At 62.9% G+C, this 202,113-nt stretch carries 194 protein-coding genes, 3 tRNA genes and 3 pseudogenes (1 of these 200 running past the window's edge); 95 read left to right on the plus strand and 105 right to left on the minus strand.

Annotation, left to right across the window (positions count from 1 at the left end; genetic code table 11):
• On the minus strand, window positions 1–261 hold the start of the coding sequence (locus CCR96_RS16895) for a hypothetical protein (protein ID WP_201221410.1). 357 nt of this gene lie to the left of the window's left edge; 261 of the gene's 618 nt are visible here — the first part of the coding sequence; the start codon lies at window positions 259–261; its stop codon lies off the left edge, out of view.
• 85 nt (window positions 262–346) lie between these two features.
• Window positions 347–871, minus strand: a complete 525-nt coding sequence (locus CCR96_RS16900) for a DUF4172 domain-containing protein (RefSeq protein WP_338035900.1) — start codon at window positions 869–871, stop codon at window positions 347–349.
• A gap of 96 nt (window positions 872–967) precedes the next feature.
• Here CCR96_RS16900 and CCR96_RS16905 point away from each other — a divergent pair, with 96 nt between their 5' ends.
• Window positions 968–1,258, plus strand: a complete 291-nt coding sequence (locus CCR96_RS16905; protein ID WP_201221411.1) for an HVO_A0114 family putative DNA-binding protein — start codon at window positions 968–970, stop codon at window positions 1,256–1,258.
• A 4-nt stretch (window positions 1,259–1,262) separates the two neighbouring features.
• Here the strand turns inward: CCR96_RS16905 and CCR96_RS16910 are convergent, their stop codons facing one another.
• The 3 genes from CCR96_RS16910 to CCR96_RS16920 all read right to left on the minus strand — a co-directional run bounded on the left by CCR96_RS16910 (window position 1,263) and on the right by CCR96_RS16920 (window position 3,395).
• Complete coding sequence (locus CCR96_RS16910; protein ID WP_201221412.1) at window positions 1,263–1,433, minus strand: hypothetical protein; 171 nt, start codon at window positions 1,431–1,433, stop codon at window positions 1,263–1,265.
• 4 nt (window positions 1,434–1,437) lie between these two features.
• Window positions 1,438–2,316, minus strand: coding sequence for a PD-(D/E)XK nuclease family protein (locus tag CCR96_RS16915; protein WP_201221413.1), 879 nt, complete (start codon window positions 2,314–2,316; stop codon window positions 1,438–1,440).
• Between the two features lie 146 nt (window positions 2,317–2,462).
• Window positions 2,463–3,395, minus strand: coding sequence for an exopolyphosphatase (locus tag CCR96_RS16920; RefSeq protein WP_201221416.1), 933 nt, complete (start codon window positions 3,393–3,395; stop codon window positions 2,463–2,465).
• A 346-nt stretch (window positions 3,396–3,741) separates the two neighbouring features.
• Here CCR96_RS16920 and CCR96_RS16925 point away from each other — a divergent pair, with 346 nt between their 5' ends.
• Both CCR96_RS16925 and CCR96_RS16930 read left to right on the plus strand, forming a co-directional pair.
• Window positions 3,742–4,716 carry a glutathione S-transferase family protein gene (locus CCR96_RS16925; RefSeq protein WP_201221417.1) on the plus strand — a complete coding sequence of 325 codons (975 nt, stop codon included), beginning with the start codon at window positions 3,742–3,744 and terminating at the stop codon, window positions 4,714–4,716.
• 1 nt (window position 4,717) lies between these two features.
• Window positions 4,718–5,065: a YgiW/YdeI family stress tolerance OB fold protein gene (locus CCR96_RS16930; protein ID WP_201221419.1), complete on the plus strand. Its 348-nt coding sequence runs from the start codon at window positions 4,718–4,720 to the stop codon at window positions 5,063–5,065.
• A gap of 92 nt (window positions 5,066–5,157) precedes the next feature.
• Here CCR96_RS16930 and CCR96_RS16935 read toward each other — a convergent pair whose 3' ends face one another.
• From CCR96_RS16935 to CCR96_RS16950, 4 genes are all read right to left on the minus strand, one after another.
• Window positions 5,158–6,321, minus strand: coding sequence for a hypothetical protein (locus CCR96_RS16935; protein ID WP_201221421.1), 1,164 nt, complete (start codon window positions 6,319–6,321; stop codon window positions 5,158–5,160).
• Window positions 6,322–6,346: 25 nt separating this feature from the next.
• Window positions 6,347–7,780, minus strand: a complete 1,434-nt coding sequence (locus CCR96_RS16940) for a GGDEF domain-containing protein (protein ID WP_201221423.1) — start codon at window positions 7,778–7,780, stop codon at window positions 6,347–6,349.
• Window positions 7,770–8,180 carry a YfiR/HmsC family protein gene (locus CCR96_RS16945; RefSeq protein ID WP_201221425.1) on the minus strand — a complete coding sequence of 137 codons (411 nt, stop codon included), beginning with the start codon at window positions 8,178–8,180 and terminating at the stop codon, window positions 7,770–7,772. The genes CCR96_RS16940 and CCR96_RS16945 overlap by 11 nt, the downstream gene beginning before the upstream one ends.
• Before the next feature lie 176 nt (window positions 8,181–8,356).
• Window positions 8,357–10,438 (minus strand): TonB-dependent receptor plug domain-containing protein, encoded by a 2,082-nt coding sequence (locus tag CCR96_RS16950; protein WP_201221427.1) that lies wholly within the window; start codon window positions 10,436–10,438, stop codon window positions 8,357–8,359.
• 461 nt (window positions 10,439–10,899) lie between these two features.
• On the opposite strand from CCR96_RS16950, the gene CCR96_RS16955 reads away from it, so the two are divergent.
• Both CCR96_RS16955 and CCR96_RS16960 read left to right on the plus strand, forming a co-directional pair.
• The gene (locus CCR96_RS16955) at window positions 10,900–11,844 is read left to right on the plus strand and encodes a DNA ligase (protein ID WP_242519148.1); all 945 of its coding nucleotides are present in this window, start codon (window positions 10,900–10,902) and stop codon (window positions 11,842–11,844) included.
• A 136-nt stretch (window positions 11,845–11,980) separates the two neighbouring features.
• Window positions 11,981–12,973 (plus strand): adenosine kinase, encoded by a 993-nt coding sequence (locus tag CCR96_RS16960; protein WP_201221429.1) that lies wholly within the window; start codon window positions 11,981–11,983, stop codon window positions 12,971–12,973.
• A 143-nt stretch (window positions 12,974–13,116) separates the two neighbouring features.
• Here the strand turns inward: CCR96_RS16960 and nuoN are convergent, their stop codons facing one another.
• The 17 genes from nuoN to tpiA all read right to left on the minus strand — a co-directional run bounded on the left by nuoN (window position 13,117) and on the right by tpiA (window position 29,924).
• Window positions 13,117–14,568, minus strand: coding sequence for an NADH-quinone oxidoreductase subunit NuoN (gene nuoN / locus CCR96_RS16965; RefSeq protein WP_201221431.1), 1,452 nt, complete (start codon window positions 14,566–14,568; stop codon window positions 13,117–13,119).
• 12 nt (window positions 14,569–14,580) lie between these two features.
• Complete coding sequence (locus CCR96_RS16970; RefSeq protein ID WP_201221433.1) at window positions 14,581–16,140, minus strand: NADH-quinone oxidoreductase subunit M; 1,560 nt, start codon at window positions 16,138–16,140, stop codon at window positions 14,581–14,583.
• Between the two features lie 19 nt (window positions 16,141–16,159).
• Window positions 16,160–18,154, minus strand: a complete 1,995-nt coding sequence (nuoL, locus tag CCR96_RS16975) for an NADH-quinone oxidoreductase subunit L (protein ID WP_201221435.1) — start codon at window positions 18,152–18,154, stop codon at window positions 16,160–16,162.
• Window positions 18,155–18,185: 31 nt separating this feature from the next.
• The gene (nuoK, locus tag CCR96_RS16980; protein ID WP_200247736.1) at window positions 18,186–18,491 is read right to left on the minus strand and encodes an NADH-quinone oxidoreductase subunit NuoK; all 306 of its coding nucleotides are present in this window, start codon (window positions 18,489–18,491) and stop codon (window positions 18,186–18,188) included.
• Window positions 18,488–19,138, minus strand: a complete 651-nt coding sequence (locus tag CCR96_RS16985) for an NADH-quinone oxidoreductase subunit J (protein WP_201221437.1) — start codon at window positions 19,136–19,138, stop codon at window positions 18,488–18,490. The genes nuoK and CCR96_RS16985 overlap by 4 nt, the downstream gene beginning before the upstream one ends.
• 219 nt (window positions 19,139–19,357) lie before the next feature.
• Entirely contained in the window at window positions 19,358–19,849 is a 492-nt protein-coding gene (gene nuoI / locus CCR96_RS16990) for an NADH-quinone oxidoreductase subunit NuoI (protein ID WP_201221439.1), read from the minus strand.
• A 76-nt stretch (window positions 19,850–19,925) separates the two neighbouring features.
• Complete coding sequence (nuoH, locus tag CCR96_RS16995) at window positions 19,926–20,975, minus strand: NADH-quinone oxidoreductase subunit NuoH (protein WP_201221441.1); 1,050 nt, start codon at window positions 20,973–20,975, stop codon at window positions 19,926–19,928.
• Window positions 20,976–20,985: 10 nt separating this feature from the next.
• The gene (gene nuoG, locus CCR96_RS17000) at window positions 20,986–23,379 is read right to left on the minus strand and encodes an NADH-quinone oxidoreductase subunit NuoG (protein ID WP_201221443.1); all 2,394 of its coding nucleotides are present in this window, start codon (window positions 23,377–23,379) and stop codon (window positions 20,986–20,988) included.
• A 77-nt stretch (window positions 23,380–23,456) separates the two neighbouring features.
• Window positions 23,457–24,746, minus strand: coding sequence for an NADH-quinone oxidoreductase subunit NuoF (gene nuoF / locus CCR96_RS17005; protein WP_201221445.1), 1,290 nt, complete (start codon window positions 24,744–24,746; stop codon window positions 23,457–23,459).
• A gap of 13 nt (window positions 24,747–24,759) precedes the next feature.
• Entirely contained in the window at window positions 24,760–25,287 is a 528-nt protein-coding gene (gene nuoE / locus CCR96_RS17010) for an NADH-quinone oxidoreductase subunit NuoE (RefSeq protein ID WP_201221447.1), read from the minus strand.
• Window positions 25,287–26,546 carry an NADH-quinone oxidoreductase subunit D gene (locus tag CCR96_RS17015; RefSeq protein ID WP_201221449.1) on the minus strand — a complete coding sequence of 420 codons (1,260 nt, stop codon included), beginning with the start codon at window positions 26,544–26,546 and terminating at the stop codon, window positions 25,287–25,289. Before CCR96_RS17015 ends, nuoE begins: the two co-directional genes overlap by 1 nt.
• Window positions 26,539–27,270: an NADH-quinone oxidoreductase subunit C gene (locus CCR96_RS17020; RefSeq protein WP_201221451.1), complete on the minus strand. Its 732-nt coding sequence runs from the start codon at window positions 27,268–27,270 to the stop codon at window positions 26,539–26,541. The genes CCR96_RS17015 and CCR96_RS17020 overlap by 8 nt, the downstream gene beginning before the upstream one ends.
• Before the next feature lie 35 nt (window positions 27,271–27,305).
• Window positions 27,306–27,782 carry a NuoB/complex I 20 kDa subunit family protein gene (locus CCR96_RS17025; RefSeq protein WP_200247712.1) on the minus strand — a complete coding sequence of 159 codons (477 nt, stop codon included), beginning with the start codon at window positions 27,780–27,782 and terminating at the stop codon, window positions 27,306–27,308.
• A gap of 56 nt (window positions 27,783–27,838) precedes the next feature.
• Entirely contained in the window at window positions 27,839–28,195 is a 357-nt protein-coding gene (locus CCR96_RS17030; protein ID WP_201221453.1) for an NADH-quinone oxidoreductase subunit A, read from the minus strand.
• A 176-nt stretch (window positions 28,196–28,371) separates the two neighbouring features.
• Window positions 28,372–28,456, minus strand: a tRNA-Leu gene (locus tag CCR96_RS17035).
• Between the two features lie 154 nt (window positions 28,457–28,610).
• Window positions 28,611–29,111, minus strand: a complete 501-nt coding sequence (secG, locus tag CCR96_RS17040; protein ID WP_201221454.1) for a preprotein translocase subunit SecG — start codon at window positions 29,109–29,111, stop codon at window positions 28,611–28,613.
• 51 nt (window positions 29,112–29,162) lie between these two features.
• Window positions 29,163–29,924 (minus strand): triose-phosphate isomerase, encoded by a 762-nt coding sequence (gene tpiA / locus CCR96_RS17045; protein WP_201221456.1) that lies wholly within the window; start codon window positions 29,922–29,924, stop codon window positions 29,163–29,165.
• 113 nt (window positions 29,925–30,037) lie between these two features.
• On the opposite strand from tpiA, the gene smpB reads away from it, so the two are divergent.
• A complete protein-coding gene (gene smpB, locus CCR96_RS17050) occupies window positions 30,038–30,517 on the plus strand; it encodes an SsrA-binding protein SmpB (RefSeq protein ID WP_201221458.1) in 480 nt (159 codons plus the stop codon).
• Window positions 30,518–30,659: 142 nt separating this feature from the next.
• On the opposite strand, the gene CCR96_RS17055 is transcribed toward smpB, so the two are convergent.
• The 7 genes from CCR96_RS17055 to CCR96_RS17085 form a co-directional block, all read right to left on the minus strand.
• Window positions 30,660–31,097 carry a CoA-binding protein gene (locus tag CCR96_RS17055; protein WP_201221460.1) on the minus strand — a complete coding sequence of 146 codons (438 nt, stop codon included), beginning with the start codon at window positions 31,095–31,097 and terminating at the stop codon, window positions 30,660–30,662.
• A gap of 196 nt (window positions 31,098–31,293) precedes the next feature.
• Entirely contained in the window at window positions 31,294–32,910 is a 1,617-nt protein-coding gene (gene ggt / locus CCR96_RS17060) for a gamma-glutamyltransferase (protein ID WP_242519178.1), read from the minus strand.
• A 211-nt stretch (window positions 32,911–33,121) separates the two neighbouring features.
• The gene (locus CCR96_RS17065; RefSeq protein WP_201221462.1) at window positions 33,122–33,376 is read right to left on the minus strand and encodes a YfhL family 4Fe-4S dicluster ferredoxin; all 255 of its coding nucleotides are present in this window, start codon (window positions 33,374–33,376) and stop codon (window positions 33,122–33,124) included.
• Between the two features lie 163 nt (window positions 33,377–33,539).
• Entirely contained in the window at window positions 33,540–34,016 is a 477-nt protein-coding gene (coaD, locus tag CCR96_RS17070) for a pantetheine-phosphate adenylyltransferase (RefSeq protein ID WP_201221464.1), read from the minus strand.
• A gap of 123 nt (window positions 34,017–34,139) precedes the next feature.
• Complete coding sequence (gene rsmD, locus CCR96_RS17075) at window positions 34,140–34,739, minus strand: 16S rRNA (guanine(966)-N(2))-methyltransferase RsmD (RefSeq protein ID WP_201221466.1); 600 nt, start codon at window positions 34,737–34,739, stop codon at window positions 34,140–34,142.
• A complete protein-coding gene (locus CCR96_RS17080) occupies window positions 34,739–36,232 on the minus strand; it encodes a M16 family metallopeptidase (protein ID WP_201221468.1) in 1,494 nt (497 codons plus the stop codon). Before CCR96_RS17080 ends, rsmD begins: the two co-directional genes overlap by 1 nt.
• Window positions 36,222–37,670: an insulinase family protein gene (locus tag CCR96_RS17085; RefSeq protein WP_201221809.1), complete on the minus strand. Its 1,449-nt coding sequence runs from the start codon at window positions 37,668–37,670 to the stop codon at window positions 36,222–36,224. The genes CCR96_RS17080 and CCR96_RS17085 overlap by 11 nt, the downstream gene beginning before the upstream one ends.
• A gap of 165 nt (window positions 37,671–37,835) precedes the next feature.
• On the opposite strand from CCR96_RS17085, the gene ftsY reads away from it, so the two are divergent.
• The 4 genes from ftsY to rpoH all read left to right on the plus strand — a co-directional run bounded on the left by ftsY (window position 37,836) and on the right by rpoH (window position 41,834).
• On the plus strand, window positions 37,836–38,993 hold the full coding sequence (gene ftsY / locus CCR96_RS17090) for a signal recognition particle-docking protein FtsY (RefSeq protein ID WP_201221470.1): 1,158 nt from the start codon (window positions 37,836–37,838) through the stop codon (window positions 38,991–38,993).
• The gene (gene ftsE, locus CCR96_RS17095; RefSeq protein ID WP_201221472.1) at window positions 38,990–39,658 is read left to right on the plus strand and encodes a cell division ATP-binding protein FtsE; all 669 of its coding nucleotides are present in this window, start codon (window positions 38,990–38,992) and stop codon (window positions 39,656–39,658) included. The genes ftsY and ftsE overlap by 4 nt, the downstream gene beginning before the upstream one ends.
• Window positions 39,659–40,642 carry a permease-like cell division protein FtsX gene (ftsX, locus tag CCR96_RS17100; RefSeq protein ID WP_201221474.1) on the plus strand — a complete coding sequence of 328 codons (984 nt, stop codon included), beginning with the start codon at window positions 39,659–39,661 and terminating at the stop codon, window positions 40,640–40,642.
• Window positions 40,643–40,985: 343 nt separating this feature from the next.
• Window positions 40,986–41,834, plus strand: a complete 849-nt coding sequence (gene rpoH, locus CCR96_RS17105) for an RNA polymerase sigma factor RpoH (protein ID WP_201221476.1) — start codon at window positions 40,986–40,988, stop codon at window positions 41,832–41,834.
• Window positions 41,835–42,126: 292 nt separating this feature from the next.
• Here rpoH and CCR96_RS24705 read toward each other — a convergent pair whose 3' ends face one another.
• Window positions 42,127–42,705 (minus strand): antibiotic biosynthesis monooxygenase family protein, encoded by a 579-nt coding sequence (locus tag CCR96_RS24705; protein WP_242519150.1) that lies wholly within the window; start codon window positions 42,703–42,705, stop codon window positions 42,127–42,129.
• A 54-nt stretch (window positions 42,706–42,759) separates the two neighbouring features.
• On the opposite strand from CCR96_RS24705, the gene CCR96_RS17115 reads away from it, so the two are divergent.
• Window positions 42,760–44,307, plus strand: a complete 1,548-nt coding sequence (locus CCR96_RS17115) for a hypothetical protein (RefSeq protein ID WP_242519151.1) — start codon at window positions 42,760–42,762, stop codon at window positions 44,305–44,307.
• 7 nt (window positions 44,308–44,314) lie between these two features.
• Here CCR96_RS17115 and CCR96_RS17120 read toward each other — a convergent pair whose 3' ends face one another.
• From CCR96_RS17120 to CCR96_RS17145, 6 genes are all read right to left on the minus strand, one after another.
• Window positions 44,315–45,751, minus strand: coding sequence for a hypothetical protein (locus CCR96_RS17120; protein WP_201221478.1), 1,437 nt, complete (start codon window positions 45,749–45,751; stop codon window positions 44,315–44,317).
• A gap of 154 nt (window positions 45,752–45,905) precedes the next feature.
• The gene (locus CCR96_RS17125) at window positions 45,906–46,181 is read right to left on the minus strand and encodes a hypothetical protein (protein ID WP_201221480.1); all 276 of its coding nucleotides are present in this window, start codon (window positions 46,179–46,181) and stop codon (window positions 45,906–45,908) included.
• Between the two features lie 141 nt (window positions 46,182–46,322).
• Window positions 46,323–48,470: an ABC transporter ATP-binding protein gene (locus CCR96_RS17130; RefSeq protein ID WP_201221482.1), complete on the minus strand. Its 2,148-nt coding sequence runs from the start codon at window positions 48,468–48,470 to the stop codon at window positions 46,323–46,325.
• A gap of 109 nt (window positions 48,471–48,579) precedes the next feature.
• The gene (locus tag CCR96_RS17135; protein WP_338035901.1) at window positions 48,580–50,121 is read right to left on the minus strand and encodes an ABC transporter permease; all 1,542 of its coding nucleotides are present in this window, start codon (window positions 50,119–50,121) and stop codon (window positions 48,580–48,582) included.
• Between the two features lie 10 nt (window positions 50,122–50,131).
• Complete coding sequence (locus CCR96_RS17140) at window positions 50,132–51,109, minus strand: ABC transporter permease (RefSeq protein ID WP_201221484.1); 978 nt, start codon at window positions 51,107–51,109, stop codon at window positions 50,132–50,134.
• On the minus strand, window positions 51,106–53,283 hold the full coding sequence (locus CCR96_RS17145; RefSeq protein WP_201221486.1) for an ABC transporter substrate-binding protein: 2,178 nt from the start codon (window positions 53,281–53,283) through the stop codon (window positions 51,106–51,108). Before CCR96_RS17145 ends, CCR96_RS17140 begins: the two co-directional genes overlap by 4 nt.
• 200 nt (window positions 53,284–53,483) lie before the next feature.
• On the opposite strand from CCR96_RS17145, the gene CCR96_RS17150 reads away from it, so the two are divergent.
• Complete coding sequence (locus tag CCR96_RS17150; RefSeq protein WP_200247668.1) at window positions 53,484–54,260, plus strand: enoyl-ACP reductase FabI; 777 nt, start codon at window positions 53,484–53,486, stop codon at window positions 54,258–54,260.
• 82 nt (window positions 54,261–54,342) lie between these two features.
• On the opposite strand, the gene CCR96_RS17155 is transcribed toward CCR96_RS17150, so the two are convergent.
• The 10 genes from CCR96_RS17155 to CCR96_RS17200 form a co-directional block, all read right to left on the minus strand.
• A complete protein-coding gene (locus tag CCR96_RS17155; protein ID WP_201221488.1) occupies window positions 54,343–56,280 on the minus strand; it encodes a SurA N-terminal domain-containing protein in 1,938 nt (645 codons plus the stop codon).
• A gap of 82 nt (window positions 56,281–56,362) precedes the next feature.
• Window positions 56,363–56,439, minus strand: a tRNA-Asp gene (locus tag CCR96_RS17160).
• Window positions 56,440–56,479: 40 nt separating this feature from the next.
• Window positions 56,480–56,555: transfer RNA gene (locus tag CCR96_RS17165), tRNA-Val, on the minus strand.
• A gap of 111 nt (window positions 56,556–56,666) precedes the next feature.
• Window positions 56,667–56,999: an HU family DNA-binding protein gene (locus CCR96_RS17170; RefSeq protein WP_338035906.1), complete on the minus strand. Its 333-nt coding sequence runs from the start codon at window positions 56,997–56,999 to the stop codon at window positions 56,667–56,669.
• Between the two features lie 241 nt (window positions 57,000–57,240).
• Window positions 57,241–59,691 carry an endopeptidase La gene (gene lon / locus CCR96_RS17175; protein ID WP_201221491.1) on the minus strand — a complete coding sequence of 817 codons (2,451 nt, stop codon included), beginning with the start codon at window positions 59,689–59,691 and terminating at the stop codon, window positions 57,241–57,243.
• A gap of 384 nt (window positions 59,692–60,075) precedes the next feature.
• Entirely contained in the window at window positions 60,076–61,350 is a 1,275-nt protein-coding gene (gene clpX / locus CCR96_RS17180) for an ATP-dependent Clp protease ATP-binding subunit ClpX (RefSeq protein WP_201221493.1), read from the minus strand.
• Between the two features lie 248 nt (window positions 61,351–61,598).
• Window positions 61,599–62,237 (minus strand): ATP-dependent Clp endopeptidase proteolytic subunit ClpP, encoded by a 639-nt coding sequence (gene clpP / locus CCR96_RS17185; protein WP_201221817.1) that lies wholly within the window; start codon window positions 62,235–62,237, stop codon window positions 61,599–61,601.
• Between the two features lie 48 nt (window positions 62,238–62,285).
• Window positions 62,286–63,575, minus strand: a complete 1,290-nt coding sequence (tig, locus tag CCR96_RS17190) for a trigger factor (RefSeq protein ID WP_201221495.1) — start codon at window positions 63,573–63,575, stop codon at window positions 62,286–62,288.
• Window positions 63,576–63,800: 225 nt separating this feature from the next.
• The gene (locus tag CCR96_RS17195; RefSeq protein ID WP_201221497.1) at window positions 63,801–64,115 is read right to left on the minus strand and encodes a sel1 repeat family protein; all 315 of its coding nucleotides are present in this window, start codon (window positions 64,113–64,115) and stop codon (window positions 63,801–63,803) included.
• Between the two features lie 164 nt (window positions 64,116–64,279).
• Window positions 64,280–64,477 carry an Alvin_2107 family globule sulfur oxidation protein gene (locus tag CCR96_RS17200; RefSeq protein WP_200247595.1) on the minus strand — a complete coding sequence of 66 codons (198 nt, stop codon included), beginning with the start codon at window positions 64,475–64,477 and terminating at the stop codon, window positions 64,280–64,282.
• A 377-nt stretch (window positions 64,478–64,854) separates the two neighbouring features.
• On the opposite strand from CCR96_RS17200, the gene CCR96_RS17205 reads away from it, so the two are divergent.
• The 5 genes from CCR96_RS17205 to soxZ all read left to right on the plus strand — a co-directional run bounded on the left by CCR96_RS17205 (window position 64,855) and on the right by soxZ (window position 70,236).
• A complete protein-coding gene (locus CCR96_RS17205) occupies window positions 64,855–65,898 on the plus strand; it encodes an AAA family ATPase (RefSeq protein ID WP_201221499.1) in 1,044 nt (347 codons plus the stop codon).
• A 36-nt stretch (window positions 65,899–65,934) separates the two neighbouring features.
• Window positions 65,935–67,320 (plus strand): vWA domain-containing protein, encoded by a 1,386-nt coding sequence (locus tag CCR96_RS17210; RefSeq protein ID WP_201221501.1) that lies wholly within the window; start codon window positions 65,935–65,937, stop codon window positions 67,318–67,320.
• A gap of 219 nt (window positions 67,321–67,539) precedes the next feature.
• A complete protein-coding gene (locus CCR96_RS17215) occupies window positions 67,540–69,045 on the plus strand; it encodes a M48 family metalloprotease (RefSeq protein ID WP_201221503.1) in 1,506 nt (501 codons plus the stop codon).
• Between the two features lie 352 nt (window positions 69,046–69,397).
• Window positions 69,398–69,871, plus strand: a complete 474-nt coding sequence (gene soxY, locus CCR96_RS17220) for a thiosulfate oxidation carrier protein SoxY (protein ID WP_201221505.1) — start codon at window positions 69,398–69,400, stop codon at window positions 69,869–69,871.
• A 50-nt stretch (window positions 69,872–69,921) separates the two neighbouring features.
• Entirely contained in the window at window positions 69,922–70,236 is a 315-nt protein-coding gene (soxZ, locus tag CCR96_RS17225; RefSeq protein WP_200247603.1) for a thiosulfate oxidation carrier complex protein SoxZ, read from the plus strand.
• Window positions 70,237–70,326: 90 nt separating this feature from the next.
• Here soxZ and CCR96_RS17230 read toward each other — a convergent pair whose 3' ends face one another.
• Window positions 70,327–71,310: a lysophospholipid acyltransferase family protein gene (locus CCR96_RS17230; RefSeq protein WP_338035902.1), complete on the minus strand. Its 984-nt coding sequence runs from the start codon at window positions 71,308–71,310 to the stop codon at window positions 70,327–70,329.
• A 154-nt stretch (window positions 71,311–71,464) separates the two neighbouring features.
• Between CCR96_RS17230 and CCR96_RS17235 the strand changes: the two genes are divergently transcribed.
• Window positions 71,465–71,893 (plus strand): rhodanese-like domain-containing protein, encoded by a 429-nt coding sequence (locus tag CCR96_RS17235; protein ID WP_201221507.1) that lies wholly within the window; start codon window positions 71,465–71,467, stop codon window positions 71,891–71,893.
• A gap of 90 nt (window positions 71,894–71,983) precedes the next feature.
• On the opposite strand, the gene iscR is transcribed toward CCR96_RS17235, so the two are convergent.
• From iscR to CCR96_RS17250, 3 genes are all read right to left on the minus strand, one after another.
• Entirely contained in the window at window positions 71,984–72,493 is a 510-nt protein-coding gene (iscR, locus tag CCR96_RS17240; protein WP_201221509.1) for a Fe-S cluster assembly transcriptional regulator IscR, read from the minus strand.
• 73 nt (window positions 72,494–72,566) lie between these two features.
• The gene (gene cysE, locus CCR96_RS17245) at window positions 72,567–73,343 is read right to left on the minus strand and encodes a serine O-acetyltransferase (protein ID WP_201221510.1); all 777 of its coding nucleotides are present in this window, start codon (window positions 73,341–73,343) and stop codon (window positions 72,567–72,569) included.
• A gap of 77 nt (window positions 73,344–73,420) precedes the next feature.
• Window positions 73,421–74,482, minus strand: coding sequence for an RNA methyltransferase (locus CCR96_RS17250; RefSeq protein WP_338035903.1), 1,062 nt, complete (start codon window positions 74,480–74,482; stop codon window positions 73,421–73,423).
• Between the two features lie 73 nt (window positions 74,483–74,555).
• Here CCR96_RS17250 and CCR96_RS17255 point away from each other — a divergent pair, with 73 nt between their 5' ends.
• The 16 genes from CCR96_RS17255 to CCR96_RS17330 all read left to right on the plus strand — a co-directional run bounded on the left by CCR96_RS17255 (window position 74,556) and on the right by CCR96_RS17330 (window position 91,431).
• Window positions 74,556–75,365, plus strand: coding sequence for an inositol monophosphatase family protein (locus tag CCR96_RS17255; protein WP_201221512.1), 810 nt, complete (start codon window positions 74,556–74,558; stop codon window positions 75,363–75,365).
• 136 nt (window positions 75,366–75,501) lie between these two features.
• On the plus strand, window positions 75,502–77,409 hold the full coding sequence (locus CCR96_RS17260) for a 2-oxoacid:acceptor oxidoreductase family protein (protein ID WP_201221514.1): 1,908 nt from the start codon (window positions 75,502–75,504) through the stop codon (window positions 77,407–77,409).
• Window positions 77,409–78,293, plus strand: a complete 885-nt coding sequence (locus CCR96_RS17265; protein WP_201221516.1) for a 2-oxoacid:ferredoxin oxidoreductase subunit beta — start codon at window positions 77,409–77,411, stop codon at window positions 78,291–78,293. The genes CCR96_RS17260 and CCR96_RS17265 overlap by 1 nt, the downstream gene beginning before the upstream one ends.
• Window positions 78,294–78,298: 5 nt before the next feature.
• Entirely contained in the window at window positions 78,299–78,859 is a 561-nt protein-coding gene (locus CCR96_RS17270) for a hypothetical protein (protein ID WP_201221518.1), read from the plus strand.
• 85 nt (window positions 78,860–78,944) lie between these two features.
• Complete coding sequence (gene parA, locus CCR96_RS17275) at window positions 78,945–79,577, plus strand: ParA family partition ATPase (protein WP_201221520.1); 633 nt, start codon at window positions 78,945–78,947, stop codon at window positions 79,575–79,577.
• 455 nt (window positions 79,578–80,032) lie between these two features.
• Window positions 80,033–80,431, plus strand: coding sequence for a septal ring lytic transglycosylase RlpA family protein (locus CCR96_RS17280; protein WP_201221522.1), 399 nt, complete (start codon window positions 80,033–80,035; stop codon window positions 80,429–80,431).
• Between the two features lie 271 nt (window positions 80,432–80,702).
• A complete protein-coding gene (locus CCR96_RS17285) occupies window positions 80,703–81,272 on the plus strand; it encodes a Tll0287-like domain-containing protein (RefSeq protein WP_201221524.1) in 570 nt (189 codons plus the stop codon).
• 71 nt (window positions 81,273–81,343) lie between these two features.
• Entirely contained in the window at window positions 81,344–82,045 is a 702-nt protein-coding gene (locus CCR96_RS17290; RefSeq protein WP_201221526.1) for a hypothetical protein, read from the plus strand.
• 53 nt (window positions 82,046–82,098) lie between these two features.
• A complete protein-coding gene (locus CCR96_RS17295) occupies window positions 82,099–83,322 on the plus strand; it encodes a protoporphyrinogen/coproporphyrinogen oxidase (protein ID WP_201221528.1) in 1,224 nt (407 codons plus the stop codon).
• A 242-nt stretch (window positions 83,323–83,564) separates the two neighbouring features.
• Entirely contained in the window at window positions 83,565–84,113 is a 549-nt protein-coding gene (locus tag CCR96_RS17300) for a putative 2OG-Fe(II) oxygenase (protein ID WP_201221530.1), read from the plus strand.
• Window positions 84,114–84,451: 338 nt separating this feature from the next.
• The gene (locus CCR96_RS17305) at window positions 84,452–85,462 is read left to right on the plus strand and encodes an alpha/beta fold hydrolase (RefSeq protein ID WP_242519152.1); all 1,011 of its coding nucleotides are present in this window, start codon (window positions 84,452–84,454) and stop codon (window positions 85,460–85,462) included.
• Window positions 85,463–85,565: 103 nt separating this feature from the next.
• Window positions 85,566–87,218, plus strand: a complete 1,653-nt coding sequence (locus CCR96_RS17310; protein WP_201221534.1) for an SDR family oxidoreductase — start codon at window positions 85,566–85,568, stop codon at window positions 87,216–87,218.
• Between the two features lie 318 nt (window positions 87,219–87,536).
• Window positions 87,537–87,926, plus strand: a complete 390-nt coding sequence (locus CCR96_RS17315) for a CBS domain-containing protein (protein WP_201221536.1) — start codon at window positions 87,537–87,539, stop codon at window positions 87,924–87,926.
• A 166-nt stretch (window positions 87,927–88,092) separates the two neighbouring features.
• Window positions 88,093–90,693 carry an ATP-dependent chaperone ClpB gene (clpB, locus tag CCR96_RS17320; protein ID WP_201221538.1) on the plus strand — a complete coding sequence of 867 codons (2,601 nt, stop codon included), beginning with the start codon at window positions 88,093–88,095 and terminating at the stop codon, window positions 90,691–90,693.
• A 45-nt stretch (window positions 90,694–90,738) separates the two neighbouring features.
• Window positions 90,739–91,014, plus strand: coding sequence for a DUF29 domain-containing protein (locus CCR96_RS17325; RefSeq protein WP_201221540.1), 276 nt, complete (start codon window positions 90,739–90,741; stop codon window positions 91,012–91,014).
• A gap of 111 nt (window positions 91,015–91,125) precedes the next feature.
• On the plus strand, window positions 91,126–91,431 hold the full coding sequence (locus CCR96_RS17330) for a hypothetical protein (protein WP_201221542.1): 306 nt from the start codon (window positions 91,126–91,128) through the stop codon (window positions 91,429–91,431).
• 231 nt (window positions 91,432–91,662) lie between these two features.
• On the opposite strand, the gene CCR96_RS17335 is transcribed toward CCR96_RS17330, so the two are convergent.
• The 13 genes from CCR96_RS17335 to CCR96_RS17395 form a co-directional block, all read right to left on the minus strand.
• Window positions 91,663–93,471 (minus strand): FAD-dependent oxidoreductase, encoded by a 1,809-nt coding sequence (locus tag CCR96_RS17335; protein WP_201221544.1) that lies wholly within the window; start codon window positions 93,469–93,471, stop codon window positions 91,663–91,665.
• 254 nt (window positions 93,472–93,725) lie between these two features.
• On the minus strand, window positions 93,726–94,901 hold the full coding sequence (locus tag CCR96_RS17340) for an NADH-quinone oxidoreductase subunit D (RefSeq protein WP_201221546.1): 1,176 nt from the start codon (window positions 94,899–94,901) through the stop codon (window positions 93,726–93,728).
• A 1-nt stretch (window position 94,902) separates the two neighbouring features.
• A complete protein-coding gene (locus CCR96_RS17345; protein WP_201221548.1) occupies window positions 94,903–95,406 on the minus strand; it encodes an NADH-quinone oxidoreductase subunit C in 504 nt (167 codons plus the stop codon).
• Window positions 95,407–95,442: 36 nt separating this feature from the next.
• Window positions 95,443–96,111 carry an NADH-quinone oxidoreductase subunit NuoB gene (nuoB, locus tag CCR96_RS17350; protein WP_242479592.1) on the minus strand — a complete coding sequence of 223 codons (669 nt, stop codon included), beginning with the start codon at window positions 96,109–96,111 and terminating at the stop codon, window positions 95,443–95,445.
• 4 nt (window positions 96,112–96,115) lie between these two features.
• Window positions 96,116–97,021, minus strand: coding sequence for a respiratory chain complex I subunit 1 family protein (locus CCR96_RS17355; protein ID WP_201221550.1), 906 nt, complete (start codon window positions 97,019–97,021; stop codon window positions 96,116–96,118).
• 2 nt (window positions 97,022–97,023) lie between these two features.
• On the minus strand, window positions 97,024–100,149 hold the full coding sequence (locus CCR96_RS17360; RefSeq protein ID WP_201221552.1) for a proton-conducting transporter transmembrane domain-containing protein: 3,126 nt from the start codon (window positions 100,147–100,149) through the stop codon (window positions 97,024–97,026).
• A complete protein-coding gene (locus CCR96_RS17365) occupies window positions 100,143–100,499 on the minus strand; it encodes a sodium:proton antiporter (RefSeq protein WP_201221554.1) in 357 nt (118 codons plus the stop codon). The genes CCR96_RS17360 and CCR96_RS17365 overlap by 7 nt, the downstream gene beginning before the upstream one ends.
• Window positions 100,499–101,200 (minus strand): hydrogen gas-evolving membrane-bound hydrogenase subunit E, encoded by a 702-nt coding sequence (gene mbhE, locus CCR96_RS17370; protein WP_201221556.1) that lies wholly within the window; start codon window positions 101,198–101,200, stop codon window positions 100,499–100,501. The genes CCR96_RS17365 and mbhE overlap by 1 nt, the downstream gene beginning before the upstream one ends.
• Window positions 101,193–101,447 (minus strand): hydrogenase subunit MbhD domain-containing protein, encoded by a 255-nt coding sequence (locus tag CCR96_RS17375; protein ID WP_201221558.1) that lies wholly within the window; start codon window positions 101,445–101,447, stop codon window positions 101,193–101,195. The genes mbhE and CCR96_RS17375 overlap by 8 nt, the downstream gene beginning before the upstream one ends.
• The gene (gene mnhG, locus CCR96_RS17380) at window positions 101,444–101,782 is read right to left on the minus strand and encodes a monovalent cation/H(+) antiporter subunit G (RefSeq protein WP_201221560.1); all 339 of its coding nucleotides are present in this window, start codon (window positions 101,780–101,782) and stop codon (window positions 101,444–101,446) included. The genes CCR96_RS17375 and mnhG overlap by 4 nt, the downstream gene beginning before the upstream one ends.
• Window positions 101,782–102,042: a monovalent cation/H+ antiporter complex subunit F gene (locus tag CCR96_RS17385; protein ID WP_201221562.1), complete on the minus strand. Its 261-nt coding sequence runs from the start codon at window positions 102,040–102,042 to the stop codon at window positions 101,782–101,784. Before CCR96_RS17385 ends, mnhG begins: the two co-directional genes overlap by 1 nt.
• Window positions 102,035–102,553: a Na+/H+ antiporter subunit E gene (locus CCR96_RS17390; protein ID WP_242519153.1), complete on the minus strand. Its 519-nt coding sequence runs from the start codon at window positions 102,551–102,553 to the stop codon at window positions 102,035–102,037. The genes CCR96_RS17385 and CCR96_RS17390 overlap by 8 nt, the downstream gene beginning before the upstream one ends.
• A gap of 298 nt (window positions 102,554–102,851) precedes the next feature.
• Window positions 102,852–103,376 carry a ferritin family protein gene (locus tag CCR96_RS17395; RefSeq protein WP_201221564.1) on the minus strand — a complete coding sequence of 175 codons (525 nt, stop codon included), beginning with the start codon at window positions 103,374–103,376 and terminating at the stop codon, window positions 102,852–102,854.
• Window positions 103,377–104,039: 663 nt separating this feature from the next.
• On the opposite strand from CCR96_RS17395, the gene CCR96_RS17400 reads away from it, so the two are divergent.
• Together CCR96_RS17400 and CCR96_RS17405 are read left to right on the plus strand one after the other, a co-directional pair.
• Entirely contained in the window at window positions 104,040–105,545 is a 1,506-nt protein-coding gene (locus CCR96_RS17400; RefSeq protein ID WP_201221567.1) for a multiheme c-type cytochrome, read from the plus strand.
• 396 nt (window positions 105,546–105,941) lie between these two features.
• Window positions 105,942–106,589, plus strand: a complete 648-nt coding sequence (locus CCR96_RS17405; RefSeq protein ID WP_201221569.1) for a tetratricopeptide repeat protein — start codon at window positions 105,942–105,944, stop codon at window positions 106,587–106,589.
• Window positions 106,590–106,607: 18 nt separating this feature from the next.
• On the opposite strand, the gene CCR96_RS17410 is transcribed toward CCR96_RS17405, so the two are convergent.
• The 5 genes from CCR96_RS17410 to CCR96_RS17430 form a co-directional block, all read right to left on the minus strand.
• On the minus strand, window positions 106,608–106,952 hold the full coding sequence (locus CCR96_RS17410) for a nucleotidyltransferase family protein (RefSeq protein WP_201221571.1): 345 nt from the start codon (window positions 106,950–106,952) through the stop codon (window positions 106,608–106,610).
• Entirely contained in the window at window positions 106,937–107,161 is a 225-nt protein-coding gene (locus CCR96_RS17415; protein WP_201221573.1) for a hypothetical protein, read from the minus strand. Before CCR96_RS17415 ends, CCR96_RS17410 begins: the two co-directional genes overlap by 16 nt.
• 14 nt (window positions 107,162–107,175) lie before the next feature.
• Window positions 107,176–107,742 (minus strand): Uma2 family endonuclease, encoded by a 567-nt coding sequence (locus CCR96_RS17420; RefSeq protein WP_201221575.1) that lies wholly within the window; start codon window positions 107,740–107,742, stop codon window positions 107,176–107,178.
• A 73-nt stretch (window positions 107,743–107,815) separates the two neighbouring features.
• The gene (narL, locus tag CCR96_RS17425) at window positions 107,816–108,499 is read right to left on the minus strand and encodes a two-component system response regulator NarL (protein ID WP_201221577.1); all 684 of its coding nucleotides are present in this window, start codon (window positions 108,497–108,499) and stop codon (window positions 107,816–107,818) included.
• Window positions 108,500–108,505: 6 nt separating this feature from the next.
• The gene (locus CCR96_RS17430) at window positions 108,506–110,575 is read right to left on the minus strand and encodes a type IV pili methyl-accepting chemotaxis transducer N-terminal domain-containing protein (RefSeq protein ID WP_201221579.1); all 2,070 of its coding nucleotides are present in this window, start codon (window positions 110,573–110,575) and stop codon (window positions 108,506–108,508) included.
• Window positions 110,576–110,823: 248 nt separating this feature from the next.
• On the opposite strand from CCR96_RS17430, the gene CCR96_RS17435 reads away from it, so the two are divergent.
• Window positions 110,824–111,582, plus strand: coding sequence for a Crp/Fnr family transcriptional regulator (locus CCR96_RS17435; protein ID WP_201221581.1), 759 nt, complete (start codon window positions 110,824–110,826; stop codon window positions 111,580–111,582).
• A gap of 267 nt (window positions 111,583–111,849) precedes the next feature.
• On the opposite strand, the gene CCR96_RS17440 is transcribed toward CCR96_RS17435, so the two are convergent.
• Window positions 111,850–112,428, minus strand: a complete 579-nt coding sequence (locus tag CCR96_RS17440; protein ID WP_201221583.1) for a hypothetical protein — start codon at window positions 112,426–112,428, stop codon at window positions 111,850–111,852.
• 243 nt (window positions 112,429–112,671) lie between these two features.
• On the opposite strand from CCR96_RS17440, the gene CCR96_RS17445 reads away from it, so the two are divergent.
• Genes CCR96_RS17445 through CCR96_RS17455 form a run of 3 tightly spaced genes read left to right on the plus strand, consistent with a single transcriptional unit; the run spans window position 112,672 to window position 114,863 of the window.
• Window positions 112,672–112,872 carry a hypothetical protein gene (locus tag CCR96_RS17445; protein ID WP_201221585.1) on the plus strand — a complete coding sequence of 67 codons (201 nt, stop codon included), beginning with the start codon at window positions 112,672–112,674 and terminating at the stop codon, window positions 112,870–112,872.
• 60 nt (window positions 112,873–112,932) lie between these two features.
• Window positions 112,933–113,559, plus strand: a complete 627-nt coding sequence (locus tag CCR96_RS17450) for a c-type cytochrome (protein ID WP_201221587.1) — start codon at window positions 112,933–112,935, stop codon at window positions 113,557–113,559.
• Window positions 113,556–114,863 carry an NAD(P)/FAD-dependent oxidoreductase gene (locus tag CCR96_RS17455; protein ID WP_242519154.1) on the plus strand — a complete coding sequence of 436 codons (1,308 nt, stop codon included), beginning with the start codon at window positions 113,556–113,558 and terminating at the stop codon, window positions 114,861–114,863. Before CCR96_RS17450 ends, CCR96_RS17455 begins: the two co-directional genes overlap by 4 nt.
• Before the next feature lie 345 nt (window positions 114,864–115,208).
• Here the strand turns inward: CCR96_RS17455 and CCR96_RS17460 are convergent, their stop codons facing one another.
• The 5 genes from CCR96_RS17460 to CCR96_RS17480 form a co-directional block, all read right to left on the minus strand.
• Complete coding sequence (locus CCR96_RS17460; protein WP_201221589.1) at window positions 115,209–115,895, minus strand: hypothetical protein; 687 nt, start codon at window positions 115,893–115,895, stop codon at window positions 115,209–115,211.
• Window positions 115,888–116,358 (minus strand): MerR family transcriptional regulator, encoded by a 471-nt coding sequence (locus tag CCR96_RS17465; RefSeq protein WP_201221591.1) that lies wholly within the window; start codon window positions 116,356–116,358, stop codon window positions 115,888–115,890. Before CCR96_RS17465 ends, CCR96_RS17460 begins: the two co-directional genes overlap by 8 nt.
• Before the next feature lie 25 nt (window positions 116,359–116,383).
• Window positions 116,384–116,608 carry a hypothetical protein gene (locus tag CCR96_RS17470; RefSeq protein WP_201221593.1) on the minus strand — a complete coding sequence of 75 codons (225 nt, stop codon included), beginning with the start codon at window positions 116,606–116,608 and terminating at the stop codon, window positions 116,384–116,386.
• Between the two features lie 296 nt (window positions 116,609–116,904).
• Window positions 116,905–117,186, minus strand: coding sequence for a type II toxin-antitoxin system RelE family toxin (locus tag CCR96_RS17475; protein WP_201221595.1), 282 nt, complete (start codon window positions 117,184–117,186; stop codon window positions 116,905–116,907).
• Window positions 117,176–117,430, minus strand: a complete 255-nt coding sequence (locus CCR96_RS17480; protein ID WP_201221597.1) for a type II toxin-antitoxin system Phd/YefM family antitoxin — start codon at window positions 117,428–117,430, stop codon at window positions 117,176–117,178. The genes CCR96_RS17475 and CCR96_RS17480 overlap by 11 nt, the downstream gene beginning before the upstream one ends.
• A gap of 294 nt (window positions 117,431–117,724) precedes the next feature.
• On the opposite strand from CCR96_RS17480, the gene CCR96_RS17485 reads away from it, so the two are divergent.
• The 6 genes from CCR96_RS17485 to CCR96_RS17510 all read left to right on the plus strand — a co-directional run bounded on the left by CCR96_RS17485 (window position 117,725) and on the right by CCR96_RS17510 (window position 124,361).
• Entirely contained in the window at window positions 117,725–119,287 is a 1,563-nt protein-coding gene (locus CCR96_RS17485) for an efflux RND transporter periplasmic adaptor subunit (protein WP_201221599.1), read from the plus strand.
• Window positions 119,284–122,583: an efflux RND transporter permease subunit gene (locus tag CCR96_RS17490; RefSeq protein WP_201221601.1), complete on the plus strand. Its 3,300-nt coding sequence runs from the start codon at window positions 119,284–119,286 to the stop codon at window positions 122,581–122,583. Before CCR96_RS17485 ends, CCR96_RS17490 begins: the two co-directional genes overlap by 4 nt.
• 595 nt (window positions 122,584–123,178) lie before the next feature.
• Complete coding sequence (locus CCR96_RS17495) at window positions 123,179–123,415, plus strand: hypothetical protein (RefSeq protein WP_201221603.1); 237 nt, start codon at window positions 123,179–123,181, stop codon at window positions 123,413–123,415.
• A 23-nt stretch (window positions 123,416–123,438) separates the two neighbouring features.
• A complete protein-coding gene (locus tag CCR96_RS17500; protein WP_201221605.1) occupies window positions 123,439–123,654 on the plus strand; it encodes a hypothetical protein in 216 nt (71 codons plus the stop codon).
• A gap of 354 nt (window positions 123,655–124,008) precedes the next feature.
• A complete protein-coding gene (locus CCR96_RS17505) occupies window positions 124,009–124,209 on the plus strand; it encodes a hypothetical protein (RefSeq protein WP_201221607.1) in 201 nt (66 codons plus the stop codon).
• Complete coding sequence (locus tag CCR96_RS17510) at window positions 124,209–124,361, plus strand: hypothetical protein (RefSeq protein ID WP_201221609.1); 153 nt, start codon at window positions 124,209–124,211, stop codon at window positions 124,359–124,361. The genes CCR96_RS17505 and CCR96_RS17510 overlap by 1 nt, the downstream gene beginning before the upstream one ends.
• 2 nt (window positions 124,362–124,363) lie before the next feature.
• On the opposite strand, the gene CCR96_RS17515 is transcribed toward CCR96_RS17510, so the two are convergent.
• On the minus strand, window positions 124,364–124,507 hold the full coding sequence (locus tag CCR96_RS17515) for a hypothetical protein (RefSeq protein WP_201221611.1): 144 nt from the start codon (window positions 124,505–124,507) through the stop codon (window positions 124,364–124,366).
• Window positions 124,508–124,520: 13 nt separating this feature from the next.
• Window positions 124,521–124,790, minus strand: coding sequence for a hypothetical protein (locus CCR96_RS17520; protein ID WP_201221613.1), 270 nt, complete (start codon window positions 124,788–124,790; stop codon window positions 124,521–124,523).
• Window positions 124,791–124,951: 161 nt separating this feature from the next.
• On the opposite strand from CCR96_RS17520, the gene CCR96_RS24245 reads away from it, so the two are divergent.
• Both CCR96_RS24245 and CCR96_RS25145 read left to right on the plus strand, forming a co-directional pair.
• On the plus strand, window positions 124,952–125,173 hold the full coding sequence (locus tag CCR96_RS24245) for a hypothetical protein (protein WP_207191992.1): 222 nt from the start codon (window positions 124,952–124,954) through the stop codon (window positions 125,171–125,173).
• 10 nt (window positions 125,174–125,183) lie between these two features.
• On the plus strand, window positions 125,184–125,792 hold the full coding sequence (locus CCR96_RS25145; RefSeq protein ID WP_201221615.1) for a chromate transporter: 609 nt from the start codon (window positions 125,184–125,186) through the stop codon (window positions 125,790–125,792).
• Here CCR96_RS25145 and CCR96_RS17530 read toward each other — a convergent pair.
• From CCR96_RS17530 to CCR96_RS17540, 3 genes are read right to left on the minus strand one after another with little or no spacing between them, the layout of a single operon-like run.
• On the minus strand, window positions 125,734–126,009 hold the full coding sequence (locus CCR96_RS17530; RefSeq protein WP_338035907.1) for a UPF0175 family protein: 276 nt from the start codon (window positions 126,007–126,009) through the stop codon (window positions 125,734–125,736). The two genes, CCR96_RS25145 and CCR96_RS17530, sit on opposite strands and share 59 nt — an antisense overlap.
• Before the next feature lie 52 nt (window positions 126,010–126,061).
• The gene (locus CCR96_RS17535; protein WP_201221617.1) at window positions 126,062–126,226 is read right to left on the minus strand and encodes a hypothetical protein; all 165 of its coding nucleotides are present in this window, start codon (window positions 126,224–126,226) and stop codon (window positions 126,062–126,064) included.
• On the minus strand, window positions 126,213–126,407 hold the full coding sequence (locus tag CCR96_RS17540) for a hypothetical protein (RefSeq protein ID WP_201221619.1): 195 nt from the start codon (window positions 126,405–126,407) through the stop codon (window positions 126,213–126,215). Before CCR96_RS17540 ends, CCR96_RS17535 begins: the two co-directional genes overlap by 14 nt.
• Before the next feature lie 327 nt (window positions 126,408–126,734).
• Between CCR96_RS17540 and CCR96_RS17545 the strand changes: the two genes are divergently transcribed.
• Both CCR96_RS17545 and CCR96_RS17550 read left to right on the plus strand, forming a co-directional pair.
• On the plus strand, window positions 126,735–127,202 hold the full coding sequence (locus CCR96_RS17545) for a rhodanese-like domain-containing protein (RefSeq protein WP_207191993.1): 468 nt from the start codon (window positions 126,735–126,737) through the stop codon (window positions 127,200–127,202).
• A gap of 357 nt (window positions 127,203–127,559) precedes the next feature.
• The gene (locus CCR96_RS17550; protein ID WP_201221623.1) at window positions 127,560–128,231 is read left to right on the plus strand and encodes a metalloregulator ArsR/SmtB family transcription factor; all 672 of its coding nucleotides are present in this window, start codon (window positions 127,560–127,562) and stop codon (window positions 128,229–128,231) included.
• Between the two features lie 126 nt (window positions 128,232–128,357).
• Here the strand turns inward: CCR96_RS17550 and CCR96_RS17555 are convergent, their stop codons facing one another.
• Together CCR96_RS17555 and CCR96_RS17560 are read right to left on the minus strand one after the other, a co-directional pair.
• Window positions 128,358–129,221: a LysR family transcriptional regulator gene (locus CCR96_RS17555; RefSeq protein WP_201221626.1), complete on the minus strand. Its 864-nt coding sequence runs from the start codon at window positions 129,219–129,221 to the stop codon at window positions 128,358–128,360.
• Between the two features lie 56 nt (window positions 129,222–129,277).
• Window positions 129,278–129,877 carry a calcium-binding protein gene (locus CCR96_RS17560; RefSeq protein WP_201221628.1) on the minus strand — a complete coding sequence of 200 codons (600 nt, stop codon included), beginning with the start codon at window positions 129,875–129,877 and terminating at the stop codon, window positions 129,278–129,280.
• A 130-nt stretch (window positions 129,878–130,007) separates the two neighbouring features.
• Here CCR96_RS17560 and CCR96_RS17565 point away from each other — a divergent pair, with 130 nt between their 5' ends.
• Window positions 130,008–130,229, plus strand: coding sequence for a DUF4214 domain-containing protein (locus CCR96_RS17565; protein WP_201221630.1), 222 nt, complete (start codon window positions 130,008–130,010; stop codon window positions 130,227–130,229).
• A 177-nt stretch (window positions 130,230–130,406) separates the two neighbouring features.
• Here CCR96_RS17565 and CCR96_RS17570 read toward each other — a convergent pair whose 3' ends face one another.
• Both CCR96_RS17570 and CCR96_RS17575 read right to left on the minus strand, forming a co-directional pair.
• On the minus strand, window positions 130,407–131,981 hold the full coding sequence (locus CCR96_RS17570) for an AAA-like domain-containing protein (protein WP_201221632.1): 1,575 nt from the start codon (window positions 131,979–131,981) through the stop codon (window positions 130,407–130,409).
• 836 nt (window positions 131,982–132,817) lie between these two features.
• Complete coding sequence (locus CCR96_RS17575) at window positions 132,818–134,611, minus strand: AAA family ATPase (RefSeq protein WP_201221634.1); 1,794 nt, start codon at window positions 134,609–134,611, stop codon at window positions 132,818–132,820.
• Window positions 134,612–134,766: 155 nt separating this feature from the next.
• On the opposite strand from CCR96_RS17575, the gene CCR96_RS17580 reads away from it, so the two are divergent.
• Both CCR96_RS17580 and CCR96_RS24715 read left to right on the plus strand, forming a co-directional pair.
• Window positions 134,767–135,126 carry a hypothetical protein gene (locus CCR96_RS17580; protein ID WP_201221636.1) on the plus strand — a complete coding sequence of 120 codons (360 nt, stop codon included), beginning with the start codon at window positions 134,767–134,769 and terminating at the stop codon, window positions 135,124–135,126.
• Between the two features lie 84 nt (window positions 135,127–135,210).
• Window positions 135,211–135,681, plus strand: a pseudogene (locus CCR96_RS24715) (tetratricopeptide repeat protein); the annotation flags it as partial.
• Window positions 135,682–135,710: 29 nt separating this feature from the next.
• Here the strand turns inward: CCR96_RS24715 and CCR96_RS24720 are convergent.
• Both CCR96_RS24720 and CCR96_RS17590 read right to left on the minus strand, forming a co-directional pair.
• Window positions 135,711–136,133: pseudogene (locus CCR96_RS24720) on the minus strand (transposase); the annotation flags it as partial.
• Between the two features lie 187 nt (window positions 136,134–136,320).
• Window positions 136,321–136,935 carry a Uma2 family endonuclease gene (locus CCR96_RS17590; protein ID WP_201221640.1) on the minus strand — a complete coding sequence of 205 codons (615 nt, stop codon included), beginning with the start codon at window positions 136,933–136,935 and terminating at the stop codon, window positions 136,321–136,323.
• A 180-nt stretch (window positions 136,936–137,115) separates the two neighbouring features.
• On the opposite strand from CCR96_RS17590, the gene CCR96_RS17595 reads away from it, so the two are divergent.
• The 7 genes from CCR96_RS17595 to CCR96_RS17625 all read left to right on the plus strand — a co-directional run bounded on the left by CCR96_RS17595 (window position 137,116) and on the right by CCR96_RS17625 (window position 145,052).
• On the plus strand, window positions 137,116–138,705 hold the full coding sequence (locus tag CCR96_RS17595; RefSeq protein ID WP_201221642.1) for a bifunctional GNAT family N-acetyltransferase/carbon-nitrogen hydrolase family protein: 1,590 nt from the start codon (window positions 137,116–137,118) through the stop codon (window positions 138,703–138,705).
• A gap of 15 nt (window positions 138,706–138,720) precedes the next feature.
• Window positions 138,721–139,539: an MlaE family ABC transporter permease gene (locus tag CCR96_RS17600; RefSeq protein WP_201221644.1), complete on the plus strand. Its 819-nt coding sequence runs from the start codon at window positions 138,721–138,723 to the stop codon at window positions 139,537–139,539.
• Complete coding sequence (locus CCR96_RS17605) at window positions 139,536–140,411, plus strand: ATP-binding cassette domain-containing protein (protein WP_242519157.1); 876 nt, start codon at window positions 139,536–139,538, stop codon at window positions 140,409–140,411. The genes CCR96_RS17600 and CCR96_RS17605 overlap by 4 nt, the downstream gene beginning before the upstream one ends.
• Before the next feature lie 110 nt (window positions 140,412–140,521).
• Window positions 140,522–141,616: an MlaD family protein gene (locus tag CCR96_RS17610; RefSeq protein ID WP_201221646.1), complete on the plus strand. Its 1,095-nt coding sequence runs from the start codon at window positions 140,522–140,524 to the stop codon at window positions 141,614–141,616.
• A 261-nt stretch (window positions 141,617–141,877) separates the two neighbouring features.
• Window positions 141,878–142,507: an ABC-type transport auxiliary lipoprotein family protein gene (locus CCR96_RS17615; RefSeq protein WP_242519158.1), complete on the plus strand. Its 630-nt coding sequence runs from the start codon at window positions 141,878–141,880 to the stop codon at window positions 142,505–142,507.
• Window positions 142,508–142,550: 43 nt separating this feature from the next.
• Entirely contained in the window at window positions 142,551–144,005 is a 1,455-nt protein-coding gene (locus tag CCR96_RS17620; protein ID WP_201221650.1) for a hypothetical protein, read from the plus strand.
• Between the two features lie 144 nt (window positions 144,006–144,149).
• Complete coding sequence (locus CCR96_RS17625) at window positions 144,150–145,052, plus strand: DMT family transporter (protein WP_201221652.1); 903 nt, start codon at window positions 144,150–144,152, stop codon at window positions 145,050–145,052.
• Between the two features lie 172 nt (window positions 145,053–145,224).
• Here CCR96_RS17625 and CCR96_RS17630 read toward each other — a convergent pair whose 3' ends face one another.
• From CCR96_RS17630 to CCR96_RS17640, 3 genes are all read right to left on the minus strand, one after another.
• Entirely contained in the window at window positions 145,225–146,214 is a 990-nt protein-coding gene (locus CCR96_RS17630; protein ID WP_201221654.1) for an Rpn family recombination-promoting nuclease/putative transposase, read from the minus strand.
• Window positions 146,215–146,311: 97 nt separating this feature from the next.
• Entirely contained in the window at window positions 146,312–147,094 is a 783-nt protein-coding gene (locus tag CCR96_RS17635; RefSeq protein ID WP_201221656.1) for a TolB family protein, read from the minus strand.
• Between the two features lie 85 nt (window positions 147,095–147,179).
• The gene (locus CCR96_RS17640; protein WP_201221658.1) at window positions 147,180–147,449 is read right to left on the minus strand and encodes a hypothetical protein; all 270 of its coding nucleotides are present in this window, start codon (window positions 147,447–147,449) and stop codon (window positions 147,180–147,182) included.
• Between the two features lie 257 nt (window positions 147,450–147,706).
• Between CCR96_RS17640 and CCR96_RS17645 the strand changes: the two genes are divergently transcribed.
• Complete coding sequence (locus CCR96_RS17645) at window positions 147,707–148,009, plus strand: helix-turn-helix domain-containing protein (RefSeq protein WP_201221682.1); 303 nt, start codon at window positions 147,707–147,709, stop codon at window positions 148,007–148,009.
• The gene (locus CCR96_RS17650) at window positions 147,999–149,231 is read left to right on the plus strand and encodes a type II toxin-antitoxin system HipA family toxin (protein WP_201221684.1); all 1,233 of its coding nucleotides are present in this window, start codon (window positions 147,999–148,001) and stop codon (window positions 149,229–149,231) included. Before CCR96_RS17645 ends, CCR96_RS17650 begins: the two co-directional genes overlap by 11 nt.
• A 31-nt stretch (window positions 149,232–149,262) precedes the next feature.
• Here CCR96_RS17650 and CCR96_RS17655 read toward each other — a convergent pair whose 3' ends face one another.
• The 3 genes from CCR96_RS17655 to CCR96_RS17665 all read right to left on the minus strand — a co-directional run bounded on the left by CCR96_RS17655 (window position 149,263) and on the right by CCR96_RS17665 (window position 153,672).
• A complete protein-coding gene (locus tag CCR96_RS17655) occupies window positions 149,263–150,156 on the minus strand; it encodes a transglutaminase family protein (RefSeq protein WP_201221686.1) in 894 nt (297 codons plus the stop codon).
• The gene (locus tag CCR96_RS17660; RefSeq protein ID WP_201221688.1) at window positions 150,153–152,975 is read right to left on the minus strand and encodes a circularly permuted type 2 ATP-grasp protein; all 2,823 of its coding nucleotides are present in this window, start codon (window positions 152,973–152,975) and stop codon (window positions 150,153–150,155) included. The genes CCR96_RS17655 and CCR96_RS17660 overlap by 4 nt, the downstream gene beginning before the upstream one ends.
• 193 nt (window positions 152,976–153,168) lie before the next feature.
• Complete coding sequence (locus CCR96_RS17665) at window positions 153,169–153,672, minus strand: methyltransferase family protein (protein ID WP_201221691.1); 504 nt, start codon at window positions 153,670–153,672, stop codon at window positions 153,169–153,171.
• Window positions 153,673–153,824: 152 nt separating this feature from the next.
• Here CCR96_RS17665 and CCR96_RS17670 point away from each other — a divergent pair, with 152 nt between their 5' ends.
• The 17 genes from CCR96_RS17670 to lpxC all read left to right on the plus strand — a co-directional run bounded on the left by CCR96_RS17670 (window position 153,825) and on the right by lpxC (window position 172,676).
• Window positions 153,825–154,388, plus strand: coding sequence for a CIA30 family protein (locus tag CCR96_RS17670; RefSeq protein ID WP_242519159.1), 564 nt, complete (start codon window positions 153,825–153,827; stop codon window positions 154,386–154,388).
• Between the two features lie 629 nt (window positions 154,389–155,017).
• Window positions 155,018–155,470, plus strand: a complete 453-nt coding sequence (gene mraZ, locus CCR96_RS17675) for a division/cell wall cluster transcriptional repressor MraZ (RefSeq protein WP_201221693.1) — start codon at window positions 155,018–155,020, stop codon at window positions 155,468–155,470.
• Between the two features lie 46 nt (window positions 155,471–155,516).
• Complete coding sequence (gene rsmH, locus CCR96_RS17680; RefSeq protein ID WP_201221696.1) at window positions 155,517–156,449, plus strand: 16S rRNA (cytosine(1402)-N(4))-methyltransferase RsmH; 933 nt, start codon at window positions 155,517–155,519, stop codon at window positions 156,447–156,449.
• Entirely contained in the window at window positions 156,446–156,742 is a 297-nt protein-coding gene (gene ftsL / locus CCR96_RS17685; protein ID WP_201221698.1) for a cell division protein FtsL, read from the plus strand. Before rsmH ends, ftsL begins: the two co-directional genes overlap by 4 nt.
• Window positions 156,739–158,517: a peptidoglycan D,D-transpeptidase FtsI family protein gene (locus CCR96_RS17690; RefSeq protein ID WP_242519160.1), complete on the plus strand. Its 1,779-nt coding sequence runs from the start codon at window positions 156,739–156,741 to the stop codon at window positions 158,515–158,517. Before ftsL ends, CCR96_RS17690 begins: the two co-directional genes overlap by 4 nt.
• A 46-nt stretch (window positions 158,518–158,563) precedes the next feature.
• Complete coding sequence (locus tag CCR96_RS17695; RefSeq protein ID WP_420827281.1) at window positions 158,564–159,982, plus strand: UDP-N-acetylmuramoyl-tripeptide--D-alanyl-D-alanine ligase; 1,419 nt, start codon at window positions 158,564–158,566, stop codon at window positions 159,980–159,982.
• Between the two features lie 2 nt (window positions 159,983–159,984).
• Window positions 159,985–161,067: a phospho-N-acetylmuramoyl-pentapeptide-transferase gene (mraY, locus tag CCR96_RS17700; RefSeq protein ID WP_201221700.1), complete on the plus strand. Its 1,083-nt coding sequence runs from the start codon at window positions 159,985–159,987 to the stop codon at window positions 161,065–161,067.
• Window positions 161,064–162,434 (plus strand): UDP-N-acetylmuramoyl-L-alanine--D-glutamate ligase, encoded by a 1,371-nt coding sequence (gene murD, locus CCR96_RS17705; RefSeq protein WP_201221702.1) that lies wholly within the window; start codon window positions 161,064–161,066, stop codon window positions 162,432–162,434. Before mraY ends, murD begins: the two co-directional genes overlap by 4 nt.
• Window positions 162,431–163,699 carry a putative lipid II flippase FtsW gene (gene ftsW / locus CCR96_RS17710; protein WP_201221703.1) on the plus strand — a complete coding sequence of 423 codons (1,269 nt, stop codon included), beginning with the start codon at window positions 162,431–162,433 and terminating at the stop codon, window positions 163,697–163,699. Before murD ends, ftsW begins: the two co-directional genes overlap by 4 nt.
• Window positions 163,684–164,760 carry an undecaprenyldiphospho-muramoylpentapeptide beta-N-acetylglucosaminyltransferase gene (murG, locus tag CCR96_RS17715; protein WP_201221705.1) on the plus strand — a complete coding sequence of 359 codons (1,077 nt, stop codon included), beginning with the start codon at window positions 163,684–163,686 and terminating at the stop codon, window positions 164,758–164,760. Before ftsW ends, murG begins: the two co-directional genes overlap by 16 nt.
• A complete protein-coding gene (gene murC / locus CCR96_RS17720; RefSeq protein ID WP_201221707.1) occupies window positions 164,757–166,190 on the plus strand; it encodes a UDP-N-acetylmuramate--L-alanine ligase in 1,434 nt (477 codons plus the stop codon). The genes murG and murC overlap by 4 nt, the downstream gene beginning before the upstream one ends.
• 146 nt (window positions 166,191–166,336) lie before the next feature.
• Window positions 166,337–167,269, plus strand: a complete 933-nt coding sequence (gene murB, locus CCR96_RS17725) for a UDP-N-acetylmuramate dehydrogenase (RefSeq protein WP_201221837.1) — start codon at window positions 166,337–166,339, stop codon at window positions 167,267–167,269.
• A complete protein-coding gene (locus tag CCR96_RS17730) occupies window positions 167,266–168,252 on the plus strand; it encodes a D-alanine--D-alanine ligase (RefSeq protein ID WP_201221709.1) in 987 nt (328 codons plus the stop codon). Before murB ends, CCR96_RS17730 begins: the two co-directional genes overlap by 4 nt.
• On the plus strand, window positions 168,245–169,027 hold the full coding sequence (locus CCR96_RS17735; protein ID WP_201221711.1) for a cell division protein FtsQ/DivIB: 783 nt from the start codon (window positions 168,245–168,247) through the stop codon (window positions 169,025–169,027). The genes CCR96_RS17730 and CCR96_RS17735 overlap by 8 nt, the downstream gene beginning before the upstream one ends.
• A gap of 25 nt (window positions 169,028–169,052) precedes the next feature.
• A complete protein-coding gene (ftsA, locus tag CCR96_RS17740) occupies window positions 169,053–170,273 on the plus strand; it encodes a cell division protein FtsA (protein WP_201221713.1) in 1,221 nt (406 codons plus the stop codon).
• A 94-nt stretch (window positions 170,274–170,367) separates the two neighbouring features.
• A complete protein-coding gene (gene ftsZ, locus CCR96_RS17745; protein ID WP_201221715.1) occupies window positions 170,368–171,537 on the plus strand; it encodes a cell division protein FtsZ in 1,170 nt (389 codons plus the stop codon).
• A gap of 224 nt (window positions 171,538–171,761) precedes the next feature.
• Window positions 171,762–172,676, plus strand: coding sequence for a UDP-3-O-acyl-N-acetylglucosamine deacetylase (gene lpxC, locus CCR96_RS17750; RefSeq protein ID WP_201221718.1), 915 nt, complete (start codon window positions 171,762–171,764; stop codon window positions 172,674–172,676).
• Window positions 172,677–172,757: 81 nt separating this feature from the next.
• Here the strand turns inward: lpxC and CCR96_RS17755 are convergent, their stop codons facing one another.
• Entirely contained in the window at window positions 172,758–173,222 is a 465-nt protein-coding gene (locus tag CCR96_RS17755; RefSeq protein ID WP_201221720.1) for a DciA family protein, read from the minus strand.
• A gap of 242 nt (window positions 173,223–173,464) precedes the next feature.
• Between CCR96_RS17755 and CCR96_RS17760 the strand changes: the two genes are divergently transcribed.
• The 4 genes from CCR96_RS17760 (at window position 173,465) to CCR96_RS17775 (ending at window position 179,706) form a co-directional block, all read left to right on the plus strand.
• Entirely contained in the window at window positions 173,465–174,313 is an 849-nt protein-coding gene (locus CCR96_RS17760; protein WP_242519161.1) for a M23 family metallopeptidase, read from the plus strand.
• A gap of 259 nt (window positions 174,314–174,572) precedes the next feature.
• Window positions 174,573–177,410: a preprotein translocase subunit SecA gene (gene secA, locus CCR96_RS17765; RefSeq protein WP_201221724.1), complete on the plus strand. Its 2,838-nt coding sequence runs from the start codon at window positions 174,573–174,575 to the stop codon at window positions 177,408–177,410.
• Window positions 177,411–177,524: 114 nt separating this feature from the next.
• Complete coding sequence (argJ, locus tag CCR96_RS17770; protein ID WP_201221839.1) at window positions 177,525–178,727, plus strand: bifunctional glutamate N-acetyltransferase/amino-acid acetyltransferase ArgJ; 1,203 nt, start codon at window positions 177,525–177,527, stop codon at window positions 178,725–178,727.
• A gap of 7 nt (window positions 178,728–178,734) precedes the next feature.
• Window positions 178,735–179,706: a Nudix family hydrolase gene (locus CCR96_RS17775; protein WP_338035904.1), complete on the plus strand. Its 972-nt coding sequence runs from the start codon at window positions 178,735–178,737 to the stop codon at window positions 179,704–179,706.
• 223 nt (window positions 179,707–179,929) lie between these two features.
• Here the strand turns inward: CCR96_RS17775 and CCR96_RS17780 are convergent, their stop codons facing one another.
• Together CCR96_RS17780 and CCR96_RS17785 are read right to left on the minus strand one after the other, a co-directional pair.
• Window positions 179,930–180,340: a hypothetical protein gene (locus tag CCR96_RS17780; protein ID WP_201221728.1), complete on the minus strand. Its 411-nt coding sequence runs from the start codon at window positions 180,338–180,340 to the stop codon at window positions 179,930–179,932.
• Between the two features lie 130 nt (window positions 180,341–180,470).
• A complete protein-coding gene (locus tag CCR96_RS17785) occupies window positions 180,471–180,659 on the minus strand; it encodes a hypothetical protein (RefSeq protein ID WP_201221730.1) in 189 nt (62 codons plus the stop codon).
• Window positions 180,660–181,098: 439 nt separating this feature from the next.
• On the opposite strand from CCR96_RS17785, the gene CCR96_RS17790 reads away from it, so the two are divergent.
• The 3 genes from CCR96_RS17790 (at window position 181,099) to CCR96_RS25640 (ending at window position 184,209) form a co-directional block, all read left to right on the plus strand.
• Window positions 181,099–181,377 (plus strand): FeoA family protein, encoded by a 279-nt coding sequence (locus tag CCR96_RS17790; RefSeq protein ID WP_201221732.1) that lies wholly within the window; start codon window positions 181,099–181,101, stop codon window positions 181,375–181,377.
• A gap of 112 nt (window positions 181,378–181,489) precedes the next feature.
• Complete coding sequence (gene feoB / locus CCR96_RS17795) at window positions 181,490–183,850, plus strand: Fe(2+) transporter permease subunit FeoB (RefSeq protein WP_201221734.1); 2,361 nt, start codon at window positions 181,490–181,492, stop codon at window positions 183,848–183,850.
• The gene (locus CCR96_RS25640) at window positions 183,850–184,209 is read left to right on the plus strand and encodes a FeoC-like transcriptional regulator (RefSeq protein WP_201221736.1); all 360 of its coding nucleotides are present in this window, start codon (window positions 183,850–183,852) and stop codon (window positions 184,207–184,209) included. The genes feoB and CCR96_RS25640 overlap by 1 nt, the downstream gene beginning before the upstream one ends.
• 84 nt (window positions 184,210–184,293) lie before the next feature.
• Here CCR96_RS25640 and CCR96_RS17805 read toward each other — a convergent pair whose 3' ends face one another.
• The 3 genes from CCR96_RS17805 to CCR96_RS17815 form a co-directional block, all read right to left on the minus strand.
• Window positions 184,294–185,586 (minus strand): c-type cytochrome, encoded by a 1,293-nt coding sequence (locus tag CCR96_RS17805; protein WP_201221737.1) that lies wholly within the window; start codon window positions 185,584–185,586, stop codon window positions 184,294–184,296.
• 106 nt (window positions 185,587–185,692) lie between these two features.
• Window positions 185,693–186,928: a BPSS1780 family membrane protein gene (locus CCR96_RS17810; protein ID WP_201221739.1), complete on the minus strand. Its 1,236-nt coding sequence runs from the start codon at window positions 186,926–186,928 to the stop codon at window positions 185,693–185,695.
• A gap of 10 nt (window positions 186,929–186,938) precedes the next feature.
• On the minus strand, window positions 186,939–188,870 hold the full coding sequence (locus CCR96_RS17815; protein ID WP_242519162.1) for an SEC-C domain-containing protein: 1,932 nt from the start codon (window positions 188,868–188,870) through the stop codon (window positions 186,939–186,941).
• Between the two features lie 146 nt (window positions 188,871–189,016).
• On the opposite strand from CCR96_RS17815, the gene CCR96_RS17820 reads away from it, so the two are divergent.
• Window positions 189,017–194,035: an nSTAND1 domain-containing NTPase gene (locus CCR96_RS17820; protein ID WP_201221741.1), complete on the plus strand. Its 5,019-nt coding sequence runs from the start codon at window positions 189,017–189,019 to the stop codon at window positions 194,033–194,035.
• Between the two features lie 139 nt (window positions 194,036–194,174).
• Entirely contained in the window at window positions 194,175–195,764 is a 1,590-nt protein-coding gene (locus CCR96_RS17825) for a glycosyltransferase family 87 protein (RefSeq protein WP_201221743.1), read from the plus strand.
• A gap of 48 nt (window positions 195,765–195,812) precedes the next feature.
• On the opposite strand, the gene CCR96_RS17830 is transcribed toward CCR96_RS17825, so the two are convergent.
• Window positions 195,813–195,980 (minus strand): GSU2403 family nucleotidyltransferase fold protein, encoded by a 168-nt coding sequence (locus tag CCR96_RS17830; RefSeq protein ID WP_201221746.1) that lies wholly within the window; start codon window positions 195,978–195,980, stop codon window positions 195,813–195,815.
• An 11-nt stretch (window positions 195,981–195,991) separates the two neighbouring features.
• Here CCR96_RS17830 and CCR96_RS17835 point away from each other — a divergent pair, with 11 nt between their 5' ends.
• Genes CCR96_RS17835 through CCR96_RS17855 form a run of 5 tightly spaced genes read left to right on the plus strand, consistent with a single transcriptional unit; the run spans window position 195,992 to window position 198,565 of the window.
• Window positions 195,992–196,156 carry a diguanylate cyclase domain-containing protein gene (locus CCR96_RS17835; RefSeq protein WP_274601147.1) on the plus strand — a complete coding sequence of 55 codons (165 nt, stop codon included), beginning with the start codon at window positions 195,992–195,994 and terminating at the stop codon, window positions 196,154–196,156.
• A gap of 48 nt (window positions 196,157–196,204) precedes the next feature.
• Window positions 196,205–197,371 carry an ATP-binding protein gene (locus tag CCR96_RS17840; RefSeq protein ID WP_201221756.1) on the plus strand — a complete coding sequence of 389 codons (1,167 nt, stop codon included), beginning with the start codon at window positions 196,205–196,207 and terminating at the stop codon, window positions 197,369–197,371.
• Window positions 197,372–197,383: 12 nt separating this feature from the next.
• Complete coding sequence (locus tag CCR96_RS17845; RefSeq protein WP_201221758.1) at window positions 197,384–197,869, plus strand: hypothetical protein; 486 nt, start codon at window positions 197,384–197,386, stop codon at window positions 197,867–197,869.
• Window positions 197,866–198,183 carry an integration host factor subunit beta gene (locus CCR96_RS17850; RefSeq protein ID WP_201221843.1) on the plus strand — a complete coding sequence of 106 codons (318 nt, stop codon included), beginning with the start codon at window positions 197,866–197,868 and terminating at the stop codon, window positions 198,181–198,183. Before CCR96_RS17845 ends, CCR96_RS17850 begins: the two co-directional genes overlap by 4 nt.
• Window positions 198,184–198,190: 7 nt before the next feature.
• Window positions 198,191–198,565 carry a hypothetical protein gene (locus tag CCR96_RS17855; protein WP_201221760.1) on the plus strand — a complete coding sequence of 125 codons (375 nt, stop codon included), beginning with the start codon at window positions 198,191–198,193 and terminating at the stop codon, window positions 198,563–198,565.
• 75 nt (window positions 198,566–198,640) lie between these two features.
• On the opposite strand, the gene CCR96_RS17860 is transcribed toward CCR96_RS17855, so the two are convergent.
• On the minus strand, window positions 198,641–199,168 hold the full coding sequence (locus CCR96_RS17860; RefSeq protein WP_201221762.1) for a hypothetical protein: 528 nt from the start codon (window positions 199,166–199,168) through the stop codon (window positions 198,641–198,643).
• Window positions 199,169–199,180: 12 nt separating this feature from the next.
• Entirely contained in the window at window positions 199,181–200,401 is a 1,221-nt protein-coding gene (locus tag CCR96_RS17865; protein ID WP_207191994.1) for a TerD family protein, read from the minus strand.
• Between the two features lie 237 nt (window positions 200,402–200,638).
• On the opposite strand from CCR96_RS17865, the gene CCR96_RS25645 reads away from it, so the two are divergent.
• Together CCR96_RS25645 and CCR96_RS17875 are read left to right on the plus strand one after the other, a co-directional pair.
• Entirely contained in the window at window positions 200,639–200,728 is a 90-nt protein-coding gene (locus CCR96_RS25645) for a DUF4236 domain-containing protein (protein ID WP_201221766.1), read from the plus strand.
• A gap of 89 nt (window positions 200,729–200,817) precedes the next feature.
• Window positions 200,818–201,696, plus strand: a complete 879-nt coding sequence (locus tag CCR96_RS17875; RefSeq protein ID WP_201221768.1) for an HNH endonuclease — start codon at window positions 200,818–200,820, stop codon at window positions 201,694–201,696.
• Here CCR96_RS17875 and CCR96_RS25650 read toward each other — a convergent pair.
• Window positions 201,681–202,113, minus strand: a pseudogene (locus CCR96_RS25650) (transposase); the annotation flags it as partial. The gene CCR96_RS17875 and the pseudogene CCR96_RS25650 sit on opposite strands and share 16 nt — an antisense overlap.

Consider the following 202,113-nt stretch of genomic DNA (forward strand, 5'->3'; position numbering starts at 1 on the left):
CCTGCTTCTCTGCAAAGATGCGACCTGTTTTTTGACGAATTGCTCCTCAATATCCGTGATCAGACGAGGACGCTTCTTTCTAAGAAAGACTTGAGCGTTTTCTGGATGCTCATAGACCTCATAGCCTTCCGGCATCTTTTCGACCCTGACACCTTTCCCGTTTTCTCGCGATGAGAAAAAATACCGAGGCTTGCCAGTCGGCGTTTTGCCCTCAAATAGATGGTAGATCTGCCCAGCCCGATTCGTATAGTCTACTGCCATATCAAGCCCTCTTTCATTATCAATTGCAGGCGCGATTCAAGGACCGATGAATCGCCCCTTCTTTCCAGCAGGATCGCGTTTTCCATCAGGATCGCGCCCCAGGTTCAACGATCATTCCATGGCTCAGCCCGGAATAACCAGTTGGGAACAACGCCGCATGCCAGCCGAGCAGCCGCTCTCGCGTCACCGGGGCTTGCGCATTCGCGGTCGCGTCGAGCACCATCTCGACGAGCCCCTCGACATGGCGGTCCACGGGCGCCAGCGCGCCGATGTCCACGCCCAAGCGGCGCGCGACCGACGAGCGCACCGAGGCGGCATCAAGCAGCTCACCCTCGATCGCACTGGTCTTGACGATGTCATTGGTCAGGGCTTCCAACTGCGCCTGATCGCGCAAGGTCAGACCGACATCGGCCAGGCGCCCTAGCAACAGCCCCTGAGCGCGGCTGACCCGCGCCAGAGGCTCGGCCAGCTCGGCGAGGTCATGGCGCCAGTTCGGCCAATCCTTGTGCTGCCAAATGTCGATTTTTTCACCGCGGATCTTGCGGCGATTGTGGAGCTGATTCGCCGCAAGGTCTAGAGCCGGCTCTTCAACCTGGAGGGGAACAGCCACGCGCTTGCGGCAACGCCCTGGTCAGTCTATCGACGGATGAACGCGTGTCAGTTCCTGCACAATCACAACCAGTCGCACAAGCGCTGGAGGCCATCGATGAAGGCGATCATTAGCACTGAATCCTGGGAGAGCCTGCAATCGCAGGCCTTGGCCATTGCTCAGCAGGTCGATGCCGGCGAGGGCGAGTCGCTCCCCGAGGCCGACTATCATCTGAGCTTCGCGGATTCGGCACAGCTGTTCTCTGAGCTCACACCGGCGCGCCTGGCACTGCTCGAGCAGCTCAAGAGGCTGGGTACAGCCTCAATCCAAACGCTGGCCGAGCTGGGACTGCGCCTGAGCCTATGTGCTCTGCTCGGTGGCCAATATCCGCTCAGCCAAGGATATTGAGCAGCTACTCGGGCGCGTGCTGCGCATGCCCAATGCCCGCGCCAGCCATGTCGAACCGCTGAACCGCGCCTATGCCCATGTGACCGATAATCTGCGCGAGCAGCGGCGCACGCTGCTCGGTGATCGCCGGGCCAAAGCGGCAATAGACCGGCCCTTCGGCATTGCAATCTGGCACATGCTCAGTTGGACACCTCCTCAGGCTCGCCATAGGTTTCGATGCCCAAGCGCCGGGCGACATCTTGGGCGCGGCTGTCAATCATCGGCGAGATAACGATCAGACGATCGGCCTGGCGATCATGCCGCCGCTCGTAGAATCGGGCCTTGCGCTCGAAGATATACATCCCCGCCTTATCGATGGAGGATTTCAGCTCACACAGGATCAGTAGCCCATTCTTGATGAGGACATCAAGTTCAATCTGATCTGGACGGCCGAAGACCGCACCCTCGTCATCGTATTCGCAAACGTTTAGCACCTCGACACCAAAGGTCTTTTCCAGGATGCCAGCCAGCGCATCACGAAAGGCCTTCTCCGACCGCAGTCCCCAACGCGCCCCCAAGGCACCGATGCTGCGATCGATGCGCTTGCCCAGCGCAAGAATTTCCTCATGCAAACTTTTGAGCTCTGCTTGGTTCGAGTCCCATTTGCGGTTTTGCTCGTCCCATTTGCGGTTTTGCTCGTCCTGCAATGCTTTCAGCGCTACCTGGTTCGCTTCCCATTTGTAGTTTTGCTCGTCCCATTTGCACTTCTGTTCCTCCTGCAACGCTTTCAGCGCTACCTGGTTCGCTTCCCATTTGCGGTTTTGCTCTTCCCATTTGCGTTCGGATTCCTGGCGCTCGCGTTCGAGGCGTTCATCGTTCTTGCGCCAGCGTGCATCCTGACGTTCCCGCTCTCGGCGCATTTCATCCAAGGTTTGGTGGAACCAATCGTTGGTCTCATCGCGTCGGCTATAGAGGCTGGCGGTCAGATCGAGAATAGCCTGGCGAAAGGCAGGGTCGGATTCAAGCCAAGCGGGCAACTCGCGCTTGACGGTCTCCTTGATGGATTCAAGCGTGCTCATCGGTCACTCCAGGTTGTTCTAATGCCAATCGAATCGATCTCCAGTGCTTCCTGTTGCGGTCCATCGTCATGCCTGGCCAGGTGCGATTTAGCGGGTGCGGCATGCCGATCATAGTCAGCTGCGCTGACGCGCCCCATTCGCCATGATCAGCCATCCGCGGTAATCCGCGCGATCAGCTCCTCGCGCACCCGCGCAGCCTGGTCATTATCGACTTGGCAGGTACCGGCAGCATTGTGACCACCGCCACCGTATTCCAGCATCAGGCTGCCGACGTTGGTCTTTGAGCTGCGATCAAGGATCGACTTGCCGACCGCGAACACCGTGTTCTGCTGCTGTCGTCCCCACATCACATGCATGGAGATGTTGGCCTGCGGATAGAGCGCATAGATGACGAAGCGGTTGGTGGCCCAGATCGGATCTTGGTCGCGCAGATCGACCTCGATCAGGTTGCCGTGCAGAGTGGAGACGCGCTCGAGCTGCGCGCGCGCCTTGTCCTGGTGCTCGAAGTAGAGCTCGCAGCGCTCCATCACATGCGGCAGCTTGAGGATCTGATCGATCTCATGGTCACGGCAGTAGTCGATCAGTTCCATCATCAGCTGATAGTTGGAGATGGTGAACTCGCGGAACCGGCCCAATCCTGTGCGCGCGTCCATCAGGAAGTTCATCAGCACCCAGCCCTGAGGATCGAGGATCTCCTCGCGGCTGAAGTCGGCGGAATCGCCCTTGTCCACCGCCGCCATCATCGCGTCACTGATCCGCGGAAAACGCGCCTTGCCGCCGTAGTAGTCGTAGACAACGCGCGCCGCCGAGGGCGCCTTGGGATCGATGATGTGGTTCTCCCGACGCTGACCACCGGCGCGCTCGATCTCGCTGGCATGGTGGTCAAAAGCCAGGTGAACGCCCTCGACATAGGGCAGGTTGGTGGTGATGTCGCGGTCGGTGATCGCGATCACGCCATCCTGCATGTCCTTGGGGTGGACGAAACTGATCTCGTCGACCAGATCGAGTTCCTTGAGCAAGACGGCGCAGACCAGTCCGTCGAAATCACTACGCGTCACAAGGCGGAAATTGTCGGCCATGGAGGTCTCCAGATGGGCGGTCACTCGGCGTATCAACGGGCTGAGTGGCAAAAAGGTGAAGTGTAACCCGGAATCCGTCTAACTCCTGCCTGTCCGCAGCGGCCTCAGGCTCATGGCGCCGCGTCACCCCGGCAGATGAAGCGCACGAGAATCAGGTTAACGGACATAGAAACTGTCCATCAACTTCTTACCGATTTGAGGGTCATGGTTGGGCGATTATCGGGAACAAGCGCTTGCTTCACAGCAATAATCCAACGGCCCAAGAGTCCAAGCGTTTCGTCTAGCGAACGCTCACCTGAGCCCGCATCTCTAGTTCATTATTATTTCATTATCATCAGGAGCCTGCATGCACCATTCAGACAACGGCGAATTCATCCGCTGGGAGTCCGGCTTTCGCAACTGGGTGACGCCAGATGGCAGCCCCGGCCTCTCCGGCGAGGGCGGCTTCCCTGCTGAGCCTGGTCGTTATCACCTCTATGTCTCCTACGCCTGTCCCTGGGCGCATCGCACCCTGATCGTCCGCGCACTCAAAGGGCTTGAGGAGCTGATCAGCGTCTCGGTGGTGCATCCGCTGATGCCGCCTGAGAGCTGGGTCTTTGGCGAGTACCCCGGAGCCACGCCGGATCATCTGCACGGCTTCGACAAGCTACAGCAGCTCTACCAGCACAGCGCGCCCGACTTCGATGGCGTGGTGACGGTGCCGGTGCTCTACGACAAGCAGCGCCAGACCATCGTCAACAATGAGTCCTCCGAGATCATCCGCATGCTCAACAGCGCCTTTGACGCCTGGGGCAACGCCGAGCTTGATCTCTATCCTGTCGAGCTGCGCGCCGAGATCGACGCGATCAATGCGCTGGTCTATGACAATATCAACAATGGCGTCTACCGGGCCGGCTTCGCGACCACCCAAGCCGCTTATGAAGACGCCTTCGACAAGCTCTTTGCGGCCCTCGACCAGTTAGAGGCAAGGCTGGCGACGCAGCGCTATCTGGTCGGCGATCGCATCACCGAGGCCGATTGGCGCCTGTTCACCACCCTGGTGCGCTTCGACCCGGTCTACCATGGCCACTTCAAGTGCAACCGCCAACGCCTTATCGACTATCCGAATCTCTGGGCCTACACCCGCGAGCTCTACCAGGTCCCCGGCATTGCCGAGACCCTCAACATGGACCACATCAAGCGGCACTACTACGGCAGCCACAAACAGCTCAATCCGACTGGCATCGTGCCAAAAGGCCCCGAACTAGACCTTCAGATGTCCTCGCGGCGCCACGATCTTGCAGCTGATCACGCTCCGCAGAACGTTACAAAGAGATCCTGAAATGAAGCACCCTCTATTCTTGGCACTCTGTCTCCTCTTTCTATCTTCGACATCCCTGGCCCAGTTCACTGGACCTTCCGCGTCAGGTCAGGCAAGCACGGTCGAGCAGGCGAGACAGGCTCGCATCGGCACTTACGTGACCCTGACCGGCAACATCGTTGCCCGGCAACGCGAGGACTACTACCGCTTCCGAGATCAAACAGGCGAGATCCGAGTCGAGATCGAAAGCCCGGTCTGGCAAAACCGCAAGATCGGACCCGAGACCAAGGTGCGGCTGGTTGCCGAGGTCGATCGAAACGCGGCAGGCACCCGCTATCTCTGGGTGGAATCACTCGAGCTTGCCGAGTGACTGCAGACGGATAGACGTCAGCTGATCAGCCCTGAGACGCTTGTTGCCAAAGCCTAGATCGGCAAGCCAAACGTTCGGCGAAACCCGCCCGCTCATCCTGGCCAATGATCGGTCGCGATGGACTCGCCCAGATCGGCCTCGATCAGCCGCGCACGCACCGCCAGCAGATGCTCAAGCAGGCGCGGCTCGAATCGCGCGTAGGCCTCGGCATCGGGCTCGCGCTTGACAACGACGCCGAGCAGCTCGGTGATGGCGTTGCCGATCGAGTTCTGGCTAATGGTCACCAGCAAGCGACCCTCGTCGTTGCGATAGATGATCTGCTTGAAGGCCGGCTGCCAGCGGATGGCGTTGGCGTACTGGGCATCGCGGATACACTGGTCACGCACGCGCTTGGCGGTGGCCAGAAAGGCATTGTCGAACAGCAACACGCTGTCGACCGCGTCCGGGAAATAGACGCCTTCGGGCATCGGTGCATTGCGGGTCGAGACCTGCGAGAAGAAGGTCCGATAGAAGTCGAGGAAGCCCATCAGGATCAGGTCGTATTCGCGCCAGAAGCGGATATCCGCAAGCGCCTCAACCCCACCCTGAATCTCCCAGCAGGGGAGTCCCTGCGGATAGCCGGTCAGGGAGAGCTGCGAGCTGCTGAGGCTTGCGGCTTGCAGGATCTCGAGATCGAGGGCGCGCTCGAAGAAGGCACGATAGACCTCCTTCATGTGCGCCTGGAACAGGCAATGCTGCCCGCCATCGGTAAGATTCGGGTTATCCGGGTCGGCAAGCTTGGCCTGACGCAGCTGCTCCATCGGGAAGACGATGAAATGGTTGTGCAGCATGCGAATGCTCGGCACCCCGGGCGCGGTGAGCGACCAGGTCGCGTCCAGACTTGCCTCCCCCGCCAAGATCAAGGCCTGCTCTGGGTCTGGATAGTGCTCGATCATGTACTGGATCAGGATCTGGTTCATCCGGTTCCAGACCCGCTTGACCTGATCCGGCACCTGGGTGCGGCGCACCGGCCGACCCAGCGGGTCGAGGATCACCCGTGAGGTGTCGTAGATGATCGAGGCGTCGAACGCGTTGCTGTGACCCAGGGCCTTGCGGTAGAGCAGCAGATTCTCGGGATTGCGCAGCAGCCCGTTGTTGTGGGCCAGGTCGTTGAGGTTCTCGGTGCTGTTGAAGAACTCGTTCGGCTTCATCCCCTCTGGCACCGAGAGCGGGATCGGCCGATAGGGGGTCAGGATCTGACGCGGACCGGTCGTCACTGTATGCCTCCTCAGGGTGTTGGGCTCAATGCTCGGCAAGGATGCGGTCGCGGCCTGCGCGCTTGGCCTGGTAGAGCCGACGATCGGCCGTTTCGATCAACACATCGATGGTGGAGCCCGCGTACTCCGCGACACCGCCACTGATGGTGACGCGAAGCTCGGGCTGAGACCAACGCTCAGCCCTGATCTTGGTGCCGAGACGCTCGGCAATACCCAGCGCGACCGCTGCTGGGGCCGACGGCAAGATGATTAGGAACTCCTCGCCGCCATAGCGCCCGCAGATATCTGATTCACGCACGCTTTGGCGCGTCAGCTCGGCAATACGCACCAACACCTCATCACCAACGGCATGGCCAAAGCTGTCATTGATCTGCTTGAAATGATCCAGATCGAATAGGATGACCGATAATCCCGAGCCCTTGCGATCAGCATGCTCAATCTCCCGGGCGAGCCGTGTGAACAGATAGCGACGGTTGTAGAGCTTGGTCAGCGCATCGGTATTGGCTGCTTGATGTAAACGCTGCTGCGTTGCCTTGAGATCAGAGACGTCAACCAGTGAGATCAAGCGATGAGGAATGCCGGAGAGAAAGACCTCTTTCACCGACACCATCGCCCAGCGCAGCTCCCCTTCCGCCGTGCTGATCTGCACCTCCTGCTGGGTATTGGCGGCCACAGGCAGGCCTGCCGCCCGCAGCGCCTGCCAGATCAGGCTATCGAACTGACCATCGCCATCCGGAATCAGCCCAAGATAGTCGGTTGCGGCCTGATTCGCACGTTGGATGCCCAAGCCATCGGGTTGCAATTGCAGGATCGGAAACGGAATCACCTCGAGCAGATTGCCCAAATTGGTCTCGCTCTCGCGTAAACGATGGAGCAACCTGGCCACACCACCCCAAGCAACCCAGATAAAGACCAGCACGAGGCCGCCTGCGCCCAGGAGCTTGAAGCGAACATCGGCCAGCAGCCTTTCCAGCGAGCGGGTGTTGGCGTAGAAGGTCGCCACGCCGATGAGCACGTAGTCTTGCGGATGGTAGAGCGGCACCTCGGTGATGAAACAGCCTGAACAGTCGGCGCGGCCACGCGCCAAGGACATCGCCTCCAATGGCAGCGCGATCATGTCCGGGTCCAGGTCGAGCCGAATGCGATTGGTCAGCGGCTCTCCGCTCTCATCCTCCTTGAGCAAGAGGATGCTATCAAGCCGCGTCTCCAGTGCCTGTAAGAGCTGCTCCCCCTCTTGCTCAAGGACCAGGACCACCTCGATGCTCCGGGCCTCGGCCTGAGCCAGGGCGCGCGCTCGGCTCTCGGCGTCATCGCGCAGCGCCGGCTCCAGGATCATCAACCAATAAGCGGCGATGAGCGCCTCTAGCAAGACCCCCAGCAGGGCGAAGATGAGTGCGAGATTGCGCTCGAAGCGCAACGAGCGGGTACCTCCCCCGTTAAACCTCGGATCAGTCGGCATGCTGCGCGATCCCCAGGAAGAACGGCTTGAAGCTTAAACCAGCCCGTCGCGCCTGCTCAAGGTTGATGGCCGGTAGGATGCGATCGGCGACATGGATACCCGCCACGGCACCGGCGGCGACATCGCCCTCGAAGGGTGAGAAGACCAGAACCTGATAGCGCTCCGAAAGCCGTCGCAGGAGGGCTGGCTCAAGCCCAGAATTGGCGATAAAGATCGCGGCCAACGACCGCTCTGGATTGGCCGCTAACCTCTCGACCGGAAGGATGGTCACCGCCAGTGCAATCTCCTGCACCTGGCCGAGCTGCTCCAAGGCACGCGCTGCTTGCTTCGCCGCCTGCTCCGAGGCCCGATAGGCCACGGCGATCTCAAGCACGCCATCGGCATTGCGCTGGGCCGGCAACCCCTCCTGGGCACCCAGTATGGCCGGGAACAGGTTGAGCCCTACACGGAGTCGCTGTTGTTCTTCCTCCCATAAGGAGGCAGCCCATCCCGGAGACAGCCAAGTCAACAGCAGCAGGAGACAGCAGAATGCCCCAGACCGACCGCAGGAAAGCGCGCAGGGAACCGGCATCTTGCTCAGAAGGCGTAGCCGACCGACAGCCACCAGCGCCGACCTGGGCGCGGATAGTCATCCACGTAGGTCAGAGGCACACCCGCAAAGCTCGCAGACTGCTCCGGGTAGCGCACGTCGGCATCGGTGAGGTTCTTTACGCCCAGATGGGCATAGACGCCGGACCCCGAGGCACTGCCATAGCTCAGCGTCAGATCGGCTGTGGTATAAGCGCCTACGGGCGCGCGCTCATCACCAAGGCGACGCTCGCGCTCGCCGACATAGCTCAACTGCAGTGCAGCGGTCCAGGGCTCGAGCGGACGCCAGAGCAGCGCCAGGTTGCCGAGCAGGTCGGTGCCACCCGGCAAGGGGCGTCCGGTGCCAAAGTCGTGGCTGTCAACATAGGAGAGATTGGCATCGAGTCGGAAATGGGGGCCAAGACGCTGCTCATATTCGAGTTCGACACCCCGCAATCGGGCATCGGCGCTGTTGATGTAGCCGCTATCCCGATCACCGAAAATGATTTGATTGATCAAGTCGGACTGGAACAGGATCACCCGCCCCTTCCAATTCGGCTTGCGCAAGACATAGCCCAGCTCATAGGTCGCAATCTCTCCGGCCTCCAACCCGCGCCCATCGGCCGGATACTCCAGCTCATAGAAGGTCGGCGGCCGAAACGCCTGGGCAAACTGCAGCTTGAGGATATGCTCGCTGTTGATGCGCCAGACCGCGGCGAGTCTTGGACTGAGATAGGTGTCCGCATCGCTGTAGTCGTCGACACGCAAGGCGCCGGTCAGGGTGACGCGATCGCTGATGCGATACTCATCCTGGGCGATCAGGCTCAACACACGCCGGTTGCGGCTGGTGTCGAGCCAGGGATAGTCGATGGCGAAGCTTGCTGGCCAATCCCAGGTCGCCGCGTCGACCTCGACCTGGCTCGCCTCCAGCCCGAACAGGACCTGGTGGCGGTCGTTCGGCCGCCAGTGGATGTCCGCGGCTGCCAGGTAGCGGGTCTCTTGATAGTCCTGACTCATGATCACCGGGTCATCGATGAGATAACCCGCCGGAAACACGAAGAGGTCGTCACGGTCGCGTTGGTAGCGCAACGCCTCTAAGCGCAGCCGCGTGTTCAGTCGCTCGCCCAGCTGCAGGTTGGCGCCGAACTGAAGCGAATGATAGCCCTGACGCGAGGCCAGCTGATCCTCGTCAGGGGGCAAGAAATGATTGATGCCGAAGTAGTCGCCATAATCATCGTCCAGGACCTTGATCGCGGCGAAGACATCCCCCCAGTTGAGATTGGCGAATAGTGCCCGATAACGATGCGACTCATTCGACGGGCCAGGCGCATGCGACAGCTCTGGTTGGCCGAGCGCATGCAGGGCGTCCCCGTCGACATCGACACCAGCATCAGCGTTCAGACCGAGGACATTGAATGAGGCGCTGAGGTCACGCTCGGGGTCCTCCCAGTACCAGCTCCCGCCGCCGCCATGTTCGGCTCCATCCATCGCCTGTGCGCTGAGATTGCGTTGGCGCTTGCGGGTGATGACATCGATGACACCGGCAAAGGCGTATTCACCATGCACCGAGGCCCCAGGGCCGCGGATCACCTCGATGCGCTCGACCTGCTCGATCGGGATATTGAGCACCGGGTTGGCGGTGGCGTAGAGGGTCGAGTTCATCGACACACCATCGAGCAAGACCTTGAGATTGCCCGAGGCATAGCCGTACCCGACACCACGGCTCAGGATCTGGCGCTCGCCGGTCATCTCCAGCCCCTGGCTGATCCCCGGCACCAGCGTGAGCGCCTCGCCGACATTGCGCACCCCGCGCGCCATCAGGTTCTCGCCGAGCAGGATGGTCGCCATGCCGGGCACGAAATCGGCATTCATGCCGCTGCGCGTCGCCAGCTCGGTCTCCTGCTCGAGCAAGGCCATCAGATCTTGCAGCTTGGCGTCATCGGCCGTCGTCTCGGTCTGCGCCGGTGCGCTGCTAACAGCCGCGCTCAGGAGCGCACCGAGGAGTCGAGTCGATGCCGCCCGAGGCCTCCACTGCCGAAGCCGAGATCTGGCCAATCGTCTTCGTCGCTGAGTAAACAAGGGCTCGCCCATCGCTGCTGTTCGTCGTTCGCCATCGCCACCACTGTGCAGTCGATCACTGCACGACGCTTGATCATATCAGAGATGCTGCTTCAGACCTTTAGCGTTGGCCGCCGCTGTTTCAATCCACGTCCGGCCAAGCCGGGCGACACTGCACGCAAGAGGTTACGCCTCTCGCGTGCGGCACGCTCCCTACCCGACTGCGGCAATGCCAGGTTGATCGCGGCCAGGTTGATCGAGCCGGATTAGGCCTCTGCCGCACGGCATTCTGCCCCTCAAGGGGTCGATGTCGACCGAGAGATGTCGATAAGAACCACTTCTTCAGGGTTCGACTAACCAGCACCGCGATCGGCACGGCCATGCTCAGCCCTCAACGCATCAATGACGTCCAACCGACTCGATGCCCACAACTTGCAACGGCCGCTGCTTTGGATACAGTGACAGGCCGATTCCTGCCGATTTGGGTGCTCGCCATGCCTCCGACCTTCCTGCAACGACTTAGCTTGCCGCTCTTACTGCTGACCGGCCTGCGCATGCCGATGGCCATCGCCAGCTCATCCGGCCTGGCCCTGGATTCCGCGCAGCCGACCTCCGCCGAGAACCTCGACGGAGCGCATCAGGATCTCGCCTCGACGCTGCGCACCACGCCCCCGGAGCTGGCGCTCGCCCTCGTCTATGAGCCCGGTATTGATCTCGCCGGCTATCTGGTCAGCGAGAAGTTCGACGGCGTGCGGGCGCTCTGGGATGGACGTCGGCTGATCACCCGAGGAGGCCTGATCATCAACGCTCCGGCCGGGTTCACCGCCGGCTTTCCCGAGCATCCCTTAGACGGCGAACTCTGGATGGGACGCGGCACCTTCGCTCGCCTCTCCGGCACCGTGCGCACCCTCGAGCCGGACATCGAGGCCTGGCAGCAGGTGCGCTATGTGGTCTTCGACCTACCCGCGCACCAAGGCCGCTTCGAGGATCGCTTCGCAACCCTCGAGCGCCTGCTCGAACAGTCACCCAACAGCAGGCTGCAACTCGCTCATCAGCATCCGATCGCGGATCATGCGAGCCTGCAAGCGCGGCTCGACGAGATCGTTGCCGCCGGCGCTGAGGGACTGATGCTGCATCACCGCGATGCCCAGTATCAAGCCGGGCGCAACGCCGATCTGCTCAAGGTCAAACCCTATCTGGAAGGCGAAGCAATCGTGCTCGAGCACCTACCTGGCCAAGGCAAGTACACCGGAATGCTCGGCTCGATGCTGGTCGAAGAGCCCGACGGCACCCAATTCAAGCTCGGCAGCGGCTTCAGCGATGCCGAGCGCGCCAGCCCACCAGCGATCGGCAGCAGCGTCAGCTTCAAGTATCACGGCCGCACCAAGTACGGCCGCCCCCGCTTCGCCAGCTTTCTCCGCATCACCGACAAACTCTAACCGTTCTAAAGCTGTGCCACCTGATAGACCGACAAAACGCGTTAAAAAATACTCACCACTCATCCACACCCCAAACTCGAAACCCATCGCCGTTCTCTGCGACAATGTCGGCTGTCACAGTCAACATAGGAAGAGTATGAGTACCTACGACGTCTACGCCCTCGGCAACGCACTGGTGGATATGGAGTACGAGATCAGCCCCAGCGATCTCCAACACCTGAATATCGATAAGGGCGTCATGACCCTGGTCGATGAGGCCCATCAGCTGCGCATCATGGACCACCTCCGCGAACATCACCATCAACGCGGCTCAGGCGGCTCGGCGGCGAACTCGGTGATCGCGCTCAGCCAGCTCGGTGGCCGTGGCTACTACGCCTGCAAGGTCGCTGACGACGATCTCGGCCACTTCTACATGAAAGACCTGCGCGAGGGCGGCGTCGACACCCTCGATGGCGGCTTTCTGGACAAGGGCGACACCGGTCGCTGTGTCGTCTTGGTCACGCCCGATTCGGATCGGACCATGTGCACCTATCTGGGCATCAGCGGCAATCTCTCCGTGCATGAGGTCGAGGTGCGCTCCCTGCACGCCGCCAAATGGTTCTATACCGAAGGCTATCTGGTCACCTCCGACACCGCCCGAGTCGCGGCCATCGAGGCCCGCCGCGCGGCAGAGCATGGCGGCGTGCGCACCGCGCTCTCGCTCTCTGACCCGAACATGGTCAAGTTCTTCAAGGATGAGCTGAAGGAGATGATCGGCGACGGCGTCGACCTAATCTTTGCCAATGAAGAAGAGGCCATGGGCATGGCCGAGACCACTGATCTCAACGAGGCGGTCGCGTATTTGAAGACGCTGAGCAAGGAATTCGCGATCACCCGCGGCCCCAAGGGCGCGCTGGTCTTCGATGGCCAGGAACTGATCGACATCGATCCAGTGCCGGTCAAGCCAGTGGATACGGTCGGTGCGGGCGATATGTTTGCCGGTGCCTTCCTCTACGGATTGACCCAAGGTTGGAGCCACAAGCGCGCTGGCGACCTGGCCTCGGCGGCCTCGGCGAAACTGGTCACCAGTCTCGGACCGCGGCTGAGCAAGGAAGACACTCAAGCAATCCTCAAGTCCTTCGGCTCATAACCAGCCAATCACGAGGACTGACCAAGCGTTACGGCTGATCAGCACCACAGATCCACAGACCTTCACACCGATCCGGCCGCCATCGATCGGTGTTGGTCTGTGTCCATCTGTTCGTCAGCGCCTCGCCCAGAGGTCTGACAAGATCAACCCGCAAAGGCCTGCTGGCACAGTGAGAACAGCGCAGCAGGATACATCCCAAGCAGCAGGATCGCGGCACCATTGAAGGTGATCGCGACCCGTGCACTGGCACTGGCGACCACTGGAACCTCGGTGATCGGCTTATCGAAGTAGATCATCTTGACCACGCGCAGGTAATAGAAGGCGCCGATGATCGAGAAGATCACCGCTACGATCGCTAGCCAGACCATCCCTTGCGCGACGATCGCCTCCAACACCAGCAGCTTGGCAACGAAGCCGACCATCGGCGGCACGCCGGCCATCGAGAACATGATCAGCGCCATCATCGCGGCCAACCAGGGGTCGCGATCCGACAGACCCTTGAGATCGTCCAACTCCTGTACATCGTGCCCCTTGCTGGAGATCAGCAGCAGCACGCCAAAGGCCCCCGCCGACATCAGCGCATAGACCACCGAGTAGAACATCGCAGACGCATAGCCTTGCTCGCTGCCGGCAAGCAGGCCGAGGAAGATGAAGCCGACATGGGAGATGGTCGAATAGGCGAGCATGCGCTTGATGTTGGTCTGCGCGATGGCGACGACGTTGCCGAGCGCCAGCGAGAGCACCGAGAGGATCACCAGGATCTCACCCCAGTCGGTCTGCAGGCCGCCCATCGCCTCGATCAGGATGCGCGCCGCCATCGCAAAGGCAGCGATCTTCGGCGCACTGGAAAGGAACAGCACGATCGGGGTCGGCGCGCCCTGGTACACGTCCGGCATCCACATGTGGAAAGGGACGGCACCAAACTTGAACGCGATGCCGATCAGGGCGAACACCAGCCCGAAGACCAGGATCTTGTCATTCACGGTATCGCTGGCCACGGCTGCGGCGACATCGGCGAAGGCGAAACCGCCGGAGGCGCCATACAGCATCGAGATACCGTAGAGCAGCATGCCGGAGCCAAGCGCGCCCAGCACGAAGTATTTCATCGCCGCCTCGGCGCCGGCCTTGGAGTCGCGGTCGAAGGCGACCAGCGCATAGAGGCAGAGCGAGAGCAGTTCCAATCCGAGGTACAGCGTCAGGAAGCCGTTTGCCGAGACCATGATCAGCATGCCGAGCACCGCGAACAGCAGCAGCACATGGTATTCACCAACCCACATGTCACGGTCGCGCATGTAGTCCTTGGCATAGACGAAGGTCAGCAAGGACACGACCAAGATCGCGCCCTTGAGCAGATCGCTCATCGGATCACGGACAAAGCTCTCGCTAAAGGCGGCCGTCGGCACTGAGCCACCGACGAAGCCAACCGCGAGCAGCGCGCCCAGCAGCCCGATCAGCGTCAGGGTATGGTTGCTCTGCTTCTGATCGGCGCGGGTGTAGAGATCGGCGATCAGCACCGTGCAGGCGGTGATCAAGATCACTAGCTCGGGCAGGATCGCCAGCAGCGAGGCGGAAATCGAGGGCGTGAGCGTCGTCATGACAGGGGTCCGTTAGGGCTGGAGACGGGCGATCGGCGGGGTGACCAAGTCAGACCCCTCGGGCAACTTGCTGACCTGGATCTGCTGTACCAGGTTCTCGATGGTCGGCTCCATCACGTCGATCAACGGCTTGGGCCAGATGCCGATCGCGAGCGTGGCGACGGCAAGCACACTCAGGTTCAAGGTCTCGCGCCGATTCAGATCCTTGAGCGCGGCGACATTGTCGTTCCCGATATCGCCAAAGATCACGCGCTTGACCAGCCAGAGGGTGAAGGCGGCAGCGAGCACCAGCGTGGTCGCGGCGAGGAAGGCAAACCAGAAGTCGGCGCGGAAGGCGGCGAGGATGACCATAAACTCACCAACGAACCCAGAGGTCCCGGGCAGACCGGCGTTGGCCATGGCAAAGAACACCACGAAGGCACCGAACCAGGGCATCCGATTGATGACGCCACCATAGGCCGAGATCTCGCGGCTGTGCATGCGGTCATAGAGCACGCCGACGCAGAGGAACAGCGCGCCCGAGATGAACCCATGCGAGATCATCTGCACCATTCCGCCTTCGATGCCCATCACGGCACCCGCTGTCTCGGCGCGTTGGAAGATCGCGAAGACGATGAAAAAGCCCAGGGTCACGAAGCCCATGTGTGCGATCGACGAATAGGCGATCAGCTTCTTCATGTCTTGCTGCACCAGCGCCACCAGGCCGATGTAGATGACCGCGATCAGGGACATGGTGATGATCAGCCAATCTAGTGATGCGCTCGCATCGGGCGCGATCGGCAGGCTGAAGCGCAGGAAGCCATAGCCGCCGATCTTCAGCATAATCGCCGCCAGGATGACCGAGCCGCCAGTGGGAGCCTCGACGTGCGCATCCGGCAGCCAGGTATGCACCGGAAACATCGGCACCTTGACCGCAAAGGCGAGCAGGAAGGCGATGAAGATCAGGATCTGCGCGGTCAGCCCCAACGGCGCGGCATGGAAGCCGAGGATGTCGAAGCTGCCGGTCTGGAAGTACAGATAGATCAGCGCGACCAGCATGAACACCGAGCCGAAGAAGGTGTACAAGAAGAATTTGATGGTCGCGTAGACGCGGTTCGGCCCGCCCCAGACCCCGATGATGATGAACATCGGGATCAGCATCGCCTCCCAGAAGAAGTAGAACAGGATCGCGTCCAGGGCCGAGAAGACCCCGACCATGATCCCTTCCATGATCAGGAAGGCCGCCATGTACTGCGACGGCTTATAGCTGATGACGTCCCAGCCGGCGATGATCACGAAGATGCTGATAAAGGTGGTCAGTAAGATCAGCGGCATCGAGATGCCATCGACGCCGAGATAATAGTCGACGCCTAGCGCCGGCAGCCAGGGCGAGCGCTCGACGAACTGCATCGCCGCCGTCGAGGCATCGAATCCAAACCAGAGCGGCAGGCTCACGACAAAGGTCAGCAGCGCGACGCCCAGCGCGATCCGTTTGGTCAGCTCAGCGTTTTGCTCACCACTTGCAATGACCGCGATGCCACCGACGATCGGCAGCCAGATCACCAGCGAGAGCCAGGGGAATTCCAATAACATCAGCTGCCTCTCCCGTGTCTTAGAAGGTCACGAACAGGGTCAATAGGACCACGAGCCCGAGGATCATGGCAAAGGCATAGTGGTAGAGCATGCCACTCTGAAGGTGGCGGACGCGCGCTGCAATCCAGCCCACGGCCTTTGCCGAGCCATTGACCAGCGCACCATCGATGAATCGCTGATCGCTGCTCTTCCAAAGAAAGCGCCCGATCAGCTGACCACCCCCCGCGAACACGCGCTGATTGAAGTCGTCAAAGCCATACTTGTCTTCCAGCAGGCGCGTGAAGCGACCGCCTTTCTGTTGCAACTCCAGGTCAATACCAGGATTACGCTGGTGCAGGTACAGCCAGTAATAGGCGGCCATGCCCAGCCCTCCCATGGAGAGCCAGAACGGCAGCGTCTGCATGCCATGACGAATGAATTCGCGCTGCCCATGCCAGTGCGCGGCGAGGTGATGCAGCGTGTCGTGCTCATGCAGAACCGTGACAGCATCGCCCAGCCAGTTCTCGACCAACAGCGGCTCGATCGCATACCAGCCGATGAAGACGGAGGGGATCGCCAGGGCAATCAATGGCCCCGTAACCACCCAAGGCGTCTCATGCAGATGCGAGCGGGTGTGATGGTCCATCCGCGGCTCGCCGTGGAAGACCAGGAAATAGAGCCGGAAGGAATAGAGCGCGGTGACAAAGGCTCCCAGGATCAGCAGCAGGTTGGCCAGACCAGCGCCGGCGATGTGCGAATGCCCCACAGCCTCAATGATGGCGTCCTTCGAGAAGAAGCCCGAAAAGCCCGGAAAGGCGATCAGCGCCAATGAGCCGGCCAATGCAGTGACCCAAGTAATCGGCATGTAGCGCTTCAGCCCGCCCATATTGCGAATATCCTGATCATGGTGCATCGCAATGATCACCGAGCCTGCGGCCAGGAACAGCAGCGCCTTGAAGAAGGCATGGGTCATCAGGTGGAAGATGCCCGCCGCGTAGGCCGAGGCGCCGAGCGCGGCGATCATGTAGCCGAGCTGCGATAGGGTCGAGTAGGCGATCACGCGCTTGATGTCGTTCTGCACCAGGCCAATCAGTCCCATCAGGAAGGCCGTCAAGGCGCCGATCACGAGCACGAACGACAGCGCCGTCGTCGACAGCTCGAATAGCGGCGACATTCGGGTGACCATGAAGACGCCGGCGGTGACCATGGTTGCGGCATGGATCAGCGCCGAGATCGGCGTCGGGCCTTCCATGGAATCCGGCAGCCACACATGCAGCGGCATCTGCGCCGACTTACCCATCGCACCAATGAACAGCAGGATGCAGATCAAGGTCATCAGCGAGACGCCACCAAAGACCGCGACCTGGGTCTCGGCATGCGCCGGCGCCTGCGCAAACACCTCGGCGTAATCCAGCGAGTTGAAGTACATCACCACTGCGGCAATGCCAAGGATGAAGCCGAAATCACCAACCCGGTTGACCAGAAACGCCTTCAGGTTGGCCGAGATCGCCGACTCGCGCGTGGTGTAGAAACCAATCAGCAGATAGGACACCAGACCCACCGCTTCCCAGCCGAAGAACAACTGCATGAAGTTGTTGGCCATCACCAACATCAGCATCGAGAAGGTGAACAGCGAGATATAGCTGAAGAAACGCTGATAGCTGTTCTTGCCAACGAGCGAGTTTTCAGGCCAGTTGTGGGCATCGTCGGCCATGTAGCCGATGGTATAGATGTGCACCATCAACGAGACGAAGGTCACCACCGCCATCATCAGCGCGGTGAGACGGTCGACCAAGAAGCCGATCTCGAAATGGATGCCATCGGCGACCATCCAGGTATAGACGGAGCCATTGAAGGCCGGCTCATCGTGCCAGATGAAGCGAGACAGCACCCAGAGTGAGAGCAGGGTCGAGAGGCCGACGCCAGCAATCGCGACCGAGTGAGCGCCGGCACGGCCGATCTTGCCGCCGAAGAAGCCGGCGATGATCGCGCCGAATAAGGGCGCCAGCACGATGATCAGATAGACGGTCTCCATTGAAGGATTCTCCGAGCGGTGTCCGGTGGGCTCAGCCTTTGAGCATGTCCAGATCGTCGACGTTAATGGTGCGCCGGTTGCGGAACAGGACCACCAGGATGGCGAGTCCAATCGCCGCCTCGGCGGCCGCAACCGTCAAGATGAAGAAGACGAAGATCTGCCCATCCAGATTGCCAAGGAAATGCGAGAAGGCAATGAAGTTCATGTTCACTGCGAGCAACATCAGCTCGATGCACATGAGCAGGATGATCACGTTCTTCCGATTCAGGAAAACCCCAGCGACCGAGATCGAGAATAGCAAGGCGCCGAGCAGCAGATAGTCAGATAGGGCGATCATTCGGAGTCCTCCTTCAACGCCGGGGCCGGCGCACTGACGCCCGGACGAGGTACGGCCGGCATCGATACCAGTCGAATGCGATCTGGACCCTTCTTCACCCGGACCTGCTTGGAAGCATCCTGATACTTGGTCTCAAGCCGACGACGCAGCGTCAGGCGAATCGCAGCGACGATGGCGACGAGCAGGATCACCGCGGCAATTTCGAACGGATAGAGATAGGTGGTGTAGAGCTCAAGCCCCAGCTCGACCGTATTGCTATAGCTGGCCGGCTGCGCCTCGGGCTTTGCGAACAGCTCGAGCCCGAAGTGAGATGGCCCCAGCACGAGGAACAGGTTCAGCACCATCACCGCCGCAATCATCAGGCCGACCGGCAGATAGCGAATGAACTGACCGTGCAGCGCGGCGATGTCGATATCCAACATCATCACCACGAACAGGAACAACACCATGACCGCGCCGACATAGACCAACACCAGCACAATGCCGAGGAACTCGGCCTCCAGCAGCAGCCAGAGCGCCGCGCTCGAGACGAAGGCAAGCACCAGAAACAGCACCGCGTGCACTGGATTGCGGCGTGTCACCACCATCCCTGCAGCGAATACGGTTATGGCCGCGAACACATAGAAGAGAAATTTTTCGAAGCCCATGGGATTTCCAGCTGGCTTGGCTGCGTCGGAGAACGGCTCTCAAGAGCAGCTCTCAGCGATGCAGTCAGGCGTTGACATTCGACGTACGACGGCCGTGGCACTCAGTGCAGTCGGTCCGATGGGCGACAGCAGCGCCCTACTCTATCTTGCTCTTGCTCTTGCTCTGAGCCGGTCTTAAAGATGTGGATCTTACCGGCCCAGGTCTTACCGGCCCAGCACTTAACGGTAACGCGCGTCGGCCGTGCGCGCCGCCGCGATCTGCGGCTCATACTTATCGCCGATCGCGAGCAGTTTATCCTTGGTCATGATGTTCTCACCGCGATTCTCGAAGTGATACTCGTAGACATCCGTCTCGACAATCGAGTCGACCGGGCATGATTCTTCACAGAAGCCACAGTAGATGCATTTGAAGAGATCGATATCGTAGCGCGTCGTGCGACGCGAGCCATCCGCCCGCGGTTCGGCCTCGATCGTAATCGCGAGCGCTGGGCAGGTCGCCTCGCACAGCTTACAGGCGATGCAGCGCTCTTCGCCGTTTGGATAGCGACGCAGCGCGTGCAGACCGCGAAATCGGGGTGAGATCGGCGCCTTCTCCTCCGGATACTGAACGGTAAATTTACGCCTGAACAGGTAGGTCCCGGTCAGGCTCATTCCGCGGAACAGCTCGATGAGCAAGAGGCTGCTGAGATAAGTGCGAGCGGCTTGAAGCATGGTTCACTCTATGGTTCGCTCAATCAGGTGTCGACTGGGGCAAAGGGCGCCTTGGCGAATCACTGCCGGCTCCAACCTAGGCAGCGGATGCCGCTGACCACCAGGGTGGCAGCTGGGCAAGCACGGCCACGGCGACCACAAGAATCCAGACGATTGTGATCGGAATGAACACCTTCCAGCCCAGACGCATGATCTGATCATAGCGGTAGCGCGGAAAGGTCGCGCGCAGCCAGAGGAAGACGAACATGAAGAAGAAGGTCTTGAGCAGCAGCCAGATCATCCCTGGCACCCAGGCTGTAGCCTCGTCGAGCATCGGGATGCCCTGGAAGGGCGAGAGCCAACCGCCGAAGAACAAGAGCGTCGCCAGCATCGCGATCAGCACCATGTTCGCGTATTCAGCGAGGAAGAAGATCGCGAACGCCATGCCGGAATATTCGACGTGAAAACCGGCGACGATCTCAGACTCACCCTCGGCGACATCGAAGGGCGCACGGTTGGTCTCGGCAACGCCAGAGATGAAATAGACCCCGAACAGCGGTAGCAACGGCAGCCAGAACCAGGTCAGCAGATTGCCGGACTGCGCCTCGACGATGGCGCTCAGATTCAGGCTACCAGCGGCAACCAAGACGCCAACCAGCGCGAAGCCCATCGCGATCTCGTAGGCGACGATCTGCGCCGCCGCGCGCATCGCACCCAGCAGCGCATACTTCGAGTTCGAGGCCCATCCGGCGATGATGATGCCGTAGACCCCGAGCGAGGTCAGCGCTAGCACATAGAGCAGGCCCGCATTGATGTCGGCCAGCACCAGGCCAGCATCGAAGGGAATCACTGCCCAGGCCGCCAACGCCGGCACGATCGCAATCAGCGGCGCCAGCAAGAACAGACCCTTGCTGGCCTTGGTCGGGATGATGATCTCCTTGACCATGAGCTTGAGCGCATCGGCGATGGGCTGCAGCAGACCGCGCCAACCGACCCGATTCGGACCGATGCGAACCTGCATATAGCCAATCACCTTGCGCTCGGCATAGGTGTACCAGGCCACCACCGCCAATAAAGGCGCGATGATCGCGACAATGGCGATCAGGCTTTGGAGGGGGAGCGGCAGCCACTGCCACAAATCCATCATCTGCGTGCTCCTAATCGCCGGCCTTGCTGATTTGCACTGGGCCCATGATTGGACCCAACTCACCACTACCCTCAACCCCAGCCGGGATGCGAGCGCATCCAACCGCGATGCGATCGTCGATCACGACCGGGGCGTTGACCTCGATGCACTCGCCGTTGGTCGCAACCTGGACTACCCGCGCCAGCTGCCCATCGGCAAGACCGAGCGCGGCCGCATCCTCGGGATGCAGCGACACCGCAAGCTGCTCGGCAAGCGGCGTGCGCTGCAAGGCGGAAGCGCGCCGAACGAGCGGATCGGTTGCATAGATCGGCACATTGCCGAGCCGAAACAGCTCCGCCCCCTGGGGCGTTGCTGATGACAGGTCGGTCGCGGGCATCGACCCCCGCAGTTGGTTATCCGGCGTCAGATCACGACATTGGCTGGCGAGCTCATCATGGACCTCGCGGGCGCTATTCTGAGCGAAGCCCGGCAGCTCCATCATGGTGCCGAGGACGCGCAAGACCTTCCAGCCTGGGCGAGAATCGCCGGGTGGCGGAACGGCACCCTGGAACCGCTGCCAGCGAGCCTCGGTATTGACGAAGGTTCCTGCGGTTTCGGCAAAGGCCGAGATCGGCAGCAGCACATCGGCCACCGCATCGAGCGCTGGGCTCCTGAAGGCGGTACAGGCAACAACCTGCTTTGCCGCACGCAGCGCGGACATTGCCAATATCGGGTCAGCGAGGTCTCTGTCCGGCTCCAGCCCCCAGAGCAAATAGCCCTGCCGAGGATCGGTGAGCATGGCGCGGGCATCCAACCCCGGCCGTGCCGGCGCAGCGCCGCCGGGCAGCCTGTGCGGGAGAGAGCCGGCGCACCAGCTGCCGACACTGTTCGCGGCCGGCGCCAAGCAGCCGAGCTGACATCCTGCTGCAGCGGCCACCTCGGCCGCTAGGGCGCGAACCAGCCCATAGACCGGGGCGTTCTCGGCCAGGGCACCCAGCAGCACCAGCCCCTTGCCGGCCTGACCGGCACGGGTCAGCGCATCAGCGATCCGCTGATGGCGCTCATCAGGCTCGGCGATTGGCCCAGCCACAGGAGGCCTGCCAAGCAGTTTGAGGAGCGCGCGCAGATCACGGTCAAGCGCTTGAGGCGCCGATCTCAGTTGGATACTGCGATGATTGAGATCGACTTCGTAAGGATTCAGCAGCGCAATCGTCGCTCCTGACAACGCTGCCTTGCGGAGACGATGCGCCAGTAGCGGCTGCTCTTGCCGAATATCGCTACCAATGAGCAGTGCCGCCTGCTGCTGCTCGAGCTCAGCGATCGGCACACCAAGCCAGGGCAACCGTGGATCAGCCGCCGCGGCGCTGAAGTCGAGCTGCCGCAGGCGGGTATCGATATGATCGCTACCGAGCGCCCGCACCAGCCGCTGCAGCAGGAACTGTTCTTCCAGGGTCGCGCTCGGCGAGACCAGAACGCCCAGCTGGTCGGGACCTGGGGCCTTCAACAGGTCAACCGCGGCATGCAGTGCCTCTTGCCAGTCGACCTCCTGCCATTCGCCATCGCGCTTGAGCATCGGTGCCTTCAACCGCTCGGGGCTGTTCAGACCCTCATAGCTGAAACGGTCACGATCCGAGATCCAGCACTCATTGACGGCCTCATTGTCGCGCGGATGAACGCGCATGACTTGCCCGCCGCGGATGTGCAGCTGAAGGTTCGAGCCAACGCCGTCGTGCGGCGCGATGCCCTCGTCCGAGGTCAGCTCCCAGGCGCGGGCGGTGAAGCGATAAGGCTTCGAGGTCAGCGCACCGACCGGACAGAGATCGATGATGTTGCCTGAGAGTTCATGCGCCATCGACTGCCCGACGAAGGTGCCGATGCGCATGTCCTCACCACGGCCGGTCGCGCCCAGCTCGCGCAGGCCGGCGACCTCAGCGCCGAAGCGCACGCAGCGGGTGCAATGGATGCAACGGGTCATCTCAGTCGCAATCAGCGGCCCGAGATCCTCGTCCTTGACCACGCGCTTGCGCTCGCTAAAGCGCGAGACATCCTCGCCATAGCCCATGGAGACATCTTGCAGCTCGCACTCGCCGCCCTGATCGCAGATCGGGCAATCCAGCGGGTGGTTGATGAGCAGGAATTCCATGGTACCGCGCTGGGCATCGAGCGCCTTCTTCGAGCGCGTGAGCACCTTCATGCCCTCGCCGACCGGGGTCGCGCAGGCCGGTATCGGCTTCGGGAAGGGCCGCCCACCCTGCTCCGCCTCCACCAGGCACATGCGGCAGTTGGCCGCGATCGAGAGCTTCTCGTGATAGCAGAACCGCGGGATCACGATGCCCTCGCGATCGGCTACCGCGATGATCATCTCACCGGGCGCCGCCGTACAGACACGGCCGTCGATCTCGAGGGTAATCTTGTCGTCCGACATCGATGTAGATCTACCTGCTGAGGTTGCGCCGCAGCGTCATAGGGATTGCGCGAGAACGTCGAGCCGAGGCACGACGCTCAGGCCGCCTCGACCAGCGAACGGCCGTGCTCGATCAGATGCTCGAACTCGGACCGGTAATGCTTGAGGAAGCTCTGCACCGGCATCGCCGCCGCATCGCCGAGCGCGCAGATGGTGCGCCCACCAATCCGTCCGGCCACATTATCGAGCAGATCCAGATCCTGCGGCCGCCCGTTGCCGGCGAGAATACGATCGAGCACCCGCGCCAGCCAACCCGTCCCTTCGCGGCAGGGCGTGCACTGGCCACAGGACTCATGCGCGTAGAAGTGAGCCAGATTCGCCAGCACCTTCACCATGCAGGTGCCCTCGGCGATGATGATCACCGCACCAGAGCCGAGCATCGAACCGGCCTTGGCGATGGAGTCATAGTCCATATCAGTGCGCATCATCACATCGCCCGGAACCACGGGAACCGATGAGCCACCGGGAATCACCGCCTTCAGCGCCCGACCACCGCTCACCCCACCGGCCATCTCGAGCACGTCCTTAAACGGGGTGCCGAGCGGGATCTCGAGGTTGCACGGGCGCTCGACCTGACCGGTCACCGAAAACAGCTTAGGTCCGCCATTGTTGGGCTTGCCCTGCTCCAAAAACCATTTGCCGCTCTTCTCCAGGATCACGGGCACCGAGGCCAGGGTCTCGGTATTGTTGATCGTGGTCGGCATGCCATAGAGCCCAGCCTGGGCCGGGAACGGTGGCTTGAAGCGCGGCTGACCCTTCTTACCTTCGAGCGATTCGAGCAGCGCCGTCTCCTCACCACAGATGTAGGCGCCGGCGCCGAGATGCGTGTAGAGATCGAAATCGATGCCCGAGCCGAATAGGTTCTTGCCGATCAGCCCGGCTGCGTAAGCCTCTTCGAGCGCACCATCGAAGCGTGCCGTCGGCTCGTAGAACTCGCCGCGAATGTAGTTGTAACCAACTGTTGCGCCGATGCAATAACCGGCGATCGCCATCCCCTCAATCAACTGATGGGGGTTGTAGCGCATGATGTCGCGGTCCTTGCAGGTCCCCGGCTCGCCCTCATCGGAGTTGCAGACGATGTACTTCTGACCCGGCTTGGTGCGCGGCATGAAGCTCCACTTCAGCCCGGTTGGAAAACCGGCGCCACCACGACCACGTAGGGCCGAGGTCTTGAGTTCATCGATGAGCTGGTCTGGATCCGGCTTCTCGCGCAGGATGCGCTCCCATTGCACATAGCCGCCGACGCTGCGATAGCTCTCGAGGGTATGGCGCACCTTTGCGTCAAGATGCAGGGTGCGGAAGCAAACGGTATTCTGGTTCTCTGCCATAGGTCGCACGCGCTCAGTCGAGGTCGTCGATGATCTTGTCGATGGCCTCCGGGGTGACGCACTCGTGGTAGGCCTTGTCGACCATCACCGCAGGTGCGTGCCGGCAGGCACCGAGGCATTCGAACTCCTTGAACGTGAGTTTGCCGTCAGCGGTGGTGCCGCCGGGCGCTACGTTGTATTTTTTCTCGATGTGGTGCATCAGCTCCTCGGCACCACCGAGCATGCAGGAGACGCTGTTGCAGACGCAGACCTTGTGCCGACCGACCGGCTCGAGATCGTACATCGCATAGAAGGTCGCGACCTCATAGACCGCCGTCTCGGGCATGTCCAGATAGGCAGCCACCTGATCCATCAACTCGCGGCTCAGCCAGCCGCCGTTATGGTCCTGCACCAGCGTCAGCGCCGGCATGACCGCCGATTGTTTCCATTCCGGCGGATACTTGGCGACATGCTTGTCGATCTCGGCGCGCAGCTCGGGCGTGAGCAGCGTCTCCTTGTCGACATCATGGATGACCGCCAGCGGTGTATTGCGAAAACTCATCAGCGGTCAATCTCCCCAAACACGATATCCATGGTGCCGATGATGGCGACCACATCGGCGAGCATGTGGCCCTTGGCCATCTCGTCCATCGCCGCGAGATGCGGGAAGCCGGGCGCCCGGACCTTCAACCGATACGGCTTGTTGGCGCCATCGGAGACGATGTAACAGCCGAACTCGCCCTTGGGTGCCTCAACCGCGGCGTAGACCTGACCCGGCGGTGGGCAGTAGCCCTCGGTGAAGAGCTTAAAGTGGTGGATCAGCGCTTCCATGTCGTCCTTCATACCGACCCGAGTCGGTGGCACCACCTTGTGGTCATCGACCATCACCGGACCGGGATTGGCGCGCAGCCAATCGATGCACTGCTTGATGATACGGTTCGACTGGCGCATCTCCTCGACGCGGACCAGGTAGCGGTCATAGCAATCGCCGTTCTGGCCCACTGGGATGTCAAAATCGACCTGATCATAGGCCGCATAGGGCTGCATCTTGCGCAGATCCCAGGCGACCCCGGAGCCGCGCAGCATCGGGCCGGTGAAGCCGAGATTCTTGGCGCGCTCGGCATCGACCACGCCAATGCCAACGGTGCGTTGTTTCCAGATGCGGTTGTCGGTAAGCAGGGTCTCGTACTCATCGACCAGCTTCGGGAAGCGTTCGCTGAAGTCCTCGATGAAATCGAGCAAGGAGCCACTACGCGGCTTATTGAGCTTGCGCATGGTGCGCTTACCGTGCCACTTGGAGCCTTCCTCAGCGAAGCGCGGCATCTGTTCGGGCAGATCGCGGTAGACCCCGCCCGGACGGTAGTAAGTCGCATGCAAGCGCGCACCCGAGACCGCCTCATAACAGTCCATCAGGTCCTCGCGCTCGCGGAAGCAATAGAGGAAGACGCTCATCGCGCCGACATCCAGCGCATGCGCCCCGAGCCACATCAGGTGGTTGAGGATGCGGGTGATCTCATCGAACAGGGTGCGGATGTACTGCGCGCGGATCGGCGCCTCGATGCCGAGCAACTTCTCGATCGCGCGGACGTAGCCATGCTCGTTGCACATCATCGAGACATAGTCGAGCCGATCCATGTAGCCGATCGACTGGTTGTACGGCTTCGACTCGGCGAGCTTTTCGGTCGCGCGGTGCAGCAGACCAATATGCGGATCGGCGCGGTCGATGACCTCGCCGTCCATCTCCAGTACCAGACGCAACACCCCGTGCGCGGCCGGATGCTGGGGTCCGAAGTTCAGCGTGTAGTTACGAATCTCAGGCATTGGCTGAGTCCTTGGCACCGGTTACGGCCGGATGCTCGTCACCGAGGTAGCGGCTGTCGTCGCGGATGACCTTGGGCACCAGTATCCGCGGCTCGATCTCGACTGGCTCGTAGACCACGCGCGCCTGCTCGGGATCGTAGCGCATCGCCACATGACCGCTGAGCGGGAAGTCTTTGCGGAACGGATGGCCGACGAAACCGTAGTCGGTCAAGATGCGGCGCAGGTCGGGATGGCCATCGAAGAGGATGCCGAAAAGGTCGAAGGCCTCGCGCTCGAACCAGTCGGCAGCGGACCAGACCGACACGACGGACGGCACCAGTGGCTGAGCCTCACCTGTGCGCACAACTAGTCGTAGCCGCCAGTTATGCGCCAACGACAGCAGGTGGTAAACCACAGCGAAGCGCTCTGGATGATCGATCTCGAGCTCAAGGTCACGATCAACGCCGCGACCGAAGCCGAAGTGCGATGCCTCGGTGGTCGCCCACTCCGAAAGGCCATAGGCGGCATAGTCGACCGCGCAGAGGTCGATCAACTGCTCAAAGCCAAAGTCACTGTGGTCGCGCAGTCGGGTAGCGGCTTCGATCAGCGCTGCTGCGGGCAGTTTGAGTGTCAGCTCGCCACGGTCGGCGCTGAACTCGCCGCCAACCGCCGCAAAGTCCTCGTTCAGCCGCGTCGCCAGGGCGTCGAGACGCGAGTCGCCAGTGGTCATGGTCGGATCAGACATGAAATCTTGAGAGAAGTCTCGCCAGGCGTTGAGGTTCAGCGCGCAATCGTGTTGGTGCGACGAATCTTGTTTTGCAACTGCAGGATACCGTAGAGCAGCGCCTCCGCGGTTGGCGGACAGCCTGGCACGTAGACATCCACCGGCACAATGCGATCACATCCGCGCACAACAGAATACGAGTAGTGGTAATAGCCACCACCATTGGCACAAGACCCCATCGAGATCACCCAGCGTGGCTCGGCCATCTGGTCGTAGACCTTGCGCAAGGCGGGCGCCATCTTGTTGACCAAGGTGCCAGCAACGATCATGACGTCCGACTGACGTGGACTCGGGCGGAAGATGATACCGAACCGATCCAGGTCATAACGCGCTGCACCCGCATGCATCATTTCCACTGCACAGCAGGCAAGCCCAAAGGTCATGGGCCAGAGTGAACCAGTGCGTGCCCAGTTGATGAGCTTGTCGGCGGTCGTCGTGACCACGCCCTCTTCGAGAATGCCTTCGATGCCCATGACAGCCCCCTAAGTCAGCCGATCCAGTGTCGTGACAACATGACAGTTACGAGCGATTATTCCCAGTCGAGCGCACCCTTGCGCCACTCGTAGATGAAGCCGACGACGAGTACACCTAGGAACACAGACATAGCGACCAATCCAGCCGTTCCCAGTTCTTCAAGCACGACGGCCCAAGGAAACAGGAATGCGATCTCGAGATCGAACAAGATGAAGAGAATAGCAACCAGGTAGTAGCGCACGTCGAACTTCATGCGCGCACTCTCGAATGCCTCGAATCCGCACTCGTACGGGGCATCCTTCTCTGGGTCTGGTCGCCTCGGCCCGAGCATCATACCGAGGACGCGCGGTGCGAAGCCGATGAGAATCGCCACGACCAGGAAAATCAAAATATGAAGATAGTCTTCTAGCATCCGGCGGCGACTCCAAGAAGCAGGTCGTTTTGAGCAACGAAAAGCCGGTGTATGCTAGATCAAGCACCCTTTAATGTCAAGTATTAGACACAGGGCAATACGATGAGATTCAATAGCTTAGATGTGACCTAGAGAAACAAAAGGCGGCCCCACTCACGGGTACCGCCTGTCTATATTGGTGCCGACGGCCGGACTCGAACCGGCACGGCTTGCGCCACTGCCCCCTCAAGACAGCGTGTCTACCAATTCCACCACGTCGGCATGTTGAACAGTATTATTACAGGTTTTTCAGCTTAGCGGTGAGTTCATATTCCCGCCAAAGCTGTCGCTGGTCAGAGCATTTATACGCTCGATCAGCCTGTCGCCGCCATCTTCACTCGCTCTAGAACGCTCGCTCGGGTCTCGCTCGCAAGATTCACTCGCCCACAGGCGGCAGATCGCCACTTGAGGGCGGCTCTTCTGACGCGGGCGGCGCCGAGGCACCATCACTGGTTGCAGCTTGATCGACCGCTGGTAGCGGCAGATCACGCTCAGCAGCCGGTGAAATATCACTCGCGGGCATCTCAGGCACAGAGGGGAGATCTCCGCTCGTAGCCGAACCGGCCGCGGGAATATCCACCGCGTCCCCAGCTGGAGCGCTCGGCACGGATAGATCGATGCCTTCCATCAAGCCGCCTGGCTCACCGACTCGGGCAGCGAAGTAGGCAAGCGCGATACTGGTCACGAAGAACAGCGTTGCGATGATCGCGGTCGATCTCGACAAGAAGGAGCCGGAGCCCTGGGCACCAAAGACCGTCGACGAGGCGCCACTACCAAAGGCGGCACCGGCATCGGCACCCTTGCCGTGCTGGAGCAGCACGAGAGCAATCAGGCCGATTGCGAGAACCAGATGGAGGACGGTCAGTATCAGCTGCATTGGGTGTCTCGGTCTGCCGCGTGCTCTGATTAAGAGCACGCCAGCTGTCAGTTAGACGTTAGCGTCGCCGGCCTTACAGATCGCCAGGAAGTCGCCCGCCTTGAGCGCCGCACCGCCGATGAGACCGCCATCGATATCGGGCTGTGCCATCAACTCCTGAGCATTTCCGGGTTTCATGCTGCCGCCATACAGAATCCGCATACCGGCAGCCACCTCAGTGCTCTTCTTCGCAATCCGCGCTCGCAGGAAGGCATGCACCTCTTGCGCCTGTTCAGGAGTCGCCGTCACCCCGGTGCCGATCGCCCAGACCGGTTCGTAGGCGATCACACCCTTGGCTAGGGCATCAGCGCCAGCCGATTCGAGCACTGCGTCGAGATGACGGGCCACGACCTCTTCGGTCTTGCCCTGCTCACGCTCCTCAAGGGTCTCTCCGACACAGAGGATCGGCGTCAACCCGTGAGACACGACCACGGCATACTTGCGGGCAATGATCGCATCGGTCTCCGCGTTGAAGAGGCGGCGCTCCGAATGGCCAAGGATGGCGTAGGTGCAGCCAAAGTCCTGCAGCATCGCCGCCGAGACCTGACCAGTAAAAGCACCGGACTCTTCTCGCGAGCAGTCTTGCGAGCCGTAGCGGATCGCGCTGCCTTTGAGCATGTCCTCGGCCAAGTACAGGTAGGGGAACGGCGGACAGACGGCGACCTCGGAGGCCGTGACCTCGCCGACGCCGGCCTTGATGCCGTTCAACAGCTCGACCGTTTCGGCCTTACTGCCATTCATCTTCCAGTTACCCGCGATCAGGGGCTGACGCATGACTGTCTCCCGAAGAAATGAGCCGATCATCTTAGCGACCTACATCCACTCATGCAAGCCAGCACGTGAGAAAGATGCTTCCGTCCCGTTCGCCGGTGGCTTAGACTGTCGCTATGGCAAAAGGCAAAAAGAAACCCGGCACCCCCAGCAGCACCATTGCGCTGAACAAGAAGGCCAAGCACGAGTACCACATCGAGCAACGCCTCGAGGCTGGTCTCGTCCTCGAAGGCTGGGAGGTCAAGAGCATGCGTGCCGGGCGCGTCCAGCTCAAAGAGGCCTACGTTAAGATCCTGCATGGTGAGGGTTTTTTGATCGGCTGCCATCTCTCGCCGCTCCCCTCCGCCTCCACGCACGTCGACCCTGATCCAACACGGACCCGCAAACTCTTGCTCAAGCGCACCGAACTCAGCCGCCTGATCGGCCAGACCGAGCGCGCCGGCTACACCCTGGTCCCGCTGGCCATGTACTGGCAGCGCGGTCGCGCCAAGCTTGAGATCGGACTCGCCAAAGGCAAGAAGCTCCACGACAAGCGTGCCGATGAGAAGGACCGCGACTGGCAGCGCGAGAAGGAGCGGATCTTCAAACGGCACTAGCCCAAACGTCTCAGTGACTGCCCAGAAATTGCTTCCCGGTTTTGCAGCAACCGGTCGCAGCAGCTTCGGGAAGCAAAAGATGGACACTTCCTAAGCATCCACATCCTAAGCGTCCCCTTGCTAAGCGTCCCCTTGCTAAGCGTCAGTATTTACCCAGCAGCTTCATGATCGCCTGATGAATGCTGTGATACGACAGACCTGGCTTCAGATACATCACCGCGCAGGTACCCGTGCGCAGATTGATCCCCTTCTCGGCCGCCAGCGCCACCGCCTCCGGTGTCTCATGCGCCATGTGGACCCAGACATCTGAGACGCCAATCTCGGCCGCACGCGCGACCCAATCGCGCGTCTCTTGCTTCGGCACCTCGATGATCACCGCCTCGGGCGTCTGCGGCAGTGCATCCAACGACGCATAAGCCTGATCGCCGTCGATGCGCTCGGCACTCACATCGACCGGATATACCGTCTTACCAAGACGCTTTAATCCCTTGTAGCTCAGGATCGGAAACGGCTTAGACGCACTGTGGCCGATCACCGCAAAGCGTTCGGCATTGAAGAAGGTTTCGTAGTTCGACGGCACGGGAAGCATCCTCAGTCGGTGTGAGACGAATGCTGCAAACAATACCTAAGTCACCAGAAAGCGGCCCGGGGATTCATCAACCAGGGATTCATCAACCGCCTTGTTTGACACCAAGCCAATCGCCTTTCGCCCCTCGATGAAGCCGACGCCACCAAACCATGTCGTAAGACCGGTTCGACAGCCTCAGACAACAGGCTTATGGCGCTCCCGCACTAGACGGCCGCACGCGAACCGCGGCCTTGCCGATGCCACGCGGATCGCTTGCCGCCTCAACCCGGCCGCCAGCACGATCCCAGACAACGAGCTGCATGTTGCCGAAATCGTTGGCTGCGGGCCGCAAGCGATGCCCCCTGTCGACCAGCTCACGTTGCGTCGCCGCCTGGAGCGCATCGGCCTCGAACAGGATCTCATCCGGTAGGTATTGATGATGGAATCGCGGCGCCGCTACCCAGTCCTGCGGATCACCGCCTTCGATCGCGGCGAGGATGCCGTGCAACACCATGGTGATGATGCGGCTCCCTCCCGGCGTACCCAGGATCACTACCGCCTCATCAGAGGTGGCAAAGGTCGGACTCATACTCGACAGCATACGCTTCCCAGGCGCGATCGCGTTGGCCTCTCCGCCAACCAGGCCATAGGCATTGGGCACTCCGGGCTGGGCCGAGAAGTCGTCCATCTCGTCGTTCAGCAAGACACCAGTCGCGGGCGGCACAAAGCCAGAGCCAAACGGATAATTGATGCTGAGGGTCGCCGAAACCCGATTGCCCTCAGCATCAAGGACCGAGAAATGGGTGGTATCCGGACCTTCGGACTCAGTGGCCAATGGCAGGCTCGGACTCGCCTGTGTCGGATCGATCCCACGAGCCAGACCAGCGGCATAGAAAGGATGCGTCAGCCGCTCGACCGGCACCTCGACCTGATCCGGGTCACCAAGATAGAGCGCGCGATCCCGATAGGCGCGGCGCATCACCTCGACCAGGCGATGCACCCGATCGGCATCGCTCGACGCAGGCCCGAGCCGCGCCTCCAGCGCCTCGAGCATGCCCAGCATCTGCACCAGCGCAACACCGCCTGACGAAGGTGGCGCGGCGCTGACGATTTCCCAGTCCTGATAGCGCCCGACGATCGGAGCGCGCTCGATCACCTGATAACTGGACAGATCGTCCAAGGTCCAGATGCCGCCAGCGGCGCGGACGCCATCAACCAACGCCTTCGCGATCGGGCCTGCGTAGAAACCGGCACGCCCCTGAGCCGCAATCGCCTCGAGCACCAGCGCCAGGTCGGGCTGGCGGATGATGGTGCCGAGTTCGGGCACCTCACCATCATCGAGAAACTGTGCCGCCGCAGCTGGCGAGGCGCGCAGCACCTGCAACCGCCAAGCGGCCATGCGGCGATAGATCTCATCGACCGGGAAGCCTTCGCGCGCGAGACGAATCGCCGGCGCCAAGCTCTTGGCCAGTGGAAGCCTGCCGTAATGCTCAGCGATATGGACCAGTGCCGCCGGCTCACCAGGGATACCCGCCGCCAAGGGCCCATTCAGCGAAGCACCCACAATCAGCTCACCAGACGCATCCAGGTAGAGGTCACGATGAGCTGCCAAGGGCGCACGCTCGCGTCCATCGATCATCAGGTCCCGGCCGTTACCCGCTTGGTGCAGCAGCCAGAAACCGCCGCCGCCGATGCCAGAGCTGTAAGGCTCAACCACGGCGAGAACCGCACTCACCGCGACCGCTGCATCAAAGGCATTGCCGCCCGCTGCCATGATCGCAATACCAGCATCCGTGGCTGCCGGATGCGCTGCGGCAACCGCCATCGCCGGCGGATGTGGCGATAGATGTGGCGATAACTGGGTTAGCGATACCTGGGTATCGAACGACACGCCGTCCGCAGCGAGCCCATCGACCATCCCCGAGACAGGAGTCAACAGACTGGCAAACAGCAGCATCAACAGCCGAAGCCGCCGAGGCATCCGCAAAAAAAGGCCCCCAAAGGGGGCCGCGAGAGACCGAGTCATCGGGCCAGGATCAGCTGGCCTCACCGGTGATACGCTCGTATTTGGCGCGCAGTTCTTCTTCGGTCTCTTTGTGGTCGGGATCGACGATGATGCAATCAACCGGACACACCTCGACGCATTGCGAGGTCTCGTAATGACCAACACACTCGGTACAAAGGTCGGGCTCGATCACGTAGATCTCGTCACCTTGCGAGATAGCGCCGTTCGGGCACTCGGGCTCGCAGACATCGCAGTTGATGCATTCGTCAGTGATGATAAGCGCCATAGTTCTACTCCTGCGCGTGCAGATATTTCGGAACGGGAAGGTGAAACCGGGAAACCCCGTTGTGGTTGGCAAACGCCTTGATCGCCCTCGCTCAGGTCAACAGCATGAACATCGTCGAGACTATCAGCGTCCACTCGCCGGCGACATTGGGATGGCGCAAAGTTTATCCAAACCGCTGCCGCAATGCAGCATGCACGCTCGGTGCAACGAATGCCGAAACGTCACCACCCAAGCGAGCGATCTGCTTGACCAGCGACGACGAGATATAGGCATATTGTTCGGCGGGGGTCAGAAACAGGGTCTCGATATCCGGCGCCATGCGTCGGTTCATCCCCGCGAGCTGAAACTCGTACTCGAAGTCAGACACCGCACGCAACCCGCGCATGATGACATGAACCTGCGCGGAATGGGCAAAGTCGACCAGCAGGCCTGAGAAGGGCACGACCTCGACGTTACTCATCCGCTCACACACCGATCGCGCGAGTTCGACCCGCTCATCCGCTGAGAAGGTCGGATCCTTTGCACTATCCCGCGCCACCGCGACCACCACCCGATCGAAAAGCCGAGAGGCACGATCGATCAGATCGCTGTGACCGTTGGTGATGGGGTCAAACGATCCCGGATAGACGACAGTTCGCAAGCCACAGGCCCCTACTCGAGGTTTCCACTGGAGCGGAGGATAGCAGAATACGCCCCAGCCAATCCGTCCTGATGCGTGAGCGAGTCAGTGCGTGAGTGTGTGAGTGATTCAGTCGTCAGTCACTCAGGGCGCAGCGCCAACCTCTGCCAACGCATAGCGCACCTGCCCAGCGTGTTTGTCACGCAACCAACGCCAATCCGCGGGTAGATCAGGCAATGGCCTGGCCTGATCGGTCTCGATATAGACCAAGGCACCCATAGCCAGCCAGCCGTCTTGCGCCAGCTGTCGCAGGGTCGGCGCCAAGAGATCAGCGGCAAAGGGAGGATCCAAAAAGCAGACATCGAACGCCACCGGCGACGATGTCGCCAGCCATTCCAGGGCATCAGCACAGTAGACCGTCAACTGGCGGGCACCCAGCTCCTCGGCGTTGGCCTGCAGCCTGCGCGCCACCGCTGGACTGCGCTCGAGCTGAACGACCGCCGTAGCACCCCGCGACGCCGCCTCTAGACCCAGCGCGCCGCTGCCTGCAAAGCAATCCAGACAACGACTGCCTTCGATGATTGGCGCCAGCCAGTTGAAGAGGGTTTCGCGCACCCGGTCCATGGTCGGGCGTAGCCCTGGCTGTGCAGCAACGGGGAGCCGACGCCCGCGCCAGCAGCCGCCGATGATGCGCAGTCGCCCCGGCTCAGCCCTGGCTCGCTCAGCCCCGGCTCTGCGCGGCATCAGCCCTGGCCACCCGCGGCACCTGGCTTATCGCTCGGCGTCGTATTGAGCCTTGGGCTCGCGCCCATCTCCGCACTGGATTCGGCGCCTGGGGCTGGAGCAGGTATCGCACTCAGAGGCTGTTCCACATCTCCAGTCGCGGGCGCTGACGCAGGCAGGGGGACAGCGGCCCCAACGGCTACCTGTGCGAGCCGCAACGGATCGACCCGGCGCTGGAAGGCGTCACGGATCTGCTCGGTGGTCAACGCCCGAATGCGATCGGGGAAGACCTCGAGGTAATCGAGCGGCAGATCATAGAACCCAATCACCGCCAGATAGCTGACGATCTTGCTGTTGCCAGCGATGCGGAGCGGAAAGCCGCCGGTGATGTTTTTCACCGCAGCCTCGAGCTGCTGATCGGTCGGCCCCTGCTCAATAAATCGCTTCAGGGTATCCAACAGCACCTCCTGTGCCGCCTCAGCCTGAGCGTTTTGGGTCTGCAGCCCCATCATCAGTGGCCCCTTGCGCGCGAGGGGCAAGAAGTAGCTATAAACGCTGTAGGAAAGCCCGCGCTTCTCGCGTACCTCCTCCATCAACAGCGAGACCAGGCCGCTGCCGCCAAGGATGTGATTGCCGAGATACAGCGCGAAGTAGTCCGGATCGCCGCGGTGCATCCCTGGCTGGCCAAGGTAGAGATGGGTCTGACTCGATGGGAATTCGATCTGCTGAACGCTGGACTCCACCAGCTCCGGCACAGCGGGCAAGGGCGCTGGTGGCCCCGCGCTAGGCAGCTCGCCCGAGATACGCGCGGCGAGGCTCTCAGCCTGAGCTCGGTCAAGCGCTCCGACAATCGCAATGGTCGCGTTCCCCGCGCCGTAAAAGCGGCCATGAAAGGCCCGCAGATCGTCCGTTGTCAGTGCAGCGACAGCCTCAGGTGTGCCACTGGGGTCGGTCGCATACGGATGATCACCAAAGATTGCCCGATAGACTGCCTTGCGTCCAACATCTCCCGGGTCCTGTTCAGCCAGACGCAGTGCTGTCAGTCGGTTCTGCCGCACGCGCTCGAACTCGCCTGGATCGAAGGTCGGCGCGTTCAAGATCCGAATCAGGGTGTCCACTGCGATCTCGAGCGCATCCGCATCGCTCAGCGAGCGCAAGCTCGCAGAGCTGGTATCGCGGTCGGTACCCGTACTGAGTTTCGCGCCAACCGCCTCAACGCGCTCCGCAATGGCGTCCGCATCGAGCCCGCCAGCACCTTCGGTCAGCATGGCCGAGGTCAGCGACGCAAGACCAGGCTTGGAGCCATCGCGCGCACTTCCGGCATCGAACACCACCTGAATGTCGACCATCGGCAGCTCGTCAGTGGCAACGAACAGCACCTTGGCACCCGTCGGCGTCTCCCAGGTCTGGATCTGCGGCACCGCCTGAGCCACCTGCGCCCAAAGCACGCCGAGCCCGATCAGCGCAAGCAGTGGGCGGCAAGAAACGCACTTCCAAATAGGCTTAGTGAACATGGCGAGCGCCTCCGGTCATGGTCGTTGCCGGCGGCGCATCTGCCGCTTCCATCGCTTGTGGCTGCAACAGCGCAACGGTCCGGTTCTCTTGAGTCAAATAGCGCTGAGCAACACGCTGAATCTGTTCCGGGGTCACCGCCGACAGCTGCTCAACGGTCTCGTCGACCAGCTCCCAGCCGAGCCCGACGGTCTCCAGCTGCCCGAGCAGCATTGCCTGATAGAACACGCTATCGCGTTCGTAGACCTTACCGGCAATCAGCTGACTGCGGATGCGCGCCAGCTCCTGATCGGTCACAAGCTCGGACTTGAGTCGCTCCAGCTGGACTAGGATCGCCTCCTCGAGCGCCGCGACCGAAACGCCTTTAGCCGGTGTGCCATCGATGAGCAGCATGCCCGAGAGCCGGTTGAAGGCATTGTAGCTCGCACCGACTGAAGCAGCGACCCGGTCGCCTCGAACCAGGTCGCGACTGAAGCGAGAGCTTGCACCCGCATCCAACACCGACACCAGCATCTCGAGCGCATAAGGCTCCCAGCCCTGCTCGGCATCAGCGAGGGCAGGCGTCTTCCAACCCATCAATAGGTAAGGCTCCTTCGCGGGAGCCGCGACCGAAAGCCGCTTCTCACCGCGCTGCACGGGCTCCGCACGCGGACGCGGTTGTAGGGCCGGTCCCGACTCCAGCGGCCCGAAATGCTGCTCGGCAAGCGCGAACACCTCGGTTGGATCGACGTCGCCGACGACCACCAGGGTTGCGTTATTCGGCGCATACCACATCTGGTACCAATCCCGCAGGGTCTCGACGTTCATCACATCGAGATCGCTCTGCCAGCCAATGATCGGGTTGCGATATGGCGATGCGGCATAGGCGGTGGCGTTGAATTGCTCGAAGGCGAGCGCTTCTGGATCATCATCGGTGCGCAGCCGACGTTCCTCCTTGACCACCTCGATCTCTTTCGCGAACTCATCAGCCGGCAAGGCGAGGTTGCGCATGCGGTCGGCCTCGAGTTCAAACGCGACCTCGAGTCGGTCTGCAGCCAGGGTCTGGAAGTAGGCGGTATAGTCGCGACCCGTGAAGGCGTTCTCATCGCCGCCATGCTCGGCGATGATGCGCGAGAATTGTCCGGGCGCGAGCCGCTCAGTGCCCTTGAACATCATGTGCTCTAGCGCATGCGAGACGCCCGTGACACCACCATGCTCATAGCTCGAGCCCACCTTGTACCACACCTGCGAGGTCACGATTGGCGCGCGATCGTCGCGCTTGACTAGCACCTTTAGGCCGTTGTCGAGCACGCGTTCGTGCACCTTAGGGCCGTTAGCAAAGGAACCGTTAGATAAGGCGCCGTTACCGGCAATAGCGCTGCCAGCCTCAGCCGCAAACAGCGGCTGGACGGCGAGCGCCGCCAGCACTGAGACGAGAGCAGTGGCGAAGAGCGGTTTCATCATTAGCATCATCCGTAGAGTCATCCGTCGAATCAGCGTAGCCTGGGCGGGAAGTTGGCGACGCCCGCGCGTTGTTACAATGCGGCGGCTCGACAGCCTCGCTCCACGCTCGCGCTGCCAGCTGCCAGCGCCATACGTTCCAGCCAAGAAGTCGTTACAGAACCCATGTTCGGATTCGGAAAGAAGAAACAGCGCCAAACAGAGGCCCAAGCCGCCGCAAAGCTCGCTGGCGATCAGCTTGAGCCCAGCACGCCACCCGCAACCGCCGAGGCGGTGCCTGAGCAGCAGCCAGGGGCCGTGCGTCAGCGTTCAGACGTCGACTTTGGCGGCGAGCCAGCTCAGGGTCGCCTCGGCGACGCTATCAGCCGCGCTGCGGCCAAGCGCGACGAAGACGCGACCCAAGAGCGACGGCTGTTCGCCGGTCTCAAGGCCGGACTCGCACGCACGCGAGCGGTCTTGAATGCCGATATCGGCGACCTGGTCGCGGGCCGAACCGAGATCGACGAGGATCTGCTCGAAGAGCTGGAAATGCTCTTGGTCGCAGCAGATGTCGGCGTGCCCACAACGCGCCGCATCATCGACGACCTCGCCTATCGCGTTAAACGGCGCGAGGCGCTTGAGCCCGATGCCTTTCTCGCCGCGCTGCGACGCGAGCTGGCCAGTATCCTGGTCAGCAGCCAGGCGCCGGTGCGGCAGCCGACAGCCGGGCGGCCGCAGGTGATCCTGATGGTCGGCGTCAATGGCGCCGGCAAGACCACCACCATTGGCAAGTTGGCGCGCCAACTCCAGGACGAAGGCAACAGCGTCATGCTCGCCGCCGGCGATACCTTCCGTGCCGCGGCGGTCGAGCAGCTCCAGAGCTGGGGCGAACGCAACCAGGTGCCCGTGATCGCTCAGCACACCGGCGCCGACCCCGCATCGGTGATCTTCGATGCGCTCCAAGCGGCGACATCGCGCGGTATCGATGTGCTGATCGCTGACACCGCCGGACGTCTGCATACCAAGTCGAATCTGATGGAGGAGCTGAAGAAGATTGCGCGAGTGATGAAGAAGATCGACCCCGAGGCACCGCACGAGGTGATGCTGGTGGTCGATGCAACAGCCGGGCAGAACGCCCTGCAGCAGGCGATGCAGTTCAATCAGACCTTACCGCTGACCGGGATCACCCTGACCAAGCTCGACGGCACGGCCAAGGGCGGCATCATCTTTGCCATCGCCGATCGCCTTAAGGTGCCGTTTCGCTTCATCGGCGTTGGCGAACAGGTCGAGGATCTTCGCCATTTCGACGCCGACAGCTTCCTGAACGCGCTGCTGAGTCCGTGATCCGCTTCGAGCACGTCTATAAACGCTATCCGGAGCGTGGCGAGGCCCTCAAAGACCTCAGCTTCGAGCTCGCCGCCGGCGAGATGGCGTTCCTAACCGGCCATTCGGGTGCGGGCAAGAGCACCCTGCTCAAACTGATTGGCCTCATAGAACGCCCAAGCCGTGGCCAGATCATAGTCGACGGCCGCTCGCTCGCCGACCTGCCGCGCCGGCGCATCCCTTTCCATCGCCGTCGAATTGGCATGATCTTTCAAGATCACCGGCTGCTGAATGATCGGAGCGTCTACGACAACGTCGCCCTGCCCTTGGCGATCACCGGCATGCCGAGCCGCGAGATCGGCCGCCGCGTGCGCGCGGCGCTCGATCAGGTCGGACTCCTCGCGTTCGAGCGCGCACATCCGATTGCGTTGTCCGGCGGCGAGCAGCAACGGGTCGGAATCGCGCGCGCCATCGTCGGCCGGCCACCGATCATCCTCGCCGACGAGCCAACCGGCAATCTCGACCCCGAGCTCGCCAGCGAGATCTACGACCTCTTCGAGCGCTTCCACGAGGTTGGCGTCACCTTGATGATCGCCACCCATGACCAAGAGCGGATCAGCCGCATGGCCTATCGCATCCTGCGCTTGCAGAAGGGCCGACTGATCGCCGATTCTGGGAACTGGTAAATGGCTCAACGTCGAACCCGATTCTCCAATAAGCGTTCAACGGGTACTGGCGTCTTGGACCGCCGCCGACTTTCGGCCTGGGGCGAGCAGCATCGCGAGATCGCCGTCACGACGCTGCGTCGGATGCTCCAACAACCACTGAGCACGCTCATGACCGTGGCTGCGGTCGCGATCGCCCTGGCATTGCCGGCCGCGCTCGTCGTCGCCCTTGACAATGTGAAGCGACTTGGCGGCGACTGGCAGCGCAGCGCTACCGTCTCGGTTTTTCTCGGGTCCGCGGTCGATGAGGCGCAGGCGGCGCAGCTGCGCCAGCGCCTAGCGCAACGCCCAGAGGTCGAGACAATCGAGCTGATCTCACGCGCTGAAGGACTCAGCGAATTTCGCGACTACAGCGGCCTCAGCAGCGCCTTGGATCAGCTCACCGAGAACCCGCTACCCGTCGTGCTCGAGCTCCAGTTGTACCCCGCAGCCCTGGAACCTGCTCAGCTCAAACCCTTCATTGCGCGCATCGAACAACTCCCCGAGGTCGACTTCCTCCGCGAGGACGCGCGTTGGGCGCAGCGTTTTCAGGCGATCCTCGCCCTGCTGCGAGCCGGCGTCAGCCTGCTCGCGCTACTGCTCGGGCTGGGCGTGCTGCTGGTCATCGGCAACAGCATCCGACTGGAGATCGAGAACCGCCGCGATGAGATTCGCATCATGGGTTTGGTCGGAGCCACCGCTCGCTTTGCCCGCCGACGATTTCTCTATATTGGCGCCTGGTACGGATTGTTCGGAGGCGCCCTCGCCGCTGTGCTGGTGACGCTGATGGTCTGGCTGCTAGCGACCCAAGCCGCGCCGCTCGAAGCGCTCTACCACAGAACCTTCGATATCCGTGGGTTAAGCCTCACCGGACTCGGTACGCTACTCCTCGGCAGTAGCCTGCTCGGCATCGCTGGCAGCTGGATCGCCGTTGGCCGACACCTGGATCTCTGCGACGACCGTTGAACACACAATTGAGCATACAGGCGCTCGGGCCGAGCTGGCGTTAACCTCCGCATCAACCCGAACATCAACGACACCTCAAGCAGCCCCAGCCTCGCATCGCCAAACCTCGCATCGCCAAGCCTGGTCTCGCTAGACATCCCCCGCCCTCGAACTTGTTCGCGCGCACCGCATCAAACGCAGTGACAGTATTTCTGTGGATCAGTGGGGCTATATCCGGTACTGTCTAACCTTTGCCATAGGAACTTTCCGTTCAAAGCCTGCTCGAAAACCCCGTCACGACTATTGTCAAACGTCGTTAAGACTGCTAGCATTATTCCCGAGCAAAACACTAGGGTATTCCATCATGACCAACGACATCGCGGCCATTGGAACATTATCGACTGGCACCATCGATAGTTACATCTCGAGCGCCTACCAGATTCCTGTGCTGACCGCCGAGGAGGAGCGCTCCCTCGCTATCAGACTGCGCGACAACGGGGACATGATGGCAGCGCGGCGTCTAGTGCTGTCACACCTTCGTTTCGTGATTCGAATCGCACGTGGCTACCTGGGCTATGGCCTGCCACTACCAGACCTGATTCAAGAGGGAACCGTCGGCCTGATGAAGGCGGTGCGCCGCTTCGATGCTGATGTTGGCGTTCGCCTGGTCTCATTCGCTGTGCACTGGATTCGTGCCGAGATCCACGAATACATCCTGCGCAATTGGCGAATCGTGAAGGTTGCAACCACCAAGGCACAGCGCAAACTTTTCTTCAACCTGCGTAGCTCGAAGAAGCGTCTCGGTTGGTTCACCAAGCAAGAGGTCGATGACGTCGCCGCCGATCTCGGCGTTAAGCCCGAGACCGTGCTCGAAATGGAGTCACGGCTCTCGAGCCACGACATGTCCTTCGATAGCCATGACGATGAAGACGATGAGTCACCTTCGGCGCCATCAACCTATCTGCCCGATATGCGCATGGAGCCCGCGGCGGCTCTCGAGCGCGAGGATAACGACGGCTGGCAGCGCGAGCGCCTGTTTGCTGCGCTCGAACAGCTCGATGAGCGCAGCAAGGTCATCTTACGCGAGCGCTGGCTGAGCGAGCGCAAGCAGACCTTGCATGAGTTGGCCCAGCAGTTCAACGTGTCGGCGGAACGCATTCGCCAGATCGAGAAGAATGCGATGACCAAGCTCCGCGTCCAGCTCGAGCTCTAACCGCCCATTCGCTGTCAGCCTGAACAGCGCGCCACGGTTATAACAAGATCCCAACCGCAAGGTTGGGATCTCACTTCGCAGAGGCGCTAGCTGTTCGCTGAGCGCAGGTTAACGTTTAACGCGGGTCACTTGAGACCAGCCCTGAGTCGAGTCTTCGGCGGCAAGAGCAGGGGCCGCTGCATCAGCCCGTGAACCTTGCGTTTGAAGCCTACCGCGGCCTGTAGTGCAGCCAATTCATGACTCTTCTTTATGGCACTTCGGTCTGCGACGAGGCATCACTAGATACTAGTCTCTAGAGACTAGTCTCTATGCTAATACTCGTCTTGACGCTGATACCCGTCTCTGCACTCGCCACCAGTTCAAACGACTCCATCTTCCCCTCCCCGTTGTAAGCCTCTTTCGGCAACGGATTAGCGTGGGCCAGCCTAAAGTCTTCCGAGCCGACCCAGGCCTCAAAGGCCGCTCGGTCCTGCCACAGGGTCTCCACCACATAGGGCGTCTCCTCGCTCGTCGGCCGGAGCACGGCCATTCGCACGAAGCCCGCTTGTCGTTCCACCTGTCCTGCACGCCGCCTAAAGCGTTCTTCGAACGCGTCCCGCCATTCAGGCGACACAGGCACTCGGTTCATCACGCAAAACATCACCGCCTCTCCTCGATTGGAAAACATTGAGCCACTCAGTTCATACTTGGCTTCTGATCCTAAACCGCCAAGATCCACTGCGCTGATGTCCCACAACCGCTCCGCATCCGCTTGCCTGATTATCCTGGCTGCGTTAATGCCGTTGCTCGGCTCCTGTGCATCAACGACCTCGAGCCCGACCTTTCTGCAAGCAGCCGAATCCCAGCAGGTGACAACGGAACCGAGCGACATCAGGATCTATGGCACCCTTTCCTCATCAATCACGCACAGCACCCGATGATGCCGATGATCACAGACCTCTCTCAATCAGGCGTCCGCACCGGTCTGACCGGGCTACTCGCCAGCATACTCCTCAACTTGCCGATGTTAGCCGGAGCCGCCGTGCCAGCGACACCGGTGATGACGATCTACAAGTTCAATGGCCCCTTGGAGACTCCGTATTACAACATCGGCGCCAATGGCCCTGGTAGCCGCGCAGGCAGCTTGCCGCAGGGCACCTCGGTCATCCCCTGCTTGGTGGTCCGCAACGGACGCGCACTCACTGATGCCAAGGGCACCCCGTACGTTGGCTTCGAAGTGGTCGTGAATCCGTCTAAGGACAAAGGCCAGGCGGCCACGCGTAAGTTCGAGCGCACATTCGCCGAACGCGAAGCGCTGAAGGTCAAGAACCATCATTGCGACAGCAGCGTCCGCCATGTGCTCAACGTGCGCGATCTCTACGTGCTCAAAAAGCCGCCCTTCTTCGATCCGCCCGGCAAAGGTGATCCAGCGGCCGCCGAGCGCGAAGGCAAAACCGAGTTGGACAAGATCGTCCGCGTCTTCCACAACTCACCGGAATGCGCCGCGGTCGACCAAGACGCCATTGGCCGCCGCGCCCGGCTCGAACGCGCCTGGGACCGCTTCATTGCCAAGCACGACGGACGCTGGGACGCCACCACCCTCGCCCGCGCCAAACACCTCGACTACGCCATGCGCACCGCCATCTTCGAGGGGCATCTCGATCGTGGCTGCACCGCCTACGGCGCCTGCGAGCGCAACGTCGTCGTGCTCTCGATCCGCAATCGCGGTGTCGGCCAATGTCTGAAGCGACAGGGCTGCTCATTCCCAGGCGACTTCCAAGGCATCGCCTCCGATGTCGGTCAATACAACATCTGGGATGCTTACCTGACCCAGATCTCTGGCCTCACCTCTTGCTACCTGCGCACTGACTTGGCCAAACAGGGTGATTACGCTCTCTACCAAGGTATCTACAGTCAGAGTATCGGCGACGCCGAGACCATCCTCTACGGCGGCACACCAGCGTTAGCAACCGTGTTTCCCGGCACCAATCTGAACGAACTGACCGAGCTTCGCCACTACTACCATCCGCCAGCCATGGGCAAATGTTTTCCGCAGCATGATCGCGTTGAATATATGTCAGGCGCGGTGGCTGAGAACGGCCCTGATCATGTGTTGATCGCGAATACGCGAATCAAGGTTGGCGACCGGGTCGGCGGCGGCTATCGCTTCAAGGAATTCCGCTTCGACCAAGAGGGGCCGATCGACGCAGTGCGGGTCGAGGACAATTACCCGGGCTTCGTCGTCGACGGCCGTAAGGTCAGCCTCGGTGGCGGCGGCGGCTGCACACCCTATGGCGTCTCCAGTGGCTGCCGCTTCTCAAACGTCGGCCGCTACCGTCGCACGCCAAACTGGCTCACTGCTGGCAAGCCGCTTGCCCTCAACTGCCGCATCAACGACCGTGGCGCATCCTGCAGCGGCAGCGGCCGCGAACAGAGGGTCACTGTCGGTGGCGCTTGCGACATCGACATGATGCCGGTCTCGCGCGTGCACTGATCGGATCCTACTCCGGACTCTCACCCAAGGTCTGGTAATACTGCTTGATGTCTTCGCCGATAGTGGCGGTGATCTGATAGAAGACCTCGTGCGAGATGCGCACCGGCTCATCATCGACCTGATCGGCCTGAGCACAGGTCTCAGCGATCAGTCGATAGAGGTAGTTGAGCACGAAGCGCGGCTGACGCAGCTTGTCGAGGGCACCGAGGATCTCTCGCTGTGGAATCACCGACGCGAACAGCTGATCGAGTGGATAGGGATCGGTCGGATCTTCCCGACAGATGCGTAAGCGCGCAGACATCATGTCGAACAGCTGCTTATCGCCCCAACGGAACGGATAGATGATCTTCTGCTTGTCGAAGCGCGCCTCATTAGCCTTCTCCGAACTGGCCTTGCGCACCGCCTCGTAGAGTTGCCGCGGTAGCAACATCTTAAAGCTCAGATTCGGATGCAGTTGCAGGATACGATTGTTCCAGAGCGGCCAGACGAAGTCCTCCATGCGCTCACGGTCACCATTGATCAACGAAGGCTCGTCGACCTTGTCCATCACCACCACGATCTGCTGATAGCCAAGGCTGAGCACAACATCGATGAACTTGGTAGCGAACAGCCGGCGCACATCGTCTTCATCGCGCCAACCTGCGCGCTTGACATCCTGGTCCTTGAGATAACCCTGAGGAATCGAGCGCAGTGCGCGCTGAACATCCTTGGCATTGCGGTCTCGCACCAAGATCTCACGTTCCGCGGAACGCGCAACGCCACCATAAAAGGCGCTGCGAACCAGCGGCAACAGGCCCAGCGAGAGCAGTGCGGCGGTGGACTCCTTGAGGCTACTGAAGAACCCCCCAATCAGCCCCTGCGGCATCAAACGCTTGGAGAGTGATGCCATGATGCGGTTGTAGCGATCCGGCGGGCCGCTGACATAGAAGGCCATCAGCATCATCAGATCATGCCGCCGGAATTGCTCTAGCTTTTCCAACTGTAGATCTGTGTCTTTGAGCAATGCCTCCATTCCACAGACCAAGATCGCATCCAGGTGTTGGGCGAGACCAAAATCCTTCAGCGTCACTGCCTCATCGCGGCGTCGATCCTGTTCCCGCTTTCGCTTGAAGGCCTCAAGGAACCCGTTGAAGTCATCATAGTGCAGCAGCAGGATGCGCTTCTGACCCTGTCCCTGTTGCTGATCCTCACAATTGTAGTGCTGGATATTCTTTTCCAACGCTAAGCGCAGGGCTGACTTGCCGCTGCCCTTGACGCCGAAGATCATCGAGGTACCGCGTCCCGGCGGATCTCCGAAAAACTTGTCCCAAGCCTGATGATTGAAGGTGTAGCCGGCCTGGTTGAGCAGATCCTCGAAGACCTTGTCGTTTTGCGCTTCTTCCTCGATGAACGGGTTACGCACCAGTCCATGAGATTTTAGGAACTGAGCCATCGCAATGGACATGGACAGAAATACCTATTTCGACAAATGGCAGCCTGCCGATCGCTGCGGCCTCACCATCCAGGAGACGGGAGCATCAGACGCAGGCTGGCTCTCGGGGATCAGAGATCAGGGACGAACGGCACCGACACAGGGAGTTGGCGGCCGCCAGCGCCGATCAGAGCTTTGCAGAATGCTCGACGATGATGAACAGTAGTATGCCAAAAGAAACCACCAGCATGACCAGGCGCGACGTCATCGACTTCGAGACGAAGCCATCAAGCTTACGCTTGAGTTCACAGATAAAACCACCCTCAGGCGCCTTGCGCATCCGGCACAAATGCAGCGCCAAACGCGCAAGGAGTCGCCGAACGATATCGAAAACGGAATACAGAAAGACGACGAGCGCGACGAAGGTCGCAATGCCGAGCAACCAATTTTCAAGATAGCCCATGATGATATTCCAGGATTTAGGTCTTGGACAGGGTGTCATTGTCTACCCTTTGTCCGTTAGGGTCTATCCTGCCATAGTGGAGCAGCGGTGTCTTTGAGATCTATGGGAAAGATGTGCGATCAGGCGATGTCCGGTCAGGCCTCACACCTCAAGGCGCAAACAGCGGGCGCTGTGGGTCTTGCTGAGCTGAACCGGTTGCGGATAGGCCAGCGCGCACTCAGCGATGGCCTGCGGGCAGCGTGGATGAAAATGACAGCCCGTCGGCGGCGCGGCTGGTGACGGCATGTCACCCTCGAGGCGGATGATCTGGCGGCGCTCGGCCTTGTCCATCATCGGCACCGCCGAGAGCAGGGCTCGGGTATAGGGATGGCGTGGCTCATCCAGTACCTCGGCCGCTGCGCCCTGTTCGACGATGCGGCCCAGATACATCACGGCGACCTCATGCGCCAGGTAGGCGACCACCGAGATATCGTGCGTGATGAACAGATAGCTGAGCCCCAGCTCATCCTGGAGCCGCTTCAGCAGATTCAGGATCTGCGCCTGAACTGACACGTCCAGCGCACTGGTTGGCTCATCGCAGACGATCAGCTTGGGCTCGACCGCCAACGCCCGCGCGATACAGATACGCTGGCGCTGGCCACCGGAGAACTCGTGCGGATAGCGGTTCATCGCCTGCTCGCCGATGCCGACCTGCTCCAGCAGCGCCGCCACTCGGCGCCGCCGTGCCGCACGGCCCTTTTCGAGCCCAAGCGCTTGCAAGCCCTCGCCGACGATCTCGCCGACTAGCATGCGTGGATTCATCGAGGCGAAGGGGTCTTGGAAGATGATCTGCAGATCCTTGCGATAGCGGCGCATCTGTCCGGCCCGGATCGACGCCAGATCGACACCGTTGTAGCGCACCTGGCCCCCAGTCGGCAGCTCAAGCCGCAGGATCGCCTTACCCACGGTGGTCTTGCCGCAGCCCGATTCGCCAACGAGGGCCAGGGTTTGCCCCGCCTGCAGGCGCAGATCGACCCCATCGACGGCCTTCACATGACCGACCGTGCTGCGAAACAGACCACGCTGGATCGGGAAGTGCACCTGTAGCCCCGCGGTGGCGAGCAAGGTCTGACGATCAGCGGCAGGCTCAGTCGATGATCGCGCTGGTGCCGAGGCCGCCGTGGCTTCCAGCCTGGTAGCCCCTGAAGCCTTCGCCTTCGCCTTCGCTGTGTCGCCGGCTGCTGCGAGCGCCCCAGCTGCCGTCTCTGGCTGCGCCGAGCCGAGGCTCGGCTCGACAGCGCCTACAACCGCACTGGTGTTTCTCTCCCTGAAGTGGGCTGGTCCCTCAGCCCAGAGCAGACAGCGCACCTGCTGTCCCGGATTCGGTTGAAACCAAGCGATCGGCGCCTCACGACAGGCCGGCATGACCTGGCTGCAGCGATCGGCAAAGCGACAACCGCTGAAGGACTGATCAAGCGGTGGCACCCGGCCCGGAATCACCGCCAGCTCGCCACGGCGCTTACCCGCGCTCGGCACACTCTCCAGCAGCTTGCGACTATAGGGATGCGCCGGCGCGGCAAAGAAGGCGTCGACGCTCGCCTCCTCGACGATCTGCCCGGCATACATCACCGCCAACCGATCTGCGGTCTCGGCGACCACACCCAGGTCATGGGTGATGAGCAGCACGGCCATCCCCGTCTGCGCTTGCAGCCCCTTGAGCAGCTGCAGCACCTGGGCCTGGATGGTCACATCCAGCGCGGTCGTCGGCTCATCGGCGATCAGCAGCTCCGGATCACCGGCCAATGCCATCGCAATCATCACGCGCTGTTTCATCCCACCCGAGAGCTGATGCGGAAACTCACCAGCACGCCGCGCGGGGTCTGGGATGCCGACCGCGCGCAGCAGCTCGACGACCCGTTCGGCGACCTCAGCCTTGCCAAGCCGCTGATGCAGACGTACCGCCTCTGCGATCTGATCGCCAACCTTCAGCACTGGATTCAGTGACGTTTGTGGCTCTTGAAAGATCATCGCCATGCGCCCGCCACGGACGCCACGCATCTCGCGCTCGGTGAGATCCAACAGCTCGGTGTCATCGAGCTTCACCGAGCCGCCGGTGATACGCCCAGACAACGGCAACAACCGCATTAGCGTCAGGGCGGTCATCGACTTGCCGCAACCCGATTCACCGAGCAGCGCGAGCGTCTCGCCGCGGCGGATCGAGAAGCCAACACCATCACAGACCCGCACGGGTCGCTCGCTGTTACCCAGCTCAGCGGTTAGATTGGAGACATCAAGCAAGAGGTCACTCATCGAGACAGTCCCTGGCAGCAGATCATCATCAAGCCGGTCACATAGGCGGTCACATAGGCGGTCACATAGGCGGTCATCCCGCGAGCACGGCAAAACAGACCAGGCGGGCTCACGAGGCGCTCCGCAGCCGAGGATCGAAGGCATCTCTGACCACATCCGCGAGCAGATTGGCGGCGAGCACGAGGGTGAACATGAAGACGAAAGCAGCAGCCAGCGACCACCAGACGACGGGGTCGCGCGCCAGCTCGAGCCGAGCGCTATTGATCATATTGCCCCAGCTATTCATGGTCGGATCAACGCCAATGTTGACGTATGAAAGCACTGCTTCGGCCAGCACCAGGCCGCTGAAATCCAGAACCACGGTGATCATCACGATATGCAACACATTGGGCAGGATATGGCGGCCGATCACGGTCGAGTTGCGCACGCCCAGTGAGCGCGCCGCCTGCACATAATCGGCCTCGCGTAGCTTCAGCGACTCACCCCGCAGCAGCCGACAGAGCCCGGTCCAGCTGGTCACGCCGAGGATGATGCAGAGAAACAGCAGGCGCAGATCCGCACGCTCGACCAGGCTCTCGAACTGCTCCGCGTTGTTGGTCATATAGACCTGCAACATCAGGATCGCAGCAGCGATCAGCAGCACGCCTGGAATCGAGCTCAGGGTCGTGTAGAGATACTGGATCACATCATCGGTGCGACCGCCGAAATAGCCGGCCATGATCCCTAAGATTACCGCCGCCGGCAGCATCACCAGGGTGGTCAGGGTGCCGATCACCAGCCCGGTGCGGATGCTCTTCAGGCTCTGGTAGAACACATCCTCGCCGACCTTATCGGTGCCAAGGATGTGGTAGCTCGCCGCCAACTCCGCGGCAACGAAGCTGAGCACCAGCATCAGTGCGAGCACACTCAAGGCAACACGCCAGGGCGCCTCGGTCTCGCCGCGCCAGATCGCGCTCGCGCTGTCATTGAACGTCTGACGCCAGCGCAAGGCGAGCATAGCAACGAGGGTCAGCATCAACCCAGCCCAGGCGATCAGGCCCTTCACCATCCCGAACAGCCCGCGCAGTAGGATATCGACACCGCGCTGTGACGGATCATCCAGGTGCGCTCCGCCATGCTCGAGGCGCGGATAGCCGCGGATCACGCTGCCATCTGACTGCTCGATCGCCTCCTTGACGAACAATTGGGTTGCGAACGGTGCCGAGAAGGTCTTCTCCTGGCGCTCACGCAGGCCGCTGAGCCAGAGGTCCAAGACCGAGATGATCTGGGTCGAATAGGTGGGCTCTGCCGCTGCCGAAGGATCTCGAGAACCGGGAGCCTCGCCCTGCCCTACCGCCCCTTGGTCCGTTGAACTCTCGGCCGCGACTTGCTGAGCAGTGCCATTCATCTGTCCATCAGCACTCTGATCCGCCGGAGCCCCTGGAGCCGTCTGGGCAACCGGCTCGATGAGCGGATGAAAGTGCAGCGAATCCAGCAGCCCAATGCCAACGTAGAACAGGATCACCACCAGCGCGGCAACGCCAACCGGCGATCGCCCGACTTGGCGCCAAGGCCCGCGCAGGTGCTCATGCCGCGCAGCATAGAGACCGAAGCCGATGCCGACGGCGATCAGCACGAAGATGAGGGCGTCGGTGATCAGAATAACGGGCACGCGATGACCCTCAAGACAGCCGGACCCTGGGGTCGACCAGGGTATAGGAGATGTCGGTCATGATCAGACCGATGATGTAGAGCACCGAGCCGAGGAAGACCATGGCACGCACGATCGAGAAATCTTGGCGGTTGATCGCATCGATGGTGTAGCTACCAAGCCCAGGCACGCCAAAGAAGGATTCGATGATCAACGCTCCCATGAACAACAGCGGCAACACGGCGACCACGCCGGTGAGGATCGGGATCAGCGCGTTGCGCAGCACATGGCGGAACAACACCGCACGCTCGCGCAACCCCTTGGCACGCGCAGTTCGCACATAGTCTCGGTTGATCTCCTCGAGAAAGAAGGTGCGATAGAGCCGGGTACTACTGCCGATACCGGCAACGACGCCTACCACCACCGGCAAGATCAGGAACTTCAGCGCCTCGAGGCCATGATCGTAGCCAGAGATCGGCACCAGATGGAACAGCTTACCGATCAGGAACTGACCGCCGATGATATAGAAGAGCCCGGAGATCGACATCATCGCCACCAGCAGCACCACGCTTCCAAAGTCGATATAGGTGGCACGGAAGAACACGATCATCAACGCATAGCTGATGCTGATTGCCAGCCCCACCAGCAAGGTCGGAATCGCGATCGCCAGACTCGGCCACATGCGCTGACGGATGTCGTAGCCGATATCGCGGCCGCTGTCCGACTGACCAAAGTTGAACGCAAAGAGCTTCAGCGATTTCTCGAAAAAGATCGTGTCGGTCAACGACGTCAGTCCGCCAGCCTCTGCGTTATAGAGCAGCGGCTTGTCATAGCCATGCTCAGCCTTCCAGGTATCGATCGCCTCCTGCGTCACCCGCTTATCGCCGAGCTGCATCCGCGCCATGTCGTCCGGCGAGTTGACGACGAAGAACAACAGGAAGGTGATCAGATTGACGCCGATCAGGATCGGCAGCGCATAGAGCAATCGGCGCAGGATGTAGGCACTCATCGCGCATCACTCCGCGCACGACTCCGCTCACGCCGACGCGCTACCACCAAGGCCGGGATCGCTCCAACGACAAGGATCACGACCAGCGCCCCGAGCGGCCAGAGCGCCGGCGGATTCCAACGCTCGCGCAGCTGCTCGCGGATGCTGGGCTCGAGCCGTCGATACTTGAGCGTGTTATTGGCCATTAGGTTGGGGCTCACATTCTTCAACCATTGATGATGCAGGCTGAAGGACTGTGGGAAGAAGCCGAACGACCAGGGCGCGTCATGGCGCAGGATCTCAGTCATGCGGTCGATCACCGCCTGTCGCTCAGGACCATCATCCATGTTCTTCATCTGCTCGAACAGCGCATCGAACTCGGCATTCTGATAGTTGGCCGCGTTCTCGCCGCCCTCGACCTTTTGGTTGGGTCCGTAGAGCAGGAAGAAGAAGTTCTCGGGGTCCGGGTAGTCGGCATTCCAGCCCCACATGAAGACCTGCCCAGTGCCTTCGCGCATCTTCTCCTGAAAGCGGTTGTAGTCGGTCGCACGTACCACCAGCTCGATACCCAGCTTGGCGAACTGCTTGCGCATCCAGTTCAGACGCGCCTTGCCGTCGGGCCCGGCGTCCATGGCTTCGTAGTAGAGGGTTAATGGGCGGCCAGTCTCGGGATCGCGCCCGTTCGCATAACCGGCCTCAGCGAGCAGCGCCTTGGCCTCTTGCAAGGGTTTGCGCAGCGCACGCCCGTCGCGCCAATCGAAGACATAGGGATTGATACCCGCCTCGCCTTCACGATGACCGAAGATGCCGGGCGGGATCGGCCCCTGACCCTCGACACCGCGGCCATTGGCAAAGATCGACACATATTCGCCAAAATCGACCGCGATGCTGAGCGCCTGGCGCAAGAGCCGCGCGCGCTCTGAGTCACCGCCGAGCAGCGGGTCGAGCATATTGAAGCCCATGTACCAGATCGAGGTCTGCACCGCAGTGACCAGCTCGATGCCCTGCTCGCGCATGTCGTCGGTGAGGCCGGCCTCACCCGCCGCATCGAACTGGACCGCCTGATCGAAGGCGTCAGAGCTAATCCCGGAGCTGTCATAGAAGCCTTGGAGAAACTTGTTCCAATACGGGATGCTTTCCTTCTCGAGACTGTAGATGGCTGCGTCGATAAAGGGCAGTGGCTTGCCAGCGTCGGCGAGCAGCCCAGCCGCCTGGTCCTCTGGCATGCCCTCAGCGGGATACTGCTCGCCGTGGAAGTTTGGGTTCCTGGCCAGCACCATGCGCAGATTTGGATTGTTCTCACTGAGCATGAAGGGGCCGCTGCCGACCGGATACCAGTCCAGCGTGAGGTTATTCTGCTTCATCCCGAGCTGGCCATAGAGGGCCTCAGCCTCCCAGGGCATCGGCGCGAAGAACGGCATGGCCAGCCAGTAGACAAACTGAGGGTAACGACCCTCAAGCCGGATTCGATAGCGATAGCGATCAACCACCTCGGCGCCGTCGAAGGCGACCTGGCGCAGATCGAAAAATAACCGCTCGCCATCCACCGGGGCCGGCGCGGCGGCCTCGATACGCTCGCTCAGCGCCTTGAATCCAAGGATGTGATCGCCCATCAGGCCGGCGATCGGCGAATGCAGCCAAGGTGTCGCGAGCCGCTTGATCTGGTAGACGTAGTCTTCGGCAATCAGCTCGCGAGTGCCGGTCTCGGGGAGATCAGCGAGGGTATTGATGCGACCGACGGTCTTAGCGTCGAGCTGATGATAACGGTAAGCGCCTACCTCGTCCTTGGCGAAGGCCGGATGTGGCTGATAGCGGATGCCCGGCGTGATCTCGATCAGGTACTCACTGATGGCAATCTGGCTCGGATCGGCATCCGCTGACAGCGGCGCCCCGTTCGCATCCAGATAACGAACCTCGGGCAGGGCAACGGCGGTCAGCGGAACCAACTCGTAAGGCCGCTTCAGAAAATGGTACTGCAGCGGCGGCTCGTAGACCTGGGCAATGAAGGCATATTCATTCGAGCTGTAAGAGCGCACCGGGTCGAGGTGCTTGGGCCGCTCGGTGAAGGCACCGTAGAGGATGTTTTCACCGGATTGCGACGCTGGATAGGGATTGTTCCAGGGTGGCTGACCACAGGCACTGAGGGACAGCAGAACCACCATTAGCAGAGGCAAGGAGCAGCACGCTCGCGACATAGATGCTTTCCGCGCAGGCTGAGTTTCGGTAACGTTAAGGGCCGCTTCGACCATGGGCGGATTCAAACGCCGTCTAAGCAGGGGCTAACGTCCATAGCGCGTCGCCACCCCGAACGATGCAGCGTTTGTTTCACGGTAAGGGCGCCCGCCTATCCTACACATGATCCACATGATCCAAACGATCCACATGGAGAGACTATATGGGCTTCTTGTCCGATAAACGTATCCTGATCACTGGCGTTGCCAGTAATCGCTCAATCGCCTGGGGCGTCGCCCAGGCGATGCATCGCGAGGGCGCGACCCTGGCCTTCACCTACCAAGGCGAGAAGCTCAAGGGCCGGGTCGAGGATCTGGCATCGCAATGCGATGCCGAGTTCGTGATCCCGCTCGATGTCTCCAACGATGAGCAGATCGACAACTGCTTCTCCGCGCTCGGCGAGCATTGGGACGGACTCGACGGGATCGTGCATTCAATCGCCTTCGCACCCAAGGACCAGCTTGAGGGTGATTACGTCGGCTGCGTGACACGCGAGGGGTTCGCTGCAGCGCACGATATCAGCTCCTACAGCCTGGCGGCGCTGGCCAAGGCCGGACGGCCGCTGATGCAGGGGCGCAATGGCGCCATCCTGACCATGAGCTACCTCGGCGCCGTTCGCGCCGTGCCCAACTACAATGTCATGGGCATCGCGAAGGCCAGCTTAGAGGCCAACGTGCGCTATCTGGCCGCATCGCTCGGGCCCGAGGGCACCCGGGTCAACGCGGTCTCGGCAGGACCGATTCGCACCTTGGCCGCGGCCGGCATCGCCGATTTCCGCTCGATGCTAAAACAGGTCGAAGAGCGCACGCCGCTGCGGCGAAACGTCACCATTGACGAAGTCGGGAATGCCGGCGCCTTCCTCTGCTCCGATCTCGCGTCGGGTATCACCGGCGACGTGCTCTACGTCGATACCGGCTACCACATCCTTGGTCTCGGCTGAAGGCCAAGAAGGACTGAGCGGACTCGGCCGGCTTTGGCCGGTCGGTGCGCCCAGAGCAAGCTGCTCGCCGATTGACAAGGGGCTAGAATGACTCGTCGCTGACAATCGGCTTACGCTCGATCCTAGCCCGCGCCTGCATCGCTGCCAGCACCGCGTCGACGTCAGCCGCCGCCAGCGCCCGCGTCAACATCCGCGCCTCGGCCTCCAGCTCAGCTGGATCGAGCTGCGCTGGATCACCCTCTTTGACCTCAGAAACGACGACGACATAGGCGTCCCCGGAGTCGCTCGCGCTGGTACTGCCGACCCGAGGTCCGGCAGCATCGGCGGCGGGCGAAGGCAGCGAGAAGGCCAGCTGAGTCACCTCGGGCGGTGGCTCAGTCGCGACGCGTCCGATCTGTCCAGCCTCGACCACCTCGAAACCTTCTGCAGCTGCCGCGAGATCCTGCCCGCCTTCAATCCGCGCAACGATCGCTTCTGCCTCCGCCTTGGCCGCCTCGGCCGCTTGCTGCGTCTCAAGCAGCGTAACGATCTCGTCGCGCACCTCGTCCAGCGGGCGCACCGATGGCTCGCGATGCTCGGCGACGCGCAGCACCAGCGCCTGCAGCACTTCAGGATCAGGCTCAAGCAGCTCGCTGTTGTTACCGAGCGTCAGCACCTCCTCACTGAATGCGACATCAACCACGCGTGGATTGGCAAACAGACCTTCACCGCCGCTCCGATCGATCCAGTCGCTGAGTTGGACCTCTAGGCCCAAGGTCTCGGCCGCGGGGATCAGGCTATCCGGAGATTCATAGGTCAGCGTGGCGAGCTGCTCGGCCTGCTCGAAGAACGCAGCCTCTGCACTGCCGCTGTTGAGATCGGCGATCAACTCCTCTTTCACCTCCTCAAAGGGCTTGGGCTCGCCCCCGCGTACCTCCAAGACCTCGACCAGATGGTAGCCGAAACGGCTGCGAACCGGCTCGCTCAAGGTCTCGGGCTCGATGGCGAAGACCGCCTGCTCGAAGGCTGGATCGAGCGCATCACGGCCGACCCAGCCAAGCTCGCCGCCCTGCTCGGCACTGCCGGGGTCTTCAGAGACCTCGGCTGCGACGGCAGCGAAAGACTCACCGCCGGTGATCCGCTGCTGGACCTCTTGCATCCGCTTGCGCGTCTCATCAAGCATCTTCTGATCGGCGTCGACTGAAACGCTGAGTAGGATATGACGAACCTTACGCTCCTCGGGTGCCATGAACTCATCGAGCTTGAGCTGATATTGCTCACGCAAGCTGCCCTCATCGATCAACTGATCTGGCCTGGCAAGGTCAGTCGCATTCAATAGCAGATAACTGACCCGTATCTGCTCCGGGGTCGCAAACTGGTTCTGATGCCCATCGTAATACGCAGCAACAGCCTCATCCGTCGGCGGTTGGACGCTCTGCGCGAACGCCGACTGCGGCACCCTCGCATAAGCGACGATGCGCTCTTGATGCACCAAGCTCGCGCTTCGGTCCGCCAAGGTATCCGTGACGAAGGCGGTCTCACGAATCGCCCGCGGCAATTGACTGAGCAGTAGCTCGCTGCGCAGGGAATCTTCGTAAGCCGCTGGGGTAAGCCCTTGCAGTCGTAGCACCCGCTCGTACTGCGCATTGGAGAAGGCGCCATCCTGCTGGAATGCCGGCTCGCTGAGGATCGCTGCGCGAATCGCCTGGTCTGAGGTCCTGAGTCCCATCGCCGCCGAATCCTCCAGCAACAAGGTTTCGCGGATCATCCGCTCGAGCACCTGCTGGCGTATGCGCTGATCATCGAACAGCGCTGGATCATAGGCCTCGCCCAATCGATCCCGCAGTTGGATACGCGTTCGATTGACGTTCTGGTTGAAGACGCGCTCGGTAATTTCGGCACCGTTGACGCTGGCGACAACCGGTTCAGCCCCGCCACCAAAGTAGGAATCGATGCCCCAGAAGGCGAACGGGATCGAGATCAGGATGATGATGGCCCAGGCGACCCAACCCTGTGCGCGTTCTCGAATCTCCTGCAACATAGCTCGTAGGACTCAACGTGCGAGGGAATGACAGGACAAATGAAAACGGGGTATCCAGTGTGGATACCCCGTATCGGAGAGATGGCGGAGTGGACGGGACTCGAACCCGCGACCCCCGGCGTGACAGGCCGGTATTCTAACCAACTGAACTACCACTCCACGAAACTGTAACGCCGAACTGACCATGGGGTGCTATTGATGGTGGGTGCTGCAGGGATCGAACCTGCGACCCTCGCCTTGTAAGGGCGATGCTCTCCCAGCTGAGCTAAGCACCCCCGATGAAGCACTCCTGATACCAGGAACCCAATCGAAGGGCAGTCGACGAAATCTTGGATGATCGAAGCCTTTTTCCGAGGAATGGGGTTCAACTCATCCGAAGTAAGCAATCATTGTATCGCGTCCTTGAGCGCTTTACCAGCCTTGAAAGACGGATTTTTCGACGCGGCGATCTGGATGGCAGCACCGGTCTGCGGGTTGCGGCCGGTTCTCGCGGCCCGCTCTTTCACAGTAAAAGTACCGAAACCGATGATCGAGACGGAATCACCATTCTTCAGGGTGGCTGCAACGGAATCTGTCAACGCATCCAATGCACGCGCTGCTGCCGACTTCGAAATATCAGCCGCCTCGGCCATCGCGTCAACAAGTTCTGATTTATTCATTGTTCCCCCTGATTGGCGCCAGGCCTTGGCGCCAAGATATTTTGCGAGATTGCCAAAGATGCCGCGACCCAGACCTGAGGCCCGAGCCGCAACCGTTTAGAACACTACTGAGACGTCGACCTCAGCCGCCGATTGTTAAGGACGACCCAAGAGGTGTCAACCCGAAAACCAGCAACCACGCCTGTTCCAGGCAAATGTTCGTCGCAAATACTCGACGCGAATACTCGACACAAAGAGCCGTACAAACATTCTGCATGCATTGCGACGCCCATGCTGTCGCAAGCAAAGGCTCGGGCGCTGGTCAGTGATGTGTGCGAACGCCAGACTCGGCGCTCTTGCCGTCCTCGACCGGGGGCGCGGCCTCTTGCGGTACATCATCATCCCCAGACCGCGGCGCAGGACGCGCGGCAAGCGCGAACTCGAGCACCTCGTCGATCCAACGGACCGGACGAATATCGAGGCTCTGTTTGATATTCTTCGGGATGTCAACCAGATCACGCTCGTTCTCATGTGGAATCAGCACCTGCTCGATACCGCCGCGATGCGCCGCGAGTAACTTCTCCTTCAAGCCACCGATCGGCAGCACCTCACCTCGCAGGGTGATCTCGCCGGTCATCGCCACACTGGAGCGCACCGGGACCTTGGTCAGCGCTGACACCAGCGCGGTGCACATCGCCACACCAGCACTGGGTCCATCCTTTGGCGTCGCGCCCTCGGGCACGTGGATGTGGATATCGACCTTCTGATGAAAGTCGAGATCGATACCCAGCGCCTCGGAGCGCGAGCGCACCACCGTCATCGCCGCTTGAATCGACTCCTGCATCACATCGCCTAGCTGCCCAGTAAAGGTGAACTTGCCCTTGCCGGGGACCAACGCGGCTTCGATCCGCAGCAGTTCGCCGCCGACCTCGGTCCAGGCCAGACCAGTGACCTGACCGATCTGGTCGTGCTCATCGGCCAGGCCGAAGCGGAAGCGACGGACGCCCAGATATTTGTCCAACAGTTTGGCGGTGACGGTGATGGTCTTCTCACGCTTGGTGACTAGAATCTCCTTGACCACCTTGCGACAGATCTTCGAGATCTCGCGCTCGAGATTGCGTACCCCGGCCTCACGCGTGTAGTAGCGCACCAGATCACGCAGGGCTGCCTCGCGAATCACCAACTCGCCGCTCTTGAGCCCGTTGTTCTTCATCTGCTTCGGGATCAGATAGCGCTCGGCGATATTGATCTTCTCGTCCTCGGTATACCCCGAGAGCCGGATCACCTCCATGCGGTCGAGCAGGGCCGGCGGGATATTTAGCGTGTTGGCGGTGGCGACGAACATCACCTCGGAGAGATCGAAATCGACCTCCAAATAATGGTCGTTGAAGGTGTTGTTCTGCTCCGGGTCGAGTACCTCGAGCAGTGCTGAGGCCGGATCACCACGGAAGTCCATTGCCATCTTGTCGATCTCATCGAGCAAGAAGAAGGCGTTGCGCGAGCCGGCCTTGGAGAGATTCTGGATGATCTTGCCCGGCAGTGCGCCGATGTAGGTGCGTCGGTGACCGCGGATCTCGGCCTCATCGCGCACCCCGCCTAGGGACATGCGCACGAACTTGCGGTTTGTCGCCCGGGCGATCGATTGCCCAAGCGAGGTCTTGCCGACACCAGGCGGTCCAACCAGGCACAGGATCGGTCCTTTCAGCTTGCGCACGCGCTGCTGCACGGCGAGATACTCGGTGATGCGCTCCTTGACCTTCTCGAGCCCATAGTGGTCCGTATCTAGGACCTTCTCGGCAACGCTGACATCGTTGCGAATCCGAGTGCGCTTCTTCCAAGGCACCGAGACCAGGGTATCGACATAGTTACGCACCACGGTGGCCTCGGCGGACATCGGCGACATCAGCTTGAGCTTGTTCAACTCCTGCGTCGCCTTGTCCTTCACATCCTTGGGCATTCCGGCCTCTTCGATGCGCTTGCCAAGGTCTTCGAGCTCATTCGGCGCGTCCTCAAGCTCACCGAGCTCTTTCTGGATCGCCTTCATCTGCTCGTTCAGGTAGTACTCGCGCTGATTCTTCTCCATCTGCCGCTTGACGCGACCACGGATGCGCTTCTCCATCTGCAGGATGTCGTTCTCCGACTCCATCAGCCCCATCAGATGCTCGAGGCGCTGCTGCACATCGACCATCTCGAGCACGCGCTGCTTCTCATCGAGCTTCAGCGACATGTGGGCGGCCATGGTATCGGCCAGCCGGCTCGGCTCATCGATGCTGGCCAGTGAGGTCAGCACCTCCGGTGGCACCTTCTTGTTGAGCTTGACATATTGATCGAACAAGGCCACCGCTGAGCGCATCAGCACCTCTTGCTCGCGCTCATCGGCCTCAAGCGTTTCACCGAGCGGCGCGACCGTCGCGCTGAAGGTATCGTTCGTCGACAGATAGCGGCTCGCCTTGGCGCGCTGATGCCCCTCGACCAAGACCTTGACGGTCCCGTCGGGTAGCTTCAGCAACTGCAGCACGTTGGCAAGCGTGCCAATATCGTGAAGGTCTTTCACCGAAGGGTCGTCGACATCCGCGTTCTTTTGGGCAACGAGCAGGATCTGCTTGTCGCTGGTCATGGCCGCGTCCAATGCCTTGATGGATTTATCCCGACCGACGAAGAGCGGAATCACCATATGCGGATACACCACGACGTCGCGTAGCGGTAGCACCGGGATCACCTGGCCCGATGTCAGTGCATCTAGCACCTGAGAGTCCAAATCAGTCTTGCCCATATTGCTGTGCTCGTCATCTAACGCTCCTCAAGGCAACCGACCTCAGCGTTGAGGATGCGGAATCGAGGAGTCGGGTTTCGCATAAACGCCCTACTGAGAGGGAGGTTAGGGCAGCGTACAATCGGTTCAATCGCTACGGCTCAGACAACAGGCGCAGTACGGGTGTCTATCGAGGCGTTGCACTAGGAACTACGGATCGTAGCGGTCGGTGATCCTGAGCACGGTGGTCAAATCTCACTCAGGTTCAGCGGCCAAACGCACCGAAGTAGACGCGGAATTGGGCTTACCGCGCCTCTGCTCCGGCGCGGCTAGCGTTGACAGCGCATCTCCCCCTCTGCAAGGCGGAGCGATCGCTCATTAGGAAAAGCGCAACTCGGACCCTCGTCAGTCCGACGCGGCGATCCGGGGTTGCTCGCCGCCATCGTAGATGACAAGTGGCGGGGTCTCGCCATTGACGACCGAAGCATCGACGACCACCTTGCTGACGTCATCGATTGACGGAAGATCATACATGGTATCGAGCAACACCTGCTCCATGATGGTGCGTAGCCCACGCGCGCCAGTCTTGCGCTCCATGGCCTTAGTAGCAATGGCGCGCAGCGCATCATCGCGCAGCTCGAGTTCGCACCCTTCCATCTCGAACAGGCGCGCATACTGCTTGGTGAGCGCATGCTTGGGCTCTGTCAGGATTCGGATCAGCGCCTCTTGATCGAGCTCCTCAAGCGTCGCCATCACCGGCAACCGGCCCACGAATTCAGGGATCAGTCCGTAGCGAATAAGATCCTCAGGCTCGACGTGACTCAGCAGTTCACCGATAGCCCGATCGTCGTTCTTACTATGCACCTCAGCTGAGAAGCCGATGCCAGTCTTCTTCGACCGATCTCGGATCACCTTGTCGAGACCCGCGAAGGCTCCGCCGACAATGAACAGGATGTTGCTCGTATCAACCTGTAAGAATTCCTGCTGCGGATGCTTGCGGCCACCCTGCGGAGGCACCGAGGCGATGGTCCCTTCAATCAGCTTGAGCAACGCCTGTTGCACGCCTTCGCCAGACACATCGCGGGTGATCGAGGGGTTGTCAGACTTACGCGATATCTTATCGATCTCGTCGATATAGACAATACCACTCTGCGCTTTTTCGACATCGTAGTCGCACTTCTGCAGCAGTTTCTGAATGATATTCTCGACATCCTCACCGACATAACCGGCCTCAGTGAGGGTCGTCGCATCGGCAATCGTAAAGGGCACATTGAGCAACCGCGCCAGGGTCTCGGCCAGCAAGGTTTTGCCGGACCCCGTGGGGCCGATCAACAGGATGTTGCTCTTCGAGATCTCGATCTCTTCCTTGGCGTCAGAGACCTCGAGGCGTTTGTAATGATTGTAGACCGCGACCGAGAGCACCTTCTTCGCCTTCTCTTGGCCAATCACGAACTCATCGAGCGACTCGTTGATCTCGCGTGGCTTCGGCAAGCGGCTGGTCGCCTCGCCAACGCCCTCTTGCATCTCTTCCCGGATGATATCGTTGCACAGCTCGACACACTCGTCGCAGATAAAGACCGACGGACCCGCGATCAGCTTGCGCACCTCGTGCTGACTTTTACCGCAGAACGAGCAGTACAGGAGCTTTCCTTCGTCGCTCTTTCCATGGGTGTTGCTCATAGATCATCTCTCCGGGCTAGGCGCTGCGGGGCCTGAAGGCAAAGGAAATGGGATGGATCAGGCTGAAACGAGTCGGCCACCGCGCTTGACTCGATCATAACCCCTCAAGTGGAGATGGCAACCGCACATCTAGACCTGCGTCACGATATAAGTCATTGCAAGCCAGATACCAACTCCTCACCAAGCCGCAGCAAACGCATCTATCCATCCACTGCAGCAAGATGCCAAGGAGCCTCTCAGCCCCGCCCTCAGTCAGCGGGCTGAGACCGCGTGTCCAGAACCCGATCGATCAGGCCGTAGGCAACGGCATCCTCGCCGCCCATGAAGCGGTCTCGCTCGGTATCGTCGGCGATGCGCTCGATGGGCTGTCCGGTATGGCGGGACAGGATCTGATTCAGCTGTTCGCGCGCATGCAGAATCTCACGCGCGTGGATATCGATATCGCTCGCCTGTCCCTGAAAACCGCCCAAGGGCTGGTGGATCATGATCCGAGAATGCGGGAGACAAAAGCGTTTGCCCGCCGTGCCTCCGGCGAGAAGCAATGCGCCCATGCTCGCCGCTTGGCCGATACACATGGTGCTGACCTCAGGGCGAATAAACTGCATCGTGTCATAGATGCCCAATCCAGCGGTCACGGAGCCACCCGGTGAGTTGATGTAGAAGTGGATATCCTTGTCTGGATTTTCCGACTCCAAGAACAACAACTGCGCCACAACGAGATTGGCAACGTGGTCGTCGACCGGGCCAACCAGAAAGACCACGCGCTCCTTTAGGAGACGGGAAAAGATATCGAACGAGCGCTCGCCGCGTGCGGTCTGTTCAACCACAATGGGGACGAGTCCTAGCGCATGCGGGTCGGTGCGCCGATCGGTGTTGTCGATGTACATGTTCATCAGGAGCTAAGCGGGTTTAGGGAGAAGCAGCGGAGGCCTCAGCTACTGCTGAGAGATCAGCTCGCTGAAGCTGATCGGGTCGTCGGTCACCTCGACCTGCTCGAGCACCTGCTCAACGACCAGATCCTCGAGGACGACGGATTCGACCGTTGCTAGGTGCTTAGGATCAGCATAGTAATAATTGATCACGGCTTGAGGATCATCGTAGGTCGCCGCCATTTCTTCGACCGATGAGCGGACACGGTCTGGATCAGGCGTCAGTTCGTTGGCCTTTACGACCTCGCCGACGATCAGGCCAAGCGCGACTCGGCGCCGTGCATTATCAGCGAAGATCTCGTCCGGCAGCTTGAACTCGGAGTCAGCCCCCAGATTCTGGATCATCTGCTTGCGCAATGACTCGATCTCGTCAGCGACGAGGGCCGACGGCACCGTGATCGGATTCGCCTCGAGCAGCAGGTCCATGACCTGGTTCTTGATCCGAGCCTTGACCCGCTCGGATCGCTCACGCTCAAGGTTGCCCCTCACATCAGCGCGGAAGCGCTCGAGATCACCGTCGTCGACGCCGAACTCAGCGACAAACTCCGCATCAATCTCGGGCAAGTTCGGCTGCTCGACCGATGTCACCCTAACCTTGAACTGTGCAGGCTTTCCAGCTAGGGCTTTCTGCGGATACTCCTCCGGAAAGGTGACATCAATCGAGGGCTCATCGCCCGCACTTGCGCCAACCAATTGCTCCTCGAGGCCAGGAATGAAGCGGCCGGCACCGATCTCGATCTGGATACCCTCGCCATGCCCGCCTTCGAAGGCCGCGCCATCGACCTCGCCGTCGAAATCCACGGTGAGACGATCGCCAGTCTCAGCCGGGCGCTCGACCGCTTCCCAGCGCTTACGCTGCTGGCGAAGACGCTCGATCGTCTCCTCGACGTCAGCATCGGTAACCTCGACCTGCGGACGGGCCAAGGTGCGCCCTTCAAGTGACGCCAGCGTCACCTCGGGAACCACCTCGAACTCGGCGACATAGGCATAGCGTCCGACGGCCTGGTCGATGTCAGGCTTGATCTCGGGACGTCCAGCCGGTCGCAGCTCCGCTTCGATGATGGCATGCGGATAGCTGGACTCGACGCGCTCTCCGAAGACCTCTAGGCGCACCGAGTCGCCATAACGCTGACGCAATACGCGCAGCGGCACCTTCCCCGGCCTGAAACCAGGCAGGCGTGCAGAGCGGGCGACGTTCTGCAGCCGTTTTTCGATCTCCTGCTCGATATCCTCAGCAGGCAGTTCGACCTTCAACCGCCGCGTGAGACCGTCCCCGGTCTCGACCGATACTTGCATTGTTAGTCTCCAGCCATGGTGCATTCGGCACCAGGAAAACGGGCGAAAATAGCACTAAAGGCGCCATGAGACCAAGTCCAGACGCCATCAATCATGAGCACCCGCCACCGCAGAGCAAGACCCGGAGGCAGGATCAGCTGCTGTCCGCTACCGAACAGCAGCCGAAGCGGATAACGCATCAAACCGTTTGCACCGGCGTAGTTTGCACCGGCGCAGCGCCAAGGCCTAGCCAGGACCGACCACCTGGAGAGCGGGCTTAGCGCGTAGCCGCTTGGCTGCCTCGTACTCTTCATTGGTCATCTGGCTGCCGACGATATTGCGCAGCAGTTCGGCATCCCTATCGCCCTGATCAATCGCCAGCGACAGCCAGTAGTGCGCCTGTGCCAGGTCGATCGTAACACCACGCCCTTCGGCATAGATCAGACCAAGGGCATAGAAGGCGTCTACCTCACCACGTGCTGCCGCGTCGCGCACTCGCGGCACGGCGGCTGGATCATTGCGCAGTAGGATGAGATCTTTCAGGTAGCTGTTATCTGCCATGGTCGCTCGCTGCCCGTCGAAAAGACTGAGCGGTGCACATGAAAAGCAAATGAAAAAAGGCGGGGGAGCCCCGCCTTACCTTGTCGCTCGCCTTGGGCCGGACCCTGGAGCAATCGTCCAGCGCCCATGTGCGGCAACCGGCCGCGGCCCGCGGCGAGGTTTTCTCAGCCTTTAGCCCACTTCGAGAAGTTGTCGGTACTCTTCTCCTCGCCATCGCTATAACCAGCTTCATAGGCCTCGGTCAATCGCTGCTCCTCGCGCTTCGGATTCTGCAGGAAGCCGCATTGCCAGCCCTGAATATATTCGTCATCGACGCCGAGCTGTTCCATCTTGGTGACAGCGTCGTAGTAAAACTGGTTCATCGTCCACTCTCCGGTCAGCTGTTGAGATTCGGTTGCAAATCTTATGGTTGCGGCAACCATCAAACATCTGGCTGCCGCCTGATCCAAGCCCTTGACGGGAGCGCGTCGGACCGGTTGCCGAAGCGCCTCGCGCACAGGGGATCTCCACAATGCGCGCTCGCCCGAATCTGGCTTAACGGATAAGAATACCGCTTATTTCTAATGCGTACCAGCACCAGAGACCCATCGGCCGGTGCATCACAGACACATCGAGCTGAATCGCTTGCGATTAGGCGGGGGACAACCCAACCTCTGGCAAGGATGCAGCCGCGTCAGGCGATGCAACGGCCTCTGTTCGCGGCACCGACCCCCGATTGACGATAGGAGAACCCCCAACAATGCGTCCCGCCCAGTTGTTATCCGTCCTCGAGCGCGAGCTCACCAGCGCCGCGGAAGGGCATCATACGCCGGTCATGCTCTGGGGCCCGCCGGGTGTCGGAAAATCCCAGATGATTGCGCTGGTGGCGGACCGCCATCAGGTGCCAGTCATCGACATCCGTCTATCGCAGATGGAGCCGAGTGACCTGCGCGGCATCCCGTTCCGGGTCGATCAGCACGTCGAGTGGGCGATCCCCGCGCTTTTGCCCAGCGTCGAGCGTCACGGAGAAGCCGGAATTCTCTTTCTCGACGAGATCACCTCCGCGCCCCCGGCAGTCTCGGCCGCAGCCTACCAGCTGATCCTCGATCGCCGGCTCGGCGAGTACCAAGTGCCTGAGCATTGGGCAATCTTCGCCGCCGGCAACCGGCAGGGCGACCGCGGTGTCACCTATAGCATGCCAGCGCCGCTGGCCAACCGCTTCTCGCATTTTGAGGTCGACACACACCTCGACGACTGGGTCACCTGGGCCTACGCGAAGGGCATCGATGAACGGGTGATTGCGTTCCTGCGCTTCCGCCCCGAGCTGCTGTTCGATTTCGACCCGGCCCACAACCCCGTCGCCTTCCCATCGCCGCGCTCCTGGGAATTCGCCCATCGCGCCCTGCAGAAGTTTCAGAATGATCCGCAGCTGCTGCAGGGAACACTGCAGGCCTGTGTTGGTCCGGCGGCCGGGATTGAGCTCGCCGCTTTCGTTGCGAGTATCGATCAGATGCCGGATCTCGACGCCATCTGTCGCGGTGAGGCCGTGCCTGTACCGAGCGAGATCGATCTTCAGTACGCCATTGCCGCAGCACTGGTCGGCAAAGCCATCCGCGCCCGCGACAGCGCTGATCAAGAGACCGTCATCGGTAACATCCTGGTCTACGCCGGTCGCTTTCCACAGCGGGAGATGGGGGTCATGCTGGTCTCTGATCTGCATCGCGCCATCGGCAGCGACCTGTTCGAGGTCCCAGCCTTCGCCGACTGGGCGAATGCCATCGCCGATGTCATGCTCTACAACTAGACCTTATCGAACTTAACGGCTTGTACTGGGACATCCATGGCTGCAGATTTCATCGGCGACATCCACACGCATCCTCAGGGCGAATGCCCGAGCGAGGTCAGCCCGAGCCTTGACGCGCAAGACCTGCAAGCGATTGCAACCAAGCTCTCGTCCGCGCGCACCCGGCTAATCCTCGATAAGCCATTCCTTGGCGCACTGGTGCTGCGCCTGCCCATGCAGGCCGCCAGCGGCGAATGGTGCCCGACGACGGCCACCGATGCGCGCACCTTCTACTATAACCCGAGCTATATCGATGCCCTGACGCTGGATGAGACCCAATTCATGTTGGCGCACGAGGCACTGCATTGCGCACTCTCGCACTTCGCACGCCGGCAACATCGCATCAAACATCGCTGGGATCTGGCCTGCGACTATGCCATCAACCCGCTGCTGGTCGATGACGGCCTGAAACCACCGCCAAACGCCCTGCTGATGCCGATGTATAAGGGCATGACCGCGGAGGAGATCTATCCACTGATCGACGACAACGATCAGTCAGAGACCCTCGACACCCACGCCTATGATCGTGACGCCGATGGCCAGGGCCAACAATCCGGTATGGATGAGCGCGACCTCGAGCGTCAACAACGCCAAAGCCAAGCCGAAGAGGGTGAGCAGGGCCAGGGTCCACCAAAGTCCGCGGAACAGCGCCAGCAGGGCCAAGCGCATGGTAAGCAGGCACCGAACCCGGAATCCAGCCCAGAGGCCAGCTCAGACGCAGCCTCCACGCCACCTCCACCACTGACCCCAGACGAGCAAGAAACCCTCCAGGTACAGTGGCAGCAACGCATGGCTGGTGCTGCGCAGCAGGCGATGCAGGCCGGTCGTCTCGGCGGTGAGCTCAAGCGCATGATCGACCATCTGCTGCAGCCGCAGCTGCCTTGGCGCATGCTCCTTGCGCGTTACATGAATGGCCTCTCACGCCACGATTACAGCTGGTCGCGGCCGTCACGCCGCGAAGGCGAGCACATCCTCCCGAGCTTGCGCAGTCAGCGCATCGACCTGATCGTTGCCATCGACACCTCAGGCTCGATCAAGGATGCCGAGATGCAAGAGTTCATCAACGAGGTCGACGCGCTCAAGGCCCAGGTCCAGGCGCAGGTCACCTTATTGCCCTGCGACAGCGCGCTCTGTCCAGGCTCACCCTTCCGCTTCGAGCCTTGGGAGCGCTTCGAGCGTCCGCATGAGCTTCAGGGGGGCGGTGGCACCAACTTTCGGCCGGTGTTCCAGTGGGTCGACGATCAGGGGCTAAGCCCGGACTTGCTGGTCTACTTCACTGATGCCGAGGGCGCGTTTCCGGAACGCGAGCCTGCCTACCCGGTGATTTGGCTGGTCAAGGGCCGCAGCCCAGTCCCTTGGGGTCAGCGGCTGCAGCTGAACTGAGTGCAGGCTGAACGGTCAGATTCCTAGCCGAATCGATGATGCGAGAACAGATTATTTCTCGAGATTGTTGCTCGATTGAATCCGCAGATTAACGTGAATCTCGCACGATTCATTTTCTAGGGTGGTAGCATGTTCCAGGGTGGTAGCGCGCCATGATCCCTATAAGCGCTTCACCACCCTGCCTGCGCAGGTCTTTTTTGGATCGTTAACTCAGGCGCCATGACATCTCTTTTTGATAGGGGCCGACGCCAATATCGGAACCGCCAATATCGGCCTGTCCGACTGCGCGTCCTAGCACTCGCCATCGCGCTCTTACTGGTTTTGTTGCCCAGCCTCGGGCCCGCTGATCCTTTCGCGCTACCGGATTTCGGCAGCTCAGCCGACACCATCATGTCGCGTGCCGAAGAGCGCGATCTCGGCCAGGAATTCATGAAATGGGTGCGCAAGGCACTGCCAATCTCTGCTGACTCAGTCCTCACCGATTACATCCAGACCCTCGGCCAGCAACTAGTCGCCTCGAGCGGCAACCCTGGCCACTACGACTTCTTCCTCATCGATGAACCCACGGTCAACGCCTTCGCTGGACCCGACGGCCGCATTGGGATCTTTGCCGGCTTGATCCTCGCCTCGCAGACCGAGGGCGAACTGGCCGCGGTGGTCGCACATGAACTCGCGCACGTGAGTCAAGACCACCTGATGCGCAGCTTCGAAGCACAGCGCCAAATGGCTCTGCCCGCCACGGCGCTGCTGTTGGCGGCAGCCGTGCTGGGCGCAACGATCGATGCCAATATCGGTGCCGCCGGCCTGATGGGCATCCAGGGCGCCGCGGCGCAGCGACAGATCAACTTCACCCGCGCCAACGAGGAGGAGGCGGACCGCATTGGTATCGATACCCTGGCCCGCGCGGGTCACAATCCCTATGCGATGCCAGGCTTTTTCCAACGTCTAGCCAAGACCACCCGCGTCTCGGACAGCAAGACCCCAGAATTCCTCCGCACCCACCCGGTGACCACCAGCCGCATCGCCGACGCGATGAACCGTGCTCGCCAACACGGCCTACGCCAGCGCCCGGACAGCCTACGTTTCCACCTGGCACGCGCCAACCTGCGCCAACGCAGCGAATCCAACCCGAAGCGTGCCGTGGATCACTTCGCGAAGACGCTCGAGCAAGGTCGCTATCGTGACGAGACCGCTCAGCGTTATGGCTACGCACTGGCATTAACTCGAGCCGGCCAGCTCGAGGCCGCACGCAGCCAACTCGCGCCGCTCCTCAAGGAATATCCGAGTCAAACCGAATTCTTGGTGCTGAGAGCCGACATCGACCGCCGTGCCGGCAACCCCCAACAAGCCGTGCGCGACCTCAAGGCGCCGGTTGGCCTGGCACCAGGCAATTGGCCGCTAAATCAGGCCTACGCAGAGTCATTGATGGCGGCCTCGCGGCCAGCAGAGGCGTTGACGGCGCTACAACGCTTTGTTGCGCTGCGGCCCGGCATCGCACCGATCTACGAGCTGATGGCTGATGCCGCTGGAAAATCGGGCCAGCGCGCCTTGAACTATCGCTACCGCGCCGAACATCTTTACGCCAGTGATGAGCTTGAGCCAGCCATCCGGCAACTCCAGCTTGCACTGCGTCTGGACGACATCGACTTCCATCTCGCCGCCCAGTTGCAGGCTCGCCTGAACGAGCTGCAAGCCATGCAGCGAGCCCGCAAAGGTCGGGAATGACTGCATCGACTTGTGACCACCGGGCGGTTAACTGGCACAGCGAGTCGTAGATCCTTCGGGTTTTCCACAGTCAGCCAGACCATAAATGCGGTTTTCAGTGTCCGACGGATACGCTAAGCTTAGCCGATCGACGATTTGGAAGACCTAACGCTCTTCCGCTTCGTCTGGCCGCTCTCGTCATTGCACAGGCAACGGCTGGGAGCGAGATGCTCGATCGGGCATCGCCACAGGCACGACGCCAAAGCACGGATTGCCAAAGCATGATGTCTTAGGCCGCCCATCGACGCAGAAATAAGATTGACGACCCCCAGCCCCAAAGGCTCCACCCCGTGTTCGATAGAGGAGATGTTCCATGATCGACGCAAAACGTAGAACCCTACTCAAGGGCTCCCTTGGTGCCAGCGCCATCGGCATAGCCGTCAGTGCCGGACTGCTCACCCCAGGCACCGTGCTCGCGAACTGGCCCAAGGACGCCTTCGCGGCGACCGAGACCGATGCCGCTCTGAATGATCTACTCGGCAGCGCATCCACCGAGACCAGCGACCAGGTCAAGATCAAGGCCCCTGACATCGCTGAAAACGGTGCTGTGGTCCCGGTCACCGTCGAGACCGACGTCGCAGGTGCCAAGTCGATCGCGATCATCGCTGCTGGCAACGGAACCCCGCTGATTGCCTCATTCGACCTGGGAGCGGATGCCGTTCCGTTCGTATCCACCCGCATCAAGATGGCCAAGACCGCTGACGTCATCGCCGTTGTGCAGACCGAAGGCGGCCTACTCAGCGCTGCCAAGCCGGTAAAGGTCACCATTGGCGGCTGCGGCGGCTAACGCCAACGCACTCTGGCTTCAACTACCGGATAACGAACTGAGGTAAGACAATGGCAGGTAATATCAAGATCCGCGCCAAGAGCAGTAATGGTGTCACCACCGTGAAGGCGCTGATGAGCCACGAGATGGAAACCGGACTGCGCAAGGACAAAGCCACCGGCGAGCCGATCCCGGCGCACTTCATCCAGGAAGTCACTGGGAAGTGGAATGATCAGGTCGTGATGACCGCCTTCTGGAGTGGTGGCGTCTCGAAGAACCCCTATTTGTCGTTCAAGTTCAACGGCGGCGAGAAGGGTGAATCGGTCGAGATCAGCTGGGTCGACAATCAGGGGCAAAGCGAAAGCGGCACCGCTGAGATCAGCTGATTGCTGAAGCATCGGGCAATGCGCCCGACGCTTTAGGAGATTAGAAAGCCCCGCCATCAACGGGGCTTTTTTTATCCGCTTCGGTTTCGCTCAGGCGGCGGATTGGGCCTGACGCTGACGGCGCGCAATCTCGATTGCAGACGCATCCTGCAGCGATCCGGTGTAGAGCTTCCGCTCGCCAGCAGGGCGTCGACGAAAGCGCCGATAGCTCCACAGATACTGCTCTGGGCACACCGCGATACACTGCTCGATACCACGATTGAGTGCCGCCGCCGCAGTCATATCATCCTCACTATCGATGCCCTCCGGCGCCCTCAAGCAATGGATGCGGTAACCACTTGCACGCGGCAGTCGCTCAGCGATCATAAAGATCACCGGCGAGCCGCTGCGGCGGGCGAGGCGATTCACCAACAGCATCGTATAGGCGGGTATCCCGAAGAGTGGCGCAAACACCGCTCCCTTCTCCTCACGCGGCTCCTGATCAGGCAGAATACCAGCGGTTTCGCCGCGCTCTAGCGCCCCGAGCAAAACCCGGATGCCTCGTGCGGTGATCGGCGCCAGGGTTGCGCCGCCACGTCGTCGAGCCTCGACGATCAGGTCATCGAGCAAGCGCTGCGGCTTGTAGAAGATCGCTGTCGGCCCGCAGGTCGAGAGGTAGAGCCCGGCCAGCTCCCAAGCACCGAGATGCGGCGACAAGACGATCAGCCCCTGCCCCGGCTCGCGCTCGAGCAGTTCGATGCCGCGCACCTCGCGGATGAGTGACAGCGCTTCCGCCGGAGGCCGCAGCCACAGCGGCGCCGTCTCAAACAGGGTCTTGCCCAACTCACGCAGGCTCCGATTGCGCATCCGCACCAGCTCTCCTGCTGGCCGCTGCGGTGCGTACAGGCCAATGTTGATGAGCGCATTACGGCGCTGACGGTTCGGGATCAGCGCGATTCCCCAGCCCACGGCCGCCCCCAATCGGTGCAATATCGGCAACGGCACTCGCGCCAGGGCGTGCACCAAGGCCCGCGCAGCCCGATCGCGCCAGCTCAGGGCGCGCGCAGAGGTGGCGGTCGGGGCCGAAGACGGCACATCTGCAGCACGCCTCGCTTGCTGACGGGGTTTCACAGGGGTTTTCAATACGTTTCCAACATCGAGTAAGGACGTGGGTCGTTTATCGTAACCTGACAACCAACGCAGAACAGCAGATCAAGATCAACCACCACCAACCGCTGGAGAACCACTGATGAGCGAACGCCTACCAACCCCGCTCTCGCCTGAGCAAGCACAGCGCCTACTGCAAGACGACCCGCAGAGCTTACTCGTTGATATCCGATCGACCATGGAGTTCTTGTTTGTCGGCCATCCCACCGGAGCCGTGCATGTACCCTGGATCGATGAGCCGGACTGGACCGTCAATCCGCAGTTCCTGACCGAGATCCGCAAACGGCTACTCGGCGGTGCCGTCTGTACCCCGGACGATCGCTGCGCCTCAGTGATACTGATCTGCCGCAGCGGCAAGCGTTCACTCGAGGCCGGCAAAGCCTTGCTCGAGGCCGGGCTGCCGAACGTGTTTCACGTCGACGAAGGCTTTGAAGGCGAACTCGACGATCAACATCACCGATCAACCATCGGCGGCTGGCGTTATCGCGGCTTGCCTTGGGAGCAGTGTTGACGTGAATCTCAGGCCATTCATTGTCCGGGGTGGCGCCACGCCATGTACATCAGGCATGCCGAGTCACACCCCGGCTCAGCCAATGCCAACTCAGGCGTTGGCCTGATCCACCGAGTGCAGGGCATCGAGCTGGACCTTAGTGCCCTTGACGGCCGCCGCGCCCAAGGGCCGCTTGGCTCGCCGAGCGGCGTCAGCCTCGGTCCCACGCTCGACGAGATCCTGCAGACTAATGTTATTGAGGTAGCCGTAGATGCGATCGCTGAGATCCATCCAGAGGTCATGCGTCAGGCAGGGGCCATCGCTCTTGCAGTTATGAGCGCCACCACAACGCGTGGTGTCGACGTTCTCATCCACGGCGGTGATCACCTCAGCGATGTAGATGGAACGCGCCTCGCGTGCCAGGTTATAGCCACCGCCCGGACCGCGTACGCTGATCACCAGCCCACGCTTACGCAGCTTCGCAAACAGTTGCTCCAAGTAAGATAGCGAAATGCCCTGACGTTGCGCGATATCCGCAAGCGCAATCGGTCCCTTCCCTTGATGAATGGCTAGGTCGAGCACGGCAGTCACCGCGTAGCGCCCTTTGGTTGTCAATCTCACCTCGACTTCCCCCGTTGATAGTCTCGTTCACTGGCCTTGCTACCTGACATCCTATGATAGCCGACCAATACCATCAATTTTTCTCGGGCTCCGTACTGACCTCGGCCGGATCGAGCACGCAGTCGTCGAGATCATCGAGATGCTCGAAATGCCGGGTAATCCCCTGCTCCTCAAGCGCCCGCGACATCGCCTCCATGCGCCGATCCATGATGTGAATGTGATCAAGCATCCGATTCACCGCATTCGCAACCGGATCTGGCGCATCACGAGTGGCACCGTAGGCATCGAAGCCCATTCGCTTAGCGGTGTCCGCACGCCGACGGCTAGCCGCATCCGCGGCATGTTCGATCACACGTCCCGGCACACCGACGACGGTGCCACCGGCCGGCACGGGCTTCACCACCACGGCATTAGAGCCGATACGCGCACCGTCGCCGATGGCGATTGGCCCTAACACCTTGGCACCAGCGCCGACGACCACATCCCGCCCTAGGGTTGGATGCCGCTTGCCCTTCTGCCAGCTCGTGCCACCGAGGGTGACACCGTGATAAAGGGTGCAGTCATCGCCGACCACGGCAGTCTCGCCGATCACGACCCCCATGCCGTGATCGATAAAAAAGCGTCGACCGAGTTCGGCGCCGGGATGGATCTCGATCCCGGTCAGCAGCCGCGCCAGATTCGACAGCATCCGCGCGAGCCATTTGAACCCCCGCAGCCAGAGTGCGTGCGAGACGCGATGCATCATCACCGCATGCAGCCCCGGATAGGTGGTTAGCACCTCGAATGCATTGCGCGCGGCCGGATCGCGCTCGAACACGCAGGCGATATCTTCTCGCAGCCGCTTAAACATCAGGCGATCTCCTTCGATTTCAGCGTTCCGATCTAGCGTTCCGATCTAGCGTTCCGCTCTCAGCGTGCGCGCACCGATCAGCGGCGAAACCGGTCTGGTCGTTTGCGCCCCTCGGCCGCAGACAGGATGCCGCGCAGGATGTTCAGCTCGGTCCGATCCGGGCGGGCGCGGTTGAACAGGCGGCGCAACCGCCGGCGCAGGGTGCCCGACTGCGCTGGATCAGCGAATCCAATCTGCGCCAGCGTCTGCTCCAGATGCCCGTAGAAACCGGCCATCTCATCGGCGGTCGCAAGATCCGCTCTCTCGTCTCTCTCGTCTCTCTCGTCTCTCTCGTCTCTCTCGTCTCTCTCGGCTCGTGACAGCTCGAGAGCCGGATCTTGGCCTGAAGCCCTCAGCAGGGTCTGAGCCTCGGCCTGCCATTGCAACGCCGTGCGCCGAAGCTCATAGGCAAAGACTTGGGCTGCAGCGGCGATATTCAGCGAACTGTAATCCGGATTGGTCGCGATCCGCGTTAGGAAATGGCAATGCGAGAGCTCATCGTTGGTCAATCCTGAACGCTCTCGGCCCAACAACAAGGCCACCTCGCCCTGCGCCGACTCCTGCAACAGCTGTGCTGCGCAGCCGACCGGGTCCACCTCGGGCCAAGCCAGCGAGCGTGCTCGCGCGCTCGAGCCGATGACCAGGCGACAACCGCTCAGCGCCTCGGTCAGCGAGTCGCAGACCTGGGCCTGAGCCAAGAGATCATCCGCACCAGCCGCGCGCGCCAACGCCTCGGCATCGATCGCCTGCTGCGGTCGCACCAGCACCAGTTGCGTCAACCCCATGGTCTTCATCGCCCGCGCAACCGCGCCGATATTGGCGCTGAGACTGGGCTCGACGAGCACGAATCGAATACGGCTCAGCCGCATCTCGCTCGGCCGTGCCTCGCTCAGCTCAGCCTCGTTCCGCTCAGCCTCGCTCAGGCCAGCCTTGCGCGGGCCAGTCTCGCTGCGCGCAACCTCGTTCAGCCCGGCCTCGCCCAGGCCCACCGCGGTGTTCAACGCGGCCGCCTCCAGGATTGGACCATCGGCCGATGGCCGCGGCACCGAAGCGTTTTCCGCAACCGAATCTCGGGGTACATTCTGCTCGTTTGAGTCCATCACATCAGTTCTTCAGACTTTTCTTAACTTGTCAATCTACTATCCCTGGCGCAGATGCATTATCGTTAGCGCCATGGATGCCATGTTAAATATTGCCGTACGTGCCGCCCGCCAGGCTGGACGCATCGCTGTGCGCTCTTATGAGCGCGGCGTCGAGTTGCGGGTGAACGAAAAAGGCCGCAACGATTTCGTCAGCGAGGTCGACCGCGCCTGCGAGGCGGCCATCATCAACGAGCTGCGCGGCAAATTCCCAAACCACGCCATCCTCGCGGAGGAGAGCGGCAGCAGCAAGGGCCGCGACGGCAGCGACGAGTTCCAGTGGATCATCGATCCGCTCGACGGTACCACCAATTACCTGCACGGCTTCCCGCAATGGTCGATCTCGATCGGTCTGCGCTATCGCGGGCTGATGGAGCAGGCCGTGGTCTACGATCCGCTGCGCGAGGAGCTATTCACCGCCAGCCGCGGCAGCGGCGCCATGCTCAATGATCGGCGCATCCGCGTCAGTGACCGGCGCGGGCTCGCCGGTGCTCTGATCGGAACCGGTATCCCGTTTCGGGATCAGTCGCATCTCACCACCTACCTGAGCATGATGGCAGCCATGATCCGCGATACCGCTGGCATCCGTCGCCCAGGCTCGGCGGCGCTCGACTTCGCCTATGTCGCGGCTGGCCGGCTCGATGGCTTCTGGGAGCTCGGACTCTCGCCCTGGGACTTCGCGGCCGGAGCGCTACTGGTCGCTGAGGCCGGCGGCACGGTCACCGATCTCGCCGGCGGCGACCGGTTCTTCGAGACCTGCAACCTCGTCGCCGGCGGACTCAAGGTGCACCAGGCCATGATCGAGCGCCTCAAGCCCTTCCGCAGTGCCGAGCTGGCCGCCTAGGCGATTGCTGCGGACATTAGAACTGATCGAATCCGGGCAATCGGCATTCCATCCGCTATCCTTTGACTGGGGCCGCCTCCCGCGGCCCTGATCGACTCGCCGCGCTGGCCAGGTCGATGTCCCGGCGGAGAGGCGAATGATCTGGCAGAACGATAATCAACAATCCATCACGGTCGCCGTCAGCGGCTCCGGCGGCTCCGGTGCGCTGACAGCGGGATTCATCCTCCTCGCCGCAGCCCAGCGTTGCGGGCGTTACGGCCTCATGATGCGCTCCGCTGGCCCCCAGGTGCGCGGCGGCGAATCGGTTGCCATCCTCCGCATCGGCCCGAGCACGGTTACCAACATCGGCGATCGAGTCGACCTGCTCGCCGCGCTCGATTGGCGCAACATCGAGCGGTTTCAGGACGAGCTCGCGCTTGACGCCAACAGCCTGGTCCTCCACGACAACGCAGCCGGCGCGGTTCCAAGCGGCATTGCCGCCAGCGGCGCCGAGCAACGCCCCATCGATTTCGGCCGCCGAGCCGCCGAGCACAACGGTGGTCGCGCCAACATGATCGCGGTTGGGGTCTTGGGGGGTGAGATGGGCCTGCCGTTACAGGCACTGCTAGACGCCACCGACGCCGTCCTCGGCAAAAAGGCGCCAGCCGCCGTCGACGCGGCCAAGGCCTGCATCGCGACTGGTCATGGAGGCACGACGGCAGGGCAAACCGAGCGCGAGCCGAGTACCGCACCGGCAGCCGCAAAACGGTGGCGGCTCAGCGGCAATGCGGCAGCCGGCCTTGGCGCGCTGCGGGCCGAGGTCGGCTTCATCGCCGCTTACCCGATCACCCCGGCAAGCGAGATGCTGGAATGGCTGGCACCTCGACTCGAGCGTGCCGGCGGCACATTGCTGCAGGCCGAAGACGAGCTGGCCGCGGTCAACATGCTGATCGGCGCCAGCTTCGGCGGAGTGCCCGCCGTGACAGCCACCTCGGGTCCCGGCCTCAGCCTGATGACCGAAGGGATTGGTTTGGCCGTCGCCAGTGAGACCCCGATCCTGGTCGTCGACGTCGCCCGCGGTGGCCCCAGCACCGGATTGCCAACCAAATCCGAGCAGGCGGACCTGAATCAGGCCCTGTACGGTCTGCACGGCGATGCCCCGCATCTGGTGCTCGCGCCGCTCGACGTCGGCGACTGCGCCTTTACCGTCGAATGGGGCAGCCGCCTCGCCGAGCGGCTGCAGACCGCGGCCATCCTATTATCGGATCAAGCGCTTGGGCAGACCCATGCGGTCATCGATCCGCCACCACGCTGCCCCCCAGTGCTTGGGCGTAAGGGGGTCAGCGCAACGTCCGCCCAAGCGCTAACTGATAACGCGATCGATAGCGCGACCGATCGCGCGATCGATAGCGCGAAACCGGCCAACGCCTTCGCGCGCTACGCACCCAGCGCCGATGGCATTTCCCCCATGCCGTCACCCGGAATTCCAGGCTTCGAATACACCGCTGACGGACTCGCGCACAACGCGCAGGGCACACCGTCGAGCAGCGCCAGCGATCATCGCGAACAGCTAAGCAAGCTCATGCACAAGCTAACCGCACATGACTACGGCGACGCCTGGGCTCGAATCGACCGCGGTCAGCTCGCTGATGAACCAGCTGACAGCATGATCAGCCTCCTGACCTGGGGCTCGAGCTGGGGCGCGGTCCAGGAGGCAACGACGCGGTTGCGCGAGCAAGGCGCACAGGTGCAGAGCATTGGGCTGCGATTGCTGGCCCCGCTACAGCACGACCAGTTGAGCCGCGCGATCGCCGGCACCCAAGTGCTGGTCGTCGAGATCAACGCCACCGGCCAGCTGTTCCGCTACCTCAACGCCGAGCGGGTGCTGCCGCCCAGTGCCCGCTCATTCGCGAGACCCGGGCCGCTGCCGCTGCGCCCTGCCGAGGTCATCGCTCAGCTGCGGCTGCAACGGCCACAACCCGATGCCGACGAAAACCAAGCGGGCGGTGGCGATGAGCATGCCGGCGAGTCGCTCCAGGCTGCGGATGTTGGAGGAGGATACTGATGGCCCCGGCAATGATCCCCAGTCTGCGCGCGCGCGACTATCTCTCCGACGTCAAGCCGATCTGGTGTCCGGGATGCGGCCATTTCGGCGTGCTCTCGGCGTTGACCAAGGCGCTTGCCTATCTCGAGCGCCCCAAGCATGAGATCGCGGTGATCTCCGGCATCGGCTGCTCATCGCGTGTGCCCGCTTATCTCAACTGCTACGGTTTCCACGGCCTGCATGGGCGCGCACTGCCGTTGGCGACCGGGCTGAAGGCCGCCCGACCCGACCTAACCGTGATCGCCACCGGTGGCGATGGCGATGGCTTCTCGATCGGTGGCAATCATTTCCTACACGCCTGCCGACGCGATATCGACCTCTGCTACATCGTCATGGACAACGCCGTCTACGGCATGACCAAGGGGCAGGCCTCGCCAACCACCCCTCCAGATTGGACCCAGAGCGCGCTGACACCCCATGGCACCGGCATCCCAGCCTTTCGACCAGCGGCCATCGCGCTGGCGTCCGGAGCCAGCTTTATTGCGCGCGGCTTCAGCGCTGATCCGCACGGGCTGAGCGAACTCATCGCGCGCGCGATCCTTCATCCTGGCTTCGCCTTCGTCCATGTCTTGAGTCCCTGTCGCACCTACCGACCTGATGATCAGTCGAGCTGGAAGCAGGCCGTGCACCCCTTCGGTGAGCACATCCTGTCCACCGCAGAGACCGCTGTCGACACCCCGCCAGGGGCCAGCACCAGCACCAAGCTCCATGTGCAGGACGACGGCCTTGGCCTCGGCGTCCTCCACGAGGTTGCCCGCAGCCAGGCCTCGACCAGCGCGACGGCTGGTGCCAACCCAGATCGCCAGGCTGCCCTCGATGCAATCGAAGCGGAGTTGGAGGCTTGAATCTGATGAGTGACCCCGCGAACGCACCCCGAGAGATCAACGCCATCAGCGCGGCCGAGGCGCTTGCCCACGCCTTGGAGCTGACCCACGATTCAGCCTCCCGCTATGCACAGCTCCAGGCTTGCCTCGAAGCACACCACAACCAGGCCGCGGCCGATATCTTGGGCCGCGTCGTCGAGCTGACGCTCGCCACAGCAAGCTCGATGCCAGGTCTCAAACCGCCCGAGCAGCTGCCACGCATCGCGCCTTGGGAGCTGATCTGGCGCTGCCCTGACCTGCTCGCGATGCGTCTCGGTGACAACGCGCCAACCGCCTGCAATCATCTGATCGGCGAGGCCGAGCTACTGCGACTGGTCCTCAGGCGTGAGCGCTGCGCGCACGAGTGCTATGCAAACGCCTGCGAGCAGGTCGCCTCGCCAGCAACGCAAAAGATGCTGAGCGCTATCGCGACGCGACAGCAGGAGCAGATCGCGCGTCTCGAGGCCCTGCTGGCCAGCAGCGAAGCCGCAGCGGGCGGTGGCACCCCGGCGCCCGGGGATCTCGACCCGCCCAACCGGCCCGAGTGACCCGCTACACCTATTGTCAAACGCGTGCGCCGTCACCACCAACCCAGTACAAACCCTCAACGAGCAGGCGCTCATCAAGCACCCAATGAGTATCATTGTCGTCGTCGGCAACAAGGGCGGGACCGGCAAAACAACGCTCGCACTGAACCTGGCCGCCGGTCTATTAACTGATGGCAGTGTCGTGGTGATCGATGCTGATCCGCAGCAGTCCGCCTATCAATGGCGCCTCATCGGCGGCGATCGGCCCGGGCTGCCGGCGGTCGTCGCCGCTGCACATGGGCTGGAACAAACCATCGCAGCCCTGCGCGAGACCCATCGCCATGTGATTGTCGACTGCCCGCCGTCGATCAAGGCGCCCCAAACCGAAGCTGCGCTGCGACTCGCCGAGCACGCCTTGATCCCGGTACAGCCGTCGCCGATGGACCTCTGGGCAACCACCCATATCGCCCGCACGCTCGAGCGTGTGCGGCCAGAAAACCCGAGCCTGCAGGCGATGATCGTGATGAGTCAGATCGAGCCGCGCACGACCCTGTCGCGGCTGATGCCTGAGGCCGTCGCGGAGCTGGACCTGCCGGTCGCGAGCACGGCGTTGCGGCGGCGCTCTATCCATCGCCACTGTGTGCTCGAAGGGCGAACCGTCTTCCAAGCCGGTCGGCGCGGCTCCGAGGCCGCTACCGAGATCCAATCCTTGATTGCTGAGATCTTTGCTGATGACTGACAAGACCCGCACCGAACGTCGCTTGCTCGCCTCCATCCGCCAAGTCAAAACCGGTGACGAGGCAACCGCCCCCGACGACACCACCAACAGCACGGCTGAGCAAGCCACCGCTGCCGCGAAGCCGGCGTCCCGAGCCAGGCCTAGAACAGCCACGGGTAAGGCATCACCCAGGTCGGCACCGGCATCCAGATCAGCCAAGCCTGCGGCTTCAAAACCGCGCCAGTCGGCACCAGCATCACGCGCCAAGCCGTGGTCAACCGCGCCTAAGTCAACCGATCGCCAGGACGGTTATCAGAGTGCAAGGAGGGTCTGGCCAGACTAACCATAGCAGACACCCGGGAAAACCCTAATCAGGGACTTCCCTTATTCGGGATTTCCCGTACAATGCCGTCATCGATTCGCAACAGGTGCCCGAGGCCCAGCGCCCCCCGCACCCTCAGACCAGCGGTTTAACGATGACGAACACACGCAAGATCCTCCTCACCGGGCTTTTTTTGCTCATCGGCGTTACCAGCAGCCCACTGATGGCCGCCCAACCGGGCCAGGTCATGACCGGCGTTGCCTCCTATTACCACGACAGCCTGCATGGCAATAAGACTGCCAGCGGCAAGATTTACAACAAGAACAAGCTCAGCGCAGCCCATAAGACGTTGCCGCTCGGCACCCGTGTACGCGTGACCGAACCGAAATCCGGGCGCAGCGTCGTCCTCGAGGTCAACGATCGAGGCCCGTTCGTTAAGGGCCGTATCATCGACCTCTCGCGTCGCGCTGCCACCGAACTCGGCATGCTCAAGAAGGGCCTTGCCAAGGTCAAGGTCGAGATCCTGAGCGTTCCAGGCCGCAGCGGCGCCTAACGCGCATGACGCGGCGCCACCCCGGAAAATGAATCGCGTGAGAGTCACGCTAACGCTGGTGGCGCCGCGCCTCTCTAGCGCCTCTCTAGCCCCTCTCTAGAAGATGAATCGCCTGAGATTCACGTTCAGTTTGTCGCAGACGTTGCGCTTTTCTATCGCATTGAACCAGCCTCCTGATCCATAGTCTGCTCTTGTACGTGGTTGGATACCGGCCACCCCGGCCAGATCTAGATGCCACGAAACTTAGGATCTTCTTTGGGAGACTCATTCGATGCTTAAGATGACACTCTACTCCGCCGCAGCCCTGATCATCGCGGCCCCGGCACTCTCTGTCGCAGAGACCACATCCGGCGCCAACGACGAAGCCAAAGCGCTCATCCAGCAATACGCCTCTAGCCTGCAGGCTGAGCTGGTAAGCGCGATCAAAGCAGGCGGCCCAACCAACGCCATCGCGGTCTGCCAGGAAAAAGCGCCCGCGATCGAGGCCAGCCTCTCTGAATCGTCAGACTGGCAGATCGGCCGCACCAGCCTCAAGACCCGCAACGCCAGCAACAAGCCGGACGCTTGGGAGACACGGGCACTTGAACAGTTCGAGTCCCGCAAAGCAGCTGGCCAACCGGTCAAAGGCATGAGCTACGCTGAAGTGGTCGAGACCGATGGCCAGAAGGCCTATCGATACATGATGGCGATCCCAACCCAAGAGGTCTGCCTGGTCTGCCACGGCAGCGATATCGATCCTGAGTTGGCCACCACGATCGACGCCGCCTATCCAGAGGATCAAGCGCGCGGCTATTCAGCTGGCGACATCCGCGGCGCCTTCACCCTCACCAAACCACTGTAGTCGACTTGCAAAACCAGCCGCAGACGGCTTGAAGGCAGAAACCCGTTGCTGCCGAGTTGAGCGGATGCAGCATGGCCGGTATTGTTCGACCAATGACCGAAACGCGCTATCAACTCATCTTCTCAGGCCGCCTGCTGGCTGGCGTCTTACCTGAACAGGCGCAGCAGGCGCTCAAGGAACGCTTCCGGCTCAGCAGCACACAGCTCGATCAGCTGTTCAGTGGCCAGCGGATCACAGTCAAGCGCGGCATCGATCAAAAGAACGCTGAGCGTTATCAACGCGCCTTCGCTGCCGCGGGCGCCCTGATCGATATCGAGCCGGCGCCGGCAGCCTCGAGCACAGCGCCAGAAGAGCGCGTGTCGCCACCGGTACAGCCTGAGCCGCCACCAGGGCAGCCCGGGCCGGCCAGCATGGACACTGCCACTGCGCCACCCTCCTCACTCGCAGATCAGGATGTTCGAGCATCCGCTGAGGGCAAAACTGCTGACCTGAAGACGACAGCCAATACGGCAATCGATCCGGCAACCGATCCGGCAATCGATCCGGCAACCGAGATCGTCGACAGTACAACCCTGCAAATCCTTCCCGCGGGCACCCCGATCGACGAGCAAGTGCCGCCGCCCCAGCCACCGCCAGATACCAGCCATCTGCGGCTTGCGCCGAGCGAGGCCACCAGCTTAGAGGACTGCGCGCCACCACCACCGGCACCTCCCAAGTTCGATCTCAGCGCCTTGGAGCTGGCCCCGACCGATCCACCCCAACGGCAAGAATGACTCGCGTAAGATAGGCGGCTGAATTGCACCGCTTCTAGAGAGAATCCTGACTCATGGCCGACCACGCTCACATCGTCATCGGCGGCGGCATCAGCGGACTGGCGTCCGCGCACTACTCACTGCATGCCGGCGTCGATACCCTCCTGCTCGAAGCCAGCGAACGTCCCGGTGGCTGCATCCACAGCAGCCGGTTCGACGCCCTCAACGGCTTCTGGGTCGAGGCCGGCGGACACACCTGTTTCAACAGCTACGGCAATCTGCTGGGCATCATGGAGCAGATCGACCTGCTCAAACTGACCACGGCAAAGGAAAAAAAGAGTTACAAGCTGTGGTCGAAGGGCAAACGCAGTGGCATCCTCTCCGCGCTCCACGTCTTCGAGCTCATCACCGCGCTACCGGGTCTGTTCCGGGTCAAGAAGGCGGGCAAGACCGTCGCCGAGTACTACGGCAAGGTCCTCGGCCAAAAGAATTATCAAGCATTATTCAGCCCAGCCTTCCGCTCCGTGGTCTGTCAAGATGCTGATGACTTCCCCGCTGAAGCCCTGTTCCGAAAAAAGCCTCGGCGCAAGGATGTGCTGCGCGCCTTCACCATGCCCAGCGGCCTCGCCGATATCCCAAGCGCGATTGCCACGCAGCCCGGTCTCAAGGTCCGTTATGGCGCGCAGGTCCAGCGCATCAGCGCGGCCAACGAGGGCGAGGACATTCGCATCGAGCTTCAGGACGGCACCCACCTCAGCTGCGAACGGGTCACGCTAGCGGTGCCGCCTGACGTGGCGCGAACACTGCTCAGCGAGGCCGCAGCAGACGCCGCCAAGGCCATCGCAGGCGTCGGCGTCGCCGAGATCGACACCCTGGTGTTGGTCTTTGAACGCTCGAAACTCAAGGTCGAAGAGATCGCCGGGCTGATCAGCGTCGATGGCGCCTTCCTCTCCGCGGTCTCGCGCGACTTCCTGCCCGACGATCGCTACCGCGGCTTCGCCTTTCACTTCCCCGGCGGCAAGCTCAGCGAGACCGAGCGCAAGCAAGCCGCCTGCCGGGCCATTGATGCACGCGTCGACGACATCGTCGCCAAGGCCCAGGTCCGAAACCGCCTACCGTCCCTTCGCCGCGACCACATGGAGCGGATTCAGGCACTCGACTCAGCGCTCGCCAGCGGACAGATCGCCGTCACCGGCAACTGGTTCCTCGGCGTCTCGATCGAGGACTGCGTCACCCGCAGCCGCAGCGAGCACGAACGGCTGTTCGGCGCCTTACCGACGGCTCCAGCCGCTCAGTAGCCGCTGCTGCAGCCACAGCAACAGAGCCTTACCATCAAAGGCGGTTCATCCTAGCAACGGCAGTTGACCGCCTCGTCACAGGTATCGGTATCTGAACACATCAGCACTCTGAGCTGGTCGCAAGCTGACCTTCTCGTGCGGAGCATAGGCTAGAGGTTATTCAACTGGCGTTTCTAGGCTCAGCCCCGGGGGGGAGCGATGCCGGGTGGCGGCAACGCCCTAGACGTGAGTATCAAACCGACATGCAAGCGAGCAGCCTCATCACCGCCTGCGACTATCCTCAGGCGGCAGCGATCAACGGCCCACTCGAGCGCGCCTTCACCGAACTAAGCGACAGCGACTTTGAGCGCCGCTCGCATTTCATCGGCGGCCGTTTCGAGAACCTCTACCTCGAGGCCGAGCGCCTGCCCGGCCTATCGAACCTGCTCAGCTTCGGGCTCGAGCAAGCACGCGTCTTCTTGAGCAGCGGCCGCGCCGATTGGCTCGACGAGCCGATCACGGCCGATCAACCCCTCCGCACTGGCTTCTGGATCAATGCCATGCCGCCGGGTCACAGCACCAGCCGCCACAGTCACGAAGAGCATGACGAGCTGTTATCCGGAGTCTATTACGTCAGCGCCCCGCTAGACTCAGGCGACATCCTCTTCCACGACGCCCCCTTCGAGATCCGCGTGCAGCCGCGACCTGGCCTCATGCTGCTGTTCTCACCCGCGCTGGAGCACTCCGTCGAGATCAACCGCAGCACGCATCAGCGGCTCTCGATCGCCTTCAACATCGGCCCAACGCCCTAGTATTGCCTGGCTTGTCTGTCTTGCCTGGCGTTGAAACGCAAGCGGATCGCATTGACGTCACCCACCCCAGCCTTTACGCATCAGATTCTCCACATCCCGACGCGCCAACACCCCCGCGCATGCGCGCGGAGAGCCAGGCATAGACCAGATCAGCCACTGATAACAGGATGGTTTCAAATTTGGAATTGCTGCCAGCATGCATCTCCAACGATCTATAACGCGGCAAGGGGGTGGCGGTTTTCAAGGCGCGGCGAGACGCCTGTGCTAGCATCCGCCCTGCCCAAACTACACCAGAATTCACCCTGCCTGCCGCGCCTGTTTTACCTATGCGAACGCTATTGCGCATCCTGCTAAGTCTGCTGCTCCTGGTCGTCTTGCTAGGGCTGCTCGCGATCTTAGTCGGCCCCTTCATCGTCAGCCCGAGCCCGGCTCCAGGGGTCACCGATGCCGAGCTGGTCGCCGCACCGGAAAGCCGCTTCATTACCCTGCCGACCGGCACTGATGAGTCCCAAGAGTTTCACTTCATCACGAGGCTCGACGCAGAAACGCCGGGGCCGGCCTTCATGCTCTTGCACGGCTTTACCTTCAACCTCTTCACCTGGAGCCAGCTGTTCGATCTCTTCGCGCAATACGGACAGGTCGTCGCTTACGACCAGCTTCCCTATGGCCTCAGCGCAAAACCGACGCCAAACGGTGCACAGGCTTCGGACGTCTACAGCAAAGCCGCTGCACTGGAGCAGTTGTTCGCGCTCGCCGATGCGCTGGAACTCGAGCAGCTGATCCTGGTCGGCAATTCGTCGGGCGGCACCCTTGCGTTAGAGGCCGCACTCGCTCAACCCGAGCGCGTTGCAGGACTGATTCTGATCGCCCCTTGGGTGTACTCAAAGCGACCGATCATGCCAGATTGGCTGGTCGGTCTGCCGCAGATGCAACGCGTCTCGCTCGGGCTGGCACGCTACCTCGGCCGCAACAGCCCACTTCTGGACTACTCTTACGCCGACCCGACGAAGATCGATGAAGAACGGCGCGCGCTGACCGGCGCGCATCGACTGATGGCCGGCTGGGATCTCGCCTGGGGTGCCTTGCTGCAGCACTCGCTGACTGACCCAGTGACCATCGCTGAGCGGCTCGGGGAGATCGAGCAGCCGGTGCTGCTGCTGACCGGCGATGCCGATCAGATCGTCCCAGCGAGCGATACCCAAGCCACCGCCGACGCGCTGCCGAATGCCACCTTGGTCCAACTTACCGGCTGCGGCCACCTGCCACAGGAGGAATGCCCAGACCAGGTCAAGGAGGCCATCAGCAGTTGGCTTGACACACAAGGATCAAGTACCGGACCCGCACTCTGAGCGGCGGTACTCGGCTGCTTGACGGCCCCAAAGCCCTGTTGACCGCCGAGCGTACAGACTGATTCAAGATATCGCCGGAAGGTCCCTAAATCCGGAGGCACTGATGACTGAAACGGCCGACCACCCCTCGCAGGCAACGCCACAGGTTGAGCGTGAACCACGCACAGCAGGTCGGCGCATTGAGCGCGAACGGAGCGAAGCGGGCCAGCAGTCTGAACCTGAGCAGGCTGAGCGCAAGCAAGCTGGGCGCGAGCAAGCTGGGCGCGAGCAGGCTGAGCGCAAGCGGCACGATGATGCATCACCGCGCTGCCTGGTCTTTGGCGCCAGCGGCTACATCGGTAGTCATCTGGTGCCGCGGCTCTTGGATGAAGGCGTCAGAGTGCGCGCCAGCAGTCGCAACGCTGCCGTGCTCAAGGCACGCGGCTGGCCGGGGGTCGAGTGCATCGCCGCCGACGCGCTCGACCCGGCGAGTCTGGATCAGGCACTGACCGGTATCGAGATCGCCTACTATTTGGTCCACTCGATGGCCGCGGGCAAAGACTTCGGTCGGCTCGACCTGGAGGCTGCGGCCAACTTCGCCGCCGCCGCCGAGTGTGCCGGGGTCAAGCGCATCGTCTACCTCGGTGGGCTGGTCCCGGACGACGCCGAGAGCGAGCACATCGTCTCACGCCGCGACACCGGCGAGGTGCTGCGCCGCGGCTCAGTGCCAGTCACCGAGCTGCGCGCCGGCATCATCGTCGGCCCCGGCTCGGCGGCGTTCGAGGTGATGCGCGATCTGGTCTACCACCTGCCGCTGATGATCACACCGCGCTGGGTGCAGTCCAAATCGCCGCCGCTGGCGCTCGACAACCTGCTGATGTACCTGGTGCGACTGCCGCAGATCGAGGCTGCCGAGGGGCGCATCTTCGATGCCGGCGGCCCAGAGACCCTGACCTACCAAGAGATGATGCGCATCCTGGCCGAGGTCGGTGGCCGTCGTCCGCCGCTGATCATCCCGGTGCCGGTGCTGAGCCCGAAACTTTCGGCCTATTGGCTGCGCTTCATCACCGCGGTGCCGACCAACATCGCCCGCGCCCTCATCGGCGGCCTCAAACACGACTTTTCCGCCGACGACGCCGAGCTGAAGCGCTTGGTCCCGCAACAGCTGCTCGGCTTCCGCGAGGCGGTCGAGGCGGTGTTCGCGGCCGAGCGTGAGAGCGCACCCGTCGTCGCCCGCTGGATCGAAGGAGCCTTTGCCGTGCGTCAACAACGCATCGATTACGCCTATTACGCCAAGCGCGCCGGTGGCAGCGCCGAGACCAAGGCGCCACCGAGCGCGGTCTGGGAGGTCGTCTCCCGGATCGGCGGCGACGATGGCTGGTACTACATGAACGGCCTCTGGCAGCTGCGCGACCTGCTCGATCGGCTCGCCGGCGGCCCGGGCGGGCAGCACGGTCGGCGCCATCCGACCGACCTTCGGGTCGGCGATCGCATCGGCTCCTGGAGCGTCATCGGCCTCGAGCCTGAACGGCGCCTGAGCTTGGCCTTTGGCATGCGCGCACCTGGCGCCGGGATGCTGGAGTTTGACCTGGAGCCGCGCGCCGATGGTGGCACCAAGCTCAGCATCACGGCTTATTGGCATCCAGCCGGGGTCTGGGGCCTGGCCTACTGGTACAGCTTCCAGCCGGCGCACCAGTTCATCTTTGGCGGCACTGCCAAGGCGATCTGCCAGCGTGCGCAGAGCCTAGGCGACCCTCGACCAGGCCCCAGTCTGTAGACTGTCTCGCTGTCAGCCTGATCGCCGTTTCACCACACCGCTGAACTGATCCTGATCTTGCCTGATCCCGCGGCATCACTGGAGGCCGTTGACAGCATATTCTCCCCCTATGGCCTCAGCGACTTCGCTAACATCAAGCGTCCATCAAGCGTCCATCAAGCGTCCATCAAGCGTCCATCACGCATCCATTCAGCAGGCATCAGCAGGCATTCAGCAGATGCGCCACAATCAGTCACGCGCCTCTCTCGAGCATCGACGGCCCCTGCATCAACGACCTAGACTCGACATCACAACATCAACCCCCAGAGGAGACCCAGCATGCACGTCAGCGACTATATGACCGCAACCCCAATCACCATCCAGACCAGCGCCGACTACCAAGAGGCGTTCCAGATCATGGAGGAGCGCGATCTGCACCACCTCCCAGTGGTCGACGCCGAGGGTGCCGTCATCGGCATCCTGACCCGCCGCGATCTCCAGCTGGCCGCGCGCTGCTTCAAAGAGGCGCCGGCCGAGGTTGGCGAGGTGATGCACAGCCCAGTGACGACCATCACCCCCGATGCGGATCTAGCCGCAGCGGTGGAGCGCATGCGCCATGATCGGATCGGCTGCTTGCCCGTATCGACCGATGGCGGCCGCGATATCGTCGGCATCATCACCGAGACGGATCTGCTAAGGGCCTTGGCAACGCTACTTGCCCAATCTTGAGCGCGGGCTGCGAGCAGGCTGTCGATAGGTTCGCCCTGGCAATTCCCTTGATCGCTGCTCAGAGCGGGTCGCTCAGCGCTTATCAACGCCTCCCAACAGCTGCTTGAATTATCGTTAGTGCCGCCGCAATTCGGCTATAACCCTAGTGTTTGTCGGAGATAAGCAAATGAGAATGGACAAGCTGACAAGCAAGTTCCAAATGGCCCTGGCCGATGCGCAAAGCCTGGCGGTCGGGCGTGACCATCAATTCATCGAGCCGGTGCATCTGATGGTGGCCCTGCTCGATCAAGACGGCGGCACTGTGCGCCATCTGCTGGCGCAGGCCGATGTCAGCGTCAATCGCCTGCGCTCGGCGCTCGGCGAGGCGCTCGAGCGTCTACCACAAGTCTCGGGTGCCGGTGGCGACGTCACCGTCTCCAATGCCTTGGGCAAGCTTCTGAACCTCACCGATAAGCTGGCCCAATCGCGCAATGATCAATACATCAGCTCCGAGCTGTTCGTGCTGGCCGCGCTCGAGGACAAGGGCGAGCTGGGTAAGCTGCTGCGCGAGACCGGTGCCAGCAAAGGCGCACTGGAAAAGGCGATCGAGAGCCTGCGTGGCGGCGAGGCGGTCAATGATCCGAACGCCGAGGAGCAGCGCCAAGCGCTCGAGAAATACACCATCGACATGACCGAGCGCGCCGAACAAGGCAAGCTCGACCCGGTGATCGGCCGCGATGACGAGATCCGCCGCACCATTCAGGTGCTCGCGCGGCGCACCAAGAACAACCCAGTACTGATCGGCGAGCCCGGTGTCGGCAAGACTGCGATCGTCGAGGGGCTGGCCCAGCGCATGGTCAACGGCGAGGTGCCGGAGGGCCTGAAGACCAAGCGTCTGCTTGCTTTGGATATGGCCGGGCTAATCGCTGGCGCCAAGTTCCGTGGCGAGTTCGAAGAGCGACTCAAGGCCGTGCTCAACGACATCGCCAAGCAGGAAGGCAATGTGGTGCTGTTCATCGACGAGCTGCACACCATGGTCGGCGCTGGCAAGGCCGAGGGCGCAATGGACGCCGGCAACATGCTCAAGCCCGCACTGGCACGCGGTGAGCTGCACTGCATCGGCGCCACCACGCTCGATGAGTACCGCAAGTACATCGAGAAAGACGCCGCACTCGAGCGGCGCTTCCAGAAGGTCCTGGTCAACGAACCGAACGTCGAGGACACGGTGGCGATCTTGCGCGGCCTCAAGGAGCGCTACGAGGTCCACCATGCCGTTGAGATCACCGACCCGGCGATCGTCGCCGCGGCTACCCTCTCGCATCGCTACATCACCGATCGCCAACTGCCGGACAAGGCCATCGATCTGATCGACGAGGCCGCCTCGCAGATCCGCATGGAGATCGACTCGATGCCGGAGGAGATGGACAAACTCGACCGCCGGCTGATCCAGCTCAAGATCGAGCGCGAGGCGCTGAAGAAGGAGTCCGACGAGGCCTCGAAGAAGCGCTTCGGCGATCTTGAGGAGCAGATCGGCAAGCTCGAGCGCGAATTCTCTGACCTGGACGAGATCTGGAAATCCGAGAAGGCCGCGGTCCAGGGCACCGCGCACATCAAGGAGGAGCTGGATCGCGCGCGCGTTGAGATGGAGACTGCACGCCGCGCCGGCGACCTGACCCGGATGTCCGAGCTGCAATATGGCCGCATCCCCGAGCTGGAGAAGCGCCTCGCTTCGGCTGCCGAGGCCGAGGGCAGCGCCGCGAACCAGCTGCTACGCAACAAGGTCGGCGCCGAGGAGGTCGCGCAGATCGTCTCCAAGTGGACCGGCATCCCGGTCAGCAAGATGCTTGAGGGCGAGCGCGACAAACTGCTGAAGATGGAGGGCGAGATCGAGCAGCGCGTGATCGGCCAGCAGGAGGCGGTGCGCGCGGTCTCAGATGCGATCCGTCGTTCCCGCGCTGGGCTCTCCGACCCGAACCGCCCGATCGGCTCCTTCCTGTTCTTAGGTCCCACCGGCGTCGGCAAGACCGAGCTGTGCAAGGCATTGGCCGAGTTCATGTTCGATACCGAAGAGGCGATGGTGCGCATCGACATGTCCGAGTTCATGGAGAAGCACTCGGTCGCGCGGCTGATCGGCGCCCCGCCCGGCTATGTCGGCTATGAGGAAGGTGGCTATCTGACCGAGGCGATCCGCCGCCGACCCTATGCGGTGATCCTGATGGACGAGGTCGAGAAGGCGCATCCGGATGTGTTCAACATCCTGCTGCAGGTGCTCGACGATGGCCGGCTCACCGATGGCCAGGGCCGCACGGTCGATTTCCGCAACGCGGTGATCGTGATGACCTCCAACCTCGGCTCCGACATCATCCAGCAGAAGGCCGGCGAGGCGCAGTATGCCGAGATGAAGGAGGCGGTGATGGAGGTGGTGCGCGTCGCCTTCCGGCCCGAGTTCATCAACCGACTCGATGAGATCGTGGTCTTCCATCCGCTGGATGAGGCACAGATCCGGGCCATCGCCGGCATCCAGATCGGCTATCTGAAGGAGCGCCTGGCCGATCGCGAGATGGGCCTCAGCCTCAGCGATGCCGCGCTCGACCTACTCGGCGAGGCCGGCTTCGATCCGGTCTACGGCGCCCGCCCGCTCAAGCGCGCGATCCGCGCCCAGCTCGAGAACCCGCTGGCGCAGCAGATCCTGGCCGGCAAGTTCGCCCCCGGCGACACTATCGAGGTCGATGCGCGCGACGGGCAGTTGCTGTTTGAGAGCGTGGTCGAGGGTGAGTTGGTCGAGTAACACCTAGCGTGCCTGCGACGGAGCGCGGGCGCTGCTGGATCTCTCATGCTGCACCTGCTCAAGCATCAGTTCCAGCCGGAACGTCGTGGCAAGCGCTGGATACTCAGGACCAACCATCAGCGCACAGCGATCGAACGCCTGCTCGAACAATCCCCAGGTCTCAACAGATTCCTGAGCCCAGAACAGCTGGCCAAGGTCTACGTCAAGGCCACGCGCGATGTCCTGATCGAGACCGATCTCGATCGATACCTCTTCCCCATTGACTGCCCGTACCAACTTGAGCAGATCCTCGACGACGACTGGCTGCCAGACTCAGGCTGAGGCTGAGACCACATCAGCCCAGCTCAAACGAGAGCAGACCGAGTTCCATCTAAGTGGTTGTCCATGTTCTACTTCCCGATCATCGCCTAACCATGGCCCTCAAATCCGTCCATGAAGCCCGACACCCGCACTGCGATGTATGCACTCATCGCACAGGTGCGCGAGACGCTCCCCTTCGACGCACCTGCAACGCAAGCCTGCAACGGCGACTGCCAAGGCTGCTCGCTGAAACTACTCGACTACCTCGATGGCGAGCTGTGCGGCTGGGAGCAGCGCCTTGTGGCCGGCGAGACGCCGAATCTTGGCGACCTCTCGCGACTGGCGAAGACCAGCCGTAAAGTCTATGCGGTCTTGCAAAAGAACGGGCTGCTCACCGCCATCCCTCCGACTGGACGGACTGATCGCGCGCGTCCCTGAGCAACCTGGATGGCGACGCCCTCTGCCTATAGAGGCGCAGGGGGCGCAGCGCCTGGTCGACGGTCAAACCGAGGCGCCCTCGCCGATGTAGAAAAAATTGAACCCAAGTACGACGATTTAACGCCAGTGGTGGCGTTATTGCGTACCCCGATTCGTTAGGGCGGCCATATCTAGGAGCCAAACGAAGAGACAGACGGATAAAACAGATAAAACAACACGAGTTCAGCAAACTCAATGGGTCTGGGCAGACGTGCCAGCAAAGGCCTCCATCATGCTCGCGGCGATCCGGTGTCCAGCGGCGACGGCGGTGATCACGTCCGGACCCTGGACCGCATCCCCCGCCGCCCAGAGCCAGGACTCGGAGGTGCGGCCGTCGGCGTCGATGCGGATGCGGTTGCGCTCCCACTCCAGGGCCTCGGTCAAGGACTCGCCGAGCAAGGCGTGGTCGGCGGCCTGGCCGATGGCCTCGACGATCAGGCCCGCGTCGTGGATCTGGATGTCGCTGTCGTCGTAGTTCGGTGCGAAACGCCCTTGGTCATCGAACACCGAGACGCAATGAACGGTCTCTAGCCCAGCGACGGCGTCGCGCTCGATCAGGCACCGACGCGGACCGCGACTGGGGAGGATGACGACACCCTCCTCGCGCGCCTCGTCGATCTCCTCGCGGTCGGCAAGCATCAGGTCTTCGGCCTCGAGGGCGACCAGGGTGACGCCGACCTGGCCATGTTGCTGGCGCTGCATGCGCGCCAGGCTGCGGGCGATGTCCATGGCGACGTTGCCGCCACCGATCACCGCGACCGTCGTGGGCACATCAAAGCGCTCGCCAAAGGTAATCCGGCGCAGCAGCTCCACGGCGGAGACGACATCCTGATGCTCACTACCGGGGATGCGCGTCGAGCGGCCTTGGTGCAGGCCGATGGCGAGCAGGACGGTGTCGTGCTGCTCGCGCAGCTGATCGATGCTGACGTCCTTGCCAACCTGGGTGTTGCAACGGATCTCGACGCCCATCGAGCGGATCACGTCGACATCCTCGTCGAGCTTGTCGTAAGGCAGCCGGTATTCCGGGATGCCATAGCGCATCATGCCACCCGGGGCAGGCAGTGCCTCAAAGACCGTCACGCCATGACCGGCCTTGGCCAGATCGAAGGCGGCGGTGAGCCCGGCGGGTCCGGCGCCAATGATCGCGACCTGATGCCTGCTGGGCTCGCTGACGCGGCCCTCGGCGGCAATCTGTTTGATGCGGTCGTGCGGGACCTGGTCGATGATGTGACGCTTGAGCCAACGGATGGCGATGGCGTCGCCCTCGTGCCGTGCTGCGCAGCTGGTCTCGCAGCGATGGGTGCAGACGCGCCCGCAGACATTGGAGAACGGATTGGTCTGATAGAGCAACCGCACGCCCTGCTCGTAGTCGCCGTCGCGGATGGTAGCGATGTACTCGGGCACCGCCATGTGCGTTGGGCAGGTCGCGACACAGAGGCCGCAGGAGACGCAGCGGTCGGCCTCGAGCTTGGCCTGCTCGATGTCGTAGCCGGCGACGATCTCGACGAAGGAATCGGCGCGCGCCTCTGGCTCGAGCTCACCCATGGGCACCCGTTCGGTCCCGGTCAGCCGATGGCCCTCGGGACGCCGGTAGCCAAGCTCGGCGCTGTCCCAGTGCTTCAGATCGACACCAGGGATGAAGCAGAAGGCATCTGGATCATGGTCCACCCACTTGTACTCGTTCGACATGCTCAGCGAGCTGGTCATGCAGACGTCGACACAGAGGGCGCACCAGCAGCAGCGTCCGTAGTCGATGCGCGGACGCAGACCGGAGTCGCCTTGCTTGGTCGCGATCTCGGCGACCGCGACCATGTCGATCGCCGCGTTCTGGCAGATCGCCTCGCAGGTGCCGCAGCCGATGCACTTGTCGACGTCGTTTTGGTGGAAACCACGATAGCGCGGCGCACCCGGTCGATCGTTGAGCGGATCAGGGATGGTGACCGGATCGCGGAAGAGGTTCTTCCAGGCGCTGAAGGGAGAAAGGACGTCGCTCAGGCTCATCCGACTATCTCGATTATCATAGGGTTTGTTTGAACCGCGGATGACGCAGATGAACGCAGATTGCTTATCAACGTCTCGGCTGGTCGCCGGAAAGAAACAACGATAGAAGCCCAGGAAATCATGAAGCCGCAGATCCTCGATTCGGAACGAACGGTTTTCGTTGGCTCATGACCGATGCGTCTCTTGGAATTCATCGGCGAAAATCCGCGTCATCCGCGGTTAAACAGTGATTCACGAGCGCCATGTTGAGCAATTTACCGCTCGATCTCAGGTGGATAGGTGTGCAGCGAGACCATCAGCGCGGCGACATCCGAGATGTTGCAATTGACGATCAAGCGCTCGAGCAAGGCCATCGCGTGCGTATAGGACGGCCCGCGCACATTGACCCGGCGCGGATAGCCGCTGCCGTCGGTGACCAGGTAATAGCCATACTCGCCCCGCGAGCACTCGCCACGGATGTAGGTCTCGCCAAAGGGGATCTTCCAATGCAAGACGTTCGGCAGCGGCGCCATCACCGCCCCTGAGCGCGGCATCCGGGCCAGGATCTGGCGGATCAGGTCGACGGACATCAGCAGATCGCGGCGGCGCACATCGGCACGCGTGAAGACATCCGAGTCCTGCCCGACCACCGGCTCGAAATCGAGCTCGGGATAGACCAGGTAGGGCTGATCCCGGCGCACGTCCTTGGCAATACCGGCGGCACGGGCGGTCGGGCCAGTGACGCCGTATTGATCGACGATCGCGGGATCGATATAGCCAAGCCCGACCGTGCGCTTCTTGAACACCGCGTTGTTGAACATGACGTCCTTGACGTCGGCCAGCGTGGACTCGATCTCGCGCAGGGTCTCCTCCATGCGCTGGTCGAAGCCATCGGGCAGCCCGTCGCGCACCCCGCCGGGCATGATGAACATGTGATAGATGCGCGCCCCACTCAGCTCCTCGAAGCGGTCGAGCATCAGGTCGCGCACATAGGTGGTCCACTGGCCGATGACGCCTTGGCCCAGCGCACCGGCCTGGCCGCCGAGGTACATCAGATAGCTGTTGATGCGCCCCATCTCGAGGATCAGGGTCCGAATCCAATGCGCCCGTTCTGGGACCTCAAGCCCGGCAAGCTCCTCGACCGCGGCGGCGTAGCAGTACTCGTTGAAGTCGGGCTCGGGCACGCAGATCCGGCAGACGATCGGGAAGCACTGGATGAAGGTGCGCCGCTCCATCAGCTTCTCGAAGCCGCGGTGCAGATAGCCGACGTGGGTCTTGCCCTCGACCACCTCGTCGCCGCAGACGGTCAGCTCGACCGACATGTTGCCGGTGATGCCGGGATGCTGCGGCCCCTGCCAGAGCTTTAGATACTTGCCCGAGCTGAGATCGATGTCCAGGCTGCCGTCTGGCTTCCGGGATGGGTATTGACTGCGGTCCGGTTGATACAGCATCTCAGGTCTTGTCCGGATAGAGCTGTTGCTTCATGAACTCGGCGGGATCGCTCGACGCGCGTCCCGGGCGTGGCGCGAAGACCTCATCGGAAAACTTCAGGGTGTCGAAATCGCGCCGGTACGGCGGGGTTCTGATCCAGCCTTCGAGGATGAAGTCTTCGTCGACACGCGGGCTGCCCGGGAAGTCGATACCGAACATCTCCCGCAGCTCACGCTGGTAGGTGGCGGCGGTCGGCCAAAGGTCATGGATGCTCTCCATCGACGCCGGGTCCCGCGCCAGCATCACCCGCACCCCCAGGTCGCGACAAGCCCGCCGGTTGTTCATCAGATAGGTGAGCTGGAAGTGGCCCTCCTCCAGCCAGTCGACCGCGGTCAGCAGCACCAGATGGGTGAAGCCCTCCTGGTCCCGCAGATGCAGCAACAGCGATCGGAGCTGTTCCCTGGGGACGGTGACGAACGCCAGGTCTGGCCGCTGTTCGGTCAGCTCCCCCAGCGGGAAGGCCATTGTCAGTCTGTCGTAGAGATCACGCATCGCGGCCGTTCACCAGTTGTAGTCCGGCATATCCCAATCGTGGATCACCCGTTTCTGGTTGGCCTTGTACCAGTCGAACTGCTCGGCGTACTGGTTGGCACCTTCGGCCTTGCCCGCCCGGATGATCCGCTTGAGTTCCTCGAAGCCGGCCAATAAGGCCTCCGGACGCGGCATGCAGCCGGCGATGTAGACGTCCACCGGCAGGTATTGATCCAGCCGGGTGATGGTGTTGTAGGAGTCGAAGTACATGCCGCCGTTGATGGTGCAGGAGCCCAATCCGACGACATATTTCGGATTCGGCATCTGCTCATAGGAGCGGATGACCCGCTTCAGCGTCTTCACCGACAGATAGCCCGAGATCACGAACAGGTTCGATTGCCTAGGCGTCGGTCGCCATTGAATGCCATAGCGATAGGCATCGAAGCGCGGCGTCATCAGCGGCCGCATCTCGATCGCCCCGCAGCCGGTGCCAAAACCGAGAATCCAGAGCGATTCGGCCCGAGCCCAGTTGAACAGGCCCTCGACGATCTTGCTGTAGGCCGCCGGCATGACCGTGGGGGCGGACTGGCAGTAATAGTCCCGCAGCGGATCGATCTCGATCGTTTGGCCATCGGGCGTCTCGACGACGCGCTTCTTCAGCTCATCGCGGACGGGCGGTGTTGGAAAATCGTCTTTCATGGGCTTACACCAATAAGATCGCAGCGACGCCAAGCGGGACCGCCCAGATCAAGAACCAACGAATCGACTGCTCGACCCGGAACCGCGGGAAGACGACGCCGACGATGACCGAGACCAGATAGATCAGAAACACCTTGAGAAAGAACACCGGCCAGCTCGCCGCGCCGCCGAAGAACAGGTTCATGTAGATCACGATCTTGGCGATCGGGAAGATCGCGCGATTGGTTTGCATCAGCGCCAGGTAGGACGAGTGGTACTCGGTCGGCGGCCCAATCGGGATCTCCTGCGGCGCCAGCACCACATCGAACGGCGGGCGCATCATCGAGCCGAGGAACGAGAGCATCGCCGCCGCCACCGCGAGCGGATTGGTGAACAGGGTCCAGTGCAGGATGCCGCCCTGCTGTGCGGCGACGATCTCGGTCACCGAGAGGGTCTGGTATTGCACGGCGACCGCGTAGACGGCCAACGCGAATGGCAGCTCGGCCGCGGTCACCTGGGACAACCCGCGGGTGACGCCGATCGCCGAATGCGGATGACCGCTCTCGCCGGCACCCAACGCCATGCCTAAGGAGCCGAAGAAGACGAAATAGAGCGCCAGGATCAGGTCGCCGGCGAAGGACATGTTCGAGAACATCTCGCTGCCATAGATGGTCGGCACGAACATCAGTAGACCAACGCCGCCCGTGAGCCGGAACACCGGGCCGAGGTAGAACATCACGCCATGAGTGATCGAGCTGCGCAGCCCGTAGTTCTTGATCAGGTCGACATAGTTCTGCCAGACCGGGATGCCGTGCCGGCGCCCGACGCGGGCCGCGATCTTGGCCATCACCGCGGTCAGCAGGAAGCCATAGTTGGCGACGATGAACAGGGTCAGCAGCGCATAGGGGATCTTGATCCATTCAAACGACATGCTTAGAGCCCCGTGCGCAGGAGGTAGACGACCACGACGAAGGCCAGTAGTTGGATCGCATAGGTCTGGCCATTACCGGTGTAGAGCCGGCGCAGCAGATCGGCACTGGCGTGCAAGACATCGACAACCGCTGCCCAGAACCGCTCAACCAATGGCTCGGTCATGAAACCGAGCGCCTTGCGGTAGGGCGCGAAGAAGTTCCAGGCGAAGTGCGTGGTCTCCGGTCGGTACGGCCGCTCGCCAGCGAAGACGATATTGAACTGCTTGACCTTTTGTGCCTTGCGATTGACGAAGAGCAGCCAGGCGAACAGGCTCGCGAAGATCACGCCGACCACGATCATGATCGAGATCGGGCTCCAGTAGCCGAAGGCGCTGGTGATGGTCAGCCCCTCCCAACCCAGGGCGCCCTCGGGATGGAACTGACTGATGTAGGCATCGACCCGGCGCAGCGCGAGCCCCGGCACCAGCGCAAAAACCATCAGGAAGGCGACGAAGATCATCTGCGGTAGCACCAGCCAGAACGGCGCCTCCTTCACGCGCCGGTGCTCGTCTTTGAGCTGGCCCAGGAAGATCGTGTGGATCAGTCGGAACAGATAGAGGAAGGCGATCGGCCCGGAAATAAAGATCAGAATCATCGGCAGCCGGTAGTCGGCGGTCAGGATGGCGTTGTAGAAGATCCAGCGCCCGCCGAAGCCGGACAAGGGCGGCACCCCGGACATGGCGATGATGCCGATCAGCACCGCGATGAAGGACAGCGGCATCAGCGTAATCAGCCCCCCCATCCGATACATGTCGCGGGTACCAGTGCGCTTGGCGATGCCACCGACCGACAAGAACAGCATCGATTTGTAGATGAAGTGGTTGATGACGAACATCAGCGCCATCAGCCAGCCGAGATGGTTCATCATCGCCAGGCCGAACAAGGCATAGCCCATCTGGCCGATCGACGAATAGGCCAGCAGGCGCTTGGCGTCCTCTTGGAAGGCCGCCATCAGGTTGCCGATCAGCGCCGAGAGCGCGCCGATCCAGAGCAGGATGTGGGTCAGCTCGATCCCATGAAGCTGCTGGCCGCCCATCGCCATCAACAGCACGAAGAGCCCGAACAGGCCGGCCTTGAGCAGGATGCCCGAGACCATCGGCGAGACATCGGTCTCGGCCTCGGCATGGGCGCCCGGCAGCCAGATATGCAGGCCGACGGCGGCGGTCTTGGTCATGAAGCCGATCGCCAGGAGCAGGAAGACCCAGGGGGCGATCGGCGCGGCAACCTGCGCCAGACCGGCCAGCGAGAACAGCGGATCACCGCCGGCCGCGAGCGCGAAGCCGGCCAGGATCAGGAAGGCGCCGCCGAGCGAAAACACCATGTACGAGAGCGCATGCGGCTCCGAGCGCTGACCGCGCAGGATCAGGAAGTAAGAGCCGATGGTCAGCGACTCCCAGGCCGCGAAGAAGCTGAAGGCGTCCTCGGCGAGGATCAGCATCGCCAGGCCCGCGTACATCAGCATCGCCGAGGGGTAGAAACCGATGCGCCGCCCCTGGGTCTGATAGCTCGCCAGCAAGACCAAGGCGCCGCCGAGCAGCATCACCGCGGCAAAGATCAGCTGGAGCGGATCATAGCTGGGCAGCGTCAGCAGGAACCAAGCGACCATGCCGACGATGGCGACACTGTTCTTGACCCGCACCGACAGCGGCTCAAGGGCCAGAAAGACGAGCGCGAACAGCAGCGGCACGGCCAGCAGCAGATTGCCATTGGGCGAGAGCGCACCCCAGATGTAGCCCAGGCCCCAGCCCGCGGCCACCGCGCTCAAGATCACCGCGCGCTTGAAGGACGAGGCCGCCACCGGTTCCAGCGAGCGCTCACGCTTAAGCGCCTGCCCGAACCATCGGAACAGATAGCCAGCCTCGAGCAAGGCGCCGAACAGGATCAACCCGAGCAGCGCCAACCGACCCTCGCCTGCCAGCGCGATCACCAGCTCCCACTTGGCGTAGAAGCCCGGGAACGGCGGCAGACCGACCAGCAAGGCGATAAAGCTGGCAAAGGCGAAGATCAGGATCGGATGGCCCTGCAGCGCGCTCCAAGCCTTGAGTTCACGCCCTTCGATCAGGCCAGACAGCCAATAGAGCCCGGCCTTGGCCACCGCATGCGCCAGCAGGATACCGCCGGCGATGAACAGGTAGCGATCGCCCAGTAGGTCACGCTGGCCAAGGACCGCCAGCACCAGCCCCACCTGCGCCACTGAGGAGTAGCCCAGCAGGCGCCGGTCGTTGGTCTGCGCCAAGGCGAACAGATTGGCTCCGACGAAGCCGAAGATACCGATACCAGTCGCGACCGGCAGCCAGGTCGGGCCGCCGATCAGCAGCAGCTTATCGGCGGCGAACAGCGCGGCCGATGCCGAGGCCGCTGAGAGCATCGCCGAGAAGGCCGGATGCGCCGACTCGTAGATGTCCAGCGCCCAGCCATTGGCCGGGAACGGCTTCAGATCGAGCACGATGGCGATGAACATCAGGAAGAAGGCCAGCGCGCCGCCCTGGAGCACCCGCGCCGACAGCTCGGCCATGCCGTCGATATTGAGGGTACCGGTGGCGTGGTAGGCGAAGATGATGCCGACCAGCAGCAGCACGGTGATGACCTGGGAGGCGACCAGGTACTTGAAACCCGCCGCCAGGGCACGCTGATCGCGCGAGAGCAGCACCAGCCCACCGGTGGCGATGGCGACCAGCTCGAAGAACACGAACAGGTTGAACAGATCGCGGGTCAGGACGATGCCGCAGGCCGCCATGGTGAAGACCAGCAAGGTCGCCAGCGCCCGGCGCCCCTGCTTGAACAGGGTATCGCGCAGGTAGACCGCCGAGAGCAGGCCGGTCAGGTTGATCAACAGGGTCAGGACGGCCTCGGCCAGCCCCATGCGCAGATTGATCGCATAGGGCGGCAGGGTACCGGCGGTCAGGATCTCCACCGCGCGGCCATCGCCAGCCGCCATCACCCAGACCCAGCCGGCGGAGATCAGGCTCATCAGGGCGAGCGCCGCCAGGCTGACGCCATAGGCACCAGCGCGCCAGTCATCGCGCAGCAGACCGAGTAGAAACGCGGTCCCCAGCCCGACCGCGAGGATATAGATGGCGCTTACCATTTCAGGTCCTTGAACGCGGAGATGTCGAGGGTGCGCTTGCTCTCATAGAGCTTGTACGCATAGGCGAGCATCAGGGCCGTTACGCCGACCCCGATCACGATCGCGGTCAGCACCAGGGCCTGCGGCACCGGATCGATGATGCGCTCAGCCGCCTCGGCCACCGGCACCGACGCATCAAGGATCGGCGCCGTGCGCCCGTGTAGGTAGCCGACGGCGACCATCACCAGGTTGACGCCGGTATTGGCGACCGTGAAGGCGACAATCATGCGCAGGATGTTGCGATTGGTCAGCGCCCCATAGAGCCCGATCAGGATCAACACAAAGCCGGTAGCCATCGCGATATAGGCCATCAGAGATCCTCCGTCTCGGACAGATGCGCCAGCATCGAGGAGAACTCGGCGCCGACCTTGAGGCCGATGAAGGAGTAGATGATCGGTATCGCCCCCGCCGAGAAGAGTTCGCCGAGGTTGCCGATTGGCAGGATGCGGTTGTCGAGGAAGCCGCCGGCGAGAACGATGCCGAGCACACCAATGCCGACGAAGACCAGACCCGCGGTGGACTCGATGGCGGTGATCAGCCGATGACTGATGCGCCGCAGTGGATCGGTCAACAGTAGCAACAGGATCGCCGAGGCGAGGATGGCACCGCCCTGGAAGCCGCCACCGGGGGTCAGATGGCCATTGACGAAGACATGGGCACCGAGCAGCAGGATCAGCGGCACCAACAGCCGGGTGCCGGTGCCGAGCAGCTCGCCGGCCGGTGGCAACTCACGCCCGGAGCCGCCGCCCTCGCGACGGCCGTGAGACAGCACCAAGCCAACGATGGCGGCGGTGAGGAACAGCACCGTCACCTCGCCAAGCGTATCGAGCCCGCGAAAGGTGACGATGATGGCGGTGACGATGTTGGCCGCGCCGATGTCTTGGGCCGTGTGCTCGGCGTAATAGCGGGCACTGAGATTCAGCGTCTCGTCGGGGCTATAGCTGACCACGAGACCAGCAAAGACGCCGGCGAGACCAAGCAACAGGAGGGTCACGAAGAGGCGCCTAATCATGCTCGCCTCCGCGTACCCGCCCGAGGACGAAGAAGAACAGGAAGGTGGTCAGACCGCTGCCGATCGCCGCCTCGGTCATGGCCACATCCGGCGCCGCCAGCAGCAAGAACTGCACCGAGGCGAGCAGACTGACCAGACCCGCGGCAAGGATTGAGATCGCCAGGCTTTGGCCTCCGCGTATCGCCAGGATCGCCGCCGCGACGATGGTGAGGCTCAGTAACAGACTCATCGCGATGAGCAGAATCATGGCTTTTCCCCCAGATCTTGCTCGAGCCGGTCGATCACCGTCTGCGGCGCCTGCTTGACCCCGATCCGGTGTGCCGCGCGCGCCAGCACCTGCGACGACAGCGGATTGGTGAACAGCAGGAACAGGCCGATCAACAGCAGCTTCAGCGCCCAGTCCGGGCGCAGGCAGGCGATCCCGGCCAGGGTTAGCAAGGTGCCCAGGGTGGTGGCCTTGGTGCCGGCCTGGATGCGGTTATAGGCATCGGGCATGCGCACCAATCCGATCCCACCGGAGAGCAGGAAGGCGGCCCCGCCAACCAGCAGGATGGCGCCGAGCAGATACAGCAGCGAGAACATCAGAAGCCCCTTTCGATATAGCGGGCGACGACGATCACCCCGAGAAACGACAGCAAGGCATAGACCAGGGCCACGTCCAGATAGATGCCGCGGCCCTCGGCCAGCGCCGCGAGCGCGATCCCGGTGATGCTGACGATGGTCAGGCTATCGAAGGCGATGATGCGATCGACCGCCGTCGGCCCGGCCATGAAGCGCCAGAGCGCGAGCAGAAAGGCGACCCCAACGATGGTCGCGGCCAGATAGATCAGCGAATCAACCATAGATGACCTCGAGATAGCGCTCGAAACCGGCGACGATCTCGGCGGTGGCGCCCTCGACGTCGGTCGAGCCAACGCTGACCCAGTGCACATACAGCCACTCGCCCTCCATCTCGACGGTGAGGGTGCCTGGCGTCAGCGAGATCGAGTTGGCCAGCATCAGCCGCCCCATGCGACTCTTCAGCCGGGTGCGGACCTTCACGATACCGGGTTTGATCGGTAACGATGGGGACAGGACGATGGCGGCGAGCCTGAGGTTGGACTTGACCAGTTCCTTGAAAAACAGGCCGTAGTAGCGAACCCCGGCAACGAACGCCGCCGGGGTGGCGCGAAATTCAGTGAAGAACGAGAGGCCGCTGGGGAACAGCAGCGCGATCGCCAGGGAGACGATGACCCCGACGATAAGCGCGTCGGCCGTCACCCGCCCCATGAGCATGAACCAGAAAAGCAGCAGGGTCGCGAACATCACGACGATGCGCCGTGTTCGCGTTAGGGTCTCGCTGTTCGCCGCCATCTTGAGCCTCGGAGGGAAAACGCCTGCTGTTACAAGGCGCATCCAGCTCGCACTCTTGGAGCGCAAGGCAGGCTCACCCTAACATCAGCAACAGGGGGCTGCCGCGAGAGTCCCTCCGTCGGTCGACGCCCAGAGGCCGGTTTCGAGCATCGCTCGTCCTGCAACCAGCGATGCTCATCTTGCATCCGCCGCGCGCCGATTTCGATGCCTTGGGTCAAGATGTCATTGACTTTGTCTCCGTTGATCAGGTCGGGGGGTTCCTGGCTGCCTGGCATCCTTGGCATCAGGCTAGGGTGGCTCAGACGCCGCCGCTGTGGACCGTCTCGTAGTAGAGCTTTTCTAGTTCTTCCTTGTGCTTGGCCTCTTCGTTGGCGAGATACTCGAACAACTCTTTGAAGGGACCTGCTGGCGAACTATCCGCGAGTGAGCGGTAGTGCGTCATCGCCAGATGCTCGCGGCTCATGGCGTACTGCAGCACCGCTTGATCATCGGGCCTCTCGCCGAGTTCGGGCGTCATCACTGCTTCGGCAAACTGACCGTCCGTCGCCGGACGCTCCACCTCAGCCTTGATCTGGTCTTGGATGTCATCGCGCGCCGCCAGCGCAGTAAACAGCTCGTAGTGTCCCTGTTCCTCTTGCGCCAATTCCTCTGCAAGCCAGCGAAAGTTCTTGCTGATCTTCGGGATCAGGTCGGTATAGAAGTTGCGCGCGCTCTCCTCGAAAGAGGTCGCAACCCTGAGCACATCCTCCAAGGTGGTCATGGAACGGATGCGCTCGTAGCTGGACTGCTGGCCCTCCAGCGGGCCGGTGGATTCTGTGCTCATAGGCTTTGCTCGTTGTTGCAAGAGGACGGAGGCTCGATTGCGAGAAGGATGATCCATCGGCCACAGCTATGACGGCCTTGGACATGATGACCAGATCGCCAGCCACACTGAGCTAGTCGCACGAAGGATGCAACTCATCCTGGCGACTTAGGGCTCGAAATTGGTCAGATCAACCGATCCCACACCCTGCGAGACCGGAAACCCTTCGCCGGCGGCCACGGTGCCCAGGGCACCGCCGAGGCGATCGCCGCCGAGCCGGCCTCACTCACCGGCCAGTACCTCAGCGGCACGCGACGCATCGAGATCCCGAGCGAGCGCCGGCCCGGACGCTCCGACCAGCCGCTGATCATCCGCGGCACCAGCGGCACCCTAGAGCAGATCGCCGCTTGTCCGGCATCCTGGACCGGGCAGTTCCTGAAGCCGTTGCTGGCTTGAATTGGACTGCCCTACTGGCTCTGCCGCCATTCATGAGGCGAATCAAGGTTTGTTCGGCCGCGTCGGTCCAGCATGAGGCTAGGACCGACCCCGTCGACCTCTTCGCCGCACGAAGACTGTCGCCTGGCAAGGACCTCGAACAGCCCGCCCACGGCATCGCCAGCATCGGCGAGGGGCGCGCTATCCAGCTGCTCATGACCGCCAGATAAGCTTGAGGAGTGCACCACCATGTCGAGAATCCGCTCAGGCCCGCGCATGGGCCTACTCAGCCCGCTGTTACTCGCGATCGTCGGCCTCTTGGTCGCCACCAACGCCAATGCCGTGCGTCCCGCCGGACAGCCCGGCGTTGACTGGGGCGACCCCAAGGGGCAGGCCTGTGTCGACTGCCACATGGGCGAGAACCCCGGCCTCTACTGGGAGTGGAACCACAGCCAGCACGGGCAGAACGGCGTCACCTGCCTCGACTGTCACCAAGCCGAGGAAGGCGATGTCGATGCCTGGCGCCATGAAGACACCTACGTCTCCATCGTCGTCACCCCCAAGGACTGCTCCAAGTGTCATCAGAAGGAATTCGAGGAGATGGACGGTTCGCATCACGCCAAGGCCGGACAGATCCTCGGCTCGCTCGACAACCTGCTCGGCGAGGTGGTGGGCGGCCCGGCGGCGGTCAATGCCGGCTGCAAGCAATGCCATGGCGGCGAACTGGAGTTCATTACCAACGGCCGGGACAAGGGTCGCCCGCTGGCCGGCAGCTGGCCCAACACCGGCATCGGCCGCATCAATCCCGATGGCAGCCTCGGCGCCTGCACCGCCTGCCATGGCCGGCACCGCTTCAGCAAGGCCCAGGCCCGCACGCCGGACACCTGCGGCAAATGCCATGTCGGCCCCGACCATCCGCAGATCGAGGTCTACAACGAGTCCAAGCACGGGATCATCTACCGCGCCAAGGTCGACGAGATGAACCTGGAGTCGGACAAGTGGGTCGCCGGCATCGACTACAGCGCCGCCCCGACCTGCGCCACCTGCCACATGAGCGCGGCGCCAAATGAGGCCTCGACGCATAACGTCGGCGAGCGCATCTCCTGGACCCTGCGGCCGCCGATCTCGACCAAGATCAACCTGGTCAAGCTCGAGAATGGGCAGGAGTTCGACGTCCCTGAAGGCCAGCCGATCCCGGCGGTCGGCGATGCCGCGAAGGACTCAACGGTGGTCGAGGTGCTGACCTGGAAGGACCGACGCGGCAAGATGGAAGACGTTTGCGTCGCCTGTCACGAGCGCAGCGTGATCGACGGCCACTATGAGCAGTTCGACAACGTCGTCGACCTCTACAACGAAAAGTTCGCCAAGCCGATCGCCGCGGCCATGGTCGATCTTAAGGAGAACGGCTACATCACCCCGGCGCCATTCGACGAAAAGATCGAGTGGACCTGGTGGGAGATCTGGCATCACGAGGGCCGTCGCGCCCGTCACGGCGCCTCGATGAGTGGCCCGGACTATACCTGGTGGCACGGCATGTACGAGGTCGCCCAGCACGCCTACTTCAAGTGGATTCCGGAGCTGAAGGAGGTGGTGATGAAGAAGGACGGTAACGATGAATATGCCGTCGCGTTGCTGGAAGAGCACTTCAAGCCGATCGACGGCCACGACTGGTACTTCAACGGCATGAACAAGGAACAGCTCGAGACCGTGCGCAAGGGCTTTGAGGCGCGTTACGGCAAGGGCTCGCTGAAGTAATCGGTCGGCAGTCACCCGTGACCGACCGGGTTTGCCCAGAAGGCCAGCGCGACTGGCCAATCAGAAGAGACTCCGCTGTGTCTGCGCAAGAAGCTCGGCGCAGCGGAGCACTCTCTGTTCAGCGAGACCGCCCAGCGACCCCGGCAGCCCAGCGACCCCGGCAGCCCAGCGACCCCGGCAGCCCAGCGACACGGAAAGCCAAGCCCCTCAGCGAAAGCCCCCAAAAGCCCTAGTCCTTAACCTGGATCACGCGCGATTCATCTTGCCCGGGTGGCGCGATGCCATGCGCGTTAGGCCCAAGGCTCAGATTCAGGCTTCAGGCTTCAGGCTTCAGGCTTCAGGCAACAGACCGCCCTCAATAACGTTCAACAATTTTGGTCATAGTCATAGAACGCCATGCACAACGCACTGCGACTGATCACCACCGGCACCGTCCTCACCCTGACCATTGCGCTGGCGACGGAACAAGGCATCGCCGAATCGACCAGCATCGGCACTGCCAGCTCAACCAGCACAGCAACCCCAGCAAGCACAGCAGCAACAGCAGCAACAGCAGCCCCAGCAAGCCCTGCAAGCCCTGCAAGCCAGGCCATCACAGCAAGCTCGAACACGACCGAGCACGCGACCAGCCCAGCAGCATCGTCTAACGCAACCGACAGCGCGACTCAACACTTGATCGAACAGGCCGAGACGCAACTCCAGCGCGGCGAGACGCAGACCGCGATCAGCACCCTGAACCAAGCGGTCACAGCCGATCCCGCCTCAAGCCTCGCGCGCACCCGGCTCGGCGGCGCCTATCTGCTCAGCCAGGACTACCCCAGCGCCGTCGAGCAATTCCAGCAGGCCATCAGCCTCGACACCCAAAACGCCGGCGCCTTCATCGGCCTCGGCATGGCCTACGTCCATCTCAAACAGGCCGGCCCCGCCAAGGCCGCCCTCAGCGAAGCCAAGCGCCTGAACCCCGCCAAAAGCACCGACATCGACGCCCTCCTCGCCCGCATTGAGCAGACCGCGTCGGCACATCCGCCGATCCCGATGAAATAGCCAAGTGCAGCCGGTGGGTCATGCGGCAATCTCGCCAGCCTGATCTCCAGACCGCGTGAAGAATGCTCGTCCGTCACGCAGGATCTTCGCTTTCAGCCGCTGGTTCGCAAGGCGGTCCCAATGCAGCAGATCCACCTTGAACACCAACGGCAAGTCATCGACCTCATTCCACAGACGCGCAAAGTCCTGATCCGTCATCTCGGGCGCGAACACGGCAAGGTCGATGTCGGAGCCACCGTGCGCGCTCCCATCGGCTCGAGAACCAAAGATCAGCACCCGATCGATCGTCCTGTAGCGGGCAAACAGATCGCGAAAGTCGCTATGGATGCGCGCGGATAAGCCAAAGATCAGCGGATCAGCCATGACTCTGCCTCCCGCGCCAGCGCTTGGAAGCGCGACAGCGCAACATCGACGATGAAGCGATAGACGGCATCGGCGAGCGCTTCGTCATCACTCAAAGCACTGGATCGTCGCATCACGCATGAATTCATCCAGTGGTTGAGCGACTGCACTTTCAAGCTGATGCACGCCCTTGAGGAAATCTGTCGTTCGTTCAGACGTTCAGAACTCATGTTGTTGTCACCGATCAGACAGCCGCACCAAACAGCAAACCGAGATCGATCGCGATCTCGGTAAAGGGTGGAATCCGCACCTCAGCCCTAGCCTCATCCAACCCCTCCGCCGTGAACACCGCGCGATAGCTACCGGCATCCAAGGCATAGGCAATCAAGGCGTGATCCTGGGGCGAAACGATCCAATAAAAGGGGACGCCGGCCCGTTGCAAGCGGAGGAAATGCGTCACCGTATCCTTGCGCTCGTGGCCCGGCGAGAGGATCTCGCAAACCCAGTCCGGCAGGATCGTCATGATGCCAGCAGGCCGCTGCGGCAGCCGCTCCTTGCGCCAACCGGCTAGATCGTGACTGGGGCAATGGTGGGCGTTATAGCGAACACTGATCTCGGGAACGATCCACCAGCCACCGGGTTGACGTTGCATGACCAGTGGGAAGGCTTGACCAATCAACGCGGTCTGCACCTGCCCATGCTCAAATCTGCTCATCGGCCGCTGGACGATGTCGCCATCGATCAACTCGACGGGCTCAGTCCCAGGCCAGGCAAGGAGGTCATCGATCGTACTGTAGCGTTCTGCTTCCATTTGATGGTGCTCTCAGATGTGTCTCTTGGGCTTATGCGTAGGCGATGCACGACTCGAACAGCGACCACTACCCTCATCCCCCGCGCGCATTCAAGCTCCAGACCGCTGCCTCGACGCGGCTGTGCAGCCCGAGCTTCTTCAGCAGGTGCTTGACGTGGACCTTGACGGTGCCGACCGCGAGATCCAGCTCGCGGGCGATGAGCTTATTACTGTAGCCCTTTGCGAGCAGTTCGAGCACCTCCTGTTCGCGTTGGGTGAGGCCGGCCTCGCTGAGATGCAGTGGCCCCTGATGGCTGCGCAGCGCACGGGCGATCAGGTCAGTGAGCTGCGGGCTGATCACCAGGCGCCCGCGCATCGCCTCGCGCAACTGCTCGAGGATGTCTTCGGGCTCCATGTCCTTGAGCAGATAGCCATCGGCTCCGGCGCGCAGGGCGCCAACCACGTCGCTCTCCTGATCGGAGACGGTCAGCATCAGGATGCGCGCCTCGTGCGTGAGGGACGGCGCCCCTGGCTCGGCCACTGAGGCTGAGCGAATTCGGCGTAAGGTCTCGATGCCATCCCAGCCCTTCATGTTGAGGTCGAGCAGGATCAGGTCTGGCCGCAATAGGGCGGCGAGTCGCACACCCTCCTGGCCATCGGCGGCCTCTCCGACCAGCTGGAGGTTGGGCTCCAGCGCCAGCAGGTCAGCGACGCCTTTGCGAAACAGCGGATGATCGTCGATGACCAGGACCCGCGTGGGCAGCTGCTCGGTGGCCATAACGCCCTAGACCTGTGCCCGCGAGCGGGAACGAAAGCGCAACAACACCCGAGCGCCCTTCCCGGCCTCGGAATCCAGGCTCAGCTCGCCACCCAGACTGCAGGCGCGCTCGCGCATGATGCTCAGCCCATAGTGCCCACGCTGGGGCGCGGTTGAGCGGATACCGCAGCCGTCATCGCAAATCTCGACCTGCACCAACTCGGAGTCGGCATCTGCGTCTAAATGCACCTTCAGGTGACGAGCCCGCGCATGACGGGTGGCATTGGAGAGGGCCTCGCGAACGATCTGTAACACATGCACCTCCTCATTCGGTGACAGCAGGCCGGGCGGCAGTTGATCCTCGAGGGTGATGATGAGATCACCACGGTCGCGGAACTCATCGATGGTCTGCGCCAGTGCCGCCCTTAGCCCCTGGCCGTCGATCTTGAGCCGAAAGGTGGTCAGCAGCTGGCGCAGTTGCCGGTAGGCGCTATTGATGCCTTCGCGCAGTTCACCCAGGATGGCCTCTGGCGACGACTGACCGTTCGCGGCCGGCGCTTTGGCAGTGCCATTGGCCTTGATCGCCGCATCGCCCTTGATCGCCGCATCGAGCCGCATCGCCTGGATCTTCAGATAGGACAGCGACTGCGCCAGCGAGTCGTGCAGCTCGCGGGCGAGGATACTGCGCTCCTCGTGCAGCACCAGGCGACGGCTCTCGCGGATGCGGCCCTGCAGGTTCAGGGCGGTGGCGAGCTGCGCGGCAAGCGCCTCGAGGAGCGGCTGCTGCCAGGACTCGAGCGTCAGACCATCGCGGCAGACGACGCGCAGCGTGCCATAGCGTCGGTCTTGATCGGCCACCGCGACCGCGATGCTCGGGCCGTTGCGCGCGGTCGAGGCCGCACAGAGGGCGCAGGGGCTCCCCGGGGGTTCGGCGCTGATCGGCGCGCCTTCGGCATCCAGCCGCTGGCCGGTGCCAATGCAGAGCCCGGACTGACTCGGCGAATCGCCGGAGGCGTCGCTTCTGGTCGCGTTTCGGGCACGGCATCCGGCATCGCCAAGCGCATCCCCGATCAGATTGCCGACCGGCTCGCCCACCAGGTCGCCCTTGGCGTCGCCGGCGGCATCACCACTCGGCTGACCGCCTGTAGCGTTGTCCCTCGCAGCACCGGTCAGGCTGCACCGATCCCGCAGGCAGAGGATCACCGAGGCGAGCTTCAACTCGCGCTCTAGGTCCAGCAACACCGCGCGCAGGCTCTGATCCGAGATCATCGCACCATCCAGGGCACGGCTGGTCCGGTAGAGCAACTGCAGCGAATGGTTGCTGCGCGCCAGATCGCGCGTCTTCTCGGCGACCCGCTCTTCAAGCTCGTTGTAGATGTTCCACAGGCCGCGCGTCATCAGGTTCATCGCCGCGCCGAGTCGCCCCAGTTCATCGTCGCCAACGAAGGCGGTTCGCGCCGAGAAGTCGCCCTGCCGCACCTGATCGGCGCACTGCAACAGCGCGTCGAGCGGTCGCACCACGCGCCGCTGCAAGAGTAAGAGCGTGACCAGCACCGCGAGCAGGGTCAGCCCCAGGGCGCCGGCTTGCATCCAGGCCAGTGCATCGATGCGCTGCTCGGCACGGTCCTCCAGCCGGCGCACCAGGGTATGAATCTGTTCGACGAAGTCATCGACCTCGGCACGAAAGTCGAGTCCTCCGCTAGCGATCGCCTCGGCGTTGAGCGCCGGGCGCATCACTTGGCGCCAGCGCTCGGCGACCTGTTCATAGCCGATACGTAACGGATCGGTGATCGCCGTTGGGATCGCTTCGGTCAGCCTCGGGCTCGCCAGGCGTTGCTCAAGCTCGTCGGCAAGCTGCCGCACGCGCTCGGCGCGCGCCTCGGTGGGCATCGCCGAATCCGCCAGCACCTCCGCGATGCGGTACGACTGCATGCGCAGCGTGCCGGACTGATTCACCGCCGAGGCCATGCCCTGGTTCAGTTGCGCGACCAGCATCGCGCTGACCATCGCCGCCACCCCAACGGCGAGGATGAAGCCCATCAGCAGGCCGATGGTCAGCAGCAGCGAATAGCGTCGATCAGCCAAGGGTAGCGGCATGGATTGAGGTTCTACGCCAAGCCGGCGGGGAGCGAAAGAGAACTACCTCCAAAAAGCGCGAGGGCCCGACTCGAACGGGGTCAAGCCTGCAAGCGACCGAGGCATCATCAACAAAAACAGACCTCTAGCCAAGACCCAGGCTACCCAAAAGGAGGTAACCCGCAACGCTTTGGTCGGATTTTCAATGGCTTGCGCCCTAACCCCAAGCGGTTAGGCTTGAGCTGAATCAAGCTTGACCGGCCATCGCCATGAACCACGCCGACCGCGAGAAGACCTGCCTACCGCTGCTGGAGATCACCCCCGGCTTCGCCTCACTGCCGGAGGAAGGCTTGCGTTATCTCGCCGCGGGCTGTTTTCAGCGCACCGCGAGCCGTGGGCAGGTGCTCTGTGAGCGTGGTCAGCCGCTGGATGGCTTTCATCTGCTGCTGCGCGGCCGCGTTAAGCTCTCGCTGTTGTCTGCGGAAGGCGCCGAGCGGGTGCTCGACATCGTGCTGCCCGGTCGCACCTTCGGCGAGTCAGCCGCCTTTCTGGCCCGGCCCTGCGCCCTGCATGCCGAGGCCTTGATGGATTCGCGACTGCTGTTCGTCGATCTCAAGCGGGTGCGCAGCGCCATCGAGCGCTGGCCCGAGGTGGCGCATCTGATGCTGGCCTTGGTGGCCGAACGCGCGCAGCGGCTGATCGCGGACGTTGAGGCCTGCTGCCTGCATTCCGCCGCGCAACGGGTCGCGGCGATGCTGCTGCGCGATGCCCAGAGCGACCCGGATGAGCCGGACCGCGCGACCCTCGAATTGCCCGCGGCCAAGATCGTGGTCGCCTCCAGCCTGAATCTTTCTGCGGAAACCTTCTCGCGCGAGCTACATGGGCTGGCGCGGCGCGGGCTGATCGAGATCGAGCGCCGCAGGATTCGGATTCCCTCCCTAGAGCAATTGCGTCGGCTCGGAGGGCTGGAAGGCGCCGAGATCCCGGCAGCCGAGAGCAATGCGCAGACCTCGTTAGCGCTGGCCTGATGCTTGAGCTAGCCTGATGCTGGAACCGCGATCATCGGCCCTAGTGCATCACTTCAGACAAGCCGAGACCGTTCTCACCGTCGTCTTGCTGGCAGCGCTGTAGGAGCCCGCTTGCGGGCGATGTTCGCAGCCAGGACCCCGGCGAGATCGCCCGCAAGCGGGCTCCTACCGCGCAACGACGGGGGGCAGCAGCGACCCGATTTCGGGATTTCCGCGTTCTTGCACTAGCGATGCTCAAGTGCCCCCTTGCACAGTCCGAACGGCCCCCTAGCGTCGCTCAATCACCCCCAAGCGCAGCTCGAGCACCCGCGCGCGATCCGCGATTTGCTCGGAGAACTCAGTGCCAAGATGCAGATAGGCGCCGGGCTCCTGACTCGGACCCCGCATCAGGGTCATCGGCTGCTCGGCGGCGACCTCGCCGCTGCTGTCCCTAGCGACCAAGATGACCGGCACCTCCAGCCCCGGCTGCTGCGGCCAAGCAGCCGCATCCGCCAGCGGGCTCTTGATCTCGAGCAACAGCTCGACCCGCCCGCGACGCTGATCAAAGGTCTGCGCAGCGACCCGCAGCGGCTCGCCTTGCAGCCCAACGCCGAGCCGCCAATCAACCGCTGAATCCTTGCTCCCTACCGTCGTGAACGGCGTTGCGGCGGCGGGCTGACCCGTTAGAGGGACAGCCTGCGCCGCCTGCTCGATGCGCGCCAGGCGTTGTGTCAGCAGCTCGGTGCGTGCCTCGAGCTGTGCCAGGCGGGCTGCCACATTGGGGTCGGGGGCATCGCTGGTGCGCGACACCGACTGGATCAGGATCAGCGCAAACAGCAGGGCTGCGAACAGGATGACAGGCTTCATGGTCGGCTCCGAGGGGATGGGTGATCAGGGATGGGTGATCAGGGATGGGTGATCAGGGAGGCGTAATCAGGCTCGAACAGACGGTTGAACAGGTCTTCAAACAGGCCTGAACCTCGCTCGAATTGACACTTGTCAATCTAAAGCAGCGACCAGGGGCCAGGCTTGAGTCATATCAAGAACCCACCCGAGCCGAGCCGAGCCGTTATCACTCTCGCGCAACGAGACTGATGCGGATTCGACGCGATGCACAACGAGATCATCGGCGACATCCTGAGCTGCGTGGTCTACACCCAGCCGGGCTGCGGAGCCGAAGTCGCCGCGCTGATCGGCGCGCAACCGGGCGCCGAGGTCCTTGCCGGCGTTGCTGAGCGCAAGCAACACTCGCACTCAAAGCCAATCTTGAGGGCCATCAAGGTTAGCCGACGCCGGCAGCGGCAGAGTTGAGATTGACCGCGACAACGAGCGGCGGCCGACCGACCGTCGCCGAATCCCAAAGGAGGCCCCATGCTCAAGACCTGTTGCCGATCATTCACAGCCAGATTGATCTGCCTGCGCTCCCTGCGCTTGCTGCTGTTGCCGGTATGCGTCATTTGCCTGATACCGGTCGCGCAAGCCGAGGGCGTGCGCTCGGCGGCCATGCTCTCCCACACCTGCGCTGGCTGCCACGGCACCGATGGTGCCAGCGCCGGCGAGGCGATGCCGACCATCGCCGGCATGGACAAGGGCTACCTGGTCAAGGTCCTCGAAGACTACAAACAGGATCTGCGCCCCTCAACCATCATGGGCCGCATCATGCGCGGCTACAGCGATCAGGAGATCGCCGCCATCGCCAGCTTCTTCGCTGAGCGGCCCTGGGTCTCGACCGAGCGGCCGATCGACGGCGAACTCGCCTACCAGGGCGAGCTGATCCACCAGGAGCGCTGCGAGAGCTGCCATGCCGATGGGGGTCGCGGCCAGGACATCCGCTCGCCGCGGCTCGCCGGCCAATGGGGGCCGTACATCCAGTATGCGTTGGAGACCTGTCGTGCCCGTGGTGAGAGCTGCAAGAAGCGCCAGGGCGCCGAGCGCGTGATGGTGCTCGAGGACGCCGAGATCCAAGCCCTCGCCCACTACTACGAGAGCCAAAAATGAGCACACAGCCGATGAATCCCTCGCGTCGCCGGTTCCTGGGCTCGCTTGGCCGCGCGGCGGCGGGCAGTGCCGCCGTGGGTCTGCTCGGCGCCCCGGCCATCCTCCGTGCTGAAACCCCCAAGGCCCGCGTGGTCGTGGTCGGTGGTGGTTACGGCGGCGCCATCGCTGCCAAGTATCTGAAGATGGCCGATCCCGCGCTGCGCGTGACCCTGATCGAACGCAATCCGGTCTATGTCTCCTGCCCGCTGAGCAACGAGGTGCTCTCGGGCGAGCGCGAGATGGAGAGCCTGACCTTCGATTACCGGGGCTTGAGCCGTCGCGGCATCGCGGTGATGGGCGATGAGATCGTCGAGATCGACCCTGAGAAGCGCCTCGTGCGCGGCAAGGGTGGCGCGGTCTACAACTACGACAAGCTGATCCTCTCGCCGGGTATCTCCTTCGACTTCAGCACCATCGACGGCATGAGCACCGAGCTGGCGGACTCAACATTTCCGCACGCCTGGAAGGCTGGCCCGCAGACCCTGCTGCTGCGCCGGCAGTTGGAAGCCATGCCCGATGGTGGCGTCTGCGCCATCGTCGCGCCGCCGAATCCGTTCCGCTGCCCGCCTGGCCCCTATGAACGGGCGGCGCAGATCGCGCTCTATCTCAGCCATCACAAGCCGAAGTCCAAGGTGATGATCTATGACGCCAAGGACGCCTTCTCCAAACAGGGGCTGTTCCAAGCCGCTTGGAAGGAGCACTACGGGGACATGATCGAATGGATTCCGGCAGCGGCGGGCGGCAACATCGAGGCCATCGATCCCAACAGCATGACGCTGGTCGGCGCGGTCGAGGACTTCCAGGCCGATGTGATCAATCTGATCCCACCGCAACGCGCCGCCGAGCTGGCGGTGAACAACGGCCTGGTCGACGCCAGCGGCTGGTGCCCGGTCAATCAACAGACCTTCGAGTCGACCCTGCATCCGGATATCTACATCATCGGTGATGCGGCCTTGGCCGGGGCGATGCCCAAGTCCGGCTATTCCGCCAACTCACAGGGCAAGGTCTGCGCCATGGCTGTGGCCGCCGCGATCAACGGCCAGCCGGCGCCGGTACCCTCTTATGTGAATACCTGCTACAGCATCCTGGCGCCCGATCATGGCATCTCGGTGGCCGGTGTCTATGAGCTGAAGGGCGGCGAGATCGTCTCGGTGCCCGGTGCCGGTGGTCTCTCCGCCGCCGATGCCGATGCGCACACGCGGGCGATTGAGGTGCAGTTCGCGATCGGTTGGTATCGCAATATTACGGCGGATATGTTTACCTGATGGACGAGCAGGTGCCTGCTGGCCAGGCACCTGACATGACCTAAGGCGAGCGGGCTTGCCACCTGCGCGCTGCGCTCAGAGCAGACGCCTGGTTCTCTTGTCTCGTTCCCCCGTATTCGCAGCCGACCTGGACTCGATGCCAAACACGACCCCCTTGCTAGCGCTCGGCTTCCGCCCCTTCTTCCTCGTCGCTGGCGCGATCAGCTCCAGCGCTCCTCGGGTGCGCAGCAAAGGATAACTCCTTCGGGGGATATGATCACCCGGGACTAAACACATAAGCCGACACTCAGCAGTGATGATCACGCAGGGCTTTCTGCTCAAAACCATTGCGCATAGCGCATGACATCAATACTGGCTCGCAACGGACCATGCTTGCGGTGATTGCACGCGCAGTGCGCAACGCACCTGACTGATCGCGATCAAACCCGAGGCCTGGTGCCAACCTGCCTCACAGACCTGCCGGTCGGCCTCTGTAAAAAGCCGTTGTAGCACCAGCCCAAGGTCACCCCGGCGCTCGTACTCAAGCCCCCGCGCACGATAGGCCGCTTCGGCTTTTGCAGCGCCTGCGACACCGATCTCGAACAGGTGCTGGGTCAAGCGTGATCGCACAACCTCAGGGCCCAGCCGATCGATCAGAGGCTGAATGACCGCCCGGCCGCTGTATGGCCTGTCCAATCGCTGGGGCTTGAGATCCTCCGGCAGCAGGCTGTCCAGCGGCTCGCCATTGGCCTGGCCCTGCAGCAGATCTTCATCGACCATCTGCGCCAGATCCGGGCGCGGATCAGCGCCGGTGCGCGCAGCGAGTTGCAGCAACGCGATCGATTCAGCCCGATGGCCACTCGGCGGTAGCCCACAGAGAGCGTGATCAAGGATGTCGTGGATGAACACCGCAGTAGGTATCTGATCGCCGGTGGCTGGTGTCGAGGCGATGATGTTCGGATCATCGATCGCCGAGGCGAGCTTCCAGCCGCGGGCGCCAAAACCGTTCGGCCAGTCGCATCGATAACACCAGTCAAGCTGCACCTCAATCACGGACCGGGGCCTCCCAAACCAGCTGCAGGATCTGGCTGTCGCTGACGCCACGACTGACCTCACATTGATCGCAGACTGCGCGCAGCGGACGCTGGGTGCAGCCCTGGCAGCGGCGCACCAGCGCTTGGGCTTGGGCCAGATCGCGCCGTTGTGTCTTAATGGCGGCCGCTTGCGCGGCGAGGCTTTGATCCATGGCGGCAAGACGGGCCAGGACATCACGGCTCGCCGCATCCCCGGTCTCGTTCTGCGAACGCACAGCGGCCAGCGCCGCCAGCTCTTGCAGCGAGAAGCCGAGACGGGCCAGCGCCAGCACGGCGGCAAAACGGGCCACATCCGCCTCATCGTACAGCCGGGTTCCACCCGGCGTGCGCTGCGGCTGCACTAGCCCCTGCGCTTCGTAGAAGCGCAGGGTGCGCACCGTGGTACCAAGCTGCTCGGCGATGGCGCCGATCTTCATGATCATCACACCCCGCTACAGCCAGCGCGATTCACAGGTCAACGAAGCGTGCTGACAGGCCCCGCTTCTGCACCACGGCTAGGAGCTGCTGTGAGGTGGCTCGCGCGGGATCATACAAGGCAAACAACAGGTGTGGTTTGGTCGAGGGCTCCAAGCGCGTTTCGCCTGCCAGCTCAGCTTGAAGGTGATCCTTCAACGCAGCCCGCACATTGTTGTCTAAGGCTTGTTTAGTGTGCAGCAGAAGTTTCGTCGACATGGTTGACCTCCGATTGGCGTGGAGCACTAATCTAACGCCAACGTCAGATAAAAGGCAACCATGGGAGCTGGATGCTGCTCTCGGGCCTATTCTGGAGCGGCGCCTTCGCTGCCTTCCTGGTCGTTATCGGGCCGATACTGCTGGCGCCGCGCATCGATGGTCAGTCGATCTGAAGCCTGGTCTCCAGTCGGCGCGATGCCTTAATAAGGTCGCCGCCCCTGCTTCCAGGTACCCGCCGGAATCATCGATCAGTCACTGTTGGCCTGGCTCGCGCTGTCGCAAGAGCCCGCTGCCGATCAACGGTTTCTCGCAAGCCGATCGATCTCAGTGTTGTCGTGCTTACCGACTGCCACGACAAGGACGAGCAGCTCAGTCTCCTGAACCTCGTAGACCAGCCGGTAGCCAATCGCCCGCAGCTTGAGCTTGTAGCGGTTCGAGCGCCCCGAGAGCTGGGCCGCAGGCACCTGTGGATTTTCCAGTCGCTCGGTGAGCTTCTTCTTGAACTGACTGCGGACGGTTGCATCCAATCGGCGCCATTCCTTCAACGCCAGCGGATGAAAGGCCAGTTCATAGCTCATCCAGCGCAACCTTGACCGCGGCCTGCCCATCGGCCAGGCGGGCATCGGCAAGCGCGTTCAGCTCCAAGTCTTCGAGGCGATTCATCAAGGCTTCGTAGGCTTGCGCTGGGACACAGTAGAACGCGGGTTCGTTGCGATTGAGGATGGCGACCGGAAAGCCTTCGCCAGCGGCCACAGTGCCCATTGGATTTCGCTTCAGCTCGGTGACGCTCGCGGTCATCTCGGCCAGGATTGGATGTGCCATTATGCGCTCCAGCTATCCAAAACAGACTCGGAAAAGGGCTTAGGATAGCACCGCTAAGCGGTCTTCGATGCCCTTTCCTCGCAGAGACGATCCATCCGAAGCGGTTCGATACTGCCCGATGCGACTTGCCCCGCCATCAATGACTGGCCGAGCGAACGGCCCCCGACCAAACGCTGCTTGACTCCGATCAAGGAGCGGACAGGCGGCTGCAGGCTCAATGAACGCTTTAGGGATCACGACGCCGCTCCTTCCCTGTCACCTGATCTTCGATGAACAAGTCCTCAGCGAGTCACCATGAAGCCCATCCTGACCTCACTCAGCCGTGGACTGCTGATCCTACTCGGGCTGGGCGGCGGCATCGCCCTGGCCGCGTTCTTGATCAGCCATGCCCGGGCACCGCAACACAGCGACAGCCAGGCACCGGCGCCGACGCTGACCGTCATCGAGCTGCAACCTGTCGCCCTGCGAATCGAGGCGCGCGGCCTCGGCACCGCGCGCGCGGCCGAACGCTGGCAAGCGGTGGCCAATGTCGCCGGGCGCGTGGTCGAGCGCCATCCGGATTTGGAAAGCGGCAACCTGCTGCCGGCCGGCACCCTGTTGCTCGTGCTCGACCCGAGCCGCTATCAGTTGGCCATCGCCGAGGCCGAGGCCGAACGCGAACGTCTGAGCGCCGAGCAGGCCCAGCTCGAGGTCGAGGCCGAGAGCACGCGCCGCCTGCTTGCCCTCGAGCAGGAACGCCTGGACCTGACCGAACAGGAACTCGCGCGTATCGAACAGCTCGCCAAGAACGGCTCGGCCTCGCGCTCGCAGCTCGACGAGCAGCGTCGCGCCAGCGCCGCCCAACGCCGCGCCGTGGCGACCTTGGAGAACGAACTCTCGCTCATCCCCTCCCGTCGTCAGCAACTGGCCGCGCAACAGGCGCGCGCCGTCGTGCTGCTGGCGCAGGCCGAGCAGGACCTCGCCGACACCCGTTTCGAGGCGCCCTATGCGCTGCGCCTGTCCGAGGTCGAGGTTGAGTTGCATCAGTACATCGCGCCGGGCCAACAGCTGTTCAGCGCCGACAGCCTTGCGGCGGCCGAGGTCGAGGCGCAGATCCCGCTTGGCATGCTGCGCCGACTGCTCGGCAGTGTCGCGACGGTCGCTGCCACGCCTAATGGACCGAACGCATCGAACGCGCCGATTCCCGAGACGCGGCGTCTTGATGAGCGCATGGACTTCAGCGCCGTCAACGCCGAGGTGCGCCTGGTCGGCGACGAACAGGTGCGCTGGCCCGCTGAACTGACCCGGGTCGCCAGCGGCCTCGACCCGGTGACCCGCAGCGCGCGGGTGGTGGTTCGGGTCGCGCATCCCTATCGCGATGCCAGCCCGCCCGATCGCCCGCCGTTGCAGCCCGGCATGCTGACCCAGGTCACCCTGTCCGCGGCCAGTCCTGAGCCGCGATTGGTGGTGCCGACGGCGGCCTTGCACCCCGCAGCGGCAGCCGTGCATCCCGCCGTGGGCGTCGACGGTGCAGTCAACAACGCAGTCGATGGGGAAGCCGGCAGGCAGGCAGAAGCCGATAGCAAGCAGACCCTATCAGGCTCAGACTCTGGCGCTGGCTCTAGAGCTGGCGCCGGTCATCGAACGCGCCTGGTCTATCGACTCGACGCCGAGGATCGACTTCGCCACACCCCGGTCGAGATCGCCTTCGAGCAGGGCGGCCTTGCCGTGATCGCCGCTGGCCTCGCGCCCGGCGATCGCGTCATCGTCGATGACCCCTTGCCGGCGATCGATGGCATGCTGATCAACCCTCGCCCTGCTCCTCCAACTCACCCCCCGCAACCAGCACAAACGCCCTCGGCGGGAGCCATCCCATGATCCGCTGGTTCGCGGCCCACCCGACCGCGGCCAACCTGCTGCTGCTCCTGTTGCTGGCCGCGGGTCTGTTCGCCGCGCCGACCCTGCAGCGCGAGACCTTCCCCGACTACCGCCCGACCGAAGTCAGCATCGAGGTCGAATACCGCGGTGCCAGCGCCGCCGATGTCGAGGAGGCGATCTGCCGACGGCTGCGCGATGCGCTCAAGGCAGTCGACGATCTCGATGAGCTGAGCTGCATCGCTCAGGACAACCTCGCCAACGCCACCGCGACCATGGAACCCGGCGGCGACGCGCTGCGCTTTCGCAGCGACATCGAGACCGCCGTGCGCGCCATCCGCCATCTGCCGGCTCGCGCCGAGACGCCGATCGTGCGCTCGCTGCATCAGAGCGATCTGGTCGCGGCGGTTGCGATCAGCGGCGCGTTGCCGCTGGCGCAGCTCGAGGAGATCGCGCGCCGTCTCGAAGATCGTATCCTGCGCCTGCCCGGTGTCGCCGAGGTGCAGATCCAAGGCCTGTCGCAACGCCAGTGGCTGGTGGAGGTACCGCGCGACGTGCTCGCCCAGCACGGACTCTCGGCGCGTGCACTGGCGCAACTGATCGCCCGCCAGAACATCGACCTGCCGCTCGGCGTCCTGGAGGGCGACGACCGCGAGCTGTTGCTACGCTTTACCGATCAACGTCGCTCGCTGCGTGCGCTGGCCGATCTGGTGGTGGTGTCCGATGCTGAGGGCGGCGAGCTGACCCTGGGCCAGCTCGCCAAGCTGTCGCAGGTCGGCGAGCGCACCGAGGAGCAGATCCACTTCAACGGCGAGCGCGCCTTGGTGCTCGAGGTCAGCAAGGGCCTGCGCGACGATGCACTGCGGGTGTTCGCGGCGCTCGAGGCCCTGGTCGCCGAGGAGCAGGCGCGGCTCAGCACCGGCATGCAGCTGACCCTGACCCAGGACATGACCAGCATCGTGCGCGATCGGTTGCGGATGCTGGTCAATAACGGCCTGATGGGGCTGCTGTTGGTGGTCTTGGTGATGAGCCTGTTCTTCCGCCCGCGCCTGGCGCTCTGGGCGGTGCTCGGACTGCCGGCGGCCTTCGCCGGAGCCTTTGTGGTCATGGCCCTGACCGCGCTGTCGCTAAACATGATCACCCTGGTGGCGCTGCTGATGGCGATCGGTATCGTGATGGATGACGCCATCGTCATCACCGACAACATTGCCGCGCGGGCGAGCGCTCGACTCGGTGCTCGAGCAAGTCACGGCGCTCGAGATGCGGTCAGCCATCCGTCCGATGGCGGGGTTGGTCAAGGGACCAGCAACGACAATAAGGACGCGTGCAACGCGGAGGCGTGCAACGCGGAGGCAAACGGCAGTGCCGCTGCTCAACCGAGCTCCGCGACCAACGCTTCTTCAGAGAGCTCGGCTGCCAGCAGGATTGCACCCTCTCCACTCGACACCGTCGTCACCGGCACCCGCGAAGTGCTGCCCGGCGTGCTGTCCTCCTTCCTGACCACGGTCTCGGTGTTCCTGCCGCTGTCGTTCCTCGCCGGCGAGCTGGGCGCGGTGCTCCAGGTGCTGCCGATCGTGCTGATCGCTGCGCTGGCGGCGAGCCTGATCGAGGCCTTCCTGATCCTGCCGCATCATCTCAAGGGCAGCGTCAACAGCCTGCGGGAGGCGCCCGAGTCGCGGCTGCGGCAGGCCTTCGAGCGCGGCTTCGCGGCCTTGCGCGAGCGCGTCGGTCGCGTCGCCGATGCGGCGATCCGCGCCCGCCATGCGGTGCTCGGCCTGGTGCTGCTGGTGCTGATCGGCTCGGTCGGCTTCGTCGCCGGTGGCCACATCGGCAGCGAGGCGATGCCTTCGATCGACGGTGATGTGCTGGAGGCGCGCATCCTGATGCCGCAGGGCACGCCGCTGGCGCGCACCGAGGCGGTCGCGGCACAGGTCGAGGCGGCGATGCGCCAACTCGATGCGGAGCTGACACCGCAGCAGCCCGACGGCGCCGCGCTGGTCGAGGCGATCCAGACCCGCTTCAATCACAACCCGAGCGCGCAGGAGGCCGGCCCCCATGTCGCGACGGTGATCGTCGATCTGCTCGCCGCCGAACGTCGCACGCTGAGCCTGGATCGGCTGACCGAGGCCTGGCGCGCGGCCATTGGCCCGATCGCCGGCCTCCACAGTCTGCTGATCCAGGAGCCTGGCTTCGGCCCGGCCGGTATCCCGGTCGAGATCCGCCTGCAGGGCGAGGATCTGGACGCGCTCAAGGCCGCCGCGCTCGAGGCCAGTGCGCAGCTGGCCGGCTATCAGGCGGTGTTCAACGTCATCGACGATCTGCGCCCCGGCAAGCCGCAGCGCCGCTATCGGCTCGCCGAGGGTGCCCATGGGCTGGGGCTGACCGCCGAGGAGGTCGCCGCGCAACTGCGCGCGGCCTGGCTCGGCGAGATCGCCGACAGCCAGCGCATCGGCGCCTGGGACATCGAGATCCTGGTGCGCCAGGCCGAGGACGACCGCGATGGGCTCGATGATCTGGCCGATCAGACCATCCAGCTCGCCGACGGCCAGCGCGCGCCGCTCAGCGCGGTGGCCAGGGTCAGCGAGCAGCGCGACTGGGCGCGGATCACCCGCATCGATGGCCGTCGTACGGTGACGGTCGCTGCCGATGTCGATGCCCGGCTGGCCAGCGGTCAGGCCATCGTCAGCGATCTGCGCGGGCGTTGGTTGGATGACTTCCAGGCGCGTCATCCTGGGGTTGAGGTGCAGTTCGAGGGCCAGGTCGCCAACGCCGCCGAGACCGGTGGTTCGATTCGCCGTGGGCTACTGATCGGCCTGCTCGGGATCTTCGTCATCCTCTCGTTCCAGTTCCGTGGCTACGTCGAGCCGCTGATCGTGATGCTGGCGATCCCGCTCGCCTTCATCGGCGCCATCTGGGGCCATGTGCTGATGGGCTATTACCTGTCGATGCCGTCGCTGATCGGCGCCGCCTCGCTGGCCGGCATCGTCGTCAACAACGCCATCCTGCTGATCCAGTTCATCAACGCCAACCGCGCCCAGGGACTCTCTGCCGCGGCCGCTGCCGGCCAGGCCAGCCGTCAGCGGCTGCGCGCGATCCTGATCTCCTCGCTGACCACCATGGCCGGTCTGGCGCCGCTGCTCGCCGAGACCAGCACCCAGGCCGATGCGATCAAGCCGCTGGTGATCTCGGTGGTGTTCGGGCTGCTCAGTGCGACGCTGTTGGTGTTGCTGGTGATTCCCGCGCTCTATGTGCTACTTGATGATCTGGGGTTGGCGCGGCCGAGGGCTGAGGCTGACTGATCGAGCCCATGCGTTGGGCGAAACACAGGGCAGAAGCCAGTCGAGCACCGAGTTGAGCCGCTGCGCTTCCGATGTTCGAGTCGCTTCCGAGAACAGCTGCAAGGCAGAAGAGGGGGCTTGATACGCATCAAGGGCCGTCCTGTCGGCCTGGCGCGCACAGGCCTGGCAAGCGCGCCTGCGACGCGCTGCACCAGGCTCGCCAACGCGCCAGGCCTTACAAGCAGCTCGCGACGGCAACCGGCTGGTCAACGACAGCGGTGAGTGTCCGGTCGATAGCAGACCTCGGCCGCAAGGCCGCAGCACGAGCGATCGAGATGCAGTTCGCGGTCGTCGGGTATTGCAACATCGAGGCAGATCGGTTGACTGAAGGTGCGAGCCGATGTCGGAATAAGGTGCTACAGAGGCTGTGCTCGGGTAGCGCCCCGGCCTTGGCGAGCGCTTGCAGGCTCAGCACGGCTTCTGTACGGATGGCCTAAGGCAGTGGGACAATCAACCTGGGCTGTGGACTCACCGCCCGCCACCCGATGAAAGCCGTCACCCTGTTTCCTGCGCCGGCACCGGCTCGCGCGAAACCTCCGCTGACCCGAGCCTCACCATGCCGGAACTGTTGCACCTGTGGCTGATCTATGAGCCCGATCTGACCTTTCTGCAATCGCGCGACGCGGCGCTGACCCTGAGCCGGGCGCGCGCCCTCGCCGCAGCGAAGCCGGACAAGCCGAATCTGGTGTTCGCCGCCGCGCGCTTCGTCTCCCAGCGCATCCTAAACGAGGAACGGTTGAACGTGGAGTTCGCCCCATTGCCGTTCGCCCTGTACCGAGTCGAGCGGACCTAACCCACCTGTTGGAGCAAACGCCGATGCCCGCGATGACTGTCAAGGCCCATTACGATGGCCGCACCATCCAACTGGACGAGCCCATCAAGCTGGTGCCGAATGCCCGACTACTGGTGACTGTGTTGGAGCCAGCGGACGAGATTGACACCGATTGGCCAGACCTCGCCGCCAACGCGCTTGCCAATGCCTTCGGCGACAACGAGCCGGAGTATGGCCCGGCCCATGTGCTGCCTCGATGAACGAGGGCGATCTTGTGATAACTCCCCTACCGCAGGCAGACGGGGTGGTGAAGAATCGGCCTTGTATCGCCTTACTGCGAATGCCGGGTTTCGGCGATTGGCTCTTATGTGGGGTCAGCACCCAACTGCGGCAGGTTGTACCGGGCTTCGATGAAATCATCGGACCAGAAGACGCGGACTTTGGGGGCAGCGGGCTGAAGGCGCCGTCGCTGATTCGCTTTGGATTCCTGGCAGTGCTCCCCGAAGCGCGGTTACTCGGAGCCATCGGAACCTTGGCCCCTGAACGGCATCGCCGGCTGCTAGCGCGGCTCGCTGCCTACTTACACTCGCAGGGGCATCCAAGAGGGAAAACCCATGCCTCTTCGTGACTTGGAATACCAAGCCCGCGTGCTGGCGCGGCTTGATGACTATTTCATCGAGCTATCAGCGCAGAAGGCCAAGGCGGACAAGATCATCGCCGCCAATACCACGGAGACGGACCCGGACCTGATCCGGAGGGTGAGCACCTATCCGGCAATCCGGATACCGAGTACAAGCAGGCCCTGCTGCAGCTGATGAACGAGACATTCCAGGCCGGTCAGATCGATCGCATCGGCGAGCTGGAGCTGGTCGGCGGCGACGGCACGCAGGTGGAGTGCGATCTGGTGCTGGCAACCGAGTGGCCGGCACGGCTCGCGGAGCGGCTTAATCGGTCGCATCCAGGATGAGGTCAGGCCCGCGCCAGGTTGAACCAAGAGTCCGATCTGTTCAGCAGCACACCGGAGAGGCTCATCCAGATCAGGAACAGGATCAGGATCAGGGCCAGCCCGAGCACCTTGTGCAGCCATTTGGAGACACGGTGGATGACGTTCATCTCACAGCCAGAGCTAGCCGTGACTGCCCGCCACGGCGCCGGCAACCGTCACCAGGCTCAGCGTCAGCAGCAGCCAGTGCATGCGCTCCATCCAGCCGAAGACTCGGCGTGGATGCTTGGCCGCATGGCGCAGGAACAGCTTCCACAGCACCAAGGGCTCCAGCACGAATAGCATGAGCGTGAACAACACCCACACGAGCACCATGGCGTGCATCCACCAGAACGACAGCTGGGTAAAACGCTCCCAGCCGGTCGGGTCTGTGCGCGCGCACAGCGCCGTCATGACCCTGAGGTGTCGACTTTACCCAGGCCCCTTCTGCCGGCCTTGACCCATGTCAAGTTGGCCTCCCGGTGGCGAACCCGAGTCGACCGGCGGCGACCATCGATCGCGAACAGCCCGATGAGCGAGGTTGCGATCAAGACCTCCTATAGCTGCCTTGGCGGGTGCTGTGGACCGCCAATGGCAAGCGAATTATCGTCATGGGCTTGCGCTACACTTTCAGCACGTTAACGTGGATCGAAAGCTTCGGCATGCGATGGAATAGCTCCACGGTATGGATTGGAGCAAAGCCAGCTGCGCTGATCAAACGGGTCGCCGATCAGCAGATCAAACACGCCTACCCTCTGTCCATGATCCGCACGATCATGGCCCCATCACCGCCCTGAGCGCCTTGGGATGACCGTCAAACAGACGCTTGCGACAGTTGAGTCCGGCCGCCCGGGCGAGGTCTTCGTCGCCTTTCTCAAGCTCGGCCTGATCTCGTTCGGCGGTCCGATCGCGCATCTTGGCTATTTCCGCGATGAACTGGTGCTGCGCCGGCGCTGGCTGAGCGAAGCGAGCTATGCCGATCTGGTGGCGCTCTGTCAGTTCCTGCCGGGACCGGCGAGTAGTCAGGTCGGCTTCGCGCTCGGCTATCTGCGCGGCGGACTGCGCGGCGCCCTGCTCGCCTGGGCCGCCTTCACCCTGCCCTCGGCGCTCTTGCTGCTGGCCTTCGCGCTCGGCGCCGAGGCGGTTGGCGGCGAACTTGGGCAAGACCTGCTCCGGGGGCTCAAGCTGGTGGCGGGTGCCAATGCCGCCGTGGTCGGCATCTTGGGGGCGGCGCTCTATCAGCCGCTGTGGACCAGCTTCATCGGGGGCGACAAACACCAGATCCAACTGGGCCGCGACCTCCAACGCCTCCATCCGCATCAGGGCAATCAAAGGCCCCGTATTGATCACGATCCGCTTATCCATGTCGGGCGAAGTCGATCTCCAGATCCGCATCGTCTGGACGCATATTGCTGATCGGAAACCCGATCCGAGGCAGCGCGTAGAGAAAATCAACGCGGCCCTTGCCGCACAATTTGGCTGCCTGTCCCGAAGACAGCTTGCCCTGCTCGTACAGCTGCGTGGCCAACAGGAGACGGGCCTCCAGCGCAAACTCATCGGGCGATAAGCCGACGTTGATCAGGAGGTCGTCGTCGTAATCGATATGACTTGATGGGTCATATTCAGCCTTCAGGCTTCAGGATTCAGGATTCAGGATTCAGGATTCAGGATTCAGGATTCAGGATTCAGGAGATGATAACGAATGCCGCGACCGGCACCGAACTTGGTGACCGCCCCTCGGCGAGCAGCGCGGCAATCGCGCCATTCCACTGGGCGTCGCTGAGGCCTGTGGCGGCGAGGACGTCGGCCTCACTCGCGCCGGCGGAAGACGCTTGTTCAGTACGTCTCACGAGCGACGCGGTTCGGCGTCAGTCGATGCTGGCGCCGCCGACGCCCAAGCCAGTTGCGCAGCCAATCGTAGACGCCGGTCAGCGTGATCAGCACTAGCAGCAAGGCGCCGAGCGGCACGATCAGGATGGAGCCGCCGCCGAGCCACGCTTGGAAGAACCGCCCATTGTGGACCTCGAACAATTAGTTCCAGAGCGGCATCCGATACTGATCGCGCACCTGCGCGGGCATCTCAAAGGCATCGGCGGCTTCTCCGCTGTTGGCCACCAAGCCCTGATTCATGAATGGATGTCTCGGTGCTACTTGGACGATATTGATGGCCGCAAAGATTGACAGATCTCAACCGCATGATCAACGATTGGGTTGAAGGTTATTGCACACAGCCCGCTCAACCTGACAATGGGCGCGTAGATGACCTGAGCCCTGCCTCGGTGCGATCGCGGCTCTGATGCCTCGACTCGATGCCACCGCAGCGCCGCCATCCTCACCACTGGAGTCACAAACAGCATGATGAACAAATCGCTCCTCGCCGCCTGCGCGGCCCTCTCCCTGCTGGCCGCCCCGCTCCAAGCCGATGATCAATCGGCCCTGGCCGAGGCCATGGAGGAATACCTGGAGTTCACCGAATACGGCTCGAGCGTGATGCTGCCCGAGCAGATCCCGGCCGAGGACTGGCCCAACATCCTGATCATCGATACCCGCGATGCGGCGCAGTTCGAGGCCGATCACATCCCTGGAGCCACCAACATCGAGTGGCGCAAGGTGGTGGCACGACGCAACGAGATCCCGCGCGAACAGCCTGTGATCATCTACTGCAACACCGGCTCGCTGTCGGCCCAGGCCGGCTTCGCCCTGCGCCTGCTGGGCTGGAACAATGTCCGCATCCTGCAAGATGGCTTGGTCGGCTGGAAGGCCAAGGGCGGCTTCGAGGCCAATCAGCGGGCCATTGAGGCGGCTGAGGAGGCGAGTGCATCCTGATGACACTTTCCTGCGTTGAGGCAGCTCGCGGTTAACAAAGGGCTGGGCTTCATCGGCACCGCGACTAGCCTCGAGCCGGAATAATGCGCTACAAAGGCTGTGCTCAGACCTCCCGGAATCGCAGAAAAACCACCCAAATTTTTGGACAGTTTCCTCCTGAGCTGCGCCTCTAAAATGGTGCTGCGGCACGCACCCTCGACCAGCTCGTCATCGGCGATACCTCGCGCGTCCATGCAGGTGCCGCAGAGCAGCATCTCGCCTTTGCGGGCGCAGGCTGAGTGCCAGCGGATAGCAGCGAGCGGGCTCTGAGGCGTGGGACGTTATACTGTGGCGCCCTGTCCTTACCAGCCGCTCATCGTGACCCAGTCACAGTCTGCATCACCCAAACAACAGCTGTTCGAGCATCTCGCCGTGATCGCGCGCGCCCTGGGGCATTCGGCACGCTTGGAGCTGCTCGACTACCTGGCCCAAGGCGAGCGCAGCGTTGAGGAACTGGTGCGGCTCAGCGGGCTGTCGGTGGCCAACACCTCCAAGCATCTGCAGCAGCTCAAGGCCGCAGGCCTTGTCAATGCGCGGCGCGATGGCAAGTATGTGCGCTATTCGCTCGGCGATGAGCGGGCGCTGGATGCCCTCGCCGCGCTGCGCGGCATCGCCCAGGATCGCAGCGATGCGGTCGCTGAGCTGATGGCGCAGTATCTGCTGCAGCGTGATGCGCTCGAGCCGATGCCGGCGGCGGAGCTGTTGGAACAGGCGCAGGATGGGCTGGTGACGGCGCTCGATGTGCGCCCGTCCGAGGAGTTCGGCCAGGGCCATCTGCCAGGCGCCCTGAATATCCCGCTCGAGCAGATCAAGACCCGACTGGCGGAGCTGCCGCCAGAGCGACAGGTCGTCGCCTACTGCCGTGGTCCTTGGTGCGCGCTCTCATTCGAGGCGGTCGCGGCGCTGCGCGAGGCCGGTTTCGAGGCTCGACGCCTGGCCGATGGCCTGCCCGAGTGGCGCCATGCCGGGCTGCCGCTGGCGCGGGATTAGGACGGTGAGCCGGTCTCCGCCTTATCGCTTCTGAAGCTGTCTGGAAATGCTGCGGTGGCCATCCTAGAAGTCTCTCGAGCACGGAACGTTGCCGCCGCGATTGGGATTTCAGACAGCTTCTCAGCTTCAGCCCGACTCAGTTTCACCATGCTCAGCGCGGATCAGGGCGCGGAGCGTCTCTAGAGCTGCGTCAACGACGCCCCTGCTGCCCGCAGTCGGATAGACCACATAGGTCGGCAGGCGCAGGCTCGGGCTGTCGTGGATGCGGTGCAGGCAACCACCCTCAAGATAAGAGGCCGCGACCCGCTCCGGCACGAAGCAGGTGCCACCGTTAGCGAGGATCAGCTGTAGCCCAAGCCAGCCAATGTTGGCGGTCTGCGCCGGGCGCTCCAGCTCCGGATAGGCCTGGCGATGCTGGGCGAAGAAGGTCGGCCCCCAGTTGACGTAGACATAGCTGTCGTCGAGCGCGCGCCGCTCCGGGTCCGGGCCGACCAGGATCAGGGTCTCGTCGAACAGGTACTCGACCTGGATGCCAGCGGCCTGGCGCGGGCTGTACATCAGTGCCAGGTCCATGGTGCCAGCGATCACCCGGCGCATCAGGTCTTCCTCGAAGCCGATCTCGGTGTTGAGCGAGATATCCGGCATGCTCTCGCGCAGGCGACCGATCCAGCGCGGCAGCAGGCTGTCCCAGAGTGCGATGCGCGCACCCAGGGTGAGGCTGGCGCGAAAGCGGCTCGGCAGGCCGACCTCGTGGCGCGCCTGCTCGTAGGTCAGTAGCAGCGTCTTGGCGTGTCGCAGAAAACGCTCCCCGGCATGGGTCAGGCTGGCGCCCGCGCGATTGCGCACGAACAGGCGGGCGCCGAACTGCTGCTCAAGGCTCTGGATGCGCGCGCTCACCGTCGACTGGGTGACATGCACCTGCGCGGCCGCTTCGAGGAAGCTGCCATGGGCGGCGACCGCGAGGAAGGTCTTGACCTGGTCGATGTCCATCCGTGTTTGCGGAAGCAGTCAGAGACGCTCGCGCAAGCCTTCAGTATCAAAAAGCGTTAGAGCCGATTGCCGGTGGCCAGCCAGTAGTGCCAATCGGCGATGGCCTCCGCCGTGTCTTCGTCCACATCGATGCCTTGCAGATGCGAGAGCGGAACGCCGCAGGTGCTCCCGGCCCACTCGACTTCGACCGCCATATCGGTCAGGCACTCATCGTCGTTGATCATCGCCAGCACCTGCACGGGCTCTCCGAGCTTGAGGGGGGAGCGCTGACTTTCCTTGATACAGCGGGCCTGGAATGGAAAGGACAGCTTGTCGTCGAGATAACAGGACCAACCCGCAATCGCCTCCTGATCGTCATAGGTATCCACCAGCACTTTCATCGCAATCCGCTCTTCGCGCTCTTCGTCAATTTGATGCTCAGACATGCTGTGTCGCGGGGGCGGCAGCGCGATCAGCCCGTCGCGATAGAGCCCCAGCAGCGCAACCCGACAGCACATGTCCTTGAGGCTGCCATCGGGCTTGCGCCAGTCTAGCGCTTCGCACACCCGGTAGTTCAGCTGCTGGCGGCTGGCCCCAGCATGTGTACGCAGGATGTCGCGCACCTGCTCGAGCGCGGCGGCGTCGAAGACGCGCCCGCTGTAGCGTTTTTTGCTCAATCTAGCTTCCATGCGCGACGTTATACCGGAAATAAGGCGCCGTGTTCCACAGAAAATGCTCGCAGATTCATCGGTATCACTGATCCGCGGACAGCGCTCCTATCGTTAAGCGATGCCCGTTGATGCGCCAGTGGCACGCACCATTGCCGGAACTACACTGTATCTCGGGAGCCTGAATCGCAGCCCGGATGCCGCTGGCTACGCCTGGTGGCAGGAACAGCTCGCCCTCGGCCAACCACCAAGCGCGGTGATCGAGGGCTTCCTCGCCAGCAGCGAGTATCACGACCGCTTCTTGCCGCCAGCGGGGGAGGGCGCAGCGGACGCGCTCGCCTTGGCGGAAACCCCAGGTTAGACGCCTGGCGCGCCACCGAGGCGCTGTGGTCGCGGGAACAGAATCTGATCGGCTTCGAGGTCATCCACGCCCATGCCGTTGAGTTAAGCAACCTCTTGCGCTAACGAGATGATCAACAATGTGGTGCGCCTTCTCGCCTTGGACTCACCACCCGGGCTTAACTCCATGGCATTGCCCTCAAGCCCGCACCACGACCAGGCTCCGCCCCTGCGGACTGCGCGCCTCGGTATAGGTGGTGCGCGCCTCGATCGGCGGCTGATCGGTGCGGCGGTCGAAGATTACCAGCCAGCCCGTGTCCAGGCCTAGCCCGTCGAGATAGCCATCGAACTGTGCCAGGCCCTCGTCCAGCGGATCGGGACGCCCGTCGCGCCAGACCTTGAGTTCCATGCCCAGGGTGACCGCGCCATAGCGCAGGCACAGATCCATGCGCCCCATGCCGATGGCATACTCGCGCTCCAGTGTTCCGCCGCCGTTGATCACCCGGTGCAGAAAGGCCATCAGCACCAACTGCGGGGCAATCTCGTGATAGGGCGCACTGCCGAGCATGGCCTGGCCGTGCTGACGCCAGAAGGCGAGAAAGGCGGTGAGCAGGCGCTCGGGGTTGAGGCTGCCGTCGTCATTGAGCCAACTGGGGAAGATCTGGGGCAGGGAATCCTGGGGACCGCTGGCGAGCATCCGCGGGAGGACCTCGCGATAGATCGGGTTGGCCACCACCAGGCCGCCACCGTGGGCGCGCTTGAGCAGGCCGAGATCGAGCAGATAGTCGCGATCCATCTCCGGTACCTCGCCGAGCGCGGTGCCGGCTAGCATCGGCTCGATCACCCGCCGCACCCGTGGCTCGCGCAGCTTGTCGGCCAGTTGATCGAGATGGGTGACTCGATTGAGGATCAGTGTCTCCTTGGCCTGGTCGATCATGGCGCGATCAATTGCACGACTGCGGTCGCGTCCCGCGCGCCTCTCGAAACAGGTCTCGTAGGCCAGGGCATTGACCAGCCAGGGCTGGCCTTGGGTGAGGGTCCAGACCTGCTCGATGGCCTCGGAGGTGAAGACCTGGCCGGTCTCCTCGGTGTGCTGGTGCAGCAGCGCGCGCACGTCGGCGGCCTCGAAATCGCCTAGGCGCAGCGATTTGGCCTTGATGTTGAAGGCGCTGCCGCCGGTGATGACTTCGCGCTCGGAGCTGGCCTGGATGCGATAGTCGCGCAGATCGCGGACCCCGCACAGCACCACCGTCTGCGGGAAGCGCTCGGGGCGCTGGGGGTAGCCGGCGCGCAGTTGGCGCAGCAGCGAGATCAGGGTGTCGCCAATCAAGGCGTCGACTTCGTCGAGCAGCAAGACCAGTGGTTGCGGGGCGGCGGCGCACCAGCGTTCGAGGAACTGCCCCAGCGCGACCGTGGCGGCACGATCGCGCAAGATGGATGTCGCCGTCGACTCGACGCCGGTGTCACCGAGTTGTCTGGTCGCTGCCGCGGCAATGGTCTGCACGATCCCCGTCATCGCGAGCGCGACATCCTCGCGCGCCGCTTGTGCGGTCTCGAGGTTGGCATAAACCGCTTGATAAACGCCGCCGCGATTCAACTGCTCGGCCAACGCCAAGAGACAACTGGTCTTGCCAGTCTGGCGCGGAGCGTGGAGCAGGAAATATTTCTTGCGCCCGATCAGGGTCAGAATCTCCTCCAGATCCCAACGCAGCAAGGGCGGCACGCTGTAATGCTCGTCGGGCCGCACCGGTCCCTCGGTGTTGAAAAAGCGCATGGCCTGACTCCAATGGTGATGATGAACCTTAATATCGCTCCCCAGTGCTGAAAGCCACCGGAGAATAGCGGATCTTCCTGCGCCCGCATCGCTTTGAACATGGCCTGTGACTGTCCAGGCGAGCGTTACGATGAGGATGATGACCATCTTAACCGGGCTGCCCCGTTCGAAACTCCCAGGACTGACGCATTGACACATCACACCCGTGCTCGCGAAATTCCCGTGCTGCCTCAGCAGCCACTCGACCCCACGCCTGCGCAGCAGGCTCTCACGCACGACCACCTTGAGCCACATGAAGACGCCGTTCTTCAGTTGTGGCAGCACGCCCGGTCAAGCGTCGACCCACCACTGGCCGCCGCCAAGCCGGTGAAGGGCGGCAAGCCTTATCCGCTCGGGCAGTGTCTGGAACTCTCCCAGGCCGTGCTGCGCCAACTGCGCCTCTGGCTTGAGTCAGGCGTGGTGCCGGGGCTGCCCGCCGGCGTGGCGGATGGATGTGATCGGCTGCGCGCGTTCCTGACCACAGGCGGGCAGTTGCGTCTGGTGTGGGGCGTGTTGCGCGGGTGCTATTTCCAAAAATGCCTTCCAGCTTGGCGCCTGGTATGTCGATGTCGCCAACGATACGGTCGATCCGGCCAAGCCGCCGGTGGAAATCCTCCCCTTTGCCGACAGCGCTCTGGTGGCGGTCACCGAATCGGCGCTGCGCCTGGCGGCGACGCTACCCTGGCCGCCCACCGCCACCCCGCCCACAGGCGCCGGGGAGCCACCTCCCCTCGATCCTTTCGATCCGGGTCCGGGTGATGCGCCTTTCTGAGGTCTGGTGCATAGATAATCGATACTCAGACGGGCGCTCCGGGAGTACTGCGCCACAGCAGCCGTTCGAAGCCCAAGGCCACCACTGCATGGGTATGCAAACGCAGGTGCTCGCCATAGGCCTGTTCCAGTCCCTGGCGATAGTCGGCCAGCTGGGCTTCGGCGGCGTCCAGGCTGGCGGCAACCAGGGGCAGACGGGCCAGTTCTTCGCGTGACTGGGTGCGCAGAGCCTGGCCGGTTTGCCCGATGTCTTGCAGGCTCAGGTACTTGAACTCCAGCAGATGATCCAGAAGCGCGAAGCGGCGCATGTCCTCACGCACCATCAGCGACAGGTCGGCATAGCCGCGATCAATCGCCGTCTCGGAGTCCATCACGTAGAAAATGTCGGCAAAGAGCGCGACCAGAAAGACGGTCTTGACCGTCAGTTCGTTGGACCAGCGATAGTCGCGGTTGTCGAAGACGCAGAGATGATTGGTTTCCAGCACCTCGATTAGGGGCGCAAGGTTACCACTGGTGTAGAAGGCTTCAGCCGCAGCGCGCAGGCTTTCGCGCGCGGGGTAGTCCGGAAAGAGCTGATCGCGAAACTTCTCGACATAGAGTTTGCGGATCACCAGGTTGGGCACCCCCAGCACCAGCCGTCCCATGACATCCAAATCCTTGAGCGTCAGAGCGCCGAAAAAATACAGCAGAGAGCCGAGAAAGGGGGCGTCCTTGGGCGCGCGGTGCATGTCCTCAACGCCGAAACGATGCGCCAGGCTGGCGATGAGCGGTGGATGTTCGGGATCCAGTGCCGCACTGATCAGCTCGGCCCCATGCGGTTGGCGGACGACGAAGTCGATGCGGTTGCGATCCATGGCCAGGTTGCTGTCGAGCATCTCGCGCGGGGGTGCTCCGGTGGTGGCCAGAGCATCGAAGAAATACAGCGCCAGCGTGGGATTATAGAGACCAGGCCCCGGCTCGTAGCCGAAGCGATAGCCGTTGTACCAGGTGCGCATAGTCTCCAGCATGCGTGCTGACCAGCCCGGATCGCCTGAGTCGCGGCCTTGCTCAGCGGCCAATTGATCCAGCACGGCGGCCACTTCCGCTTCAGTAAAACCGCACAGATCGACAAAGCGGGCATCCAGACTGATGTCTTTGGATACATTGTAACCACTGGAAATGTCCGCCAGTACCACCGGTGACACCCCGGTGATGAACACCCGGTCAATCCCGGCACCCGAGGCCAGGGATTTCACCGCCTTGAACACCGTCTTCAGCAGCCCTTCCCCGGAGACCAAGGCGTCATAATCAGCCTGGCGGCCCTGCATGAGTTCGTTGGCGAAGTTGTCGTATTCATCAATCAGCAAGTAGAGATCATGGCTCTGGGCGCGGGCGGCGCTGACGGCGGAACGCAAGGCGACCAGGCCATCGTTGGGGTGAGAGCGCAAGTCGCCGCCGAGCCTGTCGGCATAACGCACGCCAAAATCGGCCACCTGGGCATTGAGGTGATTGTGCAAGGCTTGGCGGATCTCCGCCAGACGGCCACTGGCATCGACCATGGAGAAATCCCAGCGCAGCACAAAGTAACTGTTGCGCCGGGCGGTCGGGTTCTGACCAATCGCCAGCGCTCCAAACAGGGCATCAAATTCCCCGGCCCGCGCAAGGTCGTAGTAATTCTCCAGCGTGGTGAGCCAGGCGGTTTTGCCAAAACGCCGGGGGCGCAGGAACAGCAGTTGCTTGCCGGCCTCTTCCAGCGCACGAAGGCGCGCGGTGCGATCCGCGTAGTAGTAGCCTTCGGTGCGGATGGCGTGAAAATCAGCGGTGCCGTAGGGGAACTTCATGACAAATCCTGCAACCCGAACAATCGGGACATCAGTATAAACAGGCCTGCAATCCGAGGGGACAAACCGCCAGCCCCATCGAGCTTGATGCCTGCCAGTTCCTCGCCGACCAGGGCTTTGAGATCTGGCGCGAAAGTCTGCGGCCACTGTTCGACTTGGAGCCGGTCGCCGGGGAGCGCCTGCACAACTTCGCCGCCCAAACGCGCGCGTTCAGCCTCGGAGACCTGCTGATCGCCGACAGTTGCTCACGCGGCCATTTCATCTGGCGCGGAGGTGAGTGCCCCGGCACCGCCGGCACTGATCTGCTGCTATTGCAGATTCAGGGCGAGGGACAGGCCATCAACGGCGTTCGCACCATGGCGCTGGTGCCGGGTGCGATCCGCGTCATCGACCTCGCCGACCCCTACCTGGCCGAAGACCGTGGTTTTCGCTGTCTGACTCTGGCCATCCCCCGCGCCCGCCTGGGTGCAGCCGCCGCTGGCCGTCCCGGAGGATTGGTGCTGCCGCTCACATAGCCGCTCGCGCGCATCCTCACCGCCCATCTGCTCGCTATTTGGGACAGTCTTTCCGACCTGAGCCCCGGCGAGACGCCCGCCGTGGTGAACGGCCTGCTGTATGCGCTGACCGAGGCCATCGCCTGCCAGGGCCAGACGCTTCGGCGGGCACCGCCATCGCCGTCGTCGGCCGATGCCGCCTTCGCCGCCGGACGCGCCGCGTGCCGTCAGGGCGACCACCAAGCCGCCATCACCCATTTTCGCGAGACGCTGCGCCACGCCCCAGAGCATCTTCCCGCCCACAACAATTTCGCCATGGCGCTGCAGGCGGTCGGCGAGATCGACGAAACCCTGCGGATCGCGCAGCAGGCCGTGGTGCTGGCCCCGGACAAGGCCGTGCTGCATTCCAACCTGGGCGCGCTGTGGCAGCTCCAGGGTGACCATGACCAGGCCATCGCCGCCTACGAGCAGGCGCTCGCCCTGCAACCGGATCTGTTCCTTGCGCATGACAACCTCGCCAAGGCGCTGGCGGCGCAAGGCCACTTCCACCGAGCCGAGGCGGCCTACCAAGAGGCCCGACGGCTGAGAGTCTGTCTGGAAAAAATTCAGACACAATTTGCAAGCGTTTTCTTCAGCATGGCGATGCGAATCATGTTCTCGGCCGTGGCGGTGAGCATTTCGACATCCTTGCTCAGGCGCCGAAACAGACCGAGCCAGGCGAAGGTCCTCTCAACCACCCAACGCTTGGGCAGTACGGCCCATTGGTCCTTGATTTTCTGGGAAATGTGCAGTTCAAGCCCGAGGGTCTCATCGACATACTTCACCGCCGTGCCACGGTAGCCGGCATCACCGGAAAACGCCTTGATCGTGGGGTGTTTCTCCGCCGCACGCTCTAGCACCGGACACGCCGCGACCGTGCCGCTGTGGTTAGCGGCATGCACCGAGACGTGTAGGAGATGACCCTGAATATCGACCACAATGTGGCGCTTGCGCCCTTTGACCTTCTTGCCCCCATCGATACCACGCTCCTCGCTGGCGTACATGGATGTCGGGCCGCACCGGCCCCTCGGTGTTGAAAAAGCGCGTGGCCTCACTCTGGTGATCGCTGTTCAGTTCACTTGCTGGGTGGTGTGCCCCCTGATGAGCCTGAACCTGCTCCTCCCAACACTGAACCGCAGCCGACTGCGGCTCCAGCGACGCTCAGCCCGGGCCTATTCAATCCACTTGGACTGATTCAATTGGCGCATCTGGCGCAAACTGAATCTTGTCGTAGACCTCGGCTAAGTCTAGCGTACAGCCGATACTCTCGAGCACGACCTGATCGGCGAGGTCCTCGAAACTGCTCAGTATCCAGCGCCCGTCGGTGCCGCGACTGTAGTGTTCGACCAACACGCGGTGCTGTGAGACCAGCAGGTATTCTTGTAAGGATGGGATACGTCGATAGAGCGCGAACTTCTCGCCGCGATCGTAGCCCTCGGTCGAGGAGGAGAGCACCTCGCCGATCAGGCTTGGGTTGAGTAGCAGATCTCGGCGGCCATCCTGAAACGCCTGCTCGCCGCAGAGCGCCATCAGATCCGGATACTTGCCGGCATCCGCATGCAGGATGCGCAGTTTCATGCCACTGGCGTAGACCCAGCAGGGACGGCCCTTCATTTGCGTCCAGAGCTGACCGCTGATATTGCTGAGAATCGCGTGATGCTCGGCGGTGCCGCCGCTCATCGCAAAGACCTCGCCACCAACGTACTCTGTGCGCTCATCAAGGCTGGCACGCTCAGCCTCGAGCCAGTCTTCAAAGCTGATCCGAGGTTTTAGTGCTGTTTGAGCTGTCATCTGCCGGTCTCCGTATGAGGAAGTGCATTGAGCATACAGGCAACAGTCCAACTCGACACATAATGGTATGGTTCCCAGTATCGAGCCGGTATGGTTTCCAGCATCGAGCCAGCCCTGCCATAGCAGCCCTGCCATAGCATCCCTGCCCTAGCAGCCCTCCGACAGCAGCCCACCGACCGCATGAACGACACCACCGACCGCCTCGCCCAACTGCATCTGCGCAACGCCACGCCCGCGGACGTTCCAGCAATCCGCGCGCTGTTCGAGCGCGCCTATGCCGGCAGCGGTGTCAGCAGCTATAGCGCGGCGATGCTGCGGGGTCAGATCAACAAGTTCCCAGAAGGCCAGTTCGTCGCCGAGTATCAGGAAGACGCGGGCAGGCGCCTGATCGGCTTCTGCTCCAGCTTCCTCGTCAGCGGCGAGATCGCCCTGAAACCACATGGCTGGAACTGGATCACCGGCAGCGGCTATGCCTCGCGCCATGATCCCGATGGCGACTATCTCTATGGCATGGAGGTCTGCGTCGACCCCGAGTTCCGCGGCCTGCGGATCGGCCAGCGGCTTTATGACGAGCGCAAGAAGCTGGTCCAGTCGCAGGCGCTCAAGGGCATCATCTATGGCGGACGCCTGCCAACGCTCGATGCGGCGCTCACGCGCGCGCAAGACGCCTACGCGAGCCCCCAGGCCTATGTCGATGCCGTGGTCGAAGGCCGCGAGCGCGATCCGGTGTTGACCTTCCAACTGCGCAACGACTTTCAGGTCATTGGCCTGCTGCCTGGCTACTGGCCCGAAGACAGGCAGTCGCGTGGCTACGGCGTGCATCTGCTCTGGCGCAATCCGAATGCCCCGGATGAAAAAGAGGAGGCGCGCGCCAAGCACTATGGCGGCCGTCTGATGGATACGGTGCGCGTGGCGACCGTCCAGTACCAGCAGCGACGGGTCAAGTCCTTCGACGAGTTCCTCGACATGCTGCGCTACTTCGTCGATGTCACCTCCGACTATCGCGCCGACTTCTGCGTCTTCCCCGAGCTGTTCTCGCTGCAACTGCTGTCGATGGAGGATCAGGAACTGTCACCGGCCGAGGCCATCGACGCCCTCACCCGCTACACCGCGCCGATCAAGGAGGCGCTGCGCGAGATGGCGATGCGCTACAACATCAACATCATCGGCGGCTCGCATCCGACCAAGATGGCCAATGGTCGGGTCGAGAACATCTGCTATATCTGCCTGCGCGGTGGCGAGGTGTACGAGCAGGCGAAGATCCATCCGACGCCGAACGAGGTCTATTGGTGGAACATCGAGGGCGGCAACGAGCTGGCCGCGATCAATACCGACTGTGGCCCGATCGGGGTGCTGATCTGCTACGACGCCGAATTCCCCGAATTGGCCCGGCATCTGGTCGACCAAGGCGCCAATATCATCTTCGTGCCCTTCTGCACCGATGAGCGCCAGTCCTATCTGCGGGTGCGCTACTGTTGCCAGGCGCGCGCGGTCGAGAACCAGTGCTATGTCGTCATGTCCGGCAACTGCGGCAATCTGCCGAACGTCGCCAACATGGATATCCAGTACGCGCAGAGCTGCATCCTAACGCCTTGCGACTTTCCGTTCGCACGCGATGGCATTGCCGCCGATACGACACCGAACGTCGAGACCGTCGCCTTCGCTGATCTCGGGCTCAAGGCGCTGCGTGAAGCGCGCAACTCCGGCACCGTGCAGAACCTCAAGGATCGCCGCCATGATCTCTACACCACGGTTTGGCGTGAGCGCTGAGCGCCGCGGTCACTGATGCCCCTGAGCCGACGCTTGCCCGGCCGCGGCACCCTGGAGCCGCGCCATCAGCCCGCGCGGCACAACCGATTGCGCGCGCTCGAGCGGATCGGCCTCGGCGCCCTGACGCTCAAGCTCTGTCTGCAGCTCTACCTGGATATCCTGTTCGGACGCGCGCAGTTCGATCTACCGGCATTTGCGCTGGCGCTGCGCCAGGCCGGGCTCACGGTGTTCCCGGCGCTGACGCTGGTCGCCGCCACCGCCGGCGTCATCCTCGGCCAGTTGGCCGCGCGCCTGCTCGCCGAGATCAACCTGCCCGGCTTGATCCTGGTGCCGGTGATCTACGCGGTGACCATGGAGCTGATCCCGCTGCTGGTCGGGATTCTGGTCGCCGGCCGCGCCGGTGTCGCGCTGGCCGCGCGGCAAGCGACGCTGGTCGCTAGCGGCCAGGTCGACGGGCTCTTGGTCAGCGGCATCAACCCGATTCAGTTCACCACCGGGCCGGTGCTGCCGGCGATGCTCGCCATGTCCTTCGCGCTCAGCGTTTGGGGCAGCCTGGTCGCCCTGGGTGCCGCCCTGCTCTGGCTGGTGGTGATGGCCGATGTGCCGAGCTACCTGTTCAACGACGCCCTGCGCCAGGCCTTGACCCCGGCCGATCTGCTCGAGGCGCTGAGCAAACCCTTGATCTTCTCGCTGCTGATCGCCCTGATCGCCACCGCCAACGGCATCGCCGCCGGGCGCGATGTCGCCGGGGTCAGCCGCGCCGCCACCGACACCATGATCGGCGCGGTGACGGCGATCCTGCTGATCGATCTCGGTTACGCGCTGGCGCCTTGAGCACGACCATGCTGCAACAGTGGCAAGACAGCTTACCCGCCTGGATGCGCAACGCTTGGCGTCGCCATCCAGGCATGCCGGCATCCTCAGACGCCGAGACGGTCACGCAAGCGGCAACAGAGACCTGGGAGACCTCAGCCCCCTTAGTCGAACTCGAGCGGGTGTTTCAGCACGTCAACGGACGCTGCGCGCTGAACGCCCTCTCGCTGTCGGTGCGACGCGGCGATGCGCTGTTGTTGATCGGCCCCAATGGCGCTGGCAAGAGTCTGACGCTACGGCTGATGCTCGGGCTCGATCAGCCTTCCTCGGGCGCGATCAGGCTGTTTGGCCAAGACCTGGCCAGCCTGACCGATACGCAGATGAATCGGTTGCGCGGCCGCCTCGGCGTCGTGCTCCAAGGCGGCTCGCTGCTCGATGAGCTGACCCTGCTGGAGAACCTGCTGCTGCCGATGCGCGCGCGGCCCCGGGATCGCTCGGCACTGGCGCGCGCGGCGCGCCTGGTGATCACCCAGCTTCAGCTCGACGGCATGACCCATCATTACCCCCGCGCCCTGTCGCTCGGACAACGACGCAGCGCCGAGCTGGCCCGCGCGCTGATCAACCAGCCTGAACTACTGATCTGCGATGGCCTCAGCGATGGGCTCGATCGGCCGGCGTTACGCGATATCCTCGGCATCCTGAAGGTACAGCGCGAGACCAGAGGCCTGACCATGGTCGCCACCGATAATGCGATGCTCGATGTCATCGGCCCCGAGGATCGGGTGCTGGTCATGGATCGCGGTCGCCTGCTTTTTGATGGCACCCGCGCTGGTTTGGAGCGCGGCAGCAGCGACGATCTCGAGCTGCGCACTATCCTTGAAGGACATCCCTGAGGAAGCAGGAGTGAGTCATGAGAAGTGAGTGGTGAGTGGTGAGTGGTGAGTGGTGCGTGGTGCGTGGTTAGCGGATAGTTGATCGTGGTGGATCGTCAATCGTAGATAGCATGAGCAGGTTAAATCGTCTCTACTCCCCGCCCGAGTTGGGGGCGCCCGGTAAGCGCCAGGCCCATGGCCGCCAGCGTGATCTGGCGCTCTCGGGCCTGTTCGTGTTGGCGATGCTGGGTCTGGTGCTCGGCGTGCTGCTGTTGCTGGCGCCGGGTCTGTTTAGCGGCTATAGCCTGCGTGCCTATTTCCTCGACGCCAATGGTCTCGATAGTGGCATCGATGTGATTCAGGAGGGCTTCGTTATCGGCCGCGTGCGCGCCCTCGAGCCGGTCTTCAGCAAGGACGCCGATCGCGCCAATTGCCCGCCGCCGACGACCGCGCGCGCGCCGGATCTGCCCTGCTTCCGCGCCACCCTGAGTATTCAGCAAGATTGGCCGGTGCCCGCCGACAGTGTCGCCCAGCTCGCGCCCGCCGGTGTGCTGCAGGGCAACATCATTCGGATCATCCCAGGAACGGCAGCGGTCACCTTGAGTGCAAACAGCGACATCCCGACCATTGAGCGTGAGCCAGACCTTGGCATGCAGATCAGCGCCACCATTGAGCAGGCTCAGCGCAGCCTCGACGAGGTGATCCGGCCCGCGCTGGCCCGGCTGCAAGAACGCATCCAGGGGCTGCTGGCGATGTTCCAGGAGGGCGAAGACGGCACGGGCGCATTGGGGGCCGATCTCGGCCAGGGGCTGGGATCGGTGCTCGACAATCTGGTCGGCGTCAGCGCCAACATCGAGCAGAGCGTCAATCCGGAGCAGATTCAGGGCATCCTGACCGCCGTGCAGCGGCTCTCGGAGAATCTGGCCGTGGTCTCGACGGCGCTGCCATCGCGCACCGAGGAGATCCAGAACGCCGTGGTCCAATACACGGCGCTGGCCGACGAGCTACGGCAATTGGTCCAGGCCAGCCGACCCAGCGTACAGGGCTCCCTAGACGACGTGCAGTATGTGTTACAAGAACTGTCCGCGGCCTTGGCGCCGATCCTGAGCAACATCGAGCGTGCATCGCGCAATCTCTCCGCGCTCTCGCGCGAGTTGCGCGAGGACCCGGTCTCATTGCTGCGCGGACAGGAGCAGGAGGACCAGTCGCCATGGTTCAATCGCTGAGGCGATGGCGACAAAGGCTGGTGGCGCGCGACGCGCGACTTGCAGCGAAAACAGCCTCGGCCGACACAATGGCCCGGAAGCACCGCGATGTGGTTTAACAGCAATGGCCCCAGCAGGCTGAGCAGCAACCCGCGAGCGCTGGCGCGGCAATCCGCTCGCCGCGCTGGGCCTCGGCCGCGGCGCGCGCGACGACTCATCCGTCTGCCCCTCAGCCGTCAGCTGCTTGGCGCTCTGCTGCCTGACCGTTTGCTAGCTAGCCACTTGCCGCATGGTGCTCTGCTGCTCACGGTCCTAGCCCTCCTCGCCGGCTGCGGAAGTTCGGGTCCAGCCCAGCGCGATCAGTTCTATACGCTGCAGCCCGAGCTGGTCATCTCGCCAAGTCACCAGCGCGTGCCCGGGAGTCTGCTGGTCACCCCCCTGGCCTCGCGTGGCTTCCTCGGCGGCACCCAGATCCTGTTTCGCACCGCGGACGCACCGCTGCAAGTGCAACGCTATGATGCCTTGCTCTGGGACGAGGCACCGGGGCGGGCGCTCAGCGAAGCGTTGATCGCCGCGCTGCGCGCCAGCGGCAGCTTCCAGTTCGTGGTCTCGGTGGCGGACCGGGCGCGAGCGGATTTCATCCTCAACGGTGAACTCACTCGCCTGGAACATCTGCCGACCGCAACGCCACCCCAGGTCAGCGCCGCCTTCAACCTGACGCTCATCGCCCAGCAAGACCGATCGATCCAGTTCGCCCACAGCTACAGCGGACAGGCGCCGACGGCGGCCAACACCCCCGAGGCGATGGCGCGGGCCTTCAATCGCTTGACCGGGCGTTTGCTCACCCAAGCGATGCAGGACCTTCAACGTCTAGCGCCAACCCTCAAGCGCACCCTGGCCAGCGACGGCTGATCTCTTGCCTCGACGCACAGCCTCAGATCCCTTTGCCGCGCTGATGCCCGCCGACCTAGGCCAGATGCCGGTCGCCTGGCGGCAGCTGCGCATACCGGGGCCGCCGCCAGGGCTCGCGCTCAGTCCAGCGGAGCAGCGCGCGCAGACCCCGGAGATGCGCTTTGCAAGGCGCAGCATCCAATGCATCGAGCTGCGGGGCGAAGCGGCGAGGGATTCAGGCCGCCCGGCATCTAGCCGCCCGGCACCCAGCCGCTCATCCACTGATCCAACTGAGCCAATTCAGCCAACTGAGCCAAATGAGCCAATTCAGCGAACTCAGCCAGCTGAGCCAACCGATCAGCTCGCCTTGATCGACAAGGCCTCGCCTCACGCCCTGTTCGACCTGATGCTGACCGAGGTCTCGCCGAGCGGCGCCGGACAGGCACCCAAGGCCGATGCCGGCTCGGTCATGCCGATCACCGGACAACTGCTCTGGCAGACCGCCGCCAACTTCCATCGCTTCGTCAGCCGCACCGAGATCGCCACCCAAGCTGGCTGGCTACAACTGGCACTGAACTGCGACCCCAACACCCACGACCGCGAGAGCGTGCAGGCGCTCAAGTCCTTTCATTTGCATCTGATCTACTGGCGGCCATCGGAGCTGCAGGCACTGCGCCAGGCCGAGCGATACCGGGATCAGCATGACCCCTATCTGGCGCGACAATGCCTCGATCCGCTCAGCTTCATAGGCCCCAGGCTGCTCGATGACCGCCTCCAGGCACTCGACCCCGATCTCGCCGCCCTTGGCGCGCAGCGGCTGCCGGCAGATACTCGCGCGAGCTGTACCGGACAGCGCCCGCTGGGCTGCCTGATCGCCCTGCCGAGCTGGGATCTCTTGGCGACCCCAGCCTTTGAATCGCTGATGCGACGGCTGCACCAGCGGCTCGCCGCGACGGCCAGCGCCCTGCTGCGCGCGTTCACCGGCGCGCAGCAGGCGCCAAGGCCATGGCAGCGTCACCGACTGTTACCCTTGCGCCAGATCGCTTGGAACCTCGAGTCCCTTGGTCTGAATGCCGCGTCTCGCGCCGATCTGCTCGCCCTCGCGCAGCGGTTGCACGACCTCCCCGCGGCGCGGGCTCTGCAGCTCAAACAGGCCTCGCCGGCTCGACGGATGCATCAGATGACCCTGAACCAACCCTGCTACAGCCTGAGTCTCAGCCCGATGGATGCACGCGGCCGCTCAACCCTCGGCGCCGATGGCCCACTCCTGCTCAGCCTGCAGCTGAAGCTGTTCTCGGGCATCGGCGGGGCCGGTCTGTTCTCATTTCCCGGTCTCCCGAGCGTGCGTGTGTTGCGCGCGCAAGGACAGTTCTCGGACGCCGACTGGCAGCGCCGCGCCGACTTCCAGCGCCGCTTTGCCGAGTACAACAGCACGAGCATCAAGCAAGCCTACGCTGAAGGACGCCTACATTGCGGCCCAGTGGGTCAATTCCAGAGCGCCAGCGGCTGGACGCGCTAGCCATGGCCATGGCTCTCGCCGCCAAGGCGTTTCACCATCCGCTGATTGCAGCCGCCGCGGGCAGGACGCGCTAGCGATGGACCTCTGTGCCTGTGCCGGGAACATGCGGAGTCCGGCGTACATTGTTTGCTGGATGTACTAGCGATGGACCTCGGTGCCTATGCCCACCTGTGGATCTTGTTCTCGCTGCTGTCGGCGTTCTTTCACGCCTCGCGACTCGCCGTCACCAAGCACCTGAGCCTGACCCTTTCGGTCCGCGCGCTGACCCTCTACGTCAACCTCGCCAGCCTGCTGGTGACCCTGCCCTTGATCGTCTGGCATCACGACTTTCCGTTCGAGGACCGCGTCTATCTACAGGTCGTCCTGCTGGGCGGGCTGCTCTCCGGGCTCGGCGGCTGGGCGCTCAACGTCGCCATCCACCGCAGCGAGGTCTCCTTGGTCGGGCCGATCCTGACCCTGACTCCGGCGTTCGTGATCATCATCGAATGGCTGCTCACTGGGGCCTTGCCGGGCGCGCTCGGTTTCTTGGGCATCGGCTTGCTGGTCATCGGCAGCTACATCCTCGCCCTCAGTCACGAGCAAGAGGATTGGCATCGGCCGCTGCTGCGCTTGGTCACCAATCCCGGCAGTGCCTTCACCTTGACCGCCGCGGCCTGCTTCGCCACCGCCTCGACGCTCGGGCGCATCGGTATCGAGCGTTCCGATCCGCTCTCGTTCGCGGTGATGGTGGCCATCGTCAACCCGATCGTCCTGTTGACGCTGTTCAGCGTTCAGGACCGGCGCTTCTATCGCGAAGTCCTACCGCCGCAACTAGCCCGCCAGGCGCGGCCTTTGCTCCTGCTCGGGGTGCTGTTCGCGCTGATGCGCATTGCCGACCAGATCGCCCTCAGCATGACGCTGGCCAGCTACGCGATGGCGGTGAAGCGCACCGCCGGCATGTTCTCGGTGCTGATCGGCCGCTGGTATTTTGGCGAGGGCCGCACCCGCGCCAAGCTCATCGGCAGCGCGGTGATGCTGATCGGGCTGTTCCTGCTGACCCAGCTCTAACGCACATGACGAGATCACTGGAAAAGATCAGCGGTAGTCTCTGCTCTGGCCGCCGTGACCAGCCAGCGTTGCAGTTGGGCCAGATCGCGGCAGGGGGTGAAGCCGGCGTCGACACCGGCCCAATCCACCGCTGGATCGGTCTCCAGCGTCGCGGCGCCGTCTTGTGCCGGTACTATTTATTAGTGCGTAATGCTTCGACTTGCGCCACACCCAGGCCAGTGGCTTGGGCAATCTGCCCGTCTGTGAGTATGCCCAGGGCGATGAGGTTGCGTGCCGTGGCCCGAGCCTTTTCCAGCTCGCCTTTCTGCATCCCGATCCGCTCGCCTTTCTGCATCCCAATCCGCTCGCCTTTCTGTATCCCAATCCTCTCCCCTTCTAAACGCTCGCGTTCTGCCCAGTGCTGTAAGTTCTCGGCTAACATGGCCTTGTCCTCGATGAGTGAATGAACCTGTGTGAGGTCGATCTTCGCGCCTAAGCGCTGGAGATGGCGTTTAAGCCAGCGGGTGATGAGTGCATCCAGCCGGGCCTTGTTGGGGTCGGCTTGGATCAGGCGCACTAGTCGATCAACCGCTGCTTGCAAGGAGGCACGATCCGCGGAGGCGATCTCGACCTCGAAGACACCGCTGAGCGGGCTGTTGATCGCGCTGAGCTGCTCGGGCGTGTAGCGGCCTTCGTCAATCAGATAGTAGCGCAGGTGCGGCTGGTAGGCGCGCAGGAACAACGGTGGCTGGGGGCGGACCAGCTCGTCAATCTCCTCCGCGGCATGCCAACGCTCAATCCCATTGTAGAGCACGATCGGCAAGATCGGGGGCAGGCCTTTGACTGGGCTGGTGACCTTGGTCTTGAGCAGGTGCTGATAGAAGCAGGCGACGTAGTGGAGCATGCGCAGCGGCATGGTCGGATCGACGCTGGATTGGAATTCGATCAGCAGGTAAAGGAACAATTGCTCGGTGACGCCTTGCCAATGCACCTGCACCGACCAGACGACGTCCTCGAAGCGCTCCTCGAACAGCGGGGTGATGTAATTCCCGCTGTGGTTCTTCAGCGTCGAGAAGTCCATCAGCGCGGCAATCTCCGCCGGAGCGAAGCCTTCAATCAGCTGCTGGACGAACTCGGGGTGGCTGAACAACTCCTTGTAGCCGGTGTCGTGGTGCTTGGCCATCGGGGCGTTGGCGGCTCAGTGTAGTGCTCATCAGGTGAGTGTAGCGCAGGCGAGTGCCAGAAGGCATACGCGGCCAGAGCGTGTTGCGAGTGACCAATCAACGCCCCGAACCGTCCTGGGTTGCCGTCTCCACCGCCAGGGGATTGCTCAGGCGGATCGGTTCGACCACGCCCGGCAGAGACCACTCCAGACGCTGAGCATCCTCGGTAAAGACCCCGCGCAAGGACGCCTCATCGCTTGGGCTCGCCGAGGCTGCCGGGCATGGCTGGCGGTGATAGACCTCGGTCTCACGATCGTAGAGGTGAACCTGGCAGTCCGGGTTGGTCGCATCAGCGCCCCAGCGCTGCTCCAGATAGGCGATGAAGCGCCCGTCAGCACTGATCGCCGGATGGTGGTTGTCGACCTGGAGGCCGGCGTCGTTGCTGTTCAGGCTCAGCACTTCAGCCGCCTCGCCACTGGCAAGCGCTTGCCCGATCACTTGGCGCGGGCCGGCTGGGGTGGCTTGGTCGTAGACCAGCTGTTCGCCGAGCGCATCTAGCGCTGGGTTGGCGGACGCCTGCTCGGCATGCGTCAGCCTTGTGGTTTGCCCGAGCGCTAGATCGTGCAGGAAGAGATCGCGAACGCCGTTGCGGTCGTTGGCGACCAGATCATTGGCTTCGCTGTGGAAGATGATCCGCTCACCGCTGGCATCGGCAGCGGGATAGCGACTGGGGCCGTTGCCGGCTTGGCCTTGCTCGGTGGCGCTGATCAACGCTAGGCGGTCAGTCAACAGGTCCAGGCGATAAAAATCGCTCGCGGTATTTTGGACGCTGGTCTGCAATGCCTGGGTGGTTTCGAGCAGTAGCCAGTGGACCTGAGCATCAATCAGCGAGCGGGTCATTGGCTGCTGATCGATCTCCCGGGCTTGCAGCTGGCCTTCTAGCCAGGCGGGTCGGTTTTCAGTAGTGGTAATGAGCCGAGGGAGATCAAATCTGAACGATGTTGCCGCAGCCTGATGGAGAGATTCGGTTTGCGTTGGGGGCAGGCTCGAGCGCGCCGTACTCGCCATCCTGGCCTGGGTAACCACTGACCGGGCAGCCGAGGTGATTGCTGTTATCGTCCGCACACCAATCAATACCGGTGTCATTCAGCGGAGCGGCAGGCCAGGTCGAGCTGGCATCCGCGAGCGGAGCAGCGAGGGGCGGCAGGAGCGCGAGCCACCAAGGCAGCGCTTGCAGGGCATCGAGAAGGCGCATCTCAGACTCCTTTGGTCTGTCCATAGGGCATTGCGAGGCATCAGCAGTCGACCGGGCTCGTCAGGTCGGCGGTGTTCCCACCCGCTGCACGGGTCGGCTGGGAGTCTAATCTAACCAGGCTGTCGTCGCACCACCGCCATGATCAGGAACAAAAGCTCGAACCGCGACGACGGTCAGCTGCTCCAGACACTCCCAACTTGCGCCAAACTGCCAGTTAAAACTTGCAAACTGACCGCTACGAGCCAAAACTGTCAGCCATGACTGACATTATCCGCTTCCCCGACGAACTCGGCGCCCGCGTCCGCGCTCAGCGTGAAGCGCTCGGCCTGTCGAAGACCGAGCTTGCGCAACGCGCCGGCAAGGTGCGCGAGGTCGTCTATCGGATCGAGCGTGGCGAAGACGTCACCCTGTCCTCGCTGATGGCGGTGCTCGCCGCCCTCGGCTTGGTGATTCGGCTAGAAAGGGCCGGCCTGCCGACCATGCAAGAGGTCGCTGCCCGCTTCAGTCTCGATGAGGACGAGGAAGAGGACGAGGAAGAGGACGACGCGGATGCTACCTGAGAAGATTCCGCTGCTGGAGGTCGCCATTGGTGAGCACCAGGGCGCCGGCCAGTTGCTGAAACACTCGATCTACGAATTCCGCTACCTGTCCGCCGAGCCACGCCAGCCATCCGTCGCCCTGCTGATGCCCGCGCGGTCGCAGCTGACCTGGCAGGCGGGCGACCTGTTTCCGAGCATGGACCAGAACCTGCCCGAGGGCGATCTGTTCATGCGCATCCGCGCGTTGTTCCCGAAACAACCGACCACGCCGATGCACCTGCTGGCGCTGATTGGCGACAATGGCATTGGCCGTCTCGGCTTCAGACTGCCGGGAGCTCCGCCTGCCCGGCCGGCAACGCCGATCTCCAAACAAGCCCTGCTGCAACTGCCCTATAGCCCCGAGGTGTTCGCGGATCTGGTCCATGCCTACCTGAGCACTGGGGCCGGCATCGCCGGTATGCAGCCGAAGATCATGGTGCCTGAGCGTGCCACGGTTCCGATCACCTCACTGATCGTCAAGGCCGCTGGTCCCTCCTACCCCGACCTCGCGGCCAACGAATACCTCTGTCTGAGCGCGGCACGACGCGCCGGCATCGAGACACCGACTTTCGACCTCTCTGAGGACGGCCAACTGCTGGTGCTAGACCGATTCGATCTGATCGCGCAAGAGGATGGCCGCATCGAGCGGCTTGGGTTCGAGGATATCGCCGCACTCGCCGGGCTGCGGGTCCGGGATACGCTGTCCGATCGCAAATATCAGGGCAGTTATCAGGCCGTCGTTGAGTTGCTCAAACAGCTACAACTGCCGCGCGAGAACCTGTCCAGATTCTTCGCACAGCTCGCCTTTTCGGTGATGGTGCGCAACGGTGACGCCCACTTGAAGAATTTTGGGCTGCTCTATCGATCCGCCGCCGACCTTTGGCTCGCCCCCCTATTCGATGTCGTCACCACCAGCATCTACCGCTACAGCCGCTACGAGGGTGGTCCCGAGCTGGAGGATCGGACCATGGCACTCAAGCTGCTGCGGGGCAGGCATCAGACTCGGGCCTACCCGACAGCGACCGAGCTGATGGACTTCGGTCGGCGCTTCTGCGGTGTCGACAAGCCCAAGCCGGTCCTTGAGGCGATCGCCCAGGGCATGAGCGACAGCTTGCAGGAGACGACAAACGACGCGCGCATCCCCACTGCCCTACACGCCGCCATGAGCCAGGCTTGGGAGACTGGCCTTGCGTATGCGCGATGAGGTCGTTGGCGAGCCCAGTTGGCAAGCGCGCTCAGTCCGTCGTCAGCCGATCCACATCCACCGAGACCGTCAGGCTGTGCTCGCCGCCGCCATAGAACACCCCGCGCAGCGGGGTGACGTCTTGATAGTCGCGACCAAAGGCGGTGGTGATGTACTGATCGGTGATCGCGCAATCGTTGGTCGGATCGAGATCGACCCAGCCGCCGCTGTGCACGGCCTCGGGGCAATAGACCGACAGCCAGGCATGCGAGGCATCGGCGCCGCGCAACTTGGGCTGACCCGGTGGCGGCAGGGTCTCGAGGTAACCGCTGACATAGCGCGCCGGCAGCCCGAGGCCGCGCAGCGCCGAGATCGCCAGATGGGCGAAATCCTGACAGACCCCACGGCGTAGCTGCAAGACCTCGGCGACAGGGGTGGCGATCGTGGTCGAGGTCGGATCGTATTCAAAATCGCGATGGATGCGACCGACCAACTCCAAGGCCGCCTCAAGCAGCGGCCGCTCGGGGACGAAGGATTCGCGCGCATAGTCCGCCGCCAGCGCATCGAGCGGTACCACCGGCGACGGCAGCCGGAACAGGCGCGCCGAGGCGGCCTCGGCGCCGGTGCTGGCCTGCAACTGGGTGAGTAGCTTCTCCCAGGGCTGGGTCGCGGCCGGTTCGGGCAGCGTCGGCGCCCAGACCTCGACCTCGGCGCTGGCGGTGATCTCGAGCTGCAGATGCGACTGCTGCACCGAGAAGTAGCTGACCCGGTTGCCAAAGAAGTCGCGGTGCTCGCGCACCACCGAGGGCCAGGGATTGATCCGCAGATGAGCCAGCCGGCAGCGCTGATAGGGCATCTCGCGCGGCTTCAGATGGGCGATGCTGTGGCAGAGCGAGACCGGGCCGCCATAGCCGTAGCGGGTCTGATGGGTGATCTGATACCTCATGGCCGTCCCTCCACCAGAGGCTCCGCGGCGCCGCAGCTTAGCCCCGACCGGCCCTCAGCACAGGCGGCCGCCAAGCCAGCAGTGGTCGAACACTCAGGCAATGAGCATGCAGTGGCCGAGCACGCAGCAGTCGAACTCACCGCCGTCGCGCACGAAGCAGGCCAGGGCGCCACCGTCGCCATTGCTGTCGCCGTCGCCGTCGCCGTCGTCGTCGCCGTCGCCGTCGCCGTCGCCGTCGAGCGCTGACCGATCAGATGATGCGGCTGCTCCTCGTGGCGGAAATACTGCGCGGTAATGGCATCGGAGAGGGCGCTGATCGAGGTCTCGACACTGGCCAGTAGGGCATCCAGCGTCTCGCGCCGTTTGCCGCCGTCGCTGGGTTGCGCCAACAGATCCAGTTCGGCCAGCCGCAAGTCGGTCAACAGCCGCATCAGGATACGCTGCGCCGGCGTGCGGCGGGCAGAGAGGCTGTCGCCCGGCATCTCATCGACCAGCGCCGACAGACGCGCGATCTGATAGGCCAGTGAGCGCGGATTGGCCTCGTCCTGCAGCACCAGATCGAGCATGGCGCCAACCCGGGTGCCGGCCTGATAACGCCGTCGATAGGTGATCAGGCTATCGGTGACCCCGAGCACCGCCTCGACCAGGATCGACTCGCCCTGATCCGGGCTGACGCTGACCAGGGTCGAGCGCAGCAGCGAGGCGGTATGCAGTCCACGCTCCAGGCGCCGACCGGCCTCGAGGAAGTGCCAGCCCTCGTTATGGGTCATGTTCTCATGGGTCAGCGCCGAGAACGCCACCAAGGAGGTGATCAGCGGATCGAGCAGATCCAGCGCCCGGCCGAGCCCGCGCGGTGGCGCCTGGGTCAGCAGCCGCTGTCGGCGCTCGATGTCGTTGGTCACCCGCCAGGTGTCGTTAGACAGCCGCTCGCGCACCGACCAGGCCGCCTGCCCCAAGGCCTGCAAGGTCTGTGGCAAGGCCCCGGCGCGCTTCTGATCGCTGATCAGCGACAGCACCTCGGGCACCGGCTGGGCGAGCAGCTCGGCGGCGCCCTCGCCAATGAAGCCAGGGAAGGTCTGGCTCTGGTTGGTCAACGCCGCGAGCAGCAGATGCAGGCAGCAATCGGCATCGGCCTCATCGGCCAGACTAGAGCGCTCGGTGATCTGGATGATGACGATGCGCAGCAGCCGCACCAGCCCCTCGGCGCGCTCGGCATAGCGGCCGATCCAGAATAGATTGTCGGCGACCCGCGACGAGACCTCGCTCTCCTGCACCACCGCCGGCACCACCGCGGGGGCATTGGCATCGGCGCGCACGATGAGCGTCTCATGGCGCTCCGGCTCGCTGGCCAGCACCCAGGTATCCTTACCCAGGCCGCCGAGTTGATTGGAGATCATCGGCGTCTCGGTATCCAGCGCGGTGCGGCTGAGGCCACCCGGCATCACCGCGTAACCCTCCTGCTCGCTGACCAGGAAGCTGCGCAGCACGAAGGGCCGCGGCTCGAGCATGCCGTTGATGTAGGCCGGCGCGGTCGAGGGTTGAACCTCTTCTTGCGCCACATAGCGATGCGGCTCGCGTCGGATCGCCGCAATCAGCTCGCCGCGCTGTCCAGCATCGAGCTTGGCGCCGAATAGACAGCGCTGGCCGGCCGGGCTCCCTGCCGGCTTGATCACCAGGTTATCCAGGTTGGCGATAACAAAGTCGCGCGCCTCGCGCTGGCCGCACCACCAGGTTTGCAGATGTGGCAGCACCAGTGCCTCGCCGAGCAGCTGCTCGCAAAGCGCTGGCAGGAACGCCATCAGGCCAGGGTGCTCCAGCACCCCACTGCCGAGCGCATTGGCGATGCCGAGGTTGCCAGCACGCACTGCTTGCAGCATGCCTGGCACGCCAAGCAACGAATGCTCTTTGAGCTCGAGCGGGTCACAGTTGACATCATCGACGCGGCGCATCAGGGCATCGATGCGCTCCAGCCGCCCCAGGGTGCGCAGCCAGAGCGCGCCGTCGCGCACCGAGAGGTCACTGCCCTGCACCAGGTTAAAGCCGAGATAGTTGGCGAGATAGGCGTGTTCGAAGTAGGCCTCGTTGCGCGGACCAGGGGTCAAGACCGCGACCCGTGCATGATCGCCGTGCCGCGGCGCGATGCGTGTCATCGCGCGCCGCACCGAGCGATAGAAGCCAGCCAGCCGGTGGACATGGCTATCGCGAAACAGGCTTGGCATCACACGCGAGAGCACCACCCGATTCTCCAGCGCATAGCCGCTACCGGAGGGAATCTGGGTGCGATCGCCGATCACCCGCCAAGCACCATTTGCATCCCGGGTCAGATCGGCGGCGTACAGCACCAACGGCCGATCGCCCGGCGCTGGGGCGCCGTGACAGGGCAGGAGATAACCCGGGAAGCCATCGATCAACTCCGGCGGCAGTAAGCCCTTATCGATCAGCGAGCGCGGCCCGTATAGATCGAGCAGGATCGCGTTCAGCAGTTCGGCACGCTGGATCAGCCCGCGCTCCAAGCCGGCCCATTCCTCACCCCGGATCAGCAATGGCAACGGGTCCAGCTCCCAGGGCCGCGACATCCCCTGCGGATCACCATAGACGTTATAGGTAACGCCATTGTCGCGCACCAGACGCCGCGCCTCCTGCCAGCGGCTGTCGATCCCTTCCGACCCAAGCTCACACAACGCATCGATCAGGTACTGCCAATGCGGTCGCAAGCCGCCATCGCTGGCGCGCATCTCGTCAAACTGGCCGGCCAGCGGACGATAGCTAGCGCCCAGGCCGGCCGGCTCTGGAGAGGCACTGGCTAGGTTAGCAACCATCGATGCGCAACACTGAAGTCGGCGCACAGAGGCGCCGATTGGACAGGCCTAGCCCTCGCCGCAGCAAGATTCGGCACAACATTGAGAGCCTGGCCAGCGTCACGCGGACGGCGCCGGTCAGCACCGGCCCTGAAGCATTCACATTCACAGTCTGAAGCCGCTCTCGGTAGAGATCTGTCTGGACAGATCTGAATTAGTACAGGTAAGGGATGAACTTGCTGACGCGCGCCGCATAGTCGCGGTATTCAGGATGACGCTCGCTCAGCCAAGCCTCTTCTTTACGCGCCTTGAAATCGAAGAACAAGAAGCCGATCACCAACAACAGCAGATGGGATAGGCTGATCGAGTAGAGCGTCCAGGCCAGCGCGGCGCTCAACAGGCTCGCGTAGAGCGGATGGCGCACCAGACTGTAGACCCCGTGTTGGACCAGCTGGCTGTGGTCGACCGGATAGGGCAAGGGCGTCAGGTAATCGCGAATATGGTGAGAGCCCATGGCGCCAAGCACCAGTGCCGCGAGCGCGAAAGGGATCGCAAGGATCAGCCTCGGTAGCAGCAGCTCGGCGAGCAGCGCAGGGGAGAGCCCTGGATGCCAGACCGGAGTCACCGCAAAGATGATCATCAGCACGAACTGAACCGCAACGAGCATTTCGCCGCGCCGTCCAAGCCCAGGCCCTGGCCGGTCGTTGGATTGGCTCATGAAGGTCTCCGTCTCAGGAATGATCAAAGCGGGTCAGTATCGCATCAGCTCGGCCTGCCGTGTCAGTCGGATATCAAGAAATCGAAGTTCAGCCGGCCCAGCCCTAGACCCAAGGTGGACCGTCGGTACAGACTATGTAGATGTTCAAGCCGATGCCCCTAACCCTCCTAGCCCTCCTCACCATGATGAATCCGGCCTTCGCCGCCCCTTCTGGGCTGATCGACGATTTTCGCCAGGACCGAGACGTATCAAGGCTCGGTTCCGCCTGGCGCCTCACCACTGACCGCGTGATGGGTGGGATCTCGGAGGCGCAGATGACGCGCGCTGTGATTGACGGACGTCCAGCGCTGTGCCTAACCGGCACCGTTAGCCTGGAAAATAACGGTGGCTTCGTCCAAATGAACCTAGATCTCAGTCCCGATCGCGGGCTCCTAGACGCGAGCGCCTACAACGGCATCAGGCTCATCGTGCGTGGCGATGGCGCTGACTACAACCTCCACCTCAAGACCGCCGCCACCAGGCTACCCTGGCAGTCTTACCGCGCCGCGTTCCAGACCGGATCGGCCTGGCAAGAGGTGCGACTGCCATTCTCCTCATTCGAGCCACACCGCCTCGTTCCCGCGCTTGATCCAACCCGACTCAAACGCCTTGGCATCGTCGCCATCGGGCGGGCCATGAGCGCCGACGTCTGCATCGCCGAGATCCGCTTCTACTAACCATCTGCTCGCCTTCTGCTCGCCAAGGCTTATGGCGCGGAGCCACCCCAGAAAACGAATCGCGTGAGATTCACATCAAGACATCACCTTACTCTCGAACAAAAAGCCTGAAGTCATTGATTCTAAATAGCTCATCAGGGATTCATTGATCAAGCCATCAGGGAAACCCTGATCAGCGGAAAAACTGAACAAGGCCCAAGGCCACAATCGATCAACCTCTCCCGGTGTCGTCCTCCACCCGCGCGTCTCGCTCCGAACCATCTGATTTTCCTTAAGCTCTCGCGCCAAGGTACATCCTTGCCCCACCGATGCGACTCAGCAGCGCATAACGACAGCAGACGCAGCGCCTTTTTGCCGACCTCAACTCCACTTTTGCCCACCGGCATCGAGATCCGACTCGTGCGGCGTTGAGGATACAAATTACATTAGAAAAATTCGCCAAGACACTGAAAATAAATCATTAACAGAAAACCTCTACCAAAAACACCTAAACCAGCGCTAACCCTTTTGTCACACAAGAAAAAACTTGAATAACGACCTTGACCGGAACAAAACCGCCACCTAACATTGGAAAAAAGTGGGGTGCGGTGGAATTTTGGGGTGATGACCGCCTTTAAGGGGGGCTGGTCATGTTTAGGGGGACACAATTTCTCAACCTGGACGCCAAAGGGCGTCTTGCGATTCCGTCACGACAACGCGAACGGTTAGCGCAGCTCTGCGACTCCCACCTCGTCATCACCGCCCATCCCCAGCGGTGCCTGCTGATTTATCCAGAGCCTGGTTTTGTTGAGCTTGAACGAAAGCTCAACGCGATGCCGGCGCATCTCGAGGAGACTACCGCCTTACAACGGTTGCTGATCGGGTACGCCAACGATGTCGACATGGACGCCCAGGGACGCGTGCTGCTGACCCCAGCACAACGTGAGTTTGCCGCCCTGCAGAAGCGCGTGGCACTGGTCGGCATGGTCAATCGCTTCGAGCTGTGGGACGAGTCTGCCTGGCAGGCAACGATCAAAGGCGCCGAAGACATTGATCTTTCACGCCTCGCGGCAAATCCGGAAACAGCGTCTTTTTCTTTTTAGTTTGAATTACTTAGAACATAAATCGCATAAGGGGTCGAGCCAACGAATGGCATCGCAGAGGCACGTACCAGTTCTGTTGGACGAAAGCATGCAAGCATTAGCCATACAGACATCGGGCTTCTATCTCGACGGCACCTTCGGCCGCGGCGGTCACGCGCGCGCGCTGCTGGCACGACTCGGTCCATCGGGAAGGCTCCTGGCCGTCGACCGAGACCCGGAGGCGGTTGCCGCGGCCACCACCCTGGCCGAGGACGATCCCCGCTTCGAGATCGAGCGCGCGCGTTACTCGCAGCTGCCAGAGCTTGCCGGGGCGAGAGGCTGGAGCGGACGCATCAACGGCATCCTGCTCGATCTGGGTGTTTCATCCCCGCAGCTCGACCAGCCAGAACGCGGCTTCAGCTTCAATGCCGATGCCCCGCTTGACATGCGGATGAACCCGAGTACCGGGCAAAGTGCCGCGGACTGGCTTGCGACCGCGAGCGAGCAGGACATTGCCCACACCCTAAAAGCGCTGGGCGAGGAGCAATTTGCGCGCCGCATCGCCCGCGCCATCATTGCCGCGCGCCAGCAGGCACCGATCAGCACAACCGGCCAGCTCGCCGCCATCATCGAGCGCAGCGTGCCAACCCGCGAGCCGGGCAAGCATCCGGCAACCCGTAGCTTCCAAGCCATCCGCATCCAGATCAATGCCGAACTCGACGAGCTGCGCAGCGCGCTAGCCGGGGTCTGCAATCTGCTCGCCAGCGGCGGGCGTTTGGTCGTGATCAGCTTCCATTCGCTGGAAGATCGGCTAGTAAAACGCTTCATCCGCGACGAGGCGCAGGGCGCAAGCATCCCTAAGCGCGTGCCAGTCCGTGATGCTGAGCTGTGCCGGCGGCTGCGCCCGATCGGCAGCGCGATAAGGCCATCAGCGGCTGAGCTCGAGCGTAATCCGCGCGCGCGCAGCGCGGTCCTTCGCGTCGCCGAGCGGCTGCCATGAAAACGCTCGGTTTACACACCGGGGCGCTAGTTGGAGTGGCCTTGCTCGGCCTGGCCGTGGTCGCCACCGCGACCGCTGTGGTTTACGTCAAGTATTTAACTCGCATCGAGTTCGTCGATCTACAAGCGGTTCGTGCCGCGCGCGATGCGCTCGATGTCGAGTGGGGTCGCCTGCGCATCGAAGAGGCGGCCATGGGAACGCAGACGCGGATCGAGCGCCAAGCCCGAGAGTCACTCAAGATGCATCTGCCGCGCACAGGCGAGCTACGCATCGTCGAGGTCAACACCGAATGATCGAGCCGAGTCAAGTCAAAAACGCCTATCAGCGTCTACAAGAGGCCGAGCGCCAGCGCATGAAGAAGCGTTTTGGCGAACGCCGGTTTCTCATCGGCGCGGCATTGGCGATGGCCTTCGTCTCAGTCACCGCAAGCGCCTTTTATCGCCAGGTCGTCGAGACCGATTTCCTCCAGGACGAAGGCGCCAAGCGCTTCTTGCGAGATCGTGAGATTCCGGCCCGGCGCGGGATCATCATGGACCGTAATCACCACCCCTTAGCCATCAGCACCTCGGTCGCAACCATCTGGGCCGACCCGCAGCTGCTCGCCGAGCGCAGCGATGCGCTCGAGCCACTCGCCCGCGCGCTTGAGGAGCCAACCGCCGATCTCGCGGCCAAGATCAGCGAGTACGCTGCTAAGGGCCGTCGCTACATGTACCTACAACGACGCGTCGAGCCACATCGGGCGCGCGCGGTCGAGGACGTGGTTGAGACCTACCGCCTCAACGGCATCGGCATGGAGACCGAGTATCGTCGCTTCTACCCGGGTGGCGAGATCTTCAGCCAGGTCGTCGGCTTCACCAATATTGATAATCAGGGCCAAGAAGGCATCGAACTGGTCGCCAATACTGAACTCAAGGCCAATCCGGGGAAGCGCCGTGTGATTCAGGATGGTCATCGCCGCATCGTCGAAGAGGTCGAACAGTTGCAGGCGCCCGAGCATGGCGAAGACATCGTGCTTAGCATTGACCAGCGACTGCAATTCCTCGCCTACCGCGAACTCAAGCGCGCCGTTGAGGAAAACCAGGCCGTCGGCGGCTCGGCGACGCTGTTGGATGTAACCACCGGCGAGATCCTGGCACTCGTCAACCAGCCTTCATTCAACCCCAATCAGCCGCGGCAAGAGTCGCCGGAAGAGCGCCGCAACCGTGCCCTGACCGATGTCTTCGAGCCCGGCTCCACGGTCAAGCCGTTCGTGGTCGCGGCAGCACTCGAGCGCGGACTGGTGCATCCGCACAGCCCGATCAGCACCTCTCCTGGCGTGATGCAGGTCGGCCGCAACCGGGTACGTGACTATCGCAACCTGGGACAGCTCGACACCACCAGCGTCATCACCAAGTCGAGCAACGTCGGCGTGGTCAAGATTGCGCAACAGATGGATCGGGCTGTGCTCTGGCAGCTCTATCGGCGCCTCGGCTTTGGCCAGAGCAGCAATGTTGGCTTCCCAGGCGAGCGCTCCGGCTACCTGCCGCATTTTGACGGCTGGTCCAACTTCGAGCATGCGACGCTCGCGTTCGGCTACGGGCTGAACGTCACCACCCTGCAGCTTGCCCAAGCCTACGCCATCATCGCCGCTGACGGCATCAGCCGGCCCGCGACCCTGCTCCGGCGCGACAGCGTGCCAGCCGGAGAGCGCGTCTTCGCGCCCGAGACCGCGCAGGCGGTGCGCCTCATGCTCGAGACCGTGGTCTCGACCGACGGCACCGCGCGTCGGGCCGCGATCCCCGGCTATCGCGTTGCCGGCAAGACCGGTACGGCGAAGAAAGCGACTGAACGCGGTTATGTCGACGGCAAGTACCAGTCGGTCTTCGTCGGTCTAGCGCCAGTGACGAGTCCGCGCTTCGTCATGGTGGTCATGATCGATGAGCCGGGTGGCAAGGAGTATTACGGCGGTGCCGTCGCCGCGCCGACCTTCGCCCGCGTAATGCCGGCCGCGCTGCGCCTCTACAACGTGGCTCCAGATGATCCTAAGCATCCATTGATCTTGACCTCATCGACCGAAGGAAAACCATGATGGCCCTGCCGACAGACTTGCTCAACGAACGGCGAGGCCTGAGCCGATGAGTCCACAACATTCAGACCCGCAGCGGACCAACCAGCCCATGTGGACCCTCGCTGAGACGGCGCGGGCGATCGGCGCACGGCTCGTCGGTGCAGACGTGGCCTACAGCGGCGTCACCACAGACAGCCGCAGTGATTGCCATGGCTTGCTGTTCATCGCACTTAAAGGTAAGCGTTTCGACGGCCATGATTATGTTGCCAGCGCCGCCGCCCGTGGCGCCGCCGCGGTCTTGGTCGACCGGCCACTCTATATCGACCTGCCGCAGCTGATCGTCAAAGACACGCGGCTCGCACTGGGGCGCCTGGCCGCCGCTTGGCGCACGCGCATCCCGGCGCGCGTGATCGCCATCACCGGCAGCAACGGTAAGACCACGGTCAAGGAGATGACCGCTGCGATCCTATCCCAGGCCGGCGCCACTCGCGCCACCGCCGGCAACCTGAATAACGACATCGGCATGCCGCTGACCCTGCTCGCGGCCCGCGATGAAGACTTTCTGATCCTCGAGATGGGTGCCAATCATCACGGCGAGATCGGCTATATGACCGACATCGCGTGCCCTGATGTGGCGCTGATCACCAATGCCGGTCGCGCCCACCTGGAGGGCTTCGGCAGCGTCGAAGGCGTAGCCCATGCCAAAGGCGAGATCGCCCGCGGCCTGCCGCCTGACGGCACCTTCGTGGTCATGGCCGACGTTCCCTGGACCGCCTTATGGCAACAGCTCGCCGCGGGACGACCATTGCTAACCTTTGGCACCGGTCCGAGCGCGCAGGTGAGAGCGGATGAAAGCGCCGTCACTCAGACCTGGGACGCAGACGGGTTTCGTAGCCGTTTCACGGCCAACATCAAAGGCCATGAGGTCGAAATCGCGCTGCCGCTGGCCGGCTCGCACAATGTACGCAACGCGCTCGCCGCGATCGCCGGCAGCACCGCACTGGGCATTGCCCCAGAGCACATCCGTGCCGGACTGGAACAGATGGTGCCGGTCAAACGCCGCCTGCAGCCGCGGCACACCAGCACCGGCGCCAAACTGCTCGACGACAGCTATAACGCGAACCCAGACTCCCTGGCCGCTGCCGTCGACGTGCTCACCGCCCTACCACTCGAGCCAGACGGGCGCCATCTCTTGGTGCTGGGGGACTTTGGCGAGATCGGACCGGATAGCACGGAGGTCCATCACGAGATGGGCGTTGCTGCCCGAGCGGCGGGCGCCAGCACGCTGTACGCGGTCGGTACGCTCAGTCAGCACGCGGTCGAAGGCTTTGGCGCCGGCGCTCGCCACTTCGCCGATCAGGACGCCCTGATCGCAGCGCTGCTCGCCGAGACCGGCCCCGCGGATGTGCTTCTGGTCAAAGGCTCCAGACTGTCGGCCATGGATCGCGTCGCCGACGCACTCTGTGCGGACAGGGAGGCGCGCTGAGCATGCTCCTGCTCCTAACCGACTGGCTCAGCCAATATCAGAGCGGCTTCAGCGTCTTCCGCTATCTGACGCTGCGCACCATCTTGGGGGTGCTGACCGCGTTGGCGATCTCGCTCCTGATCGGCCGGCCACTCATCCGCTGGCTGAGTGCCTACAAGGTCGGCCAAACCGTCCGCAGCGACGGCCCCGAGAGCCACTTCTCCAAGGCCGGCACGCCAACCATGGGTGGCACCCTGATCCTGGTCGCCATCGCCATCAGCACCCTACTCTGGGCCGACCTGCACAACCGCTTCGTTTGGGTCGTGCTGCTGACCACACTCGCCTTCGGCGCGATTGGCCTGCTTGATGACTACCGCAAGCTGGTCTTGCGCGACCCGAAAGGGCTGCCAGCACGGTGGAAGTATTTCTGGCAGACCGTCGCTGGCTTGGCGGCGGCCCTCTATCTGTATTTCAGCGCCACCACAGCGGGCGAGACCGCGCTGTTGATCCCCTACCTGAAGGACCTCAGCTTTCAGCTTGGCCCGCTGTTCGTGATCTTTGCCTATCTGGTCATTGTCGGCTCCAGTAACGCCGTCAACCTCACCGACGGCCTCGACGGCCTCGCCGTGCTGCCCTCGGTGATGGTCGCTGGCGGCCTCGGCATCATGGTCTATGCGGCGGGGAATATCGAGATCGCCGGCTACCTCAAGATCCCTTATGTCGCCAATGTCGGCGAAGTGGTGATCTTCTGCGGCGCACTTGCCGGCGCCGGTCTCGGCTTCCTCTGGTTCAACACCTATCCAGCCCAAGTCTTCATGGGCGATGTCGGCGCGCTGGCGTTGGGCGCCGCACTCGGCACCGTTGCGGTGGTTGCGAAACAGGAGATCGTGCTCTTCATCATGGGCGGCATCTTCGTGCTCGAAACACTCTCGGTGATGATCCAGGTTGGCTCCTACAAGCTCACCGGTAAGCGTGTCTTTCGCATGGCACCGCTGCATCATCACTACGAACTCAAGGGCTGGCCCGAGCCGCGCGTCATCGTCCGCTTTTGGATCGTGACGGTCATCCTAGTCCTGGTCGGATTGGCGAGTCTGAAGATCCGATGAGCCAAGCGCGCACCAAGAAGGTCGCGGTGGTCGGCTTGGGCAAGACCGGCCTCTCCTGCGCGCGTTGGCTGCATGCGCAGGGCGCCGAGGTTGCCGTGCTGGACTCACGCACGGCACCGCCCGGACTCGCGCAACTGCAAGAAGAACTCCCTGACGTTGCCCTGTTGGTCGGCGGCTTCGACGCCTCAGTCTTGGCGTCGGTCGACGAGATCGTCGTCAGCCCCGGGGTTCCAGTACACACGGCCGCGCTGCGGGCTGCCTCTGACAAAGGCATCCCCATCGTCGGCGATGTCGAGCTGTTCGCGCGCGCAGCAACGGCACCGGTTATCGCCATCACCGGCTCTAATGGCAAGAGCACGGTGACAACCCTGGTCGGAGAGATGCTCCAGCACGCGGGGCTGGATGCTGCGGTCGGCGGCAATCTCGGCATCCCGGTCTTGGATCTGCTCCGGGCCGATGCGCAATGGTACGTGCTTGAGCTGTCGAGCTTCCAGCTCGAGACCACACAGTGCCTAGCAGCCCATGCCGCGACCGTGATCAACCTGTCAGCCGATCATCTTGATCGCTATCCGGATATGGCTGCTTATGGCGCCGCGAAGGCTCGGATCTTCGCCCATGCCGAGCGCGCCCTGGTCAATCGCGATGATCCAGCTGCATCGGCACTCGCCGCTGGGGTCGCAGACCAAGTCGGCTTCTCGCTGAGCGAGCCAGCCAATGAGGTCGACTACGGGCTGATCTCAAAAGACCAGCAGGTCTGGCTCGCTCGCGGCCGTACGCCATTGATCGCGACGACCGAGCTTCGCATGCCCGGGCGGCACAACCTGGCCAATGCCTTGGCGGCGCTCGCCCTAGCCGAGATGGCTGGCGTCAGCCCGGAGGCCGGCTGCGAGGTGCTGCGCGAATTTCCGGGGCTTGCGCACCGTAGCGAACTGGTCGCCGAGAGACGTGGTGTGCGCTGGATCAACGACTCCAAGGGCACCAACCCGGGGGCAACCATCGCCGCGCTGGCCGGCATCGTCGACGCGCCTGGGCAAAGCGCCTCTGCAGTACCCGCCCGGGCCGTGCTCATCGCCGGCGGCGAAGGAAAGGGCGCGGACTTTTCCACCTTGATCCCCGTGGTGAGCCGCTGTGCACGCGCGGTCATCCTGATCGGCCGCGACGCGGCACTGCTCGAGCAGGCCCTGACCGACACGGTGCCCTTGCACCGGGCCGCTAGCATGGAAGAGGCGGTTCGGATCGCGGAGCATCTCGCACAACCCGGTGACGCGGTTTTACTGTCTCCGGCCTGCGCCAGCTTCGATATGTTCGATGATTACCAGCATCGCGGTCGCGCCTTCGCTGCTGCAGTTGCAGGCTTGGCCCCATGATCAACGCACGACTGCACAACCGCCTTCTAGCCGCACGGCCGCCGAGCGCGTCGCCGACGCCGGCTCGCACGCGACGACGCGACCGCAATGAGCCTGCCATCGACGGTCTGTTGCTGGTCTGCGTCCTCGGACTCCTCGGACTCGGCTTTGTCATGGTGGCCTCGGCATCGCTGCCGATTGGCACCCGCGACTATGCCGATCCCTTCTTTTATGTTGTCCGCCATGGCATGGCACTTGGACTCGCGCTGATCTGCGGGCTCATCTGTTTTGCCATCCCGGTTCAGGTCTGGGAGCGTTCAGGGATCTGGCTGCTCTTGCTCAGCTGCGGTCTCTTGCTGCTGGTCTTGGTGCCGGGCATCGGCCGGACCGTCAATGGCGCAACCCGTTGGATTCCGCTCGGCCCCTTCAGTCTGCAGCCGTCGGAACTGGTCAAGTTCGTCGCCGTGATCTATATCTCCGGCTATCTGGTCAGGCGCCAGCTGGAGTTCAGCAACTCGCCACTCGGCTTCATTCGACCGATGGTCCTGATCGGCTTTGCCGCTAGCTTGATCATGGTGCAGCCGGATTTCGGCACCACCGCCGTGATACTTGCCACAGTGATGGCGCTGTTACTCCTCGGCGGCGTTGCCCTCTGGCCATTTGCGCTGCTGTTCAGCGCCATTGGCGCCGGTCTCGCGCTGTTGATCTGGATCGAACCTTACCGGCTCGAGCGGGTCACCTCGTTCATCAACCCCTTCGATGATCCCTTCAATACCGACTATCAACTCAGTCATGCGCTGATCGCGATGGGCCGCGGCGAATGGCTCGGCGTCGGTCTCGGCAATGGCATTCAGAAGCAGTTTTACCTGCCCGAGGCACACACCGACTTCTTACTTGCCGTGATCGGCGAAGAGCTTGGCATGGTGGGCGTGATCGCGGTGATCTTCACCTTTGCGCTGATTACTTGGCGCGCCTTCGCCATCGGCGCGCGCGCTCAGGCCATTGGCGAGGACTTTTCAGCCTACGCCGCGCACGGCTTCGGTGTGCTGCTCGGGTTGCAAGCCTTCATCAGCGCCGGCGTTAATACCGGTCTGCTGCCAACCAAAGGCCTACCCCTGCCTTTCATCAGCTACGGCAGCAATGCCGTGATCGTCTCCGTAATGGTCGCAGCATTACTACTTCGCATCGATTTCGAGCTGCGACGAAAGGACAGTCGGCCGCTTCCCGAGGCCGGCGTCGCCCGCCACATGGGCACAGCGAGGGGGATTCGATGGCGCCGCGCATAGCGATCATGGCCGGTGGCACCGGCGGACATGTGTTCCCAGCCTTGGCTGTCGCCGAGGTGCTGCGCGCGCGCGGTGCAGAGGTGTTCTGGCTCGGTACCCGTGCTGGTCTCGAGTCGCGCCTGGTGCCAGAGCGTGGCCTCGAGATGGAATGGCTATCGGTGGCTGGCATCCGTGGTAAAGGACTGCGCACCCTCGCCACTGCGCCGCTGAAGCTCGCGGGCGCGCTCGGCGAGGCTGCGGGCATCCTCAAGCGACGCGATCCGGCCGCCGTGCTCGGCATGGGCGGCTTCGCCTCGGGTCCAGGCGGCATCATGGCCTGGATGCAACGCCGACCCTTGCTAATCCAAGAACAAAACAGCGTGCCGGGCATGACCAACCAATGGTTGGCTCGGGTTGCCGAGCGCGTGTTCGAGGCGTTTCCAAACAGCTTCCCGAGCGCTCGCCAGGCCATCACCACCGGCAACCCGGTGCGGGCAGCGATCAGCGCGCTGCCGGCGCCTGCCGAGCGCCTCGCTGGCCGCTCCGGCTCGGCTCGACTGTTAGTTCTAGGTGGATCACTCGGCGCCCAAGCCTTGAACGAGACCGTCGCGCAAGCCCTTGCCATGTTACCTCCAACATCACGGCCAAGGGTGCGCCATCAGGCCGGCGAGCGCACCCTGGCGCTGGCGCAACAGGCCTATGCCGAGGCCGGTATCGAGGCTGATGTCACGCCCTTCATCGCCGATATGGCCGAGGCCTATGCCTGGGCGGACCTCGTAGTCTGCCGCAGTGGCGCGCTCACCGTCTCCGAGCTCGCGGCGGCAGGCTTGCCAGCAATCCTAGTGCCCTATCCGCATGCGGTGGATGACCATCAGGTCGGCAATGGGCGCTGGCTCAGCGAGGCTGGAGCCGCCCAACTCCTGCTGCAGCGCGAGATGAGCCGCGAACGGCTCGCCGCGCTGCTCGAGCCGCTGCTCGCCGATCCAAGCCAGCGCCTACGCATGGCGGAAGCCGCGCGTGCCAAGGCCCAGCCGGACGCCGCTGAGCGCATCGCTGAAGCCTGCCTGGAGCTGGCGCAATGAATACCGCTCATCGCACCCACAGCGCGGCCAACATGGGCCGGATGCGGCGCCTGCACTTCATCGGCATCGGCGGTGCCGGCATGAGCGGTATCGCCGAGCTGATGACCAACCTCGGCTACGAGGTACAGGGCTCGGATCAGCGCGAGAACGAGGTCGTGCGCCGGCTCAGCGGATTGGGCGTGCAGTGCTTCATCGGCCATCGCGCCGAGCAGGTCGCCGAGGTCGATGTGGTGGTGGTCTCCACCGCCATCGACGAGACCAACCCCGAGATCCTCGCCGCCCGCGCGGAGCGTATCCCGGTGGTGCGCCGCGCTGAGATGCTGGCCGAGCTGATGCGCTTCCATTATGGCGTTGCGGTCGCCGGCACCCATGGCAAGACCACCACCACCAGCCTGATCGCCAGTGTACTGGCCGAGGCCAATCTGGACCCGACCTTCGTCATCGGCGGCCTGCTCAACAGCGCCGGTGCCAATGCGCGACTCGGCAGCAGCAAGTACCTGATCGCCGAGGCCGACGAGAGTGATGCCTCCTTCCTGTATCTGCAGCCGATGCTGGCAGTGGTCACCAACATCGATGCCGACCACATGCGCACCTACGGCAACGACTTCGATCGACTGCGCAGCACCTTCAAGGAGTTCATTCATCATCTGCCGTTCTATGGGCTGGCGGTGCTCTGCATCGATGATCCGGAGGTGGCGGCGCTGATCCCGACCATCTCGCGCCCGGTGCGCACCTATGGCACCGAGGCGCAGGCCGATGTACGCGCACTCAATATCAGCCAGCAAGGGTTGCGCATGCGCTTCGAGGTGATGCACGCGGCAGCCGCGGAGCCCTTCCCGGTCGAACTCAATCTGCCAGGACGGCATAACGTTCTGAACGCCCTGGCCGCGATCGCGATCGCGCTCGAGTTGGGCGTCGAAGAGACCGCGATCCAGCATGCACTCAGCACCTTTGCCGGCATCGGCCGGCGCTTCGTGGTCAGCGACTGCCCGTTGCCGGATGGCGGCTCGGTGACGCTGATCGACGATTACGGCCATCATCCGCGCGAACTCTCCGCGACCATCGAGGCCGCGCGTGGCGGCTGGCCTGGCCGGCGCTTGGTGCTGCTGTTCCAGCCGCATCGTTATTCGCGCACCCAAGAGCAGTTCGACGATTTCGCGCAGGTACTCTCTGAGGTCGACCTGCTGGTCTTGTGCGAGGTCTATGCCGCTGGCGAGCAGCCGATTCCGAGCGCCGATGGTCGCAGTCTGAGCCGGGCGATACGCTCGCGCGGGCAGGTGGAACCGGTCTTCGCGCAAACCCTCAGCGAGGCGCCAGCGTTACTCGGCGCCCTGCTCGAGCCGGGCGATCTGCTCTTGATCTCTGGCGCTGGCGACATCGGCCAGCTCCCGGCCCGCTTGCCGAGCTTGCTCAGCGAGGTGCGGTCATGAATCGTTCCACCACGCCAGCGAAGGCCATGAACCGCCCTGCCCTACCTGTGCGAAACATCGCTGAGCCTGCAGCGAACACCAAAACCATGCTTGAGCCTGTCCCGCAAGCCAACACCATGGCCGAGCCAGAGCTGCAAGCCAACATCATGACTGAGCGCACCCTGCAAGCCAACACGATCGATGCGCCCGCGCTCAATGGGCCCGAGCTGCGAGGCGAGCTGCGCCTGAACGAGCCGCTCGCGCGCTACACCAGTTGGCGCGTCGGCGGGCCAGCGCAACGCCTTTATCGGCCTGCTGACGTGCAGGATCTGGCCGCATTCCTAACCAGGCTCGATGCCGATGAGCCGCTGCTCTGGCTCGGCCTCGGCAGCAACCTGCTGATCAGCGATGCCGGCCTGGCGGGCACCGTCATCCACACGCAAGGCTGCTTGAACGACATCAGCCAACGAGCGGACCACAGGATTCGCGTCGAGTCCGGCGCGAGCTGCGCCAAGGTCGCCCGCTTTGCCAGCCGCTTAGGTCTGGTCGGTGCCGAGTTTCTCGCCGGCATCCCCGGCACCATGGGCGGCGCCTTGGCGATGAATGCTGGCGCCTGGGGCGGCGAGACTTGGCCGCTGGTGCGCCGCGTGCGCACCATCGACCGACAGGGCCAGATCCGCGAGCGCGGACCGGCCGATTTCCGTTATGGCTATCGGCAGGTAATAGGACCAGAGGGCGAATGGTTCCTCGGTGCCGATCTGGTGCTCGAGCCCGGCGACACCGAGGCGGCACAGGCGCGCATCCGCGAGCTGCTCGATCGGCGCGCCGCGACTCAGCCGACTGGCGTGCCGAGCTGTGGTTCGGTGTTTCGCAACCCGGCTGGCGATCACGCCGCGCGCCTGATCGAGGCCGCGGGGCTCAAGGGCCGTCGCATCGGCGGCGCCGAGGTCTCGCCCAAGCACGCCAACTTCATCATCAACCTCGGTGACGCCACCGCGAACGATATCGCCGCGCTGATCGCACTCGTTCAAGACGAGGTCGAGCGCAGCAGCGGGATTCGCTTGCAGCCGGAAGTCCGCCGCGTCGGAGCATTTGCATGACGAGCTTGGCTCCAAACCCCAACACCTTGGCCCTTGACCCCATTGATCCGGCCCGCTACGGTCGGGTTGCGCTGATTCTCGGCGGCAGCTCCGAAGAGCGCCCGATCTCGCTCCGGAGCGGCGCCGCCGTGCTGGCTGCGTTGCAGCGCCTGGGCATTGATGTCACCCCGCTTGATCCCGCCGACCATCCCGGTAGTGCCCTGTTCGAGTCGCTGAACCCGGAGCGCTTTGATCGCGCCTTCCTGATCCTGCACGGGCGCGGCGGCGAAGATGGCCAGATCCAGGGCGCACTCGAGACCCTAGGGCTGCCCTACACCGGCTCCGGGGTGCTCGGCTCGGCGATCAGCATGGACAAGTACCGCACCAAGCGGATTTGGGGAGGCGTCGGCCTGCCAACCGCAGCGTTCGCGCTCATCCTTGATGAGGGTGATCTCGAGCAGGCGATCGCGCTCGGTTTTCCGCTGATGATCAAGCCCGCTCACGAGGGCTCCAGCCTCGGCATGGCGCGCGCGAACGACCGCGACGAGTTGATCGCCGCTTGGCGTGAGGCGGCCAAGCTCGATGCCCTTGTGCTCGCCGAGCGCTGGCTGAGCGGTGCCGAATACACCTGCGCGATCCTCGGCCAGCAGGCGCTACCTTTGATCCGCCTCGAGACACCCAACGTCTTCTACGACTTCGACGCCAAGTATCAGGCCAACAGCACCTCTTATCTCTGCCCGTGCGGACTGCCTGAGTCCATCGAGACCGAGTATCAGGCGCTGTGCCTAGAGGCCTTCAACGCCGTCGGCGGCAGCGGTTGGGGCCGCGTTGACTTCATGCTCGATGAGGCCGGTCACCCCCGGCTGTTGGAGGTCAACACCATCCCTGGGATGACTGATCACAGCCTGGTGCCGATGGCTGCACAAGCCGCCGGCATCGACTTCGACAGCCTCTGTGCACGCATCCTTGAGACCAGCATGCAGGAGACCGCCTCCCATGACTGAGCCAACCCATGAGCTTCAACAGCCGTCCGTTCGACCCAGGACGCGGCTGAGCATCATCGCCCGACTGTTGACCGCAGTCCTGCTGCTCGGTGGGCTGATCGGCGCCGGCTGGATCGGCCTGCAATGGGAGCCGGTACTGCTGCCGATTCGCGTCGTCAGTATCGACGGCGAAATGCACGGACTCTCCCGCGAGGCCCTACAGCAGACCATTAGTAAAGAGATCACCGGCGGCATCCTGACCCAAGATCTCGCGACGCTCCGCGCTCGGGTGCAGGCGCTGCCTTGGGTCGAGCAGGCAACGACACGCCGGATCTGGCCCGACCGTATTCAGGTCAGGGTGCGCGAGCACAGCGCGCTTGCGCGCTGGAATGAGAGCGGACTGGTCACCGAGGATGGCGTGGTCTTCCGCCCGAGCGACGGGCGACTGCCGGCTGGGCTGGCGCGCCTCGGCGCTGCCAATGATGAACAAGCACCGGAGGTGGTCAACCGCTTCCTCGATTGGGGCTCGCGACTGCTCGCACTCGGACTGATCGTCGACGGGGTCCAGCGCGATGCGCGGGGCGACTGGTCGATCGAGCTGCTCGGCGGCACCGCCGTTCTGCTCGGCACCGACGACGTCGAACAGCGGCTCGAGCGCTTGATCGCTGCCTACAGCCAAATCGAAGCAATCGGCATCCCCACCCGCCTCGATCTCCGCTACGCCAACGGCCTCGCGGTGCGCTGGCTGCCGGTCGGCAACAGCGCTGGCGGCCCCAAGCGCATCGCGGCAAACTGAATTTTACATATCGGAGCGGATCTGCATGGCAAGACGCAGTGAAAAGAATCTGGTCGTCGGTCTCGACATCGGCACCTCGAAGGTCGCCGCCTTGGTCGGTGAAATCAGGCCTGACGACACCATCGAGATCATTGGGGTCGGCACGCATCCTTCGCACGGACTCAAGAAAGGCGTGGTGGTCGACATCGAATCGACGGTGCAGTCGATCCAGCGCGCCGTCGAAGAGGCCGAGCTGATGGCCGGCTGCGAGATCCATTCGGTGCATGCCGGGATCGGCGGCAGCCATATCCGCAGCCGCAACAGTGATGGCGTCACCGCGATCAAGGAGCATGAGGTCAACCAGGGCGACGTCGATCGCGTCATCGATGCAGCGCGGGCCGTGGCGATCCCGGCCGACCAAAAGATCCTGCATATCCTGCCACAGGAATTCATCATCGATGATCAAGACGGCATCCGCGAACCGATCGGTATGTGCGGTGTACGCCTGGAGGCGCGAGTGCACATGGTCACCGGCGCTGTCAGTGCCGCGCAGAATGTCGTCAAGTGCATCCGACGCTGCGGCCTCGAGGTCGACGATTTGGTCATCGGCCAGCTCAGCTCATCCTTGGCCGTCCTCAAAGAAGACGAGAAGGAGCTGGGCGTCTGCACGGTCGATATCGGCGGCGGCACGACTGATCTGGCCGTGTTCACCGATGGCGCGATCAGGCACATTGCCGTGATCCCGATTGCAGGAGACCAGGTGACCAATGATATCGCCGTCGCCCTACGCACACCGACACAGCATGCCGAAGCGATCAAGATCCAGCATGGCTGCGCCCTGTCGTCACGCGGCGGTCAAGAGAACATCGAGGTGCCAAGCATTGGCGAGCGGCCACCGCGCCAGCTTTCGCGGCAGACCCTCGCTGAAGTCATTGAGCCGCGCTATGAGGAGTTGCTCAACCTGCTCCAAAACGAGCTCAGACGCAGCGGCTTCGAAGAACTGATTGCCGGTGGCGTCGTGCTCACCGGCGGCAGTGCAAAGATGGAAGGCATCGTGGAATTGGCCGAAGAGGTCTTCCACATGCCCGTTCGACTCGGCCTTCCCCAGTCGGTGACAGGGATGGAAGACACCATTGCCGACCCAGTCTACGCGGCCGGGGTCGGGTTACTCATCTATGCCAAGCAGCACCGGTTCGCCGGAACTGCTGAGCACCAGAGCGCGGGCGTTTGGGGGCGCCTGCGCAACTGGTTGAGTGGCAGCTTCTAACGGTGGTAGCGGGCGAGAGGCTCCCCGCGGCCCGAGGGGGATTAGGTTTAAATGCAACACAGACTACAACAGCAAAATCCGCGAGGTAACTGACATGAGCTTCGAGCTAGTGGATACCCAAACTCAGAATGCCGTGATCAAGGTCATCGGCGTCGGCGGCGGCGGCGGCAATGCGGTCAATCACATGGCAGCCGCCAACATCGAAGGCGTCGAGTTCATCTGCGCCAATACCGACGCCCAAGCGCTCGAAAACATCTCGATCAAGACGGTTCTGCAGTTGGGCGCAGGCATCACCAAGGGACTCGGCGCAGGCGCTGATCCTGACGTCGGTCGCCGCGCCGCGGAGGAAGACCGAGACCGCATCAAGGACCTGCTCGATGGCGCCGACATGGTCTTCATTACCGCCGGCATGGGTGGCGGCACCGGCACGGGTGCGGCACCGATCGTCGCCGCAGTCGCGCGCGAACTCGGCATCCTGACCGTCGCCGTGGTCAGCAAGCCGTTCGTGTTCGAGGGCGGCAAGCGCGCCAAGGTCGCCATCGACGGCATCCTCGAGCTGGAGAAGCATGTCGACTCGCTGATCACAATTCCGAACGACAAACTGCTTGCCGTGCTCGGCAAACAGATGACCCTGCTCGATGCCTTCAGCGCCGCCAATGACGTGTTGCTCAACGCCACCCAGGGAATCGCCGAGCTGATCACCCGCCCCGGGCTGATCAACGTCGACTTCGCCGACGTCAAGACCGTGATGTCCGGCATGGGCGTCTCGATGATGGGCACCGGCTCGGCCACTGGTGAGAACCGGGCGCGCGAGGCCGCTGAGAAGGCGATCAACAGCCCGCTGCTGGAGGATATCGATCTCGCTGGTGCCAACGGCATCCTGGTCAACATCACGGCCGGCATGACGCTGACGATCGGCGAGTTCGACGAGGTCGGCAACACCGTCCGCGACTTCGCCGACGACAATGCAACCGTGGTCGTTGGCACCGTCATCGATCCCGACCTCGACGAGGAACTGCGGGTCACGGTCGTGGCGACCGGGCTTGGCGATCGCAAGGCCGAGCGTCTCGCGGTGCGCGGTGGCGAGCCAAGGATACGCCTGGTTGACAACGATCAACGCGACAGCTCGGCGCCTGACTATCGTGACATGGATCAACCCGCCTATATTCGCAACAAACGTCCAGCGCCAGGCGGCGGCGAGGCAACCGCAGCTGATCTGGACTACCTCGATATCCCGGCCTTCTTGCGCCGCCAAGCGGATTGATCTAGGACAACCCCTAATACGGATTATTGGATAGATATCAGATGTTTCACTTGCAATAGCATTCAATGCTTGATAAAAATCCGGGAAAACCCTAACATGTCGATGCATTGAATGGTGCACGTCGCCAAAGCCCAGGGATGGGCGCTGTTGCGCGCTGTGAACAACGTCCTAAGATACGGTCCGACACCTGGGTGCCGAAGGCCGTAACGCTCGGAGGAGCGCCAATGATCCGCCAACGAACACTCAAGAACGTGATTCGCGCAACCGGCGTCGGCTTGCATACCGGTGACAAGGTCTATCTGACACTTCGTCCAGCCGCCGCCGACACGGGCATCGTGTTTCGCCGCATCGACCTCGACCCGGTCGTTGATATTCGGGCCAACCCGCTGAATGTTGGCGATACCAGGCTGTCGACAACCCTCACCAATGGCGAGGTTCGCGTCTCGACCGTTGAGCATCTGCTCTCGGCCTTCGCCGGTCTGGGCATCGACAACGCCTTCGTGGACCTGAGCGCAGCCGAAGTGCCAATCATGGATGGCAGCGCAGCGCCATTCGTGTTCCTGCTGCAATCTGCCGGGATCGAAGAGCAAAATCGCCCACGTCGTTTCATCGCGATCAAGAAGCCGATTGTCGTCGAGGATGGGGACAAATACGCCCGCTTCGACCCGCTTGATGGCTTCAAGGTCGAGTTCTCAATCGACTTCGACCATCCCGTCTTCGCCTCGCGACTACAGACTGCCACCATTGACTTCTCGACGACTTCGTTCGTCAAAGAGGTCAGTCGCGCCCGCACCTTTGGCTTCCTGCGTGATATCGAAGCACTGCAGCAGCAAGACTTGGCGCTCGGCGGCAGCCTCGATAACGCCGTTGTGGTCGACGATTTCCGCGTCTTGAACGAAGGTGGCCTGCGCTACGAAGACGAGTTCGTCAAGCACAAGATCCTCGACGCGATCGGCGATCTATACCTGCTTGGCCATCCGCTCATCGGCTCGTTCCGCGGCCACAAGTCTGGCCATGCATTGAACAACCGACTCTTGCGGACACTACTCGCCGACCAATCAGCTTGGGAAGAAGTGACCTTTGACGATAACGTCGAGGTTCCGATTCGTTATGGCGTACCGGCGGTAGCGAGTCTCTAGGCTAGGTACCCAGACACCCGAGCGACCTTAACCCTGAAACAGGCATTGATTGATCGTCCAGATGGCAACGCGCCATCGACCTTAGTCTAAGGAGTGGCCCAGCGTTCGAGCGAGGCGCGCAAGTGCCTCTGACAACGGCGAGCGGCCAGCATCACCAGTGCTGCTGCTCATCTGATTTACGCCAGCACGCCCCTGCACCGGGTGCGGCAACGGCGCTATGGAGTTAAGTGACGGCGGAAGGACGCGCACCTTACAGGCCTTGACCTCGGCATCGACCGCGGCGTGGCCGTTGATTAAAACAGAACCGATCAATTCAGGACAGAGAAACCGAAATCGGTCGGCCCACACGGGGGAATCAACAAACAACGTGAGTTCACCCGCTGAGAGAGCAACCTGGCTGCAGTGCTTGGCCAAGTCGACTGGCAAACGCAGCCGCAGTTCGCTCAGTAACCGTTCGCGCCGCTCGATCTCATCGAGCAGTGCAGCGATGGATTGGCTCGCGCGTAAATGACGACGAATATGCGCTGTGGACTTGGTCATGGTCATGGTTCGAGCCTCAGCGTTTTCGATCACGATGTCCAGCCTTGGTTCAAACGCATCGACAGGACTTGCCCCACTCGGAGTTTCTGCGATAGCGCGAGATTCAGACTGGGCCTGATTGCAGACGTCATCTGGTCTCGACGACCAGCGGCGGCGGCAAATGACATAGACTGCTCGGAGAAACGATGCGACGGCTCAACGACAGTGACTCTCAATTCGGCTACAGCTCCATAGTCCTTCTTACCCTAATGCTAGTGGCCCTTCTGGCCGGCGCAAGCGGTTTCTGGCTCGGTCACCACCGCTTCTCAGCGCAGACGCACACCGATCTCGCGACCGTGCTCTCTCATCTCAACAATCGACACCGCATCAGTGGCACAGACGCTCATGCGGAACTAGACAGCATCGCCATCCGCGTCGGTCAGTTGCAAGCCGAAGTCCTCCGAATCAATGCCCTAGGCCAGCGTCTTGTCGAGATGTCCGGTCTTGATGTGGATGAATTCAACTTCCTCCAGCCAGCACCTTCCGGTGGCGGCCCGGAGAAGGTGAGCTTACGCGAGAACAAGGTTGACGAGGTCGCACAGGATCTCGCCAAGGTGCTCGCCGAACTCGGCGACCGCAAACGCAAGCTGGTTCTGCTCGAATCCCTAATCATGGAGCGAGACCTCAAGAGCCACTCGGTACCAGATGGCTGGCCGCTGAAAACCGGCGGCGTTGTGACCTCGACCTTTGGCATGCGCCGCCATCCGATCAGCGGACGGCGCAGCATGCACAAGGGTATTGATATCTCCGGCAAGCATGGATCTGATATCGTCGCCATGGCCGATGGTCTGGTGATCTTCTCAGGTCGCAAGAGCGGCTACGGCAAGATCGTCGAGATCAGGCATCCGGACGGACTCGAGACTCGCTATGCCCACAATTCGAGGAACATCGTCAACAAAGGCGATCTGGTCACCAAGGGTCAAGTGATTGCCAAGCTCGGATCGACCGGACGTTCGACCGGCCCCCATGTCCACTTTGAGGTTCGCCGCGACGGCGAGGCACTCGACCCCATGCGCTTTCTCGACCTCAGCGAGCGTTCACGGCTGGCGCGCCTCTAAGGCGGATCGCAGCATCGCCTACCCCACCCAGCAACGACCCTCACGCGCGCATGATCTGAAATCATCGATTCGATTCACAGCGGCCGGAGCACCAAACAGCCAGCCACCGGTTGAGCCGGTATCGATCACGCCGGGGGCCTTCTTCAGAGGTCCTCGGCGTCTTTGATTCCGCACAAGCGCGCCGACCAGATCTGCGCTCCCGGTTCGACTCCGGTATCATTCCGGGCAAATTTCTGCCCACCACTACAGAGCCCCCATCATGGCCCTACGCCTTTTCCGAAAGGTCTTCGGCAGCCGTAACGAGCGTTTGGTCAAGCGGTTGATGAAGTCCACTGAGCAGATCAATGCGCTCGAAGACGACATTTCTGCTCTCTCCGATGACGAGCTTCGCGCTCGCACCGAACAGCTTCGTACACGACTGACCGAAGGCGCAACCCTCGATGACTTGCTACCCGAGGCCTTCGCCGTCGTCCGCGAGGCCGGCAAGCGCGTGCTTGGCATGCGCCATTTCGATGTGCAGTTGGTCGGCGGCATGGTGCTGCACAACGGCAAGATCGCCGAGATGCGCACCGGCGAGGGTAAAACCCTGGTCGCCACCCTGGCCGCCTATCTCAACGCGCTGCCGGCCAAGGGCGTGCATATCGTTACCGTCAACGACTACCTGGCGCGACGCGATGCAGCCTGGATGGGGCAGATCTATCACGCCCTCGGCCTCAGCGTCGGCGTCATCAACAGCTCCGGCGGCATGGGACCAGACAATGCCTCCTTCCTATTCGATCCCGACTATGAGCCGGCGGAGCAAGACGGCTATCGGCACCTGCGCCGCGCGACCCGGCGCGAGACCTATTACGCCGACATCACCTATGGCACCAATAACGAGTTCGGCTTCGACTACCTGCGCGACAACATGGCGTTTACGCCCGAGCAGCGGGTGCAGCGCGACCCCTACTACGCGATCGTCGACGAGGTCGACTCGATCCTGATCGATGAGGCACGCACCCCGCTGATCATCTCCGGTCCATCCGAAGGCAATACCGAGCTCTACACCAAGATCGATACGATCATCCCAAGCCTGACGCGCCAGGAGGCGATCAAGAACGAGGAAGGCCAGCCAGACTTCGGCCCCGGCGACTACTCGGTCGATGAGAAGGCGCGGCAGGTCTACCTGAGCGAAGAGGGTCACGAGAAGGTCGAGCAACAGCTCACCGAGATGGGCCTGCTCGGCGAAGACGAGAGCCTTTACGACGCCGGCAACATCGTGCTGATGCACCATGTGTATGCAGCCTTGCGGGCGCATGCGCTGTTCCAGAAGAACGTCGACTACATCGTCCGCGATGGTCAGATCATCATCGTCGATGAATTCACCGGCCGCACCATGCCGGGGCGACGTTGGTCCGAGGGTCTGCATCAGGCCGTAGAGGCCAAGGAAGGGGTCGCGATCCAGCAAGAGAACCAGACGCTGGCTTCGATCACCTTCCAGAACCTGTTCCGGCTCTACCCCAAGCTCGCCGGCATGACCGGTACCGCCGACACCGAGGCGTTCGAGTTCCAGAGCATCTATGGACTCGAGGTCACGGTCATTCCGACCAATCAACCGATGGTCCGCGACGACCGTGGCGATCTGGTCTATCTGACCCAAGAAGAGAAGTACAACGCGATCATCGAAGACATCCGTGATTGTGTCGAGCGCGGCCAACCGGTGTTAGTCGGTACAGCCTCGATCGAGACCTCCGAGCTGGTCTCGCAAAAGCTCAAGGCCGTGAAGATCACCCATGAGGTGCTGAACGCCAAGCAGCACGAGCGCGAGGCCGGCATCATCGCCCGCGCCGGTGAGCCAGGAGCGGTGACCATCGCCACCAACATGGCGGGGCGCGGTACCGACATCGTGCTTGGCGGCAACCTTGAGGCCGAGTTGGAGAAAGCGGGGGGCGAATCGGAGCGCGGACGGATCAAGGCGGACTGGAACAAGCGTCATGCTCAGGTCATCAAGGCCGGTGGCCTGCATGTGATCGGCACCGAACGCCATGAGTCCCGACGCATCGACAACCAGCTACGTGGCCGCGCGGGGCGCCAGGGTGATCCGGGCTCAAGCCGCTTCTATCTGTCGCTGCAAGACAATCTGATGCGCATCTTTGCCTCCGAGCGCGTTGCCAACATGATGCAGCGGCTCGGCATGCAAGCAGGCGAAGCGATCGAGCATCCTTGGGTCACCAAGGCGATCGAAAACGCCCAACGTAAGGTCGAAGGGCGCAACTTCGATATCCGCAAGCAGCTGCTCGATTATGACGATGTCGCCAACGATCAGCGCAAGGTGATCTACCAGCAGCGCCGCGAGCTGATGGATGGCGATGACGTCTCCGAGACCGTCGCCGCGATGCGCCAGGACGTGCTCAATGAGCTGATCAGCCTGCACATCCCACCACAGAGCCTAGAGGAGCAATGGGACGTGCCGGGGCTAACCGCGGCATTACAGGACGCCTATGGCGGTGACTGGCCGATTCAGCACTGGCTGGACGCGGACCACGACCTGCACGAAGAGACGCTGCGCCAGCGCATCGCCGACGAACTGGCCGCGCAGGCGACGGAGAAGGAAAAGCTGATCGGGCCGGCACAGATGCGCCAGATCGAAAAGGCGGTGATGCTGCAGACCCTCGACACCCAATGGAAAGACCATCTGGCCCAGATGGACTACCTGCGCCAGGGCATCCATCTGCGCGGCTACGCGCAGAAGAACCCGAAGCAGGAGTACAAGCGCGAGGCCTTCGAGATGTTCTCGGCGATGCTCTCGAGCATCAAGCAGGACGTGGTGAAGACGCTCGCCCGGATGCAACTGCAGGTACCCGACGAGATCATGCCGCAGGGGCCGAGCCCGTCGGAGTTCCAATTCAAGCACGAGGCCTTCGAGGGCCTTCCGTCCTCGGCCAAGCAGGCCCCAGAGGGGGCAGGCGGGCGAGCTGGTGCTGGCGGCGCAGCGTCCACCTCAGACGACGATGCGCATCAGCCCTTCATCCGTGACGGTCGCAAGGTCGGCCGTAATGAGCCCTGTCCCTGCGGCTCCGGCAAGAAGTTCAAGCAGTGCCACGGGCGTGTCTCCTAATCCATAACGGCATCCATAGCGGCATCCATAGCGGCGAGCAATGATCAGACGATGACCCTTGATGCACCCAGCTCCTTGAAACAAGCGGCTCATCGTCCGGATCGGCCAGGCGCGATGAACGTCGGTGGCGTTCGCCTGGCTGCGGTCCCTGCCGCTATCCGTTATCGCGATCGCGACGATCTGGTCCTGATCGCCTTGGCGGAGGGCACCAGATGCGCCGCCACCTTCACCCGCAATGCGTTTTGTGCCGCACCGGTGACCGTGGCACGCGAGCACCTCGCTGCCGAGGCCACGCGCTGGCTATTGATCAACGCCGGCAACGCCAATGCCGGCACCGGTGCCCGCGGGCTCGAGGACGCGCGCACCTGTTGTCGAGCGTTGGCAGCACTAACACAGGTCAATCCGGCACAGGTCTTGCCATTCTCGACCGGCATCATCGGCGAATACCTGCCGCTCGAGCGGCTCACGGCAGCACTGCCTCAAGCCATTGCAGCGCTGGACGAAAACGGCTGGGATGCCGCCGCCCGCGCGATCATGACCACCGATACCCTTCCTAAGATCGCCACTCGGCAGCTGCTGCTCGGTGGCCAGCAAGTGACCCTCACCGGCATCGCCAAGGGCGCCGGCATGATTCGGCCGGACATGGCGACCATGCTCGCCTTTATCGCGACCGATGCGACAGTGACCCAGGCCTGCCTTCAGCGTTGCCTGTCCCAGGCCGTCGACGGCTCCTTCAACGCGATCAGCATCGATGGTGATACCTCGACCAACGATGCCTGCGTGCTAGTCGCCACCGGCACGGCCGGCAATCCAACGCTCGATGACCCAGCCTCGACAGAACAGGGGGCGATGGACCTCAAGGCCTTTCAGCAGACGCTCAATTCGCTCTGTGAGGAACTCGCCCGTGCGATCGTCCGCGACGGCGAGGGGGCGACCAAGCTGGTGAGCATCGAGATCGGCGAGGCGCGCACGGCAGCCGAGGCACGACAGGTCGCCGATACCATCGCCCATTCACCCCTCGTCAAAACCGCCCTATTTGCTTCTGATCCGAATTGGGGGCGCATCCTCGCCGCAGTCGGCCGCGCCGGGCTTGAGGACCTCGACATCGACAAGGTGCGCATCCGGCTCGACGATGTGCTCATCGTTTCAGGCGGCGGCCGCGATCCAAGCTACCAGGAGCAGGATGGGCAGGCTGTGATGGCCAAAGATAGCTTCAGCATCGGGGTCGATCTCGGCCGCGGCAGGAGCCGTGCTCGACTCCTGACCTGCGACCTCTCTTATGACTACGTTCGCATCAACGCCGAATACCGAACCTAGCCAGCCTGTGGCTCATTCCTCCGCGTCGCCAGGCCTCAAACTGATCCATGTCGCCGCTGCTGTCATCAGTGACGCCCAAGGCCGCGTGCTGATCGCCAAGCGACCCATCGACGCGCATCAGGGGGGTCTCTGGGAGTTCCCGGGCGGCAAACTCGAGCCCGGCGAACCGGTCGAGCAAGGCTTGGCCCGCGAGCTCGATGAGGAGCTTGGCATCCAAGTCATCACCTCGAGGCCGCTGATCCGGCTACGCCATGACTATGGCGACCGCCTGGTGCTGCTCGACATGCATCGAGTCCTCAGCTACCAGGGCCAGCCACATGGGCGCGAGGGCCAGGCACTGGATTGGCTGCTGCCGGCAGACATGCAGCCCGAGCATTTTCCGGCCGCTGACCGGCCCGTCATCAATGCGCTGCACTTGCCGAGCCGCTACCTGATCACCGGTCACGAGCCACGCCAGCCCGACGCCTTCGTGGTCCAACTCTCGCAGGTCCTCGCCCGCACCGGCGCACGCATCGTTCAGCTGCGCGCGCCGCACTTGGAGGCCCGTGCCTACGCGGCACTCGCACAGGCTTGCGCCCCAGTTTGCCGTCAGGCGGGTGCTCAGCTGGTGCTCAACTGCGATCCAGCACTCGCCCGCGAACTACCCGGTGACGGCCTGCATCTGACTGAGGCCAGGCTCGCAGCCTTGACCGAGCGCCCGCAGATCAACAAGTCGCTGCTAGGGGCCTCGTGCCACAGTGCCGAGGCGCTCGCCAAATCCGCTGCGCTGGACTTGGAATACGCCTTGCTATCCCCGGTAAAACACACGCAAAGCCATCCGGACGCAACGCCCCTCGGATGGTCGACCTTTGCCGAGCTGGTCGATCGAGCCTGCCTACCCGTTTATGCACTTGGTGGCGTCGATGAAGGCGATCTCGAGACAGCGATCAGCCATGGCGCCCAAGGAGTCGCCGGCATCAGTGGCTTCTGGTCGCGCTGAATAGCGATGCAAAAAAACCGACCCAGGTCGGGTGGAACGAGTACAGCGGTTACGCGAATTGCCCCTATCGCGGATCTCACCCTGAGCACCCTGGGCAAGCAAGGCCCGGCACAGCGAGGCGCTTTCCAGCGGCCATGAGCCATGAGCCATGAGCCATGAGCCATGAGCTATGAGCCATGAGCGATGCACCATGAGCAATGCACAGGGCCGACAGACGCCAGCATCAGATCGGGAGCAAGCCCCACAGGGCCAGGAAGAGAAGGGCTAGCAGGCCGACAGCCTGCATCAACAGATCAAAGCGCTGATGTCTGAGACGCAAGCCCTTGATCCGTTGATCAAGGCTAGCGGACTCGGCGAGTTCGGGCTGGATAAACACACGACGATGATCGAGTTCGATAGCGTCGGCCACTGCAACGGCCACTTCAAGATCAACCCTGTAGGTTCGAGGCTCGAGGCTATTAAGGTGTCGACGCAGCCCCTGATGCAGATGCATCAGGGCCGCGTCGATGTCATCGAAGCGGGCGACAAACCGCAGCCCTGGACGATCGAGCCGAGGAAAGCCATCTCCTGTGCGAACCGAAACGACCCCAGGACGGTCGGGTTGCGTCTCGAGCAGCAAATAACCTGCTTGCATCGTCGCTATGACCACCCACCTGATGCGCCTTATCGTGGACGCGCCTCATGCAATTTACGCGCCTCGTGGTATATCTCTCCGGCGTTTCTCTTCGGAGCTTTTCAGGCCGCAAAGCGCAGTCAAGCGTCTCTCAGGCAACCTCGGCAACGAGCTCCCAGTTACATTGATCGATCAACTCACGCGTCTCCCGCTTGAGCGGCGCATGCTGCTCGGGAAGGAATTCACGGCCTCTTGACCAGGCCTGTTCAGCCTTCTCAGCCTCGAACTGCAGCCCTTGGCGGCGAAGATGCCATAAGGTATGCGTCTGTTTCGGTGTCATCGTTCATGCCTCTGCGCAACAGGACATCTGGATACCCACGAAGTGTCCTGCAAAATACATACTTGCCTACGATCATCTCCCATGATCGCCTACCGCAGCAACCATCCACAGCCTTCGTGATCTACACACACGAGAAGCCACGTCACCCCTAGATCCAGCATAGCGCAGACGCAAGAGTTCTCAATGGGTAGTTTCCATGTCTCCTTTAGTAGACACTTATCCTAGACACCACTGTCGCTCCAGCGGCTCGGACCGATGCAGGCTCGGACCTTGGCGCCGCAGCGTCCATTGCCGAAAATGCTGCGCCGCGTCAATCGATTTTGTCATGCTGACTTTTACCACGGCAGCATCGCCGCTATATTGAAAATGCGAATTTGAGAACGCGACGCGTTTCTTAACCGATCCGTAGCGACGAGATAGCAAGAAGAGCTCGATTTCGATGGACCAACCCGTCACAACCCCATTGAACCTGGCCCAGTTGCCGGTTGGTTCATCAGCCGTCATCACACAGATCCTGGGCGGCCAAGAACTGCACCGAAAATTGCGCGGTTTTGGCATCCGTCTCGGCACCCCGGTCAGCGTCGCACACCGCCGTGGATCTGGTCTGGTGGTCTCGGTCGGCAACACACGGGTCGCCCTCGGCGGGGGTATCGTCGAGAAGCTGCTGATCACACCGATCGACACTGAACAGCGCCCAGACCCAGGAGCCCCAGGCTAAAACGACCATAGCGTGACGACCATAGCGCGTCGCCACCCCAGACGATGCAGCGCTTGTTTCACGACACCCTTATGCCGGCAACCACCACAGCTTCGCACGGAGTCGTACCGCGATGAATCGCAACCTAAATGAACCCAACGCCAAGGTTGCGGCGAAGGCGCCCTTGACCATGGCGCTTGCCGGCAACCCCAATTGCGGCAAATCCGCTCTGTTCAATGCCCTGACTGGGATTCGCCAAACCACGGGCAACTGGCCGGGAGTCACGGTCGAGCGACGCGAAGGTCGCAGCGAGCTTGACGGACGCCCGGTGCGCGTGATCGACCTGCCGGGTATCTACTCACTCGATGCGGATTCGCTCGATGAACAGGTCACGCGCGACTATCTGCTCAGCCGCGACGCTGATCTGGTGGTGAACGTGCTCGACGCCTGCAACCTCGAACGCAACCTGTATCTGACCGTGCAGTTGCTCGAACTCGACGTGCCGGTCGTGCTCGCGCTGAACATGATGGATATCGCCCGCAAGCGCGGCATCGAGATCGATACGGAAATACTGTCCGAGAAGCTCGGTTGTCCGGTCGTCCCGGTGGTTGCCGTGTCGAAGGAAGGCATTACCGAACTGAGCGCGCGCGCGCTCGCAGTCGCTGACAACTGCGAGAGCGGGGGCTATACACTCGGCCATGACGAGAGCGTCGAACAAGCCATCGCCGATCTGGCGCCAGGATTAAGCAGTGGCTCGGAGCGCAACGACCGCTGGCTGGCGTTAAAGCTCATCGAGGGCGACCGTCAAGTCCTGGCCGAGCTCGATCTCGATCCCAAGCTCAAGGCACGCATCGAGCATTGGCGGCACGCCATCGCCGCACGCACCGGCGAGGACCCCGATATTCAGATCGCCGACACGCGCTTCGCCCATGCCCATGCGCTGGCAAAGACCGTGCAACGCCAACGTGGCGCTGCTAGCGGACACCTCTCCGACACCATCGACCGCGTCGTCCTCAGCCGCCTTTGGGGCATCCCACTGTTCTTGGTGATGATGTACCTGATGTTCGTCTTCACGATCAACATCGGCGGCGCGTTCATCGACTTCTTCGACGGCGTCGCGACCGCGCTGTTCGTCGACGGCCTCGGCGTGCTCCTCAACAGCCTCGGGGCGCCGGACTGGGCACGGCTCATCCTCGCTGATGGCGTCGGCGCCGGACTCGTCGTGGTCGCCACCTTCATCCCGATCATCGCCAGCCTCTACATCTTCCTATCCGCGCTCGAAGACTCTGGCTACATGGCGCGCGCCGCGTTCGTGATGGACCGATTCATGCGTTCGATCGGACTCCCCGGCAAGGCCTTTGTGCCCTTGATCGTCGGCTTCGGCTGCAATGTACCGGCGGTGATGGCCACCCGCACGCTAGAGAACGAGCGGGAGCGCAAGCTGGCGATCCTGATGAACCCGTTCATGTCCTGCGGCGCCCGGCTGCCGGTCTACGTGCTGTTCGCCGCGGCCTTCTTCCCGCACTCGGGTCAAAACGTCGTCTTTGCCCTCTACCTGACCGGCATCCTGATCGCCCTGATCACCGGCCTGATCATGAAACGCACCCTGCTGGCCGGCGCCAGCACCGGCTTCATGATGGAGCTACCGCCCTATCACATGCCCAAACTGCGCGGCGTGCTGCTGCGCACCTGGGACCGCGTGCGCTTGTTCCTGCGCGAGGCCGGCCGCGTGATCATCGTCATGGTGCTGATCCTGAACATGCTCAGCTCGATCGGCACCGACGGCCGGCTGGATCAAAACGCCAGCGATGACTCGATCCTCGCCGCTGCAAGCCGACTCGCCACGCCCTTGTTTGCGCCGATGGGCATCGGCCAAGACAACTGGCCTGCGGTGCTCGGCATCTTCTCGGGCGTGTTGGCCAAGGAGGTCATCGTCGGCACCCTCGACAGCCTCTACAGCCGTCTCGCGGCCGAGGCCGCACCGGAGGATGAGGCGCCGCCGTTCCGCTTGGACGAGGCGCTGATGGCCGCAGCGGCGACGGTACCGGCCAATCTTGCCGAGGTTGGTCGTGGTATTGCCGATCCTCTGGGCTTACAGATCGGCGAGGAGCTTAACCCTGAGGCCATCGCCGCGGAGCAATCCATCACAACCGGCACCTTTGGCGCGATGGCGGCTCGCTTCGATGGCCAAGCCGGCGCCTTCGCCTATCTGCTGTTCGTGCTGCTGTACTTTCCCTGCGTCGCCACGATCGGTGCCATCGTACGCGAAGCCGGCGCGCCCTGGGCGACCTTCGTCGCTACCTGGACCACCGGTATCGCCTTCGTCACCGCGAGCCTGTTCTACCAAACGGCGACCTTTGAGCGGCATCCAGTGACCTCTGGACTCTGGATTGGCGGCCTGCTACTGCTGCTGATCGCCGTCTTCACCGGCCTGCACCTTTGGGCTCGACGTGGACGACAGATGGCATTGAACACCGCCCAGGGCCGCGCCTGATGCTGACGAGGGCGCGCGATCTGGTCCGCGAGCAAGGCGTGATCTCGCTACAGGAGGTGGCCCTCAAGCTCGGTGTCCCTTCCCAGGTCGCGCGCGCAATGCTGCATAAGTGGGTTGCAAAAGGACGCATCGAGCAGCTCCCGACCACCACCGCCTGCGCCGGCTGCAGCCTTTGCGATGGCGCACCGCGCGAGCTGTATTATTGGCCTCAGGCAGCCGATCGCAGCGCCAGCAACGCGTGGTCAGCCGCTCAGTCCGAGCCCAGCTGCTGCCTCAAGCCGCCGACTGATGCTCGGCCTCCAGAGTCCGCCCAAGGCCAGGTGAGCGAGCGGTCGTCGCGCCGCCAAGCGTCGAGTTGATCGGCGCCACAGACAGGCCGCACCAGAGCCGCTCTAGCGCGGGCCACTGCCCGTGCAGCAGCCCGGCACCCCTCGCCGCATCAGCTACTCGCGCAAGGCCTTGACGTCTTTCGCCGTCACTGGCGGCGCATCATTGCCCCAATTGGCGCGAATATAGCTCGCCACGGTCGCGATCTGCTCGTCGCTCAGCACCGAGCCAAACGAGGGCATCACCACATGCGGCGAAAAGGCCTCCGAGGGATCGGATGGGGCGCCCAGCAAGAGGGTCTTGAGCACATCGTTCGGCAGCGCCTCATTGACCACCGGATTACCCCTAAGCGCGGGGAAGTAGGGCTTCATGCCCTGACCATGATCCTGATGACAGGCACTGCAGTTCTTGACGTAGATCGAGCGACCTTTCTCGTAGGCCTCTTGCGTCAGTACCTCGGGCACCTTCGGCCGATGCGTCGGCTCGGTCTTCGGCGGTAGATCCTTCAGGTAAACCGCTATTGCACGCAGGTCGGAAAGCGCCAGCTTCGAGAGGCTATCGTGGACCACCTCTGCCATCGGACCGAGAGCCTCGGTCGCTGGGGCATCGCCCGGATCGGGCTCGCTTGCGTCGAGCGCAGCGGGCGCCATCCCGGTCTGCAAGAAGGTGGCGAGTTCATCGACGCTCCAGCGGCCGATCCCCTCCTTGAGATCAGCGGTTAGATTCGGCGCATACCAGCCATCAACGATGGCCCCAGTCATCGCCTCCGACGGCTTGGTGGCGCCGGCCATGTTGCGTGGCGTGTGGCAGGAGCCGCAGTGACCCAGACCCTCGACCAGATAGGCCCCGCGATTCCATTCATCACTGCGGCTCGGGTCAGGCTCAAAACGGCCCTTGTCCAAGTACAGTTCCTGCCAGCCGAACAAGAGATCGCGCACAGAGAACGGCCAGCGCAAATCGGTCTCGGGCGGCTGGTAGCTGGAGGGCTCAAGCGACATCAGGTAGTCCTTGATCGCGAGCAGATCGTCATCCGAGACCTTGGTATAAGAAGGATAAGGCAGGGCCGGGTAATAGGGGAGCCCGCTCGGCGAGATCCCGTCCTGCAGCGCATGCAGAAAGTCTTGATCGCTGAATGAGCCGATACCGTAGCCTTTTGAAGGTGTGATGTTCGGCGTGTAGATGGTTCCAAACGGGGTATCGATCGGCAACCCACCTTCAAAAGGCTTGCCATCGGGTCGCGTGTGGCAGGCAAGGCAGTCGCCGACCGTCGCCATGTACTGACCGTAGACCAAGCGTCCTTCAGGTAGATCGCTGACAGCAGACGCGGTATCGGCCGGCTCATCGCCGGCCAGCGCGAGCGTGCCTGCGCAGAGCAGACTGGCTGTTAAGGTGAGAGAGCGCAAACGCATAACCGATATCTCCGTCTTTGGGTGAGCTGAGTTTATTGATGAGCTGAGGGTATTGAAGGACTCGAGCGAGCATTGGATGCCGAACGCACATCACGCTGGCGATCGCTCAAAAGACATGGGCTCCCTGTGACTGCGTCCCGGTGTGAAAAACATCTCGATAGGCGCTGTAAATCGAGAGCACAACGAGCACGGCAAACACCAACATGAGCGGCATAATCAGCAGCATCAAGACCACCATCAGCGTCTCGGAGATCGCGGCCAGAAGCGCACTCACCACACCTAAGATCAGGCTGGCGCCGAGCAAGATGAAAAAGAGGGCCAAGCCGTAGACAGTGAAGGGGATGATGTTCTTCCAGCAACCGCGAAAGCTCATTCGCATGGCCTCAAGCGCAGTCATCCCCTCCAGCGCAACCAGTACCGGCGCAAACCAGTACAACATCAACACAGGCACGATGGTCAGCATCACGACGAGCAAGAATAGGCCGAGCCCCGGCCCTAAAGCAGCCGCGACAACATCAGGATCGCTGGAGTTCAGGGCATCCATCGAACCGACCGTTACGACTCCGGTTGCCATCGCGATCAGGCCAGCCAAAACAAACGCCACCATCAGGCAGCCGAGATAGAGCAGGCCAACCAAGGCCAGCTGTCCTCCATGCGTCGAGAAGCCATCGAACCCAGCCATCACCCGCGGCCTACCGCCGCGCTCCTGTGACTGGGCTCCCAACATCAGCCCCCCAGCAAAGACCGGCCCGAGAATCATGGTCGCCAGCGAACCGAGCACTGGCACCAAGCTGAGCGCGAAGGTTACCAGATAGACCAAGGCCACAGCCGCCAGCCAAACCCGTGGCTGCGCCTTGAATTGCTGCCAGGCTTGGGTGATCCAATACCAGCCATGACTGGCTCGATGCCTGACCGGACCGAATGGTTGCTGGTCGCCAAGCACGTTGGAAGCGGCGCTGGCCGGTATCCGTTCAGTAGCCTGCTTCGCCAGAGAAACCGTGCTTTGCAAATCGGCAGCACCAGCGCCAAAACCGGCCCCATCGGCGGCCGGCGCCTCAGCCGGTGACGCATCGGGTTGCGCCGCATCCTCCGCGCCCGTGGCATGGATCGTCATCGATTCGACCCGCGATGCCATCCCGATCTCCTGGAGCACAGCTTGATAACGCTGCGCGTTGTCGGCGTCGACATCGGTTTTCAGCACCCGCGCCTGGCCCCCGGTAATGAGCTCGCGGGCTTGCTGCTCGCCGACCTTGAACACGGCGGCAAAATCTCGCACCACGTCCTCAGGGTTGACGGTAGGGTCGAGGGTTCCAGTAAAAACGACTTTAAAAGCCTGCGCCATCGGTGCCTCCTTAAGCAGTGAGTCGCTTCTTCATCCAGCTCAGGAGGCCAGGCTCAGCCTCCCAAACATCGCGCATCGCTTCGCGGTAGAGCCAGGCCTGATCTTCGCCGCCTGGGGTAAAGCCGGCGTCATCCAGTACCGGGCGTTTAATCCGCTTGCGCAACAAGAAACGCGGGATGCGTGGCAAGCGATCCACCGCGCTGTTCAGCGCTCGCGCCGCATGCTCTTGATGTCCCAAGCGATAGAGTGCAAGCACCTCACCATAAGCAAGATCGGCCAGCAGGTCATTCGGGAATCGGCGCACAAGCTCCAGCGCCTGCTGATCCGATCGAGCACGCAAGTAATGGTTCATCAACTCAGCGCGAGCGCCATGGTTATCCTGGGGATTCAACGCCAGCAAACGCTCGACCACTGCCGCGGCGGCCTCCTCTCGGCCAGCCTCGGCCTCATGCAGATAGGCGCGGAACAACAACCGCAGCGCCGGACGGTTGCGCTCCGCTCTCCAAGGCAGACAGCCGACGCCGGTTTCAGCGACGGTCGCATCGATGATCGCAAGCGCGCGCTTATAGAGCGGCCCCAACAGCGTATGCGAGACCCAAGGCAGGCTGCTCTCGGGATGCTCATAGAGTGCGGTCGCTAGATCATCGAGCACATCCAAACTGTTCGCCACCTCAGGCTGCGCGGTGAGCAACCGCATCCAGTCGTCCGCCTCCCAAACCGCGCCGTCGTCGAGCGCTGAGAGCTGCGTTGAATAGGGTTTCGAAGCCGGAAAGATGCGTCGCCATTCACGCTCGATCGCGCGCAGACGGGTGCCTGGCAAGAGTGCACCGCAGGCTCCTGATGAAGCAACCGCGTGTTCGCTAGGTAACTGCTCATCGGGGAACAACGAAAGCTGACGGCCGGCTCCGGCCTCGAGCGGATCATCCAGTGATTCGATCTGATAGGCCAGCGGTGGCAGCGCCGGTAACGCATTGATCCAGTGCCGGAGCTCCAGTAGCAGCGGGTCCATCGCTGCTGAATGGCTGGAAACCAATGCCTCTTGCGGATCGACCATGGCCTGTTCGAGAAACCCGAGGAAGCCCGTGTCGGTATCACCGTTGCGCCTGAACCGGTGGCGCCAGAATTGAGCGCGCGAGCGCGCGCGAACGTCGTCGTGGCGGGCCGCGAGCAGTGTGATCTCGAGCAGTGCGGTGGACGGATTATCTGGACCATGACGCAGGGCCTGCTGAAAGGCCTCATCGGCATAGTCGAGTTCGCCCTCATCCATGAACATCATGGTAAAGCGTTGCCAGGCCGCGGCCTTCAGCTCGCGGCTACCTTCATCGGTCACCCGCAGCAGGAAGGCCTGCTTCTTCTTCCAGTGATCCAATGCATCGAGGGCGTCGCAGAGGATGTCGAGTGCCGGCTCATAGCGACCATCGAGCGCGCTGATGTCACCCCGGAATAAGGGCTCGAGCAAGGCTGCCGCACGTCCGGGTCGCTCGTGCTCGAGCCAACGCTCGGCGACCTTGGCCAAGAGGGTATCTGGCACTGCGCGGCGGCGCAGCGCCTCTTGCATCGCCTCTTCCGGCAGATCATCGATCAGCAGATCCCAGATCAGCTCGGGCGGAAGCTCGGGCACCGGCCCGAGCGGCTCACAGCAATCACGGTAATTGAGACCCGAGCCGCAGAAACAGGGCTCATCGTCGCCCGGCGGCTTGAGGGTAAGCGGACGCCAGTCATTGTCTGCGCGCGGGGTCGCGTTCCAGATCGCCACCCCCAGCATGGCCGCTAACCGCTCAGCTTCCCCCTCTACCAGCTCGGACTCAACGCCAAGCCCGGTCGGAATGTGTGTCCGCGACCAGGCAATATAGCGATCGAGGTCGCCGTCACCTGCGATCTGTCGCACCGCGTCACGCAGAAGTTGCTCCATACGCTGCGGGTCAGTCGTCTCGCTTTGCATCAGGGCGCCCCCCGGCTGAGATGATGCCAATTCGGTTCCCTCATGGCATTGTACCCTGACCGACGCGGCACGTCTCGATGCCCGCCACCATCGCCCCGCGGACCTTAGCAGACCCTGAGCAGACTCCGAACTCCTGAAACGACCACATGACCGACAAGTCCGTCAGAATCTTTGTCTCATCACCAGCCGACGTCGATCACGAGCGCGCCGTGGTCAAAGACATCGTTGATCAGCTGGCGAGCGAGTATCTGCCGTACTTCGAACTCCGCGCGGTCCTCTGGGAGGAAGAGGCGCTGACGGCGGATCGCACCTTCCAGGCCGGACTCACCCAGCCCGAAGACTGCGACATCGTCCTCGTCATCCTCTGGACCCGACTCGGCTCGCCGCTGCCGCAAGAGCCCTATCGCGGCATGACCGGCACCGAGTGGGAGTTTGTGAATGCGGTCGAGGCCTCGGCCAAGGCTGGCATCCCCGAGGTATTGGTCTACAAAAAGACCACGCCGAAGCTGGTCGACATCACCGACGCCGCACTCGCCCGCGAAGCGGTCGAAGACCGGCGCCGATTGGAAGAGTTTTTTCGCGCGCATTTCTTTTTCGACGATAACAGTTTCCGCCGCGCCTTCCGCACCTTCGACAACGCCACGGCATTCCGCGAGCTGGTCTCGACCCAGCTGCGCAAGCTACTCAATCGACGCATCAGCGCCGAGCGTCGCGCCACCACCGGCGATCTGCGTTGGCAAGGCAGCCCGTTCCGACCCGATCGGCCGTTTGAGATCAGCGACGCACGCATCTTCACCGGCCGTGAGCAGGAGGTCCGAGATCTGCTCCAGCGCCTCGAACAACTCGCGGCCGAGGAGACCAGCCTGCTGCTGGTGACGGGTCCGAGCGGCAGCGGCAAGACCTCGCTGCTCCGCGCTGGTGTGTTGCCCAGGCTGACGCGCCCGTTCCAGTTCGACGAGATCGCCGCCGTGCGCGCTTGCCTCGTCGACCCCAGTGCATCTGAAGCAGGCCCCACCGCCGCGATCGCCGAAGCGCTCTGCGCTCAGCCCGCACTCGCCGAGCCGCTCGCCAATGTCGGCCTCGGCAGCGCCGAACTCCATCGCCTGCTCATCAGCGACCCGGCGCTAGCAGCACAGCAGATCAGCAGCGCCCTCAAGGCCAGCTCGCTGGAGGTGACCACCAGCGGTGGCACTCGGCTGTTGCTGCTGCTCGATCCGCTCGACGCGGCACTCGACACTGCGCCCCCAGAGCAACTACAGACCTTCGCCACCACGCTGCTGGCACTGGCCAGCGCCACCGCCATCTGGGTGGTCGCGATCCTGCGTAGCGACGCCCTGCCCGCTCTCGAGCGCCTGTCGGCCCTGCATCCACTGATCCAGCGACAGGGTTGGAGCGAGATCGGTTCGCCATCGGCCGCGCGCATCCGCCAGGTAATCGAGATCCCGGCGCGCATCGCCGGCATCGAGATTGACGCCCACGAGCTTGGCGAGCGCGAACTGGTCGAGCATATCGAGGCCGACGCCAACCGACTGCGACTCTGGCCGCCGCTGCTCCAAGCGGTGTTGGATTCAGGCTACCAACGCGCCCTGCAGCGACAAGCCGCCACCAGCAGCGACGGATTGCGGCTCTCCAGCGCCGATTATCTCGCCGCCGGCGGCATGAGCGGCCATGTGCTCAGGCGTGCAGAGGCCGTCTGGGCCGAGCTTGACGCAGACACGCGCAGCGCCCTGCCAACGCTTTGCCGAGCGCTGATCAGCCTTGAAGGCGGCGCCAACGGTCGCGCCACCAACCGCTTCGGCAGCCTTGCACTGCTACGCCAAGATCCGAACTGCGAGCGCCTGCTGCAACGTCTGATCGATGCGCGACTGGTCATCACCGAGGGACTGCGCGATCCAACCTTAGAGAGCCGATGTGAGCCCCCTGACTATCGGCTCCGCTCTGAGCTGGCCGCCATCTGGCGTCAGACCCGAGCGGACTGGCGGCGGCGTCTGCGGCGGCTGCATCCCGGCCGATCGAGCCCCGGCCCGGCCTCGGACAACAGGAGTCAAGCGCCGCTGCAGCAAATCGACGGCCGTACAGGCGACGACGGCCCTAGGGATGCCGACGGTCATACAAACGCCGACGCTGAGCGGCAAGACGGGCGGCAGGACGGGCAGCAAGACTGGCGCCAGTATCGAGCCGTCGTCTCCTTCAGCCATCCGGTCTTGCTCAGGCTCTGGGAGCCCGTGCGCCACTGGCTGTCGGTTCCCGCCCATCGGCAATTGCTCGCTCGACGCTTTCAGCTCGACCGCCAAGCGCAGCTCTGGAAACGCACCAACTGCAACAGCGAGTATCTGCTGCGTGACCTCGGCTCGGCCGAGGCCGAGGCCCTCCGCGAGACTTACGCCGATGAGCTGGAGCCACTCGAGCGCGCGTTCATCGCCCAGTCCCAAGCGCATCTCGCCTTCCTGCGCCGACGCAGCCAACTGGTGCGCGCGGTCGGCGCCGTGCTCGCCGCGCTGATGCTGCTCTCGGCGATCTCAGCCGGCCTCGCCTACCGCGCCTATGCCGACGCCCAAGCCAACCTCAGCCGCAGCAAGCTCAACGAAGCCAACCTCTCAATCACTCGCGGCAACACGCTCCAGGCCGTTGACCTGGCGTTGGCTGCCGGCGCCGACCTGCCGGAACGCGCCGTGCAGACCCTCGGCCTGGCCTTCAGCAGTAACCGCATGATTGCCATGGCCAGTGCGCCGAACCCGATCCCGGATCAGCCGCGCACCCCAGCCTTCAACGACCAAGGCTCGCACCTCGCCGCCTTTCTGCCCGACGGGTCGGCGACGCTGCTCGAGCTTCGACAGGGACGCTTCGCACCCAAGCAGACGCTGGCCGATGCCGAGCTCGGCTTGCATACGCTGATCTTCGGCCCCGGCACCCAGGCCTTTGGCATTGGCAGTGAAGGGGTCTGGCGCCTCCCAGCCAGCGCTGGCGCCGAGCCGGACTATGCCTGCGGCACCCCGCCGGGGCTCAGCTTCGCGCTCGATGACAGCCGTCAACGCCTCGCCCTCAGCCAAGACACTGGCGAAGGCCAGCAGGGTCTCTGTGTGCTCGACCTCAGCCAACCAGGCCGCATCATCCTCGACAAAAGACTCGAGGATGGCCCGATTCGCAGCCTCAGCTTCTCACCCGATGGCCAGTCCGTCCTCACCGCCGCCAGCATCGGCCGCTCCCGACTGATCGACCTCGAGTCCGGCGCGATCAGGCTCTCCCTGCCGGCTGATGGCCCGGTCGGCCGGCCGTTCGACCGCGCCCTGTTCGATGCAACCGGCGAGCGCATCGCCATTGCCGCTGCCGATGAGCGGATTCGACTCTACCGCAGCAATGGCGTTCCCATCACCGAGCTGTCCTCGGCACGGATCGGCGGGCGCACATTCAGCATGCACCGAAGCGCGGTGCGGGATCTCGCCTTCGACCCGTCTGGGGCCTTCTTGGTCGCCGCAGACGACGAGGGACAAATCGTGCGCTGGACGCTCAGTGACGCGATCCCTGGAGCACCCGACACGACGCAGGTCTTTGATCAGGCGGTGGTTTTGAATAGCCATCGCTTGAGCGCTGGAACCCTGCGCATCGTCGCCCCGCCAGCCTCCGCATCAGGCCAGCTCAACGAAAGCCTGGTCCTCAGCGCCTCGCTCGATGGCACGGCCAAGCTGACCGGTTTGCAGACCGGCAAGTCCATCGCTGTCCTCGGCCATGACGCGGCGATCATCGCCGCCAGCTTCCACGCCCAAGGCGAGCGTATCGCAACCTTCTCCGCCCGTGACGAGACGGCTCGTCTCTGGCGCGTGACACCCGTCTCTCAGGTTGCCTACCGGCTGCAGCATCCAGATCACGTCTGGTCCGTCGACACCGCCATCGCCCCAGCCACGATCGCCCGCGGCACCGACACACTGCTGCTTGCCACGGCCGGCTTTGATGGCGGCATACGCGTCTGGCGCTATGGCCGCAATGATTCCAGCAGCGGACCCGAGCCCTGGGCCGAGTTTCTCGGTCAAGAGCCCATGCGCCCGGTACGTCAGGTTCAGTTCTCGGCGGCGGGAGACCGACTTGCCTCGGCCCATAACGACGGCACCGCACGCATTGCCGATCTGGTCAAGAAGCGCATCGACTGCAAGCTGCAGGTCACGGCATCCGAGCAGGGCACCGTCTACAACGCCTTGTTCAGCCCCGATGCCAGCTGGGTGCTGACCACCTCCGATGATCCCGTCGCGCCGGTGCGCGCCTTCTCCAGCGAGACCTGCGAGCCACTGCCAACCAACCAGGGCTTGCCGCATGGCGTAGCGCCGATCGAGGCCGCCGCCCTGTTGCAGACCGCGACTGGCACGCTGATCGCCACCGGTGACGAAGACGGCATCCTGCGTCTTGCAGAGCGTTCCAATTCCGATCAGTGGCGACCTCTTTGCCAGGCTGATGCCGGCGTCGGCGAGATTGGCGATATCGCGCTGAGCCCCGATGGCAGCACGATCGCCATCGCTGGCGAGGCCGACCGCGCAGCCCTCATCAAGCTCGACCTTGCAGCGCTCACCACCACCGAGCCAGACACCCAGCCAGACACCGAGCCCCAGGACGACACCAAGCTCGCCCCCAGCTGCGGTCAAGTCCAATCTCTCAAGGGGCACAGCGGCCGCATCTATAGCATCGCCTTTGCGCCCGATGGCAAGCAGCTCGTCACCGCATCGATGGACAAGAGCGCCCGGGTCTGGAGCCCACAAGGGGACGCACTCGCGATCCTCAGCGGCCATCAAGACCGCATCTATCGCGCCGACTTCAGCCCCGATGGTCAGTGGATACTCACTGGCTCGCGCGATGGCAGCATTCGGATCTGGAAACGTCCGACGGGGCGCCGTCAACAACCCCAGACGCTCAGCACCTTTCTGCCCTTAGAGGGCGGCGCCGGTGGCGTCGCCAATGCCGTCTTCAGTCCGGATGGGCATTATGTCGCCGGCGCCTATTGGGAGAATGCCGCGATCCTCTGGCGACTCTGGGCCGAGGACAGCCAAACCATCGGCAGCGAAAGCAAGGCCTGGGGGGCGGATCGAGCGAATCTCGCCTTGGTTCAAGAGGCCTATCGATTCCGGCGCGACAACAAGGTCGTCGAGCCCGATTTCAGCACCCTCGAGCGGGTCGAATGATGCACCGCACCCAATCGACCACCGCCTATGGCATCGCCCCTCGAGTGACCTCGGCAACGACCCGATGAGCAGCCCCCAGCACAAGCCACAGAGGCCTCTTGGTCAGCGACACGGCGATCGGCCCTTACGACGGCCGTGGATGCGTTTTCAGCGCCAGCCCAGGTCGGCGTGCGAGTCCGCGCGCGGCGATGTGCTTGGGCCTGTGCGCGGATTCTGGCTCGGGCTCAGCCTAGCGATCGTCCTGCTCGGGCTGATAACGACGCAGATCACGCTGCGCGATACCGACATCGCCGTCTATGCAACCGCCGCCGAGCGCGTCTTCGTCGCCGGCGAAGACCCCTATCCGCGCCGCCCTGGCGATGTGCTGCCGTTCACCTATCCGCCCACCGCCCTGCCCCTGCTCTACCCGATCAGCGGCCTGAGCCTGGAGCAACTGGGCAAGGTGATGCTGACGTTGAACCTGCTGCTGACGGTCGTGGTGATGGTGGTCATCGTCGGTGATCTGGCGCGCGACGACCCGAGCGGCAAGCTACGCCTCTGGGGACCGCTCGCTATCGCGGGCTTCGGCGGACTCTATCTGAACCTGCAATTCGGCCAGGTCAACCTCTTGCTGCTACTGCTGATCTGGGGCTATTGGCGCGCCCTACGGCGCGGCCGCGAGGGTGCGGGCGCCGGCGCCTGGCTGGCGCTTGGCTGTGTTGCCAAGCCACACTATGTGCTGCTCGGCCTCGGCGCTGGACCGCTGCCGCGCCCGAGGCTGGTCATCGGTGGCCTGGTCGCCGGCGGCCTGCTCATTGGCCTCAGCCTTTGGATCGCCCCGAGCGGCAGCTGGACCTCCTGGTGGCAAGACATCGTCGCCACCACCAGCCTGACCCAACTGCCGCCGGGTCATAGCTCGATCGCCGCGCCCTGGAACCGCAGCCTGGCCGGCGCCATTGCGCGTTTTCTGGTGCCGAACAAGTTCAGCAGCATCATCGCCGATGATCCAGCGCTCGCCGCGCGCCTCACCGGCAGCGCAATCCTGATCGTCATCGGCGCCACGGGCGTGGTGCTCTGGCGCTCGATGCGGCGCGGCCTGGCATCAGACAGCGCGACCGCAAGCGAAGCGACCCAGGTCCGCTCAAGCGCGGATACGGGTATGGATGCGAGTGCGCGTTCGGGACCAGGAACTGGATCAAGCGCAGGTGCAGACGCAGGTGCAGACGCAGGTGCAGGCGCAGACGCAGGCGCAGGCGCAGGCCCAGGCGCAGATGCAGGCGCAGACGCAAACGCGGACGCGGACGCGGACGCAGACGCGACATCGATGGCAAGGCCGCGGCGTACGTTCATTCGCGCGGATCAGTGGTCGCAACCGCGCGGCGCGGTCGATCACGACCTGGAGCTCTCACTGATCAGCATCGCGGTGTTCTTGATCTCACCAGCCAGCTGGACCCATCACCTGGTGCTCTTGCTCCCTGCCATCTTGGTGCTGCTGCGCGACCGGGTCCTCGCCCCCGGTCTTGCGCCGAGCAGCCGTTTTGCCGCCGGCTTGGTGCTCGCCGTGCTGGCCCTCACCATCGACGACCTGATCCCGCGTGAGATCCGGGTCAGCTCGCTGCCGCTGATGACGCTGATGACCGTCGCCGTCATCGCGCTCTGGTTGCTGCTCGCGGAACAGCTGTGGCGGCGCAGCGGCCCCAGGCTGTCTACCGAGACCCAAGCAGCAACCGTCCATCGACACGGAGCATAAGGCACGCAGCGCCAGCTCCACCGAGGTCAGGAACGGCTGACCGTTGGATCACCATTGCATAAAGGAACACTGCGGCCGCTGGTCGCGAATCAGCCGCGCCACCGCAAAGGCTTGTGCTAGATCGCGCGGCTTCTTGACCGGCTCGCGATCCATGCGTTGCGAGAGCCAGGCTTTGTGGAACGCAAAGGCGCGCGGGTCCGGCACCCGAAACGGCACCGGCCAGCACCCTGCAGCAGGTGATCCGCCGCACGGATCATCTGGCGCGCTGGGGCGGAGAAGAATTTCTCCTCTTGGCGCTGGAGATCGACCTCGAGCAGGCGGCGCTGCATCGTGCCAAACGCGCGGGCCGAAACTGGGTCGTCATCGACCGATCGGGTGCCGGCACTCCTTGAGATCAGCCATCATTGTAAAATGCACATCATGATGCTAATTTTACAAGGATGTTAGACCGCCGCCTGACTGCTATCCTGTACGAACGCCTCGAGCAGTTTCCGGCGGTGGCCCTGCTCGGCCCTCGGCAAGTGGGCAAGACCACCCTGGCACAGGCGGTTGGGGATCAGCGCCCGAGTCTGTATCTGGATCTCGAATCGCCGCCCGATCGCGACAAACTCTCCGACCCCGTCGATTACCTCTCCAGCCATGCCGGTAGGCTCGTCATCCTCGATGAGATTCAGCGGGTGCCGGCGCTCTTCCAATCGCTGCGCGGATTGATCGATCAGGGGCGACGCCAGGGGCGCACGGCCGGACAGTTTCTGCTGCTCGGCTCGGCCTCGATCGATCTGCTCGCCCAGTCCAGCGAGACGCTGGCCGGGCGGATCGCCTATATCGAGCTGGCTCCCTTTGACGTGCTGGAGGTCGCCGCGGAGTCCTGCGAGACGCTCTGGCTGCGTGGCGGTCTCCCGGAGAGCTTCCTCGCTCGCAGCGATCGGGCCAGCATGATCTGGCGCGAGCAGTTCATTCGGACCTATCTGGAGCGGGACATCCTGCAGTTCGACGCCCGCACGCCGGCTGAAACCTTGCGCCGGTTGTGGACCATGCTGGCCCATCATCAAGGCGGCTTGCTCAATACCGCGCAGCTGGCCCGCGGGCTCGCGCTGGACGGTCGCACGGTGAACCGGTATCTCGATCTGTTGGTGGATCTGCTACTGGTGCGGCGTTTGGCGCCCTACCACGTCAACGTCGGCAAACGCCTGGTGCGTTCGCCCAAGCTCTATCTCCGTGACGCCGGTTTGGTCCATGCGCTGCTGCGCTTGCCTACCCGCGAAGCGCTGCTCGGCCATCCGGTAGTCGGTGCCAGTTGGGAAGGGTTTGTGATCGAGAACCTGATCGGCTGCGCCCCGGATGGCACGCAAGCGAGCTTCTATCGCACCGCCGTCGGCGCCGAGATCGATCTGCTGCTGGCGTTGCCGAACGGCGAGACCTGGGCGGTCGAGATCAAGCGCGGTCTCGCGCCGACTCCGGACCGCGGCTTCCATCAGGCATTGGAGGATCTCAGGCCAGATCAGGCCTGGATCGTCTACAGTGGCGAGGAGCGTTACCGCAAACCCGGTGGGATCACGGTCATTGGTCTACGCGAGCTCTGTTCGACACTCCAGGCATGCGCCTGAATCAGGACGCTGATGATGCGTGAACCCCTGCTTCCCGTCTCTGAACCGCCCCCGATCGACTGGCTGCCCTGGTGCCTGAGTGACGCAGCGGAGACCTCGCCCCATCCCGGCGCCCTACCCCCGATCCCGGCCGGTGGCTCGGGTTGGCTGATCGCCCCCGAGCGTGGCCATCTGGCCGACTGTCGCACCGATCTGGAGGCGGTCAGCCGTTGGCTCGCGCGGCAGAAAGACAACCCGCTGACGCTCGAGGCCTACCGCCATGAGCTCGAGCGCTTCTTGCTTTGGCTTGGCCTGGAGCGCGGCAAGGCGCTGTCGGAGGCCACCGGCGAGGACATCAGTCTGTTCGATGATCTGCTGCAGTATCCGGAGCGCTGGCCGCAGTGGTACGGCGAGCGCCATCCGCGCGCTGTGCGCATCCAGACGGCGCAGACCAATAAGGGTCCCGATCGCGCTATGATTCCGGCTGATCCTGTCGGTCCATGCCCACCTCATCCATGACCCGCACCGAGTTCATCACCACCCTCGCCCGTCAACAGACGCAACTCGCGCCCGAAGACATCGACCTGGCGATCAAGGCGCTGATCAACCTGATGCGCGAGACCCTGGCCGCCGGTGAGCGCATCGAGGTGCGTGGCTTTGGCGCCTTTGATCTGCGCCGCTATGAACCACGGCTGGGACGCAATCCGAAGACGGGGGAGAGCGTGACGCTGCCGGCCCGGCATCGGGTGCATTTCAAGCCGGGTAAGGAGCTGCGCGAGCGGGTGGATGCGGGGATGGCCGACCATGTCGATATCGGAACAGCGGATGACTGAGCCGCGCATGTCGACCCGACGTGGTGAGCAGCTCGGCTGGCTCCTCGGCTGGGCCGGCGGTTTCCTGTGGATTGTTGCTCTGGCGCTGTTGTTTATATGGCGCGGGCAGTGGCTGGTTGGACTCTTGGGACTGGCCTTGGCGGGGCTGGGCTATGCCGCGGTGGTCTTCTTTCGCCCCTGGCGCTCTCCGCGAACGCGCTACTGGCGGCTGATGCTGCTGCCCTATGTGGCGATGCTCAGTGGCGTGCCCTGGGCGATCTGGGGCTTTGGTCCCGAGCAGACCGAGTCGTTGAACGCCTGGCAGGCGCTGATCATCTTGCCGGTGCTGTCACCGTTCGTCTCCATTGGTTGGCGGTGCTGGGAAAGGCCTACCGCGCCTTGATGGGCGACCCCGCGCGCAAGCCTGACGCACGAGGCGGCAATGAGGTCAGTGTTTGCAAGCAGGTGCGGCGCGGCGCTAATCGTCTGCCGGCAAATCAACCCCTTCCAGTTGTTGGAAAAGGGTACCGTCATCTCGGCATTCAACCCTGACGAGGTGCTTGCCGCCGACCTCGACATCGACGCCGGCTTCAATCGCATGTTCCTCCGAGAGGCGATCGACACTGAAAAAGACCTGATAGCGTGTGTCTCCGTTCGGAACCACCACGCTATAGCTCATCCAACGACCGACCCCTTGCCATTGCCAGGTTGAGGCCAGATGACGCGGCACCCGCAGCGCAAGCTCCGGTGGCGCATTCGGCCGGCCAAAGCTGTAGTTGATGGTAGCGCCCGCATCGCACAGCTGAATCACTTTGTTGTTGACGGTGTTGCAGAAGAACAGGCGCTGCTCTCCTGCATCGCAGTCTGCGTACACCACCGATGGAACAGAGAGCATCGCAACAAGCGTTGACAGGCCGATGAGGCTGGAAAAACCCGCGCGTATCGGGCTCAAACCTCTGAGCGGTGAAGCAACGTGCTCGAGACGCTTTTGAAGGTCAATTGCCATCTTTGATCCTGGTTACTTGTAGTCGTTTCTGGGTCCGGCATCCATCTTGACCTGGATGCCTCCATCTTTTTTCAAGGTCAACTTGGGGCGGTTCTCGGAGCGGGGTTTGCTGTAGAGTTCAAGCGCCTCAATGACCACACCATGCACCGTATTTCGGATCACACCAGGCACACAGGTATAAATCTGGTCGTTGTTGTTGGCGTTCTTGGCCGGTATCGTCACATCCGTTCCCTGTTGGTTATCAATGCGCATCGACACCTGATAGCGGTGAAACGACCCGGTTCCGTTTGACTGCGCGGAGTAGACCACCGGCACGACTGCAGCGATGTTGTCGTTGAGTCGAATCTCGATGGTTTCCGTTTTAGTTTTTTGATCATCCCGGCCTACGTCCCCGAGATGCCGAACCGCGCCGTTGTCATAGTTCATGAGCACGGAAACGCCTTTGGCAGGAAACGCCGCAACATGCACTTCCCGACCGTCCTTGGTATGCACCAGTGCGTAGACATCGTAATCGGTGCCGGATGTCCAAGATACCGTAGCTAGGATGCACTCGGTTTTCTCGATGATGACCGAGGTGTCACCCTTGCTCAGATTGATGCTGCCACTCACCTTGCGGAGGTTCACCGGAGGTGAAGGCGGCGCTGCAGGTGGCTCCGGCGTATCCGCAACCTCAATGCCGTAGGCGTCACAAAGGCCCGCGAGTCCCGATGCGTATCCCTGCCAGATTGAGCGGACCTTGGCCGCACCCTGGCGCAGATACAGCTCCGCGACGATGATGCCTTTCTCGGTGCTGAAGGTTCCCGGCGCGAGCTGAATCTCCCCAGCTTGGGTGAGTACGCTGGCCTGTAGTCCAGGCACCTTACCGAAATCAGCCCCTGAATCCTCGGTCAAGGTGATCGCAATCCGGGTCAGATGTTTCGGTGCGCGCGAGAAGTCGAACGCGATGGCATGCTCCTTGTACCCTTTCACGTCCTTGGGCGCGCTGAACTGCGCCATGCCGGTGGGATGCCGGGATTGGTTGTAGAACACGATGTCGGGATCGCCCGTGGCGCGTCCCTCGTCGTTGAGCACGAAGGCGGTCAGGTTGACATCGATACCTGGTGTCGAGCGGTGACGCACGATGAGGCGTCCTGCCGAGGCGCCAATGGCGGCATTCGCACCAGGGATGAGGTTTGCTGTCTGGGTCATAACACGTTCGTCCGAGTTCAAGGCGCCACGAGTGGCGTATCCCATGCTCATCAGCGTCGAGCGCTATCTGCGCCGAATCCTTGCACTCCAGGCGGGCGATGTCGAGACCCCGCATCCGCATCACCAACTCGACCGGTAGCCGATGCTTGCTCTCGCTCCAAGCCTCCAGTTGCCTGAGGTGGACCCTTTCGTAATCGATCAGGTGATGTGTCATCATCGCCTCTTGTTTCACAGGGCTGCTTCAGCAAGCGGCTTAGGCGGGCGATATTCAAGGAGGCCAGCATGAGCTTTCGTTTCTGGCGCCGTGTTCAGCTCTTCCCCGGCGTCAGCCTGAACCTGAGCAAATCCGGCGCGTCGCGCTCGCAAGGATAGCCGACAGGAGTTGTCGGCGATCGTTGCCGAAGATCCGGGGTTTGATGATGTGACGGAGCGGTTGGAGGTGCGGTGAACGGTGCGCGGTGTTGAACGAGTTTGACCAACAGATCCGCCTAGCGGCCTTTCAGCACTGCGCTCAGCTGCGCAAGACGCATGCTGGAGCAGTGCCTTGGGCGGCGATCCAGCCGGGGTTTCGTGTCGAGGGCGAGCAAGTCTACCTGGCTGGAAAAGCGCGTGGTATTCATAGGCCACGGCAGATGCAGCGTGGGCTGCTCAGCATCAAAACAACTCGTCCCCGAAAAGGCCGCACCGCCCGCTATGACGATGCGTTGAGCGATGACGGCTATTTCAGCTACGCCTTCCAGGGTACGGACCCCGGCAACCGTGACAACATCGCTTTGCGCCAAGCGTTTGAGGACCAGACACCGTTCCTGTACTTCTACGGTTTGGTTCCAGGCGTCTACGAGATCCTGTTTCCCTGCTACCTGACCGACTGGGATGCAGCGGCACTGCGCTGCACCGTGGCCGTGGGCAGTGCCCGTGAGCTTGCGAAGCCCGCCGATGATCTCGGTTTGGCACTGCCGCCCGATCGCCGTTACTCGACGGTGGAGGCCAAAGTCCGGCTGCATCAGGCGGAGTTTCGGGAGTTAGTGCTCGGCGCCTATGACCGCCGCTGTGCGATCACGGGGCTGCCGGTACCGGGGCTGCTGGAGGCAGCGCACATCATCCCGGATCGCGACGAGCGAGGCCGGCCCGAGGTCAGCAACGGGCTTTGCCTGTCAGCGCTGCATCACACCGCCTATGATCACAACCTGTTGGGGATCGACCCGGACGGGAAGGTCCATATCGCCGAGGCAGTGCTTGAACAGCACGATGGGCCGACGCTGGAGCAGGCGATCAAGGGATATCACGGGCAGCGTATCCGGTTGCCGCGGCATTTGGAGGAGGCTCATTGTGGGTTTTGAGGACATGCTTCCGGCTGTAATAACGTCTCGAGGAGTGCCCCCAGCAAGGCTCGTCCCCGTTGTCTGACGTTGTGCACGAATTCGAAGAACCCGAGGTACAGAGGGAGTTTTCCTGTGAGAGGCCACGATGCGGACGCAGCCAGGAGCGCAGCAGCGACCAAAACCCTTCCATGGTGTTGACATGGACCTCGTGAAAGCCGTCGCCGTCCTCGTCGCGAGCCTATTCACCGCGACCATGACAAACGCTTTTGCGCGGGTAGCCCCAAGCGGGCAAGGCGTCGTCGATCACGTATTCATCGGTGTTGATCAGGGTGCCAGGCTCAATGGTCTCTTCGATGAGGGGACGAATCGTGCGCTGCTTGACATCCGCCAACATGACGATGCGCACCTCCCCGCCACGCTCGATCATGCCGAAGA

The organism is Halochromatium roseum, assembly GCF_016653315.1.
GTDB lineage: Bacteria > Pseudomonadota > Gammaproteobacteria > Chromatiales > Chromatiaceae > Lamprobacter > Lamprobacter roseus.

Bases quoted from the DNA above. Each gene is read 5' to 3' on its own strand.
- CCR96_RS17665 (WP_201221691.1), bottom strand. From the start codon at position 153,672: ATGAGCCAATCCAACGACCGGCCAGGGCCTGGGCTTGGACGGCGCGGC.
- CCR96_RS24705 (WP_242519150.1), bottom strand. From the start codon at position 42,705: ATGTCGCTCGGTTCCGTTGTCACCTGCTGGGATTCGGCTGCTTGCAGA.
- nuoE (WP_201221447.1), bottom strand. From the start codon at position 25,287: ATGAGTTTTCGCAATACACCGCTGGCGGTCATCCATGATGTCGACAAG.
- CCR96_RS16950 (WP_201221427.1), bottom strand. From the start codon at position 10,438: ATGGGCGAGCCCTTGTTTACTCAGCGACGAAGACGATTGGCCAGATCT.
- CCR96_RS17850 (WP_201221843.1), top strand. From the start codon at position 197,866: ATGACCCGCACCGAGTTCATCACCACCCTCGCCCGTCAACAGACGCAA.
- CCR96_RS17490 (WP_201221601.1), top strand. From the start codon at position 119,284: ATGATCCGCTGGTTCGCGGCCCACCCGACCGCGGCCAACCTGCTGCTG.
- CCR96_RS17155 (WP_201221488.1), bottom strand. From the start codon at position 56,280: ATGTTGCAGGAGATTCGAGAACGCGCACAGGGTTGGGTCGCCTGGGCC.
- CCR96_RS17485 (WP_201221599.1), top strand. From the start codon at position 117,725: ATGAAGCCCATCCTGACCTCACTCAGCCGTGGACTGCTGATCCTACTC.
- secA (WP_201221724.1), top strand. From the start codon at position 174,573: ATGGCCCTACGCCTTTTCCGAAAGGTCTTCGGCAGCCGTAACGAGCGT.
- CCR96_RS17545 (WP_207191993.1), top strand. From the start codon at position 126,735: ATGAACAAATCGCTCCTCGCCGCCTGCGCGGCCCTCTCCCTGCTGGCC.
- CCR96_RS17295 (WP_201221528.1), top strand. From the start codon at position 82,099: ATGGCCGACCACGCTCACATCGTCATCGGCGGCGGCATCAGCGGACTG.
- CCR96_RS17515 (WP_201221611.1), bottom strand. From the start codon at position 124,507: ATGAACGTCATCCACCGTGTCTCCAAATGGCTGCACAAGGTGCTCGGG.
- CCR96_RS25145 (WP_201221615.1), top strand. From the start codon at position 125,184: ATGACCGTCAAACAGACGCTTGCGACAGTTGAGTCCGGCCGCCCGGGC.
- ggt (WP_242519178.1), bottom strand. From the start codon at position 32,910: ATGGCGGTTGCCGCAGCGCATCCGGCAGCCACGGATGCTGGTATTGCG.
- CCR96_RS17265 (WP_201221516.1), top strand. From the start codon at position 77,409: ATGGCCCCGGCAATGATCCCCAGTCTGCGCGCGCGCGACTATCTCTCC.
- nuoN (WP_201221431.1), bottom strand. From the start codon at position 14,568: ATGACGACGCTCACGCCCTCGATTTCCGCCTCGCTGCTGGCGATCCTG.
- CCR96_RS17310 (WP_201221534.1), top strand. From the start codon at position 85,566: ATGACTGAAACGGCCGACCACCCCTCGCAGGCAACGCCACAGGTTGAG.
- CCR96_RS17410 (WP_201221571.1), bottom strand. From the start codon at position 106,952: ATGGCTGATCCGCTGATCTTTGGCTTATCCGCGCGCATCCATAGCGAC.
- CCR96_RS17690 (WP_242519160.1), top strand. From the start codon at position 156,739: ATGATCGAGCCGAGTCAAGTCAAAAACGCCTATCAGCGTCTACAAGAG.
- nuoH (WP_201221441.1), bottom strand. From the start codon at position 20,975: ATGATGGATTTGTGGCAGTGGCTGCCGCTCCCCCTCCAAAGCCTGATC.
- CCR96_RS17255 (WP_201221512.1), top strand. From the start codon at position 74,556: ATGGATGCCATGTTAAATATTGCCGTACGTGCCGCCCGCCAGGCTGGA.
- CCR96_RS17065 (WP_201221462.1), bottom strand. From the start codon at position 33,376: ATGGCGCTTATCATCACTGACGAATGCATCAACTGCGATGTCTGCGAG.
- CCR96_RS17735 (WP_201221711.1), top strand. From the start codon at position 168,245: ATGACTGAGCCAACCCATGAGCTTCAACAGCCGTCCGTTCGACCCAGG.
- CCR96_RS17570 (WP_201221632.1), bottom strand. From the start codon at position 131,981: ATGCGCTTTTTCAACACCGAGGGACCGGTGCGGCCCGACGAGCATTAC.
- CCR96_RS17365 (WP_201221554.1), bottom strand. From the start codon at position 100,499: ATGGCCTATATCGCGATGGCTACCGGCTTTGTGTTGATCCTGATCGGG.
- CCR96_RS17340 (WP_201221546.1), bottom strand. From the start codon at position 94,901: ATGCTGTATCAACCGGACCGCAGTCAATACCCATCCCGGAAGCCAGAC.
- CCR96_RS17500 (WP_201221605.1), top strand. From the start codon at position 123,439: ATGCCCGCGATGACTGTCAAGGCCCATTACGATGGCCGCACCATCCAA.
- CCR96_RS17015 (WP_201221449.1), bottom strand. From the start codon at position 26,546: ATGCCTGAGATTCGTAACTACACGCTGAACTTCGGACCCCAGCATCCG.
- ftsZ (WP_201221715.1), top strand. From the start codon at position 170,368: ATGAGCTTCGAGCTAGTGGATACCCAAACTCAGAATGCCGTGATCAAG.
- CCR96_RS17325 (WP_201221540.1), top strand. From the start codon at position 90,739: ATGCTGCACCTGCTCAAGCATCAGTTCCAGCCGGAACGTCGTGGCAAG.
- ftsY (WP_201221470.1), top strand. From the start codon at position 37,836: ATGTTCGGATTCGGAAAGAAGAAACAGCGCCAAACAGAGGCCCAAGCC.
- nuoI (WP_201221439.1), bottom strand. From the start codon at position 19,849: ATGCTTCAAGCCGCTCGCACTTATCTCAGCAGCCTCTTGCTCATCGAG.
- CCR96_RS17635 (WP_201221656.1), bottom strand. From the start codon at position 147,094: ATGACCCGCTCGCTGATTGATGCTCAGGTCCACTGGCTACTGCTCGAA.
- mraZ (WP_201221693.1), top strand. From the start codon at position 155,018: ATGTTTAGGGGGACACAATTTCTCAACCTGGACGCCAAAGGGCGTCTT.
- CCR96_RS17600 (WP_201221644.1), top strand. From the start codon at position 138,721: ATGCCCCTGAGCCGACGCTTGCCCGGCCGCGGCACCCTGGAGCCGCGC.
- CCR96_RS17360 (WP_201221552.1), bottom strand. From the start codon at position 100,149: ATGGTAAGCGCCATCTATATCCTCGCGGTCGGGCTGGGGACCGCGTTT.
- CCR96_RS17030 (WP_201221453.1), bottom strand. From the start codon at position 28,195: ATGCTAGAAGACTATCTTCATATTTTGATTTTCCTGGTCGTGGCGATT.
- nuoF (WP_201221445.1), bottom strand. From the start codon at position 24,746: ATGGCAGAGAACCAGAATACCGTTTGCTTCCGCACCCTGCATCTTGAC.
- CCR96_RS25640 (WP_201221736.1), top strand. From the start codon at position 183,850: ATGCTGACGAGGGCGCGCGATCTGGTCCGCGAGCAAGGCGTGATCTCG.
- CCR96_RS17495 (WP_201221603.1), top strand. From the start codon at position 123,179: ATGCCGGAACTGTTGCACCTGTGGCTGATCTATGAGCCCGATCTGACC.
- CCR96_RS17520 (WP_201221613.1), bottom strand. From the start codon at position 124,790: ATGACGGCGCTGTGCGCGCGCACAGACCCGACCGGCTGGGAGCGTTTT.
- CCR96_RS17140 (WP_201221484.1), bottom strand. From the start codon at position 51,109: ATGAGTGCCTACATCCTGCGCCGATTGCTCTATGCGCTGCCGATCCTG.
- CCR96_RS17020 (WP_201221451.1), bottom strand. From the start codon at position 27,270: ATGTCTGATCCGACCATGACCACTGGCGACTCGCGTCTCGACGCCCTG.
- CCR96_RS16930 (WP_201221419.1), top strand. From the start codon at position 4,718: ATGAAGCACCCTCTATTCTTGGCACTCTGTCTCCTCTTTCTATCTTCG.
- CCR96_RS17695 (WP_420827281.1), top strand. From the start codon at position 158,564: ATGAGTCCACAACATTCAGACCCGCAGCGGACCAACCAGCCCATGTGG.
- CCR96_RS17510 (WP_201221609.1), top strand. From the start codon at position 124,209: ATGAACGAGACATTCCAGGCCGGTCAGATCGATCGCATCGGCGAGCTG.
- CCR96_RS17335 (WP_201221544.1), bottom strand. From the start codon at position 93,471: ATGAGCCTGAGCGACGTCCTTTCTCCCTTCAGCGCCTGGAAGAACCTC.
- CCR96_RS17780 (WP_201221728.1), bottom strand. From the start codon at position 180,340: ATGCAAGCAGGTTATTTGCTGCTCGAGACGCAACCCGACCGTCCTGGG.
- CCR96_RS17215 (WP_201221503.1), top strand. From the start codon at position 67,540: ATGACATCTCTTTTTGATAGGGGCCGACGCCAATATCGGAACCGCCAA.
- CCR96_RS17375 (WP_201221558.1), bottom strand. From the start codon at position 101,447: ATGATTCTGCTCATCGCGATGAGTCTGTTACTGAGCCTCACCATCGTC.
- CCR96_RS17250 (WP_338035903.1), bottom strand. From the start codon at position 74,482: ATGGACTCAAACGAGCAGAATGTACCCCGAGATTCGGTTGCGGAAAAC.
- CCR96_RS17355 (WP_201221550.1), bottom strand. From the start codon at position 97,021: ATGTCGTTTGAATGGATCAAGATCCCCTATGCGCTGCTGACCCTGTTC.
- CCR96_RS17595 (WP_201221642.1), top strand. From the start codon at position 137,116: ATGAACGACACCACCGACCGCCTCGCCCAACTGCATCTGCGCAACGCC.
- CCR96_RS17730 (WP_201221709.1), top strand. From the start codon at position 167,266: ATGACGAGCTTGGCTCCAAACCCCAACACCTTGGCCCTTGACCCCATT.
- rpoH (WP_201221476.1), top strand. From the start codon at position 40,986: ATGACCAACGACATCGCGGCCATTGGAACATTATCGACTGGCACCATC.
- CCR96_RS16985 (WP_201221437.1), bottom strand. From the start codon at position 19,138: ATGGGCTTCGAAAAATTTCTCTTCTATGTGTTCGCGGCCATAACCGTA.
- nuoB (WP_242479592.1), bottom strand. From the start codon at position 96,111: ATGAAAGACGATTTTCCAACACCGCCCGTCCGCGATGAGCTGAAGAAG.
- CCR96_RS17650 (WP_201221684.1), top strand. From the start codon at position 147,999: ATGCTACCTGAGAAGATTCCGCTGCTGGAGGTCGCCATTGGTGAGCAC.
- tig (WP_201221495.1), bottom strand. From the start codon at position 63,575: ATGCAAGTATCGGTCGAGACCGGGGACGGTCTCACGCGGCGGTTGAAG.
- CCR96_RS17630 (WP_201221654.1), bottom strand. From the start codon at position 146,214: ATGGCCAAGCACCACGACACCGGCTACAAGGAGTTGTTCAGCCACCCC.
- CCR96_RS17625 (WP_201221652.1), top strand. From the start codon at position 144,150: ATGGACCTCGGTGCCTATGCCCACCTGTGGATCTTGTTCTCGCTGCTG.
- CCR96_RS17555 (WP_201221626.1), bottom strand. From the start codon at position 129,221: ATGGACATCGACCAGGTCAAGACCTTCCTCGCGGTCGCCGCCCATGGC.
- CCR96_RS17200 (WP_200247595.1), bottom strand. From the start codon at position 64,477: ATGAACCAGTTTTACTACGACGCTGTCACCAAGATGGAACAGCTCGGC.
- rsmH (WP_201221696.1), top strand. From the start codon at position 155,517: ATGGCATCGCAGAGGCACGTACCAGTTCTGTTGGACGAAAGCATGCAA.
- CCR96_RS17645 (WP_201221682.1), top strand. From the start codon at position 147,707: ATGACTGACATTATCCGCTTCCCCGACGAACTCGGCGCCCGCGTCCGC.
- clpP (WP_201221817.1), bottom strand. From the start codon at position 62,237: ATGTACATCGACAACACCGATCGGCGCACCGACCCGCATGCGCTAGGA.
- rsmD (WP_201221466.1), bottom strand. From the start codon at position 34,739: ATGCCGCGCAGAGCCGGGGCTGAGCGAGCCAGGGCTGAGCCGGGGCGA.
- CCR96_RS17145 (WP_201221486.1), bottom strand. From the start codon at position 53,283: ATGTCGCGAGCGTGCTGCTCCTTGCCTCTGCTAATGGTGGTTCTGCTG.
- CCR96_RS16970 (WP_201221433.1), bottom strand. From the start codon at position 16,140: ATGTTATTGGAATTCCCCTGGCTCTCGCTGGTGATCTGGCTGCCGATC.
- argJ (WP_201221839.1), top strand. From the start codon at position 177,525: ATGAACGTCGGTGGCGTTCGCCTGGCTGCGGTCCCTGCCGCTATCCGT.
- CCR96_RS17455 (WP_242519154.1), top strand. From the start codon at position 113,556: ATGAGCACACAGCCGATGAATCCCTCGCGTCGCCGGTTCCTGGGCTCG.
- CCR96_RS17845 (WP_201221758.1), top strand. From the start codon at position 197,384: ATGATGCGTGAACCCCTGCTTCCCGTCTCTGAACCGCCCCCGATCGAC.
- CCR96_RS17840 (WP_201221756.1), top strand. From the start codon at position 196,205: ATGTTAGACCGCCGCCTGACTGCTATCCTGTACGAACGCCTCGAGCAG.
- CCR96_RS17815 (WP_242519162.1), bottom strand. From the start codon at position 188,870: ATGCAAAGCGAGACGACTGACCCGCAGCGTATGGAGCAACTTCTGCGT.
- CCR96_RS17025 (WP_200247712.1), bottom strand. From the start codon at position 27,782: ATGGGCATCGAAGGCATTCTCGAAGAGGGCGTGGTCACGACGACCGCC.
- CCR96_RS17395 (WP_201221564.1), bottom strand. From the start codon at position 103,376: ATGAGCACAGAATCCACCGGCCCGCTGGAGGGCCAGCAGTCCAGCTAC.
- CCR96_RS17270 (WP_201221518.1), top strand. From the start codon at position 78,299: ATGAGTGACCCCGCGAACGCACCCCGAGAGATCAACGCCATCAGCGCG.
- CCR96_RS17280 (WP_201221522.1), top strand. From the start codon at position 80,033: ATGACGAACACACGCAAGATCCTCCTCACCGGGCTTTTTTTGCTCATC.
- narL (WP_201221577.1), bottom strand. From the start codon at position 108,499: ATGGCCACCGAGCAGCTGCCCACGCGGGTCCTGGTCATCGACGATCAT.
- CCR96_RS17805 (WP_201221737.1), bottom strand. From the start codon at position 185,586: ATGCGTTTGCGCTCTCTCACCTTAACAGCCAGTCTGCTCTGCGCAGGC.
- nuoK (WP_200247736.1), bottom strand. From the start codon at position 18,491: ATGATCGCCCTATCTGACTATCTGCTGCTCGGCGCCTTGCTATTCTCG.
- ftsW (WP_201221703.1), top strand. From the start codon at position 162,431: ATGATCAACGCACGACTGCACAACCGCCTTCTAGCCGCACGGCCGCCG.
- CCR96_RS16955 (WP_242519148.1), top strand. From the start codon at position 10,900: ATGCCTCCGACCTTCCTGCAACGACTTAGCTTGCCGCTCTTACTGCTG.
- CCR96_RS17435 (WP_201221581.1), top strand. From the start codon at position 110,824: ATGAACCACGCCGACCGCGAGAAGACCTGCCTACCGCTGCTGGAGATC.
- CCR96_RS17470 (WP_201221593.1), bottom strand. From the start codon at position 116,608: ATGTCGACGAAACTTCTGCTGCACACTAAACAAGCCTTAGACAACAAT.
- CCR96_RS17790 (WP_201221732.1), top strand. From the start codon at position 181,099: ATGGACCAACCCGTCACAACCCCATTGAACCTGGCCCAGTTGCCGGTT.
- CCR96_RS17825 (WP_201221743.1), top strand. From the start codon at position 194,175: ATGCGTTTTCAGCGCCAGCCCAGGTCGGCGTGCGAGTCCGCGCGCGGC.
- CCR96_RS17120 (WP_201221478.1), bottom strand. From the start codon at position 45,751: ATGTCCATTGCGATGGCTCAGTTCCTAAAATCTCATGGACTGGTGCGT.
- CCR96_RS17610 (WP_201221646.1), top strand. From the start codon at position 140,522: ATGAGCAGGTTAAATCGTCTCTACTCCCCGCCCGAGTTGGGGGCGCCC.
- CCR96_RS16920 (WP_201221416.1), bottom strand. From the start codon at position 3,395: ATGGCCGACAATTTCCGCCTTGTGACGCGTAGTGATTTCGACGGACTG.
- soxZ (WP_200247603.1), top strand. From the start codon at position 69,922: ATGGCAGGTAATATCAAGATCCGCGCCAAGAGCAGTAATGGTGTCACC.
- CCR96_RS17640 (WP_201221658.1), bottom strand. From the start codon at position 147,449: ATGCGCCTTCTCGATGCCCTGCAAGCGCTGCCTTGGTGGCTCGCGCTC.
- CCR96_RS17385 (WP_201221562.1), bottom strand. From the start codon at position 102,042: ATGGTTGATTCGCTGATCTATCTGGCCGCGACCATCGTTGGGGTCGCC.
- CCR96_RS17865 (WP_207191994.1), bottom strand. From the start codon at position 200,401: ATGGGATACGCCACTCGTGGCGCCTTGAACTCGGACGAACGTGTTATG.
- CCR96_RS17480 (WP_201221597.1), bottom strand. From the start codon at position 117,430: ATGGCACATCCAATCCTGGCCGAGATGACCGCGAGCGTCACCGAGCTG.
- CCR96_RS17855 (WP_201221760.1), top strand. From the start codon at position 198,191: ATGTCGACCCGACGTGGTGAGCAGCTCGGCTGGCTCCTCGGCTGGGCC.
- cysE (WP_201221510.1), bottom strand. From the start codon at position 73,343: ATGTTTAAGCGGCTGCGAGAAGATATCGCCTGCGTGTTCGAGCGCGAT.
- CCR96_RS17860 (WP_201221762.1), bottom strand. From the start codon at position 199,168: ATGGCAATTGACCTTCAAAAGCGTCTCGAGCACGTTGCTTCACCGCTC.
- CCR96_RS17300 (WP_201221530.1), top strand. From the start codon at position 83,565: ATGCAAGCGAGCAGCCTCATCACCGCCTGCGACTATCCTCAGGCGGCA.
- CCR96_RS17205 (WP_201221499.1), top strand. From the start codon at position 64,855: ATGCGTCCCGCCCAGTTGTTATCCGTCCTCGAGCGCGAGCTCACCAGC.
- CCR96_RS17475 (WP_201221595.1), bottom strand. From the start codon at position 117,186: ATGAGCTATGAACTGGCCTTTCATCCGCTGGCGTTGAAGGAATGGCGC.
- CCR96_RS17755 (WP_201221720.1), bottom strand. From the start codon at position 173,222: ATGACCATGACCAAGTCCACAGCGCATATTCGTCGTCATTTACGCGCG.
- CCR96_RS17440 (WP_201221583.1), bottom strand. From the start codon at position 112,428: ATGAAGCCTGTCATCCTGTTCGCAGCCCTGCTGTTTGCGCTGATCCTG.
- lpxC (WP_201221718.1), top strand. From the start codon at position 171,762: ATGATCCGCCAACGAACACTCAAGAACGTGATTCGCGCAACCGGCGTC.
- murC (WP_201221707.1), top strand. From the start codon at position 164,757: ATGAATACCGCTCATCGCACCCACAGCGCGGCCAACATGGGCCGGATG.
- CCR96_RS17445 (WP_201221585.1), top strand. From the start codon at position 112,672: ATGCACAACGAGATCATCGGCGACATCCTGAGCTGCGTGGTCTACACC.
- CCR96_RS17390 (WP_242519153.1), bottom strand. From the start codon at position 102,553: ATGGCGGCGAACAGCGAGACCCTAACGCGAACACGGCGCATCGTCGTG.
- CCR96_RS17660 (WP_201221688.1), bottom strand. From the start codon at position 152,975: ATGGTTGCTAACCTAGCCAGTGCCTCTCCAGAGCCGGCCGGCCTGGGC.
- CCR96_RS17420 (WP_201221575.1), bottom strand. From the start codon at position 107,742: ATGGAAGCAGAACGCTACAGTACGATCGATGACCTCCTTGCCTGGCCT.
- CCR96_RS17290 (WP_201221526.1), top strand. From the start codon at position 81,344: ATGGCCGGTATTGTTCGACCAATGACCGAAACGCGCTATCAACTCATC.
- CCR96_RS17260 (WP_201221514.1), top strand. From the start codon at position 75,502: ATGATCTGGCAGAACGATAATCAACAATCCATCACGGTCGCCGTCAGC.
- CCR96_RS16925 (WP_201221417.1), top strand. From the start codon at position 3,742: ATGCACCATTCAGACAACGGCGAATTCATCCGCTGGGAGTCCGGCTTT.
- mraY (WP_201221700.1), top strand. From the start codon at position 159,985: ATGCTCCTGCTCCTAACCGACTGGCTCAGCCAATATCAGAGCGGCTTC.
- CCR96_RS17115 (WP_242519151.1), top strand. From the start codon at position 42,760: ATGATCACAGACCTCTCTCAATCAGGCGTCCGCACCGGTCTGACCGGG.
- CCR96_RS17760 (WP_242519161.1), top strand. From the start codon at position 173,465: ATGCTAGTGGCCCTTCTGGCCGGCGCAAGCGGTTTCTGGCTCGGTCAC.
- CCR96_RS17285 (WP_201221524.1), top strand. From the start codon at position 80,703: ATGCTTAAGATGACACTCTACTCCGCCGCAGCCCTGATCATCGCGGCC.
- CCR96_RS17505 (WP_201221607.1), top strand. From the start codon at position 124,009: ATGCCTCTTCGTGACTTGGAATACCAAGCCCGCGTGCTGGCGCGGCTT.
- CCR96_RS17465 (WP_201221591.1), bottom strand. From the start codon at position 116,358: ATGATCATGAAGATCGGCGCCATCGCCGAGCAGCTTGGTACCACGGTG.
- CCR96_RS17195 (WP_201221497.1), bottom strand. From the start codon at position 64,115: ATGGCAGATAACAGCTACCTGAAAGATCTCATCCTACTGCGCAATGAT.
- parA (WP_201221520.1), top strand. From the start codon at position 78,945: ATGAGTATCATTGTCGTCGTCGGCAACAAGGGCGGGACCGGCAAAACA.
- CCR96_RS17150 (WP_200247668.1), top strand. From the start codon at position 53,484: ATGGGCTTCTTGTCCGATAAACGTATCCTGATCACTGGCGTTGCCAGT.
- CCR96_RS17655 (WP_201221686.1), bottom strand. From the start codon at position 150,156: ATGAGGTATCAGATCACCCATCAGACCCGCTACGGCTATGGCGGCCCG.
- CCR96_RS16960 (WP_201221429.1), top strand. From the start codon at position 11,981: ATGAGTACCTACGACGTCTACGCCCTCGGCAACGCACTGGTGGATATG.
- CCR96_RS17575 (WP_201221634.1), bottom strand. From the start codon at position 134,611: ATGAAGTTCCCCTACGGCACCGCTGATTTTCACGCCATCCGCACCGAA.
- nuoL (WP_201221435.1), bottom strand. From the start codon at position 18,154: ATGGAGACCGTCTATCTGATCATCGTGCTGGCGCCCTTATTCGGCGCG.
- CCR96_RS17085 (WP_201221809.1), bottom strand. From the start codon at position 37,670: ATGAAACCGCTCTTCGCCACTGCTCTCGTCTCAGTGCTGGCGGCGCTC.
- CCR96_RS17430 (WP_201221579.1), bottom strand. From the start codon at position 110,575: ATGCCGCTACCCTTGGCTGATCGACGCTATTCGCTGCTGCTGACCATC.
- CCR96_RS25645 (WP_201221766.1), top strand. From the start codon at position 200,639: ATGAGCTTTCGTTTCTGGCGCCGTGTTCAGCTCTTCCCCGGCGTCAGC.
- smpB (WP_201221458.1), top strand. From the start codon at position 30,038: ATGGCAAAAGGCAAAAAGAAACCCGGCACCCCCAGCAGCACCATTGCG.
- CCR96_RS16905 (WP_201221411.1), top strand. From the start codon at position 968: ATGAAGGCGATCATTAGCACTGAATCCTGGGAGAGCCTGCAATCGCAG.
- CCR96_RS17210 (WP_201221501.1), top strand. From the start codon at position 65,935: ATGGCTGCAGATTTCATCGGCGACATCCACACGCATCCTCAGGGCGAA.
- CCR96_RS17345 (WP_201221548.1), bottom strand. From the start codon at position 95,406: ATGGCCTTCCCGCTGGGGGAGCTGACCGAACAGCGGCCAGACCTGGCG.
- lon (WP_201221491.1), bottom strand. From the start codon at position 59,691: ATGGGCAAGACTGATTTGGACTCTCAGGTGCTAGATGCACTGACATCG.
- murG (WP_201221705.1), top strand. From the start codon at position 163,684: ATGGCGCCGCGCATAGCGATCATGGCCGGTGGCACCGGCGGACATGTG.
- CCR96_RS17820 (WP_201221741.1), top strand. From the start codon at position 189,017: ATGACCGACAAGTCCGTCAGAATCTTTGTCTCATCACCAGCCGACGTC.
- clpB (WP_201221538.1), top strand. From the start codon at position 88,093: ATGAGAATGGACAAGCTGACAAGCAAGTTCCAAATGGCCCTGGCCGAT.
- CCR96_RS17670 (WP_242519159.1), top strand. From the start codon at position 153,825: ATGCCCCTAACCCTCCTAGCCCTCCTCACCATGATGAATCCGGCCTTC.
- CCR96_RS17415 (WP_201221573.1), bottom strand. From the start codon at position 107,161: ATGAGTTCTGAACGTCTGAACGAACGACAGATTTCCTCAAGGGCGTGC.
- clpX (WP_201221493.1), bottom strand. From the start codon at position 61,350: ATGAGCAACACCCATGGAAAGAGCGACGAAGGAAAGCTCCTGTACTGC.
- tpiA (WP_201221456.1), bottom strand. From the start codon at position 29,924: ATGCGTCAGCCCCTGATCGCGGGTAACTGGAAGATGAATGGCAGTAAG.
- ftsX (WP_201221474.1), top strand. From the start codon at position 39,659: ATGGCTCAACGTCGAACCCGATTCTCCAATAAGCGTTCAACGGGTACT.
- CCR96_RS16940 (WP_201221423.1), bottom strand. From the start codon at position 7,780: ATGCCGACTGATCCGAGGTTTAACGGGGGAGGTACCCGCTCGTTGCGC.
- CCR96_RS17235 (WP_201221507.1), top strand. From the start codon at position 71,465: ATGAGCGAACGCCTACCAACCCCGCTCTCGCCTGAGCAAGCACAGCGC.
- mbhE (WP_201221556.1), bottom strand. From the start codon at position 101,200: ATGATTAGGCGCCTCTTCGTGACCCTCCTGTTGCTTGGTCTCGCCGGC.
- CCR96_RS17400 (WP_201221567.1), top strand. From the start codon at position 104,040: ATGTCGAGAATCCGCTCAGGCCCGCGCATGGGCCTACTCAGCCCGCTG.
- feoB (WP_201221734.1), top strand. From the start codon at position 181,490: ATGAATCGCAACCTAAATGAACCCAACGCCAAGGTTGCGGCGAAGGCG.
- CCR96_RS17080 (WP_201221468.1), bottom strand. From the start codon at position 36,232: ATGTTCACTAAGCCTATTTGGAAGTGCGTTTCTTGCCGCCCACTGCTT.
- murD (WP_201221702.1), top strand. From the start codon at position 161,064: ATGAGCCAAGCGCGCACCAAGAAGGTCGCGGTGGTCGGCTTGGGCAAG.
- CCR96_RS17785 (WP_201221730.1), bottom strand. From the start codon at position 180,659: ATGACACCGAAACAGACGCATACCTTATGGCATCTTCGCCGCCAAGGG.
- CCR96_RS17130 (WP_201221482.1), bottom strand. From the start codon at position 48,470: ATGAGTGACCTCTTGCTTGATGTCTCCAATCTAACCGCTGAGCTGGGT.
- CCR96_RS17405 (WP_201221569.1), top strand. From the start codon at position 105,942: ATGCACAACGCACTGCGACTGATCACCACCGGCACCGTCCTCACCCTG.
- soxY (WP_201221505.1), top strand. From the start codon at position 69,398: ATGATCGACGCAAAACGTAGAACCCTACTCAAGGGCTCCCTTGGTGCC.
- secG (WP_201221454.1), bottom strand. From the start codon at position 29,111: ATGCAGCTGATACTGACCGTCCTCCATCTGGTTCTCGCAATCGGCCTG.
- CCR96_RS17315 (WP_201221536.1), top strand. From the start codon at position 87,537: ATGCACGTCAGCGACTATATGACCGCAACCCCAATCACCATCCAGACC.
- CCR96_RS16915 (WP_201221413.1), bottom strand. From the start codon at position 2,316: ATGAGCACGCTTGAATCCATCAAGGAGACCGTCAAGCGCGAGTTGCCC.
- CCR96_RS17810 (WP_201221739.1), bottom strand. From the start codon at position 186,928: ATGGCGCAGGCTTTTAAAGTCGTTTTTACTGGAACCCTCGACCCTACC.
- CCR96_RS17450 (WP_201221587.1), top strand. From the start codon at position 112,933: ATGCTCAAGACCTGTTGCCGATCATTCACAGCCAGATTGATCTGCCTG.
- mnhG (WP_201221560.1), bottom strand. From the start codon at position 101,782: ATGTTCTCGCTGCTGTATCTGCTCGGCGCCATCCTGCTGGTTGGCGGG.
- murB (WP_201221837.1), top strand. From the start codon at position 166,337: ATGACTGAGCGCACCCTGCAAGCCAACACGATCGATGCGCCCGCGCTC.
- CCR96_RS17620 (WP_201221650.1), top strand. From the start codon at position 142,551: ATGCCCGCCGACCTAGGCCAGATGCCGGTCGCCTGGCGGCAGCTGCGC.
- ftsA (WP_201221713.1), top strand. From the start codon at position 169,053: ATGGCAAGACGCAGTGAAAAGAATCTGGTCGTCGGTCTCGACATCGGC.
- CCR96_RS17330 (WP_201221542.1), top strand. From the start codon at position 91,126: ATGAAGCCCGACACCCGCACTGCGATGTATGCACTCATCGCACAGGTG.
- CCR96_RS17590 (WP_201221640.1), bottom strand. From the start codon at position 136,935: ATGACAGCTCAAACAGCACTAAAACCTCGGATCAGCTTTGAAGACTGG.
- nuoG (WP_201221443.1), bottom strand. From the start codon at position 23,379: ATGTCGGACGACAAGATTACCCTCGAGATCGACGGCCGTGTCTGTACG.
- CCR96_RS17125 (WP_201221480.1), bottom strand. From the start codon at position 46,181: ATGGGCTATCTTGAAAATTGGTTGCTCGGCATTGCGACCTTCGTCGCG.
- ftsL (WP_201221698.1), top strand. From the start codon at position 156,446: ATGAAAACGCTCGGTTTACACACCGGGGCGCTAGTTGGAGTGGCCTTG.